Genomic DNA, 161,706 nt, shown 5'->3' on the forward strand with positions numbered 1-161,706 from the left:
ACGAGGTGTAGAACGGCGCCCGCGGCGGGACGAACAGCGAGAGCGTGCCCAGCTGCTTTTCGAAACAGACGGCGAAATCAGAGTTGCCCTCGCGCCATGTCGCGACGATCTTGCCGGCCGCGTCCAACTCCACCACGACCACGAACGGGGGCATGCCCGCCGGCCCCATGGCCCGTTCACACAGCGGGACGATCCGGTCGATGGCCGCCCCCTGCGATGCGAGAAGCGCACCCGACTGGGCCTTCGACACGGATGCCTCGTCACGATCGGCCAACGCCTTGGCACCGGCGTAGGACTGGGCCGCTGCAAAAACCGGCAGCACCGAAACGGCGAGCGCCGCGAAAAAGATGATCCTGCGCATGTCGATCTCCATGGGCACGCCTTCGCGAGATGTCGGAACGCCCGGGGTTACCCTGCCACGATGCGGTTGCGGCCCTGCTGCTTGGCCTGGTACAGCCGCTTGTCCACCATGTCGATGAATGCCCGCAACTCGTCGTCGTGGCCCGGGATCGCGCTGCCCACGCCGACGCTGATCGTCAGTATGGGGCCGATCGGGGACCACTCGTGCGGGATCTGCTCGGCCAAGATCAGCTCGTGGCAGCGCTCGGCCAGCTTGTGCGCGGCGGCCTGGTCGGTTTCCGGCAGCACCAGCACGAACTCCTCGCCGCCGAAGCGGGCCGGCAGGTCGCGCGCGCGCGTGGCCGCCGACCCCAGCACCCGCGCCACGTGCTTCAGGCAGGCGTCGCCCTCCAGGTGGCCGTAGCGGTCGTTGTACTGCTTGAAATAGTCGATGTCGATCATCAGCAGCGACAGCGGCTGCCGGTTGCGCCGCGCATTGCTCCATTCGAGCTCGATGACCGCGTCGAAGCGCCGCCGGTTGGCGACCCCGGTCAGGCCGTCGCGGAAGGAAAGCTCCTCCATCTCCTTCTGCAGGCTGACCAGCTGCTGCTCGGTGCGCTTGCGCTCGCTGATGTCGAACATGAAGCCGATCAGCGAATCGACCGTGCCGTCGGGCCGGCGCACCACGTGCACCACGTCGCGGATCCACACGTAGTGGCCGTCGCGGGTCAGCGCGCGATAGTCGGCCTCGTGGTCCACCCCCGCCTGCGACTGCGCCACGCAGAAATCCACCACCCACTCGCGGTCTTCCGGGTGCATGCGGCTGGCCCAGTCGCCCACGCTCTCCCAGCTCGACGGCGCCCAGCCCAGCAGCGCCTCGATCTGCGGCCCGATGTAGGCGAACTGCTTGCTGTCCCAGTCGATCTTCCACGGGATCGCCCGGGTCGATTCCAGCAGCGTCTTGTAGACGGCGCTGTCGGACTCCAGCCTGTTTTCGATAGCCACCATCTCGCCGCCCCGTAAACTTGCGGCCTGCACAACGCCTGGCCCGCGCCAAATATATATCAGGCCATCGGCGCGTCAGACGGGCGGCGCGTGCGTCGCCACCGGATACCGTGCGGCGACCTACTCTTCCGGCTCGGGCTGCATCTTCGCCAGCACTTCCTCCAGATCGGCAATCGTCTTTTCCAGCGCCTCGTGCAACTGCCCCTGGCGGTCCATCAGGTCGGCGAGCTTGTCCGCCTGCCCGAGCCTGGACAATTCGCCGTCGAACAGCAGCCACGCCGCGGTCAACGCTTCCACGTTGTTCTTCGAGTAATGTCGCATCTCCTTGAGCTGCGCCACCGTGTCGACGACGTGGTCGGCCGGCTTCTTGGCATTTTCATCGGACATGGATGGTTCCTCCTGGCGAGACGGGGCGGCCATTCGATGGTTTTCGGCGACGCCGGCCAGCGCCGGGCGCAACCCGACGTACCCGGCCGTTCGTCCCGACGGTAGCGGCGCGGCTGCGAAGTACGGGTCAACGTCCCGCTCGTGACCCGTTGTCCGCCACGATGGCGGGAACGACGCGCGACGGCTGGCCGCCCTGCATGCGCACCATGTCTCGCCACCGGGCCGCCACCACCGCACGGCCACCGCAGCCAGCGCGGCGCCCGGCACGAACCGGCGACATGAGACACGGCGGCGCGCGGCGTCCATGCGGCGCCGCCCGCAGGCATCGCCAGTGACATGACCGGCATGGCCGCAGGTCATGTCGAACCGACGCGCTGCCTGCGCTTCATGCGGCGTTTCCGCCGTTCCATGCCTTTCGCTTCCGCCTTGGTCGCACGGCCCGCAAAAGGCGCAGGATTGGCGGCTATGCTCGCTTCCCAACGCTTCACCATTGGGGACATCGACGTGATCAAGGGCTTCTTCTTCGTGGCGCGCCTGGTCGTCGCCTGGCTGCTGGCGCTGACCTTCGTTTTCACCCTGATGGCCAACAGCGGCCCGTTCCGCAGCATGCAACCGCTGCCGGAAATCATCGTCGCCGTGGTGCTGGCACTGGTGGTCACCGGTGCGTTCTCCCACCTGCGGCGCGTGCGCCTGATCGCCGGGCAGGTGAACCTGGACACGCTGGGCAACCGCCAGCGCCGCCAGATCGAGCTGCCGTTCGAGGCCGGCGAAGCGTTCGACATGCTGGACGCGGCGATCCGCGAACTGCCCCACACCGAGGAAATCGAGAGCGCCCGCGACAGCCTGCAGGTGCGCGCCAAGGTGCGCCATCCCAGTCCCTACGGCCGCGCCGTACTCGGCTGGCTCAACCCGTTCAGCTGGCTGGGCAGCCGGCGCAACCAGATCTTCGCCACGGTAACGCCCAGCGACGGCACCGGCAGCGTCACCCTGGTATGCGAACCGGAAAGCGGCGCGTGGACCGACTGGTTCCGCGTGGACGACGGCACCAACCTGGTCAACGCCGAGGCGATCTCCCGCGCCCTCGCCCGCCGCGTGGCCGAATGTCGCCGCCGCGAACAGCAGGCCGCCACCCAGGCCGCCACCGACAAGGAACTGGCGCAGGCCAGGCTCAACCTGCTGCACGCGCAGGTGGAGCCGCACTTCCTCTACAACACGCTGGCCAGCGCGCAGTACCTCACGCGCAGCGAGCCGGCGCAGGCCGACCGCATGCTCGGTCACCTCATCCAGTACCTGCGCCACTCGCTGCCAAGTGCGGAGGAAACGCTGTCCACGCTCGGCGAAGAGCTGGAGCGCGCCCGCGCCTACCTCGAAATCCTGAAGATCCGCATGGGCGCGCGACTGGAGCTGAGGATCGAAGTGCCCGACGCGCTGCGTGCCGTCACGCTACCGCCGATGATGCTGCAGACCCTGGTGGAGAACGCGATCAAGCACGGACTGGAACCCAAGCCCGGCGGCGGCACGGTGTGGATCCTCGCCCGCCGCGACGGCGACAGCGTGGCGGTCACGGTGGCCGACGACGGCCAGGGCTTCGGCGCGGCCGGCGGTGGCACCGGCATCGGTCTGAAGAACGTGCGCGAACGCCTGCAGCTCGTGTACGGCCCGCGCGCCTCGCTGGCCGTGGTGGCCAACGTGCCGGAAGGTGTGGCCGCCACGCTCACCGTGCCAGCGCAACAGATGGCACTGATCGCCGCGGAGCCGCGCCCATGAGCCGGGCTGTGATCGCCGAGGACGAGCCGCTGCTGCGCGATGCACTGCGCCGCCTGCTCAGCGAGGTGTGGCCGGAACTGGACGTGGTCGCCGACTGTGAGAACGGCGCCGACGCGCTCGACGCGATCGCCGCGCAGCAACCGGACGTGGCCTTCCTCGATATCCGCATGCCCGGTCTGAGCGGCCTGGAAGTGGCCGCGGCGGCGTCCGAAGCCAGCCCCGCCACGCAGGTGGTATTCACCACCGCCTACGATCAGTACGCCATCGACGCCTTCGAGCGCGGCGCGATCGACTACCTGCTCAAGCCCATCGTCGTCGAGCGCCTGGCCGCCACCGTCGAACGGCTGAAGCGCCGCGCCAGCGCCGGCCAGACCGCGCGCGGCGACCTCGCCCTGCTGCTGCGCGAGCTGGCGCAAGGCGGCGCGCAGACCGGTGCCGCGCCGCCGCTCACCTGGATCACCGCAGGCACCGGCCGCGAGACGCGGCTCATCATGGTGGACGACGTCGCCTACTTCCGCGCCGACCACAAGTACACCGTGGCGATGACCGCCGACGGCGAAGCATTGCTGCGCAAGCCGATCCGCGAACTGCTGGAGCAGCTCGACCCGGCCGTGTTCAAGCAGATCCACCGCTCCACCATAGTCAACCTGAAAGCGATTGCCTCCATCGTCCGCGACGACAGCGGCAAGGGCACCGTGCGTCTCAGACAACGCCCCGAAACCCTCACCGTGAGCCAGCCCTTCATGGCGCTGTTCCGCAACATGTAAGCCCGCGTGCGGCTCGTCATGCACGAGCTGCGCGACCCCAAACCGACCACCTCGGAAAACCCATCATGCTGAAGCTGACGATTGCCGGCCTGGCCGGCCTGTGCCTTGCCGCCTGTGCCTCGCAACCCATCGACCGCGACGCGCAGCACCTGCATGCCGAGCGCAACTGCAGGGTCCGTGCCGCCGTTTCCCCGGCGTATGCGCTGGACAGCACCGGCGTCGGCCTTCGCAACGTCGCGTTCGGCCGCTGCATGCGCGAGGCCGATTCCGTCAGAGGGCGTTGAGCCGCGACGCGTCGCCGCCATGGCAGCACAGGTGCGCCGCGATGCCCCGCGCCTTCAGCGCCAGCCTGCCGCGCGTGCGGCGCGCTCCTGCTGCGCGTCGAAGACATTGCCGCGCAAGCGGGCATCGACCGCGGCCTGCACCGCGGGCGGCAGGCTGCTCGCCGCCTGGCGCAACTCGCCGCCTTCGGCCGGAACCGACGGACCCAGCACGGGCAGCGCCCAGCCTGCCGTCGCGCGACAGGCCAAGCCGGCGCGCGCCGGCGGCGTGCGGACGGTGAAGGTGCGGCAGACCTGCCCGTCGGCAGCGCGGAAACTCAGGCCGATCGCGACCGGGGCATGCGCATCCGGCTCGCTCGCCAGCGCCTGGTCGAGCGCCTGGCCGAGGACGCCGGTAGCATAGGGCTCGCCGTTCCGCATGCGTACCAGTTCATTGCCGGCGTGCCACCACCACAGGCCGACGGCAAGCAGGGTGATCGACGCCGCCAGCGCGGCACCCGGCATCAACCAGCGGCGAGGCGCACGGCGGCGGGTGGCATCCGCGCCACGGCCGCCCGCCAGCAGCGTGAGCGGAGCCGTCGGCGTGGCCTGCGGCTGCAGCCGGGCGGACAGGCGCGCGGGAACCGGTTCGTCCAGCACCGGGTCGAACGCGGCATGCAGCTGCGCATTCAGCGCCTGCATCTGCCTGACGCGGCGGGCCAGCACATCGTCCTGCACCAGCGCGGCGTCGATGCGCGCGACGCCGGCCGCGTCGAGTTCGCCGTCCACGTAAGCCTGCAAGGTGTCGTCGTCGATCGGGTTCATGCGTCTTTCCCAAGATGGGCCTGCAAGGTGGCGCGGGCGCGGGCCAGGCGGCTGGTGACGGTGCCCACCGGCACCTCCAGCAGCTCGGCGGCCTCGCCGTAGGACATGCCCTCGACCAGCACCAGGGCCACCACTTCGCGATGGTCCGGCGGCAACGCCGCCAGCGCCATCGCCAGTTCCAGCTGCTGCGCGGGCTGTGCGCTGGCGCGGTCGGCGGCCATCTCGCCGGCCTCCTCGGGCGCGAACAGATGCTGCGTCCTGCCGCGTGCGCGCAACTCGTCGCGCCAAGCGTTGCGCGCGATCGCGAACACCCACTTGTCCAGCGCGGCATCCGGCCGCCACTGCGCGGCGCGGGCCAGTGCACGTTCCAGCACGATCTGCACCAGGTCATCGGCGTCGGCGACCTGCCCTGCCAGCGCCCGCGCCAGGCGGCGCAGGCGCGGCAACAGCGGGATCAGTCCTTCGCGCACGGCGTCGCTCGCATTCACGCATCACCTTCCATTACGTCCGGAGGGGAGGATTCCTTCCCTCGCGCGCATCGGCGCAGTTCGAGGGCGTAAAGCAGGCCCATGCTAGCATCCGCCCCCGTTGCTCCCGAGGCCGTTGGCCATGCCCTTGCGCCGTCCATTCGCCACGCTCGTTCCGTTGCTGGCCATCGCGCTTGCCATGGTGAGCGCGACGCCGGCACAGGCACAGGTGCTCGGTCCGGTGCAGGGTCTGCCGAACGTACAGGTCCCTGGCGTGGGCCTGCCCGGCATGGTTCCCGCCTCGCCCCTGCGCAGCGTGGACGATCTGTTGCGCGGGCCACTGGCCCTCACGCGAAAACTGCAGATCGACGCGCTGCGACGCAGCGAGCCGCGGCGCGTCGACGTCGATCCCCACGGCGCACCGATCCTGCGCGGCGAATTTCTCGCGATGGGCCTGTCGACCGCGCAACGCGACGCTGTGCAGGCGAGCGGTTTCGTGGTGGATCGCGAGACGCCGGCGGACGCGACGCTGGGCCTGGACTTCGTGGTGCTGCACGACACCCACAACCGCAGTACGGCCAGAGCCAGGCGCGCCTTGCAGCGGGCCGCACCGGACGCGACCTTCACCTACCAGCACCTCTACCTGCCCGCGGGCCATGGCGACGTGGCTCGCGCGACCAACTCGGCGCCCCCGTCGTCCAGCGCACCGACGCGACGCGTGGGCCTGGTCGATGGCGGCGTCGACCCGCGCGATCCCGCGCTGGCACACGCACGCATCGAACCGCATGGCTGCCAGACGGCCACCGCATCGCGACACGGCACCGCGGTCGCCGCCCGCCTCGTCGCCGGCGACCCGGACACGCTGTACGCCGCCGACCTGTGGTGCGGCGACGCGGTCGGCGGCGCCACCTCGAACCTCGTCGACGCGCTGGCATGGATGGCGCGCGAGCACGTGGCGGTGATCAACATCAGCCTGGTCGGCCCCGACAACCCGGTGCTCGCGCGCGCGGTGCAGGCGATGATCGCGCGCGGCCACGTGCTGGTCAGCGCGGTCGGCAACGACGGTCCCGCGGCACCGCCGCTGTTTCCCGCGTCCTACCCCGGCGTGATCGGCGTCGGCGGTGTCGACGCGCACGACCGCGCGCTGCCCGAATCCGGCAGCGGCGACCAGGTGGATTTCTGCGCATCCGGCGTGCTCGGCAGCGGCCGCAACGCGCTGCGCGGCACCTCGTTCGCGGCGCCGATCGTGGCGCGAAAAGCCGCCCAGCTGCTGGACGCCCCCCACGCGGGCGCCGCGGCGCAGGTGCAGCAGCAACTGATCGGCGAGGCCCGCCCGCTGGGCGCCCCGGGCCACGACCCGCGCTACGGCTACGGCCTGTTGTCGCCCTGAACCTGAACAAAACCCGACCGCAACCCGCCGCGATGGAAGGATCGTCCTGGCACCGGCGTACAGGACCCCGGAAGCCGCGGATCGGCCGCAGGCAGGAGGTCCCACCATGCGCAACACGACCCTCAACCACAAAACCCTCAACACCGCCCTGTTCGCCGGCGCGCTTGCCTTGGCCGCGATGGTCCCGGCGCATGCCCAGGTGCTGGGCGGCGGCTCGCTCGGCGGCGGCATCGCCGGCGGCCTGAGCGGCCCGATCAACTCCACGATGGGCCAGGTGGGCGGCCGCATCGACGGCTCCGCGAGCGGCATGGGTGGCCTCCATGGCCCCGACATCAACACGCGCGCTGCCGAACGGCGCGCCGAGCGCCTGCGCCAGCGCGCCGCGGCGACCGCCGCTGCGGCGACGAACACCGCCGGCCAGACCGCCCGCCAGGTGAACGGCCCGGCGGCCGCCGACGCCGCCGCCGGCCTCACCGGTGCGGCCGGTGCCAACGCCGGCACCGCCGGCAACCAGGCTGCGCTGGGTGGCGCTGGCGACCTGGGCTCGTCCGCGACCGGCGCCGTCGACGCTTCGGGCACGCGCGACGCCGCGACCGGTGCCGCAGGCCAGGCCACCAGCCGGACGCGTTCAGCCGTCTCGACGGCCAAACGCGGAACCCAAGGCGCACTGAACCGCGTGCAGGACGCGGCCAGCAACGCCTCCGCGAATGCCGAGGGTGTGGCCGAAGGCTCGGCCGCTGCCGGCCTGAGTTCCGCCCACCAGGCCACCGCTACCGGCGACCGGTCGACGCAGACCGCCGGCTCGCTCGGCACGAACGCGGCCAGCCGCGCGTCGCAGGCAAGCTCGGCCGGCGCGAACACCGCACGCCAGCCGTCGGGTAACGCCGCGACCCCGCAACCGCGCCTGCTGTCGCCGACGTCCAACGCCGTGCGCGGCGCCGGGGACAAGACGATCGACGTGTCGGGCGCGGGCGCAGCCAATGGCAACGCAAACGCCGACGCCGGCTCGACCTCCGGCACCCGCGGCGCGGCCAACGCCAGCGGCCGGGCCGGCGGCCAGGCCAGCGCGCGTGGTTCGGCCCGCGATGGCATCTCCACCTCGGCGCAGGCCGATGGCGATGCCGGCGCCGGCGCGAATGCACAACAGCACTGAGCCAGCAGCACCGCAGAAACCAGGAGCCCCCGCAAGCGGGGGCTCCTTCGTTGACCCGGCAAATCCATCAGCTACGGCGCCATCGTCCCGCCTTGCGACTTGGCCCGCAGCGCCTCATACAACTGCGCCGGCCCCAGCAGAATGTCTTTCAGTCCATCACGTACGCGTTCGGAGCCAAGTGCCTGGGTGCTCATGCTGGAGTGTGCTTCCAGCGCATCCATGATGGCGTGCATCAGCGCGTGCTTGAGGTCGGGCGAGTTGGCGAATTGCTCCTTGCTGTTGCTGCCTGCCTGCTGCACGAGGGTAGGCGAGCTTGCGTTCGATCCAGTCGCGGCGTTTGGCCTCGGCGTCGGTGTGGCTGGCCTTGCCTTCGGCGGTGCCGTCGGTGCAGTCCTTGACGATGTTGGCGACGGCGTCGCCGAACTGCGCGCGGATGGTTGCTTCATGCTCGGCGCCGCCATCCTCGATGGTGTCGTGCAGCAGGCCGGCGATGACCTGGTCTTCGTTGCCGCCGAACTCGATCACCAGGCTGGCCACGCCGAGCAGGTGGTAGAGGTACGGGATGTTCGAACCCTTGCGGCATTGCGTGGCGTGGGCGATGCGGGCGTAGTCGACGGCGCGGCTGAAGCGGTCGGTGAGTGCGGTCATGGCGTTCCCCCTGATTGGTTCCATCGCGCGATGGTGGCCGCGGTGGGTCGCAGGGGGCGAGATCGGGGCTGGACGTGCCGAAGGTCAGGAACCTTACCTGCTGCCCTCCTGCAGGCAGCGGGAAGCATTCACTCGCCGACGTAGCTGCGCGGCACGCGCTTCAGGCCGCACAGCAGCTGGTAGGCGCTGCCTTCGCTGTGCGCAGCCAGTTCGCCGACCGGCACCTGCCCGCCCCACAGCTCGACGCGGCTGCCGAGGCCGGCGGCGGGATGGTCGGTGAGGTCGACGGTGAGCATGTCCATCGACACGCGGCCGACCAGTTCACCGGGCCGGCCGTCGATGCTGACCGGAGTGCCGTTGGGGGCAAACTGCGGGTAGCCGTCGGCGTAGCCCATCGCGACGACGCCGATGCGGCTGGGGCGCCGTGTGACGAAGCGCGCGCCGTAGCCGATCGGTTCGCCTGCCGCCAGCTCGCGCACGCCGATCACCTTCGAGGTCACCGTCATCACCGGTTGCAGGCGGTCGGCGACCGGATGCGGGCCGGCGAACGGCGTGGCGCCGTACAGCATCAGGCCCGGCCGCGCCCACTCGCCCTGTGCGCTGGGCCAGCCGAGCAGCGCGGGGGAATTACTGAGGCTGGCGGGCAAGTGCAGCTCGTCGCACACCTGGTGGAACAGCGCGCGTTGCTCGTCGGTGCGCTCGCAGTCCAGCTCGTCGGCGCGGGCGAAGTGGGTCATCGCCACTACCTCGCGCACCTGCGGCATGGCCTGCAGGCGTTGCAGGCTGGCGCGGTAGTCCGCCGCGGCGAGGCCGAGCCGGTGCATGCCCGAATCGAGCTTCAGCCAGAGCGTGAACGGTTTGCTCGGGCGTGCGCGTTCGATCGCGTCGATCTGCCACTCGGCCTGCACCACGCACCACAGGTCGTGGGCGTCGATCAGCGCCAGTTCGTCGGCTTCGAAGAAACCTTCCAGCAGCAGGATCGGGGCGCGAATGCCGGCCTCGCGCAGTTCCAGTGCCTCCTCGATGCAGGCCACCCCGAAACCGTCGGCTTCGCCTTCCAGTGCCTGCGCGCAGCGCACGGCACCGTGACCGTAGGCGTCGGCCTTGACCACGGCCAGCGCCTTGCGTCCGCCCAGCTCGCGCGCAAGGCGGTAGTTGTGGCGCAGGGCGGCCAGGTCGATCAGGGCACGTGCCGGGCGCATCAGGCAGGGACTCCCGCGGTCGGGCGCGTACTGTAGCGCGAGATGTCCAGGCCCTCGCGGCTGATCTGCGGTTTGCGTCCCGCGATCAGGTCGGCCAGGTAGCGGCCGGAACCGCAGGCCATGGTCCAGCCCAGGGTGCCGTGGCCGGTGTTGAGGTAGAGGTTGTCCAGCCGGGTGGCGCCGACCACCGGCGTGCCGTCCGGGGTGGCCGGGCGCAGGCCGGTCCAGAACGTGGACTGGCTCAGGTCGCCACCGTGCGGGTACAGGTCGCCGACCACTTTTTCCAGGGTGGCGCGGCGGCGCGGCGACAGCGACAGGTCGAAGCCGGAGACCTCGGCCATGCCGCCGACGCGGATGCGCTGGTCGAAGCGGGTCACCGCCACCTTGTAGGTTTCGTCGAGGATGGTCGAGGTGGGCGCCATCGCCGGGTCGGTGATCGGCAGGGTCAGCGAGTAACCCTTCAGCGGGTACACCGGCAGGCGGATGCCCAGCGGCGCCAGCAATTGCGGCGTGTAGCTACCCAGCGCGAGCACGTAGCGGTCGGCGCGTTCGACGCGGCCATCGATGCGCACGCCGGTGAGGCGACTGCCGTCATGCTCGAGTTTTTCCACGGTAGCGCCGAAACGAAACTCGACGCCGGCCTCCTGTGCCCGCGCGGCGAGCCGGCGGGTGAACAGCTCGCAGTCGCCGGTCTGGTCGTTCGGCAGGCGCAGCGCGCCGCTGAGCTGGCCGACCACCCCGGCCAGCGCCGGCTCCACCCGCACGATGCCGGCACGGTCGAGCAATTCGTACGGCACGCCGTACTGCCTGAGCACGGCGATGTCCTTGGCCGCGTCGTCCAACTGCGCCTGGGTGCGGAACAACTGCACGGTGCCGAGCTGGCGGCCTTCGTAATCCAGCCCGGTTTCGGCGCGCAATTCGTCCATGCAGTCGCGGCTGTATTCGGACAGGCGCACCATGCGCGCCTTGTTGATCGCGTAGCGGCTGGCGGTGCAGTTGCGCAGCATCTGCAGCAGCCACAGGTATTGCTGCGGGTCGAGGCCGGGGCGGATCGCCAGTGGTGCGTGGCGCATGAACAGCCACTTCAAGGCCTTCAGCGGCACGCCCGGGGCGGCCCACGGCGAGGCGTAACCGGGCGAGATCTGGCCGGCATTGGCGAAGCTGGTCTCGCGGGCCGGCGCGCTTTCGCGATCGACCACGGTCACCTCGAAACCGGCGCGCGCCAAGTACCACGCACTGCACGTGCCGATCACGCCGCTGCCCAGAATCAGTACCCGCATCGCGCTCCCCCTTCCGCCGGTTGGCCTGCGGCAAGCCGCAGGAATGATCCCGACGAGTATAGGAACGATCGGCCAATCTTATTTTCTGTCTTTTGCGATGTTGATGGGTAAAATCACTGCCAAATTGGCAATCATTGGTGAACCCATGGCGGTGAAGCGGCGGGAATTCGACAAAATCGACCGGAAGATCCTCCGCGTGCTGCAGGACGAGGGGCGGATCTCGTTCACCGAGCTGGGCGAGCGGGTCGGCCTGTCCACCACGCCGTGCACCGAGCGCGTGCGCCGGCTGGAACGCGACGGCGTGATCACTGGCTATCACGCGCGGCTCGACCCGCACCTGGTCGGCGCCGGCCTGCTGGTATTCGTGGAGATCAGCCTGGCCTACAAGTCGGGCAACATCTTCGAGGAATTCCGCAACGCCGCGCTGCGCCTGCCCAACGTGCTGGAGTGCCACCTCGTCTCCGGCGCGTTCGATTACCTGATCAAGGCGCGCATCTCGGGCATGGCCTCGTACCGCAAGCTGCTCGGCAACACCTTGCTGACCCTGCCGAACGTGCGCGACTCGAAAAGCTACATCGTGATGGAAGAGGTCAAGGAAACGCTCAACCTGCCGGTGGGCGAGCGTGCGGAACCCACGAGATAGAAGGCGGAACCACCCGCGTAGGTTGGGGTGAGCGCCAGCGAACCCCAACGCCCACATCGCCAAGGACGACCCGATGCGTTATCGAAGAGCCCGCGCCACTGGCGGAACCTATTTCTTTACCGTCAATCTGGCCGACCGCTCCAGCCGCCTGCTGATCGAGCGTATCGACACGCTTCGTCAAGCAGTACTAACGGTAAAGCAGCGGCATCCGTTCGAGATCGTCGCGTGGGTGGTCTTGCCCGAGCACATGCATGCCGTATGGACATTGCCGCCGGGCGACGCCGACTTTTCTACCCGCTGGCTACTGATCAAGGCCAGTTTTTCCCGCACGATTGAACATGGCGAAACCATTCGTGGCTCCCGGCTGCGCAAGGGTGAACGCGGCATCTGGCAACGCCGCTTCTGGGAGCACCAGATCCGCAATGAGAGTGACCTTGCACGGCATGTCGATTATGTGCACATCAACCCGGTGAAGCACGGTCACGTCGCCAAGGCGAGGGATTGGCCGTATTCGTCCATCCACCGATATATCCGTGAGGGAACAGTCACGGCGGATTGGGGATGTGATCCGGATCGTGTTGGGATTGATGGCGAGCGTGGCGGGTGATGTTGGGGTTCGCTGGCGCTCACCCCAACCTACGCGAGCGCCGTAAATCCGTAGGTTGGGGTGAGCGCCAGCGAACCCCAACACCCGACCAAACGAAACAGGCCCCGACATGCGGGGCCTGTTTCACGAGACGACGATGCGGCAACGTTTACGCGAACGGGTCGTCCAGCACGATGGTGTCGTCGCGGTCGGCACCGGTGGCGACCAGGGCCAGGCGGCAGCCGGAGAGTTCCTCGACCGCACGCAGGTAGGCACGGGCGGCGGGCGGCAGCTGGTTCCAGTCGCGGATGCCAGCGGTGGATTCCTGCCAGCCGGGGAATTCCAGGTAGACCGGCTTGCACTCGTCCCAGCCGTCCGCATCAAGCGGGGCCAGTTCGCGGCGCTTGCCGCGGTATTCGTAGGCGATGCACACCTTGACCGTGTCCAGGCCATCGAGCACGTCGAGCTTGGTGATGGCCAGGCCGTTGATGCCGTTGATCTGGGTGGCGCGCTTGAGCGCGACCAGGTCGATCCAGCCGCAGCGGCGCGGGCGGCCGGTGCTGGCACCGAACTCGTTGCCCTTCTTGCGCAGCAGCTCGCCCATGTCGTCGTTGAGCTCGGTCGGGAACGGACCGCTGCCGACGCGGGTGGCGTAGGCCTTGCAGATGCCCAGCACGTAGTCGATGTCGCCCACGCCGACGCCGGTACCGGCGAGTGCGCCGCCGATGGTGGTGTTGGACGAGGTGACGTACGGATAGGTGCCGTGGTCGATGTCGAGCAGCGCGCCCTGCGCGCCTTCGTACAGGATGTTGCCGCCGTCCTTGCGCACGTCGTGCAGGATGGTGGCGACGTCGTCGACCAGCGGGCGGATGTACTCGCCCCAGGCCAGCGCATCCTTCAGCACGGCGTCGTAGTCGACCGGCTCGGCCTTCAGCCACTGGGTGAGGATGAAGTTGTGGTACTCGACGGCGGTCTTCAGCAGCGCCGGCAGCTCGTGCGGGTACATCAGGTCGGCCACGCGCACGCTGCGGCGGGCGACCTTGTCCTCGTAGGCCGGGCCGATGCCGCGGCCGGTGGTGCCGATCGCCTTGCCGCCGGCGGCGATCTCGCGCGCCTTATCCACCGCGATGTGGTACGGCATGATCAGCGGCGTGGCCGGGCTGATCTTGACGCGCGAACGCACCTCGACGCCGTTCGCTTCGAGCTCGGCGATTTCGGTCATCAGCGCGGCCGGCGACAGCACCACGCCATTGCCGATCAGGCACAGCGCGTCGTCGCGCAGGATGCCCGAGGGAATCAGGTGCAGCACGGTCTTCTTGCCTTTGATCACCAGCGTGTGGCCAGCGTTGTGGCCGCCCTGGAAGCGCGCCACCGCACTGACCCGCTCGGTCAGCAGGTCGACGATCTTGCCCTTGCCCTCGTCGCCCCACTGCGCACCCAGAATGACTACTGACTTGCCCATGCTGCATTACTCCGAGATGTTCTCGCTCAGGTTGGTGGCGTCCCGTCGGGCGGGACCACACGTATCAATGAAAAATTTGCAACAGCACCAGGCCGGTCACCATCGCACCGGCGCCGAACAGCCGCAAGGTGCGCGGCGGCAGTTTCAGCGCCTCGCGCACCATCGCCTGCCAGCCTTGCGGTGCCGCGAACAGCAGCAGGCCCTCGATCACCAGCATCAGGCACAACGCGGCAGCCAGCTGGTGCATCGGGGTCGACTCAGCGTTTCTGCGCGGGCTGTTCGAAGTAGCGCAGGAACTCGTCGTCGGGCTTCATGATCAGCACGCCCTTGCCATCCTCGAATGAGCTGCGGTATGCGGCCAGGCTGCGGTAGAAGGTGAAGAATTCCGGATCCTGGTTGTACGCCTGCGCGTAGATGGCAGCCGCTTCCGCGTCGCCCTCGCCCTTCACCTTGGCCGCGTCGCGCTGGGCATCGGCGCGCAGCACCTGGCCCTGGCGATCGGCGTCGGCCTGGATCGTCTCGGCCGATTCCTGGCCGGTGAAGCGCAGTTCGTTGGCCAGTTGCAGGCGCTCGGCGCGCATGCGCTTGTACACCGACTCGCTGACCTCGTTCGGCAGGTCGATGCGCTTGATGCGCACGTCGACCACGGCGATGCCGAGGTTCTTGCGCGCCGAGGCGTCGGTCTGCGCACGCACGCGTTCGGTGATGTCCTTGCGTCCGCCGGAGATCAGGTCGGGCAAGGTGCGCGCATTGAACTCGAAGCGCAGCGCGTCCTTCACGATCGGGGTCAGCCGCTGTGCCGCCTGCAGCTGGTCGCCGCCGGTGGCGCGGTAGTACGCGGCGTTGTCGGCGACGCGCCACTTCACGTAGAAGTCGACGTTGACGCTCTTCTTCTCGGAGGTGAAGTAGCGCTCCGGCGGCGCGTCCAGCGACAGGATGCGCTTGTCGAAGTGCATCACCTGCTGGATCACCGGCAGCTTGAAGTGCAGCCCCGGCTGGTAGTCGGTACGCACGATGCGGCCGAACTGCAGCAGCAGCGCGCTATGCCCTTCGCTGACCACGAACATGCTGTTGAGGCCGAGCAGGACGACGACGAGCGCGACGATGGCGGAACCGATCCTCATCATGGCTGCGTCCCCTTGCCGGCTGCATTGCCGGTCGGTGGCGACACCACCGTACCGACGGCGCCCGCTTCAGGCTGCGCCGCCGGCGAACCCTGCAGCGTCGGCAGGTTGATGATGTTGCGGCCGTTGGAGCCGTCGATCACCTTGGGGTTCTTCGCCATCACCTGTTCCATCGTTTCCAGCCACAGCCGCTTGCGGGTCACTTCCGGCGCCGCCTTGTACTGCTTCAGCAGCAAGTCGAAACGGGCGGCGTCACCGGTGGCCCGGGCTACGCGCTCGGCCTTGTAGCCGGCAGCCTCGGCGGCGATGCGCGCGGCATCGCCGCGCGCCACCGGCACCACCTTGCTGGCGTAGGCCAGGGCGGCGTTCTCGATGCTCTGCTTGTCCTCGCGGGCGTTGTTGACGTCGTCGAACGCGTCCTTCACCTCGTTCGGCGGTGCCACGTTCTGGAAGCTGACCTCGGTGACGCGCAGGCCGGAGTCGTAGGTATCCAAGGTTTTCTGCAGGGTCTCCTGCGCCTGGGTGACCAGGCTGGCGCCGGCGGCGGACAGGATCTGGTCCATGTCGCTGCTGCCGATCACCGAGCGCACCGCGGCCTCGGCGGCGGCGCCGATGGTGCCGTCCGGGTCGTTCAGCGAGAACAGGTACTTGCGCGAATCGTCCACCTGATACTGCACGGTGAAGTCGATCGTGATGATGTTTTCGTCCTTGGTCAACATCGCCACCTTGTCGGTGACTGAGCGGATCCGCGTGGCCTCGACCTTGGTGACCGACTCGATCGGCTGCGGCAGCTTCAGGTGGAAGCCCGGCGGCAAGGTGCGCGAATACTCGCCGAAGCGCAGCACTACGCCGGCCTGGCGCGCGCCGATGATGGTGTAGCTGCTGAACAGCAGGCCGACGATGAGCAGCACCAGCACGCCGGTGAGCAGGCTGCCGGGACCCTGTCCCATTTTGCCCAGGCGCTTCCTGGCGTTGTTGAGCAGATCGTCCAGCGGCGACTTGCCGCCCGGGCGATTCCTGTTCCACGGATCACGTTGCCCGTTGTTGCCGGGTTCATTCCATGCCACGAGTCAGTCTCCTAGGGGCCGTCGGGAGGCCGGCAACCACGGCCGGAACACGCCTTGCACCGGGTTGTACACGAGATTCAGCCAAGGCTGTCGGAATGCTGCGCCGGCCGTCTTTCGGGGCCGCGCAAACAGCTGGGATTCTAGCAGAGCGCGGCAGGCGCCGCGCGCGGTGCGCTGGCGTCATTCCGCCACGGCCAGCAACTGGCGCAGCAACCGGGTCTCGGTGGGGTCGCCGCCGCTGAGCGGGGCGATCACGCTGCGCGGTGCGTCGATGTGCAGCTGCCAGCCGTGCTCGTCCACCGTCTCGCCGCTGATCGCGCCGGCGGCCTTGAGCCGCGCGTGCAGGCGCCCAGCCGACAGCGGCAGCTGCAGCGCCGACTGCACACGCTCTCCGCCAAGCAGTTCGCCCAGCGCCTGCCGCAGCAGGTCCAGCCCGGCACCGCTGGCGGCGGACAGCCAGACCCGCACCGGCTTGCCGGTGCCGTCGCGCTCGATCCGCGGCTCGGCGCCGGCCAGGTCTATCTTGTTCATCACCTGCAGTTGCGGCACGTCGCCGGCGTCGATTTCCTCCAGCACCTTGTCGACCACGTGATGCAGGCGATCGCGCTCCTCGTCGGCGGCGTCGCTGACGTGCAGCAAGAGGTCGGCGTCGCGCGCCTCGGCCAGGGTGGCGCGGAACGCGGCGACCAGGTCATGCGGCAGCTCGCGGATGAAGCCGACGGTATCGGCCAGCACGGCCGGGCCGCAGCTGAGACCCTCCAGCTTGCGCACGGTGGGATCCAGCGTGGCGAACAGCAGGTTGGCAGCGTAGACGTCGCCGGTGGTCAGCGCATTGAACAGGGTCGACTTGCCGGCGTTGGTGTAGCCGACCAGGGCTACGCGCGGCACCGTGTTGCGCAACCGCGCGCGGCGCTGCTGGCCGCGCTGGGTCTGCACCTTTTCCAGCCGCTTGGTGAGCATCTTGACCCGCTCGCCGAGCAGGCGACGGTCGGTTTCCAGCTGGGTTTCGCCGGGACCGCGGTTGCCGATGGCACCGCCGCGCTGGGTATCCAGATGGGTCCAGCCGCGCACCAGCCGGGTGGCCAGGTGCTTCAACTGGGCCAGTTCCACTTCCAGCTTGCCTTCGTGCGAACGGGCGCGCTGGGCGAAGATGTCCAGGATCAGGCCGGCGCGGTCGACCACGCGGATGCCCAGGTGCTTTTCGAGGTTGCGTTCCTGCACCGGGGTCAGCACGTGGTCGACCAGCACCAGGTCGGCCTCCAGCGCACGCGCCGCCTCGGCCACCTCGTCCGCCTTGCCGGTGCCGATGTAGTAGCGCGGGTTGGGATCCTCGACGCGGGCGCTGATCACGCCCAGCACCTCGGCCCCGGCGGACTTCACCAGCTCGGCGAATTCCTCGGCACGACGCGCGGCATCGCCCTCACCGCGCGAATGCGGCAGGACCAGGACGGCGCGATCGCCTTTCTTTTGTCTATCGAACACTAGTGGGTGTGATCCTTCAGGAGCAGACCCACTTCATGCGGGCGGGCTGCCCTTCTATCAAGCGTCCGCGTCGGCGGAAACGACCGACGTGTCGGACGGATGCTCGTGGCCCTCATGGCCATCGTGGCCATTGCCGATACGAACGTTGCGGCTCGGCACCACGGTGGAGATGGCGTGCTTGTACACCATCTGGCTCACCTGGTTGCGCAGCAACACCACGAACTGGTCGAACGACTCGACCGTCCCCTGCAGCTTGATGCCGTTGACCAGATAGATGGCTACCGGCACGCGCTCGCGCCGCAACGCATTCAGAAACGGATCCTGCAACGACTGCCCCTTGGACATTTCTTGTTCTCCCCTTGCCACGGACAGACCGGAGAAAAAACGCCGGTGGCGCCCCGGTCCAACATGACCGAGATGTTAGCTGCTTTCAAATACTTGATGAAAGAAGATTTTTGCGCGGCGCAAGTGCACTGGGTCACGCTGGCGACGCCAGACCGCCCGGCCCGTCCAGAAACAGCCGAACGGCCGCCGCGGCGCGGGTGGCCGGGCCGGGCTGGTCCGGGTCGAACAGGCGGGCGCCATAGTCGCTGCGCAGCCAGGTGATCTGCCGCTTGGCCAGCTGGCGGGTGGCGTAGATGGCGCGCTCGCGGAATTCGGCCGGATCGGTCTGGCCATCCAGGTGTTCCCACGCCTGCCGGTAGCCGACCGCGCGGATCGCCGGCAGGTCGGCGTGCAGGTCGCCGCGCGTCCGCAGCGCACGCACCTCGTCCAGGAAACCTTCCGCCAGCATCGCGTCGAAACGCCGCGCGATGCGCTCATGCAGCACGCGCCGGTCGGCCGGGAGCAGCGCCAGCTTGAGCACGCGCCACGGGAAACGCGCCACCGCACCGCCGCGCTGCAGCTCGGACAACGGCCGGCCGGTCAGTTCGATCACTTCCAGCGCGCGCTGCAGGCGCTGCACGTCGTTGCAGCCGATTCGGCCGGCGGCGGCCGGATCGAGGCTCGCCAGCCGCGCATGCATGGCCGGCCAGCCGAGTTGCCGCGCTTCGGCAGCCAGTCGCGCGCGGGTCGCCGGGTCGGCTTCCGGCAAATCGGACAGCCCCTGCTGCAACGCGCGGAAATACAGCCCGGTACCGCCGACCAGCAGCGGCACCCTGCCCTGCGCGCTGATCCGCTGCATCACTGGCAGCGCGTCAGCGCAGAAATCCGCCGCCGAATACGGCTGGCCGGGATCGCGGATGTCGACCAGCGCATGCGGATGGCGCGCCAGCGTCGCCGGGTCGGGTTTCGCCGTGCCGATGTCCATGCCGCGGTAGACCAGCGCCGAATCGACGCTGACCAGGCCCAGCGGAAACTGCTCGCTCAGCCCGCAGGCCAGCGCGGTCTTGCCGGAGGCGGTGGGGCCCATCAGGAAGATGGCGAGGGGGCGGGTGTCGAGCGGCATCGCGACAGTTTAAGGGTTGCCGCAACGCAAGAGGCCCGCGTCGTCGACGCGGGTCCCGGTGCTGGCGCGAACGAGCGGCTTACTTCGCCGGCACGCCCATTTCCTTCAGCAGGTTGTCGGCGTGGTCGAGGTGGTGCATGACCCACACCATGTAGCGCACGTCGACCTGGATCGAGCGGTTGAGCTGCGGATTGAACAGCCAGTCGCCGCTGACCGACTCCCAGTTGCCGTCGAACGCCAGGCCGACCAGTTGGCCATTCGCATCCATCGCCGGCGAGCCGGAGTTGCCGCCGGTAATGTCCAGGTCGGCCAGGAAGTTGACCGGCAACGTGCCCAGTTTCGGCGAGGCATAGCTGTCGAACACCTTCGCCTTGATCGCGGCCAGCTCGGCCTTGGGCGAGTTGAACGGCTCGATGCCGGTGTCCTTCTCGACGATGCCTTGCGCGGTGGTGAACGGCGCGTAGCTGACGCCGTCGCGCGGCGCCACGCCCTGCACATTGCCGAAGGTGACGCGCAGCGAGCTGTTCGCGTCCGGGTAGACCGGCAGCTTCTGCGAGTCCTTCCACGCGATCATCGCCTGCATGTAGCGCGGGCGCAGCTTGCTCATCTCGCCGGCGCGGGCATCGGATTCGTCTTCCAGGGTCTTCAGCTGCGGCTGCACCGCGCGGGCGAGCCTGAGCATGCTGTCGTCGCTGGCGTCGATCGCCTTGCTGTCGGCGCCGAACCACTTCATGCGCTCGTCGACGTTGCCGAGCTTGCTGCCGGCATACAGCGCCGCGACCTTCGCCTTGATCGCCGCCTCGGTGTTCGCCCCGCCCAGCCACGCGTCCAGCGCGGGCAGGCGCTGCGCCGGCGGCAACGCCACGTAGCGCGTGAGGCCGTAGACCATGAACTGCTGATCGACGCCCGGGTCGTAACGGCGATCCATCTGCTTCAAGCCACCCTCGATGCGCACCCAGTCGCGCTGCTGGTAGCCGGTATCGCGGTCGAGGTCGGCCTTCGGGCGCTCCTTCGCCAGGTGGGTCAGGCGCACCGCGGTACTGAACAGCGAGGCGCGGCTGACCAGACCAATGGCCAGGTCGCGTTCGCGATTGGCCCGGTCGGCGGCGATCTGCTGGCGCAACTTGCCGATGTCGGCCGCCAGTGCGGCGTTCCCAGCGCCGCCCTGCTGCTTCAGCCAGGCCTCCAGCTGCGCTTCCTGCGCGCGCTTCACCGCCACCGCGTCGGCGCGATGCAGGCCTTCGAGCTGGCCGCCGAAGTTCTTCAGGTAGTTGTTGAGGCCGGCGACCATGCTGGCGTACTTCACCGCCACCTTGGGATCGGCCTTGCCGGCGGTGTTGATGATGTTCAGCGTGTGCTCGTACACCTTGATCTGGGTCGGGTAGACCCAGTCGATCGAGCTCTGCACCTCGTCGGCGAGGCGGTAGCGGTTGGTGCGGCCCGGGTAGCCGACCACCATCACGTAGTCGCCTGCTTCCACGCCCTGCGGGTTCACCTTCAGCACGTGCTTGGGCCGGTATGGCACATTGTCCTTCGAGAAGGCGGCGGACTTGCCGTCCTTCGAGACGTAGGCGCGCAGGTAGCCGAAGTCACCGGTGTGGCGCGGCCACATCCAGTTGTCGACGTCGCCGCCGAATTTGCCGATCGATTCCGGCGGCGCGTAGACCAGGCGCACGTCCTTGATTTCCAGCTGCTTGATCAGCTGGTAGCTGTAGCCGCCATGGAAGGTGTAGACGTCGCAGCGGTAGCCGTCGCTCTCGCAAGCCTTCACCTGCTGCTTGATCGCCTGCTCGATCGCTTTGTAGCGCTCGGCGCCGCTCATGCCGCCATTGAGCTTGGCAGTGGTCGCCGTGGTGACGTCACGGATTTCCTCGGTGACGAAGATGCGCGCGGACGGGCCCGCGGAGAGTTCGTCGGCCTTCGTCTTCGCCAGGAAGCCCTGCTCGATCAGGTTGTTTTCCGGCGTGGAGTTCAGCTGCAACGCGCCGTAGACGCAGTGGTGGTTGCTCACCACCAGGCCTTCGGGCGAGACGAAGGAGGCGGTGCAGCCGCCCAGGCTCACGATCGCGCCCATCGGGTAGGCGGTGAGGTCGGTCAGCGTCTTCGGGTCCAGCTTCAGGCCGTGCTGCTGCAGCGTGGCGGCGATGCCCGGTAGTTGGGCGGGCTGCCACATGCCTTCGACGGCATGGGCGGACGAGATGAGGCCGACGGATACGGCGGCAGCGAGCAATAGACGACGCACGGGAATCTCCTGATGAAAGCCGGCTCCGGGAAGCCGGCAACAGTGACGCAATAACTTGCGACTTATGCCCGAGCCGGCTGACCGCGGCATATGCCGCAAGTCATGCCTGCGACATTCAGCCGGCCGGCACGCCCAGTTCCTGCAGCAGCCAGTGCGCCGGATAGACCTTGTCCATCAGCCAGCGCATGTAGCGCAGGTCGACGTGGATCGCGCGCTTGTAGCGCGGGTCGAACATCCAGCTGGCGCTGACCGCCTCCCAGTTGCTGTCGAAGTTGAGTCCGACCAGCTCGCCCTTCGCGTTCAGCACCGGCGAGCCGGAGTTGCCGCCGGTGGTGTCGAGGTTGCTGAGGAAGTTCACCGGCATGCTGCCGGACTTCGGGTCCAGATAGCCAGCGTAGTCACCCCTGGTGATCGCGTCCAGCAGCGGCTTCGGTGCATCGAACGGCGCCACGCCGGTGTTCTTCTCGACGATGCCGGCGGTACTGGTCAGCGGCGCGTAGCCCACCGCGTCGCGCGCCTTCAGCGCCGTGACCTTGCCGTAACTCACGCGCAGGGTGGCGTTCGCATCCGGATACACCGCGCGGCCCTGCTGCTCGCGATAGGCGATCAGCGCCTGCATGTAGGCCGGGCGCAGCCGCAGCAAGTCGCCTTCGCGCGCCTTGCGTTCGTCGTCGATGCGCAGCAGCGCGGGCTGCAGTTTCGCCGCCAGTTGCAGCAGGCTGTCGTCGGCCGTGGCCAGCGCCGCGGCGTCGGCGTCCATCCAGCGCAGGCGCTGCGCTTCGTCGCCCAGTGCCGTGGCGGCGTAGACCCGATCCAGCGTGGTCGCCAGCTCGGTCGGGGTGCGGCCGAACGCGGCATCGAATTCCGCCACGTGCTGCGCGGCGGGCAGTTGCTGATAGCGGGTCAGCAGCGCCGTCAGCAGGCGCTTCTCGACCGCCGGATCGTAGCGGCGCTGCACCTGGCGCAGGCCGCTGGCGATCAGCTCCTCGTCGCGCTGCTGGTAGCCGTTCTCGCGTTCGGCGTCGGGCTTGCCGCGCTCATGCGCCAGCCGTTGCAGGCGCAGCGCCGAGCGCAGCAGCTGGGTCTGCGACTGGAGCAGGCCGAGCAACAGATCGCGCTCGCGGCTGGCGTTGCCCGCGGCGATCGCCGCCATCGCCGCGTCGATCTGCGGGCGCAGTGCCTTCGCCGTGCCCTGCTTGTCCAGCCAGGCCAGCATCGCCGCCTCGTCTTGCTGTCGCACCGCCACCGCGTCGCTGCGCTTGAGGCCTTCCAGCTCGCCGCTGAAGCGCTTGATGTTGTTCTTCAGCGACTGCAGCTGCGAGGCGTAGCGGATTTTTGCCTGTGCATCCTTCTCGCCGGCGTCCTCGATCACCTCCTGCAACTGCTTCATCGCCGCCACCGATGCGGGCAGGCGCCACTGCACCTGGTCGGCGAACTCGGCGGCGCTGCGATGGCGGTAGGTGATGCCGGGATAACCGGCCAGCATCACGAAGTCGCCCTCGTTGACGCCTTCGCGGGCGATCTTGAGATGCTCGGGCGGCGTGTACGGCCGATTGTCCTTCGAGTAATCCGCCGGCTTGCCGTCGGGGCCGACGTAGGCGCGCAGCACGGTGAAGTCGCCGCTGTGGCGTGGCCACATGAAGTTGTCCACCTCGTCGCCGTAGTTGCCGATCGCGCGCGGCGGCGCGTAGACCAGCCGCACGTCGCGCAGCTCCAGCTGCTTCACCAGGTAGAAGTCGCGGCCGTAGAACAGGGTGGCGACGCTGCAGCGCATGCCGTCCTCGCGCTCGCAGGCGGCGACCAGCGCCTTGCCCGCCGCGTCCACCGCGTCGTAGTAGGCGCGGCCGGTCTTGCCGCGGGCATCGGTCAGCACCCGGTCGGTGACCTGCTCGAAGCCGACCGTGACGCGCAGGCGGAAGTCGGGATTGGCCGGCAGCTCCTCGCTGCGGTCGGTCGCCACGTAGCCCTGCTCGATCAGGTTGCGCTGCGCGTTGCTGTTGTACTGGATCACCCCGAACGCCACGTGGTGGTTGGTCAGCACCAGGCCCTGCTCGCTGACGAAGGCGCCGGTGGCGCCACCGACCTTGACCACCGCGCTGAGCGGTGGCCGGGTCAGGTCGGCCAGCGCGGAAGGGTCACCTCGATAGCCGGCGGCTTTCAATGGCCGGCCGATCGACGGCAGCTGCGACGGCATCCACATGCCCTCGTCGGCCTGTGCCAGCGGACTGAACGACATCGCCACCGCAGTGGACCACAGCATCCTTTTCCATCGCATCGAACCGACCCTCGGCGCCATCGCATAAACTTGCGACCATAGTTTGCCCAAGTGCCGCCGGCAAGATCCCGGTCCGGCAGCGGTCGCCCACGGCCGCGCTCTATAATTGCTGTTTCCCCGCCCGCATCGCGGGCCCACCGATGGATTCCCCATGCCGCAGACGATGAAAGCCCTGGTCAAGCGCAAGCCCGAGCAGGGCATCTGGATGGAAGAAGTGCCGCTGCCCGAGGTCGGCCCGAACGAGGTGCTGATCAAGATCGAGAAGACCGCGATCTGCGGTACCGACCTGCACATCTACAAGTGGGACGAGTGGAGCCAGCGCACGATCAAGCCGGGCCTGACCATCGGCCACGAGTTCGTCGGCCGCATCGTGGAGGTCGGCCCGGGCGTCACCGGCTACAAGGTCGGCGACCGCGTCTCCGCCGAGGGCCACATCGTCTGCGGCCACTGCCGCAACTGCCGGGCGGGCCGCCAGCACCTGTGCCCGAACACGGTCGGCATCGGCGTGAACCGCAACGGCGCGTTCGCCGAGTACATGACCATGCCCGCCTCCAATCTGTGGCCGATCCCGGACCAGATCCCTTCCGAGCTGGCCGCGTTCTTCGACCCCTACGGCAATGCCGCGCACTGCGCGCTGGAGTTCGACCTGATCGGCGAGGACGTGCTGATCACCGGCGCCGGCCCGATCGGCATCATCGCCGCCGGCATCGCCAAGCACGTGGGTGCGCGCAACGTGGTGGTCACCGACGTCAACGACTACCGCCTGAAGCTGGCCGCCGACATGGGCGCCACCCGCGTGGTCAACGTGGCCAACCAGTCACTCAAGGACGTGATGAAGGACCTGCACATGGAAGGCTTCGACGTGGGCCTGGAAATGAGCGGCAACCCGCGCGCGTTCAACGACATGCTCGACTGCATGTACCACGGCGGCAAGATCGCCCTGCTCGGCATCCAGCCCAAGGGCGCCGGCATCGACTGGGACAAGGTGATCTTCAAGGGCCTCACTTTGCAGGGCATCTACGGCCGCAAGATGTACGAGACCTGGTACAAGATGACCCAGATGGTGCTCACCGGCTTCCCGCTGCAAAAAGTGCTCACCCACCAGATCCACATCGACGACTTCCAGAAGGGCTTCGACCTGATGGACGCGGGCAAGTGCGGCAAGGTGGTCTGCTCCTGGAGCTGAACGAGCGCGGACGATTGCAGCCGCCTGCCGTCGCCAGTTTCACGGCATCTGCGTAAACTTCCTGCGGCCGGTCGCTGCCGGCTGCAGGAAGTGCCCGGCGGGTGCCGCCGGTCCATGACGCCACCGGAAAGTCCGCATGAACGCCCTTCGCTCCATGGCAGGTGCCCGCCTGGCGGCGGCCAGCGACAAGGCCCGGCAGTTGTACCGCTCGCAGCATGCACGCAAGGCCGCGCTGATCGCCGCCATCGTGCTGGTGGTGTTCGGGTTGCTCGGCTTCTTCGCCGCCCCGCCGATCATCCGCGCCCAGATCGAGAAGCGCGCCAGCGCGGCCCTGTCACGGCCGGTGACGCTGGGCGGGGTGCACTTCAACCCCTACACCCTGCGCCTGCAGTTGGACCGCCTGCACATCGCCGACCGCGACGGCCGCTCGCCGTTCATAGACGTCGACCAGGCGGTGATCAACGCCTCGTGGACCTCGCTGCTGCGCCGGGCGCCGGTGCTGGACGAACTGCGCCTGCAGCACCCGCAGATCCGTATCGTGCGCACGGCGGACGGGCGCTTCAACTTCACCGATCTGCTGGAACGCTACGCCTCGAAACCCGCGGACCCGGAGGCGCCGCCGGCGCGCTTCTCGCTGTCCAACATCGCCGTGCACGCGGGCGACCTCCGGTTCGACGACCAGTTGGGCAAGGCCAGCCACCACGTCGAGCAACTGGAACTGGGCATCCCCTTCATCGCCAACCTGCCCAGCGACACCGACGTGTTCGTGCAGCCGCTGCTGGCCATGAAGGTGGACGGCAGCCCGCTGCACATCGACGGCCAGACCAGGCCGTTCGCCGATACCCGCGAAGCGGTCGTGCATTTCCAGTTCGAGCAGCTGGACCTGCCGCGCTACCTGGCCTACGCCCCTGCACCGCTGCCGCTGGCCATCAGCAAGGGGCGGCTCGGCGGCAAGCTGGACCTGCACTTCGTGCAGACCCAACCCACGCCGCAATTGCAGCTGACCGGCCATCTGCAGCTGGATGACTTCGCACTGGCCAGCAACCACGGCGATCCGATTTTCGAACTCGGCAATGGCAGTGCCGAGCTGGCCGACGTGCAACCGCTGCTCTCACGCTACCGGCTGGGCGCGCTGCGGCTGGACCAGGCCCGGCTGCACTACACCCGGGGCGCCGGCGGCCACAGCAACTTCGACAGCCTCGCCGTCGGCCCGGCACCGGCCGCCTCCGCCGCCAAGGCGACGCCGACCGACCTGCGCATCGCCTCGCTGGCGCTGACGAACAGCGCCATCCGCTACACCGACGCCACGCAGCACGAACTGGCCATCGACAATCTGCACGGCAGCCTGCAGGGCCTGAGCCTGCAACCGGCACCGGTCGGCCGGATCGACCTGGCTGCCCGGCTCGGCGGCGGCGTGCTGTCGGCCAAGGGCACACTGGATCTGGCCGCCGGCCGGCTGGCGGCCCATCTCGCCCTCAGCCAAGTGGACGTGGCCCCGCTGCAGGCGGCGGCGGCGCCGATGGCCGCACGAGTGACCCAGGGCAAGCTCGACGCCGATGGCCAGCTGCGGCTCGACTGGGGCAAGGCCGTCAACGTGCAGCTGACCGATGCGCGCACCACGGTGAGCAACTTCGTGCTCGAGGCAGCCTCGAAGGAGTACGGCGTCCCGCTGGCCTGGCACCAGCTGCAGGCGGAGATCCGCCTGGTCGACCTGGCCGACCGCCAGGCGCAGCTGGGCACGGTCACCGCCAGCAAGCTCGACCTGAAGGTACGGCGCCAGCGCAACGGCGCGATCAGCCTGCTGGAACTGCTGGCGGCACCGGGCAACCAGCGCAAGGCCGCAGCGGATCCCGGACCGCCCTGGCACTGGAACATCGCCCACCTCGGCCTGGACGATGCTGCGCTCGACTTCACTGACCTAGCCGCCGGCGCCAAACCCGTCGCCGTGCAGCTGAAATCGCTCAAGGGCGGCATCGACAATCTCGGCGACAAGCTGGGCGAGGCCCGCCCGTTCAAGCTGGAAGGCGCCATCGACCGCGGCACGTTCGCCGCCGCCGGCACGCTGCGCCCCTCGCCATTGGGCGCCGACCTGCAGCTGGACACCCGGCGGCTGGACATCGCCCGCTTCGAGCCGTACATCAGCGTGCCGCTGAATGTCAGCGTGGCCGACGCCAGGCTCACCAGCAACGGCAAGCTGCACTACGACGGCCGTGGCGACACGCCGACGCTGCGCTACCGCGGCAACGCCGCGCTGGAACGCGTGCGCGTGCAGGACAAGCTCAGCGGCGACGACTTCCTGCGCTGGCGCACGCTCAGCGCCTCCAGCCTCGACGCCGAGATCGGCCATGGCCCGCCGCGCGTGCACGTCGGCACGCTGACGCTCACCTCGTTCTACGCGCGCATGATCATCAACGCGGACGGCAAGCTGAACCTGTCCGACGTGGTCGCCTCGCCCGAGGCCGCGCCGGTGTCGGTGACCCGCGCCGCCGCCACGCCGACCGCGCCACCGCCGAAGCCCGCGACGCCTGCACCGGCGGCGGCCACCGGCACGTCGCTCACGGCAGCCGCGGCACCGGCGGCGTCCCCGGCCGACATCCATATCGGCGGCATCACCCTGGTCAACGGCCAGCTCAACTACACCGACAACTTCATCAAGCCCAACTACTCCGCCAACCTCACCAAGCTCACCGGCCGGATCGGCGCGTTCGGCACCACCCCGGGCGATCCGCCGGCCGAGCTGTCGGTGCAGGCGGCGCTGGACGATGACTCGCCGGTGGACATCGACGGCAGCATCAACCCGCTGCAGCCGGTGGCGTTCCTGGACATCAAGGGCAAGGCCAACGAGGTGGAGCTCACCCACCTTGCCGCCTACTCCACCAAGTACACCGGCTACCCGATCACCGCCGGCAAGCTCAACATGGACGTCCACTACGTGCTGGATCAGCGCAAGCTCGATGCGGACAACCACATCTTCATCACCCAGCTCACCTTCGGTGCGCGCAACGAGAGCCCGGGCATCAAGCACCTGCCGGTGAAGCTGGCGGTGGCGCTGCTCAAGGACACCCAGGGCAACATCGACGTGAACCTGCCGGTGTCCGGCTCGCTGGACGACCCGCAGTTCAGCCTGGGCGGGCTGATCTGGCGCGCCATCGGCAACCTGATCGCCAAGGCCGCCACCGCGCCGTTCCGCCTGCTGGCCGGCGCCTTCGGCGGCAGCCATGAAGACCTCGGCTACGTCGAGTTCGCGCCGGGCTCGGCGGTGCTCGACGCGAAGGCGCAGGAGCGCCTGGGCAAGGTCGTGGCGCTGCTGCAGCAAAAGCCCTCGCTGAAGCTCGGCATCATCGGCCGGGTCGACCCGGGCAAGGATCAGGACGGCCTGCGCAAGGTCACGGTGGACAACCTGGTGCGCCGCGAGAAGGCGCTGGACACTGCGGGCAAGAACGCCGACACCTCGGATGCGGCGCTGGCCGCGGTCAACGTCACCCCGGACGAATACGAGAAGTACCTCCGGCGCGCCTATCGCCACGACGACATCCAGGACAAGCCGCGCAACTTCCTCGGCCTGAAGAAGTCGCTCGAACCGGACGAGATGCGCAGCCTGATGGAAACCAACGTGCCGGTGGATGCCAAGGCCATGCGCACGCTGGCCGAGCGCCGCGCCGCCGCGGTGCAGGCCTGGTTGGCGGGCAAGCTGGACGACACGCGCGTGTCGCTGCAGGAACCGAAGCTCGACGCCCAGGGCATCGACGACAAGGGCAAGACCACGCGCGTGGATTTCAGCCTGAAGCAGTAGCGCGCGCAGGCGCCGGCGCCGTGGCTTCCTTCCCAGCACGGCGCCAAACGGTCAAAATAGCGCTTTGCCCACCGGCCGGAATCCCCCATGAGCTACTCAGCCAAGGCGCGCTACGCCAGCGAACTCGACGCCATCCGCGACCAGGGCCTGTTCAAGGCCGAGCGCATCATCGTCTCGCCGCAATCCGCCGAGATCGAGCTGGAAGGCGGCCGCAAGGTGTTGAACTTCTGCGCCAACAACTACCTCGGCGTGGCCGACCATCCTGCGGTAATCCAGGCCGCCAAGGATGCGCTGGACAGCCACGGTTTCGGCATGGCCAGCGTGCGCTTCATCTGCGGCACGCAGGACCTGCACAAGCAGTTGGAAGCGAAGATTGCCGCGTTCTTCGGTACCGAGGACACCATCCTCTACGCCGCCTGCTTCGACGCCAACGGCGGCCTGTTCGAGCCGCTGCTCGGCGAGCAGGACGCGGTGATCTCCGACGCGTTGAATCATGCCTCGATCATCGACGGCATCCGTCTGTGCAAAGCCAAACGCTACCGCTACGCCAACAGCGACATGGCCGACCTGGAGCAACAGCTGCAGGCGGCCGACGCGGCCGGCGCGCGCACCAAGCTGATCTCGACCGACGGCGCGTTCTCGATGGACGGCTTCATCGCCAAGCTCGACCAGATCACCGCGCTGGCGGCGAAATACGACGCCATGGTGCACATCGACGAATGCCATTGCACCGGCTTCCTCGGCGACAGCGGCCGCGGCTCGGCCGAGGTCAACGGCGTGATGGACAAGATCGACATCTTCACCGGCACGCTGGGCAAGGCGCTCGGCGGTGCGCTGGGCGGCTTCACCACCGGCCGCAAGGAAGTGATCGAGCTGCTGCGCCAGCGCTCGCGCCCCTACCTGTTCTCCAACTCGCTGCCGCCGCACGTGGTGGCTGCCGCGATCAAGGTGTTCGACATGCTTTCCAGCGCCGGCGAGTTGCGCGAGAAGCTCAAGGAAAACACGCGCTACTTCCGCGAACGGATGACTGCCGCCGGATTCGACATCAAGCCGGGCGTGCATCCGATCGTGCCGGTGATGATCTACGACGCGCCGAAGGCGCAGGCGATGGCCACTGCGCTGCTGGAGGAAGGCATCTACGTCACCGGCTTCTTCTACCCGGTAGTGCCGCAGGGTCAGGCGCGCATCCGCACGCAGATGAGCGCGGCGCATACCCGCGAGCATCTCGACCGCGCGATCGCCGCCTTCACCACGGTGGCCCGGAAGCTGGGCGTGATCGGCGGCTGACGATTGCATCATTTCGCAACGGCACGGCCCGCCGGCTTTTGACAGCAAGAGCGACGGGCGATGCCTGCGCTACAGGGACGGCACTCGGCCTTTGCGGGCGTCGAGTGCGCCCACTTCGTCGGCACCCAGCCGGCGCCACTGGCCCTTCACCAGTTCGCCCAGGACCAGCGGCCCGATCGCCACCCGGATCAGCCGCAGCACATCGAAGCCCAGCGCCGCCAGCAACCGGCGGATATGCCGGTTGCGACCTTCGTCGAGTACCACCTCCAGCCAGGCATTCTTCTCGCCCGCACGCAGCAAGGTGACCCGGCGCGCCCTCAGCAGGTCGCCACCCTCGTGGATACCCGTCAGCATCGCCGCCAGCACCGCGGCATCCGGCTGGCCGGCCACCTGCACGTGGTAGGTCTTGTCCAGGTGCGTGGCCGGATCGGTGATGCCGGCCGCCCAAGTGGTGTCATTGCTCAGCAGCAGCAGGCCTTCGCTGGCCTTGTCCAACCGCCCCACCGGCCCCAGCCACGGCAGGCCGGCGGCCGCCAGCGCGGTGTACACGGTGGCGCGGCCATGCTCGTCGGCCGCACTGACCACGAGTCCGCGCGGCTTGTTGAAGGCGACATAGACGTATTCGGCCGACTTCACCGGCTGGCCATCGACGGCAACCTGCTGCCGATCGATCAAGGTCGGCTGGTACGGATCGCGCACCACCCGCCCGTCCACGCTGACGCGACCGGCACGGATCCACTGTTCGGCTTGGCTGCGCGAGCAGGCACCCAGCTTGGACAGCACGCGGGCCAACCCATGCCGTGGTGGCTGCACGGACGCAGCAGAAGGCACAGCGCGAGAAGGAGGCGGACGGGGCATCGCGCTAGCGTATCGGTCACGACCACGGCACGACAAGGATGCGCACCATGCATCGATGGCTGACGAGTAAAAAAAACCCGGCCGAAGCCGGGTTTTTTCATTGCGTGTTGCCGCGATCCGATTACTGCTGAACCTGCAGCTCCGTGCGACGATTCTGCGCACGACCGGCATCGGTGGCGTTGTCACCGATCGGGTTGCTCTCGCCATGGCCGATCGGGCCTTCCAGACGGCTGGCAGCGATGCCGTGGCTGGTCAGGTAGTTGTAGACGATCGAGGCGCGACGCTCGGACAGGGCCTGGTTGTACTCGTCGGTGCCCTTCGAGTCGGTGTAGCCGGCAACCGTCACCTTCACCTGCGGGTAGCGCTGCAAGGTGTCGATGGCCTGGTTCAGCACGGCGATCGAATCGGCGCTCGGCTCGGCCAGCGACTTCGAGATGTCGGTCTCGCCCTTCTTCGGGCGGTCGTACTTGAAGTTCACGCCACGCAGGTCGATCACGACCTTCTGCGGGCAGCCATCCGGACCGACGATCGTGCCGGCAGCCGTGCCCGGGCACTTGTCTTCGCAATCATTGACGCCGTCGCCGTCGCTGTCCTTCGTGGAGCAGTCGGCCGGCGGCGGGGTTGCCGCAACCGGAGCCGGGGCGGCGGCAGCCGGAGCGCCGAAGCGCGACACGATGCTGAAGCCGAGGAACCAGTCGCCATAGCCGTCCTGCGCCGGCTGGGTCTTGTTGTCCCAGTCGTAGCGGTAGCCGGCTTCGATGCGCACGTCGGAGCTGTCGGTGATCGTCTTGGACACACCGCCGCCCAGTTCGGCCGCCGGGGACCAGCCGCTGTCACCGCGCGAATGATGGTTGCTGCCCATCACGCCGGCCAGCAGGTACGGACGCCAGGCGTTCCAGTCGCCCGCATAGAAACGCACGGCGGCGCCAACGGCATTATTGGACCAATTGCCGCCGCCGACCTGGGAATCGCGATCGCGCTTGGTGCGGTCCGCGAAAAGATCAATCGACGCATTCGGCGAAATGAACCGACCCACGCCCAGGCCATAATAGAACTGGCGGCTATTGGTATTGCGGTCGGTATCGTTGTAATAACCGCCCACGGTCGGTGCGATATACCAGCGCCCGTCATAGGAGGACGAGGTAGCCGATTCGGTAGCGGCGGGAGCAGCCGTGTCCTGCGCATGAACGGCACCTACGCCGCCCAGGGCCAGCGCAATCAGAAAATACAAGCCCTTACGTTTCATCAGGTGTCTCCTCATTTATTAGGTTTCGCGTCCGTTCAACCCTAACCGGAAGTCGCGCGTCAGAACTGAACTACGTCACTCAGAGCTTTCGATAGCCCCTGCTTGGCGTTTATGCGGCAAGCGGCGGGGATTGTAGCAAAATCGTTAAGCAGGAAATGCTTCAACCGCTAATGAACCCTTTGCCGGTGAAGCTCCGTTCAGGAAAGCTCATTGGCTTGCGCACGCCCGAATCCTTCGGAAAAACCCGTGCCGGCCGGGTGTATGCAGTCGTCGCGTTCGTACATCGCCGGAATGGCAGACGGGTGGCAGGGACACAGCCTCCAAATCGACTCCGTCCCCGCCTTAATCTTCCACTCACGTCGTCTTTACAATGTGAAGAGTCCCAGGAAATGATGCAGCGGCATTGCATCCAGTCGTGCCGGATTCTCCGCGGCCGCCATGATTGCCTGGACCTGATGCGCCGGCAAATGGCCACGCATGGCCGCCTCGAACTTGCGCAGCAATACCGGAATGCCCTCGGCGCGGCGCGTGCGATGGCCGATCGGATAATCGATCGAGACCTTTTCCGTGCTGCTGCCATCCTTGAAGAACACCTGCACCGAATTGCCGATATAGCGCCTGGCGGGATCGAAGTAATCGCGCGTGAACTGCGGGTTCTCGACCACCGTCATCCTGTCGCGCAGCGCGTCGATGCGGGGATCGGCAGCTACCTCGTCGTTGTAGTCGCTGGCCACCAGCCGACCGAAGATCAGCGGCACCGCCACCATGTACTGGATGCAGTGGTCGCGGTCGGCGTAGTTCGCCAGCGGTCCGGTCTTGTCGATGATCCGGCAACCGGCTTCCTGCGTCTCGATGACGATCTTCGCGACCTGGTCGAGTCGGCCGGCGACTTCGTCGTGCAGCTTCATCGCGCATTCCACCGCAGTCTGCGCGTGGAATTCGGCCGGGTAGCTGATCTTGAACAGCACGTTCTCCATCACGTAGCTGCCGAACGGGCGCTCGAATTCGAACGGCTTGCCCTTGAACGCCACGTCGTAGAAGCCCCAGGTCTTCGCCGACAGCGCCGACGGATAGCCGACCACGCCGCGATACACCGCGTTGATCGCATGGGTCACCGCGCGGCGGCAGGCGTCGCCGGCGGCCCAGCTCTTGCGCGGGCCGGTGTTCGGTGCATGGCGATAGGTGCGCAACGCACCGTTGTCGATCCAGCTGTGCGACACCGCGGTGGTGATCTGCTCCTTGTCGCCGCCGAGCATGGCGGTGGCCACCGCAGTGGAGGCCAGCCGCACCAGGATCACGTGGTCCTGGCCGACCCGGTTGAAGCTGTTCAGCAGCGCGTAGCAGCCCTGGATCTCGTGCGCCTTGATGGCGTAACCCAGTACGTCGCGTACGGTCAGCGGCCGGCTGCCTTCGCGCTCCGCCTTGCGGCTGAGGTAGTCGCCCACCGCCAGGATGCTGCCGAGGTTGTCAGACGGATGGCCCCACTCGGCCGCCAGCCAGGTGTCGTTGAAATCGAGCCAGCGGATCTGCGTGCCGATCGCGAACGCGGCCTGCACCGGATCCAGCTCGTGGCTGGTGCCCGGCACGCGTGCACCGCCCGGCAGCGTGGCGCCCGGCACCAGCGGGCCGAGGTGCTTCACGCATTCGGGAAACTTCATCGCCAGCATCGCGGTGCCCAGCGAGTCCAGCAGCATGTAGCGCGCGGTGTCGTAGGCCTCCTTGGAGTCGATCTGGTAGTCGACCACGTAATCGGCGATGTCGACCAGCGGCTGGTCGGGATCGGGACGGACGGCGGAACGGATGTCGTGCGCACTCATGATGAAATCTCGCGGCGGGAAAACCGCCATTTTAGCCGACTACGGGAGCGAGGATCTCCCGTGCGTCGCTTGACCGCGACCATGCCGCGCCCCGACAATTCCCGCTCGCCCAAAAGGGAGTAGTTCCCGCGGCAGGCTTGTCCGCCGCGGTGCAGTGATCGTCAACACGAGCGAAGCATCGCTCCGGTCACCCGGCAGTTGTCCTGCGAACGAGACTTTTGCGGTGGCCACGGGCCGCGCGCGCCCGTGGCCACTGCATCGTCCGACGCGCACGGAAACATCCATGAACTTCACTGCTCCCGACTTCTTCTCCGGCCTGCTGGCCATCGTCCTGCTCGACCTCGTGCTGGCCGGCGACAACGCCATCGTCATCGCCATGGCCGCCAGTCGCCTGCCCCGGGAACTGCAGAAGAAGGCAGTGTTCTGGGGCACGTTCGGTGCCGTCGCAGTCCGTTTCGCGCTGACCGCCGTGGTGGTCTACCTGCTGAAGCTGCCGGGACTGATGCTGGCCGGCGGCGTGCTGCTGCTGCCGATCGCCTGGAAGCTGCTGAACCACGGCGACGAGCACGGCCCGGACATCAAGGCCGGCAACACGTTCTGGAGTGCGTTGCGCACGATCATCGCCGCCGACGCGCTGATGGGCCTGGACAATGTGCTGGCGATCGCCGGCGCCTCGAAGGGGCACCTGCTGCTGGTCATCCTCGGCTTGCTGATCAGCGTGCCGCTGGTGGTCTGGGGCTCGACCCTGATCCTGAAGCTGATCGACCGCTTCCCCATCATCATGTACATCGGCGCCGCGGCGATCGCGATCACGGCCGGGCGCATGATCGCCCACGACCATCTGCTCAGCGGCTGGTTCGATGCGCACGCCTGGGCGAAGTACGCGCTGGACGCGCTGGCGGTGATCGGCATCTGCGGCGGCGGCTGGCTGGTGCAACGCCGCCGCCGACGCCTGCTGAAGCTGTCCGCCGGCTGAGGCGCGCCGGATGCCTCGACACCGGGCCGCGCCCGACGGACATCACGCAGCCGATCTCAATACATCATCGGCACCCTGACCGTCACGGTGGCGTCGGGCGTATCGCGGGTCACGCCGACACCGAGCGTGAAGTTCATGCTGCGCCTGTCGCTGAAGCGATAGGAGCCGCCGATCAGCAAGGTGCCCAGCACGCTCCTGGCCGAACCGGGCACGGTCTTGCCGTTCTGCTTGGTGATGCCGAGGAAGCTCTGGTTGTAGCCGATGCTGATCGACGCCTTGTCGTTCAGGGCCAGCCCCATGCCAACGCTGACGTCGGCAATATCGCCCACCTGCACCGTGCCCAGCGGCTCCTTGCCGCCGAGCAGCACGGTGCGGCTGACATGGTGGCGCGGGAAGTCGTGCAGGTAACTGAGGTTGCCGAAGAACACCACCGGGTCGGACGGGAACAGCCAGGTCACTCCCGGCTGCAGCGCGTAGAAGCCAGAGCCGGTCGGCAACTGCAGCGGCAGCCCCCTGTTTCTTGCCTGCTTTGCAGCAAACACCTCGACGCAAATCCCGGGCCACTCGGAAAGCCCCGTCTGCGTCGGCGCGAACCGTAGAAAAATCAGCCCACTGGGCGACAAGTCGACCAACGGACGATAGTCCGGTTCATTCTCATGAACCCGGGAGCTGACTCACCGCTGCAACATGGTTCCCTGTCGCCATGCCGGCCAACCGCGCGGCGGCTTCGCCCGGCGACATCGGACGACCCGGCAACACGATGCTTACACCCTGTAACCGGAGTGATACGGCACGAGAACCCTGCGCTCCGCGTGGCCGAAAGTGGCCATGCGCCGAGTCAGTTTCGGTTCAAGAATTTTTTCGTCCCCGATACGGAAAGGGAGCCTTGCGGCTCCCGTTCGCGTATCAGGAAAGTCCCTGCTCAGCGCTTGTCGATCGGCACGTAGGCCTGGTCTTCCGGGCCGGTGTAGTTCGCGCTGGGGCGGATGATCTTGCCGTCCTGGCGCTGCTCGATCACGTGCGCGCTCCAGCCGGAGGTGCGCGCGATCACGAACAGCGGCGTGAACATCGCGGTGGGCACGCCCATCATGTGGTACGCGCTGGCCGAGAACCAGTCGAGGTTCGGGAACATCTTCTTGAGCTCGCCCATCACCTTCTCGATCCGCTCGGAAACGTCGAACAGGGTCGGGTTGCCGCCGTCGGTGCACAGCTTGCGCGAGACTTCCTTGATGATCTCGTTGCGCGGGTCGGACACGGTGTATACCGGGTGGCCGAAGCCGATGATGATTTCCTTCTTCTCGACACGGGCGCGGATGTCGGCTTCGGCATCGTTCGCGTTGCGGTAGCGCGCGATGATCTCCATCGCCACCTCGTTCGCGCCGCCGTGCTTCGGCCCGCGCAGCGCGCCGATCGCGCCGGTGATCGCCGAGTAGATGTCCGAACCGGTGCCGGCGATGACGCGGGCGGCGAAGGTCGAGGCGTTGAACTCGTGCTCGGCGTACAGCACCAGCGACTTGTCCAGCGACTGCGCGTGCAGGTCGCTCGGCTTGCGCCCATGCAGCAGGTGCAGGAAGTGCGCCGCGATCGAGTCGTCGTCGGTCTCGGTCTCGATGCGCTTGCCGTTGTGGCTGAAGTGGTACCAGTACAGCAGCATCGAGCCGAAGCTGGCCATCAGGCGGTCGGCGATGTCGCGTGCGCCGGTGACGTTGTGGTCGTCCTTCTCCGGCAGCACGGTGCCGAGCACCGAGCAGCCGGTGCGCAGCACGTCCATCGGATGGGTCGCCGCCGGCAGCAGCTCCATCGCCGCCTTCACCGGTGCCGGCAGGCCGCGCAGACGCTTCAGCTTGGCCTTGTAGTTCTGCAGCTCGGTCCAGTTCGGCAGCACGCCGTGCACCAGCAGGTAGGCCACTTCCTCGAAGCAGCCCCTGGCCGCGAGGTCGTGGATGTCGTAGCCGCGGTAATGCAGGTCGTTGCCGCTGCGGCCGACCGTACACAGCGCGGTGTTGCCCGCGGCCACGCCGGACAGGGCGACGGATTTCTTGGCCTTGGGCAGGACTTGTTCGCTCATCGGAAATCTCCAGGGTGCAGGTTTGTTCTTTCGATTTCGGTAGGAGCCCGCTTGCGGGCGATGCTCCTGCTCTGGTGCACCCCGAAGGCAGAGCATCGCCCGCAAGCGGGCTCCTACCGCAATGGTGGTCAGCCCTTCTGCGAGAACAGCGAGTCGAGCTTGTCCTCGTAGGCGTGGTAGCCGAGGAAGTCGTACAGCTGCTCGCGCGTCTGCAGGGTGTCGATGATGTTCTTCTGGGTGCCTTCGCGGCGCACGGTCTCGTAGAAGTTCAGCGCGGCCTTGTTCATCGCGCGGTAGGCGCCGCAGCAGTACAGCGCGATGTCCACGCCGGCTTCGCGCAATTCGTCGGTGGTGAAGAACGGGGTGGAGCCGAACTCGGTGAGGTTGGCCAGGATCGGCACCTTCACCGCGGCCTTGAACTTGCGGTAGTCGTCCAGCGTCCTCATCGCCTCGGGGAAGATCATGTCGGCGCCGGCCTCGACGTAGGCCACCGCGCGCTCGATCGCCGCGTCGATGCCCTCCTTTGCCGCCGCGTCGGTGCGCGCCATGATCACGAAGCCCGGCTCGGTGCGCGCATCCACCGCCGCCTTCACGCGATCGACCATCTCCTCCTTCGGCACCACTTCCTTGCCCGGACGATGGCCGCAACGCTTCTGGCCGACCTGGTCCTCGATGTGCACCGCGGCCACGCCGACGTTGATGAAGGAACGGATCGCGCGCGCGATGTTGAAGGCGCCGCCCCAGCCGGTGTCGATGTCGACCAGCAGCGGCAGCTGCGTGGCATCGACGATGCGCCGCGCGTCGGTGAGCACGTCTTCCATCGTGCTGATGCCCAGGTCCGGCATGCCCAGCGAATTGGCGGCCACGCCGCCGCCGGACAGGTACAACGCCTTGTAGCCGACCCGCTTGGCCATCAGGCCGGCGTAGGCGGTGATCGCGCCCATCACCTGCAGGGGCTGTTCGGCGGCGACGGCGGCGCGAAAACGTGCGCCGGGAGATGCTGGCTGTGTCATGTGGCCTCCATCAAAGCGGTCATTTTAGCCCATGCCAGTCCGTGGCCGGGATTGGACCTTCCGCCATGCGCGACGAGCCGCCACGGCACCGGCCCGGCTGAGCCCATGCCGCGACGCAAGTTCCTGCGTGACGAATCCGCCGCCACCCCGTACATTCAGCCGGATGAGCACATCGACTCCTCTCGCAAAACGCATCCTTTGGGGCCTGGTGATCGGCGTGCTGGCCGCCGTGGTCACGCTGGGCATCGGCCAACTGCACCCGCCCACGCTGGCACTGATGCAAAAAGTATCCGGCGCGGTGTTCGACCCGTTCGGGCAGATCTTCCTGCGCATGCTGTTCTTCGTGGTGATCCCGCTGGTGTTCACCTCGCTGGCCTCCGGCGTGGCCCAGCTCGGCCGGCTGGACCGGCTCGGCCCGCTGGCTGGCCGGACCTTCCTGCTGTTCTTCCTCAATATGGGCATCGCCGTGGCGATCGGCTTGGCGATGATGAACACGGTGCAGCCGGGCCACCACCTGGACGAGCAGGCGCGCATCCAGCTGATGCAGGAATATGGCGGCAGCGCGCAGCAGTCGATCGACAGGAAGGCGGCCCAGCCCGGCATGAGTTTCGGCACGCTGGTGGAGATGTTCATGCCGCGCAACCTGCTCGGCGCGGTGGCCGGCCCCAGCCGCGACGCGCTGGGCGACGTGCTGCCGCTGATCGTGTTCGCGATCTTGGTCGGCGCGGCCGCCACCCAGTTGCGCGAGAAGGAGCGCAAGCGCGTGCAGGTCGCGCTGGATACCATCACCGACCTGATGACGAAGATCGTCGGCTTCGCGCTGGAACTGGCGCCGTACGCGGTGCCGGCGATGATCTACAGCGTGATCGTCAAGGTTGGCGTGGACGTGCTGCTGGCGCTTTCGGTGTTCGTGGTCGGTTGCGCCGTGGCGCTGGCGCTGCACCTGTTCGGCACCATGTCGCTGTGGCTGCGCTTCCTGGCCGGGCGCTCGCCACCGGAGTATTTCCGGCAGATCCGGCCGCTGCTGATCACCGCGTTCTCGACCAGCTCCAGCAACGCCTGCCTGCCCGCCTCGCTGGCGGTGGCGCACGACGAGCTGAAGCTGGCGCCTAGCACGGCCGGCTTCGTGCTGCCACTGGGCGCCACCATGAACATGAGCGGCACCGCGTTGTTCGAGGGCTGCGTGGTGCTGTTCGTGGCCCAGGCGTTCGGCGTGGAACTCACCCTGAGCCACCAGGCCATCCTGATGCTGCTGTCGGTGCTCAGCGCGGTGGCCGTGGCCGGCATCCCGGGCGGTTCGCTGCCGATGATCGCCGGCCTGCTGGCCACCTTCGGCATTCCGCCGGAGGGCATCGGCATCATCATCGGCGTCGATCGCATCCTCGACATGATGCGCACCACGGTGAACGTGGGCAGCGACATCGTCACCGCCACGGTGGTCGACCACCAACTGCGCGAGCGGCTCGCGGCCGCGCCGTAACTCCTCGCACGTGGCGCGGCCGGGCGGCGGGGCCTTGAAGCTGCCCCGCCCGGCCTCACCATCATGGATGGCCGAACGATAGCCACGGCCAATCGCAACCATGTCGACAATCAATTAGATTTATGAAATCGCAGGCCGTAGCATTCTTCCATCCTCCAACCACCACGGGAAGCAAGCAACGATGTCCCTGATCAACACCGAAGTGAAACCGTTCAAGGCCCAGGCCCTCAAGGCCGGCCAGTTCATTGAAGTCACCGACGCCAACCTGAAGGGCAAGTGGTCGGTCGTGTTCTTCTACCCAGCCGACTTCACCTTCGTCTGCCCGACCGAACTGGAAGACCTGGCCGACAACTACGCCGAGTTCCAGCAGTTGGGCGTGGAGATCTACTCGGTGTCCACCGACACCCACTTCGCGCACAAGGCCTGGCACGACACCTCCGACGCGGTGAAGAAGATCCAGTACACCATGGTCGGCGACCCCACCGGCACGATCAGCCGCAACTTCGAAGTGATGATCGAGGAAGCGGGCCTGGCCGACCGCGGCACTTTCGTGATCGACCCGTCGGGCAAGATCCAGATCGTCGAGATCACCGCCGGCGGCATCGGCCGCGACGCCAAGGAGCTGCTGCGCAAGGTCAAGGCCGCGCAGTACGTCGCCAGCCACCCGGGCGAAGTGTGCCCGGCCAAGTGGAAGGAAGGCGAGAAGACCCTGGCGCCGTCGCTGGACCTGGTCGGCAAGATCTAAGCATCACCGCGCCATGCGCCGCGGGCCCGGAGTTCTTCCGGGCCCGCTCCACCAAAAACACGATGTAAAGCGACGCCCGGGTCCGCCCGGGTGCTGGCCGCACTCACCCCGAAGAAACTCACGGAGCCGCCATGCTGGATGCCAATCTCTCTGCCCAGTTGAAGGCCTATCTGGAAAAGGTCACGCAGCCGATCGAGATCGTTGCGTCCCTGGACGACAGCGCCAAGTCCGCCGAACTGAACGAGCTGCTCGAGCAGATCGCCTCGCTGTCCGACCGGATCAGCCTGGTGCGCCGCGACGACGACGCACGCAAGCCCTCGTTCGCGATCAACCGCGTCGGCACCGACATCGGCGTGCGCTTCGCCGGCATTCCACTGGGCCATGAATTCACCTCGCTGGTGCTCGCCCTGCTGCAGGTCGGCGGCCATCCGTCCAAGACCGCGGCCGACGTGATCGAGCAGGTGAAGAATCTCGACGGCCCGGCCCCTGATGGCGTATTCCGCTTCGAGACCTATTTCTCGCTGTCCTGCCAGAACTGCCCGGACGTGGTGCAGGCGCTGAACCTGATGAGCGTGCTGAACCCGAAGATCCGGCACGTCGCCATCGACGGCGCGCTGTACCAGGACGAGGTCGAAGCGCGCCAGATCATGTCGGTGCCAACCGTCTATCTCAACGGCGAGCTGTTCGACCAGGGCCGCATGAGCGTGGAACAGATCCTGGCGAAGCTCGACACCGGCGCCAGTGCCCGCGAGGCCGGGAAGATCGAGGCCAAGGACGCGTTCGACGTGCTCGTCGTCGGCGGCGGCCCGGCCGGCGCCGCGGCGGCGATCTACGCCGCACGCAAGGGCATCCGCACCGGCGTGGCGGCCGAGCGCTTCGGTGGCCAGGTGCTGGACACCATGGCGATCGAGAACTTCGTCTCGGTCGACTACACCGAAGGCCCGAAGCTGGGCACAGCGCTGGAGCAGCACGTCAAGAACTACGACGTGGACATCATGAACCTGCAGCGCGCCGAGAAGCTGGTGCCCCCGGGCGAACCCGGCGGCCTGATCGAGGTGCAACTGGCCAACGGCGCCGCGCTGAAGTCGAAGACGGTGATCCTCTCCACCGGCGCGCGCTGGCGGCAGATGGACGTACCCGGCGAAGAGGAATACCGCAACAAGGGCGTGGCCTACTGCCCGCACTGCGACGGCCCGCTGTTCAAGGGCAAGCGCGTGGCGGTGATCGGCGGCGGCAACTCCGGCGTCGAAGCGGCGATCGACCTGGCCGGCATCGTGGCCCACGTCACCCTGCTCGAATTCGACGGCAAGCTGCGCGCGGACGAGGTGCTGCAGCGCAAGCTGCGCAGCCTGCCCAACGTCGACGTGGTCGTCAGCGCGCAAAGCACCGAGGTGCTGGGCGACGGGCAGAAGGTCACCGGCCTGGTCTACAAGGACCGCACCGACGGCGTGATGCACAGCCTCGCGCTGGAAGGCATCTTCGTGCAGATCGGCCTGCTGCCGAACACCGAGTGGCTGAAAGGCACGCTGGAACTCAGCCCGCGCGGCGAGATCGTGATCGACGCGCGCGGCCAGACCTCGCTGCCCGGCGTGTTCGCCGCCGGCGACGCCACCACGGTGCCGTACAAGCAGATCGTGATCGCGATGGGTGCCGGTTCCACCGCTGCGCTGAGTGCGTTCGACCACCTGATCCGCAGCCCGCTGGCCACCACGGAAAACAGGAAGGAAGCGGTCGCCGCCTGATCAGGCAATACCCGCAGGAGGACACCCCGTGCGCGATCGCCCTTTGTCACGTGACGAAAAGCATCGCGCACGGGGTACGCTCGTGCACGAAGCCATCAGCCCTGATCGGGGCCACGCTCCAGCGCACGACGGATATCGTCGAGCGCACCCGGATCGTCCAGCGTGGACAAATCACCCGGGTCGCGCTGCTCCGCCAGTGCCTGCAGCGAGCGGCGCAACAGCTTGCCGGAACGGGTCTTCGGCAGCGCGTTCACCACGTAGACGCGTGACGGTTTCGCCACGCCGCCGAGCTGGTCGACCACGCGCTGCTGCATCGCCTGCGCCACCGCATGGGCACCGTCGCCGGCGTCCTGCTTGAGCGTGGCGAACACGATCGGCACCTGCCCCTTCAGCTCGTCCTTCACGCCGATCACCGCCGCCTCGGCCACTGCCGGGTGGCTAGCCACCGACTCCTCGATCTCGCGCGTGCCCAGGCGGTGCCCGGCCACGTTGATCACGTCGTCGGTGCGGCCGAGCACGAAGGTGTAGCCGTCCTCGTCGCGAACGGCCCAGTCCAGCGAGCTGTACAACAGCTCGCGGAAGTGGCTGAAGTAGCTGTGCACGTAGCGGTCGTCGTCGCGCCACACGGTGGTCAGGCAGCCGGGCGGCAACGGCAGCTGGAACACCAGCACGCCCTTGCTGCCGGCCGGCACTTCCTTGCCGGTGTTCTCGTCGATCACCTTCATCCGGTAGCCCGGCGCCGGCAGGCCGGGCGAGCCGAACTTCACCGGCTTCAGATCCAGCCCCGGCATCAGGGTGATCGCCGGCCAGCCGGTCTCGGTCTGCCAGTAGTTGTCGATCACCGGCACGCCGAGCGCAGCGGTGATCCACTGCGCGGTCGGCTCGTCCAGCGGCTCGCCGGCGAGGAACAGCCACTTCAGCTTCGACAGGTCGTACTTCTTCAGCCAGCTCTCGTCCTGTTTCTTCAGCACGCGGATCGCGGTGGGCGAGGAGAACATGGTGCGCACCTTGTAGCGCTCGCACAGCTGCCACCAGATGCCTGCATCCGGTCGCGTGGGCAGGCCCTCGTACAGCAGCGAGGTGGCGCCGCCGATCAGCGGACCGTAGACGTTGTAGGAATGCCCCACCGCCCAGCCCACGTCCGAGGTGGCGAACATCACCTGTCCCGGCGCGATGTCGAACACGGTGCGGATCGACAGTGCCATCGCCACCGCGTACCCACCCACGTCGCGCTGCACGCCCTTCGGCTTGCCGGTGGTGCCGGAGGTGTACAGCAGGTAGCTCGGCTCGTTCGATTCCAGCCACACCACCGGCACCTCGGCATCCTCGTGCTGCGCGCGCAGCTCGGCGTAGTCGAGGTCGCGCCCGGCCACCCGGGTCATCTGCGGGTCCAGCTTGCGATCGACGATCAGCACATGCGGCGGCGGTGCCGAGGCCTCGTCAAGTGCCGCGTCGACCAGCGGCTTGTACGGAATCACCTTGTCCGCGCGCATGCCGGCATCGGCGCAGACCAGCAGCTTCGGCTGCGCATCGTCGATGCGCAGCGCCAGGTTGTGCGCGGCGAAACCGCCGAACACCACCGAGTGGATCGCGCCGATGCGCGCGCAGGCCAGCATCGCGAACACCGCCTCGGCGATGTTCGGCAGGTAGATCACCACGCGGTCGCCCTTGCCCACGCCCAGCGATTGCAGCACCGCGGCAAACGTGTTCACCTCGCGATGCAGCTGGCGGTAGGTGAACTCGCGGGTGATCCCGGTTTCGCTGGAAATCGCCACCAGCGCCAGCTGTTCCGGCCGCTCGGCCAGGTGCCGGTCGATCGCGTTGTAGCAGAGGTTGGTGGTGCCGCCGACGAACCAGCGCCGGAACGGCGGGTTCGACTGGTCAAGGATCTGCCGCGGCGGCACATGCCAGTGGATCAGCCGCGCCTGCTCGGCCCAGAACTGCTCCGGCTCGTCGATCGACTGCCGGTAGAAATCCTCGTAGCGCATGGGCGGACTCCAGGTCTTGGTTGCCGCAAGCCTAGACCAGCCCGGCGACGGCATCATCGCGACGATGGTCGTAGTCACCGAGGACCCCAGGCAGAAACAAGGAGGGCGGCCCATGGCCGCCCTCCTTCGTCTGCAATGAACTTGCGCGCTTACTTCGTCGCGAACAGGTGCTCGACGCCGGCGCGCTCCTCGCGCAGTTCCTTGTCGGTGGCGTCCATGCGGGCGCGCGAGAACGCGTTGATCTCCAGGCCCTGCACGATGGCGTACTGGCCGTTCTTCACGGTCACCGGGTAGCCGTAGATCACGCCCGGGGCGATGCCGTAGGAACCGTCCGACGGGATGCCCATCGAGACCCAGTCGCCCTCTGCCGTGCCCAGCGCCCAGGTGCGCATGTGGTCGATCGCGGCCGAAGCGGCCGAGGCGGCGGAGGAAGCGCCGCGCGCCTTGATGATCGCGGCGCCGCGCTGCTGCACGGTGGGGATGAAATCGCTCTCGTACCAGGCCTGGTCGACCAGCGACAGCGCGCTCTTGCCGTCGACGGAGGCGTGGTGCAGGTCCGGGTACTGGGTGGAGCTGTGGTTGCCCCAGATCGTCATCTTCTTCACGTCGGTGTTGTGCTTGCCGGTCTTCTCGGCGAGCTGGCTCTTGGCGCGGTTGTGGTCGAGGCGGACCATCGCAGTGAAGCACTTCGGATCCAGGTCGGGTGCGTTCTGCTGGGCGATCAGAGCGTTGGTGTTGGCCGGGTTGCCGACCACCAGCACCCGCACGCCGCGCTTGGCGTGCGCGTTCAGCGCCTTGCCCTGCGGGCCGAAGATCGCGCCGTTCGCCTCCAGCAGGTCCTTGCGCTCCATGCCGGGGCCGCGCGGACGGGCGCCGACCAGCAGTGCGTAGTCGACGTCCTTGAACGCGACATTGGCGTCGTCGGTGGCGACCACGCCGGCCAGGGTCGGGAACGCGCAGTCGTTCAGCTCCATCACCACGCCCTGCAGCGCGGGCAGCGCCGGGGTGATTTCCAGCAGGTGCAGGATCACCGGCTGGTCGGGGCCGAGCATGTCGCCGGCGGCGATGCGGAACAGCAAGGCGTAGCCGATCTGGCCAGCGGCACCGGTGACGGCAACTCGAACGGGGGCTTTCATCTGTAATCTCCGGGAAGGGGGAATCGGGAAGAGGGAATCGGAAGAGCCACGTGATGGCGGTTTCCCGCCCCGGCTTCCGATCCGGTGGTTTTCAGGTCAACTCGGCAAAGAACTGCTGGATGCGTTGCAGGCCCGGCTGCAACTGCGCCGCCGGGCAGGTGTAGGAAATGCGCATCGCGCGCGACTCGCCGAAGGCGGAGCCGGGCACGCAGGCGACACCCTTCGCTTCCAGCAGCGCGGCGCAGAACTCCACGTCGTTGGTGATCCTGGTGCCGCCATGGCTCTTGCCGAACGCCGAGGAAATGTCGGGAAACGCGTAGAACGCACCCTGCGGCCGCGGGCAGACCACGCCGGGGATGGCGCTGAGTGCGGCGAACACGGTATCGCGCCGGTCGGCGAACTCGGCGCATTTCGCCCGCGGAATGTCCTGCGGGCCGGAAAGCGCCGCCACCGCCGCCGCGGTAATCACTTCCGGCAGGCTGGTGATGTGGTTGGAGTTGAGCGTGGTGACCGCCTTGGCCACCGACTCCGGCCCGGCCAGCAGGCCCACGCGCCAGCCCGGCATGCCGTAGGTCTTGGAGACCGAGTCGACGAAGATCACCCGCTCGCGCAACGCCGGCTGCGCGTGCACGAAGTTGTGGTAGCCCAGCCCATCGAACACCATCGCGTTGTAGATGTCGTCGGTGATCACCCAGGTATCCGGGTGCTTCGCCAGCACGTCGGCCAGCGCGGCGACTTCCGCGGCGGTGTAGACCATGCCGGTCGGGTTGGACGGGTTGTTGAACAGGAACACCTTCGGCTTGCGCGCCAGCGCGGCGTCGAGCTGGGCCGGGATGAGCTTGTAGTTCTGCTCCGACCCGCAGTGCATCACGTGGACCTTCGCGCCCACGATGTCGGCGATGTCGCGGTAGGTGGTCCAGTACGGCGCGGCGAAGCAGATCTCATCGCCCTCGTCCAGCAGCGCCTCGGCCAGGTTGTACAGCACCTGCTTGGCGCCGATGCCGATCGACAGGTTCATCCGCGTGTAGCCGCTGAAGCCGAGCGCCTCGATGTGCCTGAGGAACGCGTCCAGCAACGCCTCGGCGCCGCGGTTGCTGCCGTACTGGCCGGAGTCGCGCGAGAGCGACTCGCGCGCGGCGGCGTAGACGTGCTCGCCGGGCAGGAAATTCGGCACGCCGATGGAGAAGCTGATGATGTCGCGGCCGGCAGCCTTGAGCTGCTTCGCCTTCTCGGCAATCACCATGATCGCGCTGGGCTTGGCGCGGCCGACACGCTGGGCGAGCTGGGGCATGGGTTTCTCACGCAGGGAGGAAACAAAGGCGCGCATTTTATCACGCCGCCCGAACCCGGCGCTGGCCGCCGCCTGTACACACCAGGACGACACGGCCACGGCATGATGGGCGCGCCCGTCCCAAGGGCACCGTGACCTCATCGCAAAGGAGATCCGCATGCACTGGCTTTGGGTATTCGTGATTGGACTGGTCGTCGGCCTGGTGGCCAAGCTGCTGACGCCGGGCAAGGACCCGGGCGGCTTCATCATCACCGCCATCATCGGCATCGCCGGTTCGCTGCTGGCGACATGGGTCGGCCAGAACGTGTTCGGCTGGTACCAGGCAGGGCAGTCCGCCGGCTTCATCGCCTCGGTGGTCGGCGCCATCGTGCTGCTGCTGTTGTATCACCTGGTCAAGCGAAAGTCGGCCTGAGCGCTGCCCCGGTGGATTCCGGCTCCACCGGGGCATTTTTCAGCCGAGCAGCTTGCCGGCCAGCCCTTCGAGCATGCCCAGGTCGAAGCCGCCGCCCTGTCCCTGCGCCGGCACCTTGCCGTCCGGCGTCAGGTGGTCGACCGCATGCGGCAACACTTGCGACAACCCGCCCAGCAAGACATTCGGATCCACACCCAGCTTGCCCGCGGCCTCTTGTACCAGCGACCCCAGGCCGCCGTTTTGCAGCGCTTGGCCCAGCTGCTCGCCCGACACCGGCTGGTTCGCGCCGGTGCCGACCCACGACTGCACCGCACTGCCCAGCCCGTGCTGCTGCAGCATGCCGACCAGGCCCTGCACGCCGCCTGCCTTCTCGATCAATTGCCCCGCGACGGCAATCAGTGAACCGGCGCCGGCCTGCCCTCCCTGTTGTCCCTGGCCACCGAGCAAATCATTGAGGAATGACATCGTCGTTCTCCCTGGATGGTGATGGATCGGATGCGCAGCCCGCCGATCATAAGCGGCCCGGAAATCCGCCATGACAACGCCACGTGAAGACCCGCCGGGAACGGCCACAAAAAAACCACCGGCGGGCGGCCGGCGGTTTCCTGTGATCCGGGGGTTCCCGGCTCAACCGCGCTGGTCGAGCACCGCGTTCCATTCCGCCACGCGGTCGGCCTGCGCCGCCAGCAGCGCGTCGACGTCGCCGTCCACGCTGACCTTCTCGATCGTGTCGCCCTGCCGGATCGTGTTGACCACGTCCATGTCCGCCGCGTCGACCACCTCGCCGAACACGCTGTGCTTGCCGTCCAGCCACGGCGTCGGACCGTGGGTGATGAAGAACTGGCTGCCGTTGGTGCGCGGGCCGGCATTCGCCATCGACAGCACGCCCGGCTTGTCGTGGCGCAGCGACGGATTGAACTCGTCCTCGAACTTGTAGCCCGGGCCGCCGCGACCGCTGCCCTCGGGGCAACCGCCCTGGATCATGAAATCGGCGATCACGCGGTGGAACGACAGGCCGTCGTAATAGCCGCGGCGGGCCAGATTGACGAAGCTGGCGACGGTAACCGGCGCCTTGTCTTCGTGCAGGCGCAGATGGATCGGGCCGCGGTTGGTGGTGAAGGTGACATTGATGGTCATCGCGAATCCTTGGGTTTGAAGGCGGCTGCGCGCCGGAGCGCCAGCACGCGGACGGTCAAGGATAACCCAGCAATATCTACAGACCCAGCGCGGCGCGCTCCAGCAGGCCGGGCCCACGCGGCTGTGCGACCGGTACCGGCGCGTCGAGCGGCCACGTCGCACCTTCATACAGGTACGCCCACAGCCGATCCAGCGCGGTGTAGCCATACGGCAGCAGCGGCACGTAGTGCTCGCCGAAACCGGGCAGCACGAGGAAGGCGTCGAAGTGCTGCGCGTGCGGCACCTTCCAGTAGATCGGCCGGCGCCCTTCGTCGCGCAACCATGCCACATAGGGCTCGGAGCTGAACGCAGTGGGCAGCAGGCCGTCGCCGGCGCCGTGCAGCACCCACAGCGGCAGATCCTTGCGCGGCAGCCGCGCCGCGGTGGCCGCGACCGAGGCATGCAGCATCTGCGCTTGGTGGTCGTCGCCGGTCCACAGCGCGCGCAGGCATTCGCTGCCGATCAGGGTGGGGTCGGTCGAGACGTTCATGCCGCCGAACAGGCCGATGCCGTTGCCCGGCGGAATGCCTGAACCATCCGCCCACCAGGTCGCTCGCGTGACGGGATCGGCGATGCCCGGCAACCCGCCCACACCGAGCGCCGCGTAGTGAAAGCCGCACGGCATGTCGCTGGCGCCGCGACGCAGGTAGGCCGAGGCATAACCCGCCGCGATCACCCGCCACAGGTCGAAGGCAGTGGTGCTGGCCGCCGTCTGCATCGCCTCGTCGGTCCAGCCGCGCGCGCGCAGGTACTGCCGCGCCTGCTCCGCCTGCGCCATAACGGTGTTGCCACCGAGCTTGCCCTGTGCGCGCAGGCTGGCGCAGCGGATCGGCCAGGCCGGCAACGGCACGCCGCGCGGCCCGCGCGCCAGCGGCACCGCCGCGAAATCCTCCGCGCTCAGCGCGCACGGCAGCCAGATCGCCGCCTCGGTGGCGTAGTCGTACAGCGCGCGGCCGCGGTCCTGCACGTGCACGTTTGGTTCCAGCGCCACCACGCCGGCGAAGAAATGTTCCTGGTCCAGCCCCGCCGCCTGCAGCACGGCGCCGCCGCCGTTGGAGATGCCGACGGCGATGATCTTCGTGTTCTGCGGGGTGAACGGCGCCTCGGCAGGGAACGCGCGATCGAGCATGGCCAGGGCGAACTGCGCCGCCTGGATCACGTGGCGGCCCCAGTCGCCCTCCGGGTTGTCGCCCGAATGCGCATGCTTGATCGCAATGCCTGCAGCAGGCGACGCCGGCGGCGGCTGGAATTCCAGCTCCGCCTCGCCGCGTTTGGCGCGGCGGCCGTCCAGCGCCACGCCGCTGTCGTCGGCATAATCGAAGTAGCCCGCGCCGGTGCCCTTGTCGGTATAGGCCACCGCGCAGCCATGCGGCAGGCCCCAGGCGCCGGCCAGCGCGATCGCGCCGTAGATGCCGCGCGAACCGGACGAGGCGGTCACCACCAGGCAACGCTTGTGCCGGTCGAAGCCGTCCGGCAACTGCAGCAGCACGCGATGCGGCGAGCGCGCGCCGGGGATGCGCGCGAACGCCTGGTATTCGCGCCCCGGCACGTCCGGCACGCCGCCGTACACGCTGCCGTAGCCGCCCAGCGGGCCGAGGTCGGCGATGCCCTTCCAGCTGGTCTGGATCGCGCGTCGGCGCAGCTCTTCCGCGGCGGGATCCAGCGGGTTGGCGAATGGTGACAGCGGCCCGGCCAGCCCGGCCAGGCCCAGGCCGGCGCTCAACAGGTCGTCGTGGCTACGGTGCTCGGTCACCCGCACCTGGCCGTAATCAACTTCATGCATGGTGGATACCTTCCTCGTCCCGTGGCTGGCACAAGCCGACAGCATGACGGATGCCAGCGCGAACAAGAACAGCAGCGGCGAATGGCGGGTGGATGTCTTCATGCAGCCACCATAGCAAGCGCGGCGGCGGCTGCCATCGTACGAAAGTCCGTGCGGCGAACTCGACGCGGCGCGCACCGCCGGCTAACTTCAACTGCATGACGAATCTGCTGATTGCCGACGACCACCCGCTGTTCCGCGCCGCGCTGCGTCTGGCGGCGAGCGAGAACCTCGGCAACTGCAGCGTGCGCGAAGCGGCCGACCTGCCCGCGGTACTCGCCGCGCTGGCCGCCGAGCCGGACACCGACCTGGTCCTGCTCGACCTGCACATGCCGGGCAGCCGCGGCCTGTCCGGGCTGGCCACGCTGCGCGGCCAGCATCCCGGCGTGGCGGTGCTGGTGGTCTCCGCCCACGACGACCCGCGCATCGTGCGCCGCGTGCTCGACCACGGCGCCGCCGGCTTCATCCCCAAGAGCGCCAGCCCCGCCGAGATCGGCGCGGCGATCTGCAGCGTGCTCGACTGCGGCCGCTGGCTGCCGCCCGCTCTGGCCGAGGCCGTCGCCGCCCTGCCCGCCGATCCGGCCGACGCCGACCTCGCCGGCCGCCTCGCCCGCCTCACCGAGCAGCAGTCCCGCGTGCTCGCCCTGCTCGCCGAGGGCCTGCTCAACAAGCAGATCGCCGACCGACTGGGCATCCAGGAGCGCACCGTGAAGGCGCACGTCACCGCGATCTTCGAGAAGCTGCGGGTGCGGAACCGCACGCAGGCGGGGATGCTGCTGAAGTCGCTGGAGCTGGGCGAGCCGGGCCGGGCGCTGTAGACGCCTCAATCGACTGCGGACCCCGTCCTTCACCAACACGCTACGCGTTCGCCACGCTGGCCGCCACCCGCTGCAACACCTGCCGCAGCGCCAGCGGTTTCAGCGGCTTGTACAGCACGCCGATGCCCGCTTCCAGCAGGCGCTGGCGCAGTTCGCCATCGCGGTCCGCGGTCAGCATCACGGTCGGCACGCCGGCGTGCCGACGGTTCAGCTGCTGCCATACCTCCAGTCCGGTCTGCCCGCCGTCGAGATGGAAGTCGAGGATGTGCAGGTCCGGTCGCCACGGCGCCGCCAGCGCCTGGGCGGAATTTCGCGCCGCGTGCACGTGCCAGCCCCAACTGGCCAGCAGGCTGCCGAGCGCGGCAAGCGCGGCTGGCTCGTTGTCCAGCACCAGCGCACGGCCGGCCGGCAGCGAGTGCGGCGTGTCGACGAGCGGCGGCAGTCGAATGGCCGCGCGTGCCGACGGCACGTCGAGGTAAAACACGCTGCCGCGGCCGGGCCACGACTGCAGCCCCAGCGGATGGCCGAGCAGGTCGGCCATGCGTTGCGCGATCGACAGGCCCAGCCCGAGCCCCTGCCCGCCGGCAGCGCTGCCGCGGCGGAATTCCTGGAAGATCAGCTGCTGCTCCTCCACCGCGATGCCGGGACCGCTGTCCCACACTTCCACGCGCAAATGATCGCCACGCCCGCGCACGCCGAGCAGCACGCGGCCATGCTCGGCGTAACGCAAGGCGTTGGAGAGGAAGTTCTGCAGCACCCGGCGCAGCAGCTGCGGATCGGAACGCACCCAGCCGCGCGTACCAACCACGTCCAGCCGCACGCCCCGATCCAGCGCGATCGCACGGAACTCGGCGGCCAGCGGGTCGAGCACCTCGGCCAGCGCGAACGCGCGCGGCTGCGGATGCAGGCGGCCGCCTTCAAGCCGGGCCACGTCGAGCAGCCCGGTGAGGAGGCCCTCGGTGGCGGCCAGCGCGCCGTTGAGGTGCTGCGCGGTGGCCGCATCGCCGCCGCGCTCGGTCAGTGCATGGGCGAACAGCTGCGCGGCATGCAGCGGTTGCATGAGGTCGTGGGTGACCGCGGCGAGGAAGCGGCTCTTCGCCTCGTTCGCGGCCTGCGCTTCGGCCGAGGCCGCAGCGAGTTCGCGGGTGCGTTCTTCCACGCGAAGTTCCAGCGTCTCGTTGACACGCTTCAGCGCCGCCTCGGCCTGGCGGAACGCGGTGACGTCGGTGAAGGTGGCCACGAAGCCGCCGCCGGGCATCGGGTTGCCGCGGATCTCGACGATGGTGCCGTCGGGGAAGCGCCGCTCGGACAGGTGCCGGGTACCTTCGCGCATGTGCGCCAGCCGGCGCTGCACGCGCACCTCCACCTCGCCCGGACCGAGCATGCCGGCAGCGATGTTGTGACGGGTCAGCTCGGCCACCGGACGGCCCACCTGCAGCAGCTCCGGCGGATAGTCGAACAGCCGCGCGTACGGCGTGTTCCACGCCACCAGATGCAGCTCGGCGTCGACCACGCAGATGCCCTGGCTCATGTTCTCCAGCGCCGCCTCCAGCACGCGCTGGTTGAAGCGCAGGTCCTGCGCCGCCTCGCCGACGATGGCGACCACCGTGTCCAGATCGTCGCGGCCCTGCCGGTGCACCACTTCCAGCAGCAGGCGCGCGGAGGCGGCACCGATCACCGCGGCCAGTTCGTGCTCGACCTGGGCGGCCCGCACGCTGCCGGCGGGCCCCACCGCCGGCGCGCTGGCGAACAGGTGCTCGACCCGCTCGGGCGGCAGGAAACGCATCGCCAGCGCACGCAATTCGACCAGGCCCACGTCGCCCACGCTGACCGCGCGCGCCACGCGGCCGAAGCGCGAGCCGGCCACTGCCAGCATCACCACGATGTTGACCAGCAGACTCGCCGCCACCGCGCGGCCCAGCCGGTTCCAGTTGCCCAGCCCGAGCAGGCCGTCCGGCGCCAGCCAATGCAGGCCGAGCGGGCCGTCGTGCAGCCATGCCGGTGCGCCGGGCAACAGGGTCGGCAGCGCCGCGTAGACCCAGGCCAGCGTGCCGGCGGCCAGCCCCGCCATCACCGCGCGCGGCCCGAGCTGCGGGCGGTACATCGCCACCAGCATCGCCGGAGTGAGTCCGGCCAGTGCGGAGAAGGAGATCGCGCCGATGTCGGCCAGCGCCTCGTTGCGCGCCAGCAGGCGGCTGTACGCCCACGCCAGCAGGATCAGCACCAGGATCGCCACGCGCCGGTAGTTCAACAGCTCGCCGCGCAGGTCGCCATGCTCGTCGCGACCCCAGCCGGCGCCCACCCGCAGCGGCGCGATGAAATGGTTGACCACCATCAGGCTCAGCGTGAGCGTGGCGATCACCACCATGCTGGTGGCCGCGCTCAGGCCGCCGAGGAAGGCGACCAGCGCCAGGCCATGCTCGCCGCGTGCCAGCGGCAGCGCCAGCACGTACATGTCCGAGGACACTCCGCTGGCGCCCAGCCACGCATCGCCCAGCCGCGCCAACGGCAGGATCGGCAGCGAGATCAGCAGCAGGTACAGCGGGAACAGCCAGCGCGCGGTGCGCAGCTGGCCGTCCTCGCGGCATTCGACGATGCCGGCGTAGAACTGGTGCGGCATGGTGAACATCGCCAGCGCGCCGAGCAAGATCAGCGCGGGGAAGCCGCCGCTGTCCGGCGGCGGCGGCACGCTCGCCGGCAGTCCCGACGGCAGCGCGGCGAACAGCAGCGAGCCCAGCGCCAGCATCGCGCCCAGCTTGAACAGCGACTCGAACGCCATCGCCAGCACCAGCCCGCGGTTGTGCGCCATGGTCGAGGCGCGGCGGGTGCCGAACAGCATCGCGAACAGCGCCATCAACAGCGCCACGTACAGCGCACTGTCCTGCCACGGACTGGATTCGGCCAGCTGGCCCTGGCTGAGGATGCCGTAGCTCATCGCCACCGCCTTCAGCTGCAGCGCGATGTACGGCACGATGCCGATCACCACCACCGCGGTAACCAGCGCCGCCAGCCCGGAATGCCGCCCCAGCCGCACCGCGATCAGGTCGGCCAGCGAGCCGGCGTTGTATTCGCGCACCAGTCGCACCATGCGGCGCAGGAAGCCCAGCGCGAACAGGTACATCAGGATCGCCCCGACGAAGGTCGGCGGCAGCCACCAGCCCGAACGGCTGGCCTGGGTTACGGTGCCGTAGAACGTCCACGAGGTGCAATGGATCGCCAGCGACAGCGCGTACACGATCGCCCAGCGCTTCTCGAAGATGCGCGGCCGGCGCTCGCCGAGCAGGGCCACGCCGAACAGCAGGCCCAGCCAGCACAGCGCGGCGATGGCGATGAGGGTGGTGCTCAGCATGGTGCCAGCGTCGGTGAGGGCGACTTCAGTCGCGACGCTCTGACCTGATTCTTTCGAGCGAAGAGCTTTCGCCCTCCTTCGGAGGCCGAATCACTTTCTCTCGCTTGCCCGAGAGAAAGTAACCAAAGAGAGGGGCACCCCGCTTGGCGCTTGCCGGGCTCCTGCCCGGCAAGTCCGTGAGCCGGGGCCGGGCTTTTCGAACGGGCATCCTGCCTGTGCGAAAAGGAGTCGACCTCCCTGTCGACTCCCGCTGCGCGGCCTGTCGTCCCCGTCTCACCGCCGCACAGGGGCCCCGGGTAGAGCGGCGGGCCATCCTGGCCCGCACCCGGTGAAAAGCTGAAAAGCCAAAGCCGAAGCAGCCCGCTGCTCTGCTGTTGCTGTTGACCTGGCTCTTCTGAAAAGTGCGGGCCAGGATGGCCCGCTGCTCTACCCGGGGCCCCTCTGTAGCGGCGGACGGGTGAAGGAAAGCCCGCAGGGTGGTCGGCAGGGATGCCGGCCAGTTTGGCGTCAGCACAGGATGTGCTGTCGACAAACCCCGTAACCCGGCCGCGGACCTTGCGGGCAGGATGCCCGCAAGGCGCGTAAGCGGGGTGGCCTTTCTCTTTGGTTACTTTCTCTTTGGCCACGCAAAGAGAAAGTAACTCGGCTGCCGCAGGCAGACGAAAGCTCTTCGCTTTGAAGCTCCTGACTCTGCACGAAGCAACAGCATCGCGCACAAGGTACGCTCCTACAGTGGTGCAAGCGACGGGGTGATCGCACGAGGCCATCAATGCCCCGCCGGCAACCCCAGCGCGCGCACCGCGTTCACCACCCAGCGCAACTGCACGCCGTGGCGGCTGTCGTAGTCGGCTCCGGAATATCCCCACCAGTCCCAGCATGCTTGCGGATTCAAGGGCGCGAGACTTGCGCGGGTCTGAGGATATAGCACCGCTACGTCGTAGACGTCGGCCCAGCGGTTGAAGCCGGCATCCTCGACGAAGGCCTTGCCCACCGCGTCGGCGTTCTGCCTGCAGCCGTGGAACGCGACCATCACGCCACACGGCTTGCCGGCCAAGCAATCCAGCGGCAGGTAGACGTAGCCGGTGACGGCCAGGAAGGCATCGGCGCCGTCGGGGCGCAGCGCATCCTGGTCGAACGTACGCAGCTCGCCCTGTGCCGTGGTCGCCGCATGCGCCGGCTTGCCGAACATCTGGGCGAAGATTTCACCGGCCGCGTCGAAGCCGCAATGGCCGAGATACGGCGCGACCGACTTGTCGCAGTCGTCGCCGCTGCCAGCCACCGGCAGGTTGTGAGCGAAGGCGCGCTGGTCGTCGTCGTGCACCTGCATGCCCTTCAATCCCGGCATGCCGTCGCGCAGCTGCCGGTAGAACTGCGCGCCCGCCTCGGCTACCGCCGGCGCCACCAGCGCGTCGTCCTTGCCGTGCAGCAGGTAGACGCGGGCGTGCGCCAGGTTCTTCAGCGCGCCGATCTCGCCGCTGGCGGAGCGCCTGCCGGCACTGGCCACCAGCGCGCCGACATCCGGCGCAGGCACCCCCTTCATGCAACTGCCCAGTGCCGCGTCCAGCTTGCCGCCGGCGCAGCCGAACGGACCGCCGGCCACGATGGCCGCGTTGGGGAACAGCTCCGGGTACACCAGCTGCACCTGTGCGGCCATGTACGCACCGGAGGAAAGGCCGACCACGGCGGTGCGCGAAGCGTCGATCTTCAAGGCGGGCAGCGGCAACGCGTCGCCCGCGCGGGCCAGCGGCGCAACCAGCAGCAGGGCCAACAGGCCGAAAGTCTTGCGCATGCTTTTTCTCCGTTGGCGGACCGGCAGGTGTCCAGCGGGCTCATGGAGCCGCACGGACGCGGCCGGAACCGCGATGTCATCCGCCACGGCTCGTGCCGGCAGTGGAAAAAAACGCCCCGCGGGAGCCGGCTGGCGCTCGCGCGGGGATGGGGAGAAACGACTGCGTCAGAACCGGTACTTCGCGGTCAGCGTGACCATCCGCGGGGCACCGTAGAAGCCGGTGTAGATGCCCAGCGCGCCGACGTTGTAGCCGGTGGTGCGGTAGGACTTGTTGGCCAGGTTGCTGCCCTGCAGGCTGAGCGACCAGGGCTGGTTGATCTGCCAGATCACGCCGGCGTTCCACAGGCCGTACGCGGGCTGGGCGATCAGCGGCGACAGCGTGGTTTCCGGATACACCATGGACTGGTAGGTGTAGTTCACCCGCGCGCTGACGCTGCCGCCGCCGGCCAGCGGCGTGGTGTTCTCCAGCGACAGGCCGCCGGACCACTTCGGCGCGTTGGTGAACTTCTGCTGGTCGGCGACGTTGACGCCGCGGGTCATGTACTCGGTGTACTTGGTGTGCAGGTAGGCGACGTTGCCGCGCAGGGTCCAGTTCTCGGCCGGCTTCCAGGCAAACTCCTCCTCCAGGCCGTCGATGTGGCCCTTGCCGGCGTTGGTGAAGTCGCCGAAGAAGCCCTGGCTGCCGTTGGGCAGCGTGTAGGAGCTGAATACCGACAGCTGGATGTTGGTGTAGAGGTTGTGGAACAGCGCCGTGTTCATCATCAGCGCGCCGTCGAGGAAGGTCATCTTGCTGCCCAGCTCGAACGACTGCACCTTCTCGTCGTCGATCGGGCGGCACGAACTGGGCACCGCCACGCAGTTCGCGCGGATGTTGTAGCCGCCAGAGTGGAAGCCCTCCGAGTAGCTGGCGTAGAGCTTCACCTGGTCGTTCGCGCTCCAGTCCAGCGAGACCTTCGGCGAGATGTTGCTGGTCGCGTGCGAGCCGCTGAAGTCGGCCAGGGTGCTGGTGCGCGTGGTGAACGTGGCGTCCGAGAAGCCGAAGTTCTGGATCAGCGCGGTCTTGGTCTCGTGGGTGTAGCGCAGGCCCACGTCCAGGCTCCAGCTCGGATTGATGTCCCAGGTGAAATCGCCGTAGCCCGCATAGCTCTTGGTGCCCATGCGCCCGCCGGTGCTGCCGTACTGCGACAGGTGCAGCGTGGAGTATGGCGGCGAACCGAGGAAGATGTTGTGGATCTCGCCGTCGGCGCGGCCGTCGAAGTAGTACGCGCCGAACACGCCGTGCAGGCTGCCGCCGGCGTCGTAGTTGGCCTGGAATTCCTGGCTGAACTGATGATCCTTGTAGACCGCGTTCACGTCGGCGATTTTCTCCGGCAACGTGTCGAAGTCGATGTTGGTATCGGTCGAGGAGCCGCGCACGGCAGTCACGGATTTCAGCGACCAGTTCGGGCTGGCGATCCAGTTCATCGTCAGCGCGCTGCCGTACAGCTTGGTGTGGTTGAGCTGGGCGAAGCCGCTGCGGGTGTCGAAGTCGCTGGACAGCAGCGGGTAGGCCGGGTCGAGCTTGTTCACCGTGAGCATCTTGGCGCCGCGCGGATTGGAGTTGTCGCGCACGCCGTCGACCGACAGCTGCATGTTGAACTGGCTGGACGGGAAGAAGCCGATCGTGGCGCGCGCGGCATTGGTGTTCTTGTTGCCGTTGCGGCTGCCGGTGAGGATGTCCTCGCCGAAACCGTCGTTGTGCCCGCTGGCGTAGGCGATGCGTCCACGCCACACCTGGTCCGCGCTGGCGCCGCCGAGGCTGGCCTTGACGTCCTTCTCGCCGTGGGTGCCCACGGTGGCTTCCACCGAGCCTTCGGTCTTCACCGGCAGCGGGTTGGAGACGTACTTGATCGCGCCGCCGATGGTGTTCTTGCCGTACAGCGTGCCCTGCGGGCCGCGCAGCACCTCGATGCGGCTGACGTCGAACACGTCCAGCACCGCGCCCTGCGGGCGCGCCAGGTAGACGTCGTCCAGATAGATGCCCACGCCCGGGTCGAAGCCCCAGGTCGGGTCGGCCTGGCCGACGCCGCGGATGTAGGCGGTGAGCGTGGTGTTGGAACCGCGGGCGGCATAGATCTGCAGCGAGGGCACCTTGCCTTGCAGGTCGGCCAGGTTCTGCACGTTCTGCGTTTCCAGCGCCTGCGCGGTGAAGGCACTGACCGCGATCGGCACGTCCTGCAGGGTTTCCTCGCGCTTGCGCGCGGTGACCGTGATCTGGTCGAGCTGCTTGACGCTGGTGGTCTTCACCGCCTTGCCGCCGGTGTCGGCGGCCTGCTGCGCATACAACGGTGCCGCGGACAGCAGTCCGGTGGCCAGGCCGATCGCCAGACTCAGATACGTGCGCTTCATGGTTTCCCCTTCCCCTTTCCCGTGGTGTGACCGGCAGTGGACGCGGCCATCTGCAATGGATGCTACGGGGCGAGCTTAGATAGCCATCGAGGGAGCCGGCACTTGTACCTTCGTACAGTGCCGGCGGTACCCGACGTTGCGGATACTCGGCCCCATGTCCCGACCACGCTCGCGGACCCGGCTCACTTGGGGGATTCACGGATGGCGTTTCTGATCGTGCTGGCTGCGCTGTGCTTCCTGATGTTCGCGGCCTATCGCGGCTACAGCGTCATCCTGTTCGCGCCGATCGCCGCGCTGGGCGCGGTGCTGCTGACCGACCCGGCGCTGGTGGCGCCGATGTTCACCGGCCTGTTCATGGACAGGATGGTCGGCTTCCTCAAGCTGTACTTCCCGGTGTTCATGCTGGGCGCGGTGTTCGGCAAGCTGATCGAACTGTCGGGTTTTTCCAAATCGCTCGTGGCGGCCACCATCGGCCTGGTCGGGCGCAGCCGGGCGATTTTGTCGATCGTGCTGGTGTGTGCGCTGCTGACCTACGGCGGCGTGTCGCTGTTCGTGGTGGTGTTCGCGGTATACCCGTTCGCCGCCGAGCTCTTTCGCCAGTCCGACATCCCCAAGCGGCTGATCCCCGGCACCATCGCGCTGGGCGCGTTCACCTTCACCATGGATTCGCTGCCGGGCACGCCGCAGATCCAGAACATCATCCCCACCTCGTTCTTCGGCACCGACACCTGGGCGGCGCCGTGGCTGGGCACGATCGGCGCGGCGTTCATCCTGGCCGTCGGCTTGAGCTACCTCGACTGGCGCCGGCGCAAGGCCGCCGCAGCCGGCGAGGGTTACGGTAGCAACCTGGTCAACGAGCCGGCCCCGTTCGAGGGCGGCCGGCTGGCGCACCCGCTGGTCGCGCTGCTGCCGCTGGTGCTGGTGGGCGTGTGCAACAAGCTGTTCACCGGGCTGATCCCGCGCCTCTACGGCGAAACGCAATCGTTCCTGCCCAGCGTGGTCGGCAGCGCGAAGCCGGTGGTGCAGGAGGTGTCCAAGGTCGCTGCGATCTGGGCGGTCGAGGGTGCGCTGCTGGTCGGCATCCTGTGCGTGCTGGCGTTCGCCTGGCGCGCGGTGACCGCGCACCTCGCGGCGGGCAGCCAGGCCGCGGTCGGCGGCGCGCTGCTGGCCTCGATGAACACGGCCTCCGAATACGGCTTCGGCGCGGTGATCGCCGCCCTACCCGGCTTCAAGTTGGTGGCCGACGCGCTGCACACGATCCCGAACCCGCTGGTCAACGAGGCGGTTACCGTCACCGCGCTGGCCGGCATCACCGGCTCGGCCTCCGGCGGCATGAGCATCGCGCTGGGCGCGATGGCGGAGACCTTCATCGCCAATGCGCACGCCGCCGGCATCCCGATGGAAGTGCTGCACCGGGTGGCCGCGATGGCCTCCGGCGGCATGGACACGCTGCCGCACAACGGCGCGGTGATCACCCTGCTGGCGGTGACCGGGCTGACCCACCGGCAGTCCTACAAGGACATCTTCGCCATCACCGTGGTCAAGACCCTGGCGGTGCTGGTGGTGATCGCGGCGTACCATTTCCTCGGCGTGGTATAGGCGCACCGACGGCGCCCACGGATCGCGGGCGACAGGCTGGATGAACGGATCGAAGAAATGACGGGCAAGTTGTCACACAAGTCCGTATAATCGGTCAATTCGCCCTTCAAAACCTGCGTGACGGCCATCGAGCCGCCCGAGTCGATCCCATGTCCATCGAAAAACTGCGCAACATCGCCATCGTCGCCCACGTCGACCACGGCAAGACCACCCTCGTCGATTGCCTGCTCAAGCAGTCCGGTACGCTCAGCGAGCGCACCGTGCTGGCCGAGCGCGTGATGGATTCAAACGACCAGGAAAAAGAACGCGGCATCACCATCCTGGCCAAGAACACCGCCATCACCTGGCAGGGCAACCGCATCAACATCGTCGACACCCCGGGACACGCCGACTTCGGCGGCGAGGTGGAGCGCGTGCTGTCGATGGTCGACTCGGTGCTGATCCTGGTCGACGCGATGGACGGCCCGATGCCACAGACCCGTTTCGTGACGCAGAAGGCGTTCGCGATGGGCTTCAAGCCGATCGTGGTGATCAACAAGGTCGACCGCCCGGGCGCACGGCCCGAATGGGTCGTGGAGCAGGTATGGGACCTGTTCGACCGCCTGGGCGCCACGCCGGAACAGATGGACTTCCCGATCGTCTATGCCTCGGCGCTGAACGGTTACGCCAGCCTCGACGACAGTGTGCGCGAAGGCGACATGACCCCGCTGTACGAGGCGATCATGCGGCACGTCAGCAAGCCTGACGTGGACCCGGACGGCCCGTTCCAGATGCGCATCAGCCAGCTGGACTACAACAACTTCGTGGGCGTGATCGGCATCGGCCGCATCCAGCGTGGCACGCTGAAGAAGAACATGCCGGTGGCGGTGATCGACCGCCACGGCAAGAAGCGCCAGGGCAAGGTGCTGCAGGTGCTGGGCTTCATGGGCTTGGAGCGCATCGAGCAGGAAACCGCCGAGGCCGGCGACATCGTCGCCATCTCGGGTATCGCCGACCTGACCATCTCCGACACGATCTGCGCGCTGGACACGCCCGAGGCGCTGCCTGCGCTGACCGTCGACGAGCCGACGATCAGCATGACCTTTCAGGTGAACAATTCGCCGTTCGCCGGCAACAAGGATCTTTCCGGCGGCAAATTCCTCACCAGCCGCCAGCTGAAGGATCGCCTGGAGCGCGAGCAGGTGCACAACGTGGCGCTGAAGGTCGAGCAGGGTTCGGACGCCGACAAGTTCCTGGTCTCCGGCCGTGGCGAGCTGCACCTGTCGGTGCTGATCGAGAACATGCGTCGCGAGGGCTACGAGCTCGCCGTATCGCGCCCGGAAGTGATCATCAAGGAAATCGACGGCCAGAAGATGGAGCCGATCGAGCAGTTGGTGGTCGACGTCGAGGAGACCCACCAGGGTCCGGTGATGGAGCGCCTGGGCATGCGCAAGGGCCAGCTCAAGAACATGGAGCCCGACGGCAAGGGCCGCGTCCGCCTGGAGTACATGATCCCGGCGCGCGGCCTGATCGGCTTCCAGAACCAGTTCAAGACCCTCACCCAGGGCTCGGGCCTGCTGTTCCACGTGTTCGACCACTACGGTCCGAAGGAAGAAGGCCAGATCGCCAAGCGCCTCAATGGCGTGATGATCGCCAACGCCGGCGGCACCACCCCCGCGTATTCGCTGGGGCCGCTGCAGGATCGCGGCAAGCTGTTCGCCGCCGAGGGCGACAACGTGTATGAAGGCCAGCTGGTCGGCATCCACGCCAAGGACAACGACCTCACCGTCAACGTGATCAAGCCCAAGCCGCTGACCAACATGCGCGCCTCGGGCAAGGACGATGCGATCCAGCTGACCCCGGCGATCAAGTTCACGCTGGAACAGGCGCTGGACTTCATCGACGACGACGAGCTGGTCGAGGTCACTCCGAAGGAAATCCGCCTGCGCAAGAAGCACCTCACCGAGAACGACCGCAAGCGCGCCTCGCGCGGCTGAGCGGCTCCTCCCGTGATGGAGCGCAAGAAGGCCGCCGCAAGGCGGCCTTCTGCGGTCAGGCCGGCGCAACCCTCGCCTTCGCGCTCGCCACGCGCAACCCCTGCCGCTGCCGCGCCAGCCTGCGCAGCAATTCGGCGAAGGCCTGCAGGTCGTCGCGCCAGGGCGAAGCGTCGCGCCAGTACAACGCGATCTCGCGGCCGCTCGCCTGCCCCTTGAGTTTTGCCAGCGCGATGTTCGGCATCGAGGCCAGCCGCTCGTGCGCCAGCGCCGGCACCAGCGCGTAGCCGCCGCGCAGGCTGACCAGGGCGGCCAGGCTTTCCAGGCTGACGTCCTGCACATGGCCGTGTTCGCTGCCGTCGCCCGCAAGGCCGTCGGCATGGCTTTCGGCCATCAGCGTGGCCTCGGCCGGATCGAGCTGACCCAGCGCGATGCTGTCCCGGCCGGCCAGCGGATGGTCGGCGCGCAGCATCAGCTCCCACGGCTCGAAGAACAACGGGCGCGCGGCGATCCCGCTGGTCGCCGCGGCCGGCGGCGCCAGCACTGCGTCGAGTTCGCCTTCGTGCAGGCGGCGCAACAGCCCGCGCGGCTTGCCCTCGGAAATGCCCAGCCAGGCGCCCGGAAAATGCTGCGAAAACGGCGCGATCAGGTGCGGCAGCAGGTACGGCCCCAGCGAAGCGGGCACGCCGAGGCGCAACTCGCCGCCGAACGCGACCTCGCCGGCGCGGGCGACCTGCTGCAGGTGCTCGGCAGCGGCCAGCACCGCGTCGATCTGCAGCAGCAGCCGCTGGCCGCCAGCGGTCGGCACGATCCTGCGGCCACCGCGCTCGAACAGCGGCGCACCCAGCGCCTGCTCCACCTTCTGCACCTGGTGCGACAGCCCGGACGGACTGATATGCATCGCCCGCGCCGCGCTGTTGAAACTGCCGTGGCGATGCACCGCCTGCACCAGCGCGAGGTCGCGCAGCGAAACAGCGGCCAGGCCCGTCGAAATCATCGAATGCTGCATGTCATCAAAGGCGTTTGCATGGACTGGTCATCGGATCCACTCTGTGCGGCGAAGTCGCCGTGAAGGTGGGCGCAGTGTACCCGCCAGCACCACCCATCAGACGCCCGCCAGCCATGCACGCCGCCTTCACGGTGGCGTGCCGGTTCGCGGCCGCATGGAGTTTGCGCGATAATTATGCTTTTGCCGGGATGGCGAACCCCACGCCCCCCAGGCACCGTCGTCGAGTCATCCCAGCCGCAGGATCCAGCCAGGAGCACCTCCCATGAAAGACACCTTTTCCGTACGCGACACCCTCGAGGTCAACGGCAAGAAGTACGCCTTTGCCAGCCTGACCAAGCTGGGCCAGCGCTTCGACCTGAAGCGACTGCCGTACTCGATGAAGATCCTGCTGGAAAACCTGCTGCGCCACGAAGACGGCGTCGATGTGACGGCGAAGGAAATCGAAGCCGTTGCCACATGGGATTCGAAAAAGGAGCCGGATACCGAAATCGCCTTCATGCCGGCGCGCGTACTGCTGCAGGATTTCACCGGTGTACCGTGTGTAGTCGACCTGGCCGCGATGCGCGATGCCATGAAGATGCTCGGCGGCGACCCCACCCTGATCAACCCGTTGTCACCCGCGGAACTGGTCATCGACCATTCGGTGCAGGTGGACGTGTTCGGCAGCGAAGACGCACTCGAGCGTAACGTCGAGATGGAATTCAAGCGCAACCAGGCTCGCTACAGCTTCCTGCGCTGGGGCCAGAAAGCGCTGACTGATTTCAAGGTGGTGCCACCGCGCACCGGCATCGTGCACCAGGTCAACCTGGAGTACCTGGCCCGCGTGGTGATGGGCACCGAGATCGAGGGCCAGCTGTGGGCGTACCCCGATACGCTGTTCGGCACCGACTCGCACACCACCATGGTCAACGGCCTGGGCGTGCTCGGCTGGGGCGTGGGTGGCATCGAGGCGGAGGCGGCGATGCTGGGCCAGCCTTCCTCGATGCTGATTCCGCAAGTGGTCGGCCTGAAGCTGCTCGGCCAGTTGCCCGAAGGCGCCACCGCCACCGACCTGGTGTTGACAGTGACGGAACTGCTGCGCAGGCAGGGTGTGGTCGGCAAGTTCGTCGAGTTCTTCGGCCCGGGCCTCAAGCACCTGGCGCTGGCCGATCGCGCCACCCTTGGCAACATGGCACCGGAATACGGCGCCACCTGCGCGATCTGCCCGATTGATGTCGAGTCGCTGAAGTACTTGCGGCTGTCCGGTCGCAGCGAGGAGCAGGTAGCGCTGGTCGAGGCCTATGCCAAGGTGCAAGGTTTGTGGCACGACGAAAACAGCGCGCCGGCCGAGTTCAGTGTCACGCTCGAACTGGACCTGGCCAGCGTCAAGCCCTCGATGGCCGGCCCCAAGCGCCCGCAGGATCACGTACTGCTGACCAACGTCAAGCAGAACTTCAACGACAACCTCGGCGCCACCATCGTCCGCCGCAACGGTGCCGAGGCGCGCTTCGCCAACGAAGGCGGCGCCACCGCCGTGGGGCATGACGCAAGCGCGCGGACGCATCGCCAGCGCGTCGTGCGCAACGGCCAGGAGTTCCACGTCGACGATGGTGCCGTGGTCATTGCCGCAATCACCTCGTGCACCAATACCTCCAACCCGGCGGTGATGCTGGCTGCCGGCCTGCTGGCCAAGAAAGCCGCCGCCAAGGGCCTGAAGACCAAGCCGTGGGTGAAAACCTCGCTGGCACCGGGCTCCAAGGTGGTCACCGACTACCTGGAAAAGACCGGCCTGCTCACCGAACTGGACAAGCTCGGCTTCTACCTGGTCGGCTACGGCTGCACCACCTGCATCGGCAACTCCGGCCCGCTGCCGGAAGAAGTCAGCAAGGCGATCAGCGACGGCGACCTCACCGTGGGCGCCGTGCTGTCAGGCAACCGCAACTTCGAAGGCCGCGTCCACGCCGAAGTGAAGATGAACTACCTGGCCTCGCCACCGCTGGTGGTGGCCTACGCCCTGGCCGGTTCGCTGGACGTCGACCTGACCACCGAGCCGCTCGGACAGGGCACGGATGGCAAGAACGTCTATCTGAAAGACGTCTGGCCCTCCAACAAGGAAATCAGCGACCTGATGGCGGGTGCCGTGACCTCGGACATGTTCAAGAAGAACTATGCCGACGTGTTCAAGGGCGACGAGCGCTGGAGCTCCATCGCCTCACCCGATGGCGATTTGTACGCGTGGGACAGGGATTCCACCTACATCAAGAACCCGCCCTACTTCGACGGCATGACCATGGCACTGACCCCGGTCGAGGACATCCACGCCGCGCGCTGCCTGGGCCTGTTCGGCGACTCGATCACCACCGACCACATCTCGCCGGCCGGCGCGATCAAGAAGGATTCCCCGGCCGGGCGCTTCCTGATCTCGCGCGGCGTGCAGCCGATCGACTTCAATTCCTACGGCTCGCGCCGCGGCAACGACGACGTGATGGTGCGCGGTACGTTCGCCAACATCCGCATCAAGAACCAGCTGCTGGATGGCGTGGAAGGCGGCTTCACCCGCCACATCCCCAGCGGCGAGCAGATGTCGATCTACGACGCGGCGATGAAGTACAAGGAAGAAAAGACCCCACTGGTGGTCATCGCCGGCAAGGAATACGGCACCGGCTCCTCGCGTGACTGGGCCGCCAAGGGCACCCTGCTGCTGGGCATCAAGGCGGTGATCGCCGAGAGCTTCGAGCGCATCCACCGCTCCAACCTGGTCGGCATGGGCGTGCTGCCGTGCACGTTCAAGGATGGCGAGAATGCAAAATCGCTGGGCCTGACCGGCAACGAGACGTTCGACCTCACCGGCCTCGACAACGGCAACTCGAGGAACGCCACCGTCACCGCCACGGCAGCCGACGGCAGCAGGAAGCAGTTCAGCGTGAACGTGATGCTGCTGACCCCGAAGGAGCGCGAATTCTTCCGTCACGGCGGCATCCTGCAGTACGTGCTGCGTCAGCTGGCCGGCAAGAAGGCCGCCTGAATTTCGGCCTGACTCCTGCAACGAAAACCGCCCCGGACTCCGGGGCGGTTTTCCATGAGTGCTCCGATGGACCGTTACAGCGAATGCTTCCAACTGGCCATATAGCAGCGCCATTCGCCATCTTCCTTGCGCCACGCCGATTCGACCTGGTACAGGCCCAATTGATCGGGCAACAGGCGACCGCCGCTGGTCAGCGTGACCGTGAAGGTCGCCACCATCCGCTCGCCACGAGGTTCGATCGATACCGGTCCCATGCTCACGCCGACGTGCTCGCCGCGCAGCGCCAGCAGCCTGATCATACCGGTCAGTCCGCGCCGATCCAGTTGCCCCGCATTGCCGTCGAAGTCCTCGCTCAAGCGGGCACCGACGTCGCCGGCCGAACCCGCTTCGGCCGCCTGTGCTGCCGACGCGATCGCCGCGCGCACCTGCGCTTCGTCCGGCGTGCGCCGGCACGCCGGCAACCCCAGCACGAGGCATGCGAGAACAATCGGCAAAAAGACGGTTTTCCCCGGTGTCATCATCGACGCAACTCGTTGCGGTGCGGCTTGCCGCTGTACGCGGGCGTATGCTCCAATCAACCGGCGCAGGATCCATGATGGTGCCAATACCCATCCGATTCCATCATCCGTCCCATCGCCATCGACAAAACAGGGAACCCAAAGCATGAGCAACGAACGTCCGTGGCTGGAGAACTATCCAGCCGGCGTGCCGGAACAGATCGACGTCAGTCAATATGCTTCGGTACCGGCGGTGCTGGAAGAAGCGTTCACCCGCTTCCGCGACCGCCCGGCGTTCGCCAGCTTCGGCCGCCAGCTCAGCTACGGCCAGATCGACGAGATGAGCCGCCAGTTCGCCGGTTACCTCACCGGCGTGCTCAAGCTCGGCAAGGGCGATCGCATCGCGCTCATGATGCCGAACGTGCTGCAGTATCCGATCGCCCTGTTCGGCGCGCTGCGCGCCGGCCTGGTGGTGGTCAACACCAACCCGATGTACACCGCGCGCGAACTGAAGCACCAGCTGGAAGATTCGGGTGCCAGAGCGATCGTGGTACTGGACAACTTCGCCGCCACCTTGCAGCACGTCGTGGCCGAAACCCACGTGCAGCACGTCATCACCACCGGCATCGGCGACCTGCTCGGCTTCCCCAAGGGCGCGCTGATCAACTTCGTGCTGAAGCACGTGAAGAAGATGGTGCCTGCGTTCGATCTGCCGCAGGCCGTGCGCTTCCGCGACGCGCTCGCGCGCGGCGCGGCGCATCCGCTGCAACCGGTGACGCTGGGCCACGACGACATCGCCTTCCTGCAATACACCGGCGGCACCACCGGCGTGGCCAAGGGCGCCATGCTGACCCACGGCAACATGGTGGCGAACATGCTGCAGGCTGCCGCCTGGATCGGCACCGAGCTGGTCACGCCCGGCGAGGAAGTGATCATCACCGCGCTGCCGCTGTATCACATCTTCTCGCTGACCGCGAACGGCCTGGTCTTCATGCGCCTGGGCGGACTCAACTGGCTGATCACCAACCCGCGCGACATGCCCGGCTTCGTCAAGGAACTGCGCAAGTCCGGCTTCACCGCGCTGACCGGCGTCAACACGCTGTTCAACGGCCTGCTCAACACGCCCGGTTTTTCCGAACTGGATTTCTCGAAGCTGCACCTGACCCTGGGCGGCGGCATGGCGGTGCAGCGCGCCGTGGCCGAACGCTGGAAGAAGGTCACCGGCTGCACCCTGGCCGAGGCCTACGGCCTGACCGAAACCTCGCCCGCGGTCTGCATCAATCCGCTGGACCTCAAGGAATACAACGGCTCGATCGGCCTGCCGGTACCGTCCACCAATGTGGCGATCTGGTCGGAGGACGGCAAGCCGCTGCCGGTCGGCGAGGTCGGCGAACTGATGGTGCACGGACCGCAGGTGATGAAGGGCTACTGGAACCGCCCGGACGAGACCGCCAAGGTGCTCGGCGCCGATGGCTGGCTGCACACCGGCGACATCGCGAAGATGGATGTGAACGGATACTTCTACATCGTCGACCGCAAGAAGGACATGATCCTGGTGTCCGGCTTCAACGTGTATCCGAACGAGGTCGAGGACGCCGTGATGGCGCACCCCGGCGTGCTCGAGGTGGCCGCGGTCGGCGTGCCGGACGAGCATTCCGGCGAGGTGGTGAAGCTGTTCGTGGTGCGCAAGGACCCGAACCTCACCGAAGAAGCCCTCAAGCAGTTCTGCCGCGAGAACCTCACCGGCTACAAACGGCCCAAGCTGATCGAGTTCCGCGACAGCCTGCCGAAGAGCAACGTGGGCAAGATCCTGCGCCGCGAGCTGCGCGACGAGAAAAAAGCCCAGGCCTGAGTTTTTCAGGCCTGGGCAAACGAGAACGCCCGCACGTGCGGGCGTTTTTCGTGCAGCGGTCGCGCCGGCTCAGCCGTCCTTCCAGTACTCCAGGATGTCGGCGTAACCACCCAGCAGGTTCCACAGCGGCACCTGCTTGTCCTCGGGAATGCGGCTGTACGAAAAACCGATATGGTGATCGGAGATACGCGCCACCACCGCCTCGAGGTGGATGTGCAGGTTGTTGCCGAAGATCATGTCGAGCACCCAGTTCTGCCCCACATGGCCCGACCAGCCCAGCGGGCGGCGCAGCAGCGCGCCGGTGGCCGAGATATCGACCAGCTCGGTCGGACGCGACTCGCCGTTGCTGCTCATCAGCACCGTCGTCTCGATTTGCATGCGCGCCGGACGCAACTGCTCCGGTCCGCCGCCATCCTGTCCGTTCTTATCGATCGCCATCAGTTCCACCGCCTGTTTGTACTTGCACCCATCGAGGGGGCTGCGTCCGACATCGCCCTGAAACCTTTCTGTCGCACCCTTCGCCGGCGGGGCGCTGCGCCTTGCCTGGCCGGGTTGCTCAGCCGTTATCCAAGCAATCACCATGCCACGCCAGGTGCAACGTTCCGTCGGACGCCGATCCGGCACCGGCCGCATCCCGCATGGCCCTGCCACGATCCACACTGCCCAACCCCGTCGTGTCGTCGCCGCGCCATCGTGGCGCAGGCGCGGCCCGCCAGGCATCGCCGAACGTCGCGCTGACGCGGAGCCTGACCCAATTCGACGCATTAGGTCACATGCCGCCCCAGCCACGCTCTCCGACACGCCGGTTTCGCACGATGCCATCCGTCTATTGTGCCTGCCGGGAGCACCGCTGCAAAACCGGCCCATGCCCGCGGCCGGCGCATGCCGGGCAACTGCATCGGCCGGCACGTGCTGGACTTGGCGCCAGTCAACCGCTACTCTTGCCCCACGCGTGGCTCCATGGAAATGTTTGCCGAGCACTTCCGGCTCCCTTGGCATCCGTGCGATTGCTCTCGAACCGACCAGTGAACAGCCGGTGGCGTCGTTTCCCGCCTTCCCTGGCTTGGCGTCCCTGTCGTGGCTGACAACCCGCAGTCGACGTGCGACGTTCACTGACGACCCGCCTGACCGAACCACCATCGAGTGGCTTCGTCATGCCCGTCGTGACGAAGGCGTCCGCCGCGCCTCGACCGAACAAGTGTGAAGGACGCATTACCCCGGAATGCCGCTTCACCGCGTGTTCCGAACACGGACATCCAATGCCGCGGGGGCATGGGGATGAATCCGATCATGTTGAACGCACTGCAGCCGCTGAAGACGGCCCCATGACATGCATTGATGAGCACTGAGCCCGTCGAGCCACAGAGCCCGGTCACCGCACCGCAGGACGCGTTTGCGCCGGTACCTCAACAACAGGAAATGCCGCTGGCCATCGTGCATGGCCAGCCCCTGCTGCAGATGCCGCAAGACCTGTACATCCCGCCGGACGCGCTCGAGGTCATCCTGGAGGCGTTCGAGGGACCGCTGGACCTGCTGCTGTACCTGATCCGCCGGCAGAACCTGGACATCCTGGACATCCCGGTCGCCGAGATCACCCGGCAGTACATGACCTACATCGAGCTGATGCGGGACGTGATGCGGCTGGAACTGGCCGCCGAATACCTGCTGATGGCCGCGATCCTGGCCGAGATCAAGTCGCGGCTGCTGCTGCCGCGGCCGCCGGCCGAGGAAGGCCTGGAAGAAGACCCCCGTGCCGAACTGGTACGGCGCTTGCAGGAGTACGAACGCTTCAAGCGCGCGGCCGAGGACATCGAGGCGATGCCCCGGCTGGAGCGCGACACCACGGTGGTGCACGCCGACGTGGGCGAACGCAACGTGATCAGGTTGCCGCCGCCGCTGGAGCTGACCGAGCTGCTGCTGGCCCTGAAGGACGTGATGCACCGGGCCGAACTGTTCGGGCATCACGCGATCAGGCGCGAGACGCTCAGCGTGCGCCAGCGCATGGGCGAATTGCTGAGCCGGCTCGACGACAGCAGCTTCCACCGCTTCGAGAGCCTGTTCGACGTCAGCGAGGGACGGCTCGGCATCGTGGTGACGTTCCTGGCGATGCTGGAGCTGGCCAAGGAAATGCTGGTCGAGATCGTCCAGGAAGAACCACTGGCGCCGATATACGTGAAGGCGAAGGTGAGCCACGCCGAAGAACCCGCCGACGCACCGGCGGACGACGCACAGGCGGGCGAATCGGCGCTGATCGAATCGTCCGGCGAATGAGCGACATCCACTGAGCGGTACCGATCCAACCGGCATCCGAACCCAAGGTCATGCAGATCGAGCAACTCAAACCCATCGTCGAGGCCGCCCTGCTGGCCTCCACCCAGCCGATGACCGTGCAGCAGCTGGGCGAGCTGTTCAACGAGGCCGACGAGGTCGGCCGCGAACAGGTCGCCAAGGCACTCGAGGCACTGGCCGAAGACTGCGCCGGCCGCGGCATCGAGCTGAAGGAAGTGGCCTCCGGCTTCCGCTACCAGGTGCGCCAGGACGTGCATCCGTGGATCTCGCGGATGTGGACCGAGCGGCCCAGCCGCTATTCGCGCGCACTGCTGGAAACGCTGGCGCTGATCGCCTACCGCCAGCCGATCACCCGCCCCGAGATCGAGCAGATCCGCGGCGTGGTGGTGTCCTCCAACATCATCAAGACGATGGAGGAGCGCGAGTGGATCCGCGTGGTCGGCTACCGCGACGTGCCCGGCAAGCCGGCGCTGTTCGGCACCACCCGCGCCTTCCTCGACTACTTCAACCTGAAATCGCTGGACCAGTTGCCGCCGCTGTCGGAAATCCGCGACCTGGAAGACCCGCAACTGCGCTTCGAGCCCGAGCCCCTGCCCGCCCGCGTCGTGCGCGACCTGCCGATCGACCCGGACGAGGAACTCCTGCACGAGCACGATGCCGTCGATGCGGCAGCCGACGACTACCACACCGCGACCGCCGCCGAAGCGCCGGCCGCCTCCGAATCCGGCGATGCCGGCTCCGACCCGAGCCCACCCGCCGAAACCCTGACAACCACTGCCGACGAGGCAGCGAACCCCGCCGCGGACGTCGAACCCGACGCCGCCGAGCAAGACCCCGAGGAGTACCGCGCATGAATGCGCCGCAAAAATCCGTTTTGTCCCTGAAGCGCGAACCGCGCGCCGACAGCGACGCCCCCGCCCTGGAAGAACGCCTGCACAAGGTGCTGGCCAACGCCGGCCTCGGCTCGCGCCGCATGCTCGAGCAGCGCATCCAGTCCGGCGAAGTCGAACTGAATGGCGCCCCCGCCGAAATCGGCATGAGCGTGAAGGCCGGCGACCGCGTGATCATGGACGGCAAGCAGTTCGTCGTAGCCACCGACAGCCGCGACGACACCGAGGTGCTGATCTACCACAAGCCCGAAGGCGTGCTGACCACCCGTGACGACCCGGACGGCCGCCCCACCGTGTTCGAACAGCTGCCGCGCCTGAAGGGCGCGCGCTGGGTCGCCGTGGGCCGACTCGACATCAACACCACCGGCCTGCTGCTGCTGACCACCGACGGCGCCCTGGCCAATGCGCTGATGCACCCCAGGAGCGGACTCGAACGCGAATACCTGTGCCGTGTGCACGGCGAGGTGCCGGACGAAGTCATCGAGAAACTCAAGGCTGGCGTGGAACTGGAGGACGGTCCCGCCCGCTTCGACGAGATCGCCGTGATCAGTCGCGGCGGCAGCCACAGCTGGTTCCGCGTGGTGATCCGCGAAGGCCGCAACCGCGAGGTGCGCCGACTGTGGGACTCGCAGGGTTTCCTGGTCAGCCGGCTCAAGCGCATCCGCTACGGCGCGATCGAGCTGCCGCGCAACCTGCGCCGCGGCGAATGCGAGGCGCTCGATGCCGAAGCCGTCAAGCAGTTGCGCCAGACCACCGGCGTGGACATGCCGCAGCCGGTACTGACCCTGAGCCCGGTGCTGCATCAGCGCCGCGCCAACCGCAACGTCACCGAGTATCGCCCCGCGAGCGGCGCCGGCACCGCCTGGACGGGCGGTCAGGATGAGGCGCGCGAGCTGCGCGCGTATGACCGCATCCGCGAAGAGCCGGTGCGCGGCCGCAAGCCGCCGCGTCGCGACGGCAAGGAAGTCAACGGCAACCTGGCCCGCCCCGAACGCGGTGCGCCGGGCGGCAAACGCGGCGGCAAGAGCAAGCGGGTGGCGCCGGGCCAGGAGCTGCCGTCGGTGCGCACCTGGTTCGCCGGCGAGAGCCGCGACGGCAGCGGTCGCCCTGGCGCGCCGCGCGGCAACGCCGGTGGTGCGGCCGGCAACCGCCGCGCAGCCGGCGGCAAGCCGTTCGGCGCGCACAGCGGCGGCAACGAAGGTCGCGCTGCGGGCAGCCCCTACGGCGGCTTTGGCGGCGAATCGCGCGGCCCCGGCCTCGGCGGCAACCGTGCACCGGGCAATCGTGGTCCACGTCCGCAAGGCCAGGGCCAGGGCAACCGCGCGCATGGCAACCCGGCACGCCCACAAGGCCAGGGCGGCAATCGTCCGCAAGGTCATGGCGGCAATCGCCCGCAAGGCGGTTCCCGGCACGGCGGTCCGGGCGGCGGTCGGCCACCGGGTCGCGGCGGCAACCGTTCGGGCAATCGCTGAGGCGGCTGATCAATGCTGCGCATCTATCACAACAACCGCTGCTCCAAGTCGCGCGCCACGCTCGCGCTGCTGGAACAGCACGGCGGCAAGGTCGAGGTGATCAACTACCTCGACACGCCGCCGAGCGCCGCCGAACTGGCCGTGTTGCTGCGGCAACTGGGCATGACCGCGCGCGAACTGCTGCGCACCGGCGAGGAGGAGTACCGCTCGCTGGGGCTGCACGATCCCGCCCTCGACGAGGGTGCACTGATCGCCGCGATGGTGGCGCACCCGAAGCTGATCGAACGCCCGATCGTGGTCGCCAACGGCAAGGCCGTCATCGGCCGCCCACCGGAAGCGGTGCTGGCGATACTCTGAGTTGATCGCCCATTGCTCGACAAGAAGCCACCCCCAAGGCGGCTTTTTGTCGAATGAACCGCATCGATCCGGCACTCGCAGCAGCCCGCTCGCGGGCGACGCTTTCGCTCTGATCTGAACAGCATCGCCCGCCGGCGGGCTCCTGCGGATGGACGGGGAGTTCAGCCCGGATCGAGCGTGAACGCGTCGGCGTCCATCCACGCCGGGAAGCGTTCGCGGTGCGCCAGCAGCGGTGCCGGATCCAGCGTCACCATCGCCAGCTGTTCCTGCGCGCCCAGTTCCACCAGCGGCTCGCCGACCGGATCGAGCACCGCGCTGTCGCCGGCATACGGAATCTCGTTGCCGTCCACGCCGACCCGGTTCACCCCGGCCACATAGCTGAGGTTCTCGATCGCCCGTGCGCGCAGCAAGGTGCGCCACGGCTGCCGGCGCGGCGCCGGCCAGTTCGCCACGAACACGGCCAGGTCGTAGTCCATGCCGCCGCCGGCGGAGGCCAGCCGGCGATTGCGCAGCCACACCGGGAAGCGCAGGTCGTAGCAGACCTGCGGCAGGATGCGCCAGCCCTTCAGCTCCACCACCAGGCGCTGGCTGCCGCCGCCGTAGCGGGTATGTTCGCCGGCCATGCGGAACAGGTGGCGCTTGTCGTACTGCTCAAAACTGCCGTCCGGCCGCACCCACAGCAGGCGGTTGTAGACGACGCCGTCCTCGCGGATCGCCAGGCTGCCGCAGAGCACCGCGCCCACCTCGACCGCCAGCGCACGCAGCCACGCCACGCCCTCGCCGTCCATGCTGTCGGCGCTGGCATGGGTGTCGTTGCTGAAGCCGGACAGGAAGGTCTCCGGCAGCACGATCAGGTCGCTGCCTTTCGCCTGGCGCACCAGCGTGCCGTAGTAGTCGCGATTGGCCGGCGCGTCGTGCCAGCGGGTAGCGCCCTGTACCAGCGCTACGTGCAGCGGTTCAAGGCTCACGCTGTCGCTGCTCATAGCCGGCACAGCCGCTCGGCGGCCGCCTCCATGGTGGCGTCGCTCTTGGCGAAGCACAGCCGCAGCAGTCGCGTACCCGGCGCGCGCTCGTAGAACGGCGTCAGCGGGATCGCCGCCACGCCGCCGTGCTCGACCAGCCAGCGGCTGAAGGCGAGATCGTCCTCGTCGCGGATCGCCGAATAATCGACCAGCTGGAAGTAACCGCCCGGCACGTCGAGCAGCTTGAACCGCGATGGCGCCAGCAGCGTGCGGAAGCGGTCGCGCTTGGCCTGGTAGAACGCCGGCAGCTCCAGGTAATGCTGCGGATCGCTGGCCATGAATTCGGCGAACGCCGCCTGCGCCGGGTGGAAGGTGCAGAACGTGAGGTACTGGTGCACCTTGCGGAACTCCGCGCTCAGCGCGGCCGGCGCCACCGCGTAGCCGACCTTCCAGCCGGTGCAGTGGTAGGTCTTGCCGAACGAGGAGACCACGATGCTGCGCCCGGCCAGTTCCGGATGACGCAATACGCTTTCGTGAGCACCGTCATAGACAATGTGCTCATACACCTCGTCGGACAGCACCACGATCTCCGTCTCGCGCACGATCGCCGCCAGCTCGTCCAGGTCGGCGGCGGACAGCACCGCGCCGGACGGATTGTGCGGGCTGTTGATCATGATCATGCGGGTCTTCGACGTCACCGCGTCGCGCACGCGCTGCCAGTCGATCGCGAACGTCGGCACGGTCAGCGGGATGTGCACCGCGCGCGCGCCCTGCAGCTCGATCGCCGGCTCGTAGCAGTCGTAGGCCGGGTCGAACACGATCACCTCCTCGCCCGCGCGTACCGTCGCGGCGATTGCCGCGAAGATCGCCTCGGTGGCGCCGGAGGTGAGCGTGATGTCGGTATCGACGTTGAGCCTGCGGCCGTAAAGCCTTTCGGTCTTCAGCACGATCTGCTCGCGCAGGGCCGCGATACCGTGCATCGGCGCGTACTGGTTGCGGCCCTCGTTCATGGCGCGGCCGAGCGCATCGCGCAGCCCTTGCGGCGGCTCGAAGTCGGGGAAACCCTGGCCCAGGTTGACCGCCTTGCGCTCCAGCGCGAGCTGGCTCATCACGCTGAAGATGGTGGTGCCGACTTTCGGGAGCTTGGTAGCGATCATCGTTTGGCCGTATAAATGTCCGTAAACCCGGCAGCGTACTGCATCGGGGCCACCGTGTGCATCACGTCGACGGAAGTTCGTCCGGCGGGCGCTGCTTGCACTGCTCATGCTTCAGCAAGGTCGTCGCCGGCAGCCGTTCGGCCAGGAAGTCGACCAGCGCGCGTACGCCGGGCAGCATGCCGCGCCGGCTGGGATAGACGAAATGCATGGTGCCCTCGGGCACGCTCCACTCCGGCAGCACCACTTCGAGCTCGCCGGCGGCGATCGCCGGCGCGCAGACGAACTCCGGCAGCAGCGCCACGCCCATGCCGCGGCGGGCCGCCTCCAGCAGCACCGCGAAGTCGCCGGTGATCAGCCGCGCCTGCACTTCCACGCTGGTCTGCTCGCCGTTCGCGCCAATCAGTTCCCACAGCTGGGCGCCCTCGTGCTCGCTCATCGACAACGCCGGCAGCCGCGCCAGGTCGCCCGGCTGGCCCGGGCGCCCCTGCGCCTTCAGCAGCGCCGGGCTGGCCACCAGCGTGGTGCGCGACAGGCCGAACGTGCGGATCACCAGGTTGGCGTCGGTATCCAGCTTGGTGCGCACGCGGATCGCCAGGTCGTAACCCTCGCCGATCACGTCGACCCGGCGGTTGCCGGACAGCAGGCGCACCTGCATTTTCGGGTATTGCGCAAGGAAATCCGGCAGCACGTGCGCCAGCACGGTCTGCGCCAGCGAGACAGGGCAGCTCAGGCGCACCACGCCGCGCGGCTCGGCACGCAATTCGTCCACCGCATCCTGCGCCGCCTGCGCTTCCTCCAGCACCGCGCGGCAGTGCGCGTAGAAGCGCTCGCCGACTTCGGTCACCACGAAGCGCCGCGTGGTCCGCTGCAGCAGGCGCACGCCGAGGCGTTCCTCCAGCTGGGCCACGCGTTTGCTCAGGCGCGACTTGGGCACGCCCAGTGCGCGGCCAGCCGCGGAAAAGCCGCCGTGCTCGACCACCGCGGCAAAGAAATACAGGTCGTTGAGGTCCTGCAGCGCACCGCTCAATGCCGCCATGATCGTTTCCATTCAAGAACGATAAGTTCGACAACTGCCATCTTATCGCGATATTGTTCCGAATATATCTTGGTTGCATCGCCAGTCACATGGCCCGACCAGGAAGCTTTCCATGAAACTCTTGCATATCGACTCCAGCGCGCTGGGCGGCTACTCCGTGTCGCGCCAGCTGACCGCCGACATCGTAGCCGAGCTGAAGCGCAGCACGCCCAACGCCAACCTCCACTACCACGACCTGGCCGCGCAGCCGCTGCCGCACTGGACCCCGGTGGCCGACGCCAGCGATCCCGCCGCCGTACTCGGCAACCAGTTGCTGGAGGAATTCCTCGCCGCCGACGTGGTGGTGATCGGCGCGCCCATGTACAACTTCGCCATCTCCAGTTCGCTCAAGGCCTGGCTCGACCGTATCCTGGTCGCCGGCAAGACCTTCCGCTACACCGCGAACGGCCCCGAGGGCCTGGCCGGCGGCAAGCGGGTGATCGTCGCCTCCAGCCGCGGCGGCATCTACAGCAAGGATTCGGCGGCGGCCGCCATGGACTTCCAGGAACCCTACCTGCGTGCCGCCTTCGCCTTCATCGGCATCGACGACGTCGAGTTCGTGCGCGCCGAAGGCATCGCGATCGGCGACGAACAGAAGGCCGCGGCGCTGAAATCGGCGCACGGCATGATCGAGACGCTGGTCGCCAAAGCGGCCTGACACCCCGGCGGTAACCCTAACAAACGTCTTCTCCCGCGCGGAGCGGGCGTTTGTGGTTGGGGGCGTCAGCGACCGCGGGGTGGAAAAGCCGCGCCGGTGCCGACACACTGCGGGCTCCCCCTCCACTGGATTCCGCGCATGAAACGCTCGCCATGCCTGCTCATGCTCGCCCTGCTGGCGCTGGCGCCGGCCGCACAGGCCACCGACCTGCTGGTCGACAACGTCAACGGCTACACGCTGGACAGCCATGGCAAGCTGCAGCACTTCCAGGCATTGCGGGTCGAGCAGGGCAAGGTGGTCGCCACCGGCAGCCATGCCGAACTGGCCGGCCGCGTCGGCGACGCCAGGGTGATCGATGGCCACGGCCGCACCCTGCTGCCCGGCCTGATCGATGCCCACGGCCATGTGCTGGACCTCGGCTACGCGCGCAACAGCGTCGACCTCACCGGCACGCAATCGCTGCAGGAAGCGCTGGCCAAGGTGAAGGCCTACGCCGCGGCGCATCCCGACGCGAAGTGGATACTCGGCGGCGGCTGGAACCAGGAAATCTGGAAGCTCGGCCGCTTCCCCACCGCGAAGGAACTGGACGCCGTGGTGTCCGACCGCCCGGTGTGGCTGAGCCGCGTCGACGGCCACGCCGCCTGGGCCAACTCCGCCGCCATCAAGCTGGCCGGCGTTGACGCGGCCACCAAGGACCCGTCCGGCGGGCGCATCGAACGCGACGCCAGCGGCGGCCCGGCCGGCGTGTTCGTCGACGGCGCCACCGACCTGGTCAACGACAAGGTACCGGCGCCCACCGCGCAGGAACGGGCCGCCGCACTCGACGCCGCGCTGGCCGAGATGGCCAGCGTGGGCCTCACCGGCGTCGGTGACGCCGGCATCGACCTGGACACCTACCGGCTCTACCGCGACTACGCCGACGCGCACAAACTCACCGCGCGCATCTACGCGATGATCCGCAACACCGGCGCGGCGTTCGACACCATCAGCCAGGACGGCCCGCTGATCGGCTACGGCGGCGACTTCCTCACCGTGCGCGCGGTGAAGCTGTTTGCCGATGGCGCGCTGGGCAGCCGCGGCGCGGCGATGCTCAAGCCCTACAGCGACGACCCGCACAACCGCGGCCTGCTGTTCATGCCGCCCGCGGCGATGACCGCGAAGATCGACAAGGCCTTCGCCAAGGGTTACCAGGTGGCCATCCACGCCATCGGCGACGGCGCCAACCGCGAGGTGCTGGACAGCTTCGCCACCGCCTACAAGACCCATCCGGCGGCGATCGCGCTGCGCAACCGGGTCGAGCACGCGCAGATCCTGTCGCTGCAGGACATTCCCCGTTTCGTGCCGCTCAAGCTGATCGCCTCGATGCAGCCGACCCACGCCACCTCCGACATGAACATGGCCGAGGACCGCATCGGCCACCAGCGGATCGCCGGCGCCTACGCATGGCAGCGCTTCCTCAAGCAGGGCACGGTGATCGCCGGCGGCTCGGACTTCCCGGTGGAATCGCCCAACCCGTTCTACGGCCTGTATTCGGCGGTGACCCGCGAGGACCACGACGGCCAGCCGCCCGGCGGCTGGTACCCGCAGCAGGACATGACGCTGGTGCAGGCGCTGCGCGCGTTCACTCTGGACGCAGCCTACGCCGAGCATGCGGAACACACGCTGGGCACGCTGGAGCCGGGCAAGTGGGCCGACTTCATCCTGATCGACCACGACATCTTCCGGGACCCCGCCAGCAGGATCTGGAACACCAAGGTGCTGCAGACCTGGGTCGGCGGCAGGCAGGTCTACGCCGCCAAGGATTGATGCAGCAGGACGCGGGACGAAAAAGGCCGGCGCCCACGCCGGCCTTTTTCCTTGCGGCGCGACTCAGATCGTCGAAGTCCGGCCTCCGTCCATCGGGACGATCGCGCCGGTGACGCAGCTGGCGCGCGCCGAGGCCAGGAACAACACCACGTCGGCGATTTCCGCCGGCTCGGCCAGACGCCCCAGCGGGATCCCGGCCAGCTGCCGCGCCAGCAGTTCCTCGCGCGACAGGTCGGTGGCGCGCACTTCGGCGTCCAGCCCCTCCTCCACGCGGCCGGTGCGGGTGATGCCGGGGTTGATCGCGTTGACCCGCACGCCCTTGCCTGCGTAGGCATTCGCATAGCCCACCGTAGCCAGCATCAGCGCGGCGTTGGCCGAACCGCCGGCGATGTGCTGCGGGTTGGCCTGCCGCCCGCCCTCCCCGATCACGTTGACGATGCTGCCGCGGCCACGTGCGCCCATGCGGCGGATCACCGGGCCGGCTGTCGAACCGCGCCGCGGCGCGGTTTCGGCGCCTAGGCCATCAGTCATGTTGCGAAATCGCCACGCGCCTATTGACGGATCGAAACATAGTGTTATAGTTCACTACAACACCACTCAACGAGTTCACTAAGGAGGCCTGTCATGAAAGCGCAGAATCTGATCGCCAGCGTCGCTGCCGTCCTGCTCACCGCTGCCAGCCTGAGTGCCGTCAACTACAACGTCGCCAGCCAGCCGACCCACGCCAGCCGCACCGAAGCCAGCAGCGTCACCGACCTGGCACCGATCCAGGTCAGCCCCAGTGCCGCCGAGATGCGCAGCGCCGCGTTGCTGGCCAACGTCGGCAGCGCCGGCATCGCCACGGTGCCGTCGATGGTCGCCGCGAACGCCGGCGGCAATACGGAGCAGCTCAGCCTGCTCGGGTCGCAATTGGCCATGCCCTACTATTCGTTTGGCAACAAGTTCGGCCGCATCAGCAAGGAATAAACATGACCATTACCTGGAACGACAGCGTCCCGATCTATCGCCAGCTGCAGCAGCGCGTGGTGGCGATGATCCTGGACGGCGCCTTGAACGAGGGCGACCCGCTGCCGTCGGTACGCCAGGTGGCTGCGGACTACCAAATCAATCCGCTGACCGTGTCGAAGGCATACCAGGAACTGGTCGACGAGCAACTGGTGGAAAAACGGAGGGGTCTGGGCATGTTCGTCATCGAGGGCGCACGCGAGGCGCTGCTGAAATCGGAACGCGAGCGCTTCCTGCGCGAGGAGTGGCCGGCGCTGTTCGCACGGCTGCAGCGGCTCGGGCTGGACCTCAAGACGCTGTTGCGCGAAGCAGCCACCGACAAGGAGCAGAAATCATGAGCGCGGTGATCACGGCCAGTGGCCTGAGCAAGCGGTACAAGTCGGCGCTGGCGCTGGACAACGTCAGTTTCCGGATCGAGCCCGGCCGCATCGTCGGCCTGATCGGCCCCAACGGCGCCGGCAAGACCACCGCGCTGAAGGCGATCCTGGGCCTCACCGATTTCAGCGGCAGTTTGAACGTGCTCGGCTTCGACCCGCGCAAGCAGCGCGACAAGTTGATGGGCGAAGTCTGCTTCATCGCCGACGTGGCCGTGCTGCCGCGCTGGATCAAGGTGCGCCAGGCGGTGGATTTCGTCGCCAACGTGCACCCGCGCTTCGACCGCGCCAAGTGCGAGGCGTTCCTGGCCCGCACCAAGCTGCAGCCCGAGCAGCGCGTGCGGCAGATGTCCAAGGGCATGATCGTGCAGCTGCATTTGGCGCTGGTAATGGCGATCGACGCCAAGCTGCTGATCCTGGACGAGCCCACCCTGGGCCTGGACATCCTCTACCGCAAGCAGTTCTACCAGAACCTGCTGGAAGACTACTTCGACGAGAACAAGACGATCATCGTCACCACCCATCAGGTGGAGGAAGTCGAGCACATCCTCACCGACCTGATGTTCATCCGCGACGGCAGGATCGTGCTGGACGCCGACATGGATGCAGTCGGCGAGCGCTTCATCGAGGTGATGGTGGGTGCCGACAAGGCCGCCGCCGCGCGCGCGCTGAAGCCGCTGGACGAACGGCAGGTGTTCGGCAAGAGCATTTTCCTGTTCGACGGCACGGACCGCGCGACGCTGGAGCAACTGGGTGAAACCCGCCGGCCGTCGGTCAGCGACCTGTTCGTCGCCACCATGAAAGGAACCTACGCATGAAAACCTTCTACTGGCTGATCAAGCGCGAATTGTGGGAACACCGGGGCGGCTTCTTCTGGACGCCGGTCATCACCGGCGGCGTGTTCCTGCTGCTGAACCTGATGGGCATCATCGCCGGCGAGGTGATGGGATCGCGCCACGGCTTCAACGTGGCCTTCGGCGGCGGCGAGAACAACATGCGGCTGCTGTCCCGCGCCCTGGACAAGCAGTCCATGGACGCCGTGGGCGCCGGACTGGACATGGCGATGTACTCGCCGACCCTGATCATCGGCATGGTGATGGGCTTCGTGGTGTTCTTCTACTGCCTCGGCACGCTCTACGACGACCGCCGCGACCGCAGCCTGCTGTTCTGGAAATCGCTGCCGATCTCCGACACCGCCACCGTGCTGTCCAAGGTGGTCGCCGCGACGGTCGTCGCCCCGCTGATCGTCGTGGTCGTCGGCACCCTGACCGGCATCGCGATGCTGCTGATGTTTGCCCTGGCGCTGTCGTTCCACGGCGTCGGCGTATGGCACCTGCTGACCCTGTCGCACCCGCTGCAGGTGATCGCCAACCTGATCGGCTCGATCCCGCTGTACCTGCTGTGGGCGCTGCCGTCGGTCGGCTGGCTGATGCTGTGCTCGGCCTGGGCCCGCAGCAAACCGTTCCTGTGGGCGGTGGTGCTGCCGGTGGCCGCAGGCGTGGTGATCGGCTGGTTCAACCTGCTCGGCACCATCGACCTGCAGGACAGCTGGTACTGGCGCAACGTGGTGGGCCGCATCCTGTTCAGCGTGTTCCCCGGCGGCTGGTTCAGCCAGGTCCCGCACATCGGCGGCAACAACCCGGCCGAACTGCTGTCCAGCCTGGGCGTCGTCCACTCCTATGCGGCACTGGGCTCCACCAGTCTCTGGATCGGCGCCGCTGCGGCCATCGCCATGCTGGCCGGCGCCATCTGGTTCCGCCGCTGGCGCGACGACAGCTGACACTCGAACGAATCGCACGGAGAGAAAACGATGAAAGCCAACATGATCGCCATCGGCATCCTTGCATCCGCGCTGCTGCCGCTGGCTGCCTGCAGCCGGTCCGGGCAGGACACCAACCCATCGGGCGTCGCCAGCGACATGGCCCAGGCGGCGAAGGACGTCCACGAACAGACCTCCTCCTCGGTGATCGCCGCCGAGGTCCGCAAGGGCATCGAGCAGGCCAAGAAGGAGCTGGTCAGCAAGGACATCAGCCTGGGCAATATCCACATCGGCGACGGTCCGCACCCGCACGACGGCACTCTCCCCAAGGCGGTGATCACTCCGCAGGGCGAACTGGTGATCGCCGGCAAGCCGGTACCGGCCACGCCGCAACAGCACCCCATGCTGGTGGATTATCGCCAGCAGATCATCGGCATCGCCGAAGCCGGCATGGACATCGGCGCGCAGGGCGCGGACATCGGCGTCAGCGCGGCGAAGCAGGCGCTCTGGGGCGCGTTCACCGGCAAGAGCGACAAGGAGATCGAAGCCAGCCTCAAGCCGCAGACCGACCAGATCCAGGCAGCCGCCCTGCAACTGTGCAAGCGTCTGCCCGGCGTGCTTGCCTCGCAGCAAAAGCTGGCCGCCGCCATGCCTGCGTTCAGGCCCTACGCCACGATGACGCAGAAGGACGTCGACGACTGCGGCAAGGACATGAAGGACAAGGACGGCAAGAAAGGCTTTGCCGTGTTCTCGGACTAAGCCGCAACTTCCACTCGCATTCCCCTCGCCCGCGTCTCACGTGGTGTCCACGACACCGCGGCGGGCACCCTCACCCCCGCCCAAAGGAGACCACCGCATGCGACACCTGATCCTGCTGGGCACCCTCGCCACGGCATCGTTCTTCGTCCTGCCGGCACAGGCCGGTTGGCATGTACAGATGCATGGCACGCGCGACAACCTGAGCTGGCATGACGTCGGCGGCCGCGAACTCAAGCTGGCCTCGCTCGACGGCACGGGCATCCGGGTCATCCGCATCACGCCGGCCAGGCACGCCGGACTGCGGCGAGGCGACCTGATCACCGCCGTGGACGAGCAGCCCGTGACGCGCGTGGCCGAGCTGCGCGACCACCCCAGCGCCCATCGACGGGAAGCCAGCCGGCTGACCGTGCGCCGCGGTCACGAAACATTGCAGCTGGCCTTGGCGGCCGGCGGACTGGCCGCGATGGCTCACCCGCATCCCTGACCCCGTCCGCGCGCCCCATGCATGGGGCGCGCGGATCCGATCACTCGCCGTGGATGCCGCCGCGGGTCAGCGCCAACGGGTCGAGCAGCTTCTGCAGTTCCGCCTTCGACAAGCCGGTGGTCTCCAGCGCCACCTCCATGATCGGCCGGTGCTGCTTGTACGCCAGCTTGGCGGTGGCCGCGCCCTTCTCGTAGCCGATCACCGGGTTCAATGCGGTGACCAGGATCGGGTTCATCGCCAGCGCCTGGTTCACCCGCGCCTTGTTGACCTTGAAGCCGGCGATGGATTTGTCCGCCAGCAGCACGCTGACCTTGGCCAGGATCTCGATCGACTGCAGCAGGTTGTGCGCGATCAGCGGCAGCATCACATTGAGCTGGAAGTTGCCGGACTGGCCGGCGATGGTGATGGCGGCGTCGTTGCCGATCACCTGCGCGGCGACCATCGCGGTGGCTTCGGGGATCACCGGGTTGACCTTGCCCGGCATGATCGACGAGCCCGGCTGCAGCGCCGGCAGTTCGATCTCGCCCAGGCCGGCCAGCGGGCCGGAGTTCATCCAGCGCAGGTCGTTGGCGATCTTCATCAACGCCACCGCCAGCGTCTTCAGCGCACCAGAGAGTTCCACCGCCGCATCCTGCGCGGCCATGCCCTCGAAGTAGTTTTGCGCCGACTCGAACTTCACCCCGGTCAACTTCTTCAGCTGGGCGGCCATCGCCGGGCCGAACTTCGGATCGGCGTTGATGCCGGTGCCCACCGCGGTGCCGCCCTGCGGCAGCCGGCGCATGCGCTTCAGCGCGTCCTCGATGCGCTCGATGGCGGAGGCGATCTGCGCCGCCCAGCCGGACAGCTCCTGGCCGAAGGTGATCGGCATCGCGTCCATCAGATGGGTGCGGCCGGTTTTCGGCGTGTTCCTCAGTTCGCGCGCACGCTTGTCGATGGCCTTCTTCAAGTGCTTCAACGCCGGCAGCAACTGCTCGCTGGCGGTCAGCGTGGCGCTGACGTGGATCGCGGTGGGGATCACGTCGTTCGAGCTCTGCCCGTAGTTGACATGGTCGTTCGGGTGCACCTTCGCACCGGCCGCCACCGCCAGGTGCGCAATCACCTCGTTCGCGTTCATGTTGGTGCTGGTGCCCGAGCCGGTCTGGAAGATGTCGATCGGGAACTGCGCGTCATGCTGGCCATCCGCCACCGCCAACGCCGCCTTGCGGATCGCCGCGGCCTGGTTCTTCTTGAGATGCCCCATCGCCAGGTTGACCTCGGCGGCGGCGGCCTTGATCAGCCCCAGCGCGCGGATGAACGGGCGCGGCAGGCACAGGCCGGAGATCGGGAAGTTGTCGATCGCGCGCTGGGTTTGCGCGCCGTACAGCGCGTCGGCGGGGACTTTCAATTCGCCCATGCTGTCGTGTTCGATGCGGAAGCCGCTCATGGTCCTGTCCTTCGTGGAGATGGAAAACCGGCCAACTATAGGCCGTCAGTCATTGCGCCGCTGTCAATGTAAAATAGCCGTTTCCCCTTGCCGGAACGCTCCGATGTCCAACCACGCCCTGACCGCCCTGTCGCCGCTGGACGGCCGCTACGCCAGCAAGGTCGAAGCGCTGCGCCCGATCTTCAGCGAGTTCGGTTTGATGCATCGCCGCGTGCAGGTCGAAATCGCCTGGCTGCTGGCGCTGGCGGCCGAGCCGAAGATCGCCGAGCTGCCGCCGTTCGAGGCCGCCCAGGTCGCCACCCTGCAAGCCATCGCGGAAAACTTCAGCGAGGCCGACGGTGAACGGATCAAGGCGATCGAGGCCACCACCAACCACGACGTCAAGGCGGTGGAGTACTTCATCAAGGAGAAGATCGGCGCCGATGCCGGCCTGGCGCAGGCGAAGGAATTCGTGCACTTCGCCTGCACCAGCGAGGACATCAACAACCTCTCCTACGCGCTGATGCTGCGCGATGCGCGCAGCCAGGTGCTGCTGCCGCAGCTGGATGCGGTGATCGCCAAGCTGCGCGAGATGGCGCACGCGAACGCCGCGCTGCCGCTGCTCTCGCGCACGCACGGCCAGACCGCCTCGCCCAGCACGCTGGGCAAGGAAATCGCCAACGTGGTGGCGCGGCTGGAGCGTCAGCGCAAGCAGCTGGTGGCGGTCGAAGTTTCCGGCAAGATCAATGGCGCGGTGGGCAACTACAACGCCCACGCCATCACCTACCCGGAAGTGGACTGGCGCGCGTTCTCGCAGCGCTTCGTGGCAAGCCTCGGCCTCGATTTCAACGCCTACACCACCCAGATCGAGCCGCACGACAACGTGGCCGAATACTGCGACGCGGTGCGCCGCGCCAACATCATCCTGATCGACCTGGCCCGCGACATCTGGGGCTACATCTCGCTGGGCTACTTTAAGCAGACGCTGAAGGCCGGCGAAGTAGGCTCGTCCACCATGCCGCACAAGGTCAATCCGATCGACTTCGAGAACGCCGAGGGCAACTTCGGTCTCGCCAACGCGTTGCTCGGCCACTTCGCCGAGAAGCTGCCGATCAGCCGCTGGCAACGCGACCTCACCGACTCCACCGTGCTGCGCGCGCTGGGCACCGCCTTCGGCCACGGCCTGGTCGCGCTGGAATCGCTGAAGAAAGGCCTGGGCAAACTCAACGTCAACGCCGAACGCATCGCCGCCGACCTCGACGCCAGCTGGGAAGTACTGGCCGAAGCCGTGCAGACCGTGATGCGCCGCTATGGCCTGCCCGAGCCATACGAGCAGCTCAAGGCGCTGACTCGCGGCCATGGCATCACGAAGGATTCGATGCGCGAGTTCATCGGTGGCCTCGATCTGCCGGCGGAAGCGAAGCAGCGGTTGCTGGAGCTGACGCCGGGCGGCTACATCGGCTTGGCCGAAGGACTGGCGCGAGGCATCTGAGCCGCGATCGCTGCTACGCCGTCACTCCGGCGGAAGCCGGAATGACGGGCAAAACCATCGGGCCACGCGCCTCCACGCGCGGTCCGATGCAGATCAGGCGAGAGCCTTCTTCACCAAGCCCTCGGCCTCCAACGCCGCCTGCACCGCGGGGCGCGCGGCCACGCGCTTCTGGAACGCCAGCAACGCCGGGAAGCCGGACAGGTCCAGGTCGACGTGCCTGGCCCAATTGGTCACGGTGAACAGGTAGGCGTCGGCCGCGGTGAACTTGTCGCCCAGCAGGAACGGCTGCTTCGCCAGCACACCCTCGATGAACTGGTAACGCTTCGTCAGGTACTCCTTGCGCTCGGCGCGGGTGGCTTCGGGCGTGTCGGGCTTGAACAGCGGGCTGTAGCTCTTGTGGATCTCCGAGTTGATGTAGCCCAGCATCTCCTGCAGGCGGTAGCGCGCCAGCGTCCCGTTGGCGGGCGCCAGGCCGCTCTCGGGCTTGAGGTCGGCCAGGTACTGCACGATCGCCGGGCCTTCGGTCAGCAGTTCGCCGTTGTCCAGCGCCAGCACCGGCACGTAGCCCTTCGGGTTGACCTGCCAGAAATCCGCGCCGCCCTCGGTACGCTTGGCCTTGCCGTCGACCTTCTCCAGCGGCAGCGCGATGCCGGCTTCCAGCGCCACGATGTGCGGCGACAGCGAGCAGGCGCCCGGCGAGTAATAAAGCTTCATGCGTTTTCTCCGTGTTGGGGGCGTGGGGAAGAACCATCACTGCGATCGCGCGAGGCGTCTGCCTGCGCGCGCCGCAAGGATGACGGCATGCTAGCCATCATGGTTACTCATGGATACCACCTAACCATCAGTTAGCGGAAAAATGTAGTATCCCTCCGGTTACCGCACTCTCCGATGGAATTCCGATGGGCCTGCCCGTACGCAAGAGCAAGGTCGCCGCACCGCCGGCTTGCCCGCTCACCGAGAGCCTGGCGCTGCTGCGCGGCGCGTGGGCGCCGAACGTGGTGTGGTACCTGAGCGCCGAGCCGCGCCGCTTCGGCGAACTGCGCCACGACATTCCGCGCATCTCCGCGCGCGTGCTGAGCGCGCGGCTGCGCGAGCTGGAATCGCGCGGTCTGGTGACGCGGCGCGTGCTCGACACCTCGCCGCCGTCGGCCGAGTACGCGCTCACGCCGCTCGGCCGCGAGCTGCTGCCGGCGATCCGGGCGCTGGCCAGCGTGGGCCAGAAGCTGATCGCGGAATGGGAAGCGGGGGCGTCGAAACGCGCGCCCGCCGCCGCACGCGGAACGATCTCGGGTCGCCGGCAAGCCAAGGCGACCGGCGCGTGACCGCGCTCAGACTTCGTCCGACCCCTCGTTGACCCCTTCGAACAGGAAGGTCGACAGATAGCGCTCGCCGGTGTCCGGCAGCATCGCCAGCAGCACCGAACCCTCGGGCGCGGTCTTGGCCACGCCTAATGCGGCAGCCAAGGTGGCGCCGGAGGAGATGCCGGCGAAGATGCCTTCCTGCTGGGCCAGCGCGCGCGCGGTGTCGCGGGCCAGCACGTCGTCGACCGGCACGATGCGGTCGACCACCTTGGGGTTCAGCACGGCCGGCACGAAATCCGGCGTCCAGCCCTGGATCTTGTGCGGCTGCCACTCCTTGCCGGACAGCAGCGCCGCGCCGGTCGGCTCGGTGGCGACGATCTGCACTTCCGGGCGCGCCACTTTGAGCACTTCGCCCACGCCGGTGAGCGTGCCGCCGGTGCCCCAGCCGCTGACGAAGTAGTCCAGCCGACGGCCGGCGAAGTCGCGCAGGATCTCCGGCGCGGTGGTCTGCCGGTGGTAGGCCGGGTTGGCCGGGTTTTCGAACTGGCTGGCGAGGAACCAGCCGTGCTTGCGCGCCAGCTCTTCCGCCACCTTCACCATGCCGGTGCCGCGCGCGGCGCCGGGCGTGAGCACCACCTTGCCGCCGTAGGCGCGGATCAGCTTGCGCCGCTCGAGCGAGAAGGTATCCGACATCACCGCCACGAACGGGTAGCCGCGCGCCGCGCAGATCGCCGCCAGCGCCACGCCGGTGTTGCCCGAGGTGGCCTCGATCACGGTCTGGCCGGGTTTCAGAACGCCGCGCTGTTCGGCGTCGAGGATGATCGCCAGGGCGAGCCGATCCTTCACCGAACCGGCGGGGTTGAACGCCTCCACTTTCACGTACAACTCGACGTGCTTGGGGGCAAGGCGGTGAAGCTTGACGATGGGCGTGTTGCCGATGGTGTCGAGAATGCTGTCGTGGATCATGGAAGTGCTCCGGCCGTCTGGAGAAAAAAGCGTCGCGCAATCATGCGCCCGCCGAGGTGAAGATTTTCGTCAGGTGCGATGGACCGCTGCCAGCACGTCGGTGGTGGCCGCCCGCGCAGGACGGATGGCAGGTACCGCCGCGCCCAGCGGCGGCGCCCCGAACCAGGCCAGCGAGGTGGCCAGCGACGCCACTTCGCCCAGGATCAGCAACGCCGGCGAACGCACCGCGTGGAACGCCGCGCGCTCGACCATGTTGGCCAAGCTGCCGGTGACCACCCGCTGCTGCGGCAGCGAGCCGTTCTCGACCAGCGCGAACGGCGTCGATGGCGCACGGCCATGTTTGAGCAGGCGCGCCTGCAGCGTGGTCAGCTCGGCCACGCCCATGTACACGGCCAGGGTCTGCCGCTCCTGCGCCAGCGCAGCCCAGTCCAGGCTGTCGCGCGAGGACTGGCAGTGCGCGGTGACGAAACGCACCGATTGCGCATGGTCGCGATGGGTCAGCGGCACGCCGGCGTGCGCCGCACAGGCGACGGCCGCGGTGATGCCGGGCACCACTTCATAGGGAATGCCGTGGGCGCGCAGGAACTCCAGCTCCTCGCCGCCGCGGCCGAACACGAATGGGTCGCCGCCCTTCAGCCGCACCACCCGCCGCCCTGCCCGCGCGTGCTCAAGCAGCAGCGCATGGATGCCGTCCTGGGTGGTGTGGTGGTGGCCGGCCTGCTTGCCCACCTCGATCCGCTCGGCGTCGCGCCGGGCCAGCGCCAGCACCTCGGCGCTGACCAGATGGTCGTGCAGGATCACATCGGCCTCGTTCAGCGCACGCAGCGCGCGCAGGGTCAGCAGGCCCGGATCGCCGGGGCCGGCGCCGACCAGCAGCACCGAGCCGGCCGGGACCGCGGGTGCCGCGGCCAGCGCCTGCTCCGCCGCCTGCCGCGCGTCCTCCGGCCGCCCTTGCCGCAACAGGTCCGCCACCGGCCCGGCGAACAGGTTTTCGTAGAAACGTCGCCGCGTCGCCGGCTCCGGGTGGCGCAGGCGGATGCGCCGACGCAACCGCGCCGCCAGCAAGCCCAGCGCGCCCAGCGAAGGGTCGAGCAGCGTCTCCAGCCGCTCGCGCAGCAGCCGCGAGAGCATCGGCGCCGCGCCGCCGCTGGAAATGGCGATGGTCAGCGGCGCGCGGTCGACCAGCGCCGGCACGTGGAAACTCGACAGCACCGCGTCGTCCACCACGTTGACGAAGATCCGCCGCAGCCCGGCCAGGGTGGCGATCAGCCGATTCAGCTCGGCGTCGGAGGTCGCCGCCACCACCAGCCAGACCCGCTCCAGCCAAGCTTCCTGGAACGCATCCCCGCGGTGGGCGATGCGCCCCGCCGCCGCCCAGCGCTGCAACTGCGGGGTGAGCACGGGCGCGTTCACCGTGACCTGCGCCTGCGCACCGAGCAGCGCGGCCACCTTGCGCTCGGCCACCGCGCCGCCGCCCACCACCAGCACGGCGCGGCGGGACAGGTCGGCGAACAGGGGATACAGCTTCATTCGGGCGGGATCGCATCGCAGGCAAGGGAGTCGCCGGCACGCTACGCAACATTCGCCGGCGCGGCAAATGACTTGTGCGGCCGCGCATATGCCTTCCCGTCATGTAACGCCTCGCGCAACGCCACGCTTGACCATTTTATCAAATAGACATATAGACGTCCGTACATGATCATCGACGCCGACCGCCACGAATCCGCCAGCACCCATGTGCCGCACACGATGCCGGTTCGCGCCGCCCGATGTACTCGTGCCCCGTTCGTGCCTCGACCCAACGATCCCGACCGTCCACGAGCCCATCGCCATGACGCTGACCCAGTTGCGCTACCTCGTCGCCATCGCCGACTCCGGCCTCAACATCACGCTGGCCGCCGAGCGCGTCCACGCCACCCAGCCCGGCCTCAGCAAGCAGCTCAAGCAGCTTGAGGACGAGCTGGGCTTCCAGCTGTTCGTGCGCAAGGGCAAGAGCCTGGACGCGGTGAGCCAGGCCGGCCGGCACGTGCTGGAACGCGCCCGCGCCATCCTCGCCGAGGCGGCCAACATCCGCGCGATCGCCGCCAACCTGCGCAACGAGGCGCACGGCGAGCTGCGCATCGCCACCACCCACACCCAGGCTCGCTTCGCCCTGCCTGCCGCGATCGGCGCGCTGAACCAGCGCTACCCGCAGGTCAGCGTGCACCTGCAGCCGGGCCGCGACGGCGAAGTGCTGGCCCAGCTGGAAGCCGGTCGCGTCGACCTGGCGGTGATCAGCACCGCCGGCGCCCCGCCGCCGATCGGTTTCGCGCTGCCGGCCTACCGCTGGCAGCGGGTGATCGTGGCGCCGCGGGAGCACCCGCTGGCCACCAGCGGACGGCAGCCCTCGCTGGACGAACTGGCCACGCTGCCGCTGGTCAGCTACGACTCCTCGCTGAAGGCCGACTCCTCGCTGCGCCGCGCGTTCGAAGCGCGCGGCCTGCGCCCGCAGATCGCGATGACCGCCGGCGACGCCGACCTGATCAAGACCTACGTGCGCACCGGGCTGGGCATCGGCGTGCTGGCCGAGATGGCGATGCAGGACGGCGACACCGACCTGCGCGCGCTGCCGGCCGACCATCTGTTCCCCCAGTGCACGACCTGGATCGTGCTGCGCCGCGAGAGCGTGCTGCGCGAATACGTGCTGGAGTTCATCACGCAGTTCGCGCCGCACCTGGACCGCCGCGAGGTGGTGCGTGCGCTCGCCGCCGACACCGTGCCGGCCGAGTGGTCGGCGGTGCCGCACTGGCGCGAGCGGTCGCCCGCGGCGCTGCCCGATGCGGCCTGAAGCCTGATCGTCCTCCCGCCGCGCCGGATGGGATGCGGGCGGGATCGGGGCGGCGAGCCTACGCGAGGCTGTGCAGTCCGCATTCGCGCTTGAGCCCGAAGAAACGGGTGTCCTCGACGTCCATGCCCGGCTCCCAGCGACGGCTGGTGTGGCTGTCGCCGATCGAGACGTAGCCCTGCTGCCACAGCGGGTGGTAGGGCAGGCCGTGGCGCGCGAGGTACTGACCGATGTCGCGGTCGCTCCAGTCGGCCAGCGGGTGGAATTTCCAGCGGCCGTTGCGGATCCCGGCGAACTCGATCGCCGCCCGGCTCCTCGACTGCCCGCGGCGCAGGCCGGCGAACCAGCCGACGGCGTGCAGGTCGGCCAGCGCGCGCTGCATCGGCTCGACCTTGCGCAGCCGGTTGTAATGGTCGAGCCCGGCCACACCCTGCTCCCACAGCCGGCCGTGACGCGCTTCCATCCAGGCCGGGCTGAGTGGCGCGCTGTAGACCTTGAGGTTCAACCCGAGCCGTTCGGTCAGCTCGTCGACGAAGCGATACGTCTCGGGAAACAGGTAGCCGGTGTCGATCAGCACCACCGGAATGTCCGGCCGCCGGCGCGTCACCAGGTGCAGCGACACCGCCGACTGCGCGCCGAAGCTGGACGACAGCACGTGCTCGCCGGCGACGTGTTCCAGCGCCCAGGCCACCCGGCGTTCGGCATCGAGCCGGGACAGCACGGCGTTCAATTCGGCCAGCGCCCGTGGCTCGTGCGGCGCCTGCTCGAGCAGCGCCGCGCTCACGCGACCAGCTCCGCCGGAATGCGCCGCGACGGCAGCGGCGCGAGGATGCCGGCACGCCGCAGGAAATCGCCGAAGCCCTCGCCGTCCGCGCGCTCGGCGGCATAGCGCGCGAACAGCGGATCGAGCGCGGCGAGGATCGCCGCCTCGTCCACATTCTCGCGGTAGACCTGGTTCAGCCGCTGGCCGCTGAAGTCGGCGCCCAGGCGCAGGTCGTAGCGCCCCGGCCCGCGTCCGACCAGGGCGATCTCGCCGAGGTACGGCCGCGAGCAGCCGTTCGGGCAGCCGGACAGGCGCAGCAGGATCGGTGCGTCGGCGAGACCGTGATGATCGAGCCGCGCTTCCAGTTTCGGCAGCAGCGCCGGCAGGTAGCGCTCGCTCTCGGCCATCGCCAGGCCGCAGGTAGGCAGTGCCACGCAGGCGATCGCGTGGCGGCGGATCGCGCTCTGCTTGAGGTAGCCGTCCAGGCCGTGCTCGCGCACGATCGCGTCGATGCGCTCGCGCTCGCCCGCCGCGACGTTGGCCACGATCACGTTCTGGTTGCAGGTCAGGCGGAAGTCGCCGGCATGCGCCTTCGCCAGCTCGCGCAGGCCGGTGAGCCAGCGCCGTTCGCCGGTGTCGGCGAGCCGGCCGGATTCGATGTGCAGGGTGAGATGCCAGCGGCCGTCGTGGCCCTCGACCCAGCCGTAGCGGTCGCCGTTGTGCTCGAAGCGGTACGCGCGCGGCGCGGCAAGCGCGTAGCCCAGGCGCGACTCCAGTTCGGCCTTGAACGCGTCCAGGCCGTGCCGGTCCAGCGTGTACTTCAGCCGCGCGTGCTTGCGTTCGGTACGGTCGCCCCAGTCGCGCTGCACGCCGATCGCCGCCTCGGCCACGCCGAACAATTGCTCGGGCGTGACGAAGCCGATCACGCTGGCCAGCCGCGGATAGGTGGTGGCGTCGCCATGGGTCGCGCCCATGCCGCCGCCGACGGCGATGTTGAAGCCGCGCAGCACGCCCTGCTCGGCGATCGCGATCAGGCCCAGGTCCTGGGCGAACACGTCGATGTCGTTGAGCGGCGGGATCGCCAGGCCGATCTTGAACTTGCGCGGCAGGTAGGTGGCGCCGTACAGCGGTTCATGCTCTTCCACGGGACGAGCGTCGCCATGCAGCTTCTCGCCGTCCAGCCAGATCTCGTGATAGGCGTGCGTCTTCGGCGCCAGCTCGGCGGAGAGCCGCGTCGCCCAGGCATACGCCTCGGCGTGCGCGGCCGATTCCACCGGATTCGCCGTGCTGACCACGTTGCGCACCACGTCGCCGCAGGCGGCGATGGTAGTGGCCAGCGCCTGGTGGATCGCCGCGATGGTCGGCTTCAGCCGGCGCTTGATGATGCCGTGCCACTGGAAGGTCTGCCGCGTGGTGATGCGCAGCGTGCCGCTGGCATGCTCGCGGGCGATGCGGTCGAACACCAGCCACTGCGCCGGCGTCACCACGCCGCCGGGCAGGCGCGCGCGCAGCATGAACGAGTACGCCGGCTCCAGCTTCTGCCGGTGGCGCTCCTCGCGCAGGTCGCGGTCGTCCTGCTGGTAGCTGCCGTGGAACTTCAGCAGCTTGGTGTCGTCCTCGCCGATCGCACCGGTGATCGGGTCGGCCAGGCCCTCGGCGATGGTGCCGCGCAGATGGCGGCTGGCCGCCTTGATGTGTTCGAGATGGGAGGTCATGGGGTGCTTTTCTGAAGAGTGCGGCCATGGATGGCCGCTTCTTGACTCTCGCGTTCACGGATGAACGCAGAAATAAATCTCAGTACACGTCGCGGGCGTAGCGGCCCTGTTGCAGGAGTTCGCCGAGCCAGGCTTGCGCCGCCTCGGGGGAGTGGCCGCCGTGGACCGCGACCACGTCGATCAGGGCGGCGTGGACATCGCGCGCCATGTGTTTCGAGTCGCCGCAGACATAGATGTGCGCGCCGCCTTCCAGCCACGCATGCAGCTCGGCGCCCTGCTCGCGCAGGCGCTGCTGGATATAGGTTTTTTGTTCGGTGTCCCGCGAGAACGCCAGGTCGAGCCGGTGCAGCGAGCCGTCCTGCAATGCCTGCTGCCACTCCACCTGGTAGAGAAAATCGCTGGCGAAGTGGCGGTTGCCGAAGAACAGCCAGTTGCGGCCCGTGGCACCGCTCTCGCGCCGTTCCTGCACGAATGCGCGGAACGGCGCCACGCCGGTGCCCGGGCCGATCATGATGATGTCGCGCGAGTCGTCGGCGGGCAGGCGGAAGCGTTCGTTCGGCTCGATGAAGACCGGCAACCTGCCGTCCTCGGCGGTCGCGGCCAGCAAGGCCGACGCCGCACCCCAGTGCGTACTGCCGTGTGCCTCGTAATCGACCACGGCCACGGTCAGATGCACTTCCTCGCCTACCGCCTTCGGGCTGGAGGCAATCGAATACAGCCGCGGGACCAGCGGCCGCAGCGCAGCCAGCAAGGCCGCGGGCTGCCACGTCGCCGGGTAGCGGCGCAACAGGTCGATCGGCTGGTCGTCGGCCAGCACGGCGGCGAGCTGCGTCGACTGTTCCGGCTGCAGCAGCCGGACCAATGCATCGTGGCCGCCGGCGGCCGCCAGCGCGGCGATGAAGCCGCGATGCAGCCGGGTGATCTCGCGCTCGCGATCCAGCCATTGCCGCAGCGGCAGCGTGCGACCCTGGTGGGCGACCTCCTGCGCGCCGTCCAACTGCAAAACCTCCAGCCACTGCCCGACCAGCGCCGGCGGATTGCGCGGCCATACGCCCAGCGCATCGCCGGGCTGGTAATGCAGGCCGGAGCCTTCCAGCGACAACTCGACATGGCGCACGTCGCGCGCGCTGTCGCGCGCCACGATGCGCTGGTTGGCCAGCACGCTGGCGGCGAACGGCTGCTCGCGGGAGTACGCATGGCGGCTTGGCACGGCGTGCAGCGGGGTCACCCGCGGCGGCGGGCCGACCTGCTTCAGCAATTCGCCGGCCCGATCCAGCACCCGCTCCGTCCACGGCGCGGCGACCGCCTCGATCTCCACGTCCGCCTCGCCGAAGGCGCTGAAGCGGGTGGCACCCAGCTCGGCCAGGCGCGCGTCGAGCCGGCGCCCGATCGTGCAGAACTGCGGGTAGCTCGAATCGCCCAGCCCCAGCACGGCGAACTGCAGCGCCGGCAGCTTCGGCGCGCGCTTGCCGCCGATGAACTCGAACAGGCCACGCGCATCGTCCGGCGGTTCGCCGTCGCCCTGGGTACTGATCACCAGCAGCAGGTGGCGTTCCTGCGTCAGCTCGCGCGGCGGATAGGCATCGGCACGCAGCAACCGCACCGGCAGGCCGGCCGCTTCGGCACGGCCGGCGACCTGCTCGGCGATGCGCTTCGCGTTGCCGGTCTGGCTGCCGTAGACGACCGTCAACCGCGCGGCCGGCTGCCCCGTCGGCGCGGCCGCCGCCGTGCCGACGCGCTGCACCTGTTCGGCCTGCGCCGCGCTCCACGCGGCAACCCAGTACAGCTGCGCCGCACTCAGCCCTTCCAGTCCGCGGACCAGCTGGGCCAGCTGCTCCGCAGCGGGCATGGCTGCGGCAAGGTTCGACAAGGCGGCCTGGTTCACGGCTTCTCCGTCTGGACGTCCATACTTCTGGACGTCCAACGTATGTTCTGGCGCAGGCCATGGCAAAGGACGTGTCGGCATGTGCTTATGCCGAGGCCTCACTTCCGCACGGCGGAGCCGTTTTCGATACTTGCTACACTTCCGCGTCGCATACTGCCTCCCGTCCATGCCGCCACTTGCCGAATTCCTCAGCTTCGCCGCCGTGGGCGCCTTCGCCCAGCTGGTCGATGGCGCGCTGGGCATGGCCTACGGCGTGGTCTCCGCGGCGATGCTGCTGGGCCTGGGCCTGCCGCCGGCCGTGGCCAGCGCCAGCGTGCATTACGCGGAGACCTTCACCTGCGGCGCTTCCGGCCTCAGCCACCTGGCAGCCGGCAACGTGCGGCGGCAGCTGTTCTGGACGCTCGCCGTTCCCGGCGCGATCGGCGCGGTGATCGGCGCCTATGTCGTCAGCCACGTCCCGGCAGACGGGATGCGACTGGCGCTCACCGTCTACATGCTGGGCATGGGCGTGTTCCTGCTGCGCCGGGCGACCCGGGCCGACCGCGGCCACGACGACGTGGTGCCACGCGCCACCCGTCCGCTGGGACTGGTCGCCGGTTTCGCCGATGCCGTGGCCGGCGGCGGCTGGAGCGCGCTGACCGTGACCGCCCTGGTCGCCCGCGGCGCCACGCCGCGCACGGTGATCGGCACGGTGCACCTGGCCAAGTGCGCGGTCAGCGCCGCCGCCAGCGTCAGCTTCCTGCTGCATGTCGGCGCCACCCACGGCACCGCCGTGCTCGGCCTGATCGTGGGCGGCGTCGCCGCCGCGCCGCTGGGCGCGCTGCTCGCCCGCTACATGCCGGCGCGGGCGGCGACGCTGCTGGCTGCCACGGCGGTGCTGGGACTGGGGCTCAGCAACGTGGTGAAGGCGTTCTACTGACATCCGCTGCACGGGGCGCCGCTACAATGCGCGCATGACCCAGCCTGCCTCCTTTCCGATCGAAGTCCGCGGCTCCGCCAGACAGCCGCTGGGCATGCCGCCCGCCCGCTTCCTGCGCGACTACTGGCAGAAGCGCCCGCTGCTGATCCGCCACGCCTTCCCCGGTTTCCAGCCGCCATTGCAGCCGGACGACCTGGCCGGCCTGGCCTGCGAGCCGGGCGCGCTGGCGCGGCTGATCGTGCACGACGCGAAGCGCGACCGCTGGCAGGTCAAGTCGAGTCCGCTCGACGAGGCCGACTTCGCCAACACCCCCGACGCCGACTGGACCTTGCTGGTGCAGGACGTCGACAAGTGGGACGCCGAGGTGGCGCAACTGCTGGAACACTTCCGCTTCCTGCCGAGCTGGCGGGTGGACGACGTGATGGTCTCCTACGCCGAGCCCGGCGGCGGCGTCGGCGCGCACGTCGACCAGTACGACGTGTTCCTGATCCAGGGCCTGGGCCAGCGCCACTGGGCGATCAGCGACGACCCGCTGGCGCCGAAGGCGTTCCGCCCCGACGTGGAGCTGAAGCAGCTGGTGCAGTTCGAGCCGACCCACGAATGGCTGCTGGACCCGGGCGACATGCTGTACCTGCCGCCGGGCGTGCCGCACGACGGGGTGGCCTTCGGCGGCCCGTGCATGACGTTCTCCGTCGGCATGCGCGCGCCGTCGCAGGCCGAACTGACCGGCGACCTGGCCGACTTCATCGCCGAGCGGCTGCCGGAAGAATTGCGCTACGCCGACCCGGACCTGAAGCCGGCCACCGCCGCCGGCGAGATCGACCGCGCCGCGATCGAGCGGCTGAAGGACGCGCTGCCGTTTGCCGCCGCGTTGCACGAGGACCTGCTGCGCCACTGGTTCGGCCGTTTCGTCACCCGCTACCGCAGCGCGCAGGTACCGGCGCCGCCGGCCAGGCCGCTGACCGAGGCCGCGCTGACGAAACGGCTCGATGCCGGCGCGCAGCTGCTGCGCCACCCGTGGTCGCGGCTGGCGTGGAGCCGCGGCAAGGCCGGCTGCACGCTGTACGCCAGCGGCCAGCCGTACCCGGCCACGCCGGCGCTGGCGCAACAGCTGTGCGAACAGCGCACGCTCGAGGTCGCGCGCAAGCTCGATGCCACCGAACGCGCGCTGCTGCTGGCGCTGGTCAACGACGGCCACCTGCAGCCGCACAAGCCGCGCCGCCGCCGATGAAGCTGCAGGATTTCCACCTCGAGATTGCCGACTGGTTACGCGAGGACCAGCGCACCGCCCTGCTCGACCTGCGCGAGGAGGTGTTCATCCTGGAACAGGGCGTGCCCGAGCAGCGCGAACGCGACGGACTGGACACGGATTGCTGGCACGTGCTGGCGCGCGACGACGCGGGCCGGCCGATCGGCTGCGGCCGGCTCACGCCGGCACGCAAGATCGGCCGCATGGCCGTGCTGCAGGAATGGCGCGGCCGCGGCGTCGGCGTGGCGCTGCTGCGCGAACTGGTCGCCCGCGCCCGCACGCAGGGCTGGCCGGACGTGGCGCTGGACGCCCAGGTCAGCGCGATCGGCTTCTACGAACGCGAGGGTTTCGTCGCGCAGGGCGAGGAGTTCGAGGACGCCGGCCTGGCGCACCGGGCGATGCGCCTGGACCTGTCCGCAGTGGCTGCAGACGCCGAGCCGCCACGCGACCTCGGCACGCTGCCCGCCGGCACGCGCGGCGAGACGGCCGACGCGCGCCGGCAGCTGCTGGCCGATGCACGCCACCAGTTGTGCCTCTACCTGCCGCTGCTGGGCAACGACAGCTACGCCAGCGCGGAGGAGCTGGCCGAGCTGCGCCGCATCGCGATCTCCGGCCGCGGCGCGCAGATCCGCATCCTGCTGCACGACCCGGCCGCCGCCCTGCGCAATGACCACCGGCTGGTGGCACTGGCCCAGCGCCTGAGCAGTGCGATCCAGATCCGCACGCCGGTGGAAGAAGCGGACCGTGCCTACATCTCGGCCTACCTGCTCAACGATGCCGGCGGCTACCTGTTCCTGCCCGAGGCCGACCGCGCGCAGGGCCGTGCCGCGCGCCGCGACCGCGCCGGCCTGGCACCGCTGCAGCAGCACTTCGACGCGGTGTGGGAGCGCGCCGAACCAGCCAGCGAGTTGCAGGCGCTGGGACTTTAGGGATGCCCTGACCGGCACCGGCTGAACGGCGGCTGGCCCGGCGTTCCCTCCGGCGGCGCTGCCGTGCGATCACGGCAAATCGCGTGGAAGCGCCGCCTGCGGCGAAAGGCGTGTTAGACCATCGTCGGACAGGCCGGTCAAACGGCCATTCCGGGCGGCCTGCGGGTTGCCGCGTCGCAGCAGCCAAAGGCTATAATCGTCGGGATTCTCCCCAGTCATCCGTACGAGCGGCCCGCCGGGCTTGAAAACCGGACGGAAGCCGCGACCTCAAAGGTCACGCGGATGGCCGCAAGCATCCCTTCCCTGCCGGTGGTGACGTGACTACAAACCTGATCCGCGAGTTCTTCGAATCCTCCCAACTCGCTGGCGGCAACGCCGATTACGTTGAATCGCTTTACGACGCCTGGCTGGCCGACGCCTCGTCGGTGCCGGCCGAATGGGCCAACTACTTTGCCTCCTTCAAGGGTCGCGAATCGGGTGACGTCTCCCACGCCGCGGCGATCGCGCGCATCGAGGCGGCGCAGAAGCAGCGCCACAACGGCGCCGCCGCCGCGCCGGTCAGCGATGAGCACGCGCGCAAGCAGGCCGGTGTGCTGCGCCTGCTCACCGCCTACCGTTCGCGCGGCCACCTCGCCGCCGAGCTCGACCCGCTCGGCCTGACCGAGAAGATGCCGGCGCCGGATCTCGGCCTCGCCTTCCACGGCCTCTCCGATGCCGACCTCGACACCGAATTCGACACCGGCAACTACGCCGGCGGCGGCCAGCGCCTGAAATTGCGCGAGCTGCTGAGCCACCTGCAGAAGACCTACGCCAGCACCATCGGCGCCGAGTTCATGCACATCAGCAACCACGAGCAGCGCAACTGGATCTACAGCCGGCTCGAACAGGCCGCCGGCCGCAGTGATCTGGACAAGCCCGGCAAGCAGCGCGTGCTGGACGGCCTCACCGCCGCCGAGGGCCTGGAGCGTTATCTCCACACCAAGTACGTCGGCCAGAAGCGCTTCTCGCTGGAAGGCGGCGACAGCCTGATCCCGATGCTCGACGACGTGGTGCGCGCCGCCGGCGACAACGGCATCAAGGAGCTGGTGATCGGCATGGCCCACCGCGGCCGCCTCAACGTGCTGGTCAACATCCTGGGCAAGCCGCCGAAGACCCTGTTCGACGAGTTCGAGGGCCGCTTCGACCACCCGGACGATCCAGCCCACTCCGGCGACGTGAAGTACCACATGGGCTTCTCCGCCGACGTCAAGACGCCCAGGGGCGGCGTGCACGTGGCGCTGGCGTTCAACCCCTCGCACCTGGAGATCGTCAATCCGGTGGTGAGCGGCTCGGTGCATGCGCGCCAGACCCGCCGCCGCGACACCGCGCACACGCAGTCGATGGCCGTGCTGATCCACGGCGACGCCGCGCTGGCCGGCCAGGGCGTGAACATGGAACTGTTCAACATGTCGCAGGCGCGCGGCTTCAGGATCGGCGGCAGCCTGCACATCGTCATCAACAACCAGGTCGGCTTCACCACCTCCAACCCGCAGGACGCGCGCTCCACCATGTACTGCACCGACCTGGCCAAGATGGTCAACGCGCCGGTGCTGCACGTGAACGGCGACGACCCGGAAGCGGTGATCCTGGTGACCCGGCTTGCCTATGAGTTCCGCAAGACGTTCCGCAAGGACGTGGTGATCGACCTGGTCTGCTACCGCCGCCACGGCCACAACGAGGCCGACGAGCCAGCCGCCACGCAACCGGTGATGTACCAGATCATCAAGAAGCGCCCGACCGCACGCGACCTGTACCAGCAACAGCTGGTGAAGGAAGGCGTGCTGGCCGAGGGCGAGGCGACCAAGCAGCTCAACGCCTACCGCGAGCGGCTGGAAGCCGGCGCCCCAATGACCGAGCTGGACCCGGCGCCGGTGCGCGACGGCCACGTCGACTGGGCCCGCTTCCTCGGCGGCAAGCTGTCCACGCCGACCGACACCACGGTGCCGAAGCCGAAGCTGCTGGAGCTGGCCGGCAAGATCCTCGCCGTGCCCGCAGGCCTCACCCTGCAGGCCCGCGTGGCGAAGATCTACGACGACCGTCGCAAGATGGCCGCGGGCGAACTGCCGGCCGACTGGGGCTTCGCCGAGAACCTGGCCTACGCCACCCTGGTCGAGGCCGGCCACGACATGCGCCTGGTCGGCCAGGATTCCGGCCGCGGCACGTTCTTCCACCGCCACGCCGTGCTGCACGACCAGAAGGACGGCCATACCTACATGCCGCTGGCCACCGTGCGCGCGGGCGCCGACGTCGAGGTGATCGACTCGCTGCTCAGCGAAGAGGCGGTGATGGCGTTCGAGTACGGCCACTCCACCACCGACCCCGACACGCTCAACATCTGGGAAGCGCAGTTCGGCGACTTCGCCAACGGCGCGCAGGTGGTGATCGACCAGTTCATCAGCTCCGGCGAGGCGAAGTGGAACCGCCTGTGCGGCCTGGTGCTGCTGCTGCCGCACGGCTACGAAGGCCAGGGCCCAGAGCATTCCTCCGCCCGCCTCGAGCGCTTCCTGCAGCTGTGCGCGATGGACAACATGCAGGTCTGCGTACCGACCACGCCGGCGCAGGATTTCCACATGATCCGCCGGCAGATGCTGCGTGCCGCGCGCAAACCGCTGATCGTGATGACGCCGAAATCGCTGCTGCGCCACAAGCTGGCGGTGTCCACGCTGGACGAGCTGGCCAATGGCAGCTTCCAGCTGGTGATCGGCGAGCATCGCGCGCTGGCCGCGAAGAAGGTCAAGCGCGTGGTGCTGTGCTCCGGCAAGGTCTACTACGACTTGCTGGAGGAAGCCGAGAAGCGCGGGCTGGCCGACGTGGCGATCGTGCGCGTCGAGCAGTTGTACCCGTTCCCGCGCGGGGAAGTGACGGCCGAACTGGACAAGTATCCTTCCGCCAAGGAAGTGATCTGGTGCCAGGAGGAGCCGATGAACCAGGGCGCCTGGTTCCAGATCCGCCACCACCTGCAAGCCTGCATCGGAGCCAGGCACAGCCTCTCCTACGCGGGGCGTGCGCGCTCGCCGGCGCCGGCCGCCGGCCACCACAACACCCACGTCGCGGAACAGACCGCGCTCGTCGAACAGGCGCTGGCCGCCCCGGTGGGCACCGACCACGCCGCGGAATAAAGCAGCTTCCCTGAACAATGCGGCCAGGATGGCCGCTTCTTGATCTCCGCGATCATGGATGAGCGCACCAACTCAAGGATTCCCATGTCCATCGAACTCAAAGTCCCCGTCCTGCCCGAGTCCGTCTCCGACGCCACTATCGCCAGTTGGCACAAGCAGGCCGGCGACGCGGTGAAGCGCGACGAGAACCTGGTCGACCTCGAAACCGACAAGGTGGTGCTGGAAGTACCCTCGCCGGTCGACGGCGTGCTGAAGGAAATCCGCCACCAGGTCGGCGACACGGTGAACAGCGAGCAGATCATCGCGATCATCGAGGAAGGCGCCGTGGCCGCCGCGCCGGCACCGGCGCCGGCAGCCGCCGCCCCGGCTCCCGCCCCCGCCGCGCCGAAAACCGCCGCCGCCGCGCTTTCGCCGGCTGCGCAGCGTGTCGCCACCGAGAACAAGGTCGACACCTCCGCCATCGCCGGCACCGGCCGCGACGGCCGCATCATCAAGGAAGACGTGGTCAACGCCGGCGCCCGCCCCGCCGCGGCTCCTGCCGCCGCGCCGGCCGCGAAGCCGACCCCGGGCGCGCGTCCGGAAGAGCGCGTGCCGATGACCCGCATGCGCGCGCGCATCGCCGAGCGCCTGATGCAGTCGAAGAACTCGATCGCCATGCTCACCTCGTTCAACGAGGTGAACCTGGGCGAAGTGTCGAAGATGCGCAAGACGCTGGGCGAGGCGTTCCAGAAGGAGCACGGCATCAAGCTCGGTTTCATGAGCTTCTTCGTCAAGGCCGCCGCCGAGGCGCTGAAGCGCTACCCGTTCGTCAATGCGTCGGTCGACGGCAACGACGTGATCTACCACGGCTACCAGGACATCTCGATCGCGGTGTCGACCGACAAGGGTCTGGTCACGCCGGTGCTGCGCGACGTGCAGGACATGAGCTTCGCCGACGTCGAGAAAGGCATCGCCGACTACGCCGTCAAGGCGCGCGCGAACAAGCTGTCGCTGGACGACCTGCAGGGCGGTACCTTCACCATCACCAACGGCGGCACCTTCGGCTCGCTGCTGTCCACGCCGATCGTCAACCCGCCGCAGAGCGCGATCCTCGGCATGCACACGATCAAGGAACGCCCGATCGTCGAGAACGGCCAGATCATCGCCGCGCCGATGATGTACATCGCGCTCAGCTACGACCACCGCATCATCGACGGCAAGGACGCGGTGCTGTTCCTGGTCGACATCAAGAACCAGCTCGAAAATCCGCAGCGGATGTTGCTGGGTCTCTAATGACGCGGGAACGGGGAACAGGGAACGGGGAATGGCAAAAGCCTTCTCTGTTCCCCGTTCCCCGTTCCCTGTTCCCGCTTTCAAGGACACCAAAACCATGAGCGACAAATTCGACGTCATCGTCATCGGTGCCGGTCCGGCCGGCTATGTGGCCGCGATCCGCGCCGCGCAGCTGGGCCTGAAGGCTGCCTGCGTGGACGACTTCAGTGGCAAGGACGGCAAGCAGGCGTTGGGCGGCACCTGCCTCAACGTGGGCTGCATCCCGTCCAAGGCGCTGCTGGATTCCTCGCGCCAGTACTGGAACATCGCGCACAACCTGCCGGTGCACGGCATCAGCGTGGAAGGCGCCAAGGTCGACATGGCCACCTTCATCGGCCGCAAGGACAAGATCGTCAAGCAGTTCACCGGCGGCATCGGCCAGCTGTTCAAGGCCAACAAGGTCGCCGCGTTCCACGGCAAGGGCAAGCTGCTGAAGGGTAACAGCGTGGAGATCACCGCGACCGACGGTTCCAGGCAGACCCTCAGCGCCACCAACGTGATCCTCGCCTCCGGCTCGGTGCCGATCGAGCTGCCGTTTGCCAAGTTCGACGGCAAGGCGATCGTCGACAACGCCGGCGCGCTGGACTTCGCCGAGGTGCCGAAGCGCCTGGGCGTGATCGGCGCCGGCGTGATCGGCCTGGAGCTCGGCAGCGTGTGGCGCCGCATGGGCGCCGAGGTCACCATCATCGAGGCGCTGCCGGAGTTTCTCGCCGCCGCCGACGCCGACATCGCCAAGGTCGCCGCCAAGGAATTCGCCAAGCAGGGCCTGTCGATCAAGCTCAACGCCAAGCTCAACAAGGCCGAGGCAAAAAAGGATGGCGTGCACCTCACCTACACCGACAAGGATGGCGAGCAGCAGCTGGTGGTCGACAAGCTGCTGGTGGCCGTGGGCCGCCGCGCCTACACCGCCGGCCTGCTGGCAGAGGACACCGGCGTGAAGCTGGACGAGCGCGGCCGCATCGTGGTCGACGAACACAACCACACCGGTGTCGATGGCGTGTGGGCGATCGGTGACGCCGTGCGCGGCCCGATGCTGGCGCACAAGGGCTCCGAGGAAGGTATCGCCGTAGCCGAGTGGATCGCCGGCAAGGCCGGCCACGTCAACTTCGACACGATCCCGTGGGTGATCTACACCGAGCCGGAAATCGCCTGGGCCGGCAAGACCGAAAAGGAACTGAAGGACGCCGGCATCCCGTACAAGGTCGGCACCTTCCCGTTCGCCGCGATCGGCCGCGCCGTCGCGATGAACGAAGCCATCGGCCAGGTGAAGATGCTCGCGCACGCCGACACCGACCGCATTCTCGGCGTGCACATGGTCGGCCCGGGCGTCTCCGAGCTGATCGCCGAGTGCGTGGTAGCGATGGAGTTCAAGGGCTCCTCCGAGGACCTGGCGCGCATCGTCCACGCCCACCCGACCCTGTCCGAGGCCGTGCACGAGGCCGCGTTGTCGGTCGACAAGCGCGCCATCCACAAGGGCAATTGAGCGCAGGATGCGCTCATCCCGGACAGCACAAGAATGTGCGCCGATCCGGGATCCACGCGGCCCGCTCATGGCAACACTGGCGGGCCGTTTGCTTTTCCCGTCGTCATTCCGGCGAAAGCCGGAATCCAGTGCCTTTGCCGTCGCCGCATAAGACACTGGGTCCCAGCTTTCGCTGGGATGACGTCCCGAGACTTTCGGTGCCCGCATGCCCCAACCCACCGCCATCTGCGTCTACTGCGGCTCCAGCAGTGGCCGGCATCCCGAATACGCTGAACAGGCGTGCGCCTTCGGTGCCGAGATGGCCCGACGCGGCATCGCGCTGGTCTACGGCGGCGGCAAGGTCGGCCTGATGGGCGTGGTGGCCGACGCGGTACTCGCCGGCGGCGGCAAGGTGATCGGGGTGATTCCGCGCCAGCTGGTGGAGCTGGAGGTGGCGCACCCGGGCCTGAGCGAGCTGGTGGTCGTGGAGACCATGCACCAGCGCAAGACGCGCATGTACGAGCTGTCCGACGCCTTCGTCGCCCTGCCCGGCGGCTTCGGCACGATGGACGAGATGTTCGAGATGCTGACCTGGGCCCAGCTTGGCCTGCACCGCTACCCCTGCGCCTTTCTCGACGTGCGCGGCTACTACCGTGACCTGCGCACGATGATGGAACACATGGTCGACGAACACTTCGTGCGCCCCGAACAGCGCGACAGCATCTGGTTTGGCGACGACGCCTCCGTGCTGTTCGACTGGATGCAGAGCTATCAAGGCAGCTACATTCCCAAGTGGATCGACACCAGCAGCGTCAGCACCTGAGCGGCTGGCGAGGGACATCGAGATGACCAGCTTTCGCGCATTCCGCATCCGCCACGACGACGCCGGTTACCGCGCCGGCGTCGAAACCATGGACGCCGCCGCGCTGTCGCCCGGCGAAGTGCTGGTCAAGGTTGCCTATTCCTCGGTGAACTACAAGGACGCGCTGGCCGGCACCGGCAAGGGCCGGATCCTGCGCACCTATCCGCTCAACGGCGGCATCGACGTGGCCGGTCACGTGGTCGCCTCGACCGACCCCACCTTCAGGGAAGGCGACGCGGTGCTGTGCACCGGCAGCGGCCTGTCCGAGACACGCGACGGCGGCTACGGCGAATACGCGCGCCTCGACGCGCGCTGGACGATTCCGCTGCCGCCGGGCCTGAGCCTGCGCGAGAGCATGATCCTCGGCACCGCCGGCTTCACCGCCGCACTGGCCCTGCTGCACATGCAGGACAACCGGCAAACGCCGGCGCTCGGCCCGATCGCGGTAACCGGCGCCAGCGGCGGCGTCGGTCAACTGGCGATCGACATCTTCAGTCGCGCCGGTTACGAAGTACATGCGATCAGCGGCAAGGCGGACCACTTCGACTTCCTGCGCAGCCTCGGCGCCACGGACTGCATCGACCGCCACCAGCTCGCCTTCAGCGGCAAGCCGATGGACTCTGCCCGCTTCGGCGGTGCGCTGGACAACGTCGGCGGCGGCATGCTCGGCGGCCTGCTGCCGCTCATCGCGCCGTACGGCAACGTGGCGATCTGCGGCAACGCCGGCGGCATCGCATTCGACAGCACGGTGATGCCGTTCATCATCCGTGGCGTGAGCCTGCTCGGCATCGCTTCGGCCGGCACCGCCCGCGAGCTGCGCGACAGGGTCTGGCAGCTACTTGCCGGCGACTGGAAGCCGCGGCAGCTGGAACGCATCGTCACGCGCGAAGCGGGCCTCGACGAACTGCCCGGAGTGTTTGCGCGCATGCTCGCCGGCGACTCGTTCGGGCGCACCCTGGTGCGTATCGAAGGCACGCTTTGACGAAGCCATGCTTGGAAGTAGCATCACCACGGCTTAGAATCAACGAAACTCGCAGGGACTATCACCTTATGGCACGCATCCTGATCGTCGACGACTCCCCGTCGCAATTGCTGGGTATCAAGCGGATCGTCGAGAAACTCGGGCACGAGACCCTTTCGGCCGAGGACGGCGCCGCGGGCGTGGAAGTGGCCAAGGCGGAAAAGCCCGATCTGATCCTGATGGACGTGGTCATGCCGAACCTCAACGGTTTCCAGGCAACCCGCACGATCAGCAAGAACGCCGATACCGCGCACATCCCGATCATCCTGGTCACCACCAAGGACCAGGAAACCGACAAGGTCTGGGGTATGCGCCAGGGTGCCAAGGCCTACGTGACCAAGCCGATCAAGGAAGAGGAGCTGCTCAAGGCGCTGCAGGAGTTCCTGCCGGGCTGATCCGCACCGAATCGGGTTCACGAAAACGGCGCCTGCAGGCGCCGTTTTCGTTTGCGCCGTCCGCACGGCTCAGCGGCGCGGATCGAAGTGCTTGAACGCCTCGTGCAACGCCTCGTAAGCCGTCCGCTGCTGGTCGTTCTCCGCCGTCGGCGCACGAATCGACAGCTCCACCAGCTGGTCGCCCGGATTCGCGCCGGGCATCCCGCGCCCCTTCAGGCGCAGCTTGCGTCCCGACTGCGAGCCGGCCGGAATGCGCAGGTCGACCGCCCCGGCCAGCGTCGGCACCGGCACGGTGGCGCCCAGCGCCGCTTCCCATGGCGTGATCGGCAGCACGTGCACCACGTTGCGGCCCTCCAGACGGAAACGCGCATCGTCGCGGATGCCTACTTCCAGCAGCAGGTCGCCGCTCGGCCCGCCGGCCATGCCGGCCTGGCCCTGGCCGGACAGGCGGATCACCTGGCCCGGCTGGATGCCGGCCGGAATCTTCACTTCCAGCACGCGCTCGCCGCCGGCGGAGTCATGCATCGACAGCCGCGTGCGGCCGCCGTCGAACGCGGTTTGCAGGTCGATCTGCACCGAGGCCTGCACGTCGCGGCCGCGACGCGCCCGCGGCGGCCCCCGATGCCCCTGGGCCGCCCCGCGACCGAACAGGCTCTCGAAGAAATCGCTGAAGTCGCCGTCGTCGCCGCCGAAACCCTGCTGACCCTGCCAACCCGGGGGCGGGCGGAACTGCTCGCCCTGCCGATAGCCGCCGGCCCGCAGCTGGTCGTAGGAGCGCCGTTTCTCGGCATCCTTGAGTACTTCGTTGGCCTCGTTGACTGCCTTGAATTTTTCCTCGGCGCCGGCTTCCTTGTTCTTGTCCGGGTGATATTTGCGCGCCAGCTTGCGATACGCGGCCTTGATCTCGGCCTCGCTGGCGTCGGGCTTCACGCCCAGGATCTCGTAATAATCTTTGAATTCCACGCACCACTCCGCCGATTCGATTTCCTGCACACGCGACGACCCGTCGCGGATCATCGTCCGCGGCGGGTCGCCTGCGCAACACTCGCGGAAATGCCTCAGCTGCCGGTATTGATGGTGATGCGGCGCGGCGTGGTCTCGACCTTCTTCGGGATGACGATCTCCAGCACGCCATCCTTGCCATGGGCGGTGACGCCGTCCGCATCGGCACTGTCGGGCAGCGCGAAGCGGCGATGGAACAGTCCGTGCGAGCGCTCCAGGCGAGTGAACTTGCCGTTCTGCTCAGTGTTCTCCACGGTGCGCTCGCCCTTGATGGTGAGGATGCCCTTCTCCATGCTCACCTCGATCCTGCCGGGCTCCACGCCCGGAACATCCGCATAGATCACGAAGCGCTTGTCCTCTTCCTTGATGTCCACGCGCGGCGCCCACTGGCTGGTCACCACGTTGGACTGGTCCGTCTCGGCCGGGTTGCCCAGCAGGCGATCGAACGCCTCGCGGATGTCGCCGACGTTGGCCATGCTTGCCGGGTTCCACGGAAAGTTGCGACTCAGATTCATGTTCGTATCTCCTCGTCGGTGGGAAATTGCGGCTCACTGCCGCCTGCCCGGGAAATGGGTTTGCATGGCCCTCGATTCAAGGCGACAAGCTTCATCCCGCGGCGCTAGCATGGCGGAATCGCCAACGAAGGAAGCCCCCCCATGACCATCCAGATCGGTCAGCCGCTGCCAGATGTCGAGCTGTCGACGGTCGGCGAAAATATCCACCCCTGCCGCACCGGCGAGTTGTTTGCCGGAAGCCGCGTGGTGCTGTTCGCCGTCCCCGGTGCCTTCACGCCGACCTGCTCCAACCGGCACCTTCCCGGCTACGTCGAACGCTACGCCGACTTCCACGAAGCCGGGGTGAAGGTGATGTGCCTGGCGGTCAACGATGCCTATGTGATGCAAGCATGGGCTCTCGCCCAGCAAGTTCCCCCGGGCCTGCTGATGCTGGCCGACGGCAACGCCAGCTTCACCCGCGCGCTGGGGCTGGAACTGGACGGCACCGCCTTCGGCATGGGCCTGCGCGCGCGGCGTTTTGCACTGTACGCGGAAGACGGCGTGGTGCGCCTGTTGCAGGTGGAGGCGCCCGGCGAGCTGCGCGCCTCCACGGCCGAGGCGATGCTGGCGGCGATCCGCCGGTAACTTTGCCGATGCCCCCTGGTGCACAGACGAGCAGCGCCGGGATAAAGTCGCTTAAATGAATGTAACCTATAGGTTGCTTTATGGAACTGATAGGTTATATGTTCACCCCGAGCACAATGACTCGAAAACCGCCGGGAGAAGCGACATGCAGCACACGGATAATCAGACAGACAAGCTGGTAAGGAACGAGCGCCGCGGAGTGTGGCTCGCCCTGATCGTCGTCCTCGTTCTGGCCTCGACGCTCATGCTTGGCAGCGATACCAGGCGCGCGCTACTTCAGGCACTGGCCATCGCCATCGTATTCGCCATCATCTGGCTGGGCCAGCAACGGACGCGCGGCATGAAAAACGCCATCCGGGAAAGACGCGATGCTGTCATGCGTGATGAATTGCGGCAGTCGGCGATCACCCACGCCTGCAAGTGGGCGTTTTTCACCGTACTGGGAGCGCTGGCGTCATTCTGCTTCCTGAGCGTACTGGTGACCATCAGCGTGCCCGGTCAGCTGGTGGCGGCACTGGTCATTGCGCTTGCGGCGACCGCCTTCCTCGCGGTTTTCCTGCTGCTCGACCGGGGTTGATCCATGCATGAAGAGCGACTGGCGAACCGTCTGAAAATCCTGCGCGCGGAAAAAGACTTGACCCAGAACGCATTGGCCGACCTGATCGGAACCACGCGCAAATCGATCAATGCAATCGAAATGGAGCGGATGGTTCCATCGACCTTGCTCGCACTCAAACTGGCACGTGCGCTGGACACCCCGGTCGAGCAGTTGTTCTTTCTGACGAAACCGCATGGCCGGACTTGACGATCGTCGGCCGGAATGGAATGGGCCCCGCGACACCCTCCGCCCAGAGAAAAACCCCGGCGTGCCGGGGTTTTTCTCGTTTCAGGCGTGGCTTGGATTCACTCGTTGGCGGCCGAAGGCTCGACGACCTCGGCATCCTCGCCGTTGTCCTCTTCCGCATCCAGCCGCATCACGCTGACCAGCGTTTCGTCCGCAGGCAGCCGGATCAGGGTGACGCCCTGGGTATTGCGGCCGAGCTGCGAGACCTCGGCCACGCGGGTACGCACCAGGGTGCCCTGGTCGGAAATCAGCATCAGCTCGTGCGCCTCGGTGACCTGCACCGCGGCAACCAGCGCGCCGTTGCGCTCGGAGCACTGGATGCCGATCACGCCCTGGGTGCCACGCCCCTTCTTGGCGAACTCGGCCAGCTCGGTACGCTTGCCGTAACCGCGTGCAGTAGCCGTGAGGATGTCGCCTTCCGCCGCGACGATCAGCGACACCACCTCGGCGCCGCCAACCAGCTTCATGCCGCGCACGCCGGTGGCCGTGCGCCCCATCGAGCGCACGGTGTTCTCGTCGAAGCGGTTGACCTTGCCGTTGGAGGCGAACAGCAGGATGTCGCTGTTGCCGTCGGTGAGCTCCACGTTGACCAGCGCATCGCCCTCGTCGAGCTTGATCGCCTGCTTGCCCTTCTGCAGCTGATAGGCGAACTCGGTCAGCGGCGTCTTCTTGACCGTGCCGTGACGGGTAGCGAAGAACACGTAACGGTCGTCGCTATATTCGCGCACCGGCAGCACTGCCTGCACCTTTTCGCCCTCGCCCAGCGGCAGCAGGTTGATGATCGGCTTGCCGCGCGCGCCCGGGCCTGCCTCCGGGATCTGGTAGACCTTGAGCCAGTAGACGCGGCCGGTGCTGGTGAAGGTGAGCAGCGTGTCGTGCGTGTTGACCACCCACAGCTGCTCGACCACGTCCTCGTCCTTCAGCGCCGAGGCCGAGCGACCCTTGCCGCCGCGCCTCTGGGCGCGATACGTGCTGGCCGGCTGGCGCTTGACGTAGCCGGTGTGCGACAGCGTGACCACCATGTCCTCCGGCGCAATCAGGTCGAGGACGTTGAGGTCTTCCTGCGAATGCTGGATCTCGGTGCGCCGCGCATCGCCGAACTCCGCCTTGACCGCCTCCAGTTCCTCGCGGATCACTTCGAGCAGGCGGTTCGGGTTCTCCAGGATCTCGATCAGGCCGCGGATGGTCTCCAGGATCTGCCGGTACTCGTCGGAGAGCTTTTCCTGTTCCAGCCCGGTGAGGCGGTGCAGCCGCATCGCCAGGATTTCCAGCGCCTGCGCCTCGGACAGCTGATAGCCGTCGTCTTTCAACCCGTCGCGCGGATCCATGTCTTCCGGGCGCGATGCGTCGGCGCCGGTGGCGGACAGCAGGGCCCGCACCAGGCCCGCTTCCCAGCGCCGCGCCACCATGCGCTCACGTGCCTCCGCCGGCGACGACGAGGTCTTGATCAACTCGATCATCTCGTCGATGTTCGCCAGCGCGACGGTGAGGCCTTCCAGGATGTGCGCACGGGCGCGCGCCTTGCGCAGGTCGAAAATGGTGCGGCGGGTGACCACCTCGCGCCGATGGCGGATGAACGCCTCGAGGATGTCCTTGAGGTTGAGCAGCTTCGGCTGGCCGTCCAGCAGGGCCACCATGTTGATGCCGAACGTTACCTGCAGCTGGGTCTGCTGGAACAGGTTGTTCAGCACCACGTCGCCCATCGCGTCCTTGCGGATCTCGATGACGACGCGCATGCCGTCCTTGTCGGACTCGTCGCGCAGTTCGCTGATGCCTTCGAGCTTCTTCTCCTTGACCAGCTCGGCGATTTTCTCGATCAGCCGCGCCTTGTTCACCTGGTACGGCAGCTCGTGGACGATGATCGTCTCGCGGCCATTCGACTCGGTCTCGATCTCGGCCTTCGCGCGCACCAGGATGCGGCCGCGACCGGTGCGGTACGCCTCGATGATGCCGGAAGAACCGTTGATGATGCCGTGGGTCGGGAAGTCCGGGCCCGGGATGTAGTGCATCAACTCGTCGATCGAGAGCGTGGGCTCGTCGATCAACGCGATCGTCGCCGCGATCACCTCGTTGAGGTTGTGCGGCGGGATGTTGGTGGCCATGCCGACCGCGATGCCGGCCGAACCGTTCACCAGCAGGTTCGGCACGCGCGTGGGCAGCACCAGCGGTTCGTGCTCGCTTTCGTCGTAGTTCGGGCCGAAGTCGACGGTTTCCTTGTCGATGTCGGCCAGCAGCTCGTGGGTGAGCCGCGACATGCGCACTTCGGTGTAGCGCATCGCCGCGGCGCTGTCGCCGTCGACCGAACCGAAGTTGCCCTGGCCGTCGACCAGCAGGTAGCGCAGCGAGAACGGCTGCGCCATGCGCACGATCGCATCGTATACCGACTGGTCGCCATGCGGATGGTATTTGCCGATGACGTCACCGACCACGCGGGCCGACTTCTTGTACGGCTTGTTCCATACGTTGCCGAGTTCGTTCATCGCGAACAGTACGCGGCGATGCACGGGTTTCAGGCCGTCACGCACATCCGGGAGTGCGCGGCCCACGATCACGCTCATGGCGTAATCGAGGTAGCTCTGGCGCATCTCGTCTTCGATGTTGACGCGAATCACTTCTTTGGCGAGCTCTGCCATCAATCGGCTTCCCTGATAACGAAAAAAGGGTGCTGGCACCGCGCCTCAAGCGCATGCGCCATGCGACCCGAAATCAACCTTGAAAGTATAGCATGGGCGACATCAAAAAGACAGGATTTAACCCTTTAGAATCAGATATTTATATCGACGCCTTCACACTCCCGCGACCATCCGCGCAGACTGTCGACAAATTGAGCAGCCACGCTTCCGCCACGCTTGCCGGCGACGCGCCCCCAGCCGCTAAAAAACATCCAGTCCGGCAGGCTCAGCAGCCGAACATGGCCTGCATGGCGATACTGTTCGGCCGCTCGATCACGCCGCGCTCGGTGACAATGGCGTCGATCAGTTCCGCCGGCGCCACGTCGAACACCGGGTTCCACGCCTGCGCTCCTTCGACCACGGTGCGGCGGCCGCCGGTGCTGAGCAGTTCGGCCGGGTCGCGCAGTTCGATCTCGATTTCCTCACCGCTGCCGGTGGCCATGTCGACGGTGGAAGACGGCGCCACCACCATGAACTTCACGCCGTGGTACTTCGCCGCGATTGCCAGCTGGTAGGTGCCGATCTTGTTCGCGGTATCGCCGTTCGCGGCGATCCGGTCAGCGCCGACGATCACCCATTGCACCGCACCGGACTTCATCAGATGCGCGGCGGCGGAATCGGCGATCAGCTGTGCCGGGATGCCGTCGCGCACCAGTTCCCACATGGTCAGTCGGGCACCCTGTTGCCACGGCCGGGTTTCGCCGGCGTAGACGCGCGCGATCCGCCCCGCCGCCACGCCGGCACGAATCACGCCAAGTGCAGTGCCGTAGCCGGCCGTGGCCAGCGAGCCAGTATTGCAATGGGTCAGCACGCCCGAACCGGTCGAGATCAGCGCGGCTCCCAGTTCGCCCATCCGGCGGTTCGCGGCAAGGTCTTCATTCTGGATCGCCTGCGCCTCGCGCAGCAGTGCGCCGGCATCGGCACCGGCCGCGATGCGTTTCTTCATCCGGTCCAGCGCCCACATCAGGTTCACCGCGGTGGGACGCGCGGCGCGCAGCATGGCCAGCACCGGCTCCAGCGGTGCGCCTTGCTGCGCCGCCATCGCCACGCCCCACGCCGCGGCAATGCCGATCGCCGGTGCGCCGCGCACGGCCAGGTCGCGAATGGCCTGGGTGACCTGCGCGGCGTCGCGGCAGTCGATCCAGCGTTCCTCACCGGGCAGCAGGCGCTGGTCGAGCAGGCGCAGGTGGTCGCCCTGCCACTGCACGGCGCGGATGGAGTCGTGGGTTTCGGCGGCGATGATCATCCGGCCATTATCGCCCGTCGTGCACGCCTTGCGCACGACGGACGAGGGCGATTCAGTCGCGCTGGCGCAGCCACTGGTGGATCGCCGGCGGCACTTCGCGCTGCGCGCGGCTGGACACGTAGATGCCGATGTGGCCGCCCTTGAACGCGAGCTGGGTGTAGTCGGCGGTGCCGACGTGCTTGCCCAGTGCGCGTGAGGCATCCGGCGGCACCAGGTGGTCCTGCTCGGCGAAGATGTTCAGCACCGGCTGGGTGATCAGCCCCAAGTCCACCGTCCGGCCGCCGATCTGGAGCGTGCCCTTGACCAGCTTGTTGCCCTGGTAGAAATCCTTGATGAACTGGCGGAACGCTTCGCCAGCCTGATCGGGCGAGTCGAAGATCCAGCGCTCCATGCGCAGGAAGTTCTCCAGCTCGACCGGATTGTCGAGGATGTCGACCATGCCGATGTACTTCTGCTGGTTCAGCCGCAGCGGCTTCAGGGTCAGATAGACATAGTTCATCAGCCCGGCAGGGATGTTGCCCATGGTGTCGACGAACAGGTCCACGTCCATGCGGCGGCACCAGTGCGACAGCATGTTGTCCGGCGTGTGGAAATCCACCGGGGTGACCATGGTGATCAGGTTCTTCACCTTGTCCGGGTGCAGCGCGGTGTAGCACAGCGAGAACGCACCGCCCTGGCAGATGCCCAGCAGGTTGATCGCCTCCAGGCCGTGACGCGTGCGCACCGCATCGACGCAGCGGTCGAGATAGCCGTTGATGTAGTCGTCCAGGGTCAGCCAGCGGTCCGCGCCGTCGGGATAGCCCCAGTCGATCAGGTAGACGTCCTCACCCTGCTCCAGCAGGTTGCGCACCATCGAGCGGTCGGCCTGCAGGTCGGTCATCCACACCGTGTTGACCAGCGCGTAGACGATCAGCAACGGGGTCTTCGCCGTCGCCTTGCCGAGGCCGGTGAAGTGCCACACCTTCAGCTTGTCCTCGCTGTAGACCAGCTCGCGCGGAGTGTTGGCGTACTCGGGCTCGTGCATGTTGCGCAGGTTCGCCATGCCGGCGGTGAGCTTGCGCTGGAACGTGGCGATGTCGGCCAGTACTTTGGCCGGGTCGATGCGCATCGGCGTCTGCATGACGAGCCTCCTTTACTTGCGCTTGCGCGGGCTGGGAACGGCTGCGGCGGCAGGTTTGCGGACCGCTTTTGCCGACGTCTTCCTTGCCGCCGCCGCGGCCTTCGAGGGCGCGGCCTTGCTCGTCGCCGGCGCTGCGGCTTGGCCGCCGGCCAGCTGGCGTTTCAGCGCCGCCAGTTCCCGGCGCAGCGCCACGATCTCGTCGTCACGGTCGACGGACGCACCGGCACGACTGGCGCGGAACTCACGGCGCAAGGCCTGCAGCCGCTCGCCGAGGCTGGACACCTCGCTGCGCGTCGGCACGCCGAGCTGCTGGCACAGCTGTTCAGTCTGCTGCTGTTGCAACTGGCGCACGCGCATCTGCGTGTTGACCATCTCGCCGTAGACCTCGCGGAACTCGTCGGACAACGCGATCTCGGCATAGGCCTCTTCCGAGGCATCCACCCACAAGTCGTACAGCCCCTTCAGCGAGTCGATCTGGCGGCCCGGTTCGGCCAGCTTGTCCTGCAGGCGCTGCATGCCTTGCGTGTTGGCGCGCTGGATCAGTTCCTGGTAGCGGACGGATGCCCGCATCGACTCCAGCAAGGCCGTGGCCAGCGCCTGCTGCTGCATCTGCTGCTCGCGATTCAGGCCGAACGCCGGTGTCGGCCCGCGCATGCCCGGCAGGTCGCCGAAACCGGCGGGGCGGGCTGCCTGCAGCCAGGACTGCCATTGCCGCATGAAGCCTTCCGCACCGGCGCTGTCGATGCCGCCGAACGCCTGCGCAAACGGCTGCTGGGCGCCGCCGAACATCTGCTGCAGTTGCTGGCGCCAGTCGCTGCCGGGCGACGGAGCCGCGCTGCCGGCAGCGGCCGCCTGCATCCAGTCGAAGTAGCCCTTCAGGCCAGCCAGCGTGCGTTCCACCATGTCGTTGCCGGCGACCGGCGCCGGCGGTGGCGCAAACGGATTGGCGGCGGGCTGCTGCTGGAACTGGCGCGCCCAGGCATCCCACGACTGCTGTGCCAGCGCCTGGTAATCCCTGATGAAATCGTTTGCCGGGTCGACCATCGGTGCATTCTCCTGCAAGATCCATCCATCCTAGCAAAAGCGTGTTGCACAAAATCACCGGCGCCGAAACGTACAAGGCCCGGCATCGGCCGGGCCTTGCGGAACCGCCTTGTCCGGGACAATTCAGACGCCGGCGCGCTCTTCCTCGGTCACCGCCTTCATCGACAGGCGGATGCGGCCCTGCTTGTCCACTTCGAGCACCTTGACCTTGACGATGTCGCCTTCCTTCAGCTTGTCGGATACCTTCTCGACACGCTCGTCGGAGATCTGCGACACGTGCACCAGGCCATCCTTGCCCGGCATGATCGTGACGAAGGCGCCGAAGTCCATCAGCTTGGCCACCTTGCCTTCGTAGATGCGGCCCGGTTCGACGTCGGAGACGATCTGCTCGATGCGCTTCCTGGCGGTTTCACCCGCGTCGCGATTGACCGAACCGATGATGATGGTGCCGTCGTCGCTGATGTCGATGGTGGTGCCGGTCTCCTCGGTGATCGAGCGGATGGTGGCGCCGCCCTTGCCGATCACTTCGCGGATCTTGTCCGGGTGGATCTTGATGGTGATCAGGCGCGGGGCGTACTCGCTCATTTCCGCGCGGGCGGTGCTGATCGCCTTGTTCATCTCGCCGAGGATATGCAGGCGACCGCGCTTGGCCTGGGCCAGCGCCACCTTCATGATCTCCTCGGTGATGCCGTCGATCTTGATGTCCATCTGCAACGCGGAAATGCCCTCGGCGCTGCCGGCCACCTTGAAGTCCATGTCGCCGAGGTGATCCTCGTCGCCCAGGATGTCCGAAAGCACGACGAAGTCGCCGCCTTCCTTGACCAGGCCCATCGCGATGCCGGCCACCGGCGCCTTCAGTGGCACGCCGGCATCCATCATTGCCAGCGAGGAGCCGCACACCGAGGCCATCGACGAGGAGCCGTTGGACTCGGTGATTTCCGAGACCACGCGCAGCACGTACGGGAACGCCTCGATGCTCGGCTTCACCGCCTGCACGCCGCGCTTGGCGAGGCGGCCGTGGCCGATCTCGCGACGCTTCGGCGCACCGAAGCGGCCGGCCTCGCCCACCGAGAACGGCGGAAAGTTGTAATGGAACAGGAACGGATCCTTCGACTCGCCGCCGGGCGCGTCGATGATCTGCGCGTCGCGCGTGGTACCCAGCGTGACCACGACCAGCGCCTGCGTCTCGCCGCGGGTGAACAGCGCTGAGCCATGCGTGCGCGGCAGCACACCGACGCGGGCGGTGATCGCGCGCACGTCGTCCAGCTGGCGGCCGTCGATGCGTACCTTGGTCTTCAGCACGCTGTCGCGCAGGGTGTGGTATTCGAGTTCCTCGAATTCCTTGGCCATCGCGGCGGCGGACCAGCCGTTCTCTTCGGCCTGCGCCTTGAGCCCGGCCAGTACATCGGCCTTGATCGCGGAGATCGCGTCGCGACGCTCCAGCTTGTCGCGCACCTGGAACGCGGCGGCCAGCTGATCGCCGACAGCGCCCTTGACGGCGGCAACCAGCGATTCGTTGCGGGCCGGTGCCTGCCATTCCCACGACGGCTTGCCGGCCTCGGTGGCCAGCTCGGCGATCGCGCGGATCGCGGTCTGCATCTGCTGATGGCCGAACATCACCGCGCCGAGCATCACGTCCTCGGACAGCAGCTGCGCTTCGGATTCCACCATCAGCACGGCGCCGGCGGTACCGGCGACGACCAGGTCCAACTGGGAGGTCTTCAGTTCGGTGGCCGACGGGTTCAGCAGGTACTTGCCATCGGCGTAACCGACGCGGGCGGCGCCGATCGGGCCCTTGAACGGGATGCCGGCCAGGCTCAGCGCGGCGGAAGCACCGAGCAGCGCCGGGATGTCGCCGTCGACCTCGGGGTTGAGCGAGACGACCTGCGCGATGACCTGCACTTCGTTCTTGAAATCTTCCGGGAACAGCGGACGCACCGGACGATCGATCAGGCGCGAGGTGAGCGTCTCCTTCTCGGTCGGACGGCCCTCGCGCTTGAAGAAGCCGCCCGGAATGCGGCCGGCGGAATAGAACTTCTCCACGTAGTCGACGGTGAGCGGGAAGAAGTCCTGGCCTTCCTTCTGCTTGGCGGCGGCCACGGCGGTGACCAGCACCACCGTGCCTCCCATGCTGACCATCACCGCACCGGATGCCTGGCGGGCAATTTCGCCCGTCTCCAGTGTGACTTCGTGATTACCGTACTGGAATGACTTGGTTACTTTTGCCACGTTGGAATTCCTGAGTTTTATATGAGAGTGCGACCAAGGATGGCCGCTTCTTGATCTCAGCGTTCACGGACGAACGCACAAACTACTCCCGCACGAATTACCGACGCAGGCCGAGGCGTTCGATCAGGGTCTGATAGCGCGCAAGATCGCGATCCTTCAGATAGCTGAGCAGGCGCTTGCGCTGGTTGACCAGTTTCAGCAGGCCACGACGGGAATGGTGATCCTGCTTGTGTTCCTTGAAGTGGCCGGTGAGGTGGTCGATGCGGGCGGACAGCAGGGCCACCTGGACTTCGGTCGAGCCGGTGTCGTTCGGCACGCGGCCGAAATCAGCGATGATCTTGCCGGTTTGTTCTGCGGTAAGAGACATGAGGTATACGTTTCCTTGAAAGGCGATGCGAAGCTTGCGCTTGCATCATCGCAATGACGCAAGCGCAAGCTTCGCCTAGTTGAGTGAAAGCGTTGAAATAACTTGCCTATTCTACTGATGGGAGCGGTGTTTCAACAAGAGCGCGGCGGCTCATCGAAGCAAATCGGTCAGTCTGGCGGCAGGTTGAAGCCGCGCACGATGCGCGCACGTCCTCCGGCATCGGCTTCCAGCAGCGCCAGCAGTGCGCCATCGCTGGCATACGCCACGCAGCGCCCGACTTCCGGCAGGCCCGGCAGCGCGATCTGCTGGCCGCGCGAGATGGCCATGCTCTGCGTCTCATCGAGCCGCAATACCGGCAGATCGGACAAGCCGGCGGAAACCGGCAGCAACCAGGCCAGCAAGGCCTCGTCGCCCTGTTCCGCCGCCTGCTCCAGTTGTGCCAGGGTCACCATTTGCGGCTCGCGGAACGGCTCTACCCAGATCCGGCGCAGCGCGGTCAGATGGGCGCCGCAACCCAGGTCCTCGCCCAGATCCACCGCCAGCGAGCGGACGTAGGTACCCGAGCCGCACTCCACCAGCAACTGCAGCGTGTCGCCGTCGCGCGCCAGCAGCTCCAGCCGGTATACCTCCACCTCGCGCGGCGGCACCTCCACGGTTTCGCCACGGCGCGCCTTCGCATACAACCGCTCGCCGCCCTGCTTCAACGCGGAGTACATCGGCGGCACCTGCAGGATACGCCCGCGCAGCTCGACCAGCGCCGCCTCGATCGCGGCAGCACCGAGCTGCGGCACCGGGCGTTGCCGAACGACCTCGCCCTCGCTGTCGGCTGTCTCCGTGGTGACGCCGAGCCGGCACTCGGCCAGATAGGCCTTGCGCGCCCCCAGCAGGCTGCCGGCCAGCTTGGTCGCCTCGCCGAAGCACAGCGGCAGCAGGCCGGTGGCCAGCGGATCGAGCGCGCCGGTATGGCCGCCCTTGGACGCGCGCAGCAGCCGCCGCACGGCTTGCAGCGCCTGGTTGGAGCTCAGGCCCCGGGGCTTGTCGAGCAGCACGATGCCATGCAGGTCGCGGAACTGGATGCGCGGCGGGCGGCTCATCGGCTCGGCGGGACCCCGTACTGACCGGTTCAATCGTGCTTGTCGCCGCCCGGCGGCGCCAGGTCGCGCGCCTGCTGGCGCAGCAGCGATTCGATGCGCTCGCCCTTGTCGACCGAGTCGTCGTACTTGAACTTCAGCTCGGGCACCCGGCGCATGCGCATGCCGCTGTGTGCCAGCGCATGCCGGATCTCGTGGCTCAGCTCGTTGAGCGCCTTCACCGCGGGCAACCCCTGTTCGGGCAGCATCGTGGTCACCCATACCGTGGCCCAATCCAGGTCACGGGTGATTTCCACGTCGCACACGCTGGTCGACGGCAAGCCGTGATCGCGTACGGCCGCGTGCACCAGCAAGCCGAGCTCACGGCGCAGTTCGGCACCAATGCGGTCGGTACGTTTGAAATCACGGGAGGGCATGAAAAACTCCGAAGGACAATCTTCCTTCTCCCCTCGGGAGAAGGTGCCCCGAAGGGGCGGATGAGGGTTCCCGACCTGAGTGAACTCTGCATCGGGAAGGCTGCGCAAACCGTGAACCCCACCCCGCCCCTCTCCCGACAGGAGAGGGCTCAAGGTCAAAGCGTGCGCGCCACTTCGGTGCGTTCGAAGCACTCGATCTGGTCGCCCGGCTTGACGTCGTTGTACTGCTTCACGGCGATGCCGCACTCCATGCCGTTGCGCACTTCGTCGACGAGGTCCTTGAAGCGGCGCAGCGATTCCAGCTCGCCCTCGAAGATCACCACGTGGTCGCGCAGCACGCGGATCGGCTTGCTGCGCTTGACCACACCCTCGGTGACCATGCAACCGGCCACGGCACCGAATTTCGAGCTGCGGAACACGTCGCGGACCTCGGCGGTGCCAATGATGTCCTCGCGCACTTCCATGCCGAGCAGGCCGGTGGCCGCCTGGGTCACCTGGTCGATCACGTCGTAGATGATCGAGAAATAACGCACATCCAGACCGTTGGTCTCGATCACCTTGCGCGCCGAGGCGTCGGCACGCACGTTGAAGCCGATCACCAACGCCTTCGAGGCGGCGGCCAAGGTGGCATCGGACTCGGTGATGCCGCCGACGCCGGAAGCCACCACGTTGACCCGTACGCGATCGTTGCCGATCTGGGTCAGCGATTCGCGCAAGGCCTCGACCGAGCCCTGCACGTCGCCCTTGACCAGGATGTTGAGCGTCTGCTGCTCCTCGCCCTGGCCCATTTTGGCGATGATGTCCTCGAGCCGGTTGCTCTTGCTGACCATCCGCGTCTCACGCCGCTTCAGCTGGCGCTCCTCGGCGACCTCGCGAGCCAGGCGCTCGTCCTCGACGGCAACGAAATCGTCGCCGGTTTCCGGCACTCCGGACAGGCCCAGCACCTGCACCGGGATCGACGGGCCGGCTTCGGCAACCTGCTTGCCGGTCTCGTCGATCAGCGCGCGCATGCGGCCGTATTCGACGCCGCAGACCACGAAATCGCCCTTGCGCAGCGTGCCCTGCTGCACCAGCACGGTGGCCACCGGACCGCGGCCGCGGTCCAGGCTGGATTCGATCACCACGCCGGAGGCGCGGCCATCGACGACGGCCTTCAATTCCATCACTTCGGCCTGCACCGAGATCGCGTCGAGCAGGTCCTCGACGCCCATGCCGGTCTTGGCCGACACCGGCACGAACTGCACGTCGCCGCCCCAGTCTTCCGGCACCACTTCCTGTGCCACAAGGCCCTGCTTGACGTTGTCGGGGTTCGCGCCGTCCTTGTCCATCTTGTTGACGGCCACGATCAACGGCACCTTGGCGGCGCGCGCGTGCTTGACCGCTTCGATCGTCTGCGGCTTGACGCCGTCGTCGGCGGCCACCACCAGGATCACGATGTCGGTCGATTGCGCGCCACGGGCACGCATCGAGGTGAACGCGGCATGGCCCGGCGTGTCCAGGAACGTGATCACGCCCTTCGACGTCTGCACATGGTACGCACCGATGTGCTGGGTGATCCCGCCGGCCTCGCCCGACGCGACCTTGGTGCGGCGGATGTAGTCGAGCAGCGAGGTCTTGCCGTGATCGACGTGACCCATGATCGTCACCACCGGCGGCCGCGAGACCTTCTCGCCCTCCAGCTCGATGGTCTGGGTATGCGCCGCCAGCGTCTCCTCGGCGTTGTTCTGGTTGTCCGCCACCGGCGTGTGGCCGAGCTCCTCGACCACCAGCACCGCGGTGTCGTGGTCGACGGTCTGATTGATGGTCGCCATCACGCCCATCTTGAACAGCGCCTTGACCACCTCGGAGCCCTTGACCGCCATCTTCTGCGCCAACTCGGCGACGACGTTGGTATCGCCCACCACCACTTCACGCACCACCGGCGCGGTGGGCCGCGAGAAGCCGTGAGGGCCGGTCGGCCCAGCGCCGCCCCCGCGCAACGGCTCGCGGCCGCCGCTGCGGCCCGGCTTGCCGCGCTTGCTGCTGGAAGAGCGGCGGGCCCGGTCGGCCTCGCTCAAATGCATCTGCCCGCCGGCAAAGCGCTTGCCGGCGTCGCGGTCTTCCTTGCTGCCGACGCTGTCATTGCGCTCGCGCGGATGCTTGGGCTTGCCGCGACCGGCATCGCCGGCAGCGGTCGGAGCAACGGCACCACCGGCCACCACGGCACGCGCCGCGGGGGCGACCGGTGCAGCGGGAGCCGCGGCCGGCTTGACCGGCTTTTCGCGTTTGCGCGGCTCATGGATGCGCGGCAGGATCATGCCCAGGTCGCGCTGGTCGATGCGCTGGACGGCTGCCGCCGCGTCATCGCCGGCGGCCACGGGCGCCGCCTCGGCCGCCGGCTCCGGCGTCGCCTCGACGTGCTCGACCACGGCCGGCTCGACTGGGCCGGCCGGCTCCACCTCGTGCTGCTCTTTCTCGGCTCTCCGGCGCTGTTCGTCCAGGGCGTGCTGCGCCTCCGCCTGGCGGCGCTGCTCGGCCTCGGTCCGCTCGCGCTCTTCCTGCTCGCGCTGCTGCTGCGATTCCTGCAGCTTGCGCACGGCATCCTCGCGTTCGGGCTCGGCGCTGGCTTCCTCGGCGATCACGCTGCGCTTGACGTAGGTGCGTTTGGCGCGCACCTCGACATTGACCGTCTTGGCTGCACCCGTGGCACCGCGGCCGCCCGGCGCAGCCACCTTCAGCTCGCCGACCGTGCGGCGCTTCAGGGTGATCTGGCGTGGTGCGCTGTCGTCGACCTCGGCGGCGGCTTCGCTCTTGCCATGCGTGCGGCGCAGGAAGCCGAGCAGCTTCACCTTCTCGGTGCTGCTGATGACCTGCTCCTGGTCGGAGAATTTCATGCCTGCCTCGCCAAGCTGGGTCAGCAGCTTGTCGACCGGCATACCCAGCACCTGGGCGAGTTGTTTGATCGTGACGTCCGACATCGTGTTCTTTGCTCCGCCGTTCCCGCGCCTATCGTCTGTGCGGCATCATCTGCGCCGCCACCTCCATCCGTGGTGAAAGGCTTCGGAGGAAGCCTTTCCCGGCAACCCCTCCGGGGTTGCCGCCGCCCGCGGTTAGCCACCCTTCTCCAGTCGCGCGATCATCGGCGCACGTGCAGCCATGATCAGTGCCGCGGCACGCTCTTCGTCCATGCCTTCGATGTCGATCAGGTCGTCCACCGCCAGGTCGGCCAGGTCGTCGACCGTGGTCACCGCACGCGCGGCCAGTGCAAAGGCGGTCTCCTCGTCCATGCCCTCCAGCGCCAGCAGTTCTTCGGAAGGCTGATGTTCGTCGACGCCCTCCTCCACCGCCAGTGCCTCGGTCAGCAGCGCGTCGCGGGCGCGGGCGCGCAGTTCCTCGACGATGTCCTCATCGAAGCCCTCCACCGCGAGCAACTCGGCGCTGGGCACATAGGCGATTTCCTCGATGCTGGAGAAGCCCTCCTGCACGAGGATCACGGCGATCTCCTGGTCCACTTCGAGCTTGTCCATGAACAGCTGGCGCGCAGCCTCCTGCTCGGACTCGCTCTTGGCGGTGACCTGGTCCTGGGTCATCACGTTGAGCTGCCAGCCGGTCAGCTTGCTGGCGAGACGCACGTTCTGGCCACCCCGGCCGATCGCCTGGGACAGCTTGTCCTCGGCCACCGCGATGTCCATCGAGTGCTTTTCCTCGTCCATGATGATGGACTGCACTTCGGCCGGCGCCATCGCGTTGATGACGTACTGCGCCTGGTTCTCGTGCCACAGGATGATGTCGACGCGCTCGCCGTTGAGGTCGTTGGAGACCGCCTGCACGCGCGAACCGCGCATGCCGATGCAGGCACCGATCGGATCGGTGCGGCTGTCGTGGGCCAGCACGGCGATCTTGGCGCGATCGCCCGGATCGCGCGCGCAGCCCTTGATCTCGACCAGGCCCTGGCCGACCTCCGGCACTTCCAGCTTGAACAGCTCGATCATGAATTCCGGCGCCGCGCGCGACACGAACAGCTGCGGGCCGCGGGCCTCGGAGCGCACTTCGTACAGGTAGCCGCGCACGCGGTCGCCGACGCGGGCCGATTCGCGCGGAATGGTCTTGTCGCGCGGGATGAACGCCTCGGCGTTGCTGCCCAGGTCGAGGTAGATGTTGCCGCGCTCGACGCGCTTGACGATACCGGTGACCAGTTCACCCACGCGATCGGCGAAGGCGTCGACCACCTGCTGGCGCTCGGCTTCGCGCACGCGCTGCACGATCACCTGCTTCGCGGCCTGCGCGGCGATGCGGCCGAATTCGGCGTTCTCGATCTGATGCTCGATGTACTCGCCCACCTTGGCGTCGGCGCGCTCGTCCAGCGCGTCCATCAGGCGCAGCTGATACGACGGCGATTCCATCTCGCCGTCGTCGGCGATGACTTCCCAGCGACGGAACGTCTCGTATTCGCCGGTGTTGTGGTCGATCGACACGCGGATGTCCGGCTCCTCGTCCGGATAGCGCTTCTTCGCGGCCGAGGCCAGCGCGGCCTCCATCGCCTCGAAAATCACTTCCAGCGGCACGCCCTTTTCATTGGCGACCGCGTCGACGACCAGCAAAAGTTCTTTGCTCATTGCTGCAACTCCGTAGGCACCCCGTCCGGATGCCGATGTTTGAATTGTTGCGTTCGTCCCGAAACGCAAAATTTGGAACGCGGCCGTGGATGGCCGCACTGATCACTTCTTGCCGGGCGCCTTGCCGCCGCGCTTGGGCTGCGGCGCGTAACCGAGCGCCACCCAGTCCGGTACCACACGCGCGCTTTCCACCAGCGCGTGCTCGAATTCGAACGTCTTGCCTTCGGCTTCCAGCACAACGCGCCCGCCTTCGGCCGAAACCAGCTTGCCGCGCAGGCGACGACGGCCTTCCAGCGGCGCCTTCAGCAGCACCTTCACTTCCTGCCCGCCCGCCCGCGCAAACTGTGCGGCGTTGAACAGCGGCCGATCCAGGCCCGGCGAGGAAACTTCCAGCACGTAGTGGCCGGGAATCGGATCCTCCACGTCCAGCAGGGCGGACAATTCGCGGCTCGCGGTCTCGCAATCCTCGATGCCGACCTCACGGCGTTCGCCGTCGCCCGTTTCCCTGTCCAGCAAATCCAGGTAGACGCGCAGGGTACTCTGCCCGTGCGACGGGGTGAACTCCACGCCGAGGCATTCCAGGCCCAGATCGACCAGTACCTCGCTGAAACGTTGTGCCAGTGCCTGCGTATCCATGGGTAGCCTTCCCGGATCACTCTTCCAGAACAGCAGAAACAAAAAATGGGCTCCAACGGCCCATTTCCCTATCTCGCCGATGTTCCTCCTCCTCAAGCAGCTCTTTCCGGCGCACGTGACCGCCAGCGGCGACCCGGCACGACGCATCCTTGCGCCCAACAAAAAAGCCTCACGAGGAGGCTTTCTTGCACCAAGAAAGATCTGGTAGCGGGGGCAGGATTCGAACCTGCGACCTTCGGGTTATGAGCCCGACGAGCTGCCAGACTGCTCCACCCCGCATCAGAGTCCGAAGAGTTTACCGGGGTGGCCGGTTTCTTGCAAGCCTCGAATCCGCTGCTTTCGGTGCCGGGCCGCAATTCACAACCCGAACGCGCGCCGACACCAACCCAGCAGCGGGCCCCAGTACAGGCCCAGCACCAGCAGCGACAGCGCGTTCAGCGACAGCACCACGCGCAACGGCCGGTCCGGCTGTGCCTGCAATGCGCCGCCCTCCTCCGGCTTGTCGAAGTACATCGCCTTGACCACGTACAGGTAGTAGTACAGGCCGATGATGGCGAACACGATACCGACGATGGCCAGCCACAGCATGTTGGCGTGGATCGCCGCCTCCAGCACCAGCACCTTGGCCCAGAAGCCGAACAGCGGCGGCACGCCGGCCAGCGAGAACATCGCCAGCAGCATCAGGAATGCCATCCACGGCGATTTCTGGTTCAGCCCCTTCAGGTCGGCAATTTCCTCGCACTCGAAACCCGCCCGGGTCATCGCCAGCATCACGCCGAACGCGGCCACGCCCATCAGCGCGTAGCAGATCGCGTAGAACATCGCCGCGGCATAGCCTTCCGGACCGGCGGCGGAAAGGCCAAGCAGCAGGTAGCCCATGTGCGAGATGGTCGAATACGCCAGCATGCGCTTCAGGTTGGTCTGCACGATCGCGACCAGGTTGCCGATCGCCAGCGAAGCGACCGCCAGCACCGCCAGCATCAGTTGCCAGTGCTGCGACAGGTCGCCCATGCCGGCATCGAGCAGGCGATAGGCCATGCCGAACGCGGCCAGCTTGGAACCGGAGGCGATGAAGGTGGTGACCGGGGTGGGCGCTCCCTGGTAGACGTCGGGAATCCACATGTGGAACGGTGCGGCGCCCAGCTTGAAACCGATGCCCACGATCATGAAGATCAGGCCGAACAACAGCAAGGTCGGCGCCGTGGTGTAGCTCATCACGCCGTGCAGTTGCGCCAGGTCCAGGGTCGGCGTGCCGCCCATGCCGGAAGCACCGTAGACCATCGACATGCCGTACAGCAGCATGCCCGAGGCCAGCGCACCCAGCACGAAGTACTTGATCGCCGCCTCCGGCGGCAGTTTCGCATCGCGGTTCAGCGCGACCAGCGCGTACGACGACAGCGACAACAGCTCCAGCCCCAGGTACACGGTGACCAGGTTGCCGGCCGAAACCAGCAGCATGATGCCGATCACCGCGAAGATCATCAGCGTATAGAACTCGCCGCCAAGCAGCTTGCGGTCGATCAGGTACGGGCGCGCGTAGACGAACACCATCGCGGTGGTACCCAGCGCGAACACCTTGAGGATCTCGGCCACGTCGTCGCGCACGAACATGCCGCCGAACGCGGTCACCGTTTGCGGCGGCTGGCCGGCGACCACCAGGTAGATCGCCACCAGCAGCACGGCGATCGAGATCCAGTGCAGCAGCGGGCGCTGCGCGGGCTTCATGAAGGCGTCCAGCAACAGCAACAGGCACGCCGCTGCCACCAGGTAGAACTCCGGCAGCAGGATCAGGATGTCATTGAAAGTCGGCATGTTGGGTCCCGATCAGATCTTGTGAATGGCAAGCTGCTGCACCAGCTGCGCCACCGAGCCGTCCATCAGGTGGACCAGAGGCTGCGGCCAGATGCCCAGCGCCAGCACGGCGGCGGCAAAGGCGCCCAGCACGAACGTCTCGCGTGCGTTGATTTCCTTCATCTCGGCCACGTGCGGGTTGCCGATCTCGCCCCACAGCACGCGCTTGACCAGCCACAGCGTGTAGCCGGCGCCGATGATCAGGGTGAACGCGGCGAACAGCGCGATCCACGGGCTGGCGCTGAAACTGGACAGGATCACCATGAACTCGCCCACGAAACCGCTGGTGCCCGGCAGGCCGCAGTTGGCCATCGCGAACAGCACGTAGAAGAAGCCGAACCATGGCATCACGTTGATCACGCCGCCGTAGTCCTTGATCAGGCGCGTATGCGTGCGGTCATACATCACGCCGATGCAGGTGAACATCGCGCCGGAGACGAAGCCGTGCGAAATCATCTGCACCATCGCGCCCTGCATGCCGAGCAGCGCCATGTCGGTATGGCCCTGCTCGCGCACCAGCATGAAGGCGATGAAGATGCCGAGCGTGACGAAGCCCATGTGGGCCACCGACGAGTACGCCACCAGTTTCTTCATGTCCTCCTGCACCAGTGCGACGTAGCCGATGTAGACGATCGCAACCAGACTCAGCACGATGACCAGCCAGGCGAAATGCGCGCCCGCGTCCGGCACGATCGGCAGGATGAAGCGCAGCATGCCGTAGGTGCCGACCTTCAGCATCACCGCCGCCAGCACCACCGAACCGCCGGTCGGCGCCTCGACGTGGGCATCCGGCAACCAGGTGTGCACCGGCACCATCGGCACCTTGATCGCGAACGCGATCAGGAACGCGAAGAAGATCCAGGCCTGCTCCTTGAACGTCAGCGGCAGCGCGGCCAGCGTGGCCAGGTCGAACGTGTGCGCCTTCTGGTACAGGTACAGCAGCGCGATCAGCATGAAGACCGAGCCGAAGAACGTGTAGATGAAGAACTTCAGCGTCGCATAGACGCGGCGCGGACCGCCCCAGATGCCGATCAGGATGAACATCGGGATCAGGATCGCCTCGAACAGCGCGTAGAACAACAGCGCATCGGTGGCGCAGAACACGCCGATCAGCAGGCCTTCGAGGATCAGCATCGCGGCCATGTACTGGTGCGGCTTGTCCTGGATGACTTCCCACGCACCGGCGACCACCAGGATGCCGACGAAGGTGGTCATCACGATCAGCGCCACCGAAATGCCGTCCACCGCCAGGCCGTAATGGACACCCCACGAGGCGATCCACAGGTGGCTTTCGACCAGCTGCATCGCGGCGCCGGTGGGGTTGTACTGCACCAGCAGGAACAGGCTGACCACGAAGGTCAGCACCGCCACCAGCAGCGACAGCCAGCGCGCCAGGCTGGGGCGGGCCGAGCCGGCAAGCAGCACCGGGATGGCCCCAGCAACGGGGAGCCAGATCAGCAGGCTGAGCAAATGATTGAACATGGATCTGTTTCCCTTATGGCCCGACCGGCCCGGAACCGATGAGCCAGTACCCGCCAAGCAGCAGGATCAGGCCGAGGATCATCGCGAAGGCGTAGTGATAGAGGTAGCCCGACTGCAGGCGGCGCATCGTGGCGGCGACGCGATGCACCAGATTCACCGAGCCGTTGACCATCGCGCCATCGATCACCGCCGTCTCACTGGCCTTCCAGAAGCCGCGGCCCAGCAGCACGCCGCCACGGGCGAACAGCGCGAAGTACACGTCGTCGACCCAGTACTTGCGATCGAGCACCGTCCACAGCGGCTTCAGCGCGGACTTGATCCGGCCGGCCAGCGCCGGGTTGAACAGGTAGATGTAGGTGGTGGTCGCGAACGCGACGAGCACCAGCAGGAACGGCAACTGGGTGAACCCGTGCAGCGCCATCGCCGCCGCACCGTGGAACTCGTGACCGAGTTCGGCCAGCACGTCATTGGCCTCTTCCACATGGATCGCGCCACCGAACCAGCGGCCGAACAGCGTCGGCCCGACCGTGAAGAATCCGACCAGCAGCGACGGGATCGCCAGCAGCACCAGCGGCAGCGTCACCACCCACGGCGATTCCTTCGGCGCATGCGCCAGCACGCCCGGCTCGTGATGGCCATGGTCGTCATGGCCATCGTGATGGCCGTGGCCACGCGGCTCAACCACCTTGAAGCGCTCCTTGCCGTGGAACGTGAGGTACATCTGGCGGAACGTGTACAGGCCCGTCACCAGCACGCCGGCCATTACGCAGAAATAGGCATACTGCGCGCCCCAGCGGTGCGACAGGCCGACCGCCTCGATGATCGCGTCCTTCGAGTAGAAGCCGGAAGTGAACGGCACTGCCACCAGCGCCAGCGAGCCGATCCACATGGTGATCCAGGTGATCGGCATGTACTTGCGCAGGCCGCCCATGTAGCGCATGTCCTGCTCGTGGTGCATCGCGATGATCACCGAACCGGCGCCGAGGAACAGCAGCGCCTTGAAGAACGCGTGGGTCATCAGGTGGAACACCGCGCCCGAATACATCGACACGCCCAGCGCGACCGTCATGTAGCCCAGCTGCGACAGCGTGGAGTAGGCGATCACCCGCTTGATGTCATTTTGGACTATGCCAATCAAGCCGGTGAACAGCGCGGTGGTGGCTCCGATCACCAGCACGAAACTGAGCGCGGTGGAAGACATTTCGAACAGCGGCGACATGCGCGCCACCATGAAGATGCCGGCGGTGACCATGGTCGCCGCATGGATCAGCGCGGAGATCGGGGTCGGGCCCTCCATCGAGTCGGGCAGCCACACGTGCAGCGGCACCTGCGCCGACTTGCCCATCGCGCCGACGAACAGGCAGATGCAGATCACCGTGGCCGCGTCCCACTGCGTGTTCGCGGTGATCTGCAGGGTCTTGCCGGCCAGGCCGGGGGCCGCGGCGAACGCCGTGGCGTAGTCCAGCGTGCCGACGAAATACAGCACCGCCGCGATGCCGAGCAGGAAGCCGAAGTCGCCCACGCGGTTGACCAGGAACGCCTTCAGGTTGGCGAAGATCGCCGTCGGCCGCTTGTACCAGAAGCCGATCAGCAGGTACGACACCAGGCCCACCGCTTCCCAGCCGAAGAACAGCTGCATGAAGTTGTTACTCATGACCAGCATGAACATCGAGAAGGTGAACAGCGAGATGTAGCTGAAGAAGCGCGTGTAGCCGTGGTCGTCGGCCATGTAGCCGATGGTGTAGACGTGCACCAGCAGCGAAACGAAGCTCACCACCACCAGCATCAGCGCGGTCAGCCGGTCGACCATGAAGCCGACGCTGGCGTTGAACGGGCCGATCTGGAACCAGGTGTAGATGTTCTGGTTGTATTCGGCCGCGCCGCCCAAGGTGAGCTGGTACAGCACGTAGAACGACAGCGCGCACGATACCGCCACGCCGAGGATGGTGACGCTGTGCGAACCGGCGCGACCCAGGAACCTGCCCAGGAAGCCGGCCAGCACGCAGCCGACCAGCGGCGCCAGTGCGATCGTCAGCAGGATGGAGGTGGAGAGACCCATGTGATCAGCCCTTCATGCTGTCGATGTCGGCGATGTTGATGGTGCTGCGCGTACGGAACAGCAGCACCAGGATCGCCAGGCCGATGGCGGCTTCCGCCGCGGCCACGGTGAGGATGAAGAACACGAACACCTGCCCGGAGACGTCGCCGAGGAAGCGCGAGAACGCCACGAAGTTCATGTTCACGGCGAGCAGCATCAGCTCGATCGACATCAGCAGCACGATCACGTTCTTGCGGTTGATGAACAGGCCGGCGACGGCGATGCAGAACAGCACCGCGCCGAGCACGATGTAGTGCGCGAGCGAAATCATGGCTGCGGCTCCTGTGGTGCGGCCGGTTCACCGGGACGGACCGCGGCCATCTTCACGATGCGCACGCGGTCGCGCGGGTTGACCTTGACCTGCTGGCTGGCCGATTCGTAGCGCGCGGCGCGGCGCTCGCGCAGGGTCAGCGCGACCGCCGCCACGATGCCCACGGTAAGGATCAGCGCGGCGATCTCGAACGGCAGCAGGTACGTCGTATACAGCGCATGGCCCAGCCACGCGGTGTTGGACATGCCCGCGGCGATGGCGGGATCGGCGCCCATGACGTGCGTCTGCATCGCACGCACGCCGATCAGGCCGAGCATCTCCAGCAGCATCACGGCGGCCACGACCAGGCCGACCGGCAGGAACTTCACGAAGCCCTCGCGCATTTTTTCCTGGTCGATGTCGAGCATCATCACCACGAACAGGAACAGCACCATCACCGCGCCGACGTAGACCACGACCAGTGCCAGCGCGAGGAACTCGGCTTCGAGCAGCAGCCACAGGCAGGCGGCGCTGAAGAAGGTGAGCACCAGCGCCAGCACCGCATGCACGGAGTTCTTCAGCGTGATCACCGACAGCGCGGCGGCGACGGTGACGAAGCCGAAGGCATAGAAACAGACGAGTTGGAGCAGTTGGGGATTCATCGTTGGCCTCAGCGGTACGCCGCGTCTTGCGCGCGGTCGGCGGCGATCTGCTGTTCGAAGCGATCACCGATGGCGAGCAGCTTCTGCTTGTCCACCACGTTCTCGCCGCGATTCTCGAAATGGTATTCGTGGATCGACGTCTCGACGATCGAATCGACCGGGCAGCTCTCCTCGCAGAAACCGCAGAAGATGCACTTGAACAGGTCGATCTCGTAACGGGTGGTGCGGCGCTGGCCATCGCTCTCGCGCGGCGCCGAGTCGATCGTGATCGCCAATGCCGGACACACCGCCTCGCACAGCTTGCAGGCGATGCAGCGCTCCTCGCCGTTCGCATAGCGGCGCAGCGCGTGCAGGCCGCGGAAGCGGTTCGACTTGGGGATGTGCTCCATCGGGTAGCGCATCGTGTACTTCGGCTTGAACAGGTAGCGCAGGGTCACGCCCATGCCCTGGAACAGCTCGACCAGCAGCAGACTCTTGAAATAACCGGTAACGCGATTCATGGCTTATGCCCCCGTGCCGATGCTGACCAGACCCCAGTATTTCAGGCAGCCAGCCACGAAAACCCATGCGATGGCGATGGGGATGAACACCTTCCAGCCCAGCCGCATGATCTGGTCATAGCGGTAGCGCGGGAAGGTGGCGCGGAACCACAGGAACATGAACGAGAGCAGGAACGCCTTGAGCAGCAGCCAGGGGAAACCGCCCTGCCCGAGGAAGCCCCACGAGGCCGGGAACGGCGACAGCCAGCCGCCCATGAACAGCACCGCGGCCAGGAAGCTGAGCAGGATCATGTTGGCGTATTCGGCCAGGAAGAACAGCGCGAAGGCCGAGCCGGAATATTCCACGTGGAAGCCGGCGACGATTTCCGATTCGCCTTCGGCCACGTCGAACGGCGCGCGGTTGGTCTCGGCCACGCCGGAGATGAAATACACCACGAACACCGGCAGCAGCGGCAGCCAGAACCAGTCGAGGACGCCCTTGCTGCCGGCCTGCGCATTGACGATCGCGCTGAGGTTCAGCGAACCGGCCAGTACCAGCACGCAGACCAGACACAGGCCCATCGCCAGCTCGTAGGAGATCACCTGCGCCGCCGAGCGCATCGCACCGAGCAGCGCATAGCGCGAGTTGGATGCCCAGCCGGCGATGATGATGCCGTACACGCCCATCGAGGTCATCGCCAGCAGGTACAGCACGCCGGCGTTGGCGTTGGACAGCACCATCGTGCTGCTGAACGGCACCACCGCCCACACCGCCAGCGCGGGGATCAGCGCGATCATCGGCGCGGTGTAGTACAGGAAGCGATTCGCCTTGGTCGGCAGGATCACTTCCTTGATCAGCAGCTTGACCACGTCGGCGAAGGCCTGCAGCAAGCCGAACGGGCCGATCTTGTTCGGCCCCATGCGCACGTGCATCCAGCCGAGAACCTTGCGCTCCCAGTACACGAACATCGCCACCGCCAGCACCAGTGGCAGCACGATCGCCAGGATGTACAGGATCGGCACGACGAGCTGATGGATGAGTTGATCAAGCATCTGCTTTAAGCCTTGCTCAGGGTGATGGACGCGCCGTACGGCGGCAGCGTGGCGGTGAGATCCTGCGCAGCCTCGATCCATGCCGTGCCGTCGGGCACCGCCGCATCGATCACCAGCGGCAACTGCACATCCGCTACGCGTACCGGGCCATCGGAGTCGAGACCCAGCCGCCGCGCCTCATCCCCGTTCAGGCGTACCGCCGGGGCACGGTTGAGCGGATGTGCGTTCAGCGCCGTGGCCCGGCGCAGCACCGCATCGCTACGGTAGATCGGCCAGGTGGCCAGACGGGTGATGCCGCCGGCGGAAGCACGTGCGGCCAGGCCGCTGCGCGGCGCCGCGGCACGGTCGGCGATGCCGTCGCGCAGGCCGGCGAGGTCGTCGAACTCGAAACCGGCCAGTTGCAGGGCGCCACCCAGCGCGCGCAATACCTTCCAGCCCGGCCGCGCCTGGCCCGGTGCCTTCGCCCCGGCGGCCACACCCTGGGCCAGTCCGTCGACGTTGACCAGGGTCGCGTCGATCTCCGGCAGCAGCGCGATCGGCAGGATCACGTCGGCCACCTCGCGCAACGCGGCGCTGGCGTAGGCGCTGAATGCCACCACCTGGTCCGCGCCATGCAGCGCCTTCAGCGCGGCGTTGCCGTCGGCGAAATCGTGCGGCGGCTCGACGCCGTACAGCAGGTAGCTCTTGCGCGGCTGCGCCAGCATCGCCTGCGCAGCCAGCCCGCCGTTGCCCGGCACCACGCCGAGCCGCGCCAGACCGACGGCATTCGCGCCGACCGGCAATTCGTCGTAGCCGGCACCGGTGGCGTCGGCGATGAACCGGGCGACTGCGCGCAGCCAGGACGCCTGCGGATGGGTCGCCGCGGCCTCGCCGAGGATCACCACGGCCTTGCCCTGCGCCGACACCGCCTGCTTCAGCGCGGCGATCGCAGCGTCATTGCCTTCGTCGCTCCGCGCGGCACTGATGGCATCGGCCAGTGCTGCCGGCGCATTTGCGCCGGCAGCCACGGCAGCCTTGGCCAGCGCCAGCAGCGCGTCGACCAGCGCCTGCGGCGCCACGACGGCCTCACCGGCCAGTGCGTAGTTGAAATCGAAATGCGCCGGGTTGACCGCGTAGATCTTCGCGCCCTTCTTGGCCGCCTGGTGCAGGCGGTGATTCAGCAGCGGCATCTCGTAGCGCAAGTCGCAGCCGACCAGTAAGGCGGCCCGGACCTGTTCGACCTCCGCCACCGGCAGCGCGAACGGCTGCGCCACGGCGTTGTCGGCGAAATCGAGCTGGCGCAGGCGGTGGTCGACGTGCGCGCTGCCCAGGCCGCGGGCCAGCCGCATCAGCAGGTCGCCCTCCTCGTTCGAGGTCGCCGGATGCAGCAGGATGCCCAGCTCGCTGCCGGGCGCCTTCTTCAGCGCCGCGCCGGCGTATTCCAGGGCATCTTCCCAGCTGGTCGCCTGCCACTGGCCGTTGCGCTTCACTTCCGGCACGCCGATGCGGTCGGCGGCGTACATGCCCTGGTGGCTGTAGCGGTCGCGGTCGGACAGCCAGCACTCGTTGACCGCCTCGTTGTCGCGCGGCACCGTGCGCAGTACTTCGCCGCGACGGGTGTGCAGCCACAGGTTCGAGCCCAGTGCGTCGTGCCAGGCGATCGACGGCTTGGCGATCAGCTCCCACGCGCGCGCCTTGAACTGGAACGGCTTGTTGGTGAGCGCGCCGACCGGGCAGACATCGATGATGTTGCCGGACAGCTCGCTCTCGACGTTCTTGCCGATGTACGTGCCGATCACGTGGCGGTCGCCGCGATCCATGCTGCCGAATTCGTAGGTGCCGGCGATCTCGCTGATGAAGCGCACGCAGCGCGTGCAGTGGATGCAGCGCGTCATCTCGGTGGCCACCAGCGGGCCGATGTCCTCGTCGGCGATGGTGCGCTTGCGCTCGGTGAAGCGCGACACGCTGCGGCCGTAGCCCAGCGCCATGTCCTGCAGCTCGCACTCGCCGCCCTGATCGCAGACCGGGCAGTCCATCGGGTGGTTGATGAGCAGGAACTCCATCACGTTGCGCTGCGCGTGCAGCGCCTTGTCCGAACGGGTGAGCACCTTCATGCCTTCGGCCACCGGCGTGGCGCAGGCCGGCTGCGGCTTGGGCATCGGGCGCCCGCCCATCTCCACCTCGACCAGGCACTGCCGGCAGCTCGCCGCGATCGGCAGCTTGCGGTGGTAGCAGAAACGCGGGATCGGAATGCCGGCCTTGTCGGTGGCCTCGATGATCATCGCGCCCTTGGGCACCTGGATCGGCTTGCCGTCGACCTCGATGTTGACGAGGTTCGGCGCGGTCTGGGTCGGCTGCGCGCTCATGCGGCGGCTCCAAGCTTGTCGTCGACCATGGAGTGGCCATGCTCGACGTAGTATTCGAATTCGTTCCAGTAGTGACGCAGGAACCCCTGCACCGGCCACGACGCCGCCTCGCCGAACGCGCAGATGGTATGGCCCTCGATCTGGCCGGCGACCGCCTTCAGGCGATGCAGGTCGTCGGGCACGCCCTTGCCGGCGACGATGCGGGTGAGCACGCGGTGCATCCAGCCGGTGCCCTCGCGGCACGGCGTGCACTGGCCGCAGGATTCCATGTGGTAGAACTGGCTGATGCGCTCGCAGGCGCGCACCATGCAGGTGGTCTCGTCCATCACGATCACCGCGCCCGAGCCCAGGCCCGAGCCGGCCTTCTGGATCGCGTCGTAATCCATGGTGAGGCCCATCATCACCTCGCCCGGCAGCACCGGCATGGAGGAGCCGCCGGGGATCACCGCCTTGATCCTGTGCCCGTTGCGCACGCCACCGGCCATCTCCAGCAGTTCCGCGAACGGCGTGCCCAGGCGGATCTCGTAATTGCCGGGGCGGTTGACGTGGCCGGACACCGAGAAGATCTTCGGGCCGCCGTTGTTCGGCTTGCCGAGGTTGAGGAACCAGTCGGCGCCGTGGCGCAGGATCGCCGGCACCGAGGCGTAGGTCTCGGTGTTGTTGATCGTGGTGGGCTTGCCGTACAGGCCGTAGTTGGCCGGGAACGGCGGCTTGAAGCGCGGCCAGCCCTTCTTGCCTTCCAGCGATTCCATCAGCGCGGTTTCCTCGCCGCAGATGTAGGCGCCGGCGCCGAGCGCCGCATGGATGTCCACATCGATGCCGCTGCCGCCGATATTCTTGCCGAGCAGGCCGGCCGCGTAGGCTTCCTTCAGCGCCGCCTCGAAGTGCTCGAACGGTTCGTGGTGGAACTCGCCGCGCAGGTAGTTGTAGGCCACGGTGGAGCCGGTGCAATAGCAGGCGATGGCCAGGCCCTCGACCACCGCGTGCGGGTTGTAGCGCAGGATGTCGCGGTCCTTGGCCGTGCCCGGCTCGGACTCGTCCGAGTTGCACAGGATGTACTTCTGCATGTCGCCCTTGGGCATGAAGGACCACTTCAGGCCGGTCGGGAAGCCCGCGCCACCGCGGCCGCGCAGGCTGCTCTTCTTGATCTCGTCGATCAGCGAGGCCGGGTCGGGCTTCTCGGCGAGGATCTTCCTCCACGCCTGGTAACCATCGACCTTTTCGTAGCTCTCCATCGACCACGGCGTATCGAAGTGCAGCGTGGTGTAGACGACCTGGTGTTCCTGGGGCGCGGGTCCGACGGCCATCAGTGCTTCCCCTCGGCATTATGGGCGTGGTCCGGGCCATCCAGGCTCAGGCCATCGAGGATCTCGTCGAGCTTCTCGATGGTCAGATGTTCGTGATAATGGCCATTCACCGTCATCGCCGGCGCGTAGACGCAGGCCGCGATGCACTCTTCTTCCTTCTTCAGGTAGACGCGGCCGTCCGGCGTGCTCTCGCCCAGCTTGATGCCCAGCTTCTTCTCGCAGTGCTGTACCAGGCCATCGGCGCCGTTGAGCCAGCAGGAGATGTTGGTGCAGATCGCCACGTTGTTGCGGGCGACCGGCTTGGTTTCCAGCATCGAGTAGAAGCTGGCCACCTCGTAGGCCCAGATCGCCGGCAGCTCGAGGTACTTCGCGACCGCGGCGATCAGCTCGTCGGTGAGGAAGCCCTTGTTCTGCTCCTGTGCACCGAACAGCGCCTGGATCAGCGCCGAACGCTTGCGGTCGGGCGGAAACTTGGCCACCCAGTGGTCGATGTGCTGGCGGGTGTGCTCGGTAAGTACGACGAGAGGATCGACGTTCCTGACCTGCTCGTAATGTCCGGTGGCTTTCATGCGTTTCTCCGTCGTGCCGGCTCAGCGGTCCACTTCGCCGAACACGAGGTCATAGGTACCGATCATGGCCACCACGTCGGCGAGCATGTGGCCGCGCACGATGGTATCCATGGATGACAGATGGGCGAAGCCCGGGGCGCGCAGGTGCACGCGGAACGGCTTGTTGGCGCCGTCGGAAACCAGGTAGCAGCCGAACTCGCCCTTGGGCGCCTCGACCGCGCAATAGGTTTCGCCAGCCGGCACGCAGTAGCCTTCGGTGAACAGCTTGAAGTGGTGGATGAGCGCTTCCATGTCCTGCTTCATCTCGACCCGCGACGGCGGCGCCACCTTGAAGTTCTTCACCATCACCGGGCCGGGGTTGGCGCGCAGCCACTCCACGCACTGCCGGATGATGCGGTTGGACTGGCGCATCTCTTCCACGCGGACCAGGTAGCGGTCGTAGCAGTCGCCGTTGACGCCGACCGGGATGTCGAAGTCCATCTCGGCGTACTTCGCGTACGGCTGCTTCTTGCGCAGGTCCCACTCGACGCCCGAGCCGCGCAGCATCGCGCCGGTCATGCCCCACTGCTGGGCCAGCTCCGGGCTGACCACGCCGATGCCGACGGTGCGCTGCTTCCAGATGCGGTTGGTGGTGAGCAGCTCCTCGTACTCATCCACCTTCGACGGGAAATCGGCGGTGAAGGCGTCGAGGAAATCGAGCATCGAGCCTTCGCGCCAACTGTTGATGCGCTTCAGGTCGCTGCCCTTGTGCCACGGCGACTCGCGGTACTTCGACATCTGGTCCGGCAGGTCGCGGTAGACGCCGCCCGGGCGGTAGTACGTGGCGTGCATGCGCGCGCCCGACACCGCCTCGTAGACGTCCATCAGCTCCTCGCGCTCGCGGAACGCGTACAGGATCACTGCCATCGCGCCCAGGTCGAGCGCGTTCGAGCCGATCCACATCAAGTGGTTCAGGATGCGGGTGATCTCGTCGAACATGGTGCGGATGTACTGCGCCCGCTCCGGCGCCTCGACCCCCAGCAGGGTCTCGATCGCGCGCACGTAGGCGTGCTCGTTGCACATCATCGACACGTAGTCGAGCCGGTCCATGTATCCGATCGACTGGTTGAACGGCTTGGACTCGGCCAGCTTCTCGGTGCCGCGATGGAGCAGGCCCACGTGCGGATCGGCGCGCACGATGGTCTCGCCGTCCATCTCCATGATCAGGCGCAGCACGCCGTGCGCGGCCGGATGCTGCGGGCCGAAGTTCATCGTGTAGTTGCGGATTTCTTGCATGGTCATGTCTCGCCTGACGGATTTCAGCGAGAAATCGCGAGTGGATTTGCGCGCCAGGCTAGGCGCGAGGAGAAGCCATAGTGGTCACTATGGCGCGGACGAGCAACGACGCATGGCACGCAAAGCCGCCGCGAGGCTCGCTGTAAATTCGTCAGTCGAGACATGCTAGTTCTCCCGCCAGTGGTCGGCGGCTTCGGCCTTGGCCTGCATCAGGTCGGCGTCGTCGCGGATGGTGCGCGGCACCAGCACGCGCGGCTCGATCGACACCGGCTCGTAGATCACCCGCTTCTGCTCGGGGTCGTAGCGCACCTCGACGTTGCCGATCAGCGGGAAGTCCTTGCGGAACGGGTGGCCGACGAAGCCGTAGTCGGTGAGGATGCGGCGCAGATCGTGGTGCCCGTCGAAGATGATGCCGTACAGGTCGAACGCCTCGCGCTCGAACCAGTTCACGCCCGGCCACACCGCGGTCAGCGATGGCACCAGCGGCAGGCTGTCGTCCGCGCAGAACACGCGCAGGCGCAGGCGGCGGTTGTGCTCGATCGACAGCAGCTGGATCACCGCCGCGAAGCGGCGCGGCGGGCTCTCGCCGCGCGGGCGCCCGGCCCAGTCGAAGCGCCCCTGTGCCTGGCCTTCCACGCCGCGCGAGAAACCGGTGCCGGTGACGGTCTCGGTATCCCACTCCACCTGGCCGTAGCCGAGATAGTCGATGCCGCACAGGTCGATCAGTTCGCTGAAGCGGAACGCCGGCTCGTCGCGCAGCGCGGCGGCCACGGCGAGCAGGTCGGCGGCAGCCAGTTCGGCGATGGTCTCGTTGCGCACGGTGCTGATGGCCAGCGTGTCGCCGAATCGCGCGGCGAGCTGCCCGGCCAGCGAGGTCTTTGGAGTGTCGGTCATGGACTGCGCCTTCAGAAACGTGCCATTAAGAGCGCGCGATGGTGCTGGTGCGGCGGATCTTCTTCTGCAACTGCAGGATGCCGTGGATCAGCGCTTCGGCCGTGGGCGGGCAGCCCGGCACGTAGATGTCCACCGGCACAATGCGGTCGCAGCCGCGCACCACCGAGTAGGAATAGTGGTAGTAGCCGCCGCCGTTGGCGCAGCTGCCCATCGAGATCACCCATTTCGGCTCGGGCATCTGGTCGTAGACCTTGCGCAGCGCCGGGGCCATCTTGTTGACCAGGGTACCGGCCACGATCATCACGTCGGACTGGCGCGGGCTGGGTCGGAAGATCACGCCGTAGCGGTCCAGGTCCAGCCGCGACATGCCGGCGTGCATCATCTCCACCGCGCAGCAGGCCAGGCCGAAGGTCATCGGCCACATCGAGCCGGTGCGTGCCCAGTTCATCAGCGCGTCGATGCTGGTGGTGGCGAAACCGCGTTGCACGACCGGGTTGTCGCCGGCTGGCCGCAGGATGTCGTCGACCAGGTTCAGCGGTTCCGGGTTGTGCATCACCCGGCTGACGGAATCCATCACTCCCATTCGAGTGCTCCCTTCTTCCACACGTAGGCGAAACCGACGACCAGCAGCAGCAGGAACAGCGCCATCTCGATCAGCGCAACCATGCCGATCTGCTGGAACACCACGGCCCACGGAAACAGGAAGGCGATTTCCAAATCGAAGATGATGAACAGGATGGCGAGCAGGTAATAACGCACGTCGAAGCGCATGCGGGCGTCCTCGAACGCCTCGAAGCCGCACTCGTAGGGCGAGAGCTTCTCGGCCTCGGGGCGGCGCGGACCGGCCAGCAGGCCGATGGCCAGCAGCACCAGGCCAAGCCCGGCAGCGACGCCGATGAACAACAGGACGGGCCAGTATTCGGCAAGCATGATGCAACCTACCTCCGCGCCAATGGCGCATCAGTGACCGTGGGAATCGGGATGGGCAACCCGCGGTCCGGCGATTTCGATTCGGCAGGCCGGCATGGCCATGGGCTGCAAACCCCGCCCGCAGGCCAGGTAGCCGCGCGCGTCCGACGTTTCGCGAGGTGAATTCGCGAATCTCGCCATTGTATCAGTGCGCAGGAGCACAACAAGCCTTGACCGCCGCTCGGGTGCGAATTGACGCCGCGATCGGGTGATGTCTGCGTGACACCGCATCACATGGTGTGGGTGGGGCGCTCGGAGTTGAGCGTACCGGCAAGGATGTTCTCGATCCGGCTGCGGGCCGCCTCGGCATCGCCCGACTCGTTGAAATGGATGCCGATGCCGGCGGTGCGGTTGCCCTGTGCCCCAACCGGACTGATCCAGACCACCTTGCCGACCACCGACAGGCGCTCGGTCTCCTCGGCCAGCGTCACCAACAGCACGACCTCGTCGCCCAGCGCATAGGACTGCGACGTCGCCGCAAACAGCCCGCCATGCTTGAGGAACGGCATGTAGGCGTTGTACAGCGAGGCCGCATCCTTGATTTTCAGCGAGATGATGCCCTGCCGGGCCGTCATGGGTTTCATGCTTGGCTCCTGCCGGACGTGCAGATCGCCCGATCGATGAGCCGGATCTTAGATGTTGTGATCCGCCCGCACCACTGCTGCGGCATCCGCCCTGCTGCAGCCATGACGCGCAACACGTTCAGGCCCCGTCCGTCTGACTGGCCAGCAGCGACTGGCGCTCGCTGACCAGGCTGCCCCACGATGCCGGCGGCACCCAGCCGGCGACCCACGCCGGCACCGCCTCGGCCGGCATCGGCCGGGAGATCGAGAAACCCTGCAACTGATGGCAGCCCAGCGAAGCCAGCAGGTCGCCCTGCTCCGCCGTCTCGACGCCCTCGGCGATCACCGTCTTGGCCAGCATGCGCGCGGTGGTGATCACCCCGGCCGCGATCGCCATGTTGCGCTCGTCGTCGAGGATGTCGCGCACGAAACTCTGGTCGAGCTTGATGTGCTCGATGTCGAGCTTCTGGATGTGGCTCAGCGAGGCGCTGCCGGTGCCGAAATCGTCCAGGCCGACACGGATGCCGCGCCGGCGGCACTCCTCGATGACGACCTTGGCGCGCGCATGATCCATCGACGGGCCGGTTTCGGTCACCTCGATGCCGAAACCGACGTCCATCACGCCCGGGTAATTCTCCAGCACCGCGTCGATGTCGATGAAGAACGCCGGGTGCAGCAGGTGGCGAGTGCTGATGTTGATCGAGACCGGGATCGAGATGCCCGCACGCATCCACGACTGGCAGCAGCGCAGCGCCTCGTCCAGCACGTAGCGGCCGATCGGCCGGGCCAGCTGCGGATCGTCCAGCACATGCATGAACTTTGCCGGTTCGATCAGTTCGTCGGTGTCACCCAGGCGCAGCAGCGCCTCCATCCCGGCCACGCCGTGCAACCCCGGCAAACCGTCGATGTACACGATCGGCTGAAACAGCAGTTGCAGGTGCGACCGCTGCAAGGCCTGGGCGATCCGCTCGCGCATCGCCTGCAGTCGCAGTTGCTCCAGCTCCATCGCTGGCTCGTAGAGCGAACCGCGGTCCTTGCCCTCTTCCTTCGCCGCGTACATCGCCAGGTCCGCGTGCCGCACCAGGCCCTCCGCATCCGACGCGTCCAGCGGGAACAGCGTCCAGCCCACGCTGGCGGACAGGTACAGTTGCTCGCCCATCAGGTTGAACGGCGCCCGCAGCGCCTGCAGGATGCAGCGACTGATCACGTCGAGCTGTTCGCGGCTGTCCAGGCCGGCGATCACCAGCGCGAATTCGTCGCCGCCGAAACGGGCCAGCACGTCGGCCTCGCGCAGCATGCCCAGAATCCGCGCCGAGGCTTCCGCCAGCACGCAGTCGCCGCCGCCGTGGCCGATCGTGTCGTTGACGCTCTTGAAGCGGTCCAGATCGAGCACGCCGACCGCCAGCAGCGCGCCCTGCTCCGTGGCCCGCGCGCGCGCCTGCTCCAGCAGATCGAACAGCAGCCGCCGGTTCGGCAGGCCGGTGACCACGTCGTAGAAGGCCAGCCGCTCGACCCGCGCCTCGTGCATCTTCTGCCCGGTGACGTCGCGCTGGTGCCACAGCCGCCCCTGCAGCACGCCATCGATCCGGATCGGGGTGAAATCGCGCAGGAAGGTGCGTCCGTCCTTCATCACCACCTCGTCGCCCTCGACCGGCTCGTCCCGGGCCAGGATCTCCTGGATCCGGCGCCACTCGCGCTCGGGGTCGGCGCAGGCCTGCCGCAGGCGCTCGTAGAACGCTTCCGCCGGCAGGCCTTCCAGTTCCGCCGGCGTCTCGGCCAGACCGAACAGCGTGCAGAACGCCTCGTTGGCAAAGCTCACCCGACGGCCTTCGGACATCACCACGATGCCGGCGTGCTGTCGGGACAGGATGGTGCGGAAGTACTGCAGGCCGAAGCGCAGATCCCGCTCTGCCGCCAGCCGGGCCGCCTGGGCGTTCTGCATCTGGATGCCCAGCCCCAGCTCGACCGCCATCTCCGCAAAGACCCGGATCTCGATCGCGCCGAAGGCATCGACCTCGTCCGCGCCGATGACGAAGCAGCCCACCACCGCTCCGCCCGTCCGCAGCGGCAACGCCAGCAGCGTGCGCATGCCGGAGGGTCCCTCCCCGGGCGCCCACTCCGGCCGGTCCGCTCCCGCCGCGTGGCCGACCTGCGCCTCGCCGGTGGACAGCGCACGCGCCACGGCATCGCCGGCGTGCGCATGCTCGGCCGGGACGAAACGGGCACCCGTCACATCATCTGCCAGGCCTTCCTGTGCCCGTACGCGCAAGGCCGCCGGATCGCCCTCCTCGCACAGGCCGATCCAGGCCGTACGGTAGCCGCCGATGCCTCGCGCCACACGGCAGGCACCCGCCAGCAGCGACGGCTCGTCCGCGCTGTGCGTAACCAGCTTGACCATCTCGCTGAACAGCCGCAGCACGCGGCGCTGGCGCGCCTCGTCCCGCACCGACTGCAGCAACCGCGCGCGCTGCTCGCAGGCCTCCAGCCCCAGCCCGATGCTCGCCGCTGCCTGCCGCAGCAGCTCGATCATCGGCGCCGAGAAAAAATCGGCGTCCCCGGCTCTTATCACCAGCGCCGCGCAGACCTCGCCGAATTTCAGCACCGGTACGGCCGCCACGGCGCGTACACCATGGCGCACATAGGCCGGACGCAGCGCCTCCAGGCCCTCGAGCTGGCGGACGTCCGACTCCAGCTGCGGCTCGCCCCGCCAGAACGCCGGCCGTGCCAGCGCGAACGGCAGGCGCTCGGGGTAGACGTCGGCCACGCCCGGCGCCGTCCGCGCCGGCGCGATGCGTCGCCACTGGCCGCCCTGCAGTTCGCCGACCATCACCAGCCGCGCACCGATTCGCCGTTCGAGTACCTCGATCACCGCCTCGTACAGCATCGGCGGCTCCAGCGAGCGCATCAGCAACTGGCCGATCTCGGACAGCGCGGCGTAGAAGCTCTCGCTGGGCGTGGCCATCGCGACGGCGTCGATCTGCATCGCGTTCTGATCCGGTGTATGCATTCCCGTGGCCAGCCAGATAGGCGGATTCAGCCGCTGCTGCCTTGATTCGGACGAGTCGTCGATCAGTGTGGATGCGCTCGGGCGATTGCCGAACGAAACACGGCGACGGCCCGTGCCGCACCCAGTCCCCCCGGCGCGAAACTAGCCCGGTCAAACCGCCTGCGCAAGAGCCGGATCGGCACAGCCGGACAGTTCGCACCAGCCCCAGTGGTCGAAAATCCAGGGCGACCGCACGGTCAGCGCCAGGCGCACGAAACACGGCCCCGTGCCGATCCCCGCCGGCACCGCCAGGCGGAAGCTGCCGCTGCGGTCGCACCGCAACGGGGCATCACGCCAGCGCCAGCTGCGCGCGCCGGCCGCACCAACCACGCTGAGCCGCAGCCACGGCCGCAGCCAGCGGGGTGGTTGCCAAGGCAACGCGGGCAGCAGCGTCGGCAACCCGGCATGGCACTCGGGGCGGGCGGCCAGGCGCAGCAGGCGCCTGCCGCTCAGCGCCATCTGGCTGCGATGTGCGGCCAGCGCCGCGCGCTTGCCCGCCGACTGCTGCGCCGTGCCGTGGATCTCGACAACCTTGCCGTCGCCGCCGCGACCATGCACCAGATAATTCAACAATGGCGGCGGATCGGCCTGTTCCGCCAGCGCCAGCCGTGTCAGCACATGCGCCGCGGCGTGATCGGGGTGGCGGTCGGCCAGCGCCGGTGCCACCACCAGGCTGGGGCCGAACTGGCCGATCGCCGCCACCAGCGCCGATACCGAGGCGCCGCACGACTGCAGCAGTTGGTCGGTGAGGCCGAGATCCGGCCAGCCCAGCGACTGCAACGCCGACGCCGGCATGCCCAGGCACGCCAGCGCCTGCAGCATCTCCGCGTGGCGACGGTGCCCCCAGCGCAGCCGGTCGGCGCGGTCGATACGCACACGCCGTTCCAGCCAGCGCTGCGGCCACGGGTTGTTGTCGCCTTCGGTCAGCAACAGGATCCGCACCGCGCCGCCGGCCGCCCGCACCTGCTGGATCAGCAGCCCGGTCGCGATGGTCTCGTCATCCGGATGCGGCGCCACCACCAGCAAGCGGGTCTGCGCGGAAAATGCCGGCAATCCGTTCGCCGCAGCCGACGGTGCGCAGGCGCCGGTTCTGCTCACCGCCACTGCGCCAGCAGTTCCAGCAGCAGCAGGTCGGCGCGCAACGGGCCGCGCAGACCCTCGCGGGTGCGATTGGCCGCGTCGTACCAGTGACCGAGCGCCTCGACGTCCATCGCGCTGGCCAGCGGCCCCGCGCCTTGCGCCGAGCGCGCCTTGATCTCGTCGGCAGCGGCCTGGGCGGCAAACCACAGTCGCTGTGCCGGTTCGCTGTCCAGCCAGCGCCTGACCACTTCGGTCGGCTGGCCGCGGCCGGCGGCCAGCGCGGCCAGATCCCGGCGAACTTCCTGCCGCCGCTCCAGCGCGCCTTCCCCGGCCCAGGCCTTGGCCAGGCCGGGATTGCCGCCAGCCGCGGCGAGTGCGCCCGCCGCATCGCGCACGCCTTCGGCCTGCAGCCAGGCCAGCGCATCGGCGGTGGCGGGCAGCTGGAACTCGATCCGCTGGCAGCGGCTGCGAATGGTCTGCGGCAGACGCCACGGCGCATCGGCCAGCAGGATCAGCATGGTCTGCGCGGCCGGCTCCTCCAGTGTCTTCAGCAGCGCATTGGCGGCGGCGGGATTCATCGCGTCGGCGGGGTCGATGAGCGCCACCTGCCAGCCGCCGAACTGGCTGGCCATGGCCAGCCGCGCCGACAGCTCGCGGATCTGGTCGACCACGATCTCGCTGCGCTGCACGCCGTCCTTGCGCAGCCCGAAGCCGAGCGTCACGACGTCCGGGTGCGAGCCGGCGGCCAGCAGCAGGCAACTGCGGCAATGCCCGCAGGCGTCGCCATCCACCGGTTCGGTGCACAGCAGTCCCTGCACGAAGCGCTGCGCGAACGCGCGCTTGCCCAGGCCGGCGGCACCGCACAGCAGCAAGGCGTGCGGCAGCGCATCGCGCTGGCGGCGCGCCTGCAGCCGCGTCCAGTGTTCGGCATGCCAGGGCAATCCGTTCATGCCTGCGCTTCTCCAAGCAGTGCCGCCAGCGCCTGCGTCGCGGCGCGCAGGACGGCAGCAGGCGACTGGCTGGCGTCGATCACCCGGAAACGCTGCGGCTCGGCCGCGGCGCGCTCGCGATAACTCGCGCGCACCCGTTCGAAAAATGCATCGGCCTCGACCTCGATGCGGTCTGCGTCGCCGCGGCCGGCGGCGCGCGCACGGCCGGTCGCCACCGGCAGATCGAGCAGCAAGGTCAGGTCGGGCTTCACGCCGTCACAGGCCCAGCGCTCCAGCTCCGCGATGCGCGGCGCCGGCTGGCCGCGGCCGCCGCCCTGGTAGGCATAGCTGGCGTCGGCAAAACGATCGCACAGCACCCACTGGCCCGTGCTCAAGGCCGGCTCGATCACTTCGCGCACCAGCTGGGCGCGCGAGGCGAACATCAGCAGCAATTCGGTCTCGGCAGCCAGTCCATGCAGGGCCGGATCGAGCACGATCGCGCGCACCGCTTCGCCCACGGCGGTGCCGCCGGGCTCGCGCGTCTGCACCAGCGCGATGCCGTGCCGTTCGATGTGCTCGCGCAGGCCGGCCAGCAAGGTGCTCTTGCCGGCGCCCTCGCCGCCTTCGAGGCTGATGAATTTCCCGCGCGGGGCCGTCATCGGCAACGCTTCCGCTGGTAGCAGTCGACGTTGCGATTGTGTTCCTCCAGCGTGCGGGCGAACACGTGGCCGCCGTCGCCACGCGCCACGAAGTACAGCGCATCGCCGGCGGCCGGGTGCAAGGCGGCCGCCAGCGCCGGCCTGCCCGGCAACGCGATCGGCGTCGGTGGCAGGCCGGCGCGGGTATAGGTGTTGTACGGCGTGTCCGCGGTGAGATCGCTCTTGCGGATGTTGCCGGCGTAGCTCGCGCCCATGCCGTAGATCACGCTGGGGTCGGTCTGCAGCAGCATGTGGTTCTGCAGGCGCCGCACGAACACGCCGGCGATCTGTGCGCGCTCGTTCGGTCGGCCGGTTTCCTTCTCCACGATCGAAGCCAGGATCAGCGCCTCGTACGGCGAGGCCAGCGGCAAGCCCTGCGCGCGTCCCGCCCACAGTTCATCGAGCGTCTTCGCCATTGCGGCATGCGCGCGCCTGAGGATGTCCAGGTCGCCGTCGCCCTTCACGTAGGCGTAGGTCTCGGGCAGGAAACGGCCTTCCGGCGCTTCGCCGCCGGCACCGATCTTCCGCATGATCGCGGCATCGTCCAGCGCGGCGCTGTCGTGGTTCAACTTCTCGGCCCTGGCCAGCGCCTGGCGCAGTTCGGCGAAGGTCCAGCCGTCGACGATGGTGAAATTGCGCTGCAACACCCGGCCGGCGGCCATGTTCGCCAGCAGCTGGCGTGGGGTGATGCCGGGTTCCAGCGCGTATTCGCCGGCATGCAGCTTGCCGGCCACGTGCATCTGCTCGGCCAGCAGGCGCCAGTACCACGGGTTGGCGGTGCTGAATCCGCGCTGGCGCAATTCGACGACGATGGCCTTGAAGCTGCTGCCGCGGCCGACGTCGATGCTGTCGCCCTGCGCCGCCACGTTCAGCGGCGCGCTGCCGAAGCGGGCGTAGTCGTTCCAGCCGTAGACCAGCACGCCGGCCACCGCCAGCAGCATGATCAGCAACAGTCGCCGTGGCCATGCGCGCCTGCGCACCGGTTGGTCGCTCATCCGCCCTGCTCCATCGAAAACCCCAGGTCGCGCCAATGCTGCTGCAAGCGACGGGTCGTCGTCCCCGGCGCATAGCTGCGGCCATCCAGCGAACGCACCGGCACAATGCCGCGCACGCTCGAACTCAGGAACACCTCGCCGGCACCCAGCAACGTATCCAGCGCCAGCTCGCCGACCCGCACCTGCGGACAGGCTGCCAGCACCTCGGCGCGCGCCACCCCGGCCACGCCGCAACGGTCCAGCGCCGGGGTCAGCCATTGGCCGTCGACCAGCGCGAACAGATTGGCCATGGTCGCCGAAATCACCCGCCCGTGGCTATCGAGCAACAGACCTTCGGCAATCGCCGGATCGTTCCATTCGGCGCGTGCGAGCACCTGCTCCAGCCGGTTCAGGTGCTTGATGCCGGCCAGCAGCGGCTGCTCCGCCAGGCGGATGCTGCACACGCGCATGCGCACGCCTTGCGCATAGACCTCGGCGGCGACCGGCGGCGGCGCGAACGCGGCGACCACTCGCGTCGGTTGCGGCGCGGCTGGCAGGGCGTAGCCGCGTTCGCCCGGGCCGCGGGTAACGGTGATGCGCAGTACCGCGGCCGGCATGTCGCGACTGACTTCCAGCGCCTCGCGCCACAGCTGCGCCGGATCGGGCGCCGGGATGCGCAGGCGCGCGCAGCCTTCGGCCAGTCGCTGCATGTGCCGCGGCCACAGTGGCGCGATCGCACCGACGAAACGGATGCTCTCGAACAGGCCGTCGCCATAGGCCAGGCCGCGATCCAGCACCGATACCTGTGCCGTCGCCACGCCGTTGACCCGCATGCGCGCCGTCATGAGTCCGGCACTCCCAGCGCACGCAGCAGTCCGCGCGCCTTGGCGCGGGTCTCGTCCAGTTCGCTGGTGGCGACCGAATCGGCCACGATGCCGGCACCGGCACGCAGGCTCACTTCATCGCCGGCCAAGGTCAGGGTGCGGATCAGGATGTTCAAGTCGAGCTCACCGTTGCGGTCGAGATAACCCAGCGCGCCGGTGTAAGCGCCACGCGGCGCGTCTTCCAGCGCGGCAATGATTTCCATGCAGCGCACCTTCGGACAGCCGGTGATGGTGCCGCCGGGAAACGTGGCGGCGATCACCTCACCCGGCGTCACCCCGGCGCGCAGGCGCCCGCGTACATTGGAGACGATGTGGTGAACGTGGGCGTAACTCTCCACCGCCATCAGCTCGTCGACCTCGACCGTGCCTGGCACGCAGACGCGGCCGAGGTCGTTGCGTTCCAGGTCGATCAGCATCACGTGCTCGGCGCGTTCCTTGGGATGCGCGCTCAGCTCGCGGATGCGCGCCGTGTCGTCGTCGCCGGGCAACCGGGGACGCGTGCCGGCGATCGGCCGGGTCTGCGCCACGCCACCGCGCACCTCGACCAGCCGCTCCGGCGAGGAACTCGCCACCGCCCAACCCGGCTGTTGCAGCAGGCCGGCGAACGGCGCCGGGTTGGCCCGGCGCAGCACCGCGTACAGCGAGGCCGGCACGGGCGGCTGTGCAAAATGCGCGCGCCAGGCACGTGACAGGTTCACCTGGAAGATGTCGCCGGCATGCAGGTGTTCGTGGATGCGCACCACGCCGTCGAGGAACTGCTGCGGCGCGTCTTCGTCCCAGTCGCGCAATGCCGGCAGCGGCGGCATCGACGGTACGGCCGCGAGATCGGCTTCCAGCGCATCGAGCAGATGTTCGCAGCCGGCCTCGGCGACCAGGATCGTGCAATTGCGCACATGATCGACGATCACCGCGGCCGGACAGCGCACCGCCAGCGCCAGCGGCAGCGTCGACGGCGGTCGCAGTTTCAGTGTCGGCTCGATCTCGCCGGCCAGTTCGTAGGCCAGCAACAGCACCCAGCCGCCGTGGAACGGCAACCCGTCGCTTTCCGGCGGCAATCGCTCGGCCTGCCAGGCAGCGTCCAGCGCATCGAGGAAGCGCCCTTCGCGCACCACACCTGCATCATCGCGCAGGCCGCCGTCGGCATGCAGGCTCATTCGCTCGCGCGGGAACGCGAACAGGATGTCGTGGCGCGACTGCGCGGTGCCATGCACCACGCTTTCCAGCAGACAGGGATAGCGCCCGGGACATGCAGCGGCCGGCGCGAGCAGGTCGCGCCGGCCGTCCAGGATACGGCGATGGCAGGTCACGCCCGATCGATCGGTCAGACGCGACGGAACGCCAGCGTACCGTTGGTGCCGCCGAAACCGAACGAGTTGGAGATCGCCACCTCGACCTTTGCCTCGCGCGCGGTGTTCGGCACGAAGTCGAGGTCGCAGCCTTCGCCGGGCTCGTCCAGGTTGATCGTCGGCGGCAGCACCTGGTCGCGCAGCGCCAGGATGCTGAAGATCGCCTCGACGCCGCCGGCCGCACCGAGCAGGTGGCCAGTGGTGGACTTGGTCGAGCTCATCGCCAGCTTGTACGCGTGGTCGCCGAACACCTTCTTCGCCGCCATCACCTCGCCCAGGTCGCCCAGTGGCGTGGAGGTGCCGTGCGCATTGACGTACTGCACGTCGGCCGGATTGAGGCCGGCATCGTTCAACGCGGTCTGGATGCAGCGTGCTGCGCCTTCGCCGCCCTCGCTCGGCGCGGTCATGTGGAACGCGTCGCCACTCATGCCGAAGCCGACCAGCTCGGCGTAGATGCGCGCGCCGCGGGCCTTGGCGTGCTCGTACTCCTCCAGCATCAGCACGCCGGCGCCGTCGGACAGCACGAAGCCGTCGCGGTCCTTGTCCCACGGGCGGCTGGCCCGGGTCGGCTCGTCATTGCGGGTGGACATCGCCTTGGCCGAGCAGAAGCCGGCCATCGCGGTGCCGGTGGTGGCGAACTCGGCGCCGCCGGCGATCATCGCGTCGGCATCGCCGTACTGGATCATCCGCGCGGCCAGGCCGATGTTGTGCGCGCCGGTGGTGCAGGCGGTGACGCAGGCGATGTTCGGGCCTTTCAGGCCGAACATGATGGAGAGCTGGCCCGAGACCATGTTGATGATCGAGCTGGGCACGTAGAACGGCGAGACCCGGCGCGGACCCTTCGCCGCCAGCTCCAGCGTGGTCGCTTCGATCGTGTACAGGCCGCCGATGCCGGCGCCGACCGCCACGCCGATGCGCGGCGCGTTGGCCTCGGTCACTTCCAGCCCGGAATCACGCAGGGCCTGGGTGCCCGCCGCCACGCCGTAGTGGATGAACGGGTCCATCTTCTTGACGTCCTTGAGCGGCATCCACTCGGCCGGATCGAAGCCGCTGACCTGGCCGGCGATGCGCGTGGAATAAGCGGAGGTATCGAAGTGGGTGACCGGGCCGATGCCGCTGGCGCCCTTGAGCACACGATCCCAGGCGCTGGCGATGTCGTTGCCGACCGGCGAGATGATGCCCATGCCGGTCACTACCACACGTCGCTTGCTCATGCTGATGTTCCTTACGTGATTGCGTGGATCTGCCGCTGCCGGCAGCCGTCCCGCGCGGGGAGCGGAGACGTCGTCCGGTCGTGCCTGGCGGGCATCCCGCTCACCATACGGGGTCGGACGTTGCAAATTGCAGAAACGAAAACTGCGCCAAGATGGCGCAGCGTTCGGTGCCGCCGCAAAGGCAGATCGACCTGCGCGAGGCAGGCCGGCCGATCGGCGGCGATCAATTCCGTGGCGATCAATCCTTGGAGTGGGCCTTGATGTAATCGACGGCCTGCTGCACGGTGGTGATCTTTTCGGCGTCCTCGTCGGGAATCTCGGTCTCGAATTCTTCCTCGAGCGCCATCACCAGCTCCACCGTGTCCAGCGAATCTGCGCCCAGATCGTCCACGAACGAAGCGTTCGCCGTGACTTCATCTTCCTTCACGCCGAGCTGCTCGACGACGATTTTCTTGACGCGCTCTTCGATGGTGCTCATGTTGCCCATACCTCTCAAGGGAGTAATTGATTGTCTGTGCCGGCGCGAGGCCCGCGAAAGGCCGGCGCATTGTAGTGGCTAAACCGCGTGGCCGCCACGATTGGCCGGTGACGAGGAGGCGAGCCTCCCGTGACCGGCGCGAAAACGCGATTGTCGCCTAAAACGAAGCCGCTGGCGACAACCGCGTCTCCCGTTGCTACGGCATGTACATGCCGCCATTGACGTGCAGGGTTTCCCCGGTGATGTAGGCGGCCGCCGGCGAGGCCAGGAAACCCACCGCCTTGGCGATGTCCACCGCCTCGCCGAGCCGGCCCAGCGCGATCTGGCCGAGCAGCGCCTGCTTCGACTCCTCCGGCAGCGCGCGGGTCATGTCGGTGTCGATGAAGCCGGGCGCCACCACGTTGACGGTGATCCCGCGGCTGCCGATCTCGCGCGCCAGTGACTTGGAGAACGCGATGATGCCGGCCTTCGCCGCGGCGTAGTTGGACTGCCCCGGATTGCCGGTGAGCCCGATCACCGAGGCGATCGAGATGATGCGGCCCTTGCGCGCCTTCATCATGCCGCGCAGCACCGCCTTGGAAGTGCGGTAGACCGAGGTGAGGTTGGTGTCGAGGATCGTCTGCCAGTCCTCGTCCTTCATCCGCAGCAGCAACTGGTCGCGGGTGATGCCGGCGTTGTTGACCAGGATCGAGACCGCGCCAAATTCCTTCGCGATACCGTCGATCAGCCCCTCGACCGCGGCGCCGTCGGTGACGTTCAGCACGCGGCCGTGGCCGCCGCGCGCGGCCAGCCGCACGCCGATCGCGGCGGCGCCACCTTCGCTGGTGGCGGTGCCGATCACGGTGGCACCCAGCGCCGCCAGTTCGTCCGCGATCGCCGCGCCGATGCCGCGGCTGGCGCCGGTGACCAGCGCGATTTCGCCTTGCAGTGGTTTGCTCATGGGAAGCGTTCCTTCGGGAATCGGAAAATCGGGGCTCACGCCCATTCGGCGCGGGCGGCGTCGAGTTCGGCCGGAGCGCCGATCGCGCGCGCCTCGATGCTCTTGTCGATGCGCTTGATCAGGCCGGCAAGCACCTTGCCCGGGCCGCACTCGGCGATGCGTGCGGCGCCGCCGACGGCCAGCGCCTGCACACATTCGGTCCAGCGCACCGGCAGATACAGCTGGCGCTGCAGCGCGCCGCGGATCCCGTCCAGCGTGGCGTAACTTTTAGCCTCGGCGTTCTGGATCACCGGGATCGACGGCAACTGCCAGTCGATCGCGGCCATCCGCTCGCCCAGCCGGTCGGCGGCTCCGCGCATCAGCATGCAGTGCGAGGGCACCGACACGGCCAGCCTGATCGCCTTCTTCACGCCCAGTTCGGCCAGCCGGGCCAGCGCGCGGTCGACTGCCTCGGCGTTGCCGGCGATCACCAGTTGACCCGGCGAATTGAAGTTGGCCGGCGCCACCACCTGGCCCTGCGCCGCGTCTTCGCACACCTGCGCGATCTGCGCGTCGTCGCCGCCCAGGATTGCCGCCATCGCGCCCGTGCCGGCCGGCACCGCGGCCTGCATCAGCCGACCACGCTCGGCCACCAGCGCTGCCGCGTCGTGCAGCGACAACGCGCCGGCGCAGACCAGCGCGCTGTACTCGCCCAGGCTGTGGCCGGACAACTGCGCCGGCTGCGCGCCGCCCAGCTTCTGCCACACGCGCCATACCGCCACACTGGCGGCCAGCAGCGCCGGCTGGGTGTGCTCGGTGCGGTTGAGCTGATCTTCCGGGCCGTGCGCGCTCAGCTTCCACAGATCGATGCCGGCGCCCTGCGAGGCTTCCTCGAAGGTGGCCCGCACCTCGGCATGCGCCGCGTCCAGCTCGGCCAGCATGCCGACCGACTGCGAACCCTGGCCGGGGAAAACGAAAGCGAGCGAAGCGGAAACGGAACTCATGAGATGGGCGGACCCCGTCGACGAAAACCGCCATGGTGCCAGCATTGCCGCCCATACGCAGCTGTATTCAATGTTTTTCGCGATGCAAAACACGATGCCGCCCGGGCGGGCGGCATCGTGGAGGACGACTCGAAACGGCGGTGGCTCAGTAGCGCAGCAGCGCCGAGGCCCAGGTGAAGCCGCCGCCGAACGCCTCCAGCAGCAGGTTCTGGCCACGCTGCGCCTTGCCCGAGCGCACCGCATAGTCCAGCGCCAGTGGCACCGAGCCAGACGAGGTGTTGGCGTGCTTGTCGACCGTCACGATGACGCGCTCCATCGACATGTTCAGCCGCTTTGCAGTCGCCTCGATGATGCGCAGGTTGGCCTGATGCGGAATCAGCCAGTCCACCTGCGACTCGTCCATGCCGGCGGCCTGCAGGGTCTCGCCGACCAGCGAGTCGAGCGTCTTCACCGCAACCTTGAACACCTCGCGGCCGGCCATGCGGATGCGCACGCCGTGGCCCGGCTCGTCCTTGAAGCCGGCCGACACGCCGACCGGGTTGTACAGCAGTTCCTTGTAGCCGCCGTCGGCATGCAGGCAGGTGGCGTAGATGCCCGGTTCGCTGGAGGCTTCCAGCACCACCGCGCCGGCGCCATCGCCGAACAGCACGCAGGTCTCGCGCTCGTTCCAGTCGACCATCCGGGTCAGCGTCTCGGCGCCGATCACCAGCGCCTTCTTCGACTGTCCGCTCTTGATGAACTTGTCGGCCACGCCGAGCGCGTAGACGAAGCCCGAGCAGGCCGCGTTGACGTCGAACGCGGCGCAGCCGTTCGCACCGAGGCGATGCTGCACCAGGCAGGCGGTGGACGGGAAGATGATGTCCGGCGTGGTCGTGCCGAGCACGATCAGGTCGAGTTCGGACGCCTTGACGCCGGCCGTCTCCAGCGCCTGCTGCGCGGCACGAAAAGCCAGGTCGCCGGTGGTCTCGCCCTCGGCCGCGATGTGCCGCTGGCGGATGCCGGTACGGGTGCGGATCCATTCGTCACTGGTGTCGACGATCTTTTCCAGATCGGCGTTGGTTACCACGCGCTCCGGCAGTGCACTGCCGGTGGCGATGATGCGGGAATAGATCTGGGCCATTCAGCTGTCCATCAACGTAAACGCAGGATTGAACGCCTTGGGCAGCGCCAACGCAACCGCCCGATGCGACATACGGAGGTATCCATCAACGCAAAACGGCGCGTTGCCGCGCCGTCTCGCCTGACCGGAATCCGGGAACCCCGCGGGGTCCGGAAAACCGATCAATCCTCGACCGACACCGCGCCCTTGGTCTCGATCACCTTCTTGCCGCGGTAGTAGCCGTCCTTGGTGACGTGGTGACGCTGATGCACCTCGCCGCTGGTCGGATCGGTGGACAGCTGCACGGTCTGCAGCGCGTCGTGCGCACGACGCATGCCGCGGGTGGACGGGGTACGGCGGCTCTTGGCAACTGCCATGGTAGTTCTCCAACTGAAACTCGATGATTGAAACCAGGTTGATCTGTTGCGTCGTGCCCGGGTCGAATGATCCGGGCCGACGGTTACTTCTTCAGTTCGCGCAACACCGCGAACGGACTTTCGGCACGCCCCTCGCCGGCAGGATCCGGCTCGTGGCCTGTCACGTCGTCGGGCAGGCTGCCGTCCGGGTTGAGCGGGACCAGCGGCAGTGCCAGCAGCAATTCGTCTTCTATCACATCCGCCGGATTCAGCCGGCCATCCTCGGCCACCAGCAGCGGCTCGCAATCCGGCGGCAAGCCAGCCTCGTCGCGTTCCTGGCGGATCAGGCCGAGCCGCGTATCCACCGCAACCGGCAGCATGAACGGCTCCAGCGTGCGTTGGCAGACCAGCGCCAGCGATGCCCGCACGCGAACGTCGACGTAGCTGATGCCCAACTCGTCACGACCGAAATCCAGCTCGTACTGCAGCAGTCCATCGGTGCCCGCCAACACCCCGCCCAGGCGGGACAGGGTCGCGATGGGTAGCGTTCCTTCGAACGAACGCCGCGCCGAGACCATGCGCCAAGCGTCCACGGACTCTGGCAGTGTCACGGACATAATCGCGAAATGTTAGGTTCGAAGCGGCGCGAAGTCAACCGACACGGCCTCATCCCATTCCCTCCGCCGCTGATTTTGCCTGATCCGGCCCCGATGGGGCAGACTGAACATCCCCTCGCCCGAGCCCTCGCCCTTGAACTCCTATCTGACGCTCGGTGCCGCCGTATTGCTGGCGCTGCTGATTGCCTTGGTGGCCGCGGCGCTGCTACTGCGTCGGCGCCAGACACGGCGCGGCAGCAGCCTCAAGACCCTGCTCGACCTCGCCGACCGGCTGGAAACCGACCTGAAGACCTGCCGCAGCGGCCTGCGGCAGGCTCATGCGGTGATGTCGCTCAACCCCGATCTGCCGGCCGCCAGCGAACAGGATGCGCAGCATGCGATCGACGCCGGCCTGCGCGCGCTGCTGCAGCAGCGCCTGTGGATTCGCGACCGCTCCCCGCGCGCCAGCCAGCATGAGCTGGACGAGGCCGCCGCCTCGATGCGCAGCACCCGCGACCGCCTGCAGCCGCTGCTGAAGGCCCTCGACCAGGCCCAGACCGACCTCGACAGCGCGATGCGCGAACACCTCCGGCGCGAATCGGACACATGATCGCGCCCCGCTCCACGCCCCGCATCGTGCTGGGGTCGACCTCGCACTACCGCGCTGAACTGCTGCGCCGGCTGCTCCCGGATTTCGAACAGGCCGCACCCGGCACCGACGAGACCCCGCTGCCGGACGAGCCTCCCGCGGCTCGCGCCCTGCGCCTGGCGATCGCCAAAGCCGCGGCGGTCGCGCGGGACTACCCGGACGCGCTGGTGATCGGCTCCGACCAGGTCGCCGCGCTCGACGGCGTGGTCCTCGACAAGCCCGGCAGCGCCGAACGCGCCCGCACCCAGCTCGCCGCCAGCTCCGGCCGCGAGGTACATTTCCATACCGCACTGTGCCTGCTCGATACCCGCGACGGCCGCCGGCACACCCATGTCGACCACACCCGCGTGCACTTCCGCGAACTGGACGCGGCGGCGATCGCCCGCTACGTCGAACGCGAACAGCCGCTGGACTGCGCCGGGAGCTTCAAGTGCGAGGGCCTCGGCATCAGCCTGTTCAAGGCGATCGACAACCGCGACCCCAGCGCGCTGATCGGCCTGCCGCTGATCGCGCTGGCGCAACTGCTGCGCGCGGCGGGCGTCGAGTTGCCCTGAAGCGGCCGCTACACTGCCTCCAGCCCCCCGCCTTCGCAAGGAACGGAGCTTCATGTCCGCATTGACCCAGCCCCACGACGAATCCCTGCAACAGCGACTGGACGCGGCGATGGCCCAAGTCAACCGCGTGCTGCTGGGCAAGCCGCGCCAGGTGAAGCTCGCCTTCACCTGCCTGATCGCCGGCGGCCACCTGCTGCTGGAAGACGTGCCCGGCGTGGGCAAGACCACCCTGGCGCACGCGCTGGCGGCCACCTTCGCGCTGGAGTTCCAGCGCGTGCAGTTCACCAGCGACCTGCTGCCCTCGGACATCATCGGGGTCAGCGTGTACGAGCGCGAGACCGGCCAGTTCCGCTTCCACCCCGGCCCGATCTTCACCGGCCTGCTGCTGGCCGACGAGATCAACCGCGCCAGCCCGAAGACGCAGAGCGCGCTGCTGGAAGCAATGGCCGAAGGCCAGGTCACCGTGGACGGCCAGACGCATGCGCTGGCGCAGCCGTTCTTCGTGGTGGCCACGCAGAATCCGCTGGATCTCAACGGCACCTTCCCGCTGCCCGACTCGCAGCTCGACCGCTTCATGCTGCGGCTGTCGCTGGACTACCCGGATGCCACCGCCGAGCGCGCCCTGCTCACCGGCAGCGACCGCCGTGACCTGCTGGCCCAGTTGATGCCGCAACTCGACGGCGCGGCGTTGCTGGCGCTGCACCGGCAGGCGCAGGCGATCACCGCCAGCACCGCCCTGCTCGACTACCTGCAGGCGCTGCTCGCCGCCAGCCGGCGCCATGCCGACATCCGCGTGGGCCTGTCGCCGCGCGCCGGCCTGGCCCTGCTCGCCGCGGCGCGCGCGTGGGCGCTGCTCAGCGGCCGCGGCCACGTGCTGCCGGAAGACATCCAGGCGCTGTTCGTGCCGCTGGCCGCGCATCGCCTGCTGCCGACGCGCGGCGCCAACGGCGACACGCTGGCGCGGCAGCTGCTGGCCGAGGTGGCGGTGGATTGATGCGCGACCTGCTGCAGCGCCTGCAACGATGGGCCGAGCACCGGCTGCCCGCACTCACCCGCTACCGTCGCCCGGAAAGCCTGCCGATCGAACTGCACCGGCGGCGCATCTACATCGTGCCGACCGGCTTCGGCCTCGGCTTCTCCATGCTGCTGCTGGTGATGCTGGTCGGCGCGCTGAACTACGCGAACAACGCCGGTCTGCTGCTCACCTGCCTGCTCGGCGCGGCCAGCGCGGCCAGCATGCTGGTGGCGTTCCGCAGCCTCGACGGTTTGCGCCTGGGCCACATCCGCGCCGGCCATGCGGTCGCCGGCCAGCCGCTCGAACTCACCTTTACGTTCGACTCCCGGCGTCCGCGCAACGCGATCCGCGTCGATCTCGGCGACAGCACCGTGGCGTTCGCGCTCGATGGCCACGCCAGCACCCTGGTGAAGCTGGCCTTGCCCACTGAACGGCGCGGCTGGCAGCCGCTGCCGCGCCTGCGGGTGTGGAGCACCTGGCCACTGGGCCTGTTCCGCGCATGGAGCTGGCTGCACCCCGAGCAGCCCGTGCTGGTGTGGCCGCGCGGGGAAGCCGCCGGGCCGCCGCCGCAGGCCCGCGCCGACGACGCCCGCCACCTGCGCCTGCACCGCGGTGACGAACTGGCTGCACTACGCGACTACCGCGCCGGCGACCCGCAGCGGCACATCGCCTGGAAGGCCAGTGCCCGCCACGAGAACCTGCTGGTGAAGGACTTCGAACAACCGCAAAGCCATCCACAATGGCAACTCGACTGGCGCCAGCTGGGCGGACTGGACCACGAGGCGCGCATCGCCCGGTTGGCGCGCTGGCTCAACGAGGCCCAGGCCCAGCGCCGCCACTACAGCCTGTGGCTGCCCGGCCACGAGATTCCCGGCGGCAGCGGGCCGCTGCACTACGCGCGCTGCATGAACGCGCTGGCGCAGCTGCCATGACGCCGCGCCCACCCCGGCCGCCGAGCGAGCGGCCAATCGACACCCGCGCGTTCGACCTGCTCAGCCTGACCATGGCCCTGGTGCTGGGCCTGCACTCGCCGCACCTGCCGTGGTGGCTCGGCATCGCACTGGCGCTAATCCTTGGCTGGCGCTGGTGGCAGCGGCGGCAACGGGTCGGCCGGGTGCCGCGCTGGCTCAAGCTGCCGCTGCTGGTCCTGCTGACGCTGGCGGTGATCGTGCAGTACGGCAACATCTTCGGCCGCGAACCCGGGGCGGCGCTGGCGGTCGGCCTGCTGGTCCTGAAGCTGCTGGAAACCGAGGCCGCGCGCGACGTACGCGTGGGCATCAGCTTCGCCTGCTTCGCGCTGATGACCGCGCTGCTGTTCGACCAGGGGCTGGTTGCCACCGTGGTGGTCGCGCTGGGCCTGCTGCCGGCGCTGGCCACTTTGCGCGCGCTGGAACCCGGGCAGCTGCCGACGCCCGGCCTGCCGCGGGCCTTGCTGCCGGCGCTGGCGCTGACCACCGCGGCGCTGCCGCTGGCCCTGCTGGCCTTCCTGCTGGTGCCGCGGCTGAGCTCGCCGCTGTGGGGCGCCCCCGCGCAGGACCAGGCGCGCACCGGCCTCGGCGACAGCATGACGCCGGGCAATTTCACCGACCTGCTCACCGACGACCATCCGGCGATGCGGGTCAGTTTCGACGGCGCGCCGCCGGCGCCGGACCAGCGTTATTTCCGCGCCTACGTGATGTGGAATTTCGACGGCCGCAGCTGGCGCCGGCTCGACCCACGCTACGCCCCGCCGCAGCCACCGGCGCCGCTGGAGGCGGCCGCCTCGATCCGCTACCGGATCAACCTGCAGCCGACCCGGCGCCGCGTGCTGCCGATGCTGGACGTGCCGCTGCAGGCGCCGGCGCAGGCCACCCTGCAAGCCGACCACGAGGTGATGGCCGACAAGCCGGTCAACGACCCGCTCGACTACGCCGCGCGCTCGGCAGTGCGCTACCGGCTGCAACCCGATCTGGACGAGCGCTCGCGCCGGCTCGGCCTGCACCTGCCGGCGGATTTCAACCCGCGCACGCACGCACTGGCCGCGCAATGGCGGCAGCGCTACGGTAGCGACGACGCCGCGATCGTGCAGGCCGCGCTGGATCTGTTCCACGACGGCGGCTTCCGCTACACGCTGGCGCCGGCGCCGCTGGGGCGCGACTCGGTGGACGACTTCCTGTTCGACACCCACGAGGGTTTCTGCGAGCACTACTCGTCGGCGTTCACCGTGCTGATGCGCGCCGCCGGCATCCCAGCGCGGGTGGTCACCGGCTACCAGGGCGGCTACTGGAACAAGCTCGGCGACTACCTGCTGGTGCGCTATTCCGACGCACATGCGTGGAGCGAGGTGTGGCTGGCCGGACGCGGCTGGGTGCGCGTCGACCCCACCGGCGCGGTGCGCCCGGAGCGCGTTTCGTTGGGCGCGGCCGCAGCCGCCGGCGACCAGTTGTCCTGGTACCGCAACGACTGGCTGCAGGGCCTGCGCAATCGCTGGGACATCGTCAACCGCTGGTGGGACCAGGGCGTTATCGGCTTCGATGCGCTGCGCCAGCGCGGCCTGCTGACGCCGTTCGGCATCCGCGATGCCGACACGGCGACGCTCGGCGTGCTGCTGGCGATCAGCAGCGTGCTGTTCATCGCGATCGGGCTGGCGTGGGCATTGTTGCGGCGGCAGCCGCGCGACCCGTTGCGCGGCGCGCTGCGCGAGCTGGAGCGGAAGCTGGCACACAAGGGCATGGCGCGCCGCCCAGCCGAAGGTCCGCAGCATTACCTGAGCCGCGCCGGCCGTGCGCTGCCGGGTCAACGCGACGAACTGGCAAGCCTGATGAGGAGTTACCTGGAACTGCGTTATGCCCATGACGAACCGCCGACTGAACCATTGCGCGCGTTCCAGCGCGCGGTGCGGGATTTCCGTATCGTCAACGTGGTCAAATAAGAGCCGACACGACGGCGCAGGCCGTCACCCCCGTATGGAGAGATCATCATGTCCCTGCATCGCCCATTGACCCTCGCTGCCGCACTCGCCCTGCTGGCTGGGTGTGCGACGATTCCGAAACCGCTGGAAGGCACCTATACCGACGTTTCCACCACCAGCGCCCAGCAAGGCGGCGCGGGTGGCACCCGGGTGCGCTGGGGCGGCGAGATCATCAAGACCGAACCGGGCCCGCAGCAGACCTGCTTCTACCTGCTGTCGCGCCCGCTGGACAGCCAGGCACGCCCGAAAACCGGCAACAGCGGTGAGAACCAGGGCCGCTTCGTCGCCTGCCGCGACGGCTTCTACGACCCGGAAGTGTTCGTGCGCGGCCGCGAGCTGACCGTCACCGGCACGCTGCATGGCACGGTGTCGCAGAAGGTGGGTGAGTTCGACTACGCCTACCCGCGCGTCGAGGCTGACGTGGTCTACCTGTGGCCGAAACGTCCAGTCATCGTCAATTACCCGCCGGGCTTCTATGACCCGTTCTGGGGTCCGGGCTTCGGCCCGTACTGGGGTGGTTATCCCTACGGTTACTATCCGCCCCGCGTGATCGTGGTGCGGCCGCCTCCGCCGCCTCCGCCGAAGAAGTAAGTTCACACGAAAACGCCGGCTTCGAGCCTAATGCCAGTCAGTTAAGGTATTGACGAAGCCGGAACGACCCAAGAGGCTCATGGTTTTCCATGAGCCTCTTGCTTTGATCTCAGCCCTGCAAGCCAACTTTGATGCGGTAGGCGATCTGTCTCCCGNCGCGTTTGATCGTTTCAGCCAGCTCATTCCGGCCGCCTGGATCGAGCAAGCATTGCAAGCGACTGGCACGACGTCACTGCGCCGTCGACGTCTGCCGGCCGAGCGATTGATCTGGCTGGTCATCGGCTTAGCGCTGT

At 67.8% G+C, this 161,706-nt stretch carries 140 protein-coding genes, 1 tRNA gene and 2 pseudogenes (1 of these 143 running past the window's edge); 54 read left to right on the forward strand and 89 right to left on the reverse strand.

What is annotated here, in order from left to right:
* From RHOOR87_RS0101010 to RHOOR87_RS0101020, 3 genes are all read right to left on the reverse strand, one after another.
* Positions 1 to 373 carry the 5' portion of a hypothetical protein gene (locus tag RHOOR87_RS0101010; protein ID WP_007508628.1) on the reverse strand. It extends 29 nt beyond the left edge of the window, so 373 of the gene's 402 nt are visible here — the first part of the coding sequence; its start codon is at positions 371 to 373; its stop codon lies beyond the left edge, outside the window.
* 35 nt (positions 374 to 408) lie between these two features.
* Complete coding sequence (locus tag RHOOR87_RS0101015; RefSeq protein WP_007508630.1) at positions 409 to 1,347, reverse strand: sensor domain-containing diguanylate cyclase; 939 nt, start codon at positions 1,345 to 1,347, stop codon at positions 409 to 411.
* Between the two features lie 117 nt (positions 1,348 to 1,464).
* Positions 1,465 to 1,731: a hypothetical protein gene (locus RHOOR87_RS0101020; protein ID WP_007508632.1), complete on the reverse strand. Its 267-nt coding sequence runs from the start codon at positions 1,729 to 1,731 to the stop codon at positions 1,465 to 1,467.
* Between the two features lie 465 nt (positions 1,732 to 2,196).
* On the opposite strand from RHOOR87_RS0101020, the gene RHOOR87_RS0101025 reads away from it, so the two are divergent.
* The 3 genes from RHOOR87_RS0101025 to RHOOR87_RS0101035 all read left to right on the forward strand — a co-directional run bounded on the left by RHOOR87_RS0101025 (position 2,197) and on the right by RHOOR87_RS0101035 (position 4,549).
* The gene (locus RHOOR87_RS0101025) at positions 2,197 to 3,498 is read left to right on the forward strand and encodes a histidine kinase (RefSeq protein WP_007508633.1); all 1,302 of its coding nucleotides are present in this window, start codon (positions 2,197 to 2,199) and stop codon (positions 3,496 to 3,498) included.
* Positions 3,495 to 4,265, forward strand: coding sequence for a LytTR family DNA-binding domain-containing protein (locus RHOOR87_RS0101030; RefSeq protein WP_007508635.1), 771 nt, complete (start codon positions 3,495 to 3,497; stop codon positions 4,263 to 4,265). The genes RHOOR87_RS0101025 and RHOOR87_RS0101030 overlap by 4 nt, the downstream gene beginning before the upstream one ends.
* Before the next feature lie 65 nt (positions 4,266 to 4,330).
* The gene (locus tag RHOOR87_RS0101035) at positions 4,331 to 4,549 is read left to right on the forward strand and encodes a hypothetical protein (protein ID WP_007508636.1); all 219 of its coding nucleotides are present in this window, start codon (positions 4,331 to 4,333) and stop codon (positions 4,547 to 4,549) included.
* A gap of 54 nt (positions 4,550 to 4,603) precedes the next feature.
* On the opposite strand, the gene RHOOR87_RS0101040 is transcribed toward RHOOR87_RS0101035, so the two are convergent.
* Both RHOOR87_RS0101040 and RHOOR87_RS0101045 read right to left on the reverse strand, forming a co-directional pair.
* A complete protein-coding gene (locus tag RHOOR87_RS0101040) occupies positions 4,604 to 5,350 on the reverse strand; it encodes a hypothetical protein (RefSeq protein ID WP_007508638.1) in 747 nt (248 codons plus the stop codon).
* Positions 5,347 to 5,838 carry an RNA polymerase sigma factor gene (locus RHOOR87_RS0101045; protein ID WP_007508641.1) on the reverse strand — a complete coding sequence of 164 codons (492 nt, stop codon included), beginning with the start codon at positions 5,836 to 5,838 and terminating at the stop codon, positions 5,347 to 5,349. Before RHOOR87_RS0101045 ends, RHOOR87_RS0101040 begins: the two co-directional genes overlap by 4 nt.
* A 121-nt stretch (positions 5,839 to 5,959) precedes the next feature.
* Between RHOOR87_RS0101045 and RHOOR87_RS0101050 the strand changes: the two genes are divergently transcribed.
* Together RHOOR87_RS0101050 and RHOOR87_RS0101055 are read left to right on the forward strand one after the other, a co-directional pair.
* On the forward strand, positions 5,960 to 7,207 hold the full coding sequence (locus RHOOR87_RS0101050; protein WP_027483975.1) for a S8 family serine peptidase: 1,248 nt from the start codon (positions 5,960 to 5,962) through the stop codon (positions 7,205 to 7,207).
* A 106-nt stretch (positions 7,208 to 7,313) separates the two neighbouring features.
* Entirely contained in the window at positions 7,314 to 8,360 is a 1,047-nt protein-coding gene (locus RHOOR87_RS0101055) for a hypothetical protein (protein ID WP_027483976.1), read from the forward strand.
* 303 nt (positions 8,361 to 8,663) lie between these two features.
* On the opposite strand, the pseudogene RHOOR87_RS18900 reads toward RHOOR87_RS0101055, so the two are convergent.
* The 3 genes and pseudogenes from RHOOR87_RS18900 to RHOOR87_RS0101070 form a co-directional block, all read right to left on the reverse strand.
* Positions 8,664 to 9,008, reverse strand: a pseudogene (locus RHOOR87_RS18900) (HD domain-containing protein); the annotation flags it as partial.
* A 128-nt stretch (positions 9,009 to 9,136) separates the two neighbouring features.
* Positions 9,137 to 10,210: an alanine racemase gene (alr, locus tag RHOOR87_RS0101065; RefSeq protein WP_027483977.1), complete on the reverse strand. Its 1,074-nt coding sequence runs from the start codon at positions 10,208 to 10,210 to the stop codon at positions 9,137 to 9,139.
* The gene (locus RHOOR87_RS0101070; RefSeq protein ID WP_027483978.1) at positions 10,210 to 11,490 is read right to left on the reverse strand and encodes a D-amino acid dehydrogenase; all 1,281 of its coding nucleotides are present in this window, start codon (positions 11,488 to 11,490) and stop codon (positions 10,210 to 10,212) included. The genes alr and RHOOR87_RS0101070 overlap by 1 nt, the downstream gene beginning before the upstream one ends.
* Positions 11,491 to 11,635: 145 nt before the next feature.
* Between RHOOR87_RS0101070 and RHOOR87_RS0101075 the strand changes: the two genes are divergently transcribed.
* Together RHOOR87_RS0101075 and RHOOR87_RS0101080 are read left to right on the forward strand one after the other, a co-directional pair.
* Entirely contained in the window at positions 11,636 to 12,133 is a 498-nt protein-coding gene (locus RHOOR87_RS0101075) for a winged helix-turn-helix transcriptional regulator (protein ID WP_007509842.1), read from the forward strand.
* 73 nt (positions 12,134 to 12,206) lie between these two features.
* Entirely contained in the window at positions 12,207 to 12,740 is a 534-nt protein-coding gene (locus RHOOR87_RS0101080; protein ID WP_027483979.1) for a transposase, read from the forward strand.
* Positions 12,741 to 12,888: 148 nt separating this feature from the next.
* Here the strand turns inward: RHOOR87_RS0101080 and RHOOR87_RS0101085 are convergent, their stop codons facing one another.
* The 9 genes from RHOOR87_RS0101085 to RHOOR87_RS0101125 all read right to left on the reverse strand — a co-directional run bounded on the left by RHOOR87_RS0101085 (position 12,889) and on the right by RHOOR87_RS0101125 (position 23,839).
* A complete protein-coding gene (locus RHOOR87_RS0101085; protein ID WP_027483980.1) occupies positions 12,889 to 14,181 on the reverse strand; it encodes an adenylosuccinate synthase in 1,293 nt (430 codons plus the stop codon).
* Positions 14,182 to 14,245: 64 nt separating this feature from the next.
* Positions 14,246 to 14,428: a DUF2065 domain-containing protein gene (locus RHOOR87_RS0101090; RefSeq protein ID WP_007509848.1), complete on the reverse strand. Its 183-nt coding sequence runs from the start codon at positions 14,426 to 14,428 to the stop codon at positions 14,246 to 14,248.
* A 10-nt stretch (positions 14,429 to 14,438) separates the two neighbouring features.
* Positions 14,439 to 15,308 (reverse strand): protease modulator HflC, encoded by an 870-nt coding sequence (hflC, locus tag RHOOR87_RS0101095; RefSeq protein ID WP_027483981.1) that lies wholly within the window; start codon positions 15,306 to 15,308, stop codon positions 14,439 to 14,441.
* The gene (hflK, locus tag RHOOR87_RS0101100; RefSeq protein ID WP_027483982.1) at positions 15,305 to 16,372 is read right to left on the reverse strand and encodes an FtsH protease activity modulator HflK; all 1,068 of its coding nucleotides are present in this window, start codon (positions 16,370 to 16,372) and stop codon (positions 15,305 to 15,307) included. The genes hflC and hflK overlap by 4 nt, the downstream gene beginning before the upstream one ends.
* 180 nt (positions 16,373 to 16,552) lie before the next feature.
* Positions 16,553 to 17,854, reverse strand: a complete 1,302-nt coding sequence (gene hflX, locus RHOOR87_RS0101105) for a ribosome rescue GTPase HflX (protein ID WP_027483983.1) — start codon at positions 17,852 to 17,854, stop codon at positions 16,553 to 16,555.
* A gap of 57 nt (positions 17,855 to 17,911) precedes the next feature.
* Positions 17,912 to 18,199 carry an RNA chaperone Hfq gene (gene hfq, locus RHOOR87_RS0101110; RefSeq protein WP_027483984.1) on the reverse strand — a complete coding sequence of 96 codons (288 nt, stop codon included), beginning with the start codon at positions 18,197 to 18,199 and terminating at the stop codon, positions 17,912 to 17,914.
* 133 nt (positions 18,200 to 18,332) lie between these two features.
* The gene (miaA, locus tag RHOOR87_RS0101115; RefSeq protein ID WP_027483985.1) at positions 18,333 to 19,301 is read right to left on the reverse strand and encodes a tRNA (adenosine(37)-N6)-dimethylallyltransferase MiaA; all 969 of its coding nucleotides are present in this window, start codon (positions 19,299 to 19,301) and stop codon (positions 18,333 to 18,335) included.
* Positions 19,302 to 19,380: 79 nt separating this feature from the next.
* Complete coding sequence (locus RHOOR87_RS0101120; RefSeq protein WP_027483986.1) at positions 19,381 to 21,543, reverse strand: S46 family peptidase; 2,163 nt, start codon at positions 21,541 to 21,543, stop codon at positions 19,381 to 19,383.
* Positions 21,544 to 21,658: 115 nt separating this feature from the next.
* Positions 21,659 to 23,839 carry a S46 family peptidase gene (locus RHOOR87_RS0101125; RefSeq protein ID WP_027483987.1) on the reverse strand — a complete coding sequence of 727 codons (2,181 nt, stop codon included), beginning with the start codon at positions 23,837 to 23,839 and terminating at the stop codon, positions 21,659 to 21,661.
* Positions 23,840 to 23,969: 130 nt separating this feature from the next.
* Between RHOOR87_RS0101125 and tdh the strand changes: the two genes are divergently transcribed.
* The 3 genes from tdh (at position 23,970) to kbl (ending at position 30,084) form a co-directional block, all read left to right on the forward strand.
* Positions 23,970 to 25,004, forward strand: coding sequence for an L-threonine 3-dehydrogenase (tdh, locus tag RHOOR87_RS0101130; RefSeq protein WP_015447474.1), 1,035 nt, complete (start codon positions 23,970 to 23,972; stop codon positions 25,002 to 25,004).
* A gap of 136 nt (positions 25,005 to 25,140) precedes the next feature.
* Positions 25,141 to 28,797 carry a DUF748 domain-containing protein gene (locus RHOOR87_RS0101135; RefSeq protein ID WP_027483988.1) on the forward strand — a complete coding sequence of 1,219 codons (3,657 nt, stop codon included), beginning with the start codon at positions 25,141 to 25,143 and terminating at the stop codon, positions 28,795 to 28,797.
* Between the two features lie 87 nt (positions 28,798 to 28,884).
* Complete coding sequence (gene kbl / locus RHOOR87_RS0101140) at positions 28,885 to 30,084, forward strand: glycine C-acetyltransferase (RefSeq protein WP_027483989.1); 1,200 nt, start codon at positions 28,885 to 28,887, stop codon at positions 30,082 to 30,084.
* 69 nt (positions 30,085 to 30,153) lie between these two features.
* Here kbl and RHOOR87_RS0101145 read toward each other — a convergent pair whose 3' ends face one another.
* The 3 genes from RHOOR87_RS0101145 to RHOOR87_RS0101155 all read right to left on the reverse strand — a co-directional run bounded on the left by RHOOR87_RS0101145 (position 30,154) and on the right by RHOOR87_RS0101155 (position 34,005).
* Positions 30,154 to 30,942: a pseudouridine synthase gene (locus RHOOR87_RS0101145; RefSeq protein ID WP_027483990.1), complete on the reverse strand. Its 789-nt coding sequence runs from the start codon at positions 30,940 to 30,942 to the stop codon at positions 30,154 to 30,156.
* Between the two features lie 121 nt (positions 30,943 to 31,063).
* Positions 31,064 to 32,188 (reverse strand): OmpA family protein, encoded by a 1,125-nt coding sequence (locus RHOOR87_RS0101150; protein ID WP_007509871.1) that lies wholly within the window; start codon positions 32,186 to 32,188, stop codon positions 31,064 to 31,066.
* Positions 32,189 to 32,553: 365 nt separating this feature from the next.
* Positions 32,554 to 34,005 (reverse strand): bifunctional 2-methylcitrate dehydratase/aconitate hydratase, encoded by a 1,452-nt coding sequence (locus tag RHOOR87_RS0101155; RefSeq protein WP_027483991.1) that lies wholly within the window; start codon positions 34,003 to 34,005, stop codon positions 32,554 to 32,556.
* 283 nt (positions 34,006 to 34,288) lie between these two features.
* Here RHOOR87_RS0101155 and RHOOR87_RS0101160 point away from each other — a divergent pair, with 283 nt between their 5' ends.
* The gene (locus RHOOR87_RS0101160) at positions 34,289 to 34,981 is read left to right on the forward strand and encodes a TerC family protein (RefSeq protein ID WP_007509875.1); all 693 of its coding nucleotides are present in this window, start codon (positions 34,289 to 34,291) and stop codon (positions 34,979 to 34,981) included.
* 56 nt (positions 34,982 to 35,037) lie between these two features.
* Here RHOOR87_RS0101160 and RHOOR87_RS0101165 read toward each other — a convergent pair whose 3' ends face one another.
* The 3 genes from RHOOR87_RS0101165 to prpB all read right to left on the reverse strand — a co-directional run bounded on the left by RHOOR87_RS0101165 (position 35,038) and on the right by prpB (position 38,062).
* Complete coding sequence (locus RHOOR87_RS0101165) at positions 35,038 to 35,523, reverse strand: hypothetical protein (RefSeq protein ID WP_231381693.1); 486 nt, start codon at positions 35,521 to 35,523, stop codon at positions 35,038 to 35,040.
* Between the two features lie 380 nt (positions 35,524 to 35,903).
* Positions 35,904 to 37,049, reverse strand: a complete 1,146-nt coding sequence (prpC, locus tag RHOOR87_RS0101170) for a 2-methylcitrate synthase (RefSeq protein ID WP_015447469.1) — start codon at positions 37,047 to 37,049, stop codon at positions 35,904 to 35,906.
* A 128-nt stretch (positions 37,050 to 37,177) separates the two neighbouring features.
* Complete coding sequence (prpB, locus tag RHOOR87_RS0101175) at positions 37,178 to 38,062, reverse strand: methylisocitrate lyase (RefSeq protein WP_007509881.1); 885 nt, start codon at positions 38,060 to 38,062, stop codon at positions 37,178 to 37,180.
* Positions 38,063 to 38,225: 163 nt separating this feature from the next.
* Here prpB and RHOOR87_RS0101180 point away from each other — a divergent pair, with 163 nt between their 5' ends.
* The 3 genes from RHOOR87_RS0101180 to ahpF all read left to right on the forward strand — a co-directional run bounded on the left by RHOOR87_RS0101180 (position 38,226) and on the right by ahpF (position 42,029).
* Entirely contained in the window at positions 38,226 to 39,542 is a 1,317-nt protein-coding gene (locus RHOOR87_RS0101180) for a dicarboxylate/amino acid:cation symporter (RefSeq protein ID WP_015447468.1), read from the forward strand.
* 181 nt (positions 39,543 to 39,723) lie between these two features.
* Positions 39,724 to 40,287, forward strand: a complete 564-nt coding sequence (gene ahpC, locus RHOOR87_RS0101185) for an alkyl hydroperoxide reductase subunit C (RefSeq protein ID WP_007509885.1) — start codon at positions 39,724 to 39,726, stop codon at positions 40,285 to 40,287.
* Positions 40,288 to 40,418: 131 nt separating this feature from the next.
* Entirely contained in the window at positions 40,419 to 42,029 is a 1,611-nt protein-coding gene (gene ahpF, locus RHOOR87_RS0101190) for an alkyl hydroperoxide reductase subunit F (protein ID WP_027483993.1), read from the forward strand.
* 95 nt (positions 42,030 to 42,124) lie between these two features.
* Here the strand turns inward: ahpF and prpE are convergent, their stop codons facing one another.
* From prpE to RHOOR87_RS0101210, 3 genes are all read right to left on the reverse strand, one after another.
* Entirely contained in the window at positions 42,125 to 44,071 is a 1,947-nt protein-coding gene (gene prpE / locus RHOOR87_RS0101195) for a propionate--CoA ligase (protein WP_255325539.1), read from the reverse strand.
* A gap of 95 nt (positions 44,072 to 44,166) precedes the next feature.
* A complete protein-coding gene (locus tag RHOOR87_RS0101205) occupies positions 44,167 to 45,153 on the reverse strand; it encodes a malate dehydrogenase (protein WP_007509891.1) in 987 nt (328 codons plus the stop codon).
* Positions 45,154 to 45,244: 91 nt separating this feature from the next.
* Positions 45,245 to 46,444: a pyridoxal phosphate-dependent aminotransferase gene (locus tag RHOOR87_RS0101210; protein WP_027483995.1), complete on the reverse strand. Its 1,200-nt coding sequence runs from the start codon at positions 46,442 to 46,444 to the stop codon at positions 45,245 to 45,247.
* 157 nt (positions 46,445 to 46,601) lie between these two features.
* Here RHOOR87_RS0101210 and RHOOR87_RS0101215 point away from each other — a divergent pair, with 157 nt between their 5' ends.
* Entirely contained in the window at positions 46,602 to 46,856 is a 255-nt protein-coding gene (locus RHOOR87_RS0101215) for a GlsB/YeaQ/YmgE family stress response membrane protein (protein ID WP_007509895.1), read from the forward strand.
* 39 nt (positions 46,857 to 46,895) lie between these two features.
* On the opposite strand, the gene RHOOR87_RS0101220 is transcribed toward RHOOR87_RS0101215, so the two are convergent.
* The 3 genes from RHOOR87_RS0101220 to RHOOR87_RS0101230 form a co-directional block, all read right to left on the reverse strand.
* The gene (locus RHOOR87_RS0101220; RefSeq protein ID WP_007509897.1) at positions 46,896 to 47,321 is read right to left on the reverse strand and encodes a YidB family protein; all 426 of its coding nucleotides are present in this window, start codon (positions 47,319 to 47,321) and stop codon (positions 46,896 to 46,898) included.
* A 162-nt stretch (positions 47,322 to 47,483) separates the two neighbouring features.
* Entirely contained in the window at positions 47,484 to 47,993 is a 510-nt protein-coding gene (locus RHOOR87_RS0101225; RefSeq protein ID WP_027483996.1) for a peptidylprolyl isomerase, read from the reverse strand.
* Between the two features lie 76 nt (positions 47,994 to 48,069).
* Entirely contained in the window at positions 48,070 to 49,860 is a 1,791-nt protein-coding gene (locus tag RHOOR87_RS0101230; RefSeq protein WP_081660228.1) for a 3-hydroxybutyrate oligomer hydrolase family protein, read from the reverse strand.
* A gap of 152 nt (positions 49,861 to 50,012) precedes the next feature.
* On the opposite strand from RHOOR87_RS0101230, the gene RHOOR87_RS0101240 reads away from it, so the two are divergent.
* Positions 50,013 to 50,672, forward strand: coding sequence for a response regulator transcription factor (locus tag RHOOR87_RS0101240; RefSeq protein WP_007509904.1), 660 nt, complete (start codon positions 50,013 to 50,015; stop codon positions 50,670 to 50,672).
* Between the two features lie 40 nt (positions 50,673 to 50,712).
* Here the strand turns inward: RHOOR87_RS0101240 and RHOOR87_RS0101245 are convergent, their stop codons facing one another.
* From RHOOR87_RS0101245 to RHOOR87_RS0101255, 3 genes are all read right to left on the reverse strand, one after another.
* Positions 50,713 to 54,021: a PAS-domain containing protein gene (locus tag RHOOR87_RS0101245; protein ID WP_027483998.1), complete on the reverse strand. Its 3,309-nt coding sequence runs from the start codon at positions 54,019 to 54,021 to the stop codon at positions 50,713 to 50,715.
* A gap of 766 nt (positions 54,022 to 54,787) precedes the next feature.
* Positions 54,788 to 55,810 (reverse strand): PHB depolymerase family esterase, encoded by a 1,023-nt coding sequence (locus RHOOR87_RS0101250; protein ID WP_015447461.1) that lies wholly within the window; start codon positions 55,808 to 55,810, stop codon positions 54,788 to 54,790.
* A 165-nt stretch (positions 55,811 to 55,975) separates the two neighbouring features.
* Positions 55,976 to 58,198, reverse strand: coding sequence for a TonB-dependent receptor (locus RHOOR87_RS0101255; protein WP_027483999.1), 2,223 nt, complete (start codon positions 58,196 to 58,198; stop codon positions 55,976 to 55,978).
* A 201-nt stretch (positions 58,199 to 58,399) separates the two neighbouring features.
* On the opposite strand from RHOOR87_RS0101255, the gene RHOOR87_RS0101260 reads away from it, so the two are divergent.
* The gene (locus RHOOR87_RS0101260) at positions 58,400 to 59,797 is read left to right on the forward strand and encodes a GntP family permease (RefSeq protein ID WP_027484000.1); all 1,398 of its coding nucleotides are present in this window, start codon (positions 58,400 to 58,402) and stop codon (positions 59,795 to 59,797) included.
* A gap of 149 nt (positions 59,798 to 59,946) precedes the next feature.
* Positions 59,947 to 61,773 carry a translational GTPase TypA gene (gene typA / locus RHOOR87_RS0101265; RefSeq protein ID WP_007509915.1) on the forward strand — a complete coding sequence of 609 codons (1,827 nt, stop codon included), beginning with the start codon at positions 59,947 to 59,949 and terminating at the stop codon, positions 61,771 to 61,773.
* Between the two features lie 55 nt (positions 61,774 to 61,828).
* Here the strand turns inward: typA and RHOOR87_RS0101270 are convergent, their stop codons facing one another.
* The gene (locus RHOOR87_RS0101270; protein WP_007509918.1) at positions 61,829 to 62,779 is read right to left on the reverse strand and encodes a LysR family transcriptional regulator; all 951 of its coding nucleotides are present in this window, start codon (positions 62,777 to 62,779) and stop codon (positions 61,829 to 61,831) included.
* Between the two features lie 262 nt (positions 62,780 to 63,041).
* Between RHOOR87_RS0101270 and acnA the strand changes: the two genes are divergently transcribed.
* A complete protein-coding gene (gene acnA, locus RHOOR87_RS0101275) occupies positions 63,042 to 65,783 on the forward strand; it encodes an aconitate hydratase AcnA (RefSeq protein ID WP_015447457.1) in 2,742 nt (913 codons plus the stop codon).
* 74 nt (positions 65,784 to 65,857) lie between these two features.
* Here the strand turns inward: acnA and RHOOR87_RS0101280 are convergent, their stop codons facing one another.
* Positions 65,858 to 66,304, reverse strand: coding sequence for a hypothetical protein (locus RHOOR87_RS0101280; RefSeq protein ID WP_015447456.1), 447 nt, complete (start codon positions 66,302 to 66,304; stop codon positions 65,858 to 65,860).
* Between the two features lie 142 nt (positions 66,305 to 66,446).
* Here RHOOR87_RS0101280 and RHOOR87_RS0101285 point away from each other — a divergent pair, with 142 nt between their 5' ends.
* A complete protein-coding gene (locus RHOOR87_RS0101285) occupies positions 66,447 to 68,132 on the forward strand; it encodes a long-chain-fatty-acid--CoA ligase (RefSeq protein WP_007509924.1) in 1,686 nt (561 codons plus the stop codon).
* 69 nt (positions 68,133 to 68,201) lie between these two features.
* Here RHOOR87_RS0101285 and RHOOR87_RS0101290 read toward each other — a convergent pair whose 3' ends face one another.
* Positions 68,202 to 68,570, reverse strand: a complete 369-nt coding sequence (locus RHOOR87_RS0101290; RefSeq protein ID WP_007509926.1) for a PilZ domain-containing protein — start codon at positions 68,568 to 68,570, stop codon at positions 68,202 to 68,204.
* Between the two features lie 900 nt (positions 68,571 to 69,470).
* Here RHOOR87_RS0101290 and RHOOR87_RS0101295 point away from each other — a divergent pair.
* From RHOOR87_RS0101295 to arsC, 4 genes are read left to right on the forward strand one after another with little or no spacing between them, the layout of a single operon-like run.
* Complete coding sequence (locus tag RHOOR87_RS0101295; RefSeq protein ID WP_027484001.1) at positions 69,471 to 70,403, forward strand: ScpA family protein; 933 nt, start codon at positions 69,471 to 69,473, stop codon at positions 70,401 to 70,403.
* Positions 70,404 to 70,453: 50 nt separating this feature from the next.
* Positions 70,454 to 71,275, forward strand: coding sequence for an SMC-Scp complex subunit ScpB (gene scpB, locus RHOOR87_RS0101300; protein WP_027484002.1), 822 nt, complete (start codon positions 70,454 to 70,456; stop codon positions 71,273 to 71,275).
* Positions 71,272 to 72,783: a pseudouridine synthase gene (locus tag RHOOR87_RS0101305; protein WP_027484003.1), complete on the forward strand. Its 1,512-nt coding sequence runs from the start codon at positions 71,272 to 71,274 to the stop codon at positions 72,781 to 72,783. Before scpB ends, RHOOR87_RS0101305 begins: the two co-directional genes overlap by 4 nt.
* 12 nt (positions 72,784 to 72,795) lie before the next feature.
* On the forward strand, positions 72,796 to 73,140 hold the full coding sequence (arsC, locus tag RHOOR87_RS0101310) for an arsenate reductase (glutaredoxin) (protein WP_027484004.1): 345 nt from the start codon (positions 72,796 to 72,798) through the stop codon (positions 73,138 to 73,140).
* 161 nt (positions 73,141 to 73,301) lie between these two features.
* Here arsC and RHOOR87_RS0101315 read toward each other — a convergent pair whose 3' ends face one another.
* The 3 genes from RHOOR87_RS0101315 to RHOOR87_RS0101325 all read right to left on the reverse strand — a co-directional run bounded on the left by RHOOR87_RS0101315 (position 73,302) and on the right by RHOOR87_RS0101325 (position 76,295).
* The gene (locus tag RHOOR87_RS0101315) at positions 73,302 to 74,123 is read right to left on the reverse strand and encodes an amidohydrolase (RefSeq protein WP_027484005.1); all 822 of its coding nucleotides are present in this window, start codon (positions 74,121 to 74,123) and stop codon (positions 73,302 to 73,304) included.
* A complete protein-coding gene (locus tag RHOOR87_RS0101320) occupies positions 74,120 to 75,259 on the reverse strand; it encodes a pyridoxal phosphate-dependent aminotransferase (RefSeq protein ID WP_027484006.1) in 1,140 nt (379 codons plus the stop codon). Before RHOOR87_RS0101320 ends, RHOOR87_RS0101315 begins: the two co-directional genes overlap by 4 nt.
* Positions 75,260 to 75,320: 61 nt before the next feature.
* A complete protein-coding gene (locus RHOOR87_RS0101325) occupies positions 75,321 to 76,295 on the reverse strand; it encodes a LysR substrate-binding domain-containing protein (RefSeq protein WP_015447449.1) in 975 nt (324 codons plus the stop codon).
* Between the two features lie 112 nt (positions 76,296 to 76,407).
* On the opposite strand from RHOOR87_RS0101325, the gene RHOOR87_RS0101330 reads away from it, so the two are divergent.
* Entirely contained in the window at positions 76,408 to 76,992 is a 585-nt protein-coding gene (locus RHOOR87_RS0101330) for an FMN-dependent NADH-azoreductase (RefSeq protein ID WP_027484008.1), read from the forward strand.
* 138 nt (positions 76,993 to 77,130) lie between these two features.
* The gene (locus tag RHOOR87_RS0101335; RefSeq protein ID WP_015447447.1) at positions 77,131 to 78,798 is read left to right on the forward strand and encodes an amidohydrolase; all 1,668 of its coding nucleotides are present in this window, start codon (positions 77,131 to 77,133) and stop codon (positions 78,796 to 78,798) included.
* A gap of 63 nt (positions 78,799 to 78,861) precedes the next feature.
* Here RHOOR87_RS0101335 and RHOOR87_RS18905 read toward each other — a convergent pair whose 3' ends face one another.
* Entirely contained in the window at positions 78,862 to 79,329 is a 468-nt protein-coding gene (locus RHOOR87_RS18905) for an SDR family oxidoreductase (RefSeq protein ID WP_007509945.1), read from the reverse strand.
* 93 nt (positions 79,330 to 79,422) lie between these two features.
* On the opposite strand from RHOOR87_RS18905, the gene RHOOR87_RS0101345 reads away from it, so the two are divergent.
* From RHOOR87_RS0101345 to RHOOR87_RS0101370, 6 genes are all read left to right on the forward strand, one after another.
* On the forward strand, positions 79,423 to 79,764 hold the full coding sequence (locus tag RHOOR87_RS0101345) for a hypothetical protein (RefSeq protein WP_007509946.1): 342 nt from the start codon (positions 79,423 to 79,425) through the stop codon (positions 79,762 to 79,764).
* Between the two features lie 2 nt (positions 79,765 to 79,766).
* A complete protein-coding gene (locus tag RHOOR87_RS0101350) occupies positions 79,767 to 80,141 on the forward strand; it encodes a GntR family transcriptional regulator (RefSeq protein ID WP_007509948.1) in 375 nt (124 codons plus the stop codon).
* On the forward strand, positions 80,138 to 80,995 hold the full coding sequence (locus RHOOR87_RS0101355; protein WP_007509950.1) for an ABC transporter ATP-binding protein: 858 nt from the start codon (positions 80,138 to 80,140) through the stop codon (positions 80,993 to 80,995). The genes RHOOR87_RS0101350 and RHOOR87_RS0101355 overlap by 4 nt, the downstream gene beginning before the upstream one ends.
* Positions 80,992 to 81,957: an ABC-2 transporter permease gene (locus RHOOR87_RS0101360; RefSeq protein WP_007509952.1), complete on the forward strand. Its 966-nt coding sequence runs from the start codon at positions 80,992 to 80,994 to the stop codon at positions 81,955 to 81,957. The genes RHOOR87_RS0101355 and RHOOR87_RS0101360 overlap by 4 nt, the downstream gene beginning before the upstream one ends.
* A 30-nt stretch (positions 81,958 to 81,987) precedes the next feature.
* Positions 81,988 to 82,695, forward strand: coding sequence for a hypothetical protein (locus tag RHOOR87_RS0101365; RefSeq protein ID WP_007509954.1), 708 nt, complete (start codon positions 81,988 to 81,990; stop codon positions 82,693 to 82,695).
* 97 nt (positions 82,696 to 82,792) lie between these two features.
* Positions 82,793 to 83,179 (forward strand): PDZ domain-containing protein, encoded by a 387-nt coding sequence (locus RHOOR87_RS0101370; protein ID WP_007509956.1) that lies wholly within the window; start codon positions 82,793 to 82,795, stop codon positions 83,177 to 83,179.
* Positions 83,180 to 83,219: 40 nt separating this feature from the next.
* On the opposite strand, the gene RHOOR87_RS0101375 is transcribed toward RHOOR87_RS0101370, so the two are convergent.
* Positions 83,220 to 84,602, reverse strand: coding sequence for a class II fumarate hydratase (locus RHOOR87_RS0101375; RefSeq protein ID WP_007509958.1), 1,383 nt, complete (start codon positions 84,600 to 84,602; stop codon positions 83,220 to 83,222).
* A gap of 103 nt (positions 84,603 to 84,705) precedes the next feature.
* Here RHOOR87_RS0101375 and purB point away from each other — a divergent pair, with 103 nt between their 5' ends.
* Entirely contained in the window at positions 84,706 to 86,073 is a 1,368-nt protein-coding gene (gene purB, locus RHOOR87_RS0101380) for an adenylosuccinate lyase (RefSeq protein WP_007509960.1), read from the forward strand.
* 93 nt (positions 86,074 to 86,166) lie between these two features.
* Here purB and gstA read toward each other — a convergent pair whose 3' ends face one another.
* Positions 86,167 to 86,787: a glutathione transferase GstA gene (gstA, locus tag RHOOR87_RS0101385; protein WP_007509962.1), complete on the reverse strand. Its 621-nt coding sequence runs from the start codon at positions 86,785 to 86,787 to the stop codon at positions 86,167 to 86,169.
* 185 nt (positions 86,788 to 86,972) lie between these two features.
* On the opposite strand from gstA, the gene RHOOR87_RS0101390 reads away from it, so the two are divergent.
* The gene (locus RHOOR87_RS0101390) at positions 86,973 to 87,395 is read left to right on the forward strand and encodes a helix-turn-helix domain-containing protein (protein ID WP_007509967.1); all 423 of its coding nucleotides are present in this window, start codon (positions 86,973 to 86,975) and stop codon (positions 87,393 to 87,395) included.
* Between the two features lie 6 nt (positions 87,396 to 87,401).
* On the opposite strand, the gene cysK is transcribed toward RHOOR87_RS0101390, so the two are convergent.
* Both cysK and cysG read right to left on the reverse strand, forming a co-directional pair.
* Positions 87,402 to 88,340 carry a cysteine synthase A gene (gene cysK, locus RHOOR87_RS0101395; protein ID WP_007509969.1) on the reverse strand — a complete coding sequence of 313 codons (939 nt, stop codon included), beginning with the start codon at positions 88,338 to 88,340 and terminating at the stop codon, positions 87,402 to 87,404.
* A gap of 69 nt (positions 88,341 to 88,409) precedes the next feature.
* Positions 88,410 to 89,870, reverse strand: a complete 1,461-nt coding sequence (gene cysG, locus RHOOR87_RS0101400) for a siroheme synthase CysG (protein ID WP_007509971.1) — start codon at positions 89,868 to 89,870, stop codon at positions 88,410 to 88,412.
* A 301-nt stretch (positions 89,871 to 90,171) separates the two neighbouring features.
* Between cysG and RHOOR87_RS0101405 the strand changes: the two genes are divergently transcribed.
* On the forward strand, positions 90,172 to 91,167 hold the full coding sequence (locus RHOOR87_RS0101405) for a LysR substrate-binding domain-containing protein (protein ID WP_007509973.1): 996 nt from the start codon (positions 90,172 to 90,174) through the stop codon (positions 91,165 to 91,167).
* A 58-nt stretch (positions 91,168 to 91,225) separates the two neighbouring features.
* Here RHOOR87_RS0101405 and RHOOR87_RS0101410 read toward each other — a convergent pair whose 3' ends face one another.
* From RHOOR87_RS0101410 to RHOOR87_RS0101420, 3 genes and pseudogenes are all read right to left on the reverse strand, one after another.
* The gene (locus RHOOR87_RS0101410) at positions 91,226 to 91,948 is read right to left on the reverse strand and encodes a phosphoadenylyl-sulfate reductase (RefSeq protein ID WP_007509975.1); all 723 of its coding nucleotides are present in this window, start codon (positions 91,946 to 91,948) and stop codon (positions 91,226 to 91,228) included.
* A pseudogene (gene cysI / locus RHOOR87_RS0101415) lies at positions 91,945 to 93,645 on the reverse strand (assimilatory sulfite reductase (NADPH) hemoprotein subunit); the annotation flags it as partial. The pseudogene cysI and the gene RHOOR87_RS0101410, both read right to left, overlap by 4 nt.
* Before the next feature lie 76 nt (positions 93,646 to 93,721).
* Entirely contained in the window at positions 93,722 to 95,491 is a 1,770-nt protein-coding gene (locus RHOOR87_RS0101420) for an assimilatory sulfite reductase (NADPH) flavoprotein subunit (RefSeq protein ID WP_051357915.1), read from the reverse strand.
* 202 nt (positions 95,492 to 95,693) lie between these two features.
* Between RHOOR87_RS0101420 and RHOOR87_RS0101425 the strand changes: the two genes are divergently transcribed.
* From RHOOR87_RS0101425 to pilH, 9 genes are all read left to right on the forward strand, one after another.
* On the forward strand, positions 95,694 to 96,446 hold the full coding sequence (locus RHOOR87_RS0101425; protein WP_007509986.1) for a sulfite exporter TauE/SafE family protein: 753 nt from the start codon (positions 95,694 to 95,696) through the stop codon (positions 96,444 to 96,446).
* A gap of 34 nt (positions 96,447 to 96,480) precedes the next feature.
* Positions 96,481 to 97,677, forward strand: coding sequence for a cupin domain-containing protein (locus RHOOR87_RS0101430; protein ID WP_007509988.1), 1,197 nt, complete (start codon positions 96,481 to 96,483; stop codon positions 97,675 to 97,677).
* Positions 97,674 to 98,624, forward strand: a complete 951-nt coding sequence (locus RHOOR87_RS0101435) for a GNAT family N-acetyltransferase (protein ID WP_007509990.1) — start codon at positions 97,674 to 97,676, stop codon at positions 98,622 to 98,624. Before RHOOR87_RS0101430 ends, RHOOR87_RS0101435 begins: the two co-directional genes overlap by 4 nt.
* Positions 98,625 to 98,941: 317 nt before the next feature.
* Positions 98,942 to 101,782, forward strand: coding sequence for a 2-oxoglutarate dehydrogenase E1 component (locus RHOOR87_RS0101440; RefSeq protein WP_027484011.1), 2,841 nt, complete (start codon positions 98,942 to 98,944; stop codon positions 101,780 to 101,782).
* Between the two features lie 84 nt (positions 101,783 to 101,866).
* Positions 101,867 to 103,054, forward strand: a complete 1,188-nt coding sequence (odhB, locus tag RHOOR87_RS0101445; RefSeq protein WP_027484012.1) for a 2-oxoglutarate dehydrogenase complex dihydrolipoyllysine-residue succinyltransferase — start codon at positions 101,867 to 101,869, stop codon at positions 103,052 to 103,054.
* A 97-nt stretch (positions 103,055 to 103,151) separates the two neighbouring features.
* A complete protein-coding gene (gene lpdA / locus RHOOR87_RS0101450) occupies positions 103,152 to 104,576 on the forward strand; it encodes a dihydrolipoyl dehydrogenase (RefSeq protein ID WP_007513262.1) in 1,425 nt (474 codons plus the stop codon).
* A 205-nt stretch (positions 104,577 to 104,781) separates the two neighbouring features.
* Positions 104,782 to 105,378: a TIGR00730 family Rossman fold protein gene (locus RHOOR87_RS0101455; RefSeq protein WP_027484013.1), complete on the forward strand. Its 597-nt coding sequence runs from the start codon at positions 104,782 to 104,784 to the stop codon at positions 105,376 to 105,378.
* A gap of 22 nt (positions 105,379 to 105,400) precedes the next feature.
* Positions 105,401 to 106,399: a YhdH/YhfP family quinone oxidoreductase gene (locus RHOOR87_RS0101460; RefSeq protein ID WP_027484014.1), complete on the forward strand. Its 999-nt coding sequence runs from the start codon at positions 105,401 to 105,403 to the stop codon at positions 106,397 to 106,399.
* Between the two features lie 68 nt (positions 106,400 to 106,467).
* On the forward strand, positions 106,468 to 106,833 hold the full coding sequence (gene pilH, locus RHOOR87_RS0101465; protein ID WP_007513255.1) for a twitching motility response regulator PilH: 366 nt from the start codon (positions 106,468 to 106,470) through the stop codon (positions 106,831 to 106,833).
* 69 nt (positions 106,834 to 106,902) lie between these two features.
* Here pilH and RHOOR87_RS0101470 read toward each other — a convergent pair whose 3' ends face one another.
* Positions 106,903 to 107,796 carry a DnaJ C-terminal domain-containing protein gene (locus tag RHOOR87_RS0101470; protein WP_027484015.1) on the reverse strand — a complete coding sequence of 298 codons (894 nt, stop codon included), beginning with the start codon at positions 107,794 to 107,796 and terminating at the stop codon, positions 106,903 to 106,905.
* Between the two features lie 95 nt (positions 107,797 to 107,891).
* Positions 107,892 to 108,350: an Hsp20/alpha crystallin family protein gene (locus RHOOR87_RS0101475; protein ID WP_027484016.1), complete on the reverse strand. Its 459-nt coding sequence runs from the start codon at positions 108,348 to 108,350 to the stop codon at positions 107,892 to 107,894.
* Positions 108,351 to 108,491: 141 nt separating this feature from the next.
* Here RHOOR87_RS0101475 and RHOOR87_RS0101480 point away from each other — a divergent pair, with 141 nt between their 5' ends.
* From RHOOR87_RS0101480 to RHOOR87_RS0101490, 3 genes are all read left to right on the forward strand, one after another.
* Entirely contained in the window at positions 108,492 to 108,974 is a 483-nt protein-coding gene (locus tag RHOOR87_RS0101480; protein WP_007513250.1) for a peroxiredoxin, read from the forward strand.
* Between the two features lie 145 nt (positions 108,975 to 109,119).
* Positions 109,120 to 109,551 carry a hypothetical protein gene (locus RHOOR87_RS0101485; RefSeq protein WP_027484017.1) on the forward strand — a complete coding sequence of 144 codons (432 nt, stop codon included), beginning with the start codon at positions 109,120 to 109,122 and terminating at the stop codon, positions 109,549 to 109,551.
* A gap of 3 nt (positions 109,552 to 109,554) precedes the next feature.
* Positions 109,555 to 109,779 (forward strand): helix-turn-helix domain-containing protein, encoded by a 225-nt coding sequence (locus RHOOR87_RS0101490; protein WP_015447424.1) that lies wholly within the window; start codon positions 109,555 to 109,557, stop codon positions 109,777 to 109,779.
* A 98-nt stretch (positions 109,780 to 109,877) separates the two neighbouring features.
* On the opposite strand, the gene gyrA is transcribed toward RHOOR87_RS0101490, so the two are convergent.
* The 41 genes from gyrA to RHOOR87_RS0101695 all read right to left on the reverse strand — a co-directional run bounded on the left by gyrA (position 109,878) and on the right by RHOOR87_RS0101695 (position 155,636).
* Complete coding sequence (gene gyrA, locus RHOOR87_RS0101495) at positions 109,878 to 112,451, reverse strand: DNA gyrase subunit A (protein WP_027484018.1); 2,574 nt, start codon at positions 112,449 to 112,451, stop codon at positions 109,878 to 109,880.
* Between the two features lie 265 nt (positions 112,452 to 112,716).
* Positions 112,717 to 113,736 (reverse strand): S-methyl-5-thioribose-1-phosphate isomerase, encoded by a 1,020-nt coding sequence (mtnA, locus tag RHOOR87_RS0101500; protein ID WP_015447422.1) that lies wholly within the window; start codon positions 113,734 to 113,736, stop codon positions 112,717 to 112,719.
* Positions 113,737 to 113,788: 52 nt separating this feature from the next.
* Positions 113,789 to 114,856, reverse strand: a complete 1,068-nt coding sequence (locus RHOOR87_RS0101505; protein WP_027484019.1) for a class III poly(R)-hydroxyalkanoic acid synthase subunit PhaC — start codon at positions 114,854 to 114,856, stop codon at positions 113,789 to 113,791.
* A 12-nt stretch (positions 114,857 to 114,868) separates the two neighbouring features.
* Complete coding sequence (locus RHOOR87_RS0101510; RefSeq protein ID WP_007513238.1) at positions 114,869 to 115,900, reverse strand: poly(R)-hydroxyalkanoic acid synthase subunit PhaE; 1,032 nt, start codon at positions 115,898 to 115,900, stop codon at positions 114,869 to 114,871.
* A gap of 123 nt (positions 115,901 to 116,023) precedes the next feature.
* Positions 116,024 to 118,129, reverse strand: a complete 2,106-nt coding sequence (pnp, locus tag RHOOR87_RS0101515) for a polyribonucleotide nucleotidyltransferase (protein WP_027484020.1) — start codon at positions 118,127 to 118,129, stop codon at positions 116,024 to 116,026.
* Between the two features lie 97 nt (positions 118,130 to 118,226).
* Positions 118,227 to 118,496, reverse strand: coding sequence for a 30S ribosomal protein S15 (gene rpsO, locus RHOOR87_RS0101520; protein WP_007513234.1), 270 nt, complete (start codon positions 118,494 to 118,496; stop codon positions 118,227 to 118,229).
* Between the two features lie 167 nt (positions 118,497 to 118,663).
* Positions 118,664 to 119,590, reverse strand: a complete 927-nt coding sequence (gene truB / locus RHOOR87_RS0101525) for a tRNA pseudouridine(55) synthase TruB (RefSeq protein ID WP_027484021.1) — start codon at positions 119,588 to 119,590, stop codon at positions 118,664 to 118,666.
* Positions 119,591 to 119,619: 29 nt separating this feature from the next.
* On the reverse strand, positions 119,620 to 120,003 hold the full coding sequence (gene rbfA, locus RHOOR87_RS0101530) for a 30S ribosome-binding factor RbfA (RefSeq protein WP_007513229.1): 384 nt from the start codon (positions 120,001 to 120,003) through the stop codon (positions 119,620 to 119,622).
* 155 nt (positions 120,004 to 120,158) lie between these two features.
* Positions 120,159 to 122,960, reverse strand: a complete 2,802-nt coding sequence (gene infB, locus RHOOR87_RS0101535) for a translation initiation factor IF-2 (RefSeq protein ID WP_027484022.1) — start codon at positions 122,958 to 122,960, stop codon at positions 120,159 to 120,161.
* 132 nt (positions 122,961 to 123,092) lie between these two features.
* A complete protein-coding gene (gene nusA, locus RHOOR87_RS0101540) occupies positions 123,093 to 124,598 on the reverse strand; it encodes a transcription termination factor NusA (RefSeq protein ID WP_007513225.1) in 1,506 nt (501 codons plus the stop codon).
* A 102-nt stretch (positions 124,599 to 124,700) separates the two neighbouring features.
* Entirely contained in the window at positions 124,701 to 125,234 is a 534-nt protein-coding gene (rimP, locus tag RHOOR87_RS0101545; RefSeq protein WP_007513223.1) for a ribosome maturation factor RimP, read from the reverse strand.
* A gap of 202 nt (positions 125,235 to 125,436) precedes the next feature.
* Positions 125,437 to 125,513: transfer RNA gene (locus RHOOR87_RS0101550), tRNA-Met, on the reverse strand.
* 78 nt (positions 125,514 to 125,591) lie between these two features.
* A complete protein-coding gene (gene nuoN / locus RHOOR87_RS0101555; RefSeq protein WP_027484023.1) occupies positions 125,592 to 127,046 on the reverse strand; it encodes an NADH-quinone oxidoreductase subunit NuoN in 1,455 nt (484 codons plus the stop codon).
* Between the two features lie 12 nt (positions 127,047 to 127,058).
* On the reverse strand, positions 127,059 to 128,567 hold the full coding sequence (locus RHOOR87_RS0101560; protein WP_027484024.1) for an NADH-quinone oxidoreductase subunit M: 1,509 nt from the start codon (positions 128,565 to 128,567) through the stop codon (positions 127,059 to 127,061).
* Between the two features lie 13 nt (positions 128,568 to 128,580).
* Positions 128,581 to 130,626, reverse strand: a complete 2,046-nt coding sequence (gene nuoL / locus RHOOR87_RS0101565) for an NADH-quinone oxidoreductase subunit L (protein WP_027484025.1) — start codon at positions 130,624 to 130,626, stop codon at positions 128,581 to 128,583.
* A gap of 4 nt (positions 130,627 to 130,630) precedes the next feature.
* On the reverse strand, positions 130,631 to 130,936 hold the full coding sequence (gene nuoK, locus RHOOR87_RS0101570) for an NADH-quinone oxidoreductase subunit NuoK (protein WP_007513213.1): 306 nt from the start codon (positions 130,934 to 130,936) through the stop codon (positions 130,631 to 130,633).
* Positions 130,933 to 131,577, reverse strand: a complete 645-nt coding sequence (locus tag RHOOR87_RS0101575; RefSeq protein ID WP_007513211.1) for an NADH-quinone oxidoreductase subunit J — start codon at positions 131,575 to 131,577, stop codon at positions 130,933 to 130,935. The genes nuoK and RHOOR87_RS0101575 overlap by 4 nt, the downstream gene beginning before the upstream one ends.
* 8 nt (positions 131,578 to 131,585) lie before the next feature.
* Positions 131,586 to 132,077: an NADH-quinone oxidoreductase subunit NuoI gene (gene nuoI / locus RHOOR87_RS0101580; protein ID WP_007513208.1), complete on the reverse strand. Its 492-nt coding sequence runs from the start codon at positions 132,075 to 132,077 to the stop codon at positions 131,586 to 131,588.
* A gap of 3 nt (positions 132,078 to 132,080) precedes the next feature.
* Positions 132,081 to 133,109 (reverse strand): NADH-quinone oxidoreductase subunit NuoH, encoded by a 1,029-nt coding sequence (nuoH, locus tag RHOOR87_RS0101585; protein ID WP_007513206.1) that lies wholly within the window; start codon positions 133,107 to 133,109, stop codon positions 132,081 to 132,083.
* 5 nt (positions 133,110 to 133,114) lie between these two features.
* Positions 133,115 to 135,454 (reverse strand): NADH-quinone oxidoreductase subunit NuoG, encoded by a 2,340-nt coding sequence (nuoG, locus tag RHOOR87_RS0101590; protein ID WP_027484026.1) that lies wholly within the window; start codon positions 135,452 to 135,454, stop codon positions 133,115 to 133,117.
* Positions 135,451 to 136,761, reverse strand: a complete 1,311-nt coding sequence (gene nuoF, locus RHOOR87_RS0101595; protein WP_007513202.1) for an NADH-quinone oxidoreductase subunit NuoF — start codon at positions 136,759 to 136,761, stop codon at positions 135,451 to 135,453. The genes nuoG and nuoF overlap by 4 nt, the downstream gene beginning before the upstream one ends.
* Entirely contained in the window at positions 136,761 to 137,330 is a 570-nt protein-coding gene (nuoE, locus tag RHOOR87_RS0101600; protein ID WP_015447413.1) for an NADH-quinone oxidoreductase subunit NuoE, read from the reverse strand. The genes nuoF and nuoE overlap by 1 nt, the downstream gene beginning before the upstream one ends.
* Positions 137,331 to 137,351: 21 nt before the next feature.
* Entirely contained in the window at positions 137,352 to 138,605 is a 1,254-nt protein-coding gene (locus tag RHOOR87_RS0101605) for an NADH-quinone oxidoreductase subunit D (RefSeq protein ID WP_007513198.1), read from the reverse strand.
* A 165-nt stretch (positions 138,606 to 138,770) separates the two neighbouring features.
* On the reverse strand, positions 138,771 to 139,499 hold the full coding sequence (locus RHOOR87_RS0101610; protein WP_007513196.1) for an NADH-quinone oxidoreductase subunit C: 729 nt from the start codon (positions 139,497 to 139,499) through the stop codon (positions 138,771 to 138,773).
* A 25-nt stretch (positions 139,500 to 139,524) separates the two neighbouring features.
* Positions 139,525 to 140,082 (reverse strand): NADH-quinone oxidoreductase subunit B, encoded by a 558-nt coding sequence (locus tag RHOOR87_RS0101615; RefSeq protein WP_007513194.1) that lies wholly within the window; start codon positions 140,080 to 140,082, stop codon positions 139,525 to 139,527.
* A complete protein-coding gene (locus RHOOR87_RS0101620; RefSeq protein ID WP_007513192.1) occupies positions 140,073 to 140,429 on the reverse strand; it encodes an NADH-quinone oxidoreductase subunit A in 357 nt (118 codons plus the stop codon). The genes RHOOR87_RS0101615 and RHOOR87_RS0101620 overlap by 10 nt, the downstream gene beginning before the upstream one ends.
* Positions 140,430 to 140,698: 269 nt before the next feature.
* Positions 140,699 to 141,052 carry a PilZ domain-containing protein gene (locus RHOOR87_RS0101625; RefSeq protein WP_027484029.1) on the reverse strand — a complete coding sequence of 118 codons (354 nt, stop codon included), beginning with the start codon at positions 141,050 to 141,052 and terminating at the stop codon, positions 140,699 to 140,701.
* 118 nt (positions 141,053 to 141,170) lie between these two features.
* The gene (locus tag RHOOR87_RS0101630) at positions 141,171 to 144,038 is read right to left on the reverse strand and encodes an EAL domain-containing protein (protein ID WP_231381695.1); all 2,868 of its coding nucleotides are present in this window, start codon (positions 144,036 to 144,038) and stop codon (positions 141,171 to 141,173) included.
* Positions 144,039 to 144,188: 150 nt separating this feature from the next.
* A complete protein-coding gene (locus RHOOR87_RS0101635) occupies positions 144,189 to 145,181 on the reverse strand; it encodes a PIG-L family deacetylase (protein WP_015447409.1) in 993 nt (330 codons plus the stop codon).
* Positions 145,172 to 146,107, reverse strand: a complete 936-nt coding sequence (gene holB, locus RHOOR87_RS0101640; RefSeq protein ID WP_015447408.1) for a DNA polymerase III subunit delta' — start codon at positions 146,105 to 146,107, stop codon at positions 145,172 to 145,174. The genes RHOOR87_RS0101635 and holB overlap by 10 nt, the downstream gene beginning before the upstream one ends.
* A complete protein-coding gene (gene tmk / locus RHOOR87_RS0101645) occupies positions 146,104 to 146,745 on the reverse strand; it encodes a dTMP kinase (protein ID WP_015447407.1) in 642 nt (213 codons plus the stop codon). The genes holB and tmk overlap by 4 nt, the downstream gene beginning before the upstream one ends.
* Positions 146,742 to 147,779: an endolytic transglycosylase MltG gene (gene mltG, locus RHOOR87_RS0101650; RefSeq protein WP_007513183.1), complete on the reverse strand. Its 1,038-nt coding sequence runs from the start codon at positions 147,777 to 147,779 to the stop codon at positions 146,742 to 146,744. The genes tmk and mltG overlap by 4 nt, the downstream gene beginning before the upstream one ends.
* Complete coding sequence (gene pabC, locus RHOOR87_RS0101655; protein WP_027484030.1) at positions 147,776 to 148,603, reverse strand: aminodeoxychorismate lyase; 828 nt, start codon at positions 148,601 to 148,603, stop codon at positions 147,776 to 147,778. Before pabC ends, mltG begins: the two co-directional genes overlap by 4 nt.
* Positions 148,600 to 149,949 carry an aminodeoxychorismate synthase component I gene (locus RHOOR87_RS0101660; RefSeq protein WP_027484031.1) on the reverse strand — a complete coding sequence of 450 codons (1,350 nt, stop codon included), beginning with the start codon at positions 149,947 to 149,949 and terminating at the stop codon, positions 148,600 to 148,602. The genes pabC and RHOOR87_RS0101660 overlap by 4 nt, the downstream gene beginning before the upstream one ends.
* A gap of 14 nt (positions 149,950 to 149,963) precedes the next feature.
* Complete coding sequence (gene fabF, locus RHOOR87_RS0101665; protein WP_007513180.1) at positions 149,964 to 151,202, reverse strand: beta-ketoacyl-ACP synthase II; 1,239 nt, start codon at positions 151,200 to 151,202, stop codon at positions 149,964 to 149,966.
* A 238-nt stretch (positions 151,203 to 151,440) separates the two neighbouring features.
* A complete protein-coding gene (acpP, locus tag RHOOR87_RS0101670) occupies positions 151,441 to 151,680 on the reverse strand; it encodes an acyl carrier protein (protein WP_007513179.1) in 240 nt (79 codons plus the stop codon).
* 196 nt (positions 151,681 to 151,876) lie between these two features.
* Positions 151,877 to 152,620 carry a 3-oxoacyl-ACP reductase FabG gene (gene fabG / locus RHOOR87_RS0101675; RefSeq protein WP_027484032.1) on the reverse strand — a complete coding sequence of 248 codons (744 nt, stop codon included), beginning with the start codon at positions 152,618 to 152,620 and terminating at the stop codon, positions 151,877 to 151,879.
* Between the two features lie 35 nt (positions 152,621 to 152,655).
* Positions 152,656 to 153,603: an ACP S-malonyltransferase gene (gene fabD, locus RHOOR87_RS0101680; protein ID WP_015447403.1), complete on the reverse strand. Its 948-nt coding sequence runs from the start codon at positions 153,601 to 153,603 to the stop codon at positions 152,656 to 152,658.
* 145 nt (positions 153,604 to 153,748) lie between these two features.
* A complete protein-coding gene (locus RHOOR87_RS0101685; RefSeq protein WP_007513173.1) occupies positions 153,749 to 154,723 on the reverse strand; it encodes a beta-ketoacyl-ACP synthase III in 975 nt (324 codons plus the stop codon).
* Between the two features lie 161 nt (positions 154,724 to 154,884).
* A complete protein-coding gene (gene rpmF / locus RHOOR87_RS0101690) occupies positions 154,885 to 155,079 on the reverse strand; it encodes a 50S ribosomal protein L32 (RefSeq protein WP_015447402.1) in 195 nt (64 codons plus the stop codon).
* A gap of 83 nt (positions 155,080 to 155,162) precedes the next feature.
* Positions 155,163 to 155,636 (reverse strand): YceD family protein, encoded by a 474-nt coding sequence (locus tag RHOOR87_RS0101695; protein WP_027484033.1) that lies wholly within the window; start codon positions 155,634 to 155,636, stop codon positions 155,163 to 155,165.
* A gap of 172 nt (positions 155,637 to 155,808) precedes the next feature.
* Here RHOOR87_RS0101695 and RHOOR87_RS0101700 point away from each other — a divergent pair, with 172 nt between their 5' ends.
* The 7 genes from RHOOR87_RS0101700 to RHOOR87_RS19685 form a co-directional block, all read left to right on the forward strand.
* On the forward strand, positions 155,809 to 156,264 hold the full coding sequence (locus tag RHOOR87_RS0101700) for a hypothetical protein (RefSeq protein ID WP_007513166.1): 456 nt from the start codon (positions 155,809 to 155,811) through the stop codon (positions 156,262 to 156,264).
* On the forward strand, positions 156,261 to 156,857 hold the full coding sequence (locus RHOOR87_RS0101705) for a Maf family protein (RefSeq protein WP_015447400.1): 597 nt from the start codon (positions 156,261 to 156,263) through the stop codon (positions 156,855 to 156,857). The genes RHOOR87_RS0101700 and RHOOR87_RS0101705 overlap by 4 nt, the downstream gene beginning before the upstream one ends.
* Positions 156,858 to 156,909: 52 nt before the next feature.
* On the forward strand, positions 156,910 to 157,851 hold the full coding sequence (locus RHOOR87_RS0101710; protein WP_007513161.1) for an AAA family ATPase: 942 nt from the start codon (positions 156,910 to 156,912) through the stop codon (positions 157,849 to 157,851).
* Positions 157,851 to 158,804, forward strand: coding sequence for a DUF58 domain-containing protein (locus RHOOR87_RS0101715; protein ID WP_015447399.1), 954 nt, complete (start codon positions 157,851 to 157,853; stop codon positions 158,802 to 158,804). Before RHOOR87_RS0101710 ends, RHOOR87_RS0101715 begins: the two co-directional genes overlap by 1 nt.
* Entirely contained in the window at positions 158,801 to 160,783 is a 1,983-nt protein-coding gene (locus RHOOR87_RS0101720; RefSeq protein WP_015447398.1) for a DUF3488 and transglutaminase-like domain-containing protein, read from the forward strand. Before RHOOR87_RS0101715 ends, RHOOR87_RS0101720 begins: the two co-directional genes overlap by 4 nt.
* Before the next feature lie 48 nt (positions 160,784 to 160,831).
* Positions 160,832 to 161,413 (forward strand): Slp family lipoprotein, encoded by a 582-nt coding sequence (locus RHOOR87_RS0101725; RefSeq protein WP_015447397.1) that lies wholly within the window; start codon positions 160,832 to 160,834, stop codon positions 161,411 to 161,413.
* A 79-nt stretch (positions 161,414 to 161,492) separates the two neighbouring features.
* A partial coding sequence (locus RHOOR87_RS19685) for a transposase domain-containing protein (RefSeq protein WP_027484034.1) occupies positions 161,493 to 161,706 on the forward strand: 214 nt, incomplete at its 3' end.

The organism is Rhodanobacter sp. OR87 (assembly GCF_000473345.1).
GTDB classification, from domain to species: Bacteria; Pseudomonadota; Gammaproteobacteria; order Xanthomonadales; family Rhodanobacteraceae; genus Rhodanobacter; species Rhodanobacter denitrificans.

Excerpts from the sequence above, each read along its gene's own strand:
- RHOOR87_RS0101015 (WP_007508630.1), bottom strand. The coding sequence starts at position 1,347 with ATGGTGGCTATCGAAAACAGGCTGGAGTCCGACAGCGCCGTCTACAAG.
- RHOOR87_RS0101020 (WP_007508632.1), bottom strand. The coding sequence starts at position 1,731 with ATGTCCGATGAAAATGCCAAGAAGCCGGCCGACCACGTCGTCGACACG.
- RHOOR87_RS0101025 (WP_007508633.1), top strand. The coding sequence starts at position 2,197 with ATGCTCGCTTCCCAACGCTTCACCATTGGGGACATCGACGTGATCAAG.
- RHOOR87_RS0101030 (WP_007508635.1), top strand. The coding sequence starts at position 3,495 with ATGAGCCGGGCTGTGATCGCCGAGGACGAGCCGCTGCTGCGCGATGCA.
- RHOOR87_RS0101035 (WP_007508636.1), top strand. The coding sequence starts at position 4,331 with ATGCTGAAGCTGACGATTGCCGGCCTGGCCGGCCTGTGCCTTGCCGCC.
- RHOOR87_RS0101040 (WP_007508638.1), bottom strand. The coding sequence starts at position 5,350 with ATGAACCCGATCGACGACGACACCTTGCAGGCTTACGTGGACGGCGAA.
- RHOOR87_RS0101050 (WP_027483975.1), top strand. The coding sequence starts at position 5,960 with ATGCCCTTGCGCCGTCCATTCGCCACGCTCGTTCCGTTGCTGGCCATC.
- RHOOR87_RS0101055 (WP_027483976.1), top strand. The coding sequence starts at position 7,314 with ATGCGCAACACGACCCTCAACCACAAAACCCTCAACACCGCCCTGTTC.
- alr (WP_027483977.1), bottom strand. The coding sequence starts at position 10,210 with ATGCGCCCGGCACGTGCCCTGATCGACCTGGCCGCCCTGCGCCACAAC.
- RHOOR87_RS0101070 (WP_027483978.1), bottom strand. The coding sequence starts at position 11,490 with ATGCGGGTACTGATTCTGGGCAGCGGCGTGATCGGCACGTGCAGTGCG.
- RHOOR87_RS0101075 (WP_007509842.1), top strand. The coding sequence starts at position 11,636 with ATGGCGGTGAAGCGGCGGGAATTCGACAAAATCGACCGGAAGATCCTC.
- RHOOR87_RS0101080 (WP_027483979.1), top strand. The coding sequence starts at position 12,207 with ATGCGTTATCGAAGAGCCCGCGCCACTGGCGGAACCTATTTCTTTACC.
- RHOOR87_RS0101085 (WP_027483980.1), bottom strand. The coding sequence starts at position 14,181 with ATGGGCAAGTCAGTAGTCATTCTGGGTGCGCAGTGGGGCGACGAGGGC.
- RHOOR87_RS0101090 (WP_007509848.1), bottom strand. The coding sequence starts at position 14,428 with ATGCACCAGCTGGCTGCCGCGTTGTGCCTGATGCTGGTGATCGAGGGC.
- hflC (WP_027483981.1), bottom strand. The coding sequence starts at position 15,308 with ATGATGAGGATCGGTTCCGCCATCGTCGCGCTCGTCGTCGTCCTGCTC.
- hfq (WP_027483984.1), bottom strand. The coding sequence starts at position 18,199 with ATGTCCAAGGGGCAGTCGTTGCAGGATCCGTTTCTGAATGCGTTGCGG.
- miaA (WP_027483985.1), bottom strand. The coding sequence starts at position 19,301 with ATGCCGCTCGACACCCGCCCCCTCGCCATCTTCCTGATGGGCCCCACC.
- RHOOR87_RS0101125 (WP_027483987.1), bottom strand. The coding sequence starts at position 23,839 with ATGGCGCCGAGGGTCGGTTCGATGCGATGGAAAAGGATGCTGTGGTCC.
- tdh (WP_015447474.1), top strand. The coding sequence starts at position 23,970 with ATGCCGCAGACGATGAAAGCCCTGGTCAAGCGCAAGCCCGAGCAGGGC.
- RHOOR87_RS0101135 (WP_027483988.1), top strand. The coding sequence starts at position 25,141 with ATGAACGCCCTTCGCTCCATGGCAGGTGCCCGCCTGGCGGCGGCCAGC.
- kbl (WP_027483989.1), top strand. The coding sequence starts at position 28,885 with ATGAGCTACTCAGCCAAGGCGCGCTACGCCAGCGAACTCGACGCCATC.
- RHOOR87_RS0101145 (WP_027483990.1), bottom strand. The coding sequence starts at position 30,942 with ATGCCCCGTCCGCCTCCTTCTCGCGCTGTGCCTTCTGCTGCGTCCGTG.
- RHOOR87_RS0101150 (WP_007509871.1), bottom strand. The coding sequence starts at position 32,188 with ATGAAACGTAAGGGCTTGTATTTTCTGATTGCGCTGGCCCTGGGCGGC.
- RHOOR87_RS0101155 (WP_027483991.1), bottom strand. The coding sequence starts at position 34,005 with ATGAGTGCGCACGACATCCGTTCCGCCGTCCGTCCCGATCCCGACCAG.
- RHOOR87_RS0101160 (WP_007509875.1), top strand. The coding sequence starts at position 34,289 with ATGAACTTCACTGCTCCCGACTTCTTCTCCGGCCTGCTGGCCATCGTC.
- prpC (WP_015447469.1), bottom strand. The coding sequence starts at position 37,049 with ATGAGCGAACAAGTCCTGCCCAAGGCCAAGAAATCCGTCGCCCTGTCC.
- prpB (WP_007509881.1), bottom strand. The coding sequence starts at position 38,062 with ATGACACAGCCAGCATCTCCCGGCGCACGTTTTCGCGCCGCCGTCGCC.
- RHOOR87_RS0101180 (WP_015447468.1), top strand. The coding sequence starts at position 38,226 with ATGAGCACATCGACTCCTCTCGCAAAACGCATCCTTTGGGGCCTGGTG.
- ahpC (WP_007509885.1), top strand. The coding sequence starts at position 39,724 with ATGTCCCTGATCAACACCGAAGTGAAACCGTTCAAGGCCCAGGCCCTC.
- ahpF (WP_027483993.1), top strand. The coding sequence starts at position 40,419 with ATGCTGGATGCCAATCTCTCTGCCCAGTTGAAGGCCTATCTGGAAAAG.
- prpE (WP_255325539.1), bottom strand. The coding sequence starts at position 44,071 with ATGCCGTCGCCGGGCTGGTCTAGGCTTGCGGCAACCAAGACCTGGAGT.
- RHOOR87_RS0101205 (WP_007509891.1), bottom strand. The coding sequence starts at position 45,153 with ATGAAAGCCCCCGTTCGAGTTGCCGTCACCGGTGCCGCTGGCCAGATC.
- RHOOR87_RS0101210 (WP_027483995.1), bottom strand. The coding sequence starts at position 46,444 with ATGCCCCAGCTCGCCCAGCGTGTCGGCCGCGCCAAGCCCAGCGCGATC.
- RHOOR87_RS0101215 (WP_007509895.1), top strand. The coding sequence starts at position 46,602 with ATGCACTGGCTTTGGGTATTCGTGATTGGACTGGTCGTCGGCCTGGTG.
- RHOOR87_RS0101220 (WP_007509897.1), bottom strand. The coding sequence starts at position 47,321 with ATGTCATTCCTCAATGATTTGCTCGGTGGCCAGGGACAACAGGGAGGG.
- RHOOR87_RS0101225 (WP_027483996.1), bottom strand. The coding sequence starts at position 47,993 with ATGACCATCAATGTCACCTTCACCACCAACCGCGGCCCGATCCATCTG.
- RHOOR87_RS0101230 (WP_081660228.1), bottom strand. The coding sequence starts at position 49,860 with ATGCTGTCGGCTTGTGCCAGCCACGGGACGAGGAAGGTATCCACCATG.
- RHOOR87_RS0101240 (WP_007509904.1), top strand. The coding sequence starts at position 50,013 with ATGACGAATCTGCTGATTGCCGACGACCACCCGCTGTTCCGCGCCGCG.
- RHOOR87_RS0101245 (WP_027483998.1), bottom strand. The coding sequence starts at position 54,021 with ATGCTGAGCACCACCCTCATCGCCATCGCCGCGCTGTGCTGGCTGGGC.
- RHOOR87_RS0101250 (WP_015447461.1), bottom strand. The coding sequence starts at position 55,810 with ATGCGCAAGACTTTCGGCCTGTTGGCCCTGCTGCTGGTTGCGCCGCTG.
- RHOOR87_RS0101255 (WP_027483999.1), bottom strand. The coding sequence starts at position 58,198 with ATGAAGCGCACGTATCTGAGTCTGGCGATCGGCCTGGCCACCGGACTG.
- RHOOR87_RS0101260 (WP_027484000.1), top strand. The coding sequence starts at position 58,400 with ATGGCGTTTCTGATCGTGCTGGCTGCGCTGTGCTTCCTGATGTTCGCG.
- typA (WP_007509915.1), top strand. The coding sequence starts at position 59,947 with ATGTCCATCGAAAAACTGCGCAACATCGCCATCGTCGCCCACGTCGAC.
- RHOOR87_RS0101270 (WP_007509918.1), bottom strand. The coding sequence starts at position 62,779 with ATGCAGCATTCGATGATTTCGACGGGCCTGGCCGCTGTTTCGCTGCGC.
- acnA (WP_015447457.1), top strand. The coding sequence starts at position 63,042 with ATGAAAGACACCTTTTCCGTACGCGACACCCTCGAGGTCAACGGCAAG.
- RHOOR87_RS0101280 (WP_015447456.1), bottom strand. The coding sequence starts at position 66,304 with ATGATGACACCGGGGAAAACCGTCTTTTTGCCGATTGTTCTCGCATGC.
- RHOOR87_RS0101285 (WP_007509924.1), top strand. The coding sequence starts at position 66,447 with ATGAGCAACGAACGTCCGTGGCTGGAGAACTATCCAGCCGGCGTGCCG.
- RHOOR87_RS0101290 (WP_007509926.1), bottom strand. The coding sequence starts at position 68,570 with ATGGCGATCGATAAGAACGGACAGGATGGCGGCGGACCGGAGCAGTTG.
- RHOOR87_RS0101295 (WP_027484001.1), top strand. The coding sequence starts at position 69,471 with ATGAGCACTGAGCCCGTCGAGCCACAGAGCCCGGTCACCGCACCGCAG.
- scpB (WP_027484002.1), top strand. The coding sequence starts at position 70,454 with ATGCAGATCGAGCAACTCAAACCCATCGTCGAGGCCGCCCTGCTGGCC.
- RHOOR87_RS0101305 (WP_027484003.1), top strand. The coding sequence starts at position 71,272 with ATGAATGCGCCGCAAAAATCCGTTTTGTCCCTGAAGCGCGAACCGCGC.
- arsC (WP_027484004.1), top strand. The coding sequence starts at position 72,796 with ATGCTGCGCATCTATCACAACAACCGCTGCTCCAAGTCGCGCGCCACG.
- RHOOR87_RS0101315 (WP_027484005.1), bottom strand. The coding sequence starts at position 74,123 with ATGAGCAGCGACAGCGTGAGCCTTGAACCGCTGCACGTAGCGCTGGTA.
- RHOOR87_RS0101320 (WP_027484006.1), bottom strand. The coding sequence starts at position 75,259 with ATGATCGCTACCAAGCTCCCGAAAGTCGGCACCACCATCTTCAGCGTG.
- RHOOR87_RS0101325 (WP_015447449.1), bottom strand. The coding sequence starts at position 76,295 with ATGGCGGCATTGAGCGGTGCGCTGCAGGACCTCAACGACCTGTATTTC.
- RHOOR87_RS0101330 (WP_027484008.1), top strand. The coding sequence starts at position 76,408 with ATGAAACTCTTGCATATCGACTCCAGCGCGCTGGGCGGCTACTCCGTG.
- RHOOR87_RS0101335 (WP_015447447.1), top strand. The coding sequence starts at position 77,131 with ATGAAACGCTCGCCATGCCTGCTCATGCTCGCCCTGCTGGCGCTGGCG.
- RHOOR87_RS18905 (WP_007509945.1), bottom strand. The coding sequence starts at position 79,329 with ATGACTGATGGCCTAGGCGCCGAAACCGCGCCGCGGCGCGGTTCGACA.
- RHOOR87_RS0101345 (WP_007509946.1), top strand. The coding sequence starts at position 79,423 with ATGAAAGCGCAGAATCTGATCGCCAGCGTCGCTGCCGTCCTGCTCACC.
- RHOOR87_RS0101350 (WP_007509948.1), top strand. The coding sequence starts at position 79,767 with ATGACCATTACCTGGAACGACAGCGTCCCGATCTATCGCCAGCTGCAG.
- RHOOR87_RS0101355 (WP_007509950.1), top strand. The coding sequence starts at position 80,138 with ATGAGCGCGGTGATCACGGCCAGTGGCCTGAGCAAGCGGTACAAGTCG.
- RHOOR87_RS0101360 (WP_007509952.1), top strand. The coding sequence starts at position 80,992 with ATGAAAACCTTCTACTGGCTGATCAAGCGCGAATTGTGGGAACACCGG.
- RHOOR87_RS0101365 (WP_007509954.1), top strand. The coding sequence starts at position 81,988 with ATGAAAGCCAACATGATCGCCATCGGCATCCTTGCATCCGCGCTGCTG.
- RHOOR87_RS0101370 (WP_007509956.1), top strand. The coding sequence starts at position 82,793 with ATGCGACACCTGATCCTGCTGGGCACCCTCGCCACGGCATCGTTCTTC.
- RHOOR87_RS0101375 (WP_007509958.1), bottom strand. The coding sequence starts at position 84,602 with ATGAGCGGCTTCCGCATCGAACACGACAGCATGGGCGAATTGAAAGTC.
- purB (WP_007509960.1), top strand. The coding sequence starts at position 84,706 with ATGTCCAACCACGCCCTGACCGCCCTGTCGCCGCTGGACGGCCGCTAC.
- gstA (WP_007509962.1), bottom strand. The coding sequence starts at position 86,787 with ATGAAGCTTTATTACTCGCCGGGCGCCTGCTCGCTGTCGCCGCACATC.
- RHOOR87_RS0101390 (WP_007509967.1), top strand. The coding sequence starts at position 86,973 with ATGGGCCTGCCCGTACGCAAGAGCAAGGTCGCCGCACCGCCGGCTTGC.
- cysK (WP_007509969.1), bottom strand. The coding sequence starts at position 88,340 with ATGATCCACGACAGCATTCTCGACACCATCGGCAACACGCCCATCGTC.
- cysG (WP_007509971.1), bottom strand. The coding sequence starts at position 89,870 with ATGAAGCTGTATCCCCTGTTCGCCGACCTGTCCCGCCGCGCCGTGCTG.
- RHOOR87_RS0101405 (WP_007509973.1), top strand. The coding sequence starts at position 90,172 with ATGACGCTGACCCAGTTGCGCTACCTCGTCGCCATCGCCGACTCCGGC.
- RHOOR87_RS0101420 (WP_051357915.1), bottom strand. The coding sequence starts at position 95,491 with ATGCCCGCTGCGGAGCAGCTGGCCCAGCTGGTCCGCGGACTGGAAGGG.
- RHOOR87_RS0101425 (WP_007509986.1), top strand. The coding sequence starts at position 95,694 with ATGCCGCCACTTGCCGAATTCCTCAGCTTCGCCGCCGTGGGCGCCTTC.
- RHOOR87_RS0101430 (WP_007509988.1), top strand. The coding sequence starts at position 96,481 with ATGACCCAGCCTGCCTCCTTTCCGATCGAAGTCCGCGGCTCCGCCAGA.
- RHOOR87_RS0101435 (WP_007509990.1), top strand. The coding sequence starts at position 97,674 with ATGAAGCTGCAGGATTTCCACCTCGAGATTGCCGACTGGTTACGCGAG.
- odhB (WP_027484012.1), top strand. The coding sequence starts at position 101,867 with ATGTCCATCGAACTCAAAGTCCCCGTCCTGCCCGAGTCCGTCTCCGAC.
- lpdA (WP_007513262.1), top strand. The coding sequence starts at position 103,152 with ATGAGCGACAAATTCGACGTCATCGTCATCGGTGCCGGTCCGGCCGGC.
- RHOOR87_RS0101455 (WP_027484013.1), top strand. The coding sequence starts at position 104,782 with ATGCCCCAACCCACCGCCATCTGCGTCTACTGCGGCTCCAGCAGTGGC.
- RHOOR87_RS0101460 (WP_027484014.1), top strand. The coding sequence starts at position 105,401 with ATGACCAGCTTTCGCGCATTCCGCATCCGCCACGACGACGCCGGTTAC.
- pilH (WP_007513255.1), top strand. The coding sequence starts at position 106,468 with ATGGCACGCATCCTGATCGTCGACGACTCCCCGTCGCAATTGCTGGGT.
- RHOOR87_RS0101475 (WP_027484016.1), bottom strand. The coding sequence starts at position 108,350 with ATGAATCTGAGTCGCAACTTTCCGTGGAACCCGGCAAGCATGGCCAAC.
- RHOOR87_RS0101480 (WP_007513250.1), top strand. The coding sequence starts at position 108,492 with ATGACCATCCAGATCGGTCAGCCGCTGCCAGATGTCGAGCTGTCGACG.
- RHOOR87_RS0101485 (WP_027484017.1), top strand. The coding sequence starts at position 109,120 with ATGCAGCACACGGATAATCAGACAGACAAGCTGGTAAGGAACGAGCGC.
- RHOOR87_RS0101490 (WP_015447424.1), top strand. The coding sequence starts at position 109,555 with ATGCATGAAGAGCGACTGGCGAACCGTCTGAAAATCCTGCGCGCGGAA.
- gyrA (WP_027484018.1), bottom strand. The coding sequence starts at position 112,451 with ATGGCAGAGCTCGCCAAAGAAGTGATTCGCGTCAACATCGAAGACGAG.
- mtnA (WP_015447422.1), bottom strand. The coding sequence starts at position 113,736 with ATGATCATCGCCGCCGAAACCCACGACTCCATCCGCGCCGTGCAGTGG.
- RHOOR87_RS0101505 (WP_027484019.1), bottom strand. The coding sequence starts at position 114,856 with ATGCAGACGCCGATGCGCATCGACCCGGCCAAAGTACTGGCCGACATC.
- RHOOR87_RS0101510 (WP_007513238.1), bottom strand. The coding sequence starts at position 115,900 with ATGGTCGACCCGGCAAACGATTTCATCAGGGATTACCAGGCGCTGGCA.
- rpsO (WP_007513234.1), bottom strand. The coding sequence starts at position 118,496 with ATGTCTCTTACCGCAGAACAAACCGGCAAGATCATCGCTGATTTCGGC.
- truB (WP_027484021.1), bottom strand. The coding sequence starts at position 119,590 with ATGAGCCGCCCGCCGCGCATCCAGTTCCGCGACCTGCATGGCATCGTG.
- rbfA (WP_007513229.1), bottom strand. The coding sequence starts at position 120,003 with ATGCCCTCCCGTGATTTCAAACGTACCGACCGCATTGGTGCCGAACTG.
- infB (WP_027484022.1), bottom strand. The coding sequence starts at position 122,960 with ATGTCGGACGTCACGATCAAACAACTCGCCCAGGTGCTGGGTATGCCG.
- nusA (WP_007513225.1), bottom strand. The coding sequence starts at position 124,598 with ATGAGCAAAGAACTTTTGCTGGTCGTCGACGCGGTCGCCAATGAAAAG.
- rimP (WP_007513223.1), bottom strand. The coding sequence starts at position 125,234 with ATGGATACGCAGGCACTGGCACAACGTTTCAGCGAGGTACTGGTCGAT.
- nuoN (WP_027484023.1), bottom strand. The coding sequence starts at position 127,046 with ATGCCGACTTTCAATGACATCCTGATCCTGCTGCCGGAGTTCTACCTG.
- RHOOR87_RS0101560 (WP_027484024.1), bottom strand. The coding sequence starts at position 128,567 with ATGTTCAATCATTTGCTCAGCCTGCTGATCTGGCTCCCCGTTGCTGGG.
- nuoL (WP_027484025.1), bottom strand. The coding sequence starts at position 130,626 with ATGGGTCTCTCCACCTCCATCCTGCTGACGATCGCACTGGCGCCGCTG.
- nuoK (WP_007513213.1), bottom strand. The coding sequence starts at position 130,936 with ATGATTTCGCTCGCGCACTACATCGTGCTCGGCGCGGTGCTGTTCTGC.
- RHOOR87_RS0101575 (WP_007513211.1), bottom strand. The coding sequence starts at position 131,577 with ATGAATCCCCAACTGCTCCAACTCGTCTGTTTCTATGCCTTCGGCTTC.
- nuoI (WP_007513208.1), bottom strand. The coding sequence starts at position 132,077 with ATGAATCGCGTTACCGGTTATTTCAAGAGTCTGCTGCTGGTCGAGCTG.
- nuoH (WP_007513206.1), bottom strand. The coding sequence starts at position 133,109 with ATGCTTGATCAACTCATCCATCAGCTCGTCGTGCCGATCCTGTACATC.
- nuoG (WP_027484026.1), bottom strand. The coding sequence starts at position 135,454 with ATGAGCGCGCAGCCGACCCAGACCGCGCCGAACCTCGTCAACATCGAG.
- nuoF (WP_007513202.1), bottom strand. The coding sequence starts at position 136,761 with ATGGCCGTCGGACCCGCGCCCCAGGAACACCAGGTCGTCTACACCACG.
- nuoE (WP_015447413.1), bottom strand. The coding sequence starts at position 137,330 with ATGAAAGCCACCGGACATTACGAGCAGGTCAGGAACGTCGATCCTCTC.
- RHOOR87_RS0101605 (WP_007513198.1), bottom strand. The coding sequence starts at position 138,605 with ATGCAAGAAATCCGCAACTACACGATGAACTTCGGCCCGCAGCATCCG.
- RHOOR87_RS0101610 (WP_007513196.1), bottom strand. The coding sequence starts at position 139,499 with ATGACCGACACTCCAAAGACCTCGCTGGCCGGGCAGCTCGCCGCGCGA.
- RHOOR87_RS0101615 (WP_007513194.1), bottom strand. The coding sequence starts at position 140,082 with ATGGGAGTGATGGATTCCGTCAGCCGGGTGATGCACAACCCGGAACCG.
- RHOOR87_RS0101620 (WP_007513192.1), bottom strand. The coding sequence starts at position 140,429 with ATGCTTGCCGAATACTGGCCCGTCCTGTTGTTCATCGGCGTCGCTGCC.
- RHOOR87_RS0101625 (WP_027484029.1), bottom strand. The coding sequence starts at position 141,052 with ATGAAACCCATGACGGCCCGGCAGGGCATCATCTCGCTGAAAATCAAG.
- RHOOR87_RS0101630 (WP_231381695.1), bottom strand. The coding sequence starts at position 144,038 with ATGCATACACCGGATCAGAACGCGATGCAGATCGACGCCGTCGCGATG.
- holB (WP_015447408.1), bottom strand. The coding sequence starts at position 146,107 with ATGAACGGATTGCCCTGGCATGCCGAACACTGGACGCGGCTGCAGGCG.
- tmk (WP_015447407.1), bottom strand. The coding sequence starts at position 146,745 with ATGACGGCCCCGCGCGGGAAATTCATCAGCCTCGAAGGCGGCGAGGGC.
- mltG (WP_007513183.1), bottom strand. The coding sequence starts at position 147,779 with ATGAGCGACCAACCGGTGCGCAGGCGCGCATGGCCACGGCGACTGTTG.
- pabC (WP_027484030.1), bottom strand. The coding sequence starts at position 148,603 with ATGACGGCGCGCATGCGGGTCAACGGCGTGGCGACGGCACAGGTATCG.
- fabF (WP_007513180.1), bottom strand. The coding sequence starts at position 151,202 with ATGAGCAAGCGACGTGTGGTAGTGACCGGCATGGGCATCATCTCGCCG.
- acpP (WP_007513179.1), bottom strand. The coding sequence starts at position 151,680 with ATGAGCACCATCGAAGAGCGCGTCAAGAAAATCGTCGTCGAGCAGCTC.
- fabG (WP_027484032.1), bottom strand. The coding sequence starts at position 152,620 with ATGAGCAAACCACTGCAAGGCGAAATCGCGCTGGTCACCGGCGCCAGC.
- fabD (WP_015447403.1), bottom strand. The coding sequence starts at position 153,603 with ATGAGTTCCGTTTCCGCTTCGCTCGCTTTCGTTTTCCCCGGCCAGGGT.
- RHOOR87_RS0101685 (WP_007513173.1), bottom strand. The coding sequence starts at position 154,723 with ATGGCCCAGATCTATTCCCGCATCATCGCCACCGGCAGTGCACTGCCG.
- rpmF (WP_015447402.1), bottom strand. The coding sequence starts at position 155,079 with ATGGCAGTTGCCAAGAGCCGCCGTACCCCGTCCACCCGCGGCATGCGT.
- RHOOR87_RS0101695 (WP_027484033.1), bottom strand. The coding sequence starts at position 155,636 with ATGGTCTCGGCGCGGCGTTCGTTCGAAGGAACGCTACCCATCGCGACC.
- RHOOR87_RS0101705 (WP_015447400.1), top strand. The coding sequence starts at position 156,261 with ATGATCGCGCCCCGCTCCACGCCCCGCATCGTGCTGGGGTCGACCTCG.
- RHOOR87_RS0101710 (WP_007513161.1), top strand. The coding sequence starts at position 156,910 with ATGTCCGCATTGACCCAGCCCCACGACGAATCCCTGCAACAGCGACTG.
- RHOOR87_RS0101715 (WP_015447399.1), top strand. The coding sequence starts at position 157,851 with ATGCGCGACCTGCTGCAGCGCCTGCAACGATGGGCCGAGCACCGGCTG.
- RHOOR87_RS0101720 (WP_015447398.1), top strand. The coding sequence starts at position 158,801 with ATGACGCCGCGCCCACCCCGGCCGCCGAGCGAGCGGCCAATCGACACC.
- RHOOR87_RS0101725 (WP_015447397.1), top strand. The coding sequence starts at position 160,832 with ATGTCCCTGCATCGCCCATTGACCCTCGCTGCCGCACTCGCCCTGCTG.